Genomic DNA, 226,458 nt, shown 5'->3' with positions numbered 1-226,458 from the left:
CCTCCATCTGCCGGAGCGCCTGTCGACGCTGCCATTCCGTCTCCGAATCGATCAGGTCAGCCAGGCCCTCGACCGCTGCAAGATCCAGCTTTCCCGCCTCAAAGGCCCGCCGGGTGAATTCGCCGGCCTCCGCCAATCGAAGCCCTGGTAGCCCGGTCAATGCCGAGAGCAGGGCCGCCATCACCGCACGCGAACCATGGACATGGAACTCGGCGACATCCTCGCCGGTGAAGCTCGCTGGTCCCGGGAAGAACAGGACCAGAGCCGAATCGATCACCTCGTGGGAGACGGGGTGGCGCAGGTGTCGAAGCACCGCATGCCGCGGGTTGGGGATAACGCCCGAAATTGTTTCGAGGACGAATCGAACTTGCGGCCCGGACACCCGCAGGACAGCCACCCCGGCGCGGCCATTGGCCGACGATAGCGCCACAATCGTTGGGTAATCCTGTCCGGTCGTCATAGGCAGCACATCTTTCCGTTGCGACGCTGATCCGCCTGGGAGATCCGTCGATGAATCGTCTCGGGGCCGCCGCCAGCCCCTATCTCCTGCAGCACAAGGACAACCCCGTCCATTGGTGGGAATGGAGCGAGGAAGCCTTTGCCGAGGCAAAGTCAAGCGGTCGCCCGGTCCTGCTCTCGGTCGGCTATGCCGCCTGCCACTGGTGCCATGTCATGGCCCATGAGAGCTTTGAGGACTTGGCAACCGCGGCGCTGATGAACGCGCGCTTCGTCAACATCAAGGTCGACCGGGAGGAGCGACCCGATATCGATCAGGTCTACATGAACGCGCTGCACAGCCTGGGCGAACAGGGGGGCTGGCCGCTGACCATGTTCCTCACCGCCGACCGTCAGCCATTCTGGGGCGGCACCTATTTTCCGCCAACGGCGCGCTATGGACGGCCCTCCTTCAGCCAGGTGCTGCAGCAGATCGCGGCCGTCCACGCAAAAGAGCCCGAGCGGGTCGCGCGCAATGCCGCCGCGATCAAGGCTGCACTCGAGCAGAGTGAGGCTGCAGCAAGCCCGGAAGCCCGATACAAACCTGACCTCGACCAGATCGCCAGCGAGATCGCCCAATCCTTCGATCCGCAGCATGGCGGGCTGCGCGGCGCACCAAAATTCCCCAATCCTGGCCTGATCGAGCTGCTCTGGCGTCACGGCAGCCGCACTGGGAACGCGACCACACTCCTGCCGGCGACCCGCACCCTGGAACGCATGGCGCGTGGCGGCATTCACGATCACCTCGGCGGCGGCTTCGCCCGATACTCGGTCGACGAGCGCTGGCTCGTGCCGCATTTCGAGAAGATGCTTTATGACAATGCCCAGCTACTCGGGCTCTATGCGCTCGAGGCGAAGCGCAGCGGCAATCCACTGGCGCACAGCGCGGCCCAGGGCATCGTCACCTGGCTTGAGCGGGACATGCTGCTACAGGAGGGCGCTTTCGCCTCCAGCCTCGATGCCGATTCCGAGGGGGTCGAAGGCAAATTCTATGTCTGGACTGCATCGGAGCTGGCCAGCCATCTCACGCCAGCCGACGCAGAACTCTTCGCCCGGCACTATGACGTCACCGCCCATGGCAACTGGGAAGGCGTCACAATCCTCAACCGGCTCGACACGCCCGATCCGGATCCGGCATTCGAGCAGCAATTGGCCAACATCCGGCGGGATCTCCTGGCGTTGCGCGCTCGCCGGGTTCCTCCGGCCCGCGACGACAAAATCCTGGCCGACTGGAATGGGCTGATGATCGCGGCGCTCGTGCGAGCCTCCGGTCTACTCGCGGAGCCCGCCTGGCTGGCCCTTGCTCGGCGAGCCTACCATTTCGTCGCCGAATCAATGAAGCATGGCGACGGCCTCGCTCACTCCTACCGCGCGGGCCGGTTGATCACCCCGGGCTTTGCCCTCGATCACGCGGCGATGATCGAAGCGGCCCTGGCACTCCACGACGCCACATCGGAACGGCATTTCCTTGACCACGCCCTGCGCTGGTCCGCCCATCTCTGGCGGTACTACCGCCACGTCGATACGAGTCTACTTGGTATGACTCAACGCGATAGCGCCGTTCTTCCGGTCGTACCGAGGCCGACTCACGACGACGCAGTCCCGAACGCTAATGGCGTGCATGCAGGGAACCTGCTTCGTCTGGCGGCCAAGAGCGGAGCCCCGACCGATAGGGCCCAGGCCGAACGGTTTCTCGCAGCAGCATTGGCCGCTGCCGAGCGCGCGCCGGTCGCCCATGGCTCCGTACTCAATGCTTATCATCTGGCGCGGCACGGCATCGAGATCATCCTGGCTGGACCCGAACGCGAACGTCTTCGCGCGGCTGCGCTGGCATTGCCCTACACGACGACGATGATCGTCGACTGCCCCGATCCCAGCGCGCTACCATCGGACCACCCAGCCGCTTCCATGGCGCGTCTTGCAGGCAGCGGTGCCGCCTTCATCTGTTTCGCCGGGCGTTGCCTGCCTCCCGTAACGGATCCGAATCAATTGCAGGATGCCGTTTCTGCTGGCCGGTGACCCCGGATCCAAACAAGAAAGGCGGGTCGGCATGACTGCCGATCCGCCTCGCTGAAAGTATTGGATCTCCGACGCTGCAGCTTCGTGCGGCGTCGCGATTCCCGATCCGATCAGGTGTTCATCGAGTCGAAGAACTCGGAGTTCTGCTTGGTCTGCCGCAGCTTGTCGATCAGGAACTCGATCGCATCCTGCGGTCCCATTGGATTCAGGATGCGGCGCAGCACATAGGTCTTCTGCAGCACATCCTTCGGCGTGATCAGCTCTTCCTTGCGGGTGCCCGACTTCAGGATGTCGATCGCCGGGAAGATGCGCTTGTCGGCCACCTTGCGGTCAAGCACGATTTCCGAGTTACCGGTGCCCTTGAACTCTTCGAAGATGACTTCGTCCATGCGGCTGCCGGTATCGATCAACGCAGTCGCGACGATGGTCAGCGAGCCGCCTTCCTCGATATTGCGGGCCGCGCCGAAGAAGCGCTTCGGCCGCTGCAGCGCGTTGGCATCGACACCACCGGTCAGCACCTTGCCGGAAGAGGGGACCACGGTGTTGTAGGCACGGCCGAGGCGCGTAATCGAGTCGAGCAGGATCACGACATCGCGGCCATGCTCCACCAGGCGCTTGGCCTTCTCGATGACCATCTCCGCGACCTGGACGTGGCGCGTGGCCGGCTCGTCGAAGGTCGAGGACACAACCTCACCCTTCACCGAACGCTGCATGTCGGTGACYTCCTCGGGCCGCTCGTCGATCAGCAGCACGATCAGATAGCACTCGGGATGATTGTTGGTGATCGACTGCGCGATGTTCTGCAGCAGAACCGTCTTACCGGTGCGCGGCGGCGCCACGATCAGGGCGCGCTGGCCTTTGCCGATCGGAGCGACGATGTCGATGACGCGGGGCGAGAAGTCCTTCTTGGTCGGATCCTGAACTTCCAGCCGCAGACGCTCGTCCGGATACAGCGGCGTCAGGTTGTCGAAATGGATCTTGTGCCGGATCTTCTCCGGGTCCTCAAAATTGATCGTGTTGACCTTGAGCAGCGCAAAATAGCGCTCGCCATCCTTGGGTCCACGGATTGGCCCTTCAACCGTATCACCCGTGCGCAGGCCGAACTTGCGGATCTGCGACGGCGAAACGTAGATGTCGTCGGGACCCGGCAGATAGTTCGAGTCGGAGGAGCGCAGGAAGCCGAACCCGTCCTGCAGCACCTCGACCACGCCCTCGCCGAGAATCTCGGTTTCCTTGGCGGCCAACTGCTTGAGGATGGCGAACATCAGCTCCTGCTTGCGCATCGTGCTGGCGTTCTCGACCTCCATGCCTTCGGCGAAGGCAAGAAGCTCGGTCGGCGATTTGACCTTGAGTTCGTGAAGCTTGATTTCCCGCATGGGGCACCCGGATCGTAAACGCCCCCACACGAATGGCGGAGGTCAGGGACTCAGTGGAGGGCTCGACAGGGCCTGGAAGGACCAGTGCGCAGGGGATGCGCACCATGAGCGTCTGCACCGGCAGCCAGCTCACGAACCATCGACAACAGGGAGGACGCAAAAAGTCGCGTTGCGCTTGATAGCTGGTTTCCCGTGGACTCTCAAGCCGGAAACGTCGGCGTCGCTCAGAACGGTTTGACGACGACCAGGATCACGATTCCGACCATCAGCAGTGCCGGCACTTCGTTGATGATCCGGTAATAGCGCGCCGACTTGTCGTTGCGATCTTCGGCAAAGGCCCTGACCCGTCCGACCAGGATGCCATGGATGGCGGAGAGGATGACCACGAGCAGAATCTTGCCGTGCAGCCAGCCACCCTTGAAGCCATAGATCGCCCAGGCGAGGTACAGACCCAGCACCCAGGTCACGATCATCGCCGGATTGATGATGCCCTTGAGGAGCCGGCGTTCCATGATCTTGAAGGTTTCGGACTGCACCGAGCCGGTCTGCGCCTCCGCGTGATAAACCATCAGCCTGGGCAAATAGAGCATGCCGGCCATCCAGGAGATGACCGCCATCACGTGAAAAGCCTTGATCCAGTCGATCAGCATCACTGCATCCTCATCATGACCTGACGGCCGCAATCAAGCGTTCGACATGAGCGATCGGCGTATCCGGCAGGATGCCATGCCCGAGATTGAAGACGAAGGGACCGGCGCCGAAGGAGGTACGGATCGCGGCGACCTCCCGTTCCAGCTCGGTACCACCTGCCCGGAGAAGTTGCGGGTCAAGGTGACCCTGGATCGGCGCCAGCGACTGGATCTGCGTCCGCGCAAATTCGCGATCGATGTCCGTCTCGAGCCCGACAGCATCAACCCCGGTCGCTTTGACATAGCTCGGAATCAGGCGGCCGGCCCCCCGGGGAAAGCCGATGACCTTTGCCTTGGGATGACGCGCCCGCACTCCGTCGACGATCCGCTTGGTCGGCGCAATGCACCAACGCATGAAATCATCTTCGCCAAGCGAGCCAGCCCAGCTGTCGAAAATCTGCACCGCATCGACGCCGCCATCGAGCTGAGCGTTGAGATGAGCGATGGACGCCATCACGATCCGGTCGATCAGCCGGGCGAACAGCTCCGGGTCTCGTGTGAAGAGTTCCTTCGCGGGACCCTGATCCGGCGTGCCCCGCCCAGCCACCATGTAGGTCGCGACCGTCCAAGGCGCCCCGCAGAAGCCGATGAAGGCGGTGTTGCCTGGCAGGGCAGCCTTGACCTTGCCAACCGTTTCGTAGACCGGCGCCAGCACGTCCTGGTCGATCTCCTCGTGGATCTCGCCTAGCCTCTTCGCATCGCCCACGGGCTCCAACCGCGGACCTTCGCCCTGGACGAACCAGAGCTTCTGCCCAAGCGCATGCGGCACGACGAGGATGTCGCAGAACAGGATCGCTGCATCGAAACCGAAACGGCGGATTGGCTGAAGGGTCACTTCGGTAGCAAAGGCCGGATTGTAGCAGAGCTCGAGAAAGCCACCTGCCTTGGCCCGGACCTCGCGGTACTCCGGCAGATAGCGTCCGGCCTGGCGCATCAGCCAGATCGGCGGCCTTGCCATCACCTCGCCCGAAAGGCTCCGCAGGAAAACCGGATCTTCGTTCGCCATGCCCACTCCGGTCAGCCGTTCAGGTCTGAATCTTAAAAGAATCTTAGAGAGATATTCTTTTGTTTTGACTCTTGGTCAGGGGCAAATAGCCCGGCCCAACTTTGTCCACAACCGGTCCACAGGGCGAGCCGATGTCGCAGGGTGGAATCGCCCGGGGGGTGGGGCGCCTTAACTGATTAGTAAGAAATCAGAATCGCGGCCGGGGCTGCCGATCGTTAAAATGATTCACGTGAAACATCGCTCCACGTGTCCCCAGGGGCCAGCCTGTTGATGGAAAGAGGGAGTTATACAGTCGCGGTCCCGCGCTCCGCTCGGATGTACGGTTGTCCACAGCAGTCCCCATGACCAGCGTGACCCCTCATCGCGGTCAGCGCTGGGGGTCCCGGTCCAGGACGACAATTTGCATTGCCGATATGGCGCGCTAGAGGTTGCAACTTCGTTAAGCCCCGGGAGCCCACGTGGCGCGCAACTATTTTCATTTGCATCTGGTGTCCGATGCCACCGGCGAGACCCTGATTGCGGTCAGCCGGGCCGCCGCCGCCCAATATGAATCGGTCTCGGCCATCGAGCATGTCTATCCGCTGGTCCGCTCCGAGGCGCAGCTTGCCCGGGTCCTGGCGGAGATCGAATCCTCGCCCGGGGTCGTGCTCTACACGCTCGTCGAAGCGGAATGGGCCGAGCGGCTCGAGAAATTCTGCCAGGAGCTCGGCTGCCCCTGTCTGTCGGTGCTGAACCCGGTGCTGTCCCTGTTCCAGTCCTATCTCGGCCAGGCGGGGTCGCCGCGGCCGGGCGCGCAGCATGTCCTCAACGCCGAATATTTCCGCCGCATCGACGCGATGAACTACACGCTGATGCATGATGACGGGCAGCTTGGAGGCGATCTGGAAAGCGCGGATATCATCCTCGTCGGCATCAGCCGAACCTCGAAGACACCGACCAGCATCTATCTCGCCAATCGCGGTATCAAGACCGCCAACGTACCGCTGGTCCCCCATGTGCCTTTGCCGGTCGAACTTGAACGGCTGAGAAAGCCGTTGATCGTCGGGCTGGTCGCCAGCGCTGAGCGCATCGTCCAGATTCGACAGAACCGGTTGCTCTCGATGAAGGCGGATGATGAGACGCCCTATGTCGACCCTACAGCCGTGGCCGACGAGATCGCGCAGTCGCGCAAGCTTTGCGCCCGCAGGGGTTGGCCGGTGATCGATGTCACCCGGCGCTCGATCGAGGAGACGGCGGCAGCGATCCTCGACCTGCTGCGCGACCATCGCATGAAGTTCATCGCGACATGACGAAGAGGCCCTCTCTCTGGCGTGCAGCGGCGCCGCTGCTGCTTGCTTCCGGCAGTACGACCCGGGCTGGGATGCTGCGCGCAGCCGGGATCCCGGTGGACACCCTGAAGCCCGACATCGACGAGCGAGCCGCCGAGGCGCCGCTCCTCGCACAGGGTGTCGAAGGCGAGGCGATCGCGACCGCGCTTGCCTGCGCGAAGGCGCTGCATGTCTCCGTGATGAAGCCCGGCCGCTTCGTGCTCGGCGCCGACCAGACGTTGACCTGCGAGGGCCAGATCTTTCACAAGCCCGAGAATCTCCCTGGCGCCGCCGCGCAGATCGCGACATTGGCTGGGCGCACGCATGAGCTTCATTCCGCCTTTGTGCTGGCGCGCGACGGCGAGATCCTGGCTGAAGGCGGGCAGACCGCACGACTGACGATGCGGCGGCTCGAGCTCGATTTCATCGCGACCTATGTCGAACTTGCTGGCCCGGCGATCCTGACCAGCGTTGGCGGCTACCAGCTCGAGGGCCTTGGTTCCCAGCTCTTCGCTGCCGTCGAGGGCGACCATTTCACCATTCTCGGCCTCCCGCTCCTTGCCGTACTCGAGGCCCTGCGCGAGCAGGGCGCTCTCGTCGATTGATCCGGACATCTGAATTCCATGACCCGTCGCTGTTTCGTCATCGGTCACCCGATCGCCCATTCACGCTCGCCGCTCATTCACGGCAGCTGGATCGCCGAGCATGGGCTCGATGGATCCTATGAACGCATCGATGTCGCACCGGCTGCACTCTCGTCGTTCATGGCCCGGGTGCGGAGCGGCGAATTCGTGGGCGGCAACGTCACAGTTCCCCACAAGGAGGCGTCGCTGCTGCTGGTCGATGAACTCAGCCCCGTCGCCCGCGCGATGGGTGCGGTGAATACGATCTGGCGTGACGATGGTCGCCTGTTCGGCGACAACACCGATGCTGCCGGCTTCCTCGCCCATCTCGACGCCAGCGTTCCCGGCTGGAGCGAGCGGGTCGCAACGGCTCTCATTCTTGGCTCGGGCGGCGCGGCGCGGGCGATCGGTTTTGGACTGAAGGCGCGCGGCCTCGAGCGGATCATCCTCGTCAACCGCAGCGCGGACCGAGCCATGGAACTTGCCCGGGCACTTGGAGCTCCGGTCGAGGCGCGAGACTGGTCAAGGCGTCATGAGCTGGTCGAATCGGCCGATCTGATCGTCAACACGACGGCGCTTGGGATGAACGGCAAGCCGCCGCTCGATCTCGATCTCACCAGGCTCCGCCCCGGCACGATCGTTGACGACATCGTGTACGTGCCGTTGCGGACGCCCCTGCTCGAAGAGGCGGAACGTCGCGGCGGTGTTCCGGTCGATGGCCTCGGCATGCTGCTGCATCAGGCCGCCCCCGGTTTCGCGCGCTGGTTCGGTGTGACCCCGAAGGTCACGCCGGCGCTGCGGGCCCGGCTCGAAGCCGATATCCTGGGCGCCTGATTCGCTGGGTGCCGCATGACCTTCATCCTGGGACTGACCGGCTCGATCGGCATGGGAAAGTCGACCACCTCGGAGATGTTCCGGGCCCACGGCGTGCCTGTCCATGATGCCGATGCCACCGTCCATGCGCTCTACCGGGGCAGGGCGGTCGCACCGATCGCGGCAGCCTTTCCGGAGACTGTAGTAAATGGGGCCGTGGATCGTGCCCGACTCTCCTCGATGGTTGTGGGCAAGCCCGAAGCCCTGCGCGCGCTGGAGGCGATCATTCATCCTCTGGTGCGGGAGGAGGAGATCGCTTTCATCAAGAACTGCATTGCAGCGGGGAGCGATATCGGGGTCCTCGATGTGCCGCTCCTGCTTGAGGTTGGAGGAGGGTATCGCTGTGACGCCGTCGTCGTGATCACGGCATCAGCCGAAGTGCAGCGCGCCCGCGTTTTGGCGCGTCCGGAGATGACGGCGGAGAAGCTGGACGCGATCCTTGCGCGCCAGATGCCGGATGCCGAGAAGCGCCGGCACGCTCACTTCCTTGTGGACACCTCGCATGGCTTGCTGGTGGCACAGAGGCAGGTCCGCTCTATCCTCCAGGCATTGGCCGGCCGTCCTGGCCGGAGCCGGCAAGAAAAGGCGTCCAGGCATGCGTGAGATCGTTCTCGATACCGAGACGACCGGCGTCGAAGCCAATGGCGGCGATCGCGTCGTTGAAATCGGCTGCGTCGAACTGGTCAATCACTGCCCATCCGGCCGTACCTTCCATCAATACATCAACCCCGAGCGGGCGATGGCGGAAGGCGCCTTCAAGGTCCACGGACTGTCCGATGCCTTCCTGGCGGACAAGCCCGTCTTCGCGGCCATTGCCGAGGAGTTTGCAGCCTTCATCGATGGCGCGCGGCTCGTCATCCACAACGCGTCCTTCGACGTCGGCTTCCTGAACATGGAGATGAAGCGTGTCGGCCGTGGCCCGATCGATCCATCGCTGGTCGTCGATACGCTGGCGATGGCGCGACGCAAGCATCCCGGAGCCTCGAACAGTCTCGATGCGCTCTGCCAGCGCTACGGCATCGACAATACGAGGCGCACCCAGCACGGCGCGCTGCTCGATTCGGAGATTCTCGCCGAGGTCTATATCGAGCTGATCGGCGGCAAACAGGCCGATCTCGGACTTGGCGTGGTCAGCGCTTCCGGTCCCGGCAACGGTCTCGCCGATCTTTCCGAGCGGCCGCAGCGCCAGCGCCCGCTCGCCCCCTGCCTCGACGAGGCGGCAATGGCCGCTCATGAGAGCTTCATCCTGACCCTGAAGACACCGCTCTGGAGCGGCTATCTCGGTCTGGCCAAGGAAAGCTGAGCCGCTTGTGGCGGCTCAGCTTCGGGTCGGTCAGCCGCGGCTACGATCGGCGCGCCGGGACATCATGTTGAGACCCTCGATCAGCGCCGAGAAGGCCATGGCGGCGTAGATGTAGCCCTTCGGGATATGGGCGCCGAAACCCTCGCCGATCAGCGTGGCGCCGATCATCAGCAGGAAGCCSAGSGCCAGCATCACGATCGTCGGGTTCTTTTCGATGAACTTCGCCAGCGGGTCGGCGGCCAGCAGCATCACCAGCACGGCGACGATCACCGCAATCATCATCACCGGGACATGCTCGGTCATGCCGACGGCCGTGATGATGCTGTCGATCGAGAAGACCAGATCGAGCAGCAGGATCTGGAAGATCGCAGCGCCGAAGGTCACGGTTGCCGCACGGCCGCCGTCGAACACATCGGGCCCGTGATTGACGTCGACCTTGTGATGGATTTCGGTCGTCGCCTTCCAGACCAGAAAAAGGCCGCCGGCGATCAGGATGAAATCGCGCCAGGAGAAGGCCTTGCCGAAGAGCGAGACGATCGGCTCCGTCAATTGCACGATGAAGGCGACGGTACCGAGCAGCGCGAGCCGCATGAACAGGGCAAGCCCGATGCCGATCTTGCGGCCGAGCGAACGTTGCTCCTCAGGCAGCTTGTTGGTCAGGATCGAGATGAAGATCAGATTGTCGATGCCGAGGACAACCTCCATGGCGATCAGTGCCCCGAGAGCCGCCCATACGGCGGGGTCGGCAGCAAGCGTCATCAGATGGTCCATCGGGTCTCCACATAACAAAATGCGGACGCCGGATTGGCGCCCGCTTCAATGAATGTGGGAGATGGAGTTTGCCTTGCCGATGCGCAAGGCGTTGCGAAATGCGCGCGATTATTGATTGAAATGCAAGAAAGGGCCCGCGAGGGCCCTTTCGATATCGTCGGCTTGCGGAGGCGGCAGGCTCGCTCAGGCGTTAGGCGCCTGCGGCTGCTGGGCCTGAAGCTCCTGCATGCGCTGTTGATACAGCATCGCGAAATCGATCTGCGGAACATAGAAAGGCGGGAAGCCGCCGGTCTGGACCGCGTCCGCGATGATCTGGCGGGCGAACGGGAACAGCAGCCGCGCGCAGTCGATCACCAGAACGGGGTGAATATGCTCCTGCGGGATGTTCAGCAGCCGGAACACGCCAGCATAGCTGAGATCGAACGCAAACAGCGTCTCGTTGTTCAGGACGGCCTTGCCCTCGAGCTGGAGCACGGTCTCGTAATCGGTCTCCGACAGCGCGGTGGTCGAGACGTTGACCTGCAGGGACATCTGCGGGCCCTGCTCGTTCTGCTGGCCGAGGGCGCGGGGCGCCTTCGGATTCTCGAAGGAGAAGTCCTTGGTGTACTGGATCAGGGCATTCATGCTCGGCTGAGCGTTCGCCTCGCTCGCGCCGTTGCCGTTGGGGATGTCGTTGGCCATCGGTCCCATCATCGTCTGGCAGGCTTTAATCGGGAAATCCCACGCCTTGCCGGCGCCCGGGACTGCGCACCGCTCCCCGGTGCAATGCTTGCGTCGGCTATCATGGAGCTTCCTCAGGCACAAGAAGCCGCCTTCACAAGCTCGGGGGTGGATGTTACGAGCCTTGATCACCATATCGCATGCGGCGGCCGGCCGACCGCCGCCGTTGATGCGAGGCGGTCACTGGGGTTCCGGATCAGCGTTCGATGCAAAATTCCTTCGACATGACGACTTTGGTCTTCCTGGCTCTGGCCGTTTTCGTCGCCTGGAAGCTTCGCTCCGTGCTTGGCCAGAAGACCGGCAGCGAGCAGCCGCCAAAGGATCCCTTCGCGCGGCGTGAGACGCCGCCGATGCGACCTGATCAGGCCGGCGCTCCCGAGGCCAAGCGCGACAATGTCATTCGCCTGCCGGGCGCAGCCAATGATCCCGCTGCGACAGCCGTTCCTGCGGCCGAGCGCTGGAAGGACATTGCGCCTGCGGATTCGCCGATCCTTGCCGGCATCGAGGCCATCGTTCGCCAGGAGCAGGATTTCGACCCGAAGGGTTTCCTGCAGGGTGCGAAATCCGCTTACGAGACCATCGTCACCGCCTTCGCCCGCGGCGACCGCAAGGTCCTGAAGGGCCTCCTCGCCAAGGAAGTCTATGATGGCTTCGAGCAGGCGATTACCGACCGCGAGAAGCGCGGCGAGAAGGCGGAATCCTCCTTCGTCTCGATCGACAAGGCCGAGATCACCGCCGTCGACGTCAAGGGCAAGACCGCTCAGGTGACGATCGCATTCGTTTCGCAGCTGATCAGTGTTGTCCGTGATGCACAGGGCGTCGTGGTCGACGGCAGCGCCGAGGCGGTTTCGGAGGTCAACGATATCTGGACCTTCTCGCGTCAGCTCGGCAGCCGCGACCCGAATTGGCTTTTGGTCGCGACCGAAGCCGGCGCGTGACCCGTGGCCTCGGGCGCATTGCGCTGGTGGCCGCCATGTTGTCCGCTGCAATGACACAAGCGCCCGCCGGTCCGAGCTTGCCGCCCGGCGCCCGCGCAGAGGTCATCTCTCCCGGCGCAATAGCGGGATGGCCGGATGACGATCACCGCATTGCGCTGACGATTTTCGCAGCTGGCTGCGCTGCCAACCCCCCGCTTCGGCAAGGCGCCCCGATCCCCCCTGCGCTCACCGCTGTCTGCGCCGAAGCCGGCAGGCTGACGGCTCGCGGGCCGGTCGATCGGACGGCGGCGCGTCGCTTCTTCGAGGAGCGTTTCAGTTTCTGGCGCATCCGGCCGAGCGGCGCCGAGGGCGGCTTCATGACCGGCTATTTCGAGCCGGAGTTCGAAGGCTCGCTCACCCCCTCCGTCCAGTTCCCAACGCCGCTCTATGCCCGCCCTGCCGATCTGGTGACGCGCCTTGCAGGCGACGCTTGGCCAGGGCTGGAACCTGCCTTGTCCGCCGCCCGCCGCACTCCCCGGGGCCTAGAGCCCTATCCCGATCGGACGGCGATCGAGAGTGGCGCACTCGACGGGCAGGGCCTGGAAATCGCCTGGCTGCGCGATCCGGTCGACCGCTTCGTGTTGCAGGTGCAGGGCTCCGGCCGGGTTCGGTTGCAGGACGGCAGGGTCGTCCGGCTGGTCTATTCCGGCCGCAACGGCCACGCCTATACCTCACTCGGCCGGGTGCTCAGCGAGCGCGAGAACATCCCGCCGGCCGAGATGACTATGGACAAGCTGGTCGCTCGGTTGAAGGCCGATGCCGGTTTTGCCCGGGACCTGATCCGCCTGAACCGCTCCTTCGTCTTCTTCGCCCGCAAGGACGACTTGCCGGCCGAGTCGGGGCCGATCGGTGGTGCGGGTTTGCCCCTGACGCCGCTGCGTAGCATCGCCGTCGACCGCGCCATCTGGCCCTACGGACTGCCGGCCTGGATCGATGCGACAATTCCCACCGGCAGCGGCGACATGGAGCGGCTGTCGCGCTTGATGATTGCGCAGGATACGGGATCCGCCATCGTCGGACCGTCGCGGGTCGACCTGTTCGTCGGTTCCGGCCAGGCGGCGGGTCATCGCGCCGGGCTGGTCCGCCATTCCTTTGACTTCACGGTGCTCTGGCCGCGGGCGGAGGCGCGCTGAGGAATGCGCCGCCGTCGCGAGAAGACCCTGTCGGAGGCCGAGATTGCCCTGTGGCGGCAGGTTGCACGTTCGGTGACGCCACTGCGGGGGCGCGCCGCACCGCCGCCTGAGGAGCCTGCAGCGGCCCCGGCGCCACCTCCAACTGAGGCTGCCGCCCCTGTTCTGGTGGTTGCCGTCAAACCGGCCAGGATCACCCCGCCGCCGCTGGCGCCGCTCGAGCGCCGCCTGCGCACCCAGTTGCGTCGCGGAACCCAATCCGTCGAGGCGGTGATCGACCTGCACGGCCTGCGGCAGGATGCCGCTCATGCGGCGCTATGTGCCTTTCTGCGCCGCGAGCAGGCGCGCGGCACCAGGCTGGCGCTGGTCGTGACGGGCAAGGGCGCCGCGGGCGATGCGATTTTCGGCGAAGAGCGTGGCGTCCTGCGCCGCAGCGTGCCGCACTGGCTGCGGCTACCTGATCTGCGCCCTTTCGTCGTCGGCTTCGAGGAGGCCGAGCAGCGCCATGGCGGCGCCGGCGCGCTCTATATCCGTCTGCGCCGGCACCGTGAGAGCGGCGCGTGACACCCTTTGGCCAGCGCGTTCGGGAGCTGCGCGCAGCTCGCGGCGTGACGCTGGCCGGAATGGCCGCGGCGCTGGGCGTCACGCCGGCCTATCTCTCGGCCCTTGAGCATGGCAAGCGCGGCCAGCCGACCTTTGCGCTGATCCAGGGCGTGATCCATTTGCTCGGCGTGATCTGGGACGAGGCTGACGAACTCGTTCGTCTCGCCGAGCTCTCCCACCCCCGCATCACGGTCGATACTGCGGGACTGGCACCGGAGGCGACGCTGGTCGCCAACCGGCTTGCCCTTGAGATCGCCGAACTCGGCCCCGACGAACTCGCCGCGCTGCGCGCCGTGCTTGACCAGGCCAGTCGCCGGCGCGGCCGTGCTTGACCGCATCGGGTCCTGATGCGAAACGCCCATCATTCGTCCCATCCTCGCCAACCCACGGAACTCCTTCATGAAAAATGCCCGTTATGATGTCCTGGCGCTCGGCAACGCCATCGTCGATGTSATCGCTCGCGCGGAAGAGGATTTTCTGGTCGCGCATGAGCTGACCAAGGGCGCGATGATGCTGATCGACGAGCCCCGTGCCGAGACGCTCTACGCGGCGATGGGCCCGGCCAAGGTCATCTCGGGTGGTTCCGCCGCCAACACCATCGCGGGCCTTGCCTCCTTTGGCGGCAAGGGCGCCTTCATCGGCAAGGTGAAGCAGGACGAGCTCGGCAAGCTCTACCGGCATGACCTGACCTCGCAGGGCGTCAGCTTCGATACGGCTTTCGCGGCCGATGGTCCGGCGACCGCCCGTTCCTTCATCTTCGTCACGCCTGATGGCGAGCGCACGATGAACACCTATCTCGGCGCCTGCCAGGGCCTCACTGTCGCGGATGTCGACAAGGATACGGTCCAGAACGCCGACATCATCTATCTCGAGGGCTATCTCTGGGATCCGCCGGCGGCCAAGGAAGCCTTCCGCAAGGCCTCGGAGTTTGCCCATGCAGCTGGCGGCCGTGTCGCGATCACCCTGTCGGATTCCTTCTGCGTGGATCGTTATCGCGACGAGTTCCTCGGGCTGATCCGCAACCGGCTGGTCGATATCGTCTTCGCCAATGAGCACGAGCTGAAGAGCCTCTACCAGACCGGCGATTTCGACAGCGCGCTCGCTGCGTTGCGCGCGGAGAATATCATTGCGGCGGTGACGCGCTCGGAGAAGGGCGCTCTGGCGGTGACGCCTGACGGCATCGTCGCCGAACCGGTCTTCCCGGTGGAGCGCATCGTCGATTCAACCGGCGCGGGCGACCTCTTCGCCGCGGGCTTCCTCTTCGGCCTGACCTCGGGCCGCGAGGTGCGGGACTCGCTGCGGCTCGGCGCGCTGGCCGCCGCCGAGATCATCAGCCATGTCGGTGCAAGGCCGGATGTGAACCTGAAGGTGCTGGCGGGCGATAACGGCTTGCTGTGACCTGATCGGGTTTCAGGTTCGGCGTGTCATGGTCGGGCGGGTCTCGATCATGGCACGCCTTTTCACGAGCCGCGTCGCAAGACGCGGCGGCCCGGCAGTGCAGCCGCGCACGACGATTCAGTACAGCGTCGCCTTCACGCGCTCCGGCAGCGCCTTGTCATAGGCAGCACCGTCAAAGGTCTCGATCGCCTCGTTCCGCGCAGTGATGTCACGCAGGATCTGTCCGGCGCTTGGCAACTCACGCCTGTCGGCATGTTTGGCCGGGTTCCAAAGGTCGGCCCGGACCACGGCGCGCGAGCACTGGAAGTAGACTTGTTCCACATCGACCACGATCACGCAGGCCGGCAGCTTTCCCGCCATCTCGAAGCGCGCGCAGAGCTCGGGGTCGGTCGAAAGCGTCGCTGTGCCGTTCACCCGCAGGGTTTCGCTGTATCCGGGGACCAGGAAGAGCATTCCGATTCTCGGATCGAACAGAATATTTCTTAATGAATCCAGACGGTTATTGCCTTTTCTGTCTGGAATCAGGAGCGTTTTCGCGTCCCGGACCGTGACAAAGCCCGGCAGATCCCCGCGCGGCGAACAATCCAGGCCCTCCGGACCGTTGGTCGCGAGCACCATGAAGGGCGAGGCGGCGATCAGCGCAGCATAGTTCTCGTCGACATGGTCGATCTCCTTGGCGACCGAGGCGGGCGCGACGGGGTTCGGATACCGGGCGGCGAGCGTCTCGAGCGAAGTGATGCTGTGGTCGGTCATGCCGATCTCCAAGAACCAATAAGTCTAGACTATTGGGAGACAGGCGTGAGCGCCAGCCCCTTCGCACCGCAAAAAAGAAAACGCCCCGCATCGTGAGATGCGGGGCGCCTGTGGTCTGGCGATGAAGCCGGAGCTTACTCGCTGGCGGGCTGCTTCTCGCGGGCCTTCTCGGCGTCGCGGGCAGCCTTGAGCTTCTCGGTCAGATCCTCGCCCGTCTCCTGGTCGACGACCTTCATCGAGAGGCGGATCTTGCCCCGCTCATCCTGGCCGAGGAACTTGACCTTGACCTTGTCGCCTTCCTTGACGACGTCCGAGACCTTCTGGACACGCTGGGCGGCCAGTTCGGAAATGTGAACGAGGCCGTCCTTGGCGCCGAAGAAGTTCACGAAGGCGCCGAACTCCATGATCTTCACCACGGTGCCGTCATAGATCATGCCCGGCTCGGCTTCCGAGACGATCGACTTGATCCACTTGATCGCGGCTTCGATCGACTTGCCGTCGGCCGAGGCGATCTTGATGGTGCCGTCGTCCTCGATGTTCACCTTGGCGCCGGTCTTCTCGACGATCTCGCGGATGACCTTGCCGCCCGAACCGATGACTTCGCGGATCTTGTCGACCGGGATCTTCATCGTCTCGATGCGCGGGGCATATTCGCCGAGCTGGGCGCGCGAGGTGGAGAGCGCCTTGGACATCTCGCCGAGGATGTGGTCACGACCGCCCTTGGCCTGGCCAAGCGCGACCTGCATGATCTCCTCGGTGATGCCGGCGATCTTGATGTCCATCTGCAGCGAGGTGATGCCCGCAGCGGTACCGGCCACTTTGAAGTCCATGTCGCCGAGATGATCCTCATCGCCGAGGATGTCGGAGAGCACCGCGAAGCGCTCACCTTCCAGGATCAGGCCCATGGCGATGCCCGCAACCGGAGCCTTCAGCGGCACGCCGGCATCCATCAGCGCCAGCGAGGTGCCGCAGACGGTGGCCATCGAGGAGGAGCCGTTCGACTCGGTGATCTCCGAGACGACGCGGATCGTGTAGGGGAACTCGCCCTTGGCCGGCAGCATCGGACGGATCGCGCGCCAGGCSAGCTTGCCRTGGCCGATCTCGCGGCGGCCGGGCGAACCCATCCGGCCGGTCTCGCCGACGGAGTAGGGAGGGAAGTTGTAGTGCAGCAGGAAGGTTTCCTTGTAGGTGCCTTCCAGCGAGTCGATGAACTGCTCGTCGTCGCCGGTGCCGAGCGTGGTCACGACCAGCGCCTGGGTTTCGCCGCGGGTGAACAGCGACGAGCCGTGGGTGCGCGGCAGGATGCCAGCTTCCGCCACGATCTTGCGGACCGTCTTGACGTCGCGACCGTCGATGCGGATGCCGTCGTCGAGGATGTTCCAGCGCACGATCTTGGCCTGGGCTTCCTTGAACTGGCCGGCGACCTGTTCCTTGGTGAAGGTCTTCACGCCATCCGGCTCGGCCGAGACCAGCGCCTCGACGACCTTCGCCTTGACGGCGTCGACAGCCTTATAGCGCTCGGCCTTGGCGGTGATCTTGTAGGCGACGCGGAGCTCGGCTTCGCCAACCTTGAGCACGGCGTCGAGGATCGCCGACTGGTCGGCCGGCTGGTAGTCGCGCGGCTCCTTGGCGGCCTTTTCAGCCAGACGGATGATGGCGTCGATCACCGGCTGGAAATGCTTGTGGCCGAACATCACGGCGCCGAGCATGATCTCTTCGGAGAGTTCCTTGGCTTCCGACTCGACCATCAGGACGGCGTCCTGGGTACCGGCGACGACGAGGTCGAGGCCCGATTCCTTGATCTCGTCGACCAGCGGGTTGAGCTTGTAGGCACCGTCGAAATAACCGACGCGGGCGGCGCCGACCGGGCCCATGAAGGGCACGCCGGACAGGGTCAGTGCGGCCGAAGCTGCGACCATCGCAACGATGTCGGGGTCGTTCTCCAGGTCATGCTGGAGCACGGTGCAGACCACCTGGGTGTCGTTCTTGTAGCCGTCGGCGAAAAGCGGGCGGATCGGCCGGTCGATCAGGCGGGAGACCAGGGTCTCCTTCTCGCTCGGGCGGCCTTCGCGCTTGAAGTAGCCGCCCGGGATGCGGCCGGCCGCGAAGGTCTTTTCCTGGTAGTTCACGGTCAGCGGGAAGAAGTCGAAGCCCGGCTTCGGCTCCTTGGCCGAGACGACGGTGGCGAGCACGACGGTCTCACCATAGGTGGCGAGCACGGCGCCGTCGGCCTGGCGGGCGACCTTGCCGGTTTCGAGCACGAGCTTGCGCCCGCCCCAGATCAGCTCTTCGGTTTGGATGTCGAACATGGTTCTCTTTCGGATCGGATGTGGCACACGTCCGGACGTCTCAAGCCCATGGGCAAGACGGCGGAAAGCTCGGGAGACGGTGAGCATTGCGCCCGAGCGCTCGGCGATCCTGCCATGGACGTCGGGGCGTCCGGCGGAGGCCTGCGGCTAAGCCACCCATGCGGCCGCCGCGTTGGAGTCAGGGCGCCGCACCATTGCGGCCAGACCCTGGAGTAGGAGCATCATGTCGCCCGAAAGATGGTTCCCACCTTTCGGCATCATGCTCTGGAAAAACCGCCCGGAACCGATCGGTGCCGGGCGGGAAGCTCTTGCGATCGATCAGCGGCGGATGCCGAGCTTCTCGATCAGCGTCCTGTAGCGCGCTTCGCTCTTGCCCTTGAGATAGTCGAGCAACGAACGGCGCTGCGAAACCAGCTTCAGCAGGCCGCGACGCGAGTGGTTGTCCTTGACATGCGACTTGAAGTGACCGGTCAGGTTGTTGATGCGCTCCGTCAGGATCGCGACCTGGACCTCCGGCGAACCGGTGTCATTCGGCTTGGTGGCATGTTCCTTCACGAGCGCGGTCTTGCGCTCCGGCGTAATCGACATCGTGTGATCCTTCAGTTGAATGTTGATCTGGCGGGCCAGGCCGGGATGTCGTCCAGCAAGGTCCGGAACCCGCAATCCACCTCATCACGGAGGAGATGCGCAGCCAGCCGCAAGGCCGGTTGGCGCGGGATATACACGAATCTGGGTAAAACGCTAGCGCGGCGACGAGGCAGGCCGGGGCAGACCGTGGTCGTAGCGCCTCTGCGCTTCCTCGACCTCGCCGATATGGGTCTCGGCCCAGCGCGTCAATCCGTGCACGGTTGCTGCAAGCGTGCGGCCGAGTTCGGTCAGCGAATACTCGACAGTTACGGGCACGGTGGGGAACGCCTCGCGGCTGATCAACCCATCGCGCTCCAGGCTCCGCAATGTCTGCGACAGCATCTTCTGCGAGATGTTGTCGATGCGTCGGCGCAGCTCGTTGAAGCGCAACGTCCCCTCTCCGAGCAGAATCAGGATCAGCACCGCCCATTTATCGCCGATGCGGTCGAGGACCTGGCGGGTCGGGCATTGGGCGTTGAAGGCGTCCGGGCGTTGCAGCATCGTGGTTTCCCTCAGGTGACCATGTCGCGTGAAAGTGCCTTCTTTACGAGGCTCCACGCTGCCTCCATCTAGTATCGCACAGGATGTTGGTTCCTGTAAGATACTAGCCAAAGGCAGATCTCATGAAAATCGCTCTCATCGGCGCTACCGGCTTCATCGGCTCGCGCCTGCTGGCCGAGCTGTCCGCCCGCGAACACGCGGTTTCGGCGATCACCCGCAACCCCGGAAAGGTCGCAGCGGCGACTGGTGTGACGCCGTTGAAAGGCGACGTCTTCGATCGCGACGGGCTGGCCAGCGTGCTCGCTGGCCATGACGCGGTGATCAGTGCCGTGCATTTCACCGCGAGCGACCCGGCGGTTCTGCTGGCCGCCGTCAAGCAATCCGGCGTGAAGCGCTATCTCGTCGTCGGTGGCGCGGGCAGTCTCGAGGTCGCGCCAGGCAAGCAGCTGTTCGACACGCCGGAGTTCCCGGCGATCTATCTGGCAGAGGCGAAGAAGGGCGGCGCCTTCCTCGAGCTGCTCAAGGGTGAGAGCCAACTGGACTGGACGTTCCTGTCACCCTCGGTGCTGATCCAGCCCGGCCAGCGCACCGGCAAGTTCCGCCTCGGCAGGGATCAGCTTCTGGTCGATGCGCAGGGCAAGAGCGCGATTTCGGCCGAGGACTACGCGATCGCATTGGTCGACGAACTGGAGAAGCCTGCCCACTCGCGCCAGCGCTTCACGGTCGGTTACTGAACCATCGCGAGCAATTCAGGCTTTCTGGTAGTGGCGGCGGCCTGCATCTCGGCCGCCGCCTGGCTCCGGCATGATGCCGGACCCGGCTAGGCCGGAGTTGTTCGATGCCGCCTCGGCGGGCTTCAGGGCGGGCTTCAGGGCGGGCTATGAAAGCCCGTCGCAGTTCAGCTGGAAGTACAAGTCGCCTGTTCGGAGCACCGCCCCTGCGTGACGCTGCACGCTTGCGCGCCACGCAGTTCAGTCTCGTCCCGGCCTGAAGCATCGGCCCGAAAAGTGGATTGCGGCTTTCGGAAAGGCCGACGCAAACCCAGGGGGTTGAATCATGGGATTGGATACGGGATCCGACCGCATGGATTAGAGATTGAAGACCCGGTGCGGCACCAGCTCGCCATTGCTGATCGAGCCAGTGGCGATGAGCACGCCGCCGCTGGTCGCATAGACAGCCTCGGCTTCGATCGGCGCATCGCGACCGCGCAATAGTGCGCTCTGGCCACGCTTCAGCCGCAGGGCCGCATCGCGATGGACCACGATCTCCGGAATGAGCTCAAGCGCTGCTGCGACCGGCCGGAGTGCGCCCTCGGCCTCTTCCTGGCTGCTGCGCAACGTCTCGACGGTCGTCGCCTCGGTCACCGTGAAGGGGCCGACGCGGGTGCGCCTGAGATGGGCGACATGCCCGAGGCAGCCGAGCGCAACGCCGAGATCGCGGGCGATGGCGCGTACATAGGTGCCCTTGCCACATTCGGCCTCGAACGTCGTCGTCGCGCCGTCATGGCTGACGATCGACAGCGCATCGATCTCGACCGGGCGGGGCTGCAGCACCACCTCTTCGCCATCCCGGGCGAGGTCATAGGCGCGCTCGCCGGCGATCTTGATGGCTGAGTATTTGGGGGGCGTTTGCAGGATCGTGCCCGTGAAGCGCGGCAGCAGGGCCGCGATGGCGTATTCCTGCGGGCGTAGCTCCGAGGTCGCAATCACACGGCCTTCGGTATCGTCGGTCTCGGTCTGCGAGCCCCAGGCGACGGTAAACTGATAGGCCTTCCGGCCATCCATGACGAAGGGGACTGTCTTGGTCGCCTCGCCCAGCGCGATCGGCAGCAGGCCTGAAGCGAGGGGGTCGAGCGTGCCGGCATGGCCGGCCTTCTTGGCGCTGAAGGCGCGCTTCACCACGCTGACCGCATGGGTCGAGGTCATGCCGACGGGCTTGTCGAGCACCACCCAACCATGCACGTCGCGCTTCTTCGGGCGGGGCTGCTGCGCGTGCGGAGGCGCCACTGTCTCGCTATTCGTCGTCATGATGGTCGTCTTGGTCGATCTTCAGGGGCTGGCGCAGCGTGTCGCGGCGCACCGAATCGGAATCGAGCAGCGCATCGATGCGTTCGGCCTCCGAGAAGCTCTCATCCTGGCGGAAGCGGATATCGGGCGCGTATTTCAGGTTCACCCGATGGGCGATCTCGCCCCGGATATAGCGCTTGTGGCCATCGAGCGCCTTCAGGACCGGCGCGATGTCATTGCCGCCGAGCGGCATGATGTAGGCCGTCGCGAGCTTGAGATCGGGCGAGAGGCGCACCTCCGGCACGGTGATGACATGCTTCGCCAGCACGTCGTCGTGAATGTCGCCGCGGGCGAGCATCTCGGCCAGTGCGTGACGGATGAGTTCGCCGACGCGCAATTGTCGCTGCGAGGGGCCGCTGGGTTTTGCTGGTCTTGCCATGGTTCTCGATCTCCGGACTCGGACCGGATGAGCGTGGATCGTAGAAACGTCATGGCCGGGCTTGGCCCGGCCATGACGTCAAGGTTCTGCGAAGGAGCGGGCGCTCGTGATCGTCAGGCGGTCGGGACAAGCCCGGCCGCGACGGATCACAGCGTCCGCTTGATCTCCTCGACGCGATAGCACTCGATCACGTCGCCAGCGCGCATGTCCTGATAATTCTCGAAGGACATGCCGCATTCCTGGCCGGCAACCACTTCCTTGGCGTCGTCCTTGAAGCGCTTGAGCTGCGAGAGCTTGCCCTCGTGGACCACGACATTGTCGCGGATCAGGCGGACATTGGCGCCGCGTTCGATCGTGCCGTCGGTGACGCGGCAGCCGGCGATCTTGCCGACCTTCGAGACGTTGAAGATCTCGAGGATCTGGGCATTGCCGAGCATCGTCTCGCGCAGGGTCGGAGCCAGCAGGCCCGACATCGCCGCCTTCACGTCATCCACGAGGTTGTAGATGATGTTGTAGTAGCGGATTTCGACGCCGGCCCGTTCGGCCGCCTCGCGCGCTTCCTTGTGGGCACGCACGTTGAAGCCGATCACAGCCGCGCCGGAAGCCTGGGCGAGCGTGATATCGGATTCGGTGATGCCGCCGACACCCGACTGCAGCACGCGTGCGCGCACCTCGTCGTTGCCGACCTTCTCGAGCGTGCCGACGATGGCCTCGACCGAACCCTGCACGTCGCCCTTGACGACGAGCGGGAATTCCTTGCGGCCAGCGCCTTCCTTGAGGTCGCGCATCATCTCCGCGAGCGAGCGGCCCGCTGCCGATCCACCGCCACGAGCTGCGATCCGGTCGCGCTTCTGACGCTCACGGTAATCGGTGACCTCGCGGGCACGCGCTTCGGATTCGACAACCGCGACGCGGTCGCCGGCCTCAGGCGTGCCGTTGAATCCGAGAACCTCGACCGGCAGCGACGGGGGCGCCTCCTTGATCTGGGCACCGGTGTCGCCGATCAGGGCGCGCACCCGGCCCCATTCCGAGCCCGCCACGACGATGTCGCCGGTGCGCAGCGTGCCGCGCTGGACGAGCACGGTCGCGACCGGGCCGCGGCCGCGATCGAGCTTCGCCTCGATCACGGTGCCTTCGGCAGCGCGATCGGGATTGGCCTTGAGATCGAGCAGTTCAGCCTGCAGGGAGATAGCCTCGAGAAGCTTGTCGAGGTTCTGGCCGGTCTTGGCCGAAACCTCGATTTCCAGCGTTTCGCCGCCCAGCGTCTCGACCTGGATCTCGTATTGCAGCAGCTCGGACCGCACGCGGTCCGGGTTGGCGTCGGGCTTGTCGATCTTGTTGATCGCCACGATCAGCGGGACCTTGGCCGCCTTGGCGTGGTTGATGGCCTCGACCGTCTGCGGCATCACGCCGTCGTCGGCTGCCACCACGAGAACGACGATATCCGTCACCTTGGCACCACGGGCACGCATCGCCGTGAAGGCGGCGTGGCCCGGGGTATCGATGAAGGTCACCTTCGAGCCGGTCGGCGTCGTCACCTGATAGGCGCCGATATGCTGGGTGATGCCACCGGCCTCGCCGGTCACGACATGGGTCTGGCGGATCGCATCGAGCAGCGAGGTCTTGCCGTGGTCGACATGGCCCATGATGGTCACGACCGGGGGACGCTGGATCAGCATCTCATCGGTGTCGGGCGTATCGAACAGGCCTTCTTCGACGTCGGATTCGGCGACGCGCTTGACGGTGTGGCCCATTTCCTCGGCCACGAGCTGAGCAGTGTCGGCGTCGATCACGTCGGTGATCTTGTGCATCGCGCCCTGCTTCATCAGCAGGCGGATGACGTCGACGCCACGCTCGGTCATGCGGTTGGCGAGTTCCTGGATGGTGATCGTCTCGGGGATGATCACCTCGCGCATCACGCGTTCCTTGGCGACGTCCGAGGCACGGTGCCCGGTCATGCGCTGGACGCGACGGCGGAAGGCTGCAACCGACCGTGTCCGCTCGTCATCACCGCCGGTAGCGGTCGAGAGCGTCAGGCGGCCACGCGGCTTCTCACCGGCCTTGGGCGTCTTCGGGGCGGGAGTCGGCGCGCCGCGATTGGCAGCGCCGGGAGCGCCGCCGGGGCGACGGAACGCGGGCCTGGCCTCACCATCATCGGGGCGGCTGCGCGGGGCGCCGGCCGAAGGGGCCTGACGGGCCGGGCGGACGACGGCCGGCTCTGCGGGAGCGCTCGGATCACCGGCACGGGGGGGACGCGGTGCGTCGACCCGGGCAGGACGCGAGTCGAGCCGCGGCGGACGTGCACCGACGTCGCGCATCTGCGGACGTGCGCCACCGAACTCGCGCGGACCGGATGCGGGCCGTGCGGCGGGAGCATAGGTTGAAGGCTGGGACGGCTGCGCCTGCTGCTGCGGCGGAGCGGATGGAGCCGGGGCCGAGACCTGCTCACGCGGCTGCTGGGGGGCTGCCGGACGGGCGGCCTGGGCATCATCGCGCTGACGAGCGGCGACTTCGGCGCGACGCTTCTGCTCGTCTTCTTGACGACGGCGCTCTTCTTCCTCGCGCTGGCGAGCAAGAGCTGCCTCGCGCTCGGCCCGTTCGCGTTCTGCAACAAGCGCACGCTGGCGGGCTTCCTCTTCGGCCTGACGGCGCTCGTCGAGCTCACGGGCTCGCGAGTCGGACAGGGCGCGCTGACGCGCATCCTTCTCGTCGTCCGAGAGGGTGCGCAGCAGCATGCCGCCTGGCTTCGGAGCTGCGGGAGCCGGCTGGGGTACGACCGGACGCGGGGCAGCGGGCTGCACCGCGGGCTGCGGCGCACGAGCCACCGGCGCTTCCTTGACTTCGGGCCCACCGACGCGGCGCTTGACCTCGACGACGACCTGCTTCGAGCGCCCATGCGAGAAGCTTTGCCGAACCGTGCTCTGCTCGATCGGCCGCTTCAGCGTTAGGGTCTTCGGAGGGCTGACCGTCAAAGTCTTGTCGCCCGGGTTTTTGGTATCGCTCATTCCGCTTTCGGTCCTGCCGGTTCGGTCGTGTGTTCGTCTGTCTCGTCGAAATCCGTCGGGCTTTCCGGGCCCAACGCACCGGCATCGCCCATCCGGTAACGGACGAGCCGACGCCAGCGGGAGAGGAAACCCTCGGCCGCCGGTCCCGGAGCAAGGGCCGCATGTATCACATGTGACCGCCCCAACGCCAATTCCAAATCAGCCGCCGCGAATTCCGCGACGACAGGTGTGTTTCGGACCTTCAGCCCATCCTCGGCTCGCGCTGCCGCAACCCGCTTGAGAGCCTGTCCTATCTTGCGTCGGCCATCCTCGGCGCCATCGCTGGCTTCGATCACCGCGGCGAGACGCCCCGATCCGATAGAAGCCTCGACCTTGGCAAAGCCGGACGAAACCAGTCCCGCCTTGTTGGCCATGGCCAGCGCCTGGACTGCATCGCGATGCATCAAGCCATCGATCATAGCCGCAAGATCAGGCGGTATCATGACCTTGGTCTTGAGCGAGCGCTCGAAGGCCTTGCGCTTGATCGCCTCGGCGACCGTGGCCGCGCTGAGGCTCGTCCAGACGCCGCGGCCCGGAAGCTTGCGGCGCAAATCCGGCGTGAGAACCCCGTCGGGGCTGACCACGAACCGGATCAGATCCTCCGGCGCCTTGACCATGCGGGTCACGACGCAGCTGCGCTCAGGGCCGTCCTTGTGCGCGGGCCGCGCCGATTCCGGCCTTTTCATCACGCGCGCCTGACTCAGGCCTCGGCCGCTTCGCTGTCGGCCTCGGGCTCCTCAGCGGGAGCTTCGACCCAGCCCGCCTTGATGCGCGCGGCCATGATGATGGCCTCTGCATCCTGGCGCGACAGGTCGAACCCGTCGAGATAGCCGGAATGGCGTGTGCTCTCGCCATCCTTGCGTTCGGTCCAGCCGACGAGATCGTCAGTCGCGCAGCCCGCCAGATCCTCGACGGACTTCACATCGTTCTCGCCGAGCGCGACCATCATCGATGTGGTGATGCCCTCGACTTCGCGCAATGCGTCCTCGACACCCAGAGCACGACGCTTGTCGTCGAGCTCGGCTTCGACCGTCGCTAGGTATTCCTGAGCGCGCGACTGGATCTCGCCCGCCGTTTCCTCGTCGAAGCCTTCGATCGTGGCCAGTTCGGCGAGGTCGACGTAAGCGACCTCCTCGACCGAACGGAAGCCTTCCGAGGCCAGCAGCTGGCCGACGGTCTCGTCGACATTCAGCGCGTTCATGAAGGTCTCGGTGCGCTGCAGGAATTCCTTCTGGCGGCGCTCCGATTCCTCGGCCTCGGTCAGGATGTCGATATCCCAGCCGGTCAGCTGCGAGGCGAGGCGAACATTCTGACCGCGGCGGCCGATGGCGAGCGAGAGCTGCTCGTCGGGAACCACGACCTCGATCTTGTCGGCCTCTTCGTCGAGCACGACCTTCGCGACTTCAGCCGGCTGCAGTGCATTGACGACAAATGTCGCGACATCCGGCGACCACGGAATGATGTCGATCTTCTCGCCCTGCAGCTCGSCSACGACGGCCTGCACGCGCGAGCCCCTCATGCCGACGCAGGCGCCGACGGGATCGATCGAGGAATCGCGGCTGATCACGGCGATCTTGGCACGCGAGCCTGGGTCGCGGGCGACAGCCTTCACCTCGACGATGCCGTCATAGATCTCCGGCACTTCCTGGCCGAACAGCTTGGCCATGAACTGCGGATGCGTGCGCGACAGGAAGATCTGCGGGCCACGCGGCTCGCGGCGCACGTCGTAGACATAGGCGCGTGCGCGGTCGCCGACCTTGAAGGTCTCGCGCGGGATCATCTCGTCGCGACGGATGATGGCTTCACCGCGGCCGAGATCGACGAAGACATTGCCGTACTCGACGCGCTTCACTGCGCCGTTGACGATCTCGCCGATGCGATCCTTGTACTCGTCATACTGGCGATCGCGCTCGGCCTCGCGCACCTTCTGCACGATGACCTGCTTGGCCGATTGAGCGGCGATGCGGCCGAAATCGAAGGGCGGCAGCGGATCGGAGATGACGTCGCCGACCTGGGCTGCCGGATTGTGGCGCTTGGCTTCGGCGAGCGTGATCTCGGTCGAGGTGTTCTCGACCTGCTCAACGACCTGCAGGTGGCGCGCCAGGCGAAGTTCGCCCGACTTGGTGTTGATCTCGGCATGAACGTCGGTCTCGGCGCCGTAGCGCGAGCGAGCGGCCTTGGCGATGGCGTCCTGCATCGCGTCGACGACGATCTGCCGATCGATCGATTTCTCGCGGGCGACGGCATCCGCGATCTGCAGCAGTTCGAGCCTGTTGGCGCTAACAGCCATGACGCTCACTCCTCTTCGTTGTCGTTCTGCGGAGCCGGCTTGGGCTGTGTGCCCGGGCGCGGTCCCAGTGATTTGCCCCTGCCCTTCTTCGGGCTGGCGATCTCGTCCGCCGGCGGCATCTCGGGCGGCAGGCCAGACTTGCCCCGCCGCAGTGATTCGGTGACCAGGGCGTCGGTCAGAACAAGCCGCGCTTCGCCAATGGCGTTCATCGGAATCGCGACGTCGCGCTCTTCCTCGGTCTTCGCATCGTCGCGCGAGAGCAGGGCCGTATCGCCCTCGACGCCGCGCAGGATGCCGCGGAAGCGCTTGCGGCCGCCGACCAGCTCGTGCGTGTCGATCTTGGCAAGGTGACCGGACCAGCGCGCAAAATCGCTCGGGCGCACCAGCGGCCGGTCGATCCCCGGCGACGACACCTCGAGATGATACGCGGCCTGGATGGGATCGTCGACGTCGAGCGCCGGCGAAACCGCCTGGCTCACCGCCTCGCAACCCTCGACGGTCATCGTGCCGTCCGGGAGTTCGGCCATGATCTGCACGGTGCAACCGTTCTGGCCGGAGACGCGCACGCGCACCAGCCTGTAGCCGAGATCGATGATCGCCGGCTCGATGATGGCAGCGACACGCGCGGCCACACCGCTTTCGGTCACTACGCGCCTGTCCTGATCTGCTGCTGTCGGCTCGTTCATGTTCGGACTGCCTGCCTTCGCTCCGGCAGGGCTTGCGGCCAACAAAAAAGAGCGGGCCGGCCGGCCCGCTCTTGATCATCGGCTTACACCGAAACCAGAGCTGTTGCGTCGCTATTTAGTCCGCAACGGCCGGGCATGCAAGATCAAAGCTGCCCTGGCAGGGAGCAGGGTGTCGAAAGGAACGCCATGTAACGGCAATGGTGCTTCCATTCCGCGCCCGGCTTTATGCAATTGCGCTAACCGGCTGGTCATTCTTCTCGTCTAGCGTCGGCCAATGGTGCGTAAAGAGGTTGCGTAATGAGTTCGGTCAGCGCGCTGTTGCGTGATCTTGAAGCGACGATGTCGCGAGGCTCGGGCGATGAGCGCGTCCAGATCCTGATGCGTCTGACCGATCTCTTCGTCAGCACGGCCGCGACGATGGGCGATGACCAGATCAGCGTCTTCGACGTGGTGATCGGCAGGCTTGCCCGCGCCATTGAAACCCGCGCGCGGGTCGAATTGTCCGAGCGGCTGTCCATCGTGCCGAATGCGCCAGGCGGCGTGGTGCGCCAGCTTGCGCTCGACGAGATCGCGGTTGCGCGGCCGGTTTTGGTGGGCTCACCCGTGCTGTCCGATCAGGATCTGGTTGCGATCTCCGCCGCAAAGGGGCGCGACCATATGCTCGCGATCACCGAGCGTCCGTATCTCGCCGAGCCGGTGACTGATTTCCTGATCCTGCGGGGCGGTCGTGTCGTGACCCACGCGGTTGCGGCCAACCAATCCGCCCGCTTCTCGCGGCATGGCATGGGCGTGCTGGTGATGCGTGCGGTCCAGGATGACGGCTTGCAGGCGACGCTGGGAACCCGGAGCGACATCCCGGCAGAGCTGGTCGAGCAATTGACGTTGGCTGCGAAGAATTCGGCGCGTCGCAGGCTCGCTGCGACGTTCGAGCCGGCAATGGGCGGAGCCGTCGACCGCGCGGTGGAGCGCAGCGCCGATGCGGTCGCCGCACAAGACCAGCTTCAGGACGATCTCGGCAAGTTCAGCGCTGCGCTGGCCGATATCAAGGCCTTCCATGATGAGGGCAGACTCGACGAGGCCAAGGTCGCCGAGCTCGCCGCTTCGGGCGCAATCGAACACGCCATCTGCGGCGTCGCCATCCTGGCGAGGCTCGGCCTGCAGGCGACGGAGCAGATCATCCTCGGCCCGGATCGCGACGCGGTGCTGCTCGTCGGCCGGGGGCTTGGCTGGTCCTGGGAGACTACTCGCGCCCTGATCACCCTGCGCAAGGGCGATGGCAAATCGGCACCTGCGGTCGAGCGGGCCCGCCAGAACTTCCGCAACCTGACGCCGGTGACGGCGCAGCGGGTGCTCGGCTTCCTCAGGATGCGCGACGGCGTGCAGTGAGATAGCTCGGTACGCGCCCGGCAGCGATGGCCTTGGCCTCGTAACGCGTGCGGATCCAGCCCGGATAGGGTTGGCGCCAGTCGTCGGCGCGCTCATCGGCCCAGTCGAAATCCGGTGAGTGCAGCAGCCGCGACAAGGTCCAGCCGACATAGTCGTCGATATCGCTGGCGAAGCGGAAACGCCCACCCTTCCTCAGCGCCCGCGCGAACAGGGCGAGCGTCCGCTCCGAGACGAAACGGCGCTTGCGTTGCCTGCGCTTCGGCCAGGGATCGGGATAGAGCAGGTCGATCGCATCGAGGCCGCCTTCCGGCAGGCGCGGCAGCATCAGCGCGGCATCGCCATCCCAGAGCCGGACGTTGGTGAGGCCTTCCCGCTCGATCACCGCCAGGAACTTCGCCATGCCATTGACGAAGGGCTCGCAGCCGATGAAGCCGATCTCCGGACTCTCTCGCATGCGGGAGAGCAGATGCTCGCCGCCGCCAAAGCCGATCTCCAGCCGCACCGCCTCGACCGGCTTGGGAAACAATGCCTTCAGATCCAGGATCGCGCCTTCGGGCAGGCGCAGCCGTGGCAGGGTGCCCTCGATCAGCACGCTCTGACCTTCGCGTAGAGGCTTGCCCTTGCGCCGGCCGAAGAAGGCTCGTTCGAGATCTCTCTCCAGGTCTCGTTCTTCGCTCATGATCCCAAAACCCCGTCGTCACCGGCGAAAGCAAAAGGCCGGAGCGAGATCGCTCCGGCCTCTCCGGGATCCGGTAGACCGAACCCCGTCATAACATCCGCGCTGGATCAGGCTACGGCCTTCTTCAGCGTGTCGATCAGGTCGGTCTTCTCCCAGGAGAAGCTGCCGTCGCGACCGGCCTTCCGGCCGAAATGGCCATAGGAGGCAGACTTCGCGTAGATCGGCTTGTTGAGGTTGAGATGGGTCCGGATGCCGCGCGGGCTGAGATCCATCACCTCGCCCAGAGCCTTTTCGAGCTTGGCCTCGTCGACCTTGCCAGTGCCATGCAGGTCGACATAGATCGAGAGCGGCTTGGCAACGCCGATGGCGTAGGAGAGCTGGATCGTGCAGCGCTCGGCGAGCTTGGCGGCAACCACGTTCTTGGCGAGGTAGCGCGCAGCATAGGCAGCCGAACGATCGACCTTGGTCGGGTCCTTGCCGGAGAACGCGCCGCCGCCATGCGGGGCAGCGCCGCCATAGGTGTCGACGATGATCTTGCGGCCGGTCAGGCCGGCATCGCCATCAGGACCGCCGATCACGAACTTGCCGGTCGGATTGACGTGCCAGACGGTGTCCTTCGAGATCCAGCCCTCAGGCAGCGTCTCGCGGATATGCGGCTCGACGATCTTGCGGACATCCGCAGAGCTCAGCGAGTCGTCGAGATGCTGGGTCGAGAGCACGATCTGCGTGACGCCGACCGGCTTGCCGTTCTCGTATTTGACGGTGACCTGGCTCTTGGCATCGGGGCCGAGCTTGGCGGCCGGTCCTTCACCCGCATGGCGGGCCTTGGCCAGGACTTCGAGGATCTTGTGGGCGTAGTAGATCGGCGCCGGCATCAGCTCGGGCGTCTCGCGGCAGGCGTAGCCGAACATGATGCCCTGATCGCCCGCGCCTTCTTCCTTGTTGCCGGCGGCGTCGACGCCCTGGGCAATGTCGGCCGATTGCGAGTGCAGCAGCACGTCGATCTTGCACTTCTTCCAGTGGAAGCCGTCCTGCTCGTAGCCGATCGCGCGGATCGCCTTGCGGGCCGCCGACTTGACCTTGCTCTTCAGCGCCTTCTCGTCGAGCGAGGTGCGGACCTCACCGGCGATGACGACGCGGTTCGTCGTGGCCAGGGTCTCGCAAGCGACGCGCACCTGGGCCGGATCCATCCCTGCCTTGACGGCCTCCTTGAAGAACAGATCGACGACCTCGTCGGAAATCCGGTCGCAAACCTTGTCAGGATGACCTTCGGAAACGGACTCGCTGGTGAAGAGATAGTTCTGGCGTGACACGGACGAAGGATCCTTCATGCACGGACAAGCTGGTGGCCGCCAGCACGGACCCTGCCGGTGCGGGGCGCAGCGTTCTTGCAGCGAACGTGTTCGCCGTCAAGCGCTCAAATCCGTTTATCGGGAGAAACGTTCGTCAAGACGAACGCCGAGACGCTTCAATCAGGGCTTTTCAGCGTGTTCCTCGGCAATGGCCTCAACCAGATCGATAACCCGGCGTCGAACCTGCCCATTTTTAATGCGCACGAAGGCCTTGGTGAGTTGCACGCCTTCGCTGGTCGCCAGGAAATCCGAAATATAGGTCGTGGAGGCGGCGTCCGAGAAGCCTCCCGACGGCATGTCGCCGGACGGGGCGCCCTCGAAGAAAAAGGAGACCGGCACATCCAGCATCTTGGCGATTTGCTGCAAGCGGCTGGCGCTGATGCGGTTTGCGCCCTTCTCGTATTTCTGAACCTGCTGGAAGGTCAGCCCAAGTGCTTCACCAAGCTTTTCCTGGCTGACGCCGGCAAGCATGCGGCGCATCCGGACGCGGCTGCCAACATGGCGATCGATCGGATTGGGGATTTTCTTCAGCATGGATCGACGGGCCTCGGATCAGGGGCATTCTGCCGAAGCCGCAATCCGGCAGTGTCCTATGGTCAAACACAATACACTAGTTTCAACTAAATTGCTTCTTAAACGACATCTTCTGCGCTGGGAATAGTTCCAGTTGGAATTATTTTGAAAGTCGCAACCGCGAGATGAGCAAGAATATTACAACAAGGCCTGCAAAAATGACATCCCCGAGCTGCGCGTAAGGCGTAACAGAGGCGTGACTGGGCAGGGCCGAGTCGAGCACCCCCTCGCTCCCCAGCGGCAGGCTGCCGGTGATCCGGCCATAGGCGTCGATCACGGCGGATATGCCGGTATTGGCGACGCGCACCAGGGGCAATCCCTGCTCGACGGCCCGCAACCGGGCCTGGGCGAGATGCTGGTAAGGACCGCTCGTCTGACCGAACCAGCCGTCATTCGTGAGATTGAGCATGAAGCCGGGTCTGGGGCCCTGCGGCATCACCTCGCCGGGAAACACGGCCTCATAGCAGATCAGCGATGCGACCGGCGGCAAGCCGCGCACGGTGAGCGGTGTCCGGCGTGCGCCGGCCGTGAAACCGCCGGGAACGGCGACGAATTCGGACAGTCCGACACTGCGGATCAGCGTCTCGAGGAACGCGGGCAAGTACTCCCCGAACGGCACGAGATGGACCTTGTCATAGCTCGCGACGATCACGCCCTGATCGTCGACAACCTGGACCGAATTGAAGATCGGCGGCCGACTTTCGCCCGGCAGCGTTTCGCCGGCGCGGGCTGCGCCGGTGATCAAGGTTGTGTTCGGCGGCAGCAGGGCCGCGATCCGCGACAGCGCGCCCGGGGTTCGTCCGAGCAGGAAAGGGAAGGCCGATTCCGGCCAGATCAGATGGGTGACGTCCTGGACGCCCAGAGTCGTGGGACTTGTCGCCCGGTCGCTGAGCGCAAGATAGCGGTTGAGGATCGCTTCGCCGTTGCGCGGATTGAACTTGGCGTCCTGCGGCAGATTGGGCTGCATCAGGCGAAGTTTCACGCCGGGGACGGTGGGCGATGGCGCGGCGGGAATGCGCCAAGCACCAAAGCCGAGCAGCCCGCACAGGACCGCGAGCGCCAGAACTGGCGCCTGCCAGCGCTCCGGGCCCGGCTTGCCGGTGCCGAGCATCGCCGGCGCTGCGCCGAGCGCGACCGCCACCAAGGTCAGGCCGTAAAGGCCGGCGACTGAGGCGAACTGCGCAATCCATGGTTGACCGGCCAGCATCATGCCGTAGACGTTCCAGGGAAAGCCCGTCAGCACATGCCCGCGCAGCCACTCGCTCAAGGCGAGCGCGACAGCAAGGATGAGGATGCGGCCGCCGCCATGTGGCCAGACCAGGCGGGCGGCACCGAAGGCCAGGGCGGGAAAGACGGCGAGGAAGGCGGGCAGGGCAATGACGCCGAGCGGCATGGCCCAGGCGAATTTGTCGGCCTCGACAAGAAAGGCAGCACCAAGCCACCACAGTCCTGCGAGAAAGAAGCCAAAACCCCACCACCAGCCGGCAGCCATGGCGGCGCGGAAGCGCGCCCCGCGACTTGTGCCGACTGCGCCGTCGATCAGCCAGACCGCAATGGTCATCGGCACGACGATCAGTGGCCAGAGATCGAGGGGCGGCAGGGCGAGGGCGCCGCTGGCGCCGGCGACGAGCGCGATCAGGCGCTTCGGCCAGCCCCAGGCGAGGATGACCCTGTCGGCCAGGGCGGCAAGGCGCATCAGCCGGGATCCGTCGTCGCAGGAGCCTCGGAGACGGTGGGAACATTCCGATGGATGCGCAGCCGCTTGATGCGGCGCGGGTCGGCGTCGAGAATCTCGAAGGCCAGCCCCTCGGGCCCCTGGATCAGCTCGCCCCGTGCCGGGACGTGCCCGGCGAGCGTGACGATGAGCCCGCCGAGCGTGTCGACGTCCTCGGCGACGTCAGTCTCGGAAAGGTCGATCCCGGTTGCGTCCTTCAGGTCTTCGAGTGTCGCGCGGGCATCGGCGGTGAAACGGTTCTCGCCAGCCACCGCGATCGTCGGCGCGGTGTCGAGATCATGCTCGTCCTCGATATCGCCGACCACGATCTCGACCAGGTCCTCGATCGAGACCAGGCCATCGGTGCCGCCATATTCATCGATGACGAGGGCGATATGTGTGCGGGTGGCCTGCATCCTGACCAGCAGATCGACGGCAGGCATCGACGGCGGCACATAGAGCACGGGCCGCAGGATCTTGGCCGAAGCCAGAGTGACGGAAAGATCGATCGCGCCGAGATTGGGGCCGGCCGTTCCGGGCTGCGCGCCGCGGCGACCGGGTTTGGCCCGGGCTGCGATGAAATCGAGAAAATCGCGGATATGGACCATGCCGCGGGGGTCATCGAGCGTCTCGCCATAGACCGGGAGGCGCGAATGGCCGGCGGTGCGGAACAGGGCCAGCAATTCGCCGAGTGTTGCCTCGGACTGGACCGCGATGATGTCGGCGCGCGGGACCATGACATCGGCGATGCGGCGCTCGCGCAGGCTCAGAACATTGGAGAGCATGGCCCGCTCCTGCGGGCTCAGATCGGCGAGCTGCCCGCTCCCCTGGGCGAGCGCTTCGGTGATGTCCTCGCGAATCGTTGCCCCGTTCCGCAGGCCCAGCCGGTCGAGGAAATGGCTCAGCCATTGTGCCAGGCCGCGACTGGGAGGTTCACTTGGGGAGGGTCTACTGTCGTCGCTCATGGTACGGGGTGATCTGCCTTGGTCTGTGCCGCTGGAGCGGCTTCTGGTTCGGTGCCGGCATAGGGATTGGCGATGCCGAGGCTCGCGAGCGCGGCGATCTCGAGCCCTTCCATCCGCGTCGCTTCGGCTTCGGTCTCGTGATCCTCGCCCAGCACGTGCAGGAGGCCGTGGATGACGAGATGGCTGAGATGGTCGCCCATGCTCTTGCCTTCGCTCTCGGCTTCGCGCGCAACGGTTTCATAGGCCAGCACGATATCGCCGAGGACGGGGCTCGAGCCTATGCGCTCCGGCGTGGCGGCTGGAAAGGAGAGCACATTCGTCGCCTTGTCGAAGCCACGCCAGTCGCGATTGACGATGCGGATGCGCTTGTCGTCGGTGAAGAGAAGGCTCAGCTCTGCTTCGGCCAGCGGCTTGATGGCGGCGACGGTGAGCGCCGCTTCCGTTGCCCGGGCGACGCGCTCGCGCAGATCCGCGAGCTCGCGCCAGCGGCGCGACTGCAGGCGGATGTCGATCGCGAGGCTTTGCGTTCGCGGCGCTGCGCGCCGCGAACGAGGTCGATCGTTCATCGCGGCCTCTCCCGCGACAATGTGCGCCGCAGACCCTCGCTGTGGTCTTCAGGCGCCGCCTCGGCGACGACGGACCGGGCACGCTCCTCGCGCTCATCCCGCTCTCGGCGGGAAGCATCCTCGTAAGCCATCACGATGCGGCGCACGAGATCGTGCCGGACCACGTCGCCTTCCTCGAAGCGGGCATGGCCGACGCCCTCCACATCGGCCAAGAGCCTCACGGCCTCGACCAATCCCGAGCGCTGTCCCGACGGCAGATCGATCTGGCTCGGATCGCCCGTGATGATCATGCGCGAGCCCTCGCCGAGCCGGGTGAGGAACATCTTCATCTGCACGGAGGTCGCATTCTGAGCCTCGTCGAGCAGCACGACCGCATTGGTCAGGGTCCGTCCGCGCATGAAAGCGAGCGGAGCGATCTCGATCATGCCGGTCTGCAGGGCGCGCTCGACATGCCGCGCCTCCATGAAGTCGTTCAGCGCGTCATAGATCGGGCGCAGATAGGGATCGACCTTCTCGCGCATGTCGCCGGGCAGGAAGCCGAGGCGTTCGCCAGCCTCGACGGCCGGACGTGACAGCACCATGCGCTCGACCACGCCCTGCTCGATCAGCGAGACGGCATGCCCGACCGCGAGCCAGGTCTTGCCGGTGCCGGCCGGCCCCTCCGCGAGCACGAGCTCGTGGCGCTTGAGCTGGCGCAGATATGCATCCTGCGCCGCATTCCGGGCCCGCACCGGCCCACGCTTGCGGGTGACGATCGCCTCGAACGAGGCCTTGCCGGTATTTTCCGCCGGGAACAGCGAACGCTGGATGTTGCTTTCCTCGATGGCTCCGTCGACCTCGCCGAGATTGAGCGGAGCGCCCGCCTTGGCGCGGGTATAGAGCGTCTTCAGCACGCGCCCGGCCTGCTCGGCCGTCTCGCGCGGGCCCTTGACGGTGACATGGTTGCCGTTCGGGCTGATCACGACACCGAGCCGGCGCTCAAGATGAGCCAGATTCTGGTCGTATTGACCGAAGACCAGACTGGCCAGCCGGTTATCCTCGAAGGACAACACGACTTCCGTGGCGGGGACCCCGTCGCGTGTCAGGCTCTCGACACGTGGCGATGCGCCCTCGCGGCGCGGCTCTCGATCGGATCTCGGGGTCACCTGGTCAGTCTGTGCCAATAGAGTCGTCTCCCTGGCGCGCGTGCCCGGCCGAACAGGGGCGTGAGGCCGGGTAGTCCTTCGGCATATCCGGACGCGTCGATCTCATCCTGATGACAGGCATTGAGAGCTGGCTCGAAAGCTGGACCTGGTGATCTGGCGGTCACGCGGCGAGCCCCTCTGGCCCGGCCTCGCGGCCGAACAGCGAATTGGAGCCAGCCCGTTCGATCAGCACCTTCACCATGTCGCCAATCTGATTCGCCTTGGTGTCGATCTGCACAGCCTGAAGGTATGGCGATTTCCCTGCAAGCTGTCCGGGGTGACGTCCGGCACGTTCCAACAGGACATCGACGGTGCGGCCGACCATGGCGTGGTTGAAGGCCTGCCGGTGATGCTCGACGCGCTCCTGCAGGCGCTGCAGCCGTTCGCTCATCTCTTCCGGGGCGATCTGGTGCTCCAGCTCGGCCGCGGGCGTGCCCGGACGGGGCGAGTATTTGAAGGTGTAGCTCGAAGCGAAGCCGATATCCTCGACCAGCCGCAGCGTCTCGGAGAAATCCGCCTCGGTCTCGCCGGGGAAGCCGACGATGAAGTCGGAGGACAACGCGATATCGGGCCGCGCCTTGCGCACGCGCTCGATCAACAGGCGATACTCGTCCGCCGTGTGCTTGCGATTCATGGCTGCCAGGATGCGGTCCGAGCCCGCCTGCACCGGCAGGTGCAGGAACGGCATGACCTGCGGCAGGTCGCGATGGGCGGCGATCAAATCGTCGTCCATGTCGCGCGGGTGGCTCGTCGTATAGCGAATGCGGGCAATGCCAGCGATCTCGGCGACGCGGTGCATCAGCCGCGCCAGGCCCCAGATCTGCCCGTCGGGGCCTTCGCCATGATAGGCATTGACGTTCTGGCCGATCAGCGTGACGTCGCGCACGCCGGCATCCGCCAGTCGCTCGATCTCACTGACGAGTGCCGTGACCGGCCGCGAGAATTCGGCGCCCCGCGTATAGGGGACGACGCAGAAGGCGCAGAACTTGTCGCAGCCTTCCTGGATGGTGACGAAAGCCGAGATGCCGCGGCCCCGGATGGCCGCAGGTTTCGGCGCTGGCAGAAAGCCAAACTTGTCGTCGATCGGCAGGTCCGTGTCGACGACGCGCTTGCGCTTCGCCTCCGCCAGCAGCTCCGGCAGCCGGTGATAGGCTTGCGGGCCGACGACGAGGTCCACGGCAGGCTGCCGGCGCTGGATTTCCGCGCCTTCAGCCTGGGCAACGCAGCCGGCGACGACGATTCTCGTCTCCTGGCCGGCCGCGTTCTGGCCGTTCTTCAGGTCGCGCAGCTTGCCGAGCTCGGTATAGACCTTCTGCACCGCGCGGTCGCGGATATGACAGGTGTTGAGCAGGATGAGGTCCGCGCCTTCCGGCGCCGCCGTCTCCTCGTAGCCTTGCGCGGCAAGGATGTCGGCCATGCGCTGCCCGTCATAGACGTTCATCTGGCAGCCGAAGGACTTGATGTGGACTTTCTTCATCGTTTCGGATCGGGTCTCCAAACCGTCTCCTTACTCTGGATCGCGCGCCGTGAAAATGACCTCGCGCTATGCGTCCTTCACAAAGCAACATCCGCGCCAATACGCGCAATGACCTTCACGAGACCGGCCGTCCTGTCACCGCCTCGCGACGAGCGCGGCGGATCGCCTGCTCCGCCCGCCGGGTCGCGACCTTCCGCGAGGTCTCGTGGCCCATGCGGATCGGCTCGCCCCATGCGAGCTCAACGTCGATCGCACCGGAGTTGAGCATCGCTTTAAGATGGGGTGCGAGCTCCGTATCGCCATACCACGCCAGCGACGAACGCTCGACGCGTCCGCCCGCCATCCCGTGAAAGCCGGTATAGGTGATCGAGAGCGGATAGACGGTGATGTCGCCGTTATTGTCATTGCGGCCGAGCGCTTCGTGAACGGCGCCGAGCAGGGAAGACCGCAGCGGCAATGTTCTCGTGCCGTCGCCCGTGGTGCCTTCGGCAAAGAGCACCACGGCCTGCCCGTCGGAAATTCGCTTGCCCATCTCGGCGGTGATGCCGGCGGTTGCGGTCTTGCGCGTTCGGTCGATGAACAGCGTGCGCTGCACTGCGGCCAGGAAGCCGATCACCGGCCAGGTCGCAACCTCGGCCTTGGCAACAAAGGAAAGCGGCTGCGCGGCGCCGATCACCGGAATGTCGAGCCAGGAGACATGGTTAGCGACGATCAGTCCGCCTGCGCCCTTCGGCGGCGGGGTGCCGCGGACATGACGCCGGACACCGAGGCAGGTGCAGGCCAGCCGATGAAACCACAGCGGCACGGTCCAGCCATGGCGTGGCCCAAGGCGCAATGCGACGAGCTGCACCGGGACAAGCGCGGCAGTGCCGAGACCGAGCAGGACGAGCCGCAGGATCGCGCCGGGGCGTAGACCATTCATGCGGGGCGTGGCTCCCGTCGCGCGGATCGCGAAAGTGTGAAGGACAGAAATCCGGTGCGCTTCATGGACGACGTGGCTGCCGCTGTCACGCGAGATCGAGCCGCATGGTGACGGCGGTGGCACGCGTGCCGTCGGCCTTGGGATAGTAGCCCTTGCGCCGCCCGACCTCGCGAAAGCCGAAATGCCGGTAGAGCCGGTCGGCAGCGGCGTTGCCGTCTTCCACCTCGAGATAGACATGGGCGACGCCCATGCCAGCGAGTTGGCTGAGATGGGCCGAGAGCAATGCACGACCAAGTCCGCTGCCGCGTTGGCGGGGCGAGACGACGATGCTCAGGATCTCGGCCTCGTCCACGGCCCGTCGAGACATCACGAAGCCGGCGGGGTTAGGCTCGTTGCCGGCGAACACGCCGTCGGCGACGACGGCGCTGTCCACCAGAAGCCCCGCGCATTCTCCGGGCTCCCAGCCGCGGGCGAAGCCGCCGAGATGATGAAGTGCCGCAACATGGCGTGCATGCCGCACGTCGAGGCGCGCTGTTCGCGCCGGCGCAGCGTGAGGGTGCAGAAGTTTACGCAGCCAATCCATGCCGCTTGATCGCATGTTCCCGGGAGCCGGCAAAACGTCGAAATGGACGCCGTCAGCGCCGCGGCAAGCGGGCGCGATCCTGCGGTGTCGTCTCCGGCTCCTTGAGGTAGAGCGGGCGCGGCGGCGCGGTGGCAGGATCGGCGAGAAGGCCTAGTCGTGCGACCCAGGTCACATCCGGAGCCTTGGCATCGTCGATGACCAGTGCATCGAGCCCGATCGCCCAGGCCTCATTCGCAACGGCGAGCGCCGAGGAGCCGACAAGGCTGACCGGACCGGCACCGATCGCGCGCGCAGCATCCCGATAATTGACCTGCCGAATCGAAACGAGCTGCTTGCCCTGCGAGCTCAGCGCCTGGAACCAGACCTGGCCATGCTTGGCGTCCAGCCCGGCGGCGACGACGCGGCCCGACTCCCTGCCAATGAGGGGCGCGGCGGTTGCCGCCAGCGTCGTCACGCCGACGGCGGGGATTCCCGCAGCCAGCGCGATGGCGCGTGCGGCACTGATTCCGACGCGCAGGCCGGTGTAGCTGCCCGGCCCGATGGTCACGGCGACGCGGTCTAGCGAGGCGAACCCGCCGTCGACGGTGTTCATCACCCGTTCGATCAGCGGCATCAACGCCTCGGCATGTCCGCGATCCATCGCAATCTGTTCGCGTGCGAGGGGCGTGGTTTCGCCCATGTCGAGGACACAGGCGGAACAGGCGCCAAGCGCGGTGTCGATGGCGAGAATGCGCATCAGGTCACGATCCTGAGGAATGCAGAACGGCGTTCGGACAAGATCATGCCCAGGCGAATAATATCAGACGGCCTCGACTTCGCGCACATCCGGAAGGAAGTGGCGCAGCAGATTCTGGATGCCGTGCTTCAGCGTCGCAGTCGAGGACGGGCAGCCCGAGCAGGATCCCTTCATCGCGAGATAGACGACGCCATCCTTGAACCCGCGGAAGGTGATGTCTCCGCCATCGCCGGCGACCGCAGGGCGGATGCGTGTCTCCAGCAGATCCTTGATCGTCTCGACGGTGGCGGCGTCCTCCGGCGCGAAGAATTCGCCTTCGTCGGTGACATCGGCCTTCGAGCCGTCCGAGAGGACCGGCGCGCCCGACATGAAGTGCTCCATGATGGCACCGAGGATCGCGGGCTTGAGATGCGGCCATTCGCCGCCCGACTTGGTGACCGTGATGAAGTCGGAACCGAGGAAGACGCCGGAGACGCCGGTGACGGCGAAGAGACGCAAGGCCAGCGGCGAACGGTCGGCCTGCTCGGCGTCGCGCAGCTCGAGGGTGCCGTCCGGCATGACGGTGCGCCCGGGCAGGAATTTCAATGTCGCCGGGTTCGGCGTGGCTTCAGTCTGGATGAACATGGTGGCCTCCGGTGCCGGCGGGTCAAGGCCGCCGTTCCTGAGCCCGATATAGGCGCGTTGCTGGAATCATTCCAGCGCCAACCCGGCCTTGCGGGTCAGGCCAGCGCGTCGATCTCCTCGTCCTCGAGATGGCCGGGCACGATTGCGACCGGGATCGGGAAGGTGCCGGCCGATTTGCCGGCAAGAGCGCTGACCAGTGGGCCTGGACCGTCGCGCCCGGTGCCGGCGGCGAGCACCAGCAGCGAGATGTCCTCGTCGGCCTCGATCAGTTTGACGAGTTCGTCCGACTTCACGCCGGTGCGGACAACCTTCTCGGGCTCGAGCCCGGCGAGCGCGCGCACGGTTGCCGCCGCATCGTCCAGTAGCCGTTCGGCTTCCGCTTCCGCCTCGGCCTRCATCACCTCACCGACACCGAGCCAGGTCTCGTGCTCGGGCGGAGTGATGACGCCGAGCAGCACGATCGAGGCGCCGATACGCGCGCACCGCCGCGCGGCGAAGCGCACGGCCTTGGCGCATTCTTCGCTATCGTCGACCACCGCGAGGAATTTCGGGCGATGGCCCGTTTCATAGGACCGCCGTCGCGTCACCATCGATTCAAACCTGCCGCCGCTTCGGGAGAGCCCATGGTGGCCTGCGCCGCAACGTCAGCGCAAGCCCACCTGCGTCACCGGCCGCGGACGAAGCCGACCACGTCCTTGACGTCGCGCATGATCGGAGCGGCAATCTCTGCTGCGCGCTCGGCGCCTTGCCCGAGAATACCATCGATATGGGAGGGATCAGCGAGCAGGTGGCGCATCTCGCCAGCGATCGGCGCCAGCTTCGTCACGGCGAGATCGACGAGCGCGGCCTTGAAGGCCGAGAACTGTCCGCCGCCAAACTGTCCGAGCACCTTTGCCCTGCTTTCGCCGCTCAGGCCGGCATAGATGCCGACGAGATTTTCGGCCTCGGGCCGGCCCTCAAGGCCCTTCTCCTCGGATGGCAAGGCCTCGGGATCGGTCTTCGCCTTACGCACCTTCTGCGCGATGGTTTCGGCGTCATCGGTCAGATTGATTCGGGAATAGTCGGATGCGTCCGACTTGGACATCTTCTTGGTGCCGTCGCGCAGGCTCATCACACGCGGCGCCGGGCCCTGGATCATCGGCTCGGGCAGCGGGAAGAAGCCGAGCTCGCCGGTGCCGAGGCCGCGAGCGGCGATCTGCTCGGCGAAGTCATTGTTGAACTTCTGCGCGATATCGCGCGCCAGTTCGAGATGCTGCTTCTGGTCCTCGCCGACCGGCACATGTGTTGCCTTGTAGAGCAGGATGTCGGCCGCCATCAGATTCGGATAGGCGTAGAGTCCGACCGAGGCGTTCTCGCGGTCCTTGCCGGCCTTTTCCTTGAACTGGGTCATGCGATTGAGCCATCCGAGGCGGGCAACGCAGTTGAACACCCAGGCAAGTTCGGCGTGCTGCGCGACCTGGCTCTGGTTGAAGATGATGCTCTTCTTCGGGTCGACGCCGGCGGCGAGATAGGCCGCTGTGACCTCGCGGATGGCACGCGTCAGCTCGGCAGGGTCCTGCCAGACGGTGATAGCGTGCATGTCGACCACGCAATACACGCAGTCATAGCTCTCCTGCATCGCGACCCAGTTCGTGAGCGCGCCGAGATAATTGCCGAGGTGAAGCGTCGAGGTCGGCTGCATGCCGGAAAAGACGCGTTGGGGAAATTCGGCCATCAGGCGCTCCATTGTCGCGAGCGGGTATCAGGAACGCGGCGTTCTGGCGGAAGCGCGGGCAAGGCGCAAGTGCGGGAGGCCGAAAGCGCCGAAGAGGGCGCCAGCAAGGCCATAGGCCGCGAGGCCGCCGAGACAGAGCGCGGCCAGGGACGCAATCCGCAACAGCAGGGGCTCGCCCGGGGCGAGCGAGGTCGTCAGCGCCGGCAGAAGCAGGAGGAGCGCGCCCAGCATGATGGCGCTGGCGCCCAGTATGGCGATGATCGGCCGCAGGCTTGCAAGGCTCGGCCGCCACAGGCCCTGGCGCCGCAGATGGAGCGACAGCAGAACGGCCTGGGCAACAAAGGCGAGGCTTGCTGCGAGGGCGGCGACGGTCGCGGCATCCTTGCCGGGCGCAGCGCCATAGCCGGAGAAAACGGCCACCAGGACGGCGGCTAGTCCAGCAAGCAGCGGGATACGTGGCATGCGCCGGACGAAATAGACCTGACCGAAGACCTTTGCCATCACCGCGAAGGGAAGACCGAGCGCGAAAGCTGCCAGGGCTCCTGCTGTGCGCACCCGATCTTCAGGGCCGAAACGGCCATGCTCGAACAGCACCGATACGATCGGCTCGGCCAGCGCGGCCAACGCGACGGCCGCCGGCACGGCAAGCGCCAATCCGAGCGCCAGCGCACGACCGAGCATGGCATCGTCCCGCGCACTCTCATGGCTCGCCATTTCGGAAAGCACGACGGTGCCCATCGCGACGCCGACGAAGCCGAGCGGCAGCTGGAAGATGCGGTCGGCGTAATAGAGCGCCGCGACCGCTCCGCCTTCTGTCGAGGCGATCTGCATCGCAACCAGCAGGACGAGTTGTGCGCTCGATGCCGCGAGCAGGGTCGCGCCGCCGGTGCGCATGAGGCGGCTCATGTCAGGCGACCAGCGCAGACTGAGGCGCGGCAGCCCGATCCTGTGCAATCGAAGCAGGATCAGGCCGAGATGGGCGAACCCGGTCAGGCTGACGAAGATGGCGAGCAGACTGGCGCTCACCATGGCCTCTGCGCCCCGCGAGAGCTGGACCAGCAGCACGCCGAGCAGGATGGCGTTCATCAATGCCGGCGCGAGAGCCGCCGTCGTGAACCGGCGCTCGGCGTTGAGCAGCGCAGCCAGCAACGCGGCGAGCGTCGTCAGCAGCAGGAAAGGCAGCATCAACCGGGTAAAATGGCTGGCCAGCGCAAGCGTTTCGGGCTCGTTCGCAAAGCCGCCGGCCAGCCCCAGCACCAGCCAGGGCGTGAACATTTCGCCGAATGCGATCAGCACCAGCAGCAGCAGACCGAGATGCGCCGTGGCTTCTCCGGCGAAGCCACGAGCCGCCGCTTCGCCGCGCGAAGCCTTGATGTCGAGATAGAGCGGTACGAAGGGCGCATTCAGTCCGCCTTCGCCGAGCACGCGCCGGACCAGATTGGGCAGGCGCAGGGCTGCCAGGAAGGCATCCGCGACCGGGCCGGCACCGAGCAGGCGCGCGATCAGCACATCTCTGGCGAAGCCGAGCAGGCGCGACAGCACCGTGGCAGCGCCGACCACCGCCGAATCGCGCGCAAGGCGCGACCCGGTAGGACTCGGCTCCGCCGGTGGCTGCATCACAGGATGAACCGGCTCAGATCCGCATTTTTGGCGAGGTCGCCGATCCGCACTTCGACATAGGGCGCGTCGATCGTGACGGTCTCGCCCGAGCGGTCTGTGGCCGTGAATGAAATCTCGTCGAGAATCCGTTCGATCACGGTCTGGAGCCGCCGCGCGCCAATATTCTCGACGGTGGAGTTTACCGCGACGGCGATGCGGGCAATGGCGTCGATCGCGTCCGGGGTGAAGTCGACCGTGACCTCCTCGGTCGCCATCAGTGCGACCGTCTGCTTGATCAGGCTCGCCTCGGTCTCGGTCAGGATGCGCTTGAAATCCTCGACATCGAGCGGCTGCAATTCGACGYGGATCGGCAGGCGTCCCTGCAACTCGGGCAGCAGGTCGGACGGGCGCGACACATGGAAGGCCCCCGACGCGATGAACAGGACGTGGTCGCTCTTCACCGGCCCGTGCTTGGTGGCAACCGTGGTGCCCTCGATCAGCGGCAGCAGGTCACGCTGTACGCCCTCACGCGAGACGTCTGCGCCGCCTCGGCCCTCGCGCGCGCAGATCTTGTCGATCTCGTCGAGGAAGACGATGCCGTTATTCTCGACCTCGCGGATGGCATCCTGGACGATCGCGTCCTGGTCGATCAGCTTGTCGCTCTCCTCGGCGATCAGCGGGCCATAGGCATCCTTGACGAGGATGCGCCGCGGCTTGCCCTTCTGGCCGAAAGCCTTGCCGAACATGTCGCCGAGCGAGATCGCGCCGATCGAGGCACCGGGCATGCCGGGCAATTCGAACATCGGGGTCGAGCTCGCGCCAGAGGCGATCTCGACCTCGATCTCCTTTTCGTCGAGTTCGTTTGCGCGCAGCTTGCGACGGAAGGAATCGCGCGTCGCCGGGCTGGCCGTCGACCCCACCAGCGCGTCGAGCACGCGCTCCTCGGCTGCAAGATGTGCCTTGGCCTGGACATCCTTGCGCCGGGCCTCGCGGACGAGGCTGATGCCGATCTCGAGGAGATCGCGAATGATCGATTCGACGTCGCGACCGACATAGCCGACCTCGGTGAACTTGGTCGCCTCGACCTTGAGGAAGGGCGCATTGGCGAGGCGCGCCAGCCGGCGCGCGATCTCGGTCTTGCCGCAGCCGGTCGGCCCGATCATCAGGATGTTCTTGGGAGCGACCTCTTCGCGCAGCGGCCCTTCGAGCTGCTGACGGCGCCAGCGGTTGCGCAGCGCGATGGCGACGGCACGCTTGGCATCCTTCTGGCCGACGATGAAGCGGTCGAGCTCGGAGACGATCTCACGGGGGGAAAAAGAGGTCATGGATACTTCCGATTGGGCGTCAGCGGACATCAGGCGATGTCGAGGCTCTCGATGACGAGGCTGTGGTTGGTGTAGACGCAGATGTCGCCGGCGATCTTCATCGCCTTGCGCACGATCGTCTCGGCGTCGGGCTCGACATCGACCAGCGCGCGCGCCGCTGCCAGGGCGAAGTTGCCGCCGGAGCCGATGGCCATCACCGAGCCATGTTCGCCCGCTTCCGGCTCCAGCACGTCGCCCGTGCCGGAGATCAGCAGGCTGACCTCCCTGTCGGCGACCAGCAGCATTGCTTCCAGCCGGCGCAGATAGCGGTCGGTGCGCCAATCCTTGGCGAGCTCGACGCAGGCGCGCAGCAATTGCGTCGGGTATTGCTCGAGCTTGGTCTCCAGCCGTTCGAACAGGGTGAAGGCATCGGCTGTTGCGCCCGCGAAGCCGGCGATCACCGCACCCTTGGCGAGGCGGCGCACCTTCTTGGCGTTACCCTTCATGATGGTCGGGCCGAGCGAGACCTGCCCGTCGCCGCCGATCACCACGCGCCCGCCCTTGCGCACCATCAGGATGGTGGTGGCGTGCATCACGGGGGCCTTGTTGTCGTTATCCATCAGAGCGTCTTCCAGTGTTTCCGGCCGTTCGCCAGATGTAGGGCTTTTCAGGCGCTGCACAATCGGCCGGGTGGCGTGAGCGTCAACGCGCTGCTAGAGCATGTCCCGCAAAAGTGGGATGCACTTTTGCGACGAGAACATGCTTCAGCAGCCACTTTGGCGCGAATTCTTGTCGCTCGGCTGATTTCAGTCGAGCGGAAAGCGCGCTAAAGCACCGGCCAGCAAGGTCACAAGGGCTTTTCAAATGCGTTCGGGCGAAGTGAAGCGCCGCACCAATGAAACCGATATCTCGGTCAAGCTCTCGCTCGACGGCACGGGCAAGGCCGAGATCGCGACAGGCGTCGGCTTCTTCGACCATATGCTCGATCTCTTTGCCCGCCATTCGCTGATCGATCTTGCGGTCACGGTGAAAGGCGACACCCATATCGATGATCACCACTCGGTCGAGGATGCGGGCATCGCGCTCGGCGAGGCGGTAAAGCAGGCGCTCGGCGACAAGAAGGGCATCCGCCGCTACGCCGACGTGCATCTGCCGATGGACGAGACGCTGACCCGCGTCGCCGTCGACGTCTCCGGCCGGCCCTTTCTGGTGTTCCGCACGAGCTTCAAGGCCGAGAAGATCGGCACGTTCGATACCGAGTTGGTGCGCGAGTTCTTCCAGGCCTTCGCGATCAATGCGGGCCTGACCCTGCATGTCGAGACACTCTACGGCGACAATGCCCATCATATCGCCGAGAGCTGCTTCAAGGGGTTGGCGCGGGCGTTGCGTCACGCGCTCGAGGTCGATCCGCGCGAAGGCGGCCGCGTGCCGTCCACCAAGGGCGCGCTATAAGGGGCCATGACATGGCGTTCTATACGGTCCTGATTCCGCCGCCCGGTTCCGGCAGCGAGCGCGACGATATCGAGCAGGCGCGGCTCCTGCCCGAGACATTCTCCTGGGCAGCCTTCCTCTTCACGGGCTTCTGGCTGCTGGCGAAGCGGCTCTGGCTGGCGACGCTCGTCTTCGCGCTGGTCTGGGCTGCCGTGTATTACGCGCAGAGCGATCTCGGGCTCGCGAGCGGTGCGGCGCTGCTGGCGCAATTCGTCATCGGGCTCTTCCTCGGGCTCGAAGGCCGGAACCTGATCGCGCGCAAGCTGCTGCGGAAAGGCTGGCGGCTTGCCGATGTGATCGAGGCTCCCGATCTCGCGAGCGCCGAACGACGCTATTTCGAGCGGGCTCTCGAAAGCCGGCCCGCGCCGGCTCCGCGCGAAGCCGCGCCGGTTCCTGCGCGTTTCCAGTCTTCAAGCGCAGTCCCGGTGATCGGACTCTTTCCTGAGGCGCAAGGCCGATGACCCAGTCCGTCGCCATCATCGATTACGGATCCGGCAATCTGCACTCTGCCGCCAAGGCCTTTGAGCGTGCGGCGGCCGAGTCCGGCATTGCCTCCACTATTCGCGTCACCAGTGATCCGGCGGTCGTGCGTGCGGCCGATCGCATCGTCCTGCCGGGCGTCGGCGCCTTCGCCGATTGTCGCCGCGGGCTCGATGCTGTCTCCGGCATGGTCGAGGTTCTGGAGGACGTCGTCCGCGGCAAGCAGCGCCCCTTTCTCGGCATCTGCGTCGGTATGCAGCTCCTCGCAAGCCGTGGGCTCGAATACACGGTGACGGACGGCCTCGGCTGGATTCCGGGCGATGTCGCCCTGATCAGGCCGACCGACGAGAGCCTCAAGATCCCGCATATGGGCTGGAACAATCTGCATGCGCAGGACGAGCATCCGTTGCTCGCCGGCATCGAGACCGGTCCGGGCGGCCTGCATGCCTATTTCGTGCATTCCTACGCGCTGACGCCGGAGCGGGCCGAGGATGTGCTGGCGCTGACCGAGTATGGCGGGCCCGTCACCGCCATGGTGGTGCGCGGCAACATCGCCGGCACGCAGTTCCACCCCGAGAAAAGCCAGAAGCTCGGACTGAAGCTGATTGCCAATTTCTTGGGATGGACACCGTGATTCTGTTCCCCGCCATCGATCTCAAGGACGGTCGCTGCGTTCGCCTGAAGCAAGGCGACATGGCCCAGGCGACCGTCTTCAATGATGATCCGGCTGCGCAAGCCGCGGAATTCGAGGCGCAGGGTTTCGAATGGCTCCATGTCGTCGATCTCGACGGCGCCTTTGCCGGTAAGCCGATGAATGCTGCAGCTGTCGAGGCCATCCTCGGCCGGGTCGCGTTTCCGGTGCAGCTCGGCGGCGGCATTCGCGACATCGCGACCGTCGAGGGCTGGCTCACCAAGGGCGTGCGCCGCGTCATCATCGGCACGGCCGCGGTGCGGGATCCGGCTTTCGTGCGCGAAGCGGCGAAGGCCTTTCCGGGCCAGGTCGCCGTCGGCATCGATGCGCGCGACGGCTTCGTCGCGGTCGAAGGCTGGGCGGAAACCTCTTCGCTTGCCGCGGTTGATCTTGGCCGCCGCTTCGAGGACGCGGGCGTCGCGGCGATCATCTACACCGACATCGCGCGCGACGGCATGCTCCAGGGCATCAACTGGGACGGCACGATCGCGCTCGCCGGGGCGCTGAGCATTCCGGTGATCGCGTCGGGCGGGCTCGCCTCGATGGCCGATATCGAGCGCCTCTGTGCCCCCGACGCCGCTATCCTGGAAGGCGCGATCACGGGCCGCGCGCTCTATGATGGGCGCATCGATCCGGCCGCAGCGCTGGCGCGGATCGCTCAGGCGGACAAGGGGAAGGCGGCATGAGCCTGAAGACCCGCATCATTCCCTGCCTCGACGTCAAGGACGGCCGTGTCGTCAAGGGCGTGAAATTCGTCGATCTCGTCGATGCCGGTGATCCGGTCGAGGCCGCCAAGGCCTATGACGCAGCCGGCGCGGACGAACTCTGCTTCCTCGACATCACGGCGAGCCATGAGGATCGCGGCATCCTGTTCGATGTGGTGACGCGCACCGCAGAGGCCTGCTTCATGCCGCTCACCGTGGGCGGCGGCGTCCGCACGGTCGACGATATCCGCAAGCTGCTCTTGGCCGGGGCCGACAAGGTCGCGATCATGACGGCGGCCGTGCAGCGGCGTGCCTTCGTCAAGGAAGCGGCGGAAAAGTTCGGCGATCAGTGCATCGTCGTCGCGATCGACGCCAAGAAGGTGGCGCCGGAGCGCTGGGAGATCTTCACCCATGGCGGCCGCAATGCGACCGGGCTCGATGCCGTCGCCTATGCCCGCGAGGTGGTCTCGCTCGGCGCCGGCGAGCTGCTGCTGACCTCGATGGACCGCGACGGCACCGGGGCAGGCTTCGATCTTGACCTGACCAGCCGGATTGCCGATGCGGTTTCCGTGCCCGTCATCGCGTCCGGCGGTGTCGGCACGCTCGACCATCTCGTCGACGGCGTGCGGGAGGGCCATGCCAGTGCCGTGCTGGCGGCCTCGATCTTCCACTTCGGGACTTTCACCATCCCCCAGGCCAAAGCCCATATGGCGGCGGCAGGGCTGGCGATGCGGCTGGATTGAGCGATGAGCGGCTTTACACTGTCCGATCTCGAAAAGATCGTCGCCGAGCGGGGAAGGGCCTCCCCCGAAGAGTCCTGGACCGCCAAGCTCCTGGCTGGCGGGCCGGAGCGCGCCGCCAAGAAGCTCGGCGAAGAGGCTGTCGAAACCGTGATTGCAGCTGTGCAAGGCGACAAGCAGGCTTTGATCGCCGAAAGTGCCGATTTGCTCTATCATCTGTTGGTCGTGCTTTCGTCGCGCGATGTTGCATTGCAAGATGTGTTGAGCCAGCTTGAGGCCCGTACCGCCCGGTCCGGTCTGGCTGAGAAGGCGGCGAGGAAACCCTGAGCCATGTTGCCGAAGGCCGGATCCGGCTTTCGAAAAGGCGGCGTGCTCAGAGTCCAGTCGAGGATATCCGAGCCTTGAATCTCGAAGTCTGGAATGCGGATCGCGGCAGCATGGACCAACGTCTGATCCCGGCCGCGGCCGATCCCGATCTGGTTTCACCCTATCGGACCTTCACGCGGGACGAGTGGGCGCATCTGCGCGCCGATACGCCGCTGACGCTCTCGGTCGACGACCTGACCAAGCTGCAATCGATCAATGATCCGATCTCGCTGGACGAGATCGTCGCGATCTACCTGCCGCTGTCGCGGCTGCTGTCGCTCTACGTTGCGGCCACGCAAGGCCTGTTCAAGGCGACGCAGCGTTTTCTGCTGGCAGAAGCCGAGGTCAAGGTTCCCTATATCATCGGCGTCGCCGGCTCGGTCGCAGTCGGCAAGTCGACCACGGCACGCGTATTGAAGGCGCTGCTCTCGCGCTGGCCGAATACGCCCAAGGTCGAACTCGTCACCACGGACGGCTTCCTGCTGCCCAATGCCGAACTCGAGCGGCGCGGGTTGATGCAGCGCAAGGGCTTTCCGGAAAGCTATGACAGTTCCGCGATCCTGCGTTTCCTCTCCGATGTGAAAGCCGGCAGGCCTGCGGTCTTGGCGCCGGTCTATTCGCATCTTGTCTACGATGTCGTTCCTGGTGAGCAGGTCACTGTCGAGCGGCCGGATATTCTGATCCTCGAAGGCCTCAACGTTCTGCAGCCGAGCCGGATGCCGAAGGACGGCAAGGTCATCCCCTTCGTCTCCGACTATTTCGATTTCTCGGTCTATCTCGACGCGCATGAGGACGATCTGCACCGCTGGTACGTCAACCGCTTCATGACGTTGCGCCAGACCGCCTTCCGCGATCCTCGCTCCTTCTTCCGCAAATATGCCGAGATCGGTGAGGAGGAGGCCCTGTCGATCGCCGAGAATCTATGGACCGGGATCAACATGCCGAACCTGCAGGAGAACATCCTGCCGACGCGCCAGCGCGCCAGCCTGATCCTGACCAAGGGCGCGAGTCATCGCATCCAGCAGGTCGCGCTGCGCCGCCTCTGAGAAACCGGCATGGAGGCTTTGTCCGCGCTCGCGGTGATGGCGGGCGCCGCCTTCGTTGCGGCCTCGATCCTTCCGGCGCAGTCGGAAGCCGTCTTTGTCGGCCTGCTCGCGGCAGGGAGTGCCGAACCGCTGACGCTGTTCCTGGTCGCGAGCCTCGCGAACACCGCGGGTTCGGTCCTCAACTGGTGGATCGGTCGATTGATCACGCAAGGCGGGCTGGAGAGATTGCCGGCCAGGCTGCGCCCGGACCCTGCGAAACTCGGCCGCGCCCAGGCCTGGTTCGGTCGTTTTGGCTGGCCGTCCTTGCTTCTTGCCTGGCTGCCGATTGTCGGCGACCCGCTGACGGTCGTCGCCGGCACTTTGAATTACCCACTCGGCCGCTTCACGCTACTCGTCTTCATCGGCAAGGCTGCACGCTACGCTGCGCTCTGGGCCGGCTGGGTCGCAGCGTCATAGCCTTGGGCTCAAGCAAGACGCGTATCGGTTTTATGTGCGAGCGCTGCCTCACCTTTTTGGATTTTGAGATTTGCGTGTGCGGATGTCTCGGGCTACCAGCAAGCCCCTTACTTCAGGAGATCTGATCATGAGCATCCAGCGCATCGGTATCGGCCCCCGCATGTCCAAGGCCGTCGTGCATGGCAACACCGTCTACCTCGCCGGCCAGGTCGCCGATAAGGCTGCCGGCAAGAGCGTTGCCGAGCAGACCGCCGACATCCTCGGCATCATTGACGGCCTCCTGGCCGAAGCCGGCACCGACAAGACCAAGCTGCTGATGGTCAATATCTGGCTCTCCGACATGTCGACCTTCGCCGAGATGAACGGCGTCTGGGACAAGTGGGTCGTCGCCGGCCAGACTCCCGGTCGCGCCACCGTCGAAGCCAAGCTTGCCGCGCCGCAGTTCACGGTCGAGATCGCGGTCATCGCCGCGAAGTGAGACGCCAGTGCTGATCTGGAACGGGAGGATGCCATCAGCGGGTCGGAGGAGATCGCGCCGCTCCTAGTGCGCGTCACCGTGCGCTACGGCCTGCCGGCAGTGGCGCTGCCGGCCATGGTCGCCGATTGGCTGCGCCGACCCGGCGCAGCGCTTCCCGTGGAAGCGCTGCTTGACCGCAAGGCGCAGGATTTCCTCGCAGTAGCAGGTCGACTCGGCGATCCACTTGGCGACGAGGCCACCCGGCATCTGCGAAGCGAGGCGGCGGCAGCGCTTGCCGCCGGCCGCTTCGCCGATGCGGACAAGGCGCTGGCTCAGGCCGAGCTCCAAGTGATCGGCGGCTCGACCGATCTCTCGGCGCTGACGGTCGCCCAGCGGCTCACGGCCGGCGGGAACCGCACCGACCGGGCGGCGATCAGCTTTCTGCGCATGACGTCGGAGGCCTATCGCGAGGCCGCTGCCCGCTATGGCGAAGCGTCTGCGCTCATCGGTCTGGCCGATCTCGATCGCAGTCGGGACCTGGCTCTCGCCCAGGCGAAAGCGCTGGCGCGGATCAGCGAGGATTTCGGTGGGCGAGACGGCTATGACGCGGCCATTGGCTTGCTGCGCCGTTTGCTCGAGGGCTTCGACAGCCTCGAGGATACGGTCGCCTTTGCCGGGGCCCAGGACGCTTTCGCTGCCGTGCTCGAGAGCCTTGCGGAGATGTCCGGCGATGGCAAACTACGCGTCGAGGCGCTCGGCCGTTGCCGGGCGGCATTAGAAGACCTCCGCCGGGATGAAGCGCCGGCCCTCTGGCATGGATTGAAGGTCCGCTTTGGCCGACTTGCCTCGATGCTGGGTGAGGCCAGCGCGGACGATGATCTGCTGGAGGAAGCGGTTGCAGCGTTCGCCGATGTCCTTGCTCGCTGGGATCGAAGTCGTGACGAGGCGCGTTGGCTCGAGGCCGAGCACTTGATTTCTCGCGCGCGCGCCGATCTCGGTTCGCGCCGGAAGGACCTCGCCCTGCTCGAGCGGGCTTTCAACGGCTTCAACAGGGTTGCCAAGACCGTCGACAGGGCGCGGGAGCCTCTGCGCTGGGCCGAGTTGCAGCATCAGATGGGTGGGGTGCTAGCGGCCATGGGCGAGCGCTATAGCGAGCCCGTCGTGCTCGAAGAGGCCCTCGCCTTGTTCTCTGCCGCGCTTGAGGAGCGCCGGCGCGAGACCGTACCCTCCCTTTGGGCGGCAACCACGGCCAGTCACGGACAGGCTTCCCTGCATCTCGCCGAACGCCGCCGTGATCGGGGCCTGGCCGAGCAGGCCCTCGCTCAGATCATGTCCGCGATCGAAGCCTTGCGGGCCAGTGGACACGCCGCGAATGCCAAGCGCCTCGAGGCGCCGTTGATCAAGGCCGGCAGGCTGGTCGAGACACTACGCAAGAGCTGAGAGCGGGGCTTCCGCGGCTCAGGCCGCTTTCCTCCAGTCCGCGAGCCGCTCAAGTGCCGCATCGAGCGTCGCGTCATGCTTGGCAAAGCAGAAGCGCACCACCGTCTTGACGGCGCCCTCCGCATAGAAGGCGCTGACCGGGATCGCGGCGACACCGTTCTCCGTGACAAGTCTCTGACAGAACGCGATGTCGTCGGTCTCGCCGAGCGGCGCGATGTCGACATTGAGGAAGTAGGTGCCGACGCTTGGCAGCACGCTGAAACCGAGACCCTGCAACCCGCTGGCGAAACGATCACGCGAGCGCTGGAAATCGGCGCGCATCCCGTCGAAATAGGAATCATCCTTGCCGAGCCCATAGGCGACTGCAACCTGCAGGTTCGGCGGGGTGGTAAACGTGATGTATTGATGCGCCTTGGCGAGCACGCGCATCAGATTGGGCGCCGCCATCACCATCCCGACCTTCCACCCGGTCAGCGAGAAGATCTTCCCAGCCGACGAGATCTTCACCGTGCGCTCGCGCATGCCCGGCCGCGCCATCAGCGGTACATGCCTGCGGCCGTCGAAGACGACATGCTCCCAGACCTCGTCGCAGATCGCGACGGCGTCATGCCGGATGCAGAAATCGGCGAGCAGATCGAGATCGGCAGCACTGAAGATCGTCGCGGTCGGATTCAGCGGGTTGTTGAACAGCACGACCCGGGTCTTTGGTGAAAAGGCCTTGGCCAGCGCCTCTTCGCTCAGGCCGAAAGCCGGCGGGGTTAGGGTCACGAATTTCGGGATGCCGCCGGCCCGGCGCACCAGCGGCACATAGGCGTCGTACATCGGCTCGAACAGCACGACCTCGTCACCGGGCGTGATCAACGCCATCAGGGCGCCGGCGATCGCCTCGGTTGCCCCCGAGGTGATCATCACCTCGCTGTCCGGATCGAGATCAAGGCCCTGCCAGTGCTTGTAATGCGTGGCGCAGGCCTGACGCAGCTCCGGCAGGCCCATCATCGGCGGGTACTGGTTCCAGCCGTTCATCACCGCCTCGGCGGCCTTTCGCCGCACATCCTCGGGCCCCGGGTCGTCGGGAAAGCCCTGGCCGAGATTCACGGCGCCGGTCTCGCGCGCGAGCCGCGACATCACTTCGAAGACGCTGGTCTGAAGGGCGGAGAAGATCGGGTTCATCGCAATCTTGTCGAGTTTGGGTGCGAGAGAGCTTGGGCCTCTACCATGTCCCGCTGCCCTGTGCACCGGCTCAAGCAAGCCCTCATGCTCCTGACAGAATATGGAATGATGAATGTTGACATTCATCAGCGGTCAATGCTTATCTCCGTTTCGCCGGTTCACGACGGGCGCCCGCGGTTTCTTCGCCCCTTTGGAGCTGCGGGATATTGGCGTGAACCGGTGACCCTCCCTCTCCATCGCCGCCTGCTTGCCCGCGCCCTGAGCGCCGCCTAAGCAAGCGCCATGGCCGCGCCCAAACCCACCCCCGCCCTGATGATTCTCGGCACCGGCTCGAATGTCGGAAAGTCGCTGCTCGTCGCTGGATTATGTCGGCTCTTTGCCGATCGCGGCCTCAGGGTGCGGCCGTTCAAGCCACAGAACATGTCGAACAATGCCGCAGCGACCGCTTCAGGCGAGATCGGTCGCGCCCAGGCTCTTCAGGCCCGCGCTGCCCGCGTGCCGCCGCATGTCGACATGAACCCGGTGCTGCTCAAGCCGGAGAGCGACACAGGCAGCCAGATCGTGCTGCAGGGCCGCGTCGCAGGCCACCTCGCGTCGGGCGATTTTGCGCGGCGCGGCGATTTCCTGCCGAAAGTGCTGGAGAGTTTTGAGCGGCTGAGCGCCGGGGCCGATCTCGTTCTCGTCGAGGGAGCCGGTTCACCGGCCGAGACCAATCTGCGCGCGCGAGATATCGCCAATCTCGGCTTTGCCCGCGCGGCCGGCGTTCCGGCGCTGCTGATCGGCGACATTGATCGCGGCGGCGTGATCGCCAGTCTCGTCGGCACCCATGCCGTGCTCGATGCCGCCGATCGCGAGATGATTAGGGCCTTTGCCATCAACCGCTTTCGTGGCGACGCAGCACTCTTCAAGGACGGCATCTCCACGATTTCGCAGGCGACTGGCTGGCCTTGCCTCGGTATTGTGCCCTGGTTCGCCGAAGCGTCCCGCCTGCCGGCCGAGGACGGGCTCGATCTGACCTCCGGCGTGCGCACGGCCGGCGCCGTGCTCAAGGTCGCGGTACCCGTACTGCCGGGAATCGCCAATTTTGACGATCTCGACCCGCTGAAACTGGAGGCCGCCGTCGAACTGGTCATGGTGACCCGTGGCGCGCCGCTGCCGGGCGACGCCGATCTCGTCATCCTGCCCGGCTCAAAGACGACGCTCCGCGATCTCGCGGCTTTGCGCGCCGAGGGCTGGGATATCGATCTCGCTGCCCACCGCCGACGCGGAGGTCATGTCATCGGCCTCTGCGGTGGCTACCAGATGCTCGGGCGTACCGTGCAGGATACTCATGGTCTGGAGGGACCGGCAGGTGAGGCTCCAGGCCTCGGCATGCTCGAGGTCGAGACGGTGCTGGAGCCTGGCAAGACCGTGCGTGAGGTCGATTTCACCCATGCGCCCAGCGCATCGTCAGGTCGGGCCTACGAGATTCATCTTGGCCGCACCGAGGGGGCCGACACGCAACGCGCGCCCTTCCGGGTTGGTGAGCGGCGGGAGGGAGCAGCCTCGACCGATGGGCGCGTGATCGGCACCTACCTGCATGGCGCCTTTGCCTCAGATGCCGTCCGTGCCGCCATTCTTGCGGGCATCGCGGGCCGAACGCTGTCTTCGACGCTGAATTACGAGGATGAGGTCGAATTGGCGCTCGACCGTCTGGCCGGACATCTGGCCCGGCATCTCGACATCGATGCGATCTGGACCCTCGCTCAGGAGCGGGTGCAATCCGGCTGATCGAGTTGCGCCGCCTCGGCGCGGCCTAGCCTGCGACACTTTCACCGCACCCCGGTCTACCCGCCCGGGGACGGATTGACAAACTGGTCAGTTTTGCCGTCTACCGGTCAGAGAGGCCAGGAAGATTTGGCTAAAGTCTTTATTCGTCATGGAGTTGACGAATGACGAAATTCATCATAATGAACAATTCCCACCCGAAATCGCTGAGCAACTGAACGAGAAACCGAGTTGAGTCATCTTGAGCGGGATACGAGGCAGTGCATCGTCGATACGGCGGAGCGCTTCTTTCGTGACATCGGCTACCAGAAGACCACGGTGGCGGACATCGCCAAGGCACTGCGGATGAGTCCCGCCAATGTCTATCGGTTCTTCGACTCCAAGAAATCCATCAATGAGGCCGTCGCCGAGCGCTACATGGGCGAGATGGAGGCGGCCGTTACGGCGATCGCGCGGGAAAAGCGTTCCGCTGCCGAGCGGCTTCGGGATATCCTGATCACCAACAACCGCATCAACTCGCTGCGTTATCTCGACCACCACAAGGTGCACGAGATGGTCGCCGCTGCGATGGAGGAGAGCTGGGAGGTCGTCCAGGCTCATATCGGGCGCTATGACGGCATCCTGCGCGGTGTCGTGGCGGAAGGCATCGCTTCGGGCGAATTCCGACCGATGGACCCGCAAGTCGCCACCGCCTGCGTGCGCTTTGCAATGACGCCCTTCTGCCATCCGATGCTGATCTCGCAATGCCTGAGCCTGCCGGGGCCGAGCATCGAGGAGATGGTCGATTTCATTCTCGCCGGTCTCGGCTATTCGCGCGCCAAGGTCTCGCACGCGGAGGCTTGATTTCGCGCGCAGCGCGCTCTTTGCCTGCCGCTTCGCGTTGACAAGGCGGCACGGGAGCGGGATACCCCGCCGGCCATGGCCCTATTCACCAAGCAGAATACCAAGAAGCTCGCCGTCATCGTCCATGATCTCGTGGTCACGGCGCTGGCAATCGTTTCCGTTTTCGTGGTGCGGTTCGAGGGCGGGCAGCTCGATGAGCATCTGCGCTATCTGCCGAGCTTCCTGCCGTTTTTCGTCGCCTATGCTGGCGCGGTCTACTGGTTTTTCTCGCTTTATCGCTCGAAATGGCGCTTCGCCTCGCTTCCGGACCTGTCGAACATCGTCAAGGCGGTCACCGTCCTGTCGCTGTCGCTGCTGGTGATTGACTATCTCCTGTTGTCACCGAGCCTCTACGGCGCCTTCTATTTCGGCAAGATCACCATCGCACTCTATTGGCTTGTGCAGAACGCGCTGCTCGGCGGCCCGCGCCTCGCCTATCGCTACCTCAAATATTCCCGTTCCAAACAGCATGCCGAGCGCGACGCGGCGCTCCCCGCGCTGCTGCTCGGCCGCGGCGTCGAGGTCGAGATGGTCATTCGCGCCATGGAAGCCGGGACCATGCGCAAATTGAAGCCTGCTGGCATTCTGTCACCGCGCGCCGATGATCTCGGCCAGTCGATCCGCGGCGTTCCCGTGCTTGGTCTGCTGTCTCAGATCGAGACGGTCGCTGGCGACGCGGCCGAACGCGGTGAGCCGTTCCGCCGTATCGTCGCCACTTCGAGCGCCTTGGCACCGGAAGCCGAGCCGGACAAATGGCTCGCCCGGACGCGCAGGCTCGCCTTGCCGATCTCGCGGCTCGATTCCTTCGGCGAAGGCGGGACCGAGACTGAGCTGGCACCGCTGGAGATCGAGGACCTGCTCGTCCGCCCTTCGGTCAAGATCGATCGCGATCGGTTGGGGTCCTTCCTGAAAGGCAAGCGCGTCATCGTCACCGGCGGAGGTGGCTCGATCGGCTCGGAGATCTGCCTGCGCTGCGCGGCCTTCGGTGCTTCGGAGCTCCTGGTGGTCGAGAGCTCGGAGCCGGCGCTGTTCCAGATCACCGAGGAACTCGCGGCTCATCGGCTGGAGACAAGGATCTCGGGAGCGCTTGCCGATGTGCGCGACCGCGCCCGGATCACGCCGCTCTTCACGGCGTTTGCCCCCGACATCGTGATCCACGCCGCAGCGCTGAAACATGTGCCTTATCTCGAGGCCGACTGGGCAGAGGGCATCAAGACCAATGTCTTCGGCTCGATGCATGTCATCGATGCCGCGATCGCTGCTGATGCCAAGATCTTCGTGATGATCTCGACCGACAAGGCGATCGAGCCCGTCTCGATGCTGGGAGCGACCAAGCGTTTCGCCGAGATGTATGCCCAGTCGCGCGATGCCGAGTTTGTCGCAGCAGCCTCCGGCATGCGCCTCGTTGCCGTGCGCTTCGGCAACGTGCTGGGCTCGGTCGGCTCGGTGGTTCCTAAGTTCAAGGCGCAGATCAAGCGCGGCGGCCCGCTGACCGTGACCAGCCCGGAGATGATCCGCTACTTCATGACGATCCGCGAAGCCTGCGATCTCGTCCTGACCGCCGCGTCGCATGCCCGCGCCGCAGGGCCAGAGACTGAGCGCGCGGCCGTCTATGTGCTCAAGATGGGCCAGCCGGTCAGGATCATGGATCTGGCCGAGCGCATGATTCGGCTCGCTGGCTACGAGCCGGGCGTCGATATCGAAATCGCGATCACCGGCGTCCGCCCTGGCGAGCGTCTGAACGAGATTCTCTTCGCGCACGATGAGCCGATGGCCGAGACCGGGCTCGACGGCGTCATGGCCGCGAAGCCGAGCTTCGCGGCGCGCGCCCGCATGCAGGGCTGGTTCTCGCGCCTGGAAGCCGCCATCAAGGCTGAGGATCGCCTTGCGGCTGAAGCGGTGCTGGAGGAGGCGATTCCGGATTTCAAGCTGCGTCAGCAGCCGCGGCCAGCTGCGCCAGTGCCGGAAGCGTCGCTGCCGGTGGCCGCCAACCGGCCCTGATCAGCCCCTCGGGGCGCGCGACGAGCCCGCCACTGAGCTTGGCGAAGGCCTGTTTCTTCCCGGACAGCCGCGCCGCCTGCCTCAGGAGGGCCGCTGGAATGGCCAGGAGGCCGGGCTTGCGCCCGAGGCCGGAGCGCATCGCCGCGATCATCTCGGCCACGCTGACGGGCTCGGGGTCGGCAACCGTATAGCTACGCCGTGCCGGACAGGCGGATGTCAGCGCGAAGAGGATCGCGTCGACGAGATTCTCGATGGCGAGCAGCGAGCGCGGGGCATCGAGACCGCCGAGGGGCAAGGGTATCGGCAAACGCGCCAGCTTCAGGAGCGACGCCATATTCGCTTTGACGCCGGGCCCATAGACCAAAACCGGCCTTAGCGAGATCCAGTCGAGACCGAGCGCGGCGAGTCCCTGCTCCGCTGCAAGCTTGGAGCGGCCATAGGCATCGTCCGGTGCTGGCGCGTCGCTCTCGCGAAAATGGCCGTCAAAGGCTCCCGTGAGAGCCTTGATTGAGGAGACATAGACAAATCGCGCAGCGCCTGCTTGCAGAGCAGCTTCCGCCAGCGCGAGCGTCGCCTCGGTGTTGATGCGCCGGTAGAGCGATTCATCGAGACCAGGCCCGGCATGGGCGAGGCCGGCGAGATGAACGACATGGCGGATGCCAGCGACAGCCGGGCGCCAATCCACCGGCTCGGAGAGATCGCCGATCACCACGCGCTCGATGCCCTCATCCGCGGGGCTCTCGCGCCGCTGGGCTACCCGGACGCCATATCCCCTCGCACGAAGGCCGGCGACGACATGCGGGCCGATGAAGCCGCTCGCTCCTGTAACGAGAACACGTTCGCTCACGGCCGGATCCGCTTGCTGGCGAAGCGCCGCAGCAGCAGCCCGGTCAGCATCGCTGCAAGGGCAAGACAGATGAGCCGTTGCCAAAGCGCGGGAACGGCGACGCTGAGTCCGGCAAGCGCGATCAGGGCAAGGTTGAGCAGCGCGACCTGCATCACGACCTCTCGAACGCTGAAGCCGTTGACGGTGGCCTGCTGGTAGAAATGGCTGCGATGCGCCTCCCAGACTTTCTCGCCGCGCGCCAGCCGCCTGAACAAAGTGATCGTCGAATCCGCGACATGGTAGAGCGGCAGGATCAGCGCGGCGGTCAGTGCGCCGGTTCCCGCCAGGCGGTAAAGCAGATAGGCGCTGAGCAGACCGAGCGGCAGCGAGCCGACATCGCCGAGAAAGAGCCGCGCCACGGGCTTGTTGAACGGCGCGAAGCCGATGATCCCGCCGAACAAGGCGGCGGCGAGCAGGCCACTGGCGGGATCGAGCACCCCGCTGGCGCCCGCCAGGGCAAGCGCACCGGCGAGCGGTGCGATGCCGGCCACGGTGATCCAGTCGATGCCGTCCATGAAATTGGCGAGATTGACGAACCAGAGCCCGGCGATGAGCGCGAGACCGCGCTCGAGCCCGAGCGGCATGAGGTCCGGGAACAGTCTGAGTTCGGGAGCGGCGCAGAACAGCACGATCCCGACGCAAAGCGCCTGCAGGACGAGCCGTGTCGCGGCCGGAAGCGGGCGGATGTCATCCCAGGCTCCGACGACCGCCAGTGCCGTTGCCGCCGCCATGACCCAGACCAGATCAGCGCGCGCCGCCGTTGGAAGGGGAAGGAGCAGCAGAGCCAGGATCAGCGCGAGAAAGGCCCCGGCAAGAACTGCGATGCCGCCGCCCTGTGGCGTCGGCTGCGTATGGCTGGAGCGGGCATTCGGCCGCGCCAACGCATAGCGGACCAGCAGGGGCCGCAACAGCACGCAGAGCGCCGCCGATGCCGCGGCAGCCGGAATGATGATCAGCAGGAGAGCAAGATGGGAGTTCAAAGCGCCGGGACCATAGCCGGACGGCGCGGGCCTGCAAGCGTCTTCAGCTTGCGTTGAGGCGCACAAAGAGTGAACATGTGGGTATGTTGCTTCCCGATTCCGTGCTCAACCCGCCGCCTGCCCGCCCAGACATCACCCGTGCCGTCTGCCGCGGCGCGGCCAGGCATCTGCGTGAGCGCGGCTATGCCATCGTCAAGGAAATGACCTTCGCCAATGGCCGTCGGGGCGATATCGTCGCCTTGTCTCCGACCGGCGAACTCCTGGTCATCGAGGTCAAGTCGGGCATCGAGGACTATCGCGTCGATGGCAAATGGCCGGATTATCGCGACTATTGCGATGGTTTTCTCTTCGCGGTCGCGCCGGAATTCCCGCGCGAAATCCTGCCCGACGATGTCGGGCTGATCATCGCCGATAGCTATGGCGGCGAACTCCTGCGCGATGCGCCGCGCCATCCGCTCGTGGCTGCACGACGCAAGGGGCTCACGATCGCCTTCGCCAGGCTGTCTGCCCAGCGCCTTGCCTTGATCGAGGACCCGCCGCTCTAGATCAGTGGGCCGGATATCCGGCCCGATAATCTGACCTTCAGCGCTTGCATAGGCTTTCCCGAAAACCGCAATCCACTTTTCGGGCCGATGCTTCAGCGCGGGGCGCGCTTTGCCAGGATGCGCTGCAGGGTGCGCCGGTGCATGCCGAGCCGCCGCGCCGTCTCAGAGACATTGCGGCTGCACAGCTCGTAGACACGTTGGATATGTTCCCAGCGGACCCTATCGGCCGACATCGGGTTTTCCGGCGGCATCGGCCGCGAATCGCGCGCGGCTGCCAGGGCCGAATGGATTTCGTCGGCGTCAGCGGGTTTTGCCAGGAAATCGAAGGCACCGAGCTTCACGGCACTGACGGCGGTCGCGATGTTGCCGTAGCCGGTCAGCACGATGCCGCGCGCGTCGGGGCGGCGCTCCTTCAGGCGGGCGATGACATCGAGCCCGTTGCCATCAGCAAGGCGCAGATCGATGACAGCAAAGGCCGGGGCCTCTTCTTCGACAGCAGCAAGACCAGCCGAGACACTTTCGGCGATGCGTACGGAGTAACCCCGCCCTTCCATGGCCCGCGCGAGTCGGGTCAGGAACGGCTTGTCGTCGTCGACGAGCAGCAGGGTCATGTCCGATTGGGCGGCGTCGTTCAGCGCCTGTTGCATCTCAACTCTCCTGCCACCGGTTCGGGCCGGCGAAATTGTAACGCGATCATGGGTTTCGCGCATCAGGACGGCGAGAAGGGGCCGTCACCCTCAGGTAGTGGCATTTCCCCCCGTTTTGAAGACCCGGAAGGTTTTGCGTCGGCCTCGAACACCGCCCTCGGCCAGACCATGCGGACGGACGCGCCGCTCGCCGGGGATGGCAGATTCGAAAATTCGAGCGCTGCACCGCCGCGTTCCAGCAGCGTTTTTGCAATGAAAAGTCCCAGGCCCAAACCGCCGCCGGCGCGACTTTCTGCCGCTGCGCGCGAGAGATAGGGCTCGCCGGCGCGCATCAGGACGTCGGGAGGAAACCCGGGGCCATCATCGGCGATGGTCAGCATGACATGTATATCGGTCCATTGTGCGATGATCGCCACTTCGGACCGGGCGAAGTCGACGGCATTGTCGACGATATTGCCGAGGCCGTAGATCATGCCCGGGTTGCGTCGGCAGACGGGTTCCGGCTTGTCTCCGATCATATCGATGCGGAACGGCACGCCGAATGGCCGCTGCGGGCCGGCCGTCTCTTCGATCAGCAGGCGCAGCGAGAGTTGGTCGAGCGGGCCGGCATCGTCGTCCTGAAGCGAGGTGAGCTTGCCGAGGATGCCGCGGCAGCGCTCGACCTGCTCGCGCAGCAGCGTGATATCCTCCGCCATCTCGCCTTCCGGAGGGGCCAGCCGCGACAATTCACGTGCCACCAGGGCGATCGTGGCGAGCGGCGTGCCGAGTTCATGGGCTGCTGCTGCGGCGAGGCCGTCGAGCTGCGAAAGGTGCTGTTCGCGTGCCAGGACCAACTCCGTCGCAGCGAGAGCCTCCGAGAGGTCGCGCGCTTCCTTGGCGACGCGCCAGGCATAAATGCCGGTGAAGCCGAGCCCGAGCACGAGCGCGATCCAGTTCCCGGCCTGGTAGAATGGCGGCAGGACCGGCCGGTTGGGCCCGGCCCAGGGCAGGGGCAGATGCGCGAAGTTCAGCACGCTCGCCAGCACGACGGCCAGTAGCCCGAGCAGCATGGTGCGCTGCGGCGGCAAGGCTGTCGCCGAAATCATCACCGGCGCGAGGAACAGAATTGCGAAGGGATTTTGCAGGCCGCCGGTCAGGTAGAGCAGGGCTGCGAGCTGGATGATGTCGAAGGCCAACAGCGCGGTCGCCGCATCCTCGCGCAGCCTGTGGCTGAGCGGAAAGCGAATGCGCAGCGCAATGTTCAGCCAGGCGGAGATTGCGATGGCGAGGAAACACCAGCCGAAGGGCAGGGTGAAGCCGAGGCCAAAATGCACGCCAGCGACTGCGAGGCTCTGGCCGGCGATAGCAAGCCAGCGCAACCGCACGAGGGTGTCGAGGCGCAAATGACGGCTGGATCGTGCCAGCGGCGGGAGATCCGCATCAGGGACCGTCATGACGCCCATGCATCCGATGACGGACCGGGGTTTTGCAGTGCAAAACTGTGGCATTTTGGCATTGAAGGAAAATCTTAGCCTTTTGCCGGATTGAATGAGAGCAGAAACAATCTAGGCTGCGCTGTTTGTTGCGGCGCATCATCAGGTGCATCCGGCACCCGGGAGACGTCGCTGCATGTATGGAGCTGCCATGTCGTTCGCTTATCACGCCTACGAAGCGGTTCATACGATGGTCGCGCCCGTTCGTGGCATGTCGGATGCGCTGCAGCTGGCGTTCAAGAACCCAGCCAATCCGCTGACCTACACGCCGCTCGGCCGCACGGTCGCTGCGTCCTGTGAACTGTTCGAACGGATGACGCGCCGCTATGGCAAGCCCGCCTTCGACCTGAACGAGACCACGATTGGCGGCGTCAAGGTCGCCGTCGAGGAACGCGTCGTCTGGGAGCGGCCCTTCTGCAAGCTGGTCTATTTCGACCGCAAAATCGCCGGGCGTCGCAAGCCGCAGCCGAAGGTGCTGCTGGTTGCGCCGATGTCGGGCCATTACGCCACTCTGCTAAGAGGCACGGTCGAGGCCTTCCTGCCTGGCCATGAGGTCTACATCACCGACTGGACGGATGCCCGCCTGGTGCCGCTCGCCGCCGGTCGCTTCGATCTCGACGATTATATCGACTACGTCGTCGGCATGCTCCAGACGCTCGGCCCCGACACCCATGTCATGGCCGTCTGCCAGCCTGCGGTTCCGGTGATTGCCGCGATCGCGCGGATGGAAGCGGAGAATGATCCCAATGCGCCGCGGTCGATGACCCTGATGGGTGGTCCGATCGATACCCGCCGCTCGCCGACCGCGGTCAACCAGCTAGCCATGGAGCGCGGTACCGAATGGTTCCGCCGCAATTGCATCACCATGGTGCCGTTCCCGCATATGGGCGCTTTCCGGGAGGTTTATCCCGGCTTCATGCAGCTATCGGGCTTCATGGCCATGAATATCGACCGGCATGTCTCGGCTCACTACGAGATGTACAAGCACCTCATCGCCGGGGATGGCGATTCGGCCGAGAAGCACCGCGATTTCTATGACGAGTATCTCGCGGTCATGGACCTGACGGCGGAGTTCTATCTCCAGACGGTCGATACCGTATTCGTTCAGCATGCCCTGCCCAAGGGCACGATGATGCATCGCGACAAGCTGGTTGATCTGAAGGCCATTCGTCGTGTTGCGCTGATGACGGTCGAGGGCGAGAACGACGATATCTCGGGCGTCGGCCAGACCCAGGCCGCCCATGATCTCTGCGCCAATATCCCGGCCGACAAGCGCGTGCATTACCTTCAGAAGGGCGTCGGCCATTACGGCGTCTTCAACGGTTCGCGCTTCCGCGCCGAAATCGCGCCCCGCATTTCCGACTTCATGGTCAGCCTCGACATGGAGGCAGCCAAGGTGCGCCGGGACGACAGCGCGGCCGTCGCGCGCAAGGCCTTGAAGATCGCGAACTGAAGCCCTTCCGCATCGCCCGCGAATCCAGCACAATTGCGGGCGATGCGGCTCTCCCTGTTCAAGCGCCAGCCTGATCCGGATCGGATCGAGGTCGCTCACGGCGGCACGCTGTTCTCCGTTGCGGTGAAGCGGCGCGCTGCCGCTCGGCGGATGACGCTGCGTGTCTCGCAGGCGACCGGCGAGATCACGCTGACGCTGCCGGAACGCGCAGACTTCCTCACCGGCAAGATCTTCGCCGAGAATCATGGTGGCTGGATCGCGGCAAAGCTCGCCAAACGTCCGCTTTCGGTGCCCTTTGAGCCGGGACAGGTCGTGCCCTTTCGCGGCGCACCCCACCGGATCGTGCATTGGTCGAAGGTGCGCGGCATCACCCACGCTACAATCGACAAGGATGGCACCGCCATCATCGCGGTCGCCGGCGAAGCCGCCCATGTCGCGCGTCGGGTCAAGGATTTCCTGCGCCGCGCCGCACTCGAGGATCTGGAGCGTGCGGTCAGGCACCACACGGCAACGCTCGGCATCCCCGCCCGCAAGATCACCATCCGCGACACCACGAGCCGGTGGGGCTCCTGTTCGTCGAGGGGGCACCTGAATTTCTCCTGGCGCCTGATCCTCGCCCCGCCACTGGTGCTGGACTATCTCGCGGCCCATGAAGTCGCGCATCTCAAGGAGATGAACCATTCCCATCGCTTCTGGGCGCTGACCCACAAGCTCTGCCCACGGACGGAAGAAGCGGAAGCCTGGCTGAAGCGCCATGGCGCAGGGCTGCACGGCTACGGCTGAGGCAGTCCTGGCCGCAGGCGTCCGGCTCGACTTGAGGCGCAACCTCCCCTAACCCGGCATCAGCCGAAACAGGGATGGTCTCGTGAAGCTGCGCCCCGACACGCTCGCAATGACCGCGGTCCTTGCCATGCTGACGGCCCTCGGGCCGCTCTCGACCGATTTCTATTTGCCGTCCCTGCCCGAGATCGTTCGTGTCATGGGCACCGACGTTGCAGGGGCGCAGGCGACGCTCTCCGCCTTTCTGTTCGGTTTCGCCGGAGGCCAGATCGTCTGGGGGCCGCTCTCGGATCGGTTGGGGCGCAAACCCGTGCTTCTCACCGGGCTGGCGCTTTTCCTCGTCGCGACCCTGCTCTGCGCACTTGCGCCTTCGATCGAGTGGCTGGTGGCGGGCCGGGTCTTGCAGGCATTGGGCGCGTCCGGGCCGATCGTGCTCGGCCGGGCCATGGTCAGGGATCTCTATGAGGGGCCCCGCGCCGGCCGGGAATTCGCCCGCATGGGCATGATCATGGGGTTGGTCCCGGCCATTGCGCCGGCGGTCGGCGGCATCCTGCAGGCGGCCTTTGGCTGGCGCTCGACCTTTGTTGCGACGCTGGCTCTCGCGCTGCTGCTGGCGGTCGTGATCATCCTGTTCCTGCCGGAAACCATCCGCGTGCGTTCATCGGAGCGGCTGTCGCTGCTGGCGATTTTCCGCAGCTTCGGCGTCTTGCTCAGGAACCGTCCCTATCGTGTCTATGTCGCGATCACGGCCTTGGCCTATGGCGGACTCTTCGCCTTCATCTCCGGCTCGTCCTTCGTGCTGATCAGCATCTATGGCCTGTCGCCGCGCGATTACGGCCTGTCCTTCGGGTTCGGGGTGCTTGGCTTCATCCTGGGCACCATCATCGCCCAGCGTCTCGTCGGCCGGCGTGGGCTCGACGGCGTCATTGCGATCGGCGTGGCCTTCCTGGCTGCGGGCGGGCTGAGCATGCTGCTATGCCTCACCGCCGGCTTTGGCGGCCCCCTCGGCGTCACGATACCCTGGGCGATCTATTCGATCGGGATCGGGCTCAGCATGCCCCAGGCGCAGGCCTCGGCGCTCATGCCGTTTCCGGATCGCGCTGGTGCTGCATCATCCTTCGTCGGGCTCTGCCAGATGCTGTTCTCGGCCTGTGTCGGTCTTGTGGTCGGCAAGCTGCTGACCGACTCCGCGCTGCCGCTGCCGGCGATGATGTCGCTGCTCGGCGTGTCGGCACTGGTCCTGTTTCACGCCTCGCGCAAGCTGCGAGCGGCCAAGGCCTGAAAAGGCTCAGCCGCCGAACAGCCGCTCGAGGAAGTTCTTCTCCTGCGGCGCAGGCGGCACCCAGGCGCGGTCCGAACCTGCGCCCGCTGTCTGGGTCTGTGCTGGCGGCTGCATGCCGGCCAGTGGCGCGCCGCCATCGAAGATCGATTTCGGCCCCGCGCGCCACAACCCACCCGGCAGCGGCGATGGCTGCAGGCCGACATGGGCGGCCTTCATGTACCTGCCCCAGACTTCGAGTGGCAATCCGCTGCCATAGACCCGCTTCATGGCGCTGTTGTCGTCATTGCCGATCCAGACGGCGGTCACCAGCTTGGAGGTGAAACCGACGAACCAGGCATCGCGGAAATCCTGCGTGGTTCCCGACTTGCCGCCGACTTCCCAACCGGCGAGATTGCCCTTGCTGCCCGAGCCGCTGGCCATGGTTTCGTGGAACATGGCGTTGATCATCGGCAGCACCTGCGGCTGCACCACCGTCCCGAAACTCGTCGCCTTGCGGGCATAGATCACCTTGCCCGAGACCGACTTTACCTCGCGGATGACATAGGGCAGCACGGACTGCCCGCCATTCGCGAAGCTGGCATAGGCCGTGGTGAGCTCGATCGGCGTCACTTCCGAGGTACCGAGTGCCAGCGAGCCATTGGCCTGGAGGCCCGAGGAAATGCCGAGCCGCTGCGCGGTGCGCACGACTTCCTTCGGCGTCACCTCCTGGTTCAGCTTCACCGCGACGGTGTTGATCGAATGGGCGAAGGCGGTCTGCAGGGTCACCGGGCCGCGATAGGTGCGGCTGTTGTTCTCCGGCTGCCAGCCCTTGATCGAGACCGGGGAGTCGTCGCGGATCGTGTCCGGCGTCAGGCCATGCTCGATCGCAGTCAGATAGACGAAGGGCTTGAAGGATGAGCCTGGCTGGCGCTTGGCGGCGGTCGCGCGGTTGAATTGGCTCTTGGTGTAGTCGCGTCCGCCGATCAGCGCGCGCAGAGCCCCGTCCGGCGCCATGGAAACGACGGCGCCCTGGCTGGCATTCAGCTTCCCGCCCTGGGCGGCCAGAGACTCGACAAGGGTCGTTTCGGCCGCGGCCTGCAGCTTTGGATCGATTGTCGTCAGCACCGTGACGTCGCCCTCGACCGCACCGATGAAGTCGTCGAGCACGTCCATGACGTAGTCGGCCGCATAGTTCACCGAGCCGGCGCCGACACGTTCGGCCGCTTCTGCCGGGGCGACCAGTGCTGATTTCGCTGCGGCCTGCGAGACAAAGCCCTGCTCGGCCATCGCGGCGATCACGAGCTGCGCCCGTTTCTCGGCCGCATCCGGATTGCGGTTGGGCGCCAGCCGCGACGGTGCCTGTACCAGGCCCGCCAGCATGGCGGCTTCGGGGACGGTGACCGAGCGGGCGGACTTGTTGAAATAGCGCTGCGCGGCCGCCTCGACGCCATAGGCGCCGGAGCCGAAATAGACGCGGTTGAGATAGAGCTCGAGGATCTGGTCCTTGCTGTAGGTCTGCTCCAGCCACAGCGCCAGGATCGCTTCCTGGATCTTGCGCGCGGCGGTGCGGTCCTGGGTCAGGAACAGGTTCTTGGCAAGCTGCTGCGTCAGGGTGGAGCCGCCCTGGACGCCGCCACCCCGGTTGGTGACGTTGCGCACCATGGCGCGGGCGATGCCGATCGGGTCGATGCCGAAATGCTCGTAGAAGCGTCGATCCTCGATCGCGACGAAGGCCTTGGGCAGATAGGGCGGAATCTCGCCAAGCGTCACGGTACGCCCGCCGGTCTCGCCGCGATTGGCGAGCAGCGAGCCGTCGGCGGCGAGGATCGCGACGTTCGGCGGACGCTTTGGCACGGTGAGCTGATTGATCGGCGGCAATTGCGCCGCGTGATAGGCCACCAGCCCGCCGACACCGATGACGCACCAGAGTCCGAGGACCAGCGTCCAGTACATCATCCGGCCGAGGAAGGAGCGGCGCTTGCGTCCACGCCGCCGGCCCCCGCCATTTCCGCCCCCACCCTTGCGGATCTTCGGCATCTCTTCTCTCGGCTCCTGACGTGCGGCGCCGCGATGGCTGCGGCTCGAGCGATCATCGGCGGAGAGGCGCATGTCGAAGGCGTCGGAACTCTCGCTCCGCCCACCCTCGAAGGACGGCTCGCGCCGCTCGCCGCCTCGTCTCGCCCGATCGTTCATTCTGCCCCGTTCAGCCCCGTGAAACCGCGCCCTTTGCACCGAAAACGCGCGAGCTTCACACAGGAGTCAAACATGGCGCTTTTAAGGGCCGGTTAAGGGAAACCAGATTCCAGCACGGGCCCGGAGCAGCGATCACTCGGATTTGTGGCAAATGCGCCAGCCATGGCACTTCGCCGGGGAATGTTGCAGTGCAAACGTTCTTGTGAATTGAAAATCGCGTGAAACCCGACAACTTCGCCGCGCAGTCCAGATGCAATGCCGCAATTCGGCACGAATCCAGCCTGTTCCGACGTACTCGAGCCTCCGCGACCTAGAAGGTTATGTCCGAATGCAAGCCTCCAACCCCCTGAGCCGCTTTGCCCCGCAGGCTCTCGCCGTTTTGCGCATCGTGACCGCGCTGATCTTCATCATCCATGGCACTCAGAAGCTCTTTGGTTTCCCGGCCGCGCCAGCCAGCGGCCTGCCGGCCGCCTTCACTCTGTTCTGGTTCGGCGCCATTCTGGAGGCTGTTGGCGGTTTCCTGATCCTGATCGGCCTGTGGACCCGTCCTGTCGCCTTCGTGCTGGCTGGCGAAATGGCCTATGCTTACTGGATGTTCCACGCACCGCGCAGCATCTACCCGCTGCTTAATGGCGGCGATGCGGCGATCCTCTACTGCTTCATCTTCCTTTACCTGGTCTTCGCCGGTGCTGGCGCCTGGAGCGTCGATTCCCGCTCGAAGCGCTGATTCTTCGACGGAACGGCGCCATTCGCCCAAAGAAAAGCCCGCCTCCCCCCAGGGAAGGCGGGCTGATTTTTTTGGCCCGACAGGCCGGCAGAACTCAGACCGAGGCCGAAATCCAGCGTGAAAGGTCGCTCTTAGGGGCCGCGCCGACCTTCTGCGAGGCCAGCTTGCCGTCCTTGAACAGCATCAGGGTCGGGATCGAGCGAATGCCGAACTGGGCGGGAATGGCCTGGTTCTCATCGACATTCATTTTCACGATCTTGACCTTGCCGGCCATCTCACCGGCGATCTCCTCGAGCGCTGGGCCGATCATCCGGCAGGGGCCGCACCACTCGGCCCAGAAATCGACCACGACCGGCTCGCTCGACTTGAGGACATCCGCCTCGAAGCTCGCATCGGTTACCTTGTTCGTCGCCATGGCTTCTTCGCCTTTCAAAAGCAGTTCGCAGCACTGCTGCATTCGACACCGAAGCTATGAACGCCGGCAGCCCGGGTCAAGTTTCGTCGGCCTTGCATTGAAGCAGGGCTACCCTGCCAAATTCGCCAGAACGGCATCGAGCGCAGCGGCTTGTGGCTCCAGTGTCGCGAGCGTCGCAGTGTAGATCACCAGGGTCCGCACCTGCCGCCCCGGATAGATTTGCCCGATCAGGGCGCGATAGACGGCGAGCTGGGCTTGCGTCGCGGGCGGGATCGCCGATTCATCGGCCGGCGGGCGCGACGCCGTCTTGAAGTCGGCGATCAGTACCTCGTTCTCCGTGACGGCGAGCCGGTCGATCTGGCCCGAGACGGCGCGCACTGCACCATTCGCAAGCGTGATCTCGCCGGCAATCGGAACCTCAGCCAGAGATCCGGATGAAAACAGGGCGGAAAGCGCAGGGGCGCGAAGCAAAGCCAGGGTCTGGCCGATGACCTCCTGGCGTCGTGCGCCAGGCAAACCGGCTCCGCGCAGGGCGGCGAGTGCCTGTGCCGTCGCGTTGCGGGCCGGCGCGTCGACATCCGGCAGGATCTGCAGGAGCAGATGCGCCAGCCGGCCGGCTTGCGCTGCCTCGGCAAGGAATGGGCCGTCGCCCGGCCGCTCGGCCGCATCGGCGGCGCTGATCGCATTCGACGGCTTGAGCGGTGGCAACGGTTCCTGTTCGGCGGGCGCGGAGGCGCGGAGCCAGCCGGGTTCGGCGAGCACCGGCTTGGACTGCGCCTCCTCCACAGGACCGGTGGGCTTTGGTGCCGAGACCATGAAGCGCCGGATCGTGCCGACACCGTCCGGTGCGGCGACCTCCTGCAGGCCCGATGTCGCGAGCGAAAGTCCGCTTTCGATCATCGCATACCAGCTTCCGGGCGGCGCCTCGCCTTTGGCTTGCGCTCCGCAGACGATCAGCCGGTCCTCGGCCCGGGTCATCGCGACATAGAGGAGGCGATGATGCTCCTCGGCAAGCTGGTCGACGACCTGCGCCTTCGCCCTGCGGGTCGCCTCCGCATCGTCTGCCCTGGCCGGGGGCCAGATCGGCACGAGTTTGCCCCTGGGAGGTTCCACCGCGAGAATCTTCGGCAAGCGGTTGGCGCCCGGCTCGGGGGCGAGATCGGCGAGGATCACGATCTTCGCCTCCAATCCCTTCGAGCCGTGCACCGTCATGACGCGCACTTCGCCTGCGCTGCTGGAGAGGTCGCGCTTAACCTCGGTTCCGGCCTGGGTAATGTGGTGCAGGAAGCCGGCAAGCGATGGGCCGTGCCGTCGCTCATAGTCCAGCGCCGCGTTGAGAAAGGCGTCGAGCGCGTCGCCGGCCTCGGCCCCAAGCCGAGCCAGAGCGAGATTGCGCCCGCCTTCCGGCCCGAGCAGCTGCGCAAAGAAGCGAAATGGCCCGATGCGCCGTGCGTCGTCACCGAGTTGGGAGAGGCGTGCTTCGGTGGCGGCAAAGCGCGGCTCGCTTTCGCCGATGCCGTGCAGGGCGACGCGCAGCGAGCCCTTTCGCTCCGGCGCGAAGCGCATCAGATCGTCGTCGTCGAGGCCAAGCAGCGGCGTCTTCAGCGCGATGGCCAGCGACAGGTCGTCATCGGGCAGGAGCAGCGCCCGGCCGAGTGCCACGAGGTCTTCGACAGCGGGATGTGTCGCGAGGCTCAAGCGATCGCGACCGGTCACCGGCACGCCCGCATCCTTCAGGGCTTTGACGATCGCCTCGAACAGCGGCCCGCGCTGGCGCAGCAGGATCATGACGTCGCCGGGCTTGAAGCCGTGTCCGAGATCATCCTGCCCGCTGCGCGTCCAGCGTGCCAGCACGCCGGCGATGCGCGTTGCGAGCTTCACGGTCCCGCTACGCTGCTCGGGCGCGTCGACCGGAGTCGTCCAGGCATCCGGCGGCTCGCTCTGGTCGTCGGCCGATAGCGGCCAGAGATCGACTGCGCCGGGGTCGCCCTGGCGCACCGTGTCATGCACCTCCGGCCGGGCGCTGCCGTCGAAGACCAGCCCGCGGGCGTGCTCCGCCACCGCGAAGACGATGTCCACCGCCCGCATGATGTCGGGCGCCGAGCGGAAGGAGGTGTTGAGGCTCACCGCCTCGAATGCGAGCTGCGCCTGCCGGATATTCAGCCCGAGCCGGGTCCGCTGCTCGCCGAAGGCGCTCGGCGCGGCACCCTGGAAGCCGTAGATCGACTGCTTCTCATCGCCGACGACGAAGATCGTCCGGGGCTTTGGGCTCTCTGCGCGCGTGTCCCGTCCGCCCGTGAACTCGTCGGCGAGCGCGCCCAGGATCGCCCATTGCGCCTCGCTGGTGTCCTGCGCCTCGTCGAGCAGGATGTGATCGATGCCGGCATCGAGCTTGTAGAGCACCCAGGCGGCCTCGACCCGCGAGAGGAGGGAGCGCGTCTTGGCGATCAGGTCGTCATAGTCCAGCAGCGAGCGCTCGCTCTTCAACCGCTGATAAGAGGCGAGCATCCGTGTCACCAGCAGCGCGAGCGCGTGGCTGCGGTCGCGGATGGCAATGGCGTTGAGCTGGTCGACTGCGCCGAGCAGGAGATCGGCAAGAGTGTCGAGCACGGCCATCAGCGCCGACTCGAGTTCGGATTTGCCCTTGCCCCTGATATGCGCGTTGACCGTGCCTTCGGCCGTGATGAAGCCGGAGCGGCAGGTTGCGATCGGGTCGCCCTCGAACTGCTGCGCCGTCAGGCTCCGCAGCGCAGCCGCAAATTTCTGCCGGGTCGCGCTACCGGCATCCAGCGCCGAGACGAGAGCGGCAAGTCCTGGAACGGAGGCAAGATCGCGCCGGAAATCGGCCAGCACCTCGTCATTCGTCAGGTCCGGTGCAATTCCCAGGAAACCCGAAATGCCCGCGCGCATCTCCTGCGCCGAGCGCGCGCGGCCGTCTGCGTCGCTGAACAGGGTGCGCTGGCGCAAGGCCTCCTGCATCATCGCGTCAAAGGTGTCCTGCGCCGCCTGCCTGGCCAGCAGGTCGAGCGCCTGCGCCTCCGCGCCGGCAGGATCGGCGGCAATGGCCGCGAGCAATTCGCGCCTTGCGTCGTGCAGCAGCTCAGCCTGCGCGAGATCATCGGCAACCTCGAAGCGCGGCGGTACGTTCGCCTCGAAGGGCGCAGATTGCAGAACGCGCGTGCAGAAGGCGTGGATGGTCTCGATTCTGAGCCCACCCGGCGTCTCCAGCGCCTCCGCGAACAGCCGGCGAGCGCTTGCCTGCTGCCGCGCCGTCGCGCGCTCGCCGGTCAGGCCTTGGAGCGCCGCGGAAAGGGCCTCATCCGGCATGGTCGCCCAGGCGCCGAGCGCCTTGAACACGCGGTTCGCCATATTGGCGGCCGCCGCCTTGGTGTAGGTGATGCAGAGCATCCGGGCCGGCGCGACGCCATCGAGCAGCAGTCGCAGCACGCGGTTGACCAGCACATGCGTCTTGCCTGAACCGGCATTGGCCGAAACCCAGGCGCTGAGATCGGGCCGGGCGGCAAGCGCCTGGCGTTGGTTGGTCTGCGGGGGAACGATCCAGCCGGGCTTCATGTTTCGCCTCCGGGCTCGTCGCCACCCGGTGCCGCGGACCACTCCTTGACCCGCGCGAGCTGGTCGTAGGGGCTGGTATATTTGATGTAGTCGGGCGCGCGCCGCGAGACATAGGCTTCGCGCCCGCTTCGAAGCGCATGGAGATGCTCGATCAGCCGTTCGAGATGGCGCGCGGCGACATCGGCCAGAGGCTCGCCATCGAACTCGAGCGGCTTGTCCTTGGCCCAGCCCTTCGGATCGTGATGGAGCTTGAGATAGAGCAGCGCGTCGACCGGTGCAGGAGCGATATCCTCGCGAAATCCGGATCGCGCCGCGAGCTCGGCTTCCAGTGTCAATTGCGGCGCAAAACCCTTCTCGACCTGCGCCTTGCTTGGTGGAGCTCCGGTCTTGAAGTCGATGATGCGCAGCGAGGGCTGCCGCGTGATCTCGATTCGGTCGGCCCGCCCGCTCAGTCTGAATTCCGCGCCGTCCGGCAGCTTGAACGTCGCCGCGGTACCGCGTTCGACTGCAACCCGTGCCAGCTCGCCGCGCCGGCGCTCCTCCCAGCCGATGAAATGACTGGCGGTCAGGAGGAAGCGCGGCCACCAAAAGGCGCGGACCTCGGGTGTATCGTCAAACGCCTGGAACAGGCGCTTGCCGATCGCGATCAGGTGATTGAGTGAGTCGGCCGGCAATTGCTCCGGATAGGTCTCCGCGAAAGTCCCGACAATATCATGCATCAGGTTGCCGCGATCGCTGGCGCCGGGGTCGCCAACGAGCTCGGGAAGGGCGTCGAGCTTCAGGATCTTGCGGGCAAAGATCTGGTAGGGGTCGCGGTAGAGCGTCTCGACCTCGGTGACGCTGAGCGCGACGGGCTGGAGCTGGCGCGCGGGCCGCGGAGCAGGGCGGCCGATTGGTTTGGCGTCGGCGGGTTTGCTCAGGAGTGAAGCAAGCCCGGTCAGGCGGGCTCCCCTGGCCGCGGCCCCGTTCCAGACATCCTGAGGGGTCACGGCCTTGAGCCTTTGCCAGAAGCGCGAGGCGATGGTCTCGGCCTCGCCGGCCTTGCGCGCGCGGGTCAGGGTCACCCGCTGCGCCATCGCGCCCTGGATGAAATCATGCGCGGTCTGGCCGATGCGCCGCTCGGGAGCGCTCAAGCCCAGTTCGGCCCGCATCGGCCGGTTCAGGAAGGAATCGGTCTTGGCCTCCGGAGGCCAGACGGACTCGACGAGGCCGCCCAGCACGACATGGTCGGCTTCCAGCAGGCGCGCTTCCAGCAAGCCCCAGATCTTGACGCGAGGATGGCCCGTCCCGCTGCGTCGGACCGATGTCTCGGCCAGCAGGCTGTCGAGGATCGCAATGACATCGCGGGGATGGCCGGCCTCGGGAGCATCGGGGAGGGCGCCGTCGATCTGGTCGAACAGCCCTGCAAGGGCCTCGCCGTCCGGCCCGACGAAGGCGAGCGTGGCGCCACTCTCCGCCCGACTGAGTGCGACCAGGGCATCGCGACTTGCCGTCACCACAGTAGCGAAGGCAGGCAGCGGGGCGGCCAGTGCTGCGAGCAGCGGCGCCATGGCGGCCTCGAGGGCGTCGAGAACCAGGCCCGCGGCGGCGAGATCCGCGCTGTTCAGGCGCCTGCGCGGCGCAGGCGCATGCCGGTCCTGCATCAGTCCCGGAACCGCCGCAAAACTGTTGCGCAGGCCCGCAAATCCCTTTGTGACAGCCTCGCCCCGCCAGGCGCCGATCTCGAGCGCCGCCGCGCCCTGCGCCACGGTCTGTCGCGACAGTCCGAGCCGGCAAAGCGGGTGGGCGAGCAAGGGAACGAGGCTCGCCGGCATCATCTGGGCTCGCGCAGCCTCCAGGAAGAGGCGCAGCAGGGCGCCGGCCGGCCAGCGCGCGAGCGGCAGGCCAGCGGAATCATCGGCTTCGATGCCCCAGCGCCGGAGTTCCACGACGACTCGTTCGGCGAGGCCGCGATCGGGAGTGATCAGTGCGGCGTGCTTGCCGTCCTGCTCCAGTGTTTCACGGAGCGCGATGGCGACTGCCAGCGCCTCCTCGCGCTCGTCGGCGGTCTCCACGATGCTGATCCCATCGAAGGCTGCTTCAGCCTCGCCCGGGGAAACGCGGGTCGCGAGATCGGCCCAGAATTCCGTGACCGATGCCGGAAGCATCGCCTCGCGCAGCAACGCCGCCCGGGCCGCGAGGCCCGGTTCCGGCCTCGCCAGCGGCTGGGCGTCGTCACGGCCGGCCTTCAATGTCTGGAGCAGCCGATACAATGCCGCCTGCGGGTGGGACGGTGCAGGCTCCTTCTCGATCGCCTCCCAGGCAAGCTGAGCCAGGTCGAGGTCGAGATCGGGCAGTACGACCGCGCCATTGGGCATCCGTGCGATCGCTGCGAGAAGCCGGGCGGTGGCCGGGATCGTGCCCGTGGAGCCCGCAGCAATGATAGGCCCGGTCACGCTGCCGGAAAGCAGGCGTTGGCGTTCGGCTTCGAGCATGCGGTTGCGAAAATCGGCAGGATCGCAGGCATCGCGGCTTTCGAGGATCTTCGGCCAGGCCTCGCCCAGGATGGCCAGGAAGCTCGCATTGAGCTGCCAGACCTTGTCGAAACGAGCGGCGTCAAGGGTCGCCAGCCGCTCGACCGGCACGCCTTCGGTCTGCATCTGGTCGAGCAGGGCGGCGAGGTCGCCAGCCAGCCCCCAGGCCTCGGCCAGCGTCGAAGGCACGAGCGAGGGCTCTGACGGGTCGAGCTTCAGGTGGCTGCGGTTCGCCGTGCGTCCCCAGCTATCGACCAGCCGCGCCAGCAGCATCCGCCGCACCAGCGGGTCGATCGGCCCGACGCGCGCGCCATCCCAGCCGCCCGCGCCGATCAGCGCCGTCTCGGCCTCGTCGACATCGCCGAGCGGCACGATGCGCGGCAGCAGCAGCGGCTTGCCGCCAAGCCTCGCGGACAGGCCGGCGACCAGGGCCCGCGCTGCACGGCGCGTCGGGAGATAGAGCGTCGCACGAGCCATCGCTGCCGGATCATCCGGCGCGTAGACCTGACCGAATCGTCCATCCAGCACCGCCTGCGCCAGCACGTCGAGAAACGCTGTGCCGGCGGGGATGGTGAACAGGTTGAGCTCAGCCATGGAAGCTCTGAGCGGCCGCGAACGCGGCTTCTGCCGGTGCGATCGCTTCCGGCGTGCCGACATGCAGCCACTGGCCCTGCAGAACATGTCCGAACAGGCGCTTTCGCGCGATGAGCCGGTCGAAGAGCAGGTTGAGCGAGAACGAGCCCTCGGGGGTGTCGGCAAAGATCTCGGGTTTCATGATGATCACCCCGGCATAGACGACGGGGGCCGTTGGCGCCTGTCCGCGCCGTGTCAGCCGGCCGTCCGCATCCTGGAAGAAGTCGCCGGCGCCGTCGAAGCCGACACTGTCCTCGCGCCGGGCCAGCAGCATCAGCATGTCCATCTCCGCCGGCGTCCAGGCCTCGGCCATGGCCGCAATGTTGGAGATGCCGGTCTCGCTCCAGAGCGAGTCGGAGTTGACGTGGAAGAAGGGTTCGCCGCCGAGCAGCGGGAGGGCCTTCTTCACGCCGCCGCCGGTTTCGAGCAGCTCGTCGCGCTCGTCCGAGATGACGATCCGGGGATGCGTGCGCCCGGCGAGGTGAGCCTCGATCTGTTCGGCGAGATGGTGGACATTGACGACCGCCTCGGTGGCGCCGGCTTCTGCGAGCCGGTCGAGCGCGTGATCGAGCATCGCCTTGCCGCCGATCCGGACCAAGGGCTTCGGCAGGCTGTCGGTGATTGGGCGCATGCGCTGGCCAATGCCTGCCGCCAGAACCATGGCCCGGCGGATCGGCCGCGAACCCGTCTCAGTCACGCGAATCTCCCGATTGTGATGAACCTGCGCGATCCATAGCGCGTCGCGGTCGCGCTTGTCGCGAACGACCTCTCAGGGGCTCTCGGCTGTCTCGAACAGCTTCGGCAGATAGGCCTGATACCAGGCCTTCAGCTCTTCGAGCGCTGGGTGCTCGAGATTGCGGCGCAAGTAGGTTTCGATTCGCGGCAGGTGCTTGAGATAGGCAGGCTTGCCGTCGCGCTTGTCGAGGCGTGCGAAGATCCCGGCAATCTTGGTGTTGCGCTGTGCGCCCAGGATCGCATAGGCGCGAGCGAAGCCGGCGAGATCGAAGCTCTCGTCCGCCGCCCGCCGCGCCGAGCCATAGGCGGCAAGCAGCTTGAGTTCCAGCGCCGCCGGCACGTCGACACGCGCGTCCTGTCCCAGCGAGACCAGATCATAGGCGGGGTGGCCGAGCACGGCGTCCTGGAAATCGATCAGACCGAGCTTGGCGTATCCTTCACGCTTCGGCAGCCAGATCAGGTTGGGGGAGTGGAAGTCGCGAAGCGTCCAGGTCGATGGTGCGGCGAGGATTTCGTCGAACAGCTTGCTCCAGATGCGGCTGAATTCGGCATGAGTCACCGCCGGCAAGGTCACGCCGGCAATATGTGGGGCGTACCATTCGAGCACGAGTTCGGTCTCGATCGAGAGCGCACCCCGATCATAGTCCGGCACGATGTAGTCGCGTCCGTCGGCGACCGGCAGGATCGCCGGCAAGGTGTGGCGATGCATGTCGGCCAACAGGCGTGCGGCGGCCTCATAGCGTTCGGGAATCGGTCCGTTCTCGTCGAGCACGCCTTCGTCACCGAGGTCCTCGATCAGCAGGAGGCCGGTCTCGAGGTCCTGGGCAAAGATGTCGGGGGCCGAATAGGTCAGCGAGCGCAGGCCGCGATCCATGCCGACGAAGGCATCGACCGATTCCGCCAGGTGCGCGATGGCGCTGTAAGGCTTGCCGAGGCGGATCGCGGGGCCGTCCGCGCGCGGCGGCGAAATCATCAGGATGGCGGTTTGTCCATCCGGACGCGTCAGCCGCTCATAGGCGCGGGTCGAGGCGTCGCCGAGCATGAAGTCGCGCTTGGCCTCACCCCATCCGGCAGAGTCGATCAATCGCCGCGCTGCGATCGCGATGGCAAGGCGCGAGCGCCAGAGCACACCGCCCGCGAGACTGGCGATCCGCCCGGTCTCGGGCGCCTTTGGGTCGACGTCGAGCACGATGTCGAGCCGCCGACCGGCAGGCAGCCGCGTACCGGCCCGGTCCGGCCACTCGACCAGCGTGATGATGCGGTCGAGATCCTCGATCAGCCCGATATCATCGAGCTCGTCGGGGGATCGCACCCGGTAGAGATCGGCATGGATCACGCTGCCGCGCAGCGTGTCGTAGCTCTGCACCAGGGTGAAGGTCGGGCTCGGAGCCTCCAGGTCCGGGTTGTCGGCAAGCTCGCGCAGGATAGCGCGCGCCAGCAACGACTTGCCGGCGCCGAGATGGCCGGAGATCGCCACGATATCGCCGGGCTTGAGGATCGCGGCGAGATCGCGGCCGAGCCGCACCGTGGCGGCTTCACCGGCCAGCGTCAGCCGATGCCCGCCTGTCTTCACGGTATCCTCTGTCATTCAGCGGCATCCGAGAGCGGCATGCCTTCCGAGGGAAACACCGCGGTGACCCGCGTGCCCTGCCCTGGCGCAGAATCGAGCTCGACATGGCCACCATGCAGCTCGACGATCGAACGCACGATGGAGAGGCCAAGTCCGACGCCGCGATGCTTGGAGCCGAGAGAATGGCTCTCGAAGCGGTCGAACACCTTGTCCTTGACCTCGGCCGGGATGCCGCGGCCTTCGTCGGCGACGGTGATGCGGACATCGCCGCCGAGGCGTCCGGCCGTGACCCCGATGGTCTGGCCGGGAGCGGAGAAGCCGATCGCGTTCGAGATCAGGTTGAACAGCACCTGCCGCAACCTGCGGCCATCTGCCCTCAAGGGGCCGGTCTGGGGCGCGATATCGACCTTGAGGGTCAGCTTGCTGTCGATCAGGCGGTCGTGCAGGCCGGCCGTCGCCTGGGCAATGGTCTCGGCGACATCGACTTCCTGGAATTCGAGCGCCAAAGCGCCGTTGTCGATCGAGGCGAGGTCGAGAATGTCATTGATGATCGCGAGCAGTGCGCCGGACGAGCGCACGATATGGCCGGTATAGTCGCGTTGTTTCTCGTTGAGCGCACCGATCGTCTCGGCGCCGAGCAATTGCGCGAAGCCGATGATGTTGGTCAGCGGCGAGCGCAGCTCGTAGGAGACGTGGTGGACGAAATCCTCGCGCAGCCGCGAGACCTTCTCCAGGGCTTCGTTCTTTTCGGTCAGGGCACGTTCGACATTCACGCTTGCGGTGACGTCGGCGAAGGTGATCAGCGTCGCTCCGTCCGGCAACGGCGCGGCGGCGCAATCGAGCACGGTGCCGTCACGACGCTCCATCCGGCAGCCATAGTCCTCACGCGCATCGCGCACGCCGGTGATGACGCTCTGCAGCTCCGTCCAGACATCGTCATGCGGATAGAGCGGCCGGCAGAGCCGGACCACCTCGTCGATATGCGGCGTGGCTCCGGCCAGGTCGCCGTGGATCTTCCAGGCCTGGGCGAAGGCGGGGTTGGAGAGCTTGAGCCGGCCGTCCGAACCGAACACCGCGACGCCCTCGCGCAGCGAGTCCAGCGTTTCCCGTTGCGTGCGTGACAGCGCATTGAATCGGGATTCGAGCGTGAAGCGTTCGGTCACGTCATCGAAGAGATAGGTGACGCCGCCTTGCGGGTTGGGGCTCGAGACGACATGGATCGTCCGCCCGTCCGGCAGATACCACCAGTCCTCGCTGGCACGCGGGCTTGTATAGGTGGCCTGCACCGCAGCCTTCCAGCTGCGGTAGTCGCCGAGTTCAGGCAGGCGGCGCTCGGCTCTCAGCCGGTCGAGGATTTCGCTATCGCTGGGCTTGCCTTCGAGGAAGGCGGAGTCGAGCGACCAGAGCGTCTCGAACCCGGAATTGCTGTAGACCAGCCGTTGTGAGGCATCGAACACGGCAACGGCCGTCTTCAGCCGGTCGAGCGTGCGCACATGCGCATCCATCTGGCGCTGCAGGTCGGCGCGAACGGCCTCAAGCTCGCTCATGTCGGTCGCGATGCCGGCAAAGCCGGCCGGCGTCGGCATTTCCAGGATGTCGAGCGTATGCCGCTGGCCGGCTACCACGGCCGGAGCGCGTGTTGCGAACGGGCGCCCTTCGCTGCGCGCCTTGGCTGCGTTCTCCCGTTCATTGCGGTCGAGCAGCTCGAGGCCGCCCTTCACCGCCTCGCTGCCGCCGGCAGCTTCGACCGCGCGGGCATAGGCGGCATTGGCCCAGCTCAGGCGACCGTCGGCATTGCGGGTCCAGACCGGTTGCGGCAGGCCAGCCAGCAAGGTGGAGAGCGCTGCATGATCGGCGGTGACATGCTCAAGTTCGCTTTGCAGCGCCATGACCCGGGCCCGCTCGCCGCTGACCTGGCGGAAACGGATCACCGCACGCCCTGCGACGGGGCGGCCTTCGACATCGATGAACGGGCCGGAGCGACTCCTGAGCGTGAAGCCGAAGGCTTCGCCGCGCTCCTTCAATGCGTCGGTGGCGAGTTCCAGGCGCTTGGCGTCGGCGGGAGGGGCCCAGCTGCCATAGGCAAGGGCCAGCGCAGCGCCGGGCGCGCCGAGAAAGCCGCTGTCGCCCTCGAAGATCGGCTCGGCGTTCTTTCCGTTCCAGCTCACCACGACCTGGGCATCGGAGGCGAGCAGCGCACCCAGGCGTTCCTGGTGGCTGCGGGCCGCTTCCAGTTCGCTCGCGAGCTCTCCTTCACGGCGCTGCCAGCGTCCCCGCTCGCGCACATAGATGATCGAGGTTGTTGCCGCGAAGACCACAAGCCCGGCCAGGACGATCGAAAGGCTGCCGGCACCAAGCGCACCTGCCGGGAGCGGAGCCATGATCTCGGTTTGTGCGAGCGCCGGAAGCGGAATGCTGCCGACGGCGAGGCCTGGGAGCAGTGCGCTGTGGCGCCCCGCATCTCCGTTCCGTCTCTTTCGCCCCGCTCGTCTCATTCTGCTTCCGTCACTTAGTCTGAACCCGACCCTGGCGTTGAACGGCCAAGGTGGAAAGCCGATCGAGGCGCCGCAGCCCGAACCGGACGCACGCACACCACCACACCAACCCGTTTGAGCTTGCTCGACCTCGCGCGAACGCAGCGGGCCCGAATCAGCTCCACTCTAATCACCGGTGGAGTCCGGCAGGAAGTGCTTAATGGCAGGTAAATGCGTGGAAAATCGCGACCGAGTGCCGCCCCAGGCCAAGAAATCAACAAATTGAGCCTGGCTGTAGGGCACTGTCTATTAGTGGTGTCTTCTTGCAATAATGAGAGGTCAGTCAGATGCAAAAAAGCCCGGCGCGAACGCCGGGCTTCTTCAACTTTACGCCTGTTGGCGTGTCAGTAGCGGTAGAGCTCGGGCTTGAACGGGCCGGTCGGGGCCAGGCCCAGATACTTCGCCTGCGCATCGTTGAGCACAGTCAGCTTGGCCCCGACCTTGGCGAGGTGGAGCGCCGCGACCTTCTCGTCGAGATGCTTCGGCAGCGTGTAGACCTTGTTCTCGTACTTGGCGTGGTGGTTCCAGAGCTCGATCTGGGCCAGCGTCTGGTTCGAGAACGAGCAGGACATCACGAAGGACGGGTGGCCGGTGGCGTTGCCGAGATTCACCAGGCGACCTTCCGAGAGCAGGATGATGCGCTTGCCGTTGGGGAACTCGACCTCGTCGACCTGCGGCTTGACGTTGTCCCACTTGAAGTTCTTCAGGCCGGCGACCTGAATCTCCGAGTCGAAATGGCCGATATTGCAGACAATGGCGCGGTGCTTCATGGCGCGCATGTGCTCGACGGTGATGACGTCGAGATTGCCGGTGGCGGTCACGAAGATGTCGGCGCGGGGCGCAGCATCTTCCATGGTCACGACCTCGTAGCCTTCCATCGCCGCCTGCAGCGCGCAGATAGGGTCGATCTCGGTGACGAGCACGCGGCAGCCGGCCTGGCGCAGCGAAGCGGCCGAGCCCTTGCCGACGTCGCCATAGCCGGCGACGACCGCGACCTTGCCCGACATCATCACGTCGGTGCCGCGGCGGATGGCGTCGACCAGCGATTCACGGCAGCCATAGAGGTTGTCGAACTTCGACTTGGTGACGGAGTCGTTGACGTTGATCGCCGGGAAGGGCATGCGGCCGGCCTTGGCCAGCTCGTAGAGGCGGTGCACGCCGGTGGTGGTCTCTTCCGAGACGCCCTTGATCGCGGCGCGGGTCTTGGTGAACCAGCCTGGATTGGCCTTGAGCTCCCGCTTGATCAGCTTGAAGAAGATCGTCTCTTCCTCGTTGCCCGGCTTGTCCAGGAATTCGGCCTTGCCGGCCTCGGCCTCGGCACCGAGGATGATCAGCATGGTCAGGTCGCCGCCATCGTCGAGGATCATGTTCGGCGTGCCGCCGTCACCCCATGTCGCGGTGCGCAGGACGTATTCCCAATACTCCTCCAGCGTCTCGCCCTTGATGGCGAAGACCGGGGTGCCGGTCGCGGCGATCGCGGCGGCGGCATGGTCCTGGGTCGAGAAGATGTTGCAGGACGACCAGCGCACGTCGGCGCCGAGTTCCTTCAGCGTCTCGATCAGCACGGCGGTCTGAATGGTCATGTGCAGGCAGCCGGCGATGCGGGCGCCCTTGAGCGGGGCCTTGCCCTTATGCTCGGCGCGGATCGCCATCAGGCCCGGCATCTCGTCCTGGGCCATGTTGATTTCCTTGCGGCCGTAATCCGCGAGGCTGATGTCCTTGACGACGTAATCGTGCTTCGACACGGGGCTGCTCCAATGGCTTGATCTTGAATGACGCGCGGCTCTCTAGCAGCGACGGCGTCAGAAGGCAATCAAAGATATAAAGATGTCTTTATATGCGCCGGGAATGAGCGCGGCGCGACATGCGCGAACCTCGCCCGTCAGATGCCCGCATCGGGCATTGTCGCGTGCTTGCCATCAGAAGTCAGCAGTCCGGGAAGGGAGGGGACGGTTTGCCACCAGCGCATCTCAGGCCGAGCGCAGCAAAATCCGACCTCAGGCGACCTGGAAGGGAGCGCGGTCGGCGCCTCAGTCTATTCGCCTTCGCCGAACTTGTCGGCGACCAGCGCTTCGAGCGCCTTCAGCGCCTCCTGGGCGTCACGGCCCTTGGCGACGACGGTGATGGTCGAGCCGATGCCGGCGCCGAGCGTCAGGATACCCATGATCGAGGTCGCGCCGACGGTCTCGCCGCAGCGGGTCACGGTAATGTCGGCGTCGAAATTCGAGGCGCACTGCACGAATTTCGCCGTGGCGCGGGCGTGCAGCCCCTTCTTGTTGACGATCGGCAGTTCGCAATAAAGCGCGCCGTTCGGGATCGCCGTTTCCGGGCAATCACAATCGTCTTCGCTGCTGCTCACCTGGCCGCTCATCCTATTTTCCCGCCAGAACCCGGCTGGCTACGGTGATGTATTTTCGGCCGGCATCCTGCGCGCTGGTTACGGCCTCGTCGAGGGTCTTCTCCTCGCGCACGCTGGCGAGCTTGATCAACATCGGCAGGTTGATCCCGGCCACGACGTCGATCCGCCCGGGTTCCATCACCGAGATGGCCAGATTCGAGGGCGTGCCACCGAACATGTCGGTGAGAACGATCACGCCCTTGCCGTTCTCGACGGCTTCGACCGCCGCGATGATGTCGCGTCGACGGGCCTCCATGTCGTCATCGGGGGCGATGGCGATGGTGGCGAGGTTTTGCTGGGGGCCGACGACATGTTCGAGCGCTGAGCGGAACTCGGTCGCCAGATGCCCATGCGTCACAAGGACGAGTCCGATCATTCACTATCGCACCGGAGAGCGCTTGCAGGCGCCCGGACAAGGTCGCGGTTTATGCGGCAGGCGCGCGGGTTAGGCAAGACAGCTGGATTGAATCTTGTCGAAAACAAGGCTCACGCATCTCCCATGAACAGGCGCAGGGCGGTGAGGACAAGCCGCTCGTCACCGGCCCGACCCTTCACGGTCAGCCGCGGCAGGTCGATACCTGCCAGGCGTTCCACCAGCGCTTCCGGCTCAGGCATGCGTTCCGGCTCCTCGCCACTGCAATCGACAATCAGCCGGATCACGACGCCGGGCAAGTAGGGCTCGGGCGTGAGGCCGAGACCGCGTCGCTCGATCAGTCCCTCCAGCGGGGAGACGGGGTAGCCGACCAACCTGCCGCCAGTCGCATTCAGTTCGGTCCGGTCGTCGGCGACCAGGCGCGCAAACAGGCCGTCCTGCCTGGCGAGCGCGATGAGGGCCAGCGCCAGAACCGATTTTCCGGCGCCGGATGGGCCGCGGATGATGATTCCGGCCTCTCCAATCGCAATCGTGCTGGCATGCACGCGTTCGCCGGTTGCGGCCGTGTTGGCATTGTCCATGGCGGCAACTCAGGCGATGTGCTGAACGGCAGGCAGCCGTACGACGAAGCGGGCACCGAGCCGTGGCGGGTCTTCAGCTCCGGTCGAGCGGTCGAGCCGGTTCTCGGCCCGAATGCTGCCGCGATGGGCTTCGACGATCTGGCGTGAGATCGAAAGGCCGAGCCCGGAATTCTGCCCGAAGCCCTCGTCCGGTCGGTCGGTATAGAAGCGCTCGAAGATGCGCTCGATGGCGTGGGGCGGGATGCCCGGCCCGTCATCCTCGACGCTGATCAGCACATCGGGCCCGACGCGCGACAGTATGACGCGCACGGGCTTGTCGGGCTGCGAGAAGGAACGGGCGTTGTCGATGAGATTGACCATGACCTGGCCGAGCCGGGAATCATGGCCCATCACCAGGAAGTCCTGACGTCCGCCAGGGCGCTGCCCGCGCCGCTCGACCGAAAGCTCGATGCCGGGCTGGCCATCCCGACGCGTCTGGTTCTGCAAGCTGACCACGGCTTCCAAGACCTGGGCCATGTCGACGGGGGCGGCATCGTTGCGTGCCAGCTCCGCGTCGAGCCGCGACGCATCCGAAATATCCGAGATCAGGCGGTCGAGGCGCCGGACATCATGCTGGATCACGGCGAGCAGCCGGCCGCGGGAATCGTCGTTTTTCACGCGCGGCAGCGTTTCCACGGCACTGCGCAGTGAGGTGAGCGGGTTCTTGAGCTCATGGGCGACATCGGCGGCGAAGCTCTCGATCGCCTCGATGCGGTTGTAGAGCGCCTTTGTCATGTCGCGCAGCGAGCCTGACAGGTGTCCGATCTCGTCGTGGCGATTGGTGAAATCGGGAATTTCCTCGCGCGACTTCACGCCCTTGCGCACGCGCTGCGCAGCGTCGGCGAGCTTGCGGATCGGCTCGGCGATCGTGCCGGCCAGCAGCACCGACAGCACGATCATCACGCCCGCAGCAACGGCAAAGACCTGGATGATGGCGTAGCGTTCGCCAGCGATGATGCCGTCGATGTCGCCGCCTTGGGTCGAGAGCAGAAGCGCTCCGCGTACGGTCCGGAAGCGCTGGACCGGCACGGCGACGGAGACGATGGTCTGCCCGCGCGTATTGACGCGCACGACACTGGCTGGAACGCCGCTCAAGGCGCGTGCCACCTCCGGATAGGACTTGCCATTGGCATTGGCGAAATCGTCATAGGCCGGCACGTCGGCACGCCCGAGCCGGCTGCGCAGCATGTTCCATGTGCGCTCGAGCAAGGGCGCCTCGTCCTGCTCGCCGAGGCGCGGCAAGTCGAGCCGGAGCACGTCGCCGCGCGAATAGAGATTGCGCGAATCGAGCGTCAGCATCCCGTCCTTGTCATAGACGCGGGCACGGGTCTTGGTCGGCGTCACCAGGCGCCTGAGCAGCGGCGCCACTTTCTCGGGATTGATCGAGAAATCGAGCGGATCGTCGGCAATGCCGGCGCTCTCACCTGCTTGCAGCTGCAGCAACTTATCGGCGTCGATGGTGATCGTGTCGGTCTCGACCGTCGCGGAGGCCGCGATCGAGGCGGCAATGATCTCGCCCTGCGTCAGCAGGCTTTGCACCCGGGACTCGATCAATCCTTCGCGGAACTGATTGAGGTAGAGAAAGCCGAGCAGCAGTGCCACGAGCCCGGCGAGATTGAGGACGACGATGCGACGCGTCAGGCTGGAGGCCGCGCGCGACGAGATGGCGCGCCAGGCATGCCGTCCCGCAAGCGCTACGCGCCGCCGCAGCGCCGGACGGCTGCGGCGGCCTTCGGCGCGGGGTCTGTCCTGTTCAATCGTCGCCATGCGTGATGCGTTCCAATTCCACGAAGGCCGTTAAGTGTCCCTCGGAGCAGGTCAAGGCATCGATCGCGATTCTCACATCTCCTTGAAGCGGTAACCGACACCGTACAGCGTCTCGATCATGTCGAACTCGGCATCGACCTGATTGAACTTCTTGCGCAGCCGCTTGATATGGCTGTCGATGGTGCGGTCGTCGACATAGACCTCGTCGTCATAGGCGGCGTCCATCAGGGCGTTGCGGCTTTTCACCACGCCGGGACGCTGTGCCAGCGACTGCAGGATCAGGAATTCGGTGACGGTCAGCGTGACCGGCTCGCCCTTCCAGGTGCAGGTATGACGCTCCGGGTCCATGCGCAACTGGCCGCGCTCCAGGGCCTTGGCGTCTTCCGGTCGCGCTGGCGCGCTGACATCCTTGGCGCCTGAGCGGCGCAGGATCGCCTTGACGCGCTCGACCAGCAGTCGCTGCGAGAACGGCTTCCGGATGAAGTCATCCGCGCCCATCTTCAGGCCAAAGAGCTCGTCGATCTCCTCGTCCTTCGACGTCAGGAAGATCACCGGCAGGTCGGATTTCTGCCTGAGCCGCCGAAGCAGCTCCATCCCGTCCATGCGTGGCATCTTGATATCGAAGATCGCCAGATCCGGCGGGTTCTGCTTCAGCCCATCAAGCGCCGATGCCCCGTCCGTATAGGTCATGATCCGGTATCCTTCGGCCTCGAGGGCGATGGAGACCGAGGTCAGGATGTTGCGGTCGTCATCGACCAGCGCAATGGTTGGCATGGGCTTTACGTCTCTGGGCCGCGTTGCAATGACGGGTCCACTCTCGCGAGAGAGCGGCCAAACCGTGGCTGCAATCTAGCGGTGCCGTGACGGTTTCGCTACAGCCTAACGCGTTGTTATGCCGAAAGGGTCCGGAGCGGCTGTCGGCGGCTTCGGCTGGTGCGGCTCACCAAGGCCGATTTTTGAGGGTGAGGAGCGTGCGATGTCTGAGGTTCAGGGACAGGCGATCACGCCGCGCGGCGTCGAACTCGGGGGCACGGCGCCGGATTCCTTCGATGCGGTCGCGATGGCGCGCGAGCTGCTGCGCATTGCTCGCACGGCGCCGCTGGCGACCCTTGACCCGGCAAGCGGATTTCCGTTGTCGACTCTCGTGAATGTCGCGACCGATGTCGATGGAACGCCGCTTCTTCTGCTCTCGAAGCTCGCATTGCATACGCGCAATCTCGATGCCGATCCGCGCTGCTCGATCCTGTGCTTTGCGTTGGGGAAGGGCGACCCCATGGCCAACTCGAAGCGCGTCAGCGTGGCCGGGCGTGCCCTGCGCACCGACGATCCGCGGGCGCGGCGCCGGTTCCTGGCGCGTCACCCCAAGTCGAAGCTCTACATTGATTTCCCCGATTTTTCGCTCTTCCGGCTCGAGGTCTCCGGGCTCCATCCCAATGGCGGGTTTGCCCGCGCAGCCGAGATCGCGACAGGTGACGTCCTGCTCGACCTGACGGGGTGCGATGCGCTGATCGAGGCCGAGGACGGCGCCGTCGCACATATGAACGAGGACCATGCGGACGCGCTCGCGCTGTATGCGACGCGGCTGCTGGGTGAGGCGGAGGGGCGCTGGCGGGCGACGGGACTCGACCCCGAAGGGCTTGATCTTGTCTGCGGCGATGCTGCGGCGCGCCTTGTCTTTCCCGAGCGTGTCACCAGCCCGGGGGCGTTGCGTGCCGCGCTGGTGGCGCTGGCCCAGAAGGCCCGAGCTGCGGCCTGATGACGCTGTGCTGGAGGGCTCGGATTATTCAATCGATTTAGGGAAGCTTGTGCCTGCTCAAGTTTCGTCGGTGACTTGAGCCGGCGCCGCCATGCGCTTAAAGAGCGCCGCACTTGATCTCGCCCACGGTGGCGGAAGCACAGTCCGCCATGTCGAAACAAGGCGTCGAAGGGCGCCGTTTGGGAGAATGCCTGTGGAGACCATCGGTCACTTCAACACCGCCTGCGGCGCCGACACATTCGGCTTCCGCAAGCTCAAGGCGGTGCGCTGGAACTTCGAAGCGGCGCGCCTTTACGAGGAGTCGCTGCGGCGCGGCGAGTCCGAGATCGCCCATGGCGGTGCGCTCTGCGCCGATACCGGCAGCCATACCGGCCGGTCTCCGAAGGACAAGTTCGTCGTCAAGGATGCGCTGACGGAAGGAACCGTCTGGTGGGAGAACAACGGCGCGATCACGCCGGCGCAGTTCGAGACCTTGCTCGCTGATTTCATCAGCCACGCCGAAGGCAAGGAACTCTTTGCCCAGGATCTCTATGGCGGCGCCGACCCGGTGCATCGTGTCAAGGCTCGCGTCTTCACGGAGTTCGCCTGGCACTCGCTCTTCATCCGCAACCTGCTCATCCGCCCGGCTCCGGAAGAGATTCCGACCTATGTGCCGGAGATGACGATTGTCGATCTCCCCAGCTTCAAGGCCGATCCCAAGCGCCATGGCTGCCGCAGCGAGACCGTCGTTGCCATCGATTTCACCCGCAAGATCGTGCTGATCGGCGGCTCCGCCTATGCCGGCGAGATGAAGAAATCGGTCTTCACATATCTGAACTACATCCTGCCCACCAAGGGTGTCGTGCCGATGCATTGCTCGGCGAATGTCGGCCGCAATGAAGACCCGGCGATCTTCTTCGGGCTCTCCGGCACCGGCAAGACCACGCTGTCGGCAGACCCTGACCGCACGCTCATCGGCGATGACGAGCATGGCTGGTCGAAGGACGGCATCTTCAATTTCGAGGGTGGCTGCTACGCCAAGACGATCAAGCTCTCGGCCGAGGCCGAGCCGCAGATCTATGCTGCTTCGCAGCGTTTCGGCACCGTGCTCGAAAATGTCGTGCTCGACCCGATCAGCCGCGTTGTGGATTTCGACGACCAGAGCAAGACCGAGAACACCCGCTCGGCCTATCCGCTCGATTTCATCCCGAATGCGTCGCGCACCGGCCGGGCCGGCACGCCCAAGAACATCGTGATGCTGACGGCCGACGCGTTCGGCGTGATGCCGCCGATCGCCAAGCTGACCCCGGCCGAGGCGATGTACCATTTCCTCTCCGGCTACACCGCCAAGGTCGCCGGCACGGAGCGCGGCCTTGTCGGCGTCGAGCCGGAGTTCTCGACCTGCTTCGGCTCGCCCTTCCTGCCGCGTCACCCGTCGGAATACGCCAATCTGCTGCGCGACTTCATCGCCAAGCACCATGTCGATTGCTGGCTGGTGAACACCGGCTGGACCGGCGGCAAGTACGGTACCGGCCGGCGCATGCCGATCCGCGTCACCCGCCGCCTGCTGTCGGCGGCGCTGGACGGCTCGCTCAACCGCGCCGATTTCCGCCGCGATCCTTATTTCGGCTTCGCGGTGCCGACCTCGGTGCCCGGCGTCGAGCCGCACATCCTCTATCCCGTCAAGACCTGGCAGGATAAGGCCGAGTTCGCCGAAACCGCCAAGACGCTCGTCGGCATGTTCCGCGAGAACTTCAAGCGTTTCGAGAGCCATGTCGATGATGCCGTGAAGGCGGCAGCGCCGACCAGTTCGCTCGCGGCGTGACGCCCGAATCGGATTGATGTGTTACGAGAGGCGGCGATGAGCCGCCTCTTTTTGATTCTGCTGAAGCTTCTCACCACCCTCGTCATCGTCGGGGCGGGTCTTTGGGGCGTCGGCCTCCTGCTGTTCCGCCTCAACGGCGCGCTGGCCATCATGGGCGCCATCGGCTTCGGCTTCGCCGCGCTGGCCGGGCTGATCGGGATCTGGACCGGCGCCCTGCGATTGCCGCTGGGCTTCGCGGTCGTGTTCCTCGGCCTGCTCGGCTGGTGGAACAGCATGCTGCCATCCCATGATCGCGACTGGATCCCCGAGCTTGCGCGCCTGCCGGAGATCGCGCGCGAGGGCGACCGCATCACCGTCAGCAATTTGCGTCATTTCCGCTGGCGCACCGAAACCGACTACGATCAGCACTGGGAAACGCGCAGCTTCGACCTGTCGAAGATCGAGGGCGCCGATCTCTTCCTGTCCTACTGGTCCGGCGAAGCGATTGCGCATCTGCTCGTCAGCTTCACCTTCTCAGATTCCCCGCCGCTGACCTTCTCGATCGAGGTTCGGCGCGAGAAGGGCGAGGAATGGTCGTCGCTGGCCGGCTTCTTCCGGACCTATGAGATGGCCTATGTCGCCGCCGACGAGCGCGACATCGTTGGCCTGCGCACCCATGCGCGTGGCGAGGATGTCAGGCTGTTCCGGCTCGCCGCGACCCCGACCCAGGCCCGCGACGTGCTGCTCGCCTATGCCGCCGACATCAACCGGCTGGCGAAGAAGCCGCGCTGGTACAACACGCTGACGACCAATTGCACGACGGTGGTCTACCATCTCGTCGGTTCGGTTGCCCCCGGCTGGACCTTCTCGCTGCCGCTCGATCCGCGCGTGCTGCTCTCCGGCTACCTGCCGGGCTACCTCGCCCGCATCGGTGCGATCCGCTCCGACATGCCGCTCGACGAGTTGATTCGACGCGGGCGCATCAGTGAGCGGGCACGCACACTGTCCCTCGACGATCCCGCGTTTTCGCAGAGGATTCGCGAAGGCGTGCCGACGGGCCGGCCCTAGCGCCTCGCAAGCCATGGGGTGGACGCGCCCGGAGCGCCCCCGACCTCGTCCGTCCGTGAACGGGGGATGGCGGGCGCCCGGCACGGGGCCGAGCTGCCGCACAAGGCTGCCGCTACCTGAAGAAGATCACCGTCTGCAGCAGGAAGAGCGGGATCAGGATCGCGCCTGACCACATCATGTAGCCGAAGAAGCTCGGCATATTGACCTTCCGATCCTTGGCGATGGCGTAGACCATGAAGTTCGGCGCGTTGCCAATATAACTGTTGGCGCCCATGAAGACCGCGCCGGCCGAGATCGCGGTCAGCGTCAGTGCACCGGTTGTCATCAGGGCTTTCGCGTCGCCGCCGGCGAGTTCGAAGAAGACCAGATAGGTCGGGGCATTGTCGAGGAAGGACGAGAGGATGCCGGTCAGCCAGAAATAGGCGACGTTGTTCGGCGTTCCGTCCGCATGCGTCACCAGCGCGACGAGCGGTGCGAACGCCCCGTCCTTGCCGGCCTGCAGCATCGCCAGCACCGGGATGATGCAGACGAAGATGCCGGCAAAGAGCTTGGCGACCTCCTTGATCGGCCCCCAGCTGAATTCATTGCCGGCCCGCACCGGCTTCGGCGTCAGTACCAGCGAGAGACCCGCGAGGCTGAGCAGGATCGCGTCGCGCACCACATTCTGCAGCTCGACATGAACGCCATGGATGTCGAAGACAGTGCCGGGCTTCCAGTTCGCCGACATCAGGATGGCGAGGATGACGCCGCCGAGCAGAGCGATATTGACCTTGCCGAAGAGCTTGATGGCACGGTCCGGCGTCGGATCCTTGAGGGCTGGAGCCCCCTTTTCCTTGCTGAAGAAATAGCTGTCGAGCGCGAAGAACAGCGCGAGCAGCACAGCGACCGCAAAGCTGGTTTCCGGCAGGAGGTGCTGGGTCGTCCAGAAGAAGCTGACGCCGCGCAGGAAGCCGAGAAAGAGTGGCGGATCTCCGAGCGGGGTCAGCGAGCCGCCGATATTCGAGACCAGGAAGATGAAGAACACGACGACATGGACGTTGTGGCGGCGGTCGTCGTTGGCGCGCAGCAGCGGCCGGATCATGATGATCGAGGCGCCCGTCGTGCCGACCACGCTCGCCATCGTGGTCCCGATCGCCAGCAGAGCCGTATTGGTCGCTGGCGTACCGCGCAGATTCCCGGTGATCAGGATGCCGCCGGCAATGGTGAAGAGCGCGAAGAGCAGGATGATGAAGGGGATATATTCGAGCAGCGCGGTGTGAAGCAGTGATCCGAGCGCCGGATCGAAGCCACGGAAGAGGACCAGAGGCACCAGCACGAGCGCTGCCCAGAAGGCTGCGAACTTGCCGTAATTGAGCTCCCAGACATGCGGAAACAGGATCGGTCCGAGGGCGATCGAGAGCAGCATGCCGGCAAAGGGAAGAGCCCAGGCCGCACCGAGCGTCGCCCCGCCGATATCGCCCGCCGCGAATGTGAGGCTGGGAACCAGGCACAGCGCCAAGGCTGCACCCGCAAGCGAAATCACTGACTTCAAGGACCCGCTCCCCAATCCCGATATCGAGCGGTTTCCGTCATCGCCCGGTTGGGTTGTCGCGTAAAGCCTGATCGGAGGGCTAGCAACCTCACGGCGAAATGGCATAGCTGCGCAATCCTGCCGATAGGGCGTGATTCAGATGGGGCCTCGACGATGCAACCGGCTTTCTCCGCACTGTTCGGCCTGGGCCTTCTGGCGGCGTCTTCAGCTTCAGCCTTCGCCCAGGTCGCGGTCGAGGAGATCAAGGCCCAGCTCTTCCTCGAGCGCACCGGCAGGCTCTCGGAGAATCTGGTCGGTACGAAGAAGGCGCTCCACAATGCAGTGATCGGCGAGGGCGAAGCCGGCGAGCCGGCCGATGCGCTGCTGGTGACGCTTTCCTTCACCGGCGCGAAGAACACCAAATCCTCGGACAAGATCGCGCGCGACCTCGCCTCGCTCACCGTCAGGCAGAAGGCGAAGACCGGCGAGAGGATCCTGCTCAGGCGCGTCTATGGCGGGTTCCTCTTTGGCGAAGAGGGGCGCATCCACAAGGCCTTCCTGCTCGACAGCGCCACCTGCGCTCCGCTCGAGATCGAGGTGAAGGTCGGTCGGAGCCGCAAGGAAGCGAAGCTGGATTTCTCCTGCAGCGAGTAGGGTGCGGGGAAGATTTGTTATGTCACGGTTCATTCTCGTGGAATAATCTCCTCAATGCGGCGTCCCGCCCGCAGCCTGATTCGGGACCGACCATGTGCCGTTTCCTCGCCTATTCCGGCGTTCCGGTCTTTCTTGAGGATTTCGTCGCCTCGCCCTGCCATTCGCTGATTCACCAGTCGCTCCATGCCGAGGAGAGCAAGACCGGCACGAATGGCGACGGGTTTGGCGTCGGTTGGTATGGCGAGAAGCCGGAGCCCGGGCAGTATCGCGAGGTCCGTCCGGCCTGGTCCGACGAGAACCTGCTCTCGATCGCCCGTCAGGTGCGCTCGCATCTCTTCTTCGCCCATGTGCGCGCTGCGACCGGTACGGCGACGACGCGGGCCAATTGCCATCCCTTCGTCCATGGCCGGCATCTCTTCATGCATAACGGCCAGATCGGCGGCTACGCCCTGATCCGCCGCAAGCTCGAGAGCCTGATTCCCGATTCGCTCTATGCCGCCCGTGTCGGCACGACGGATTCGGAGGCGATCTTCCTGCTGGCGCTCGCCCGCATGGCGGACGGCTATTCGCCCGGCGAAGCGCTGGCCTGGACCTTGGGCGAGGCGCTGGCCCTGATGCAGGCGGCCGGCATTCGCGAGCCCTTGCGCTGCGCCGCCGCGCTCGCCGATGGCGAGACGATCCACGCCGTGCGCTGGTCTTCCGATACGCGGCCGCCGACGCTCTATATCTGCAACCGCAGCGACAGCATCGTCGTCGCGTCCGAGCCGGTCGATGCCGCGCGCGACTGCTGGCAGGCGCTCGGATGCAATTCGATGGTGTCTGTAAAATCAGGCGCGATCACGGTCAGCCCCTTCGAGGTCGGGCTTCGGCAGGCAGCCTGAGTCCGCCATCGCTTGCGTCCGCGCGCCGGCTGCGTCACATCGCGCCATGCGCGATTTCGATACCCCGCTTCCGATCGATGCCGTCCTGGGCGATCTCGCCGCGGCGCTCCGTGCCGGCCCGAATGTGGTGCTGGTCGCTCCTCCCGGCGCCGGCAAGACCACGCGTGTCCCGCTCGCCCTGCTCGACGAGCCCTGGGCGACCGGCGGTAAGCTGATCATCCTCGAACCGCGCCGGCTCGCGGCTCGCGGTGCTGCCGGCCGCATGGCGCAGACGCTGGGGGAGCGCGTTGGCGACACGGTTGGCCTGCGTGTCCGGCTCGGATCGAAGATCGGGCCGAAGACGCGGATCGAGGTCGTCACCGAGGGGGTCTTCGCCCGGATGATCCTCGACGATCCGGCGCTCGACGGCATCGCCGCCGTGCTCTTTGACGAATTCCACGAACGCTCCCTCGATGCCGATTTCGGTCTCGCCCTGGCGCTCGACGCGCAAGGCGGATTGCGCGAGGACCTGCGCATCCTGGTGATGTCGGCCACCCTGGACGGCGCGCGGGTCGCAAAGCTGCTCGGCGCCGCGCCGGTCATCGAATCGCAGGGCCGGGCCTATCCTGTCGAGACGCGCTATCGCGGCCGGGATCCGCTGAAGCGGATCGAGGACCAGGTCACCGAGGCCGTGCAGCAGGCCCTGAACGAGCAATCGGGTTCGCTCCTCGTCTTCCTGCCGGGACAGGGCGAGATCAGGCGGGTCGAGGAGCGGCTGCGCGAACGGGTGCGCGATCCCGCGGTCGAGATCGCGCCGCTCTATGGCGCGCTCGATCAGGCCGAGCAGGATCGCGCCGTGCTGCCGACGCCGGCCGGACGTCGCAAGATCGTGCTGGCGACCTCGATCGCCGAGACCTCGCTCACCATCGAGGGGGTGCGCGTGGTGGTCGATTCGGGCCTCGCGCGCGTCCCCGTCTACGAGCCCGATATCGGCGTGACCCGGCTCGAGACCCGCCGGGTCAGCCGCGCTGCGGCCGACCAGCGCCGCGGCCGCGCCGGCCGCACCGAACCGGGCGTGTGCTACCGCCTCTGGGAGGAGGCTGGCACTGGCGCCCTGGAAGCCTTCGCCCGGCCTGAAATCCTCTCTGCGGATCTCGCGCCGCTGCTGCTTGATTGCGCCGCCTGGGGCGTCGCCGATCCGACATCGCTCGCCTTTCTCGACCAGCCGCCGGCGCCTGCCCTGAAGGAGGCGCGGGCGCTGCTGCTCAATCTTGGCGCACTCGCCGATGACGGCCGCATCACCGCCGATGGCCGGGCCTTGCAGGCATTGCCGCTGCCGCCACGCCTCGCGCGCATGGTCGTCGTTGCCGCGCGCTTCGGTCAGGCCAGGGCGGCGGCGGAACTGGCGGCGCTGCTGGTCGAGCGGGGGCTCGGCGGAGATGCGACGGATCTCGCCGAGCGGGCCGAGCGCTTCGGGCGGGAGCGCGGTGGTCGTGCCGCCGATATGCGCCGCCTCGCGGAGGGCTGGGCCCGGTTGGCGGAGAAGGCGAGCCCGCCCGGGTGCGACGCGACGGGCTCCATCGGCTTCCTGCTCGCGCTCGCCTATCCCGATCGAATCGCCAGGCTACGCGCAGCGGGCTCGGGCCAGTATCTCCTGGCCAATGGCCGCGGTGCGGCGCTTGAGCCGACGCAGCGCCTCGCCCGCGAGCCCTGGATCGTCGTGGCCGACATGACGGGCACAGCGCAACAGGCCCGAATCCTTGGGGGTGCCGCAATCGGTGAAGACGAAGTCCTTCGTCAGGCCGCCGAAGGCCTGGCGTCCTTCGGCCTGGAGGAGCGGACGGAAACGATCTTCGACCGCAATGCCCGCGCTCTGCGTGCGCGTGCGGTCAGGCGCTATGGCGCCATCAGCCTGTCGGAGCGCCCGCTTGCAGTGGAGGCAACGTCGGAGAACGCTGCGACCCTGGCGATTGGTGTGGCGACGTTGGGCATTGGGTTGCTGCCATGGACGAAGGCACAGCAGCAATTGCGGGAGCGGACCGCCTTCCTGCGTCAGGCCGCAATCGGCACAGAAGGCGAGAATCCCTGGCCCGACCTGTCCGATGCCGGGCTCGCAGCCGAGCCGGAACTCTGGCTTGCGCCCCATATCGAGGGGCGAACCTCGCTCGCCGCGATTGCGCCGGCCGACCTCGATGCGGCGCTGGCCAGCCTGCTGCCCTGGGATCTGAAACGCCGGCTCGATGCCGAGGCGCCGACGCATTTCGTTGCACCGACCGGTTCCCATCTCGCCGTGGATTATGCGGCCGAGGCGGGACCGACGATCTCGGTGCGCGTGCAGGAGCTTTACGGGCTTGCCCAGCACCCCTCGCTCGCGGCCGGCCGCGTGCCGCTCGTCCTGGAGCTGCTGTCGCCGGCGCATCGACCGATCCAGGTGACCCGCGACCTGCCGGGTTTCTGGCGCGGCTCCTGGGCCGCGGTGAAGGCCGACATGAAGGGCCGCTATCCCCGCCATCTCTGGCCGGACGATCCAGCCGCAGCGCTGCCGACGACGCGAGCGAAGCCGCGCGGCACCTGAGGCCGCCTCAATTCCCCATCCGGTCGCGCCACTGCCTCTCGCCCGAGAGGCAGGACACGCGCGGCTCCTTCGCCTGCGCCTTCTGGATGGTGGCCTCGGCAGCCGGGACCTCGGCAATCTCGCGCACAAGCTTGGTCCGGGTCGCATCGACGAACTGGTGACGTTCGCGGATCGGGATCACGAAGGCGCCGACGCCGGTGACGACACAGTCTTCGTAATAGACGTCGAGATTGTCGATATCGAAATAGCTCGCCTGCTTCAGCATCACCGGCAGGCCGTTGATGCTGATGCCCTTGTCGCGGGCATCGTCGCGCGCCGCGGTAACGGGGCGCCCGTCATTGTTGGCGCCGTCGCCCGAGATGTCGATCACGCGGCGCATCGCTGTGACATTGGCCTGATCGAGCAACTGCATGCCGAGATCGATCGCGCCCGAAATCGACGTCCGCCGGCCGCGCCGTGTCTGAGCCTCGCCCAGCTCCTCGGCAAAGGCGATGGCCGATTGTGGCGTGTCGATGACCGTCCAGGGCTTGACGATATGCTGGAAATTGCCGCCGGCCCATTCGAAATAGGTCACGGCGATCTTGCCGAGCGCGCCCTTGGCGATGGCGTCGTGCAGCTGTTTCGAGCGAAAGGCCTCGATATAGCCGCCGCGCTGCAGCGCGAGCTCGTCGAGATCCATCGAATAGGAAATGTCGACCGCCAGCACGAGGGCGAGATCGACCTCGTCGGGCGGGGCGGCCGCCGGCTGGGCATTCGGCGCCGTGCCCGTCCAGAAGCCGGCCGCCGCAAGACTCAAGAGACCGAACAGCCCATGCCGCATCGCCACCTCCGCCATCAGGGCGCGGCGGAAGTGTGCACCTCGTTTCGGCTCTCGCCAAGAATGATTTATCGGCAGGCTCAGCCCGCGCGGCGGGCATCCACGATGGCGATCGCGGCCGCGACCGCCTCCTCGACCGTGAGCGCCGAGGTGTCGAGGATATCCGCGTCCTCAGCTGCCTTCAGCGGGGCATCGCTGCGGCCGGAATCGCGGGCATCGCGACGCCTGATATCGGCCAGGATGCCCTCGAAGGAGGCAAGCTCGCCGCGTCCGGCCAATTCCTTGTGGCGCCGGGCCGCCCGCACCTCCGGCGTCGCGGTGACGAAGAGCTTGGCCGGAGCCTCGGGGCAGATCACCGTGCCGATATCGCGCCCGTCGAGAACGGCCCCGCCCGGCTGCCCGGCGAAGCGGCGCTGACGGTCGATCAGCCCCTTGCGGACCGCCGGCATCGCCGCAACGACCGATGCGGCCTCGCCGATCTCGCGGCCACGCAGGCTGTCCTCGGCGAAGGCCTTTTCATCGAATGTCGAGACGATCGCTGCAGCGGCCTCGTCATCGTGGATATCCTTGCCCACGTCCCGCATCGCGCGGGCCACCATGCGATAGAGCAGGCCGGTATCGAGATAGGGCAGGCCGTAATGGGCCGCGAGCCGCCGCGCCAGCGTACCCTTGCCCGAGGCGGCAGGACCATCCACGGCGATGACCAGGCGCTTGCGCATCGCGGCAGGGCTCATGCGATCTCAGCGCCCAGCCCGTTCATCAGGCTGATGAAGGTCGGGAAACTGGTCGCGATCATCGCACCGTCATCGACCTGCATCGGTTTCTGCGTCGCCAGCCCCATGACGAGGAAGCTCATGGCGATGCGGTGATCGAGATGGGTTGCGGCCGTGCCGCCCCCCGTGACCTTGCCGTTTCCGCCCTCGACGACGAGGTCGTCGCCTTCGATCCGGCAGGTCACGCCCGCGGCCTTCAGCCCGGCCTCGACAGCGGCGAGCCGGTCCGATTCCTTGACGCGCAGCTCCTGAAGCCCCCGCATCCGGGTCGTGCCGCTGGCAAAGGACGCGGCGACCGCGAGGACCGGATACTCGTCGATCATCGATGGCGCGCGCTCCGGCGGCACCTCGACGCCCGTGAGGGCGCCGGAGCGGACGCGCAGCGTCGCTACCGTCTCGCCGCCCTCATTGGCTTCGCTCTCGACCGTGATGTCGGCCCCCATCTCGCGCAGCGTGGTCAGCAGCCCGCTGCGGAGCGGATTGGTCATGACGCTCTCGATCAGGATGTCGGAGCCCGGCACGATCAGCGCTGCGACCAGCGGGAAGGCGGCGGAGGACGGGTCGGCGGGCACCACGATCGGCGCCGCCTGCAATTCGGGCTGGCCCGTCAGCACGATACGGCGGCCATGGGCCCCCTCGGGGGTCACCCGCACCTCGGCACCGAAATGCGCCAGCATCTTTTCGGTATGGTCGCGCGTCGCTTCGGTCTCGATCACCGTGGTCTCGCCCGGGGCGGCGAGGCCGGCGAGCAGCACGGCCGACTTGATCTGCGCCGAGGCGACGGGTGTGCGATAGGTGATCGGCAGCGCCTCCTTCGGCCCGCGGATCGTCAACGGCACGCGCCCGCCCTCTTCCTGCGACAGGATGGTGGCGCCCATCAGTTCGAGCGGATCGAGGATACGCCGCATCGGCCGCTTCCTGAGCGAGGCGTCGCCGTCGAAGGTGGTGGTGATCGGGTGCGCGCCGCAAACGCCCATCATCAGGCGAGAGCCGGTGCCGGCATTGCCGAAATCGAGCAGGCCGGCCGGCTCCCTCAGCCCGCCGACGCCGACGCCCTGGACGCGCCAGGCGCCGGGGCCGTCATGATGCACGATGGCGCCCAGCGCCCGGGCCGCGTCGGCTGTGCGCAGCACGTCCTCGCCTTCGAGCAGGCCGGTGACCTTGGTCTCGCCGATGGCGAGCAAGCCGAAGATCATCGCGCGATGCGAGATCGACTTGTCGCCGGGAACCCGGACACGGCCGGAGAGCGGGCCGGAGGCCCGGGCGGTGACGGGAGTTGGGTGCTGCGCGTGGGCCACGTCGATCGTCTCTGGCTGCTTGATCTTGGACGCTGGCTGCCTAGCATGGCCACCCGTCGCGCGCCACGCGCGAGACGCGAATCAAATCAGCATTTGACAGGGCCGGCCGGCACGACTAACGGACGCGCCTGCTTTTCAAAACATGAATGAATGAAGGTCCGACGCAGTGGCGAAACCGGAACTTGGTACCAAGCGCGTTTGCCCGACCACGGGACGCAAATTCTACGACCTGAACAAGGACCCGATCGTCTCGCCCTATACGGGGCAGGCTTTCCCGCGTTCGATGTTCGAGCCGCAGGCCAAAGCGGCGGCGGTTGTCGCCAAGGAAGCGGATGACGAGGACGAGACCGAGGCCGCTGACGGCGCGGTCGAGCTTGTCTCTCTCGATGAGGCCGATGCCGAAACGAGCGAGAAGGACGCGGTTGTCACCAGCGAGGACGACATCGAGGTCGAGGACGACATCGCTGCCGAGGAAGACGACACGTTCCTGGAAGAGGACGAGGAAGGCGACGATGACGTCTCCGATCTGATCGATGGCGACATCGAGGGTGACGAGGACGTCTGAGGACAAAAAATATTTCTGCGATATAGGTGCTTGTGTCTTCTGCCGAGCCCGCCTATAGAGCCCTCCGTCGCGACAGTGACGACGCGGACATCGCCGGGCTTCGAAGTTGAAGCCACTCCTGCGGTGTCCGGGAATTTGCCGGTTGACCCCCAAATCAATCGGCCAGCGTGGGGCCATAGCTCAGTTGGGAGAGCGCTTGAATGGCATTCAAGAGGTCGGCGGTTCGATTCCGCCTGGCTCCACCAAATTTTCCGATCCGGATCACGAACTCACCGAGAGTGGACGTGTCGCATCTGCGGTCTTGATCGCCGGCCGCCGCGCTCGGCCCCCAGGCTTTCTCAGAGTCCGCCGAACAGATCGTTCCTGAGAATCAGCTTCGCGGTCGCCCGACCATGCCGGCAATCTCAGCCCGAAGGCCCGACTCTCCGAAGAACCATCGATTCGCTGGTATGCGTCGGTGAGATCATTGATTCCCCCAATTTGTCATTGCCCCCTCAGTAGGGCAAAGGGCTTGCCTGCAATGGGGAGAGGCAGGCCATGCGATCGCAGATCAATGCGCGCCTGAAGCTGCGGCAGATCGAGATCGTCATTGCCGTAGCCGAGCAGGGCAGTTTCCTGGCCGCGGCCCACGCGCTCAGCATCACGCAGCCCGCAGTGTCGAAGGCGGTGCAGGATGTCGAGCTGATCGTCGGCCATCCCATCTTCGACCGGATGGCCCGCGGCGTGATGATCAACCCCTTCGGCCGTGCCGTTGTCGAGCGTGGCCGGGCCATGCTGTCGCTGGTCGAACGACTCACGGACGATATCGGGCTGATCGAGCAGGGGCAGGCCGGCACGCTGGTCATCGGCGCCCTGCCGACTGCGGCGACGAGCGTGCTGCCGCCGACGCTCGGCCGGCTGCGCGCCTCCAATCCCGAGTTGAACATCAGGCTGGTGCAGGGGCGCACGGCGGAGCTGATGCCGCAGCTGGAGAGTGGCAAGCTCGATCTGATCGTCGGGCGGCTCTACGAGCTCGAAACCGCCCATGATGTTCACCGCGAGACGATCTATCACGAGCCGATCTCGGTCCTGGCACGGGCCGGTCATCCCTTGCTCGACCGCCCCGGCAGCGCGGGAGCGGAGCTCGGGAGGTTCGGCTTGGTGCTGCCCTCGCTGGAACAGCGCCTCGGCCAGGAGATCGATGCGGTGATCGCTTATTCCGGATTGGAGATGCTGGCCGCGCCGCTGCGTTCGACCTCGATTTCCTTCATCCGCGAGCTCGTTCTGTCGAACGACTATGTCACTATCCTTCCGCGGTTGATGCTCGCCGGCGATCTCGGCCGCGGTGCCGTCAGGATATTGCCCGTTCCCATGGTCTCAGGCAGCCGGCCGGCCGGAATCATCACATTGCGCCATCGTCGACGGTCGCCGAGCGTCGGGGCCCTGCTGGCGGCGCTGCGCGACCATCTGCGTGAATTGCGGGCGACCGGGCTGCTCGACGAGGACGGCGCCTCGCCGGATACGCTCACCGGCATGTGATATTCCCGGCACTTATAGCTCTTGTGAACCAGCACACGAAGACGCGACGGGCATCCTGCGGATAGCGTTCCGGCGTCTCATCCGCAGGTTCGCAGCTCATGCTTCAACAGACGACAAGACAATGCGTATCCGAGCATTGCCTGGACATTCTCTTCCGCGAGGCGCGAACCTATTACGGCTGGCTGCCGAAGGCGGTGAGCGACGCGCAACTGCGCGAGCTCTACGAACTCGCGCGGATGCCGCCGACGAGCAGCAATATCAGCCCCCAGCGCATCGTCTTCGTCGTCTCGCAGGAGGCCAAGGAGCGGCTGCGGCCCGGGTTGAAACCCGGCAATGTAGACAAGACCATGGCGGCGCCGGTAACCGCGATCCTCGGCATCGACAGCCGCTTCTTCGATCATCTGGAGCGCTTGGCGCCGCATGCGGTCGACAAGCGCGCGGGCTATCTCTCGGATCCCGACCTTGCTGCCCGGGCTGCCTTTCGCAACGCGACCCTGCAGGGCGCCTACCTGCTGATGGCGGCGCGTGCGCTGGGGCTCGATTGCGGCCCGATGTCCGGGGTCCTGCATGATGTCGTGGACGCCGAATTCTTCCCAGGCGGTGAGGTCAGGTCCAATTTCCTGATCAATATCGGTCATGGCGATCCGGCGAGCGTCAGGCCGCGCGCCGCGCGGTTCGACTTCGACGATATCTGCCAGATTCTCTGATCGCGGAGGGCATCATGCTGCAAACCGTTTCTTCGCGCACCAACCCGCCGCGACTCTGCTTCATCGGCTTCGGCGAGGCCGGACTGGCCTTCGCCGGCGGCCTGCTCGAAGCCGGCATCGTCGAGATCGCCGCCTTCGACACCGCGGGTACGCAGGAGCGCGTCCGCAAGCCGGCAGAGCACCTGGGCGTCCGCCTCGCCGACAGCCTCGAGGCCGCCCTGGCCGGCGCCGATTTCGTATTCTCGGCCGTCACCGCAGCCGACAGTCTCGACGCCGCCCGCCAGGTTGCGCCGCATTTTGTATCCGGCCAGGTCTTCGTCGACGTCAATTCGGTCTCGCCCGGCCGCAAGCGCGAGGCGGCCGCGGCCTTTGCTTCGCCTGGTGCCTATCTCGATCTCGCGATCATGGCGCCGGTTCACCCCAAGCGCCACGCCACACCTTGCCTGGTCGCCGGCGAGGCGGCCGAGCGCTTCATCGCGATCTTCGCGGGCTTCGGCATGGAGCTCGGGCCGGCGGGTCCGCAGATCGGGTCGGCAACGATCATCAAGATGATCCGCAGCGTCATGGTCAAGGGGCTGGAGGCGTTGACCTATGAGTGTTTCATGGCGGCGCGTGTCGCCGGAATCGACCCGGTGATCCTCGACTCCCTCGGGCGCAGCTATCCTGGCCTCGATTGGCCAAAAGTCGTTCCCTACAATGTCAGCCGTATGCTGCAGCATGGCGTCCGGCGTGCCGCCGAAATGCGCGAGGTCGCGCTGACGCTTCGCGAGCTTGGCATCGACCCGGCCGTCACAGAGGGCGTCGTCCTCCAGCAGGAACGACTCGGGCGCCTGCCGTTGCAGGCCGAGCCCGAAGACGGTTTCGCGATGCTCGATGCCGTACGCGCCGCACTCTCCGGGCAGAAGCCGGAGCCCTCATAGTCGCGAAAGTTATAGCTGAAGCCCGAAACACCGCGAAGACCGCTCCGGGCGAAGCCGATACCCAATAAGCAAGCAAGAAAATGCGCCGGCGCAGCAAGCCGGCGCGACCGGCCTCGCCGGAAGGGGAGACAGACGATGGACCAGGACATGCGCGACCCGATCGCGCCAGCAACTGCAAGCGCATCGCCCGATGTCTTGCCGCGGAACCGGAACCTCTACATCAACGGCAGCTGGCGCGAGGCGGCCGAGACCGGCGGTCTCGAACTGACCAGCCCGGCGACGGGCGCGTCGCTCGGCTTCGTCGCGCAGGCTGGAAGCAGTGATGTCGATGCCGCGGTCCGGGCCGCTGGCGCCGCCTATCGCGGCTGGCGGAACGTCGCCCCGGCCGAGCGCGCCAAGATCCTCAGGCGAATCGCCCAGATCGTCCGCGACAACGCGCGGGAACTCGCGCTCATCGACGCAATCGACGGCGGCAATCCGGTCCACGAGATGCTCGGGGACGTTGCCAACGCCGCCTCTCAGCTTGATTTCTTCGCCGGCCTCGTCACCGAGATGAAGGGCCAATCGGTGCCGCTCGGCCGGGAATCGGTCAATTTCTCGGTGCGCGAGCCGCGCGGCGTCATCGGCCGCATCATCCCGTTCAACCACCCGTTCATGTTCTGTGCCGCCAAGTCGGCTGCGCCGCTCGCGGCTGGCAACACCGTCATCGTCAAGCCGCCGGACCAGGCGCCGCTGAGCTCGCTGCGCTTTGCCGAGCTGATCGACGGAGTGCTGCCTCCAGGCGTCTTCAACGTACTCCCAGGCGGTCGCGAGGCCGGAGCGGCGCTTGCCGCCCATCCCGGCGTCGCGATGATCTCGCTCATCGGCAGCGTCCAGGCCGGGCGCGCCGTCATGAAGGCCGGCGCCGATACCATCAAGCCGGTCCTGCTCGAGCTCGGCGGCAAGAATGCGCTGATTGCGCTTGCCGATGCCGATCCCAACGAGGTCGCGGCCGCCGTGGTCGCCGGCATGAACTTCATCTGGTGCGGCCAGTCCTGCGGCTCGACCAGCCGGGCCTTCATCCACGAGGCGATCCATGACGCGGTCGTGGCGCGTATTGCCGAGCGCGTGAAGCAATTCCGCCCGGGCGACCCGACCGATCCGGCGACCACGATGGGCGCCATCATCAGCCGCGCCCAGCTGGACAAGGTGATGGGCTTCATCGCGGACACCAAGGCGGAGGGCGCGAACCTGCTCTGTGGTGGCGGCCGCCCGCTCGATCCGGCGCTCGCCAACGGCAATTTCGTCGAGCCCACCGTGTTTACCGAGGTGACGCCTGCGATGCGGCTGGCGCGCGAGGAGGTCTTCGGACCGGTTCTTGCGGTCTTCCGCTGGTCGGACGAGGCAAGCATGCTCGAGACCGTCAACAGCGTCGAATACGGGCTGACCTGCTCGATCTGGACCAATGACGTCCGCAACGCGCACCGTCTCGCCGGCGAGGTCGAGGCCGGCTTTGTCTGGATCAACGAGGTCTCGCGGCATTTCCTCGGCACACCCTTCGGGGGCTACAAGCAATCAGGTCTGGGTCGCGAGGAATGCCTCGAAGAACTGCTCAGCTACACCCAAGAAAAGCACATCCACGTCAACCTGAAGCGGCCGGCAAGAAGCTGACAGGAGCGATCGGAAAGACCGCGTGACTGCTCGCGGGTCATAAAAATACATAAACGGAGGGAGAAACATGCGTAGTCTCACTGGCGCTGCCGCCCGTCTCGTCGGAGCCGGCATCGCGCTCTCGGCTTCTGCCGGCCTCGCCTCGGCGCAGGCGCCGGCCTACCCGTCCGACCGCATCAACATGACGGTCGCCTTTGCCGCCGGTGGCTTCGTCGATACCTTCGCACGCATTGTCGGCCAGAAGCTCAACGAGAAATGGGGCAAGGCGGTCACCGTCGAGAACAAGGCCGGCGCCGGCGGCAATACGGCCGCTGCAATCGTCGCGCATGCAAAGCCCGACGGGCTGACGCTGCTCGTCACCTCGACGGCGATCGCCATCAACGAGACGCTCTACAAGAAGCGCGACTACGCGCTCGATCAGCTCATCCCGGTCGCCATTGCGGTTTCGTCGCCGGAGACGATCGCGACGCATCCATCGAAGCCCGGCAATCTGAAGGACTATCTCGCCTGGGCCAAGAAGGAGGAGATCACCTTCGCCAGCGCCGGTGTCGGCTCGGGCTCGCATCTGGCGACCGAGTACTTCCTGAAACGCCTCGCCATGCAGCCGGCCTCGCATATTCCCTTCCGCGGCGGCGCGCTCTCGGTGCAGGCGGCACTCGGCAACCAGGTCGACATGGTTGCATCGTCCTTCGGCATCATCCCGCAGGTCGCGGAGGGTAAGCTCAAGGGACTGGCCGTTGCGAGCGAGACGCGTGTCGCGGCGATGCCCGATGTTCCGACCTACACCGAGTCCGGATTCCCCTTCGTCGCCGAATCCTGGGTCGCCGTGCTCGCCCCGGCCAAGACGCCGCCGGCCATTGTCGAGCAGCTCAACGCCGCGATCAACGAGATCGTCAGCGAGCCGCAGACGCGGGAGAAGCTCCTGGGCATGGGCTACCAACTCCATGTCCGCTCGGCTCCCCAGGTCGCGACCTATCTGAAGGCTGAGGTCGCCAAATGGGGCGAGATGGTGCGCACCGTCGGCGTGACCGTCGAATGACGCCGAGCCGGCCGCAACGCGCCGCCTCCCAAGCCAGGGCGAAACTGTCATGAGCCAGTCCGAGCCTCTCCCCCGGTGGAAACGCGCCGTGCGTTCTCCGCAGAATCTGGTCTCCGGCCTGATCCTCATCGCAGCGGCGACCGTCGTCGTGTTGATGCTCGGCAATCTCGCGCAGGGCACGCTGCGCGTCATCGGCCCGGCCATGGTGCCGCGCTGGACGGCGATCGCGATCGGCATCGGCGGTGCTGTCCTCGTCGTGCTGGGTTTCATCGAGGATGGCGACGCGCTCGAACGCTGGCATCTGCGCGGGCCGGCCTTCGTACTGGCCGGAATCGTGCTCTTCGCCGCGACGATCCGTGAGCCCGGCTTCATCGTCGCGGCGCCGCTTGCCATGCTCGTCGCCGGCTTCGGCTCGCGTGAGGTCAGGCCGCGCGAGCTCATTGTCTTTGCGCTGGCGATGACGGTCGCCTGTGCCCTTCTGTTCCGCTTCGCGCTTAACCAGCCGATCCCGATGCTGGTGCTCCCGTCGTTCTCGATCAACTTCTGAGGCGCGCATGGAACTCCTGCAGAATCTCGGCCACGGCCTCGGCATCGCGCTGTCGCCGACCAATATCCTGCTCTGCTTTGCCGGCTGCATGCTGGGGACGCTGATCGGCGTCCTGCCTGGGATCGGGCCGATCGCGACCATCGCTATCCTGCTCCCGCTGACCTTCGGGCTCGATCCTACCGCCGCGCTGATCATGCTGGCCGGCATCTATTACGGCGCCCAGTATGGCGGCTCCACCGCCTCGATCCTGCTCAATATCCCCGGCGAGTCGAGCGCTGTCGTCACCGCAATCGACGGCCATGAGATGGCGCGCCAAGGCCGAGCGGGCATTGCGCTTGGGATCTCGGCGATAGGCTCCTTCGTCGCCGGCACGATTGCGACACTGGTGATTGCCGCCCTCGCCGCGCCGTTGGCCAGCATCGCGCTGATCTTCGGGCCAGCGGAGTATTTTGCGCTCATGCTGATGGGGCTCGCATTCGCAGTCCTGCTGGCGCGCGGATCCGTGCTCAAGGCCGTGGTGATGATCCTGGTGGGCGTGCTGCTCTCGACTGTCGGGCCAGACCTGACAACCGGCCAGCTGCGCCTCACCTTCGGAGCGACCTGGCTCGCCGACGGTATCGAGATCGCCCTGCTCGGCATGGGGCTGTTCGGCATCGCCGAGGTTTTTCGCAGCCTCGAGCATGGCGAGTCACGGCAGGTACGCCAGACCCATATCGGCCGGCTGCTGCCTGGCCCCGAGGAATTGCGCGCTTCGGCCAAGCCGATCCTGCGCGGAACCCTGCTCGGCTCGATCCTCGGCATCCTGCCGGGCAACGGTGCCGTGCTCGCGCCCTACGCCTCCTACACGCTCGAGAAGAAGCTGGCCCGCGATCCGCGCCGGTTCGGCCGCGGCGCGATCGAGGGCGTCGCCGGGCCGGAATCGGCCAATAATGCCGGAGCTCAGACCTCCTTCATTCCGCTGCTGACGCTCGGTATCCCGCCCAATGCGGTGATGGCCCTGATGGTCGGCGCAATGACGATCCACGGCATCGTGCCTGGCCCGCAGATCATGACCAAGATGCCCGACCTGTTCTGGGGGCTGATCGCCTCGATGTGGGTCGGCAACCTGATGCTGCTGGTCATCAATCTGCCGGCGGTCGGGCTCTGGGTGAAACTGCTGAAAGTGCCGTATCGCCTGATGTTCGTCGGCATCGTCATTTTCTGCTGCATCGGCGTCTACTCGATCAACAACGAGCCGGCCGACATCCTGATCATGGGAGCGCTGGCCGTGTTCGGCTACGGCCTCACCAAGTTCGGCTTCGAGCCGGCGCCGCTGACCCTCGGCTTCGTGCTCGGACGCATGATGGAGGAAAACCTCCGTCAGGCACTGATGATCTCGCGCGGCAACCCCATGACCTTCGTCGAGCGGCCGATCGCCGCCATCCTCATCCTGATCGCGTTCGCCATGCTCACCGTCGCCATCCTACCGGCGATCCGTAAGGGCCGCGACGAGGTCTTCAGCGAATAAGCGCGACAGCCAGATGGACATGACCATGCAGACCGAGGGGGGCGCCGTGGCGCCGGCGACCGAAAGATGGGGCAGCGACGTCGTTGCCGAGACGATCAGGGCGCTGGGCTACAGATATGTCGCACTGGTTCCAGGCGCGAGCTTCCGGGGCCTGCATGACAGCCTGGTGAACCACCTCGGCAACCATGACCCGGCGATGATCGTCTGCCTGCACGAGGAACACGCGGTGGCGATCGCCGACGGATTCTCGCGGGTGGCGCAGGAGCCGATGGCCGTCATCCTGCATTCCAATGTCGGGCTGATGCATGCGACGATGACGATCTTCAACGCCTGGTGCGATCGCCGGCCGATGCTGATCCTCGGCGCGACGGGCCCGGTCGACGCGCATCGCCGCCGGCCCTGGATCGACTGGATCCACACTGCGCGCGACCAGGGCGCGCTGGTCCGGCATTACACCAAATGGGACGACCAGCCGGCCTCGGCCGAGGCCGCGGTCGAATCCGTGCTGCGCGCCGACCAGATCGCGCGGACCGCTCCGACCGGCCCGGTCTATGTCTGCCTCGACGCCGAGATGCAGGAAAGCCGGCTCGACCGCGCGGTAAGGGTTCCCGATATCCGCCGCTTTGCGCCGCCGCGGCCGGCCGCGGCTCCCGCCGAGGACATCGCTCGGACCCTGGACATCCTGCGCAATGCGCGTGCGCCCCTGCTCCTGATCGGCCGGGTCTCGCGCCATGCCGGCGATTGGCAACGCCGTATCGCATTGGCCGAGCGGCTGGGGGCGACGGTTTTGACGACCACGCATAATGCGTCAGGCTTTCCGACCGAGCACCGGCTTCATGCGCTGGCCCCGGTCGGCGAGCGCCCGAACGACGCCGAGCAGCACTTGCTGCGCGAGGCCGATGCCATCGTCAGCCTCGACTGGCACGATCTGGCCGGCTTCCTCAGCGCCCGTTGCGGTGCCTCGCAGACGCAGGAGCCGCTGACGGCCGCGATCGTCCACTGCTCGCTCGACGGCCATGTCGCCAATGGCTGGAGCATGGACCATCAGGCATTGCCGGCCTGCGATGTCAGGATCGCGGCCGATCCGGATCGCTTCGTCAGCCAGTTGCTGGAGGCTGTCGGCACGGATTGGCAACCGGCGCCGTCACTGGTGTCCGAAGGCAGCCACTGGACGCAGACAGCCTCGGAGGGCCCGGACCGTACCGCGCCCTTCAACGCCGAACAGATGGCCTTCACGATCTCTGCCTTCGCGCGCGATCGGGAGGTGACGTTCGCCCGTCTCTCCTTCGGCTGGCCGCGCAGCGCCTGCCGGTTCCGCACGCCACTGGATTTTCTCGGCAAGGATGGCGGCGGCGCCGTCGGCACAGGGCCTGGCCACACGATCGGCGCCGCGATTGCGCTGAAGGGCAGCGGCCGGATGACGATTGGAGTCATCGGCGACGGCGATTACCTGATGGGCGTGAACGCACTCTGGACAGCCGCGCATCAGCGCGTGCCGATGCTGCTCGTCGTCGCCAATAACCGGTCCTATTTCAACGACGAGGTCCATCAGGAGCGCATGGCACGCCAGCGCGGCCGGCCGGTCGAGAACAAGTGGATCGGCCAGCGGCTGGATGACCCGGCGCCCGACATCATCGGGCTGGCGCGCGCGCAGGGTTTCGAAGGGGCTGTTTCGGTCCGTAGCGTCGACGAGCTGCTCGCCGAGCTGGAGCGGGGCGCTGCCGTTGTCGCGGCCGGCGGTCGCTACATCATCGATGCGCTGATCATCCCCGGCTATTCCGACCGATGAACGGGCCCCTGGGAGTGGACACGCGGCTCACCGTCGGCTGCGGCGCCTATGACCGGACCTGGCCGCTGATCGCGGGCATGTTCCGGCCGAAGGGCTATACGCTCAATTGGTCGGTGCTCCCGCCGGAGGAGGTCTTCCTGCGCGGCATGCTTGGAGGCGAGTTCGACATAACCGAGATGTCGCTCTCGACCTACCTCCTGCTGCGCTCGCGCGGCACCTGTCGCTATCTGGGGCTGCCGCTGTTCGTTTCGCGCAAATTTCGCCACAGCGCGCTCTATGTCCGCAGCGATTCCGGGATCGAGCGGCCGGAGGATTTCGCCGGCCGGCGCGTCGGCGTCCCGGAATATCAGCTCACGGCCAATGTCTGGGTGCGCGGCCTCCTCGCCGACGAATATGGCGTGCGGCCGGAAGCAGTCCATTGGATCATCGGCGGCATCGATGCGCCCGGTCGCGAGGAGAAGGTGCCGGTCACCCTGCCCGCCCGGTTCGAGACGACGCGGCTGCCCGCCGGCGAGACGCTCTGGCAGTGGCTGCTCGAGGGCAAGCTCGATGCCATCATCGCGCCGCGCGCGCCGAAGGCCTTCGCCGACGGGCATCCGGCGATCCGGCGGTTGTTTCCGGATGTTCCGGCGGCTGAGAGGGCCTATTTCCGAAAGACCGGCCTGTTCCCGCCGATGCATCTGATCGGCATCCGTTCCGACATCGCCGATCGCCATCCCGACCTGGCTGCGTCGCTGACCGTGGCCTTCGAGCAGGCCAAGGCCTTCGCCGCCAACGAGCTGCATCAGTTTGCCTATGACACGGCGATGCTGCCCTGGCAGGAGGCGGCGCTGCGCCAGACCGAAGAGGTCATGGGCAAGGATTACTGGCCCTATGGGATCGAGCCCAACCGCACGGCGATCGAGGCCATGGCCCGCTATTCCCGGGAACAGGGGCTTACCGACAGATGTCTCTCGATCCCGGAGATCTTTCCGAATCACTGCTGAGGGGACCCTCAGTGGCGCCAAGCACCAACGCCGCTCCGTCTGGCCGACAGGCGCAGTGAGCGAAGGCCAGTGCCGGGCAGATTGCCGCGCGCAGCTCAAGGACGGGATTCAGCGGCTGCTGAGTCCGACGCCAACGCGCGGATATTCGCCCGCGAAGGCTTGCTTCGCCTTGGCCATGACCACCCGCACCGCCTAGTATCGGGCAAATCGGCTCATGAAATGCTGGCGGCGGGTGCATGAATCGCTATCCGATGTTCAACCCGCAGCTGCTGCTCAGCTTCGTCGCGGTCTGCGAGAGCCAAAGCTTCACCCGCGCCGCCGACCGCGTGTCCCTGTCGCAGTCCACCGTCAGCCAGCAGGTCAGGCGCCTGGAGGAGATGCTGGGCAAGCCGCTCTTCGAGCGCTCCTCGCATCAGGTCGAGCTGACCGAGGAGGGTGGGCGGCTGCTGAGCTATGCACGGCGCATCATCGCCCTGAACGAGGAGGCGCATGACGCCTTGACCGGCTTCTGGCGCGACGGCGTGCTGCGGCTGGGCATGCCGGAGGATTTTACGGTCCCCACCGTCGACCTGCTGGCGGCATTCAGCCGTGAGCAGCCGCATCTGAGGCTGGACGTCACCAGCGGCCTCAGCGCCGATCTGCGCAGCGCCTATGAGCGCGAAGAGCTGGACCTGATCCTGGTCAAGCAGCGCCGCCGTCAGCCGCCGCGCGCGGCCAGGCTCGAACCGCTGCTATGGCTGGACAGCCAGGCGCACCCGGCCATCGAACGCTCGCCGGTGCCGCTGGCGGTGTTCCCGCTCAACGGTCTCTATCGCGAGGAGCTCTGCCAGGCGCTGGACAGCCTCGGCATTCGCTGGCGTGTAAGCTACAGCAGCGCCAGCCTGGCTGCCCTCGCTGCCGCCTCCGCCGCCGGGCTGGGCGTGACGCTGCTGCCGGCCGGCTGCCGGCTGCCCGACCACCGAACGCTGGGCGCGGCAGAAGGACTGCCGGAGGTGAACGATTTCGAGCTGGCGTTGTATTACCGCGACAACGCGCCTGCTGCGGCCATCGTACTGGCGGAAAGACTGGCCGAATTCTGCCGGCTGGAGCGATGAGTGGCCGGATTGCGCTGATGCGTGATCCCGACCGGCTTCATTGCCAAATCGAATAGTCAGCATTGGCAAATATCGCTGCCAACCCGGGCGGCCCATTCGTAATCTAGGGGCTGAAAAGACCAACCCCTGGGTTAAGGAAACGAACGTGGAAAGTGTCCATCAACACAGCCGCAGGAGCTTTCTCAGTCAGACTGGAAAACTCACCACCGCCTGCGCGGTCATCGGCTTGGCCAGCGGTGCTGCAAAGGCAGCACCGGCCAGCGCCGGCCGCCCGTCCGAGGCCGGCGCGAGCACGCTGACCGATCGGCATTACTACCTGAGCGACGTGCGGCTTGAAGAAGGCTTCGCGTATGATGGCGACACGGTCATCGGCACCCGCACCGCGCTCCACACGCTTGAGATCAAGGACGGCAAGATCGCCGCGCTGCACCCGGCAAACACCGCTCCGCCCGCCTGCGTGCCGCGCTATCAGGCGCATGGCCAGCTCATGCTGCCGGCGATGCGCGACATGCACATTCACCTGGACAAGACCTTCTACGGTGGCCCGTGGCAGGCGCCGCGACCGCGCCAGGGCAAGACCATCATGGACATGATCGCGCTGGAACAGACTCTGCTCCCCAAGCTGTTGCCGACCTCGCAACAGCGCGCCGAGCAGCTGATTGCCCTGCTGCAGTCCAAGGGCACGACCGTGGCGCGCAGCCATTGCAACATCGACCCGGTCAGCGGGCTGAAGAGCCTGGAGCACCTGCAGCGCGCGCTGGAGAATCACCGCAGCGATTTCAGCTGCGAGATCGTCGCCTTCCCGCAGCACGGCCTGCTGCATTCCCAGGTCGACGGCCTGATGCGCGAAGCCATGCAGATGGGCGTGCACTATGTCGGCGGCCTGGACCCGACCAATGTCGACGGTTCGATGCAGAAATCGCTCGACGCGATGTTCCAGATCGCTCTCGATACCGGCAAAGGCGTCGATATCCACCTGCATGAGACCAATCCGGCCGGTGTGGCCGCGATCAACCACATGATCGATACGGTGGAGAAGAATCCGGCACTGCGCGGCAAGGTGACCATCAGCCACGCCTTCGCGCTCACCACGCTCCCTCCGGACGCTCTGGCCGAAACCGCCTCCCGTCTGGCGGCGCAGCAGATGACCATCGCCTCGACGGTACCGATCGGCGGCCTGATGATGCCGCTGCCTCGGTTGAGCGAAGCAGGCGTCTTCGTGATGACCGGGACCGACAGCGTGATCGATCACTGGTCGCCGTTCGGTTGCGCCGACATGCTGGAAAAAGCCAACCTGTATGCTCAGCTCTACCGGGGCAGCGATGAGTTCCGGTTGTCGCGTGCCATGGCGATTGCCACCGGCGGGGTGCTGCCCTTGGATAATGGCGGCAATCGCGTCTGGCCAAGGGCCGGCGATGACGCAGCCTTCACGCTGGTCGGCGCCAGTTGCTCCGCCGAGGCGGTCGCCCGCCTGCCCGCACGCAGCGCCACGTTCCATCGCGGGCGCATGGTCTATGGCAGCGTCGGCAACGCCTGATAGCGGTGCGTCCTCGCCCTCCTGACCGCCTGCCCCGGGGCCGTCGGGAGGGGAGGCCGCTTGCTTGGTCGTGGCGTAGCGCGCCGGGCGGTCGGGCACGTCATCCCGTCGCGAAGAATGCCAGCCGGTTGAAGAGCGTGTAGTGCGCTTCGAAGACCATGATCGCGACGAAGACCATCAACGCCGCAGGCGGCAGCAGGATCGCGTAGGCGAGCGCAAGGCGCTCCCAGGCCATGTGCATGAAGACTGCGACGATCAACCCTGCTTTCAGCGCCATGAAGAGCAGGATCAGCGACCAGCGCAGATAGCCCACGAGGCCGAAGTAATCGACCATGTAGGAGCAGGCACTGAGGATGAAGAGCCAGGCCCAGACGACGAGATAGAGCCGGATGGGGTGCTGCTGCGTATCGCCGTGCGGAGTGTTTGATTGAGCCATGGCGACCTCACCAGAGATAGAACAGCGCGAAGATGAAGACCCAGACGAGATCGACGAAGTGCCAGTACAGGCCGGTGATCTCGACGATCTCGTAGCGGCCCTTCCGGCTCGTGAAGAACCCGCGGCGCTCCTGGTCGAAATCGCCGCGCCAGACCTTGCGCGCGATGATCAGCAGGAAGATCACGCCGATCGTGACATGGGTGCCGTGGAAGCCGGTGATCATGAAGAAACTCGATCCGAACTGCTCGGCGCCCCAGGGATTGCCCCAGGGACGGACCCCTTCCGCGATCAGCTTCGACCATTCGAAGGCCTGCATGCCGACGAAGGTTGCGCCGAGCAGTGCGGTCAGCAGCATCAGGATCGCCGTCTTCCGGCGGTCGCGCCGGTAGCCGAAATTGACGGCCATCGCCATGGTGCCGCTGCTGCTGATCAGCACGAAGGTCATGATGGCGATCAGGATCAGCGGCAGGCGGTGGCCGCCGATCTCAAGCGCGAAGACCTCGCTCGGATTGGGCCAGGGCACGACTGTCGACATCCTGACCGTCATGTAGGAGATCAGGAAGGTGCCGAAGATGAAGGTGTCGCTGAGCAGGAAGATCCACATCATGGCCTTCCCCCAGGAGGCCGTCCTGAACGCTCGCTGATCCGCGGACCAGTCCGCCTCGACACCGCTCCAGCCGGTGAGACCTATGCTTTCGGGCTTCAGGGCGGTTGGCGATAGCTCGTTCATCGGTCGCGCCTCCTAGCTCAGCAATCCGCGACAAATCTCGATCAGGTCGTCGGTCCAGCGCATCAGCAGGCTGAAGAGAATGAGCCAGACCAGCAGCAGGAAATGCCAGTAGATCGCGCAGAGCTCGACGCTGAGGCGCAAGGCGCCCGATGCCTGGGGGGTACTCTCGGTCGGCGCGAAAGACCGGGCCGTCGTCCGCCCCAGCGCCACGAGACCTCCAAGCATGTGCAGGCCGTGGATTGCGGTGACCAGATAGAAGAAGGCGCTCGCCGGGTTCGCCGCGCTGAAATAGCCGGCAGCCGCGAGTTCGCGCCAGGCCAGCACCTGTCCGGCGAGGAAGGCCAGCGAGCAGACCCCTGCAGCCAGCAGTCCGGAGCGGATGCTCGACGGTTCGTCGCACCGCGCGGCGATCACCGCCGAATGCAGGGCGACACTCGCAAGCATGAGCAGCCCGGTGTTGAACCAGAGCACGATCGGCATCGGCAGAGAGCGCCAGTCCGTCATGCTCATGCGCATTGAATAGGCGCTGATCAGGAGCGCGAAGAGCGAGCCGGCGAGGGCGAGGAAGGCGCCGAGGCCGAGCTTCGCGATCAGGAGGGATCGCGTCCCCGCATCTCCGGCCTCGTCGATGACCCCGACTTCGAGCCAGGGCTTGGCTGTCAGCCGCTGATGCGACAGCCACCATCCGGCGAGCGTTGCCATCAGGACCATGAACAGGAGGATGACGACCACGATGCTGCCCTCCTCACGCCGTTTGCGGATCGGGAGGCTGGTTCTGCGGCAGGAAATCCTCTGCGGCGCCGGGCACGCTGTAGTCATAGGCCCAGCGATAGACCACGGGCAGCGTCTTGCCCCAGTTGCCATGGGCCGGCGGTGTCTCGGGCGTCTGCCATTCCAGCGTGGTCGCGCGCCAGGGGTTGCCGCCAGCTGGCCGGCCTCGCTTCAGGCTCCAGGCGAGATTGAAGACGAAGACGAGCTGGGCGGCGCCGACGATCAGGGCGACGATGGTGATGAAGCCGTTCAGCGTCGCCGTCGATGCCGGAACGAAGGCCATGTCGCCGATCTCGTGATAGCGGCGCGGCACGCCCATCAGGCCGATATAGTGCATCGGGAAGAAGATCAGGTAGGCGCCGAGGAAGGTGACCCAGAAATGCAGTTTTCCGAGGGTGGTATCGAGCATCCGCCCGGTGACCTTGGGATACCAGTGATAGATCGCGCCGAAGATGACGAGGATCGGAGCGACACCCATCACCATGTGGAAATGCGCGACGACGAACATCGTGTCCGAGAGCGGCACGTCGACGACGACATTGCCGAGGAACAGCCCGGTCAAACCGCCATTGACGAAAGTGACGATGAAGCCGAGCGCGAACAGCATGGGTAAGGTGAAATGGATGTCGCCGCGCCAGAGCGTCAGCACCCAGTTATAGACCTTGATGGCGGTCGGGATGGCGATGATCAGCGTCGTGGTCGCGAAGAAGAACCCGAAACTGGGATGCATGCCGCTGACATACATGTGGTGCGCCCAGACGACGAAGCTGAGCGCGCCGATCCCCACCAGCGCCCAGACCATCATGCGATAGCCGAAGATGTTCTTGCGCGCATGGGTGCTGATCAGGTCGGAGACGATCCCGAAGGCCGGCAATGCGACGATGTAGACTTCAGGGTGCCCGAAGAACCAGAACAGATGCTGGAACAGGATCGGGCTGCCGCCGCGATAGGGGAGCTGTTCTCCCAGAGCCACGATGGACGGCATGAAGAAGCTCGTTCCGATCAGCCGGTCGAGCAGCATCATCACCGCCCCGACGAAGAGAGCCGGGAAGGCCAGAAGCGCCATCACGGTCGCGGTGAAGATGCCCCAGATGGTGAGTGGCATGCGCATCAGCGTCATGCCCTTCGCCCGGCCTTGCAGCACGGTCACGACATAGTTCAGCCCACCCATGGTGAAGCCGATGATGAAGAGGATCAGCGAGACCAGCATCACGATGATGCCCCAGGGCTGCCCGGGCGTGTTGGGGAGGATCGCCTGCGGCGGATAGAGGGTCCAGCCGGCTCCGGTCGCTCCGCCCGGCACGAAGAAACCGGCGACGAGCACCAGCACGGCAAGCAGATAGATCCAGTAGCTCAGCATGTTGACATAGGGAAAGACCATGTCGCGCGCGCCGAGCATCAGCGGGATCAGGTAGTTGCCGAAGCCGCCGAGGAACAGCGCGGTCAGCAGGTAGATCACCATGATCATGCCGTGCATGGTGATGAGCTGGTAGTAGCGCTCCGGGTCGATGAAGGAGACGAGGCCAGGGAAGCCGAGCTGCAGCCGCATCAGCCAGGACAGGACGAGGGCGACGAGGCCGATCGCCAGCGCCGTCAACGAGTACTGGATCGCGATGATCTTGGCGTCCTGGGAGAAGACATATTTCGTGACCCAGCTTCTCGGATGATAGAGTTCGACATCCTCGACCTCGGCGGTCGAGAGAGGTCCGGCAGCGTCACTCGGCACATCGACCATCAAACCGCCTCCCGCTCTCCATCAGATGGCACGCCTCGTCGGAGGCTCAGCCGTCTTCCATCCCCTAGTTTCTCGCCTGCGCCCGCGCCGCTGCGGTGAGCTGTGCGAAGGTCTTCTGTTGCTGCAGCCATGCGCGGTATTCGCTTTCCGGCTCGACGACGACGCCACCGCGCATGAAGGTATGGCCGGTGCTGCAGAGTTCGGCGCACAGCGCCTCGAACGTGCCGGTACGGGTCGGCGTGAACCAGTAATATGTGACGTTGCCCGGGATCATGTCCATCTTGGCGCGGAACTCGGGCACGTAGAAATCATGGACGACGTCGAGTGAGCGCAGCAGCACCTTCACCGGCTTGTCGAGCAGGAGGTGAAGCTGGTCTCCCTGGATGATGATGTCGTCCTGGCCGCGCGCATCCTTTGGATCGAGGCCAAGCGGGTTCTCGGGGCTGACAAGGGTTACGTCGGTCGCTCCGAGCCGGCCATCGGCGCCGGGCAGGCGATAGCTCCATTGCCATTGCTGGCCCACGATCTCGACCGTTGCGGCATCGGCCGGCACCGTCACGAACTGCTTCCAGACGACGAGGCCAGGCGCCAGCATGGCGGCGACACCGATGCCGGTCCCGATCGCGAGCCACCATTCCAGCCGCTTGTTCTCCGGCTCATAAGCTGCCCGATGTCCTTCGCGATGGCGGAAGCGGAACAGGCAATAGGCCATGAACAGCACCACGGCAGCGAAGACGGTGCCGGTGATCCAGAAGGTGATGATGATGGTGTTGTCGATATAGTGCCAGTTGGAGGCGATCGGGGTCCACCACCATGGGCTTAGCAGGTGGAACGCCACCGAGCCGACCACGACCAGCGCAAGTACGACGGCAACACCCATGGTCAGTCACCCTTGCCTATGGCGGCGATGAACGGGGTCCGGTCGGCGCCGCGACGCGATAGGAGCGTGACGACGTCGTGAAAGCGGGCTTCTCGTCGGCCCGAGAACGATACCGCCTGCTCATGGTGGTGCCGGGGAGCGGCGAGAACGGGGCAGGGAGAAAGACTGGAGGGATGGCGCAGAGGGATCGCGTGGCGCGGGCTCGGACGAGCGCGTCAACCGGTTTCAAGCGTCGCTTCCTGCTCGCCATCGCCGAACCTCCCGGTTCGTCAGACGATTGCGCGTCACATGTGACGCAAAGCTCCCGCCCAGGCTGCAAAGCGCTCCGCTTCTCAGCCTATGGTCGCTGAATATTGTCCGGCCGCGTTCGCTGGTTGTCAATCGAGGCCGGCGTTGAGCCAGCCGCGCTATCGCCGCACCTGCGCGTCGAAGGCGGCTACTTCTTCTTTCCGTCGGCGTCGAATTGCTTGAGGAAGGCGACGATATCGTCGATCTCCTGATCGGATTTCAGGCCGGGGAACACCATCTTCGTACCGGGGATCTTGGCCTGAGGCGCCTTGATGTAATCGCGGAACGTCGGCTCGTCCCAGGTGATGCCGGAGTTCTTGTTGGCAGCCGAGTAGCTGTAGCCCTCGACGGACCCTGCCGGGCGCCCAATCAGGCCGTTGAGCTTCGGGCCGACCGCATTCCTCGCGGTCTCGCCGATCTGGTGGCAGGCACGACATCGCAGGAAGATCTTCTCGCCGGAGGTGGCGTCTGCTGCGGCAATGACTGGATGGGAAAGGAGGGGGAGAAGCAGGACGGTCGTCAAGGCCAAGCGTATCATCGAAGGGCCTCCTTCGGGTTCGGTTCGCCCCACCACACGCAGCAGGCCGGCCGGCGCATCCGTAGCCACAAATCCTACACTATCATTGGTGCAGCTCCAATCTGCCTGCGCTGGAAACGGTCGGTCACAGTCATCGACATGGTCGTGCCCGCCGATGCAGGCTCGTCCACCGGCCTCATGCGGTATGGTGGCGTGAACGCCCGCCGGGCTTGGTGCCGGGCAACCGACCGACATGAGGTCCGCTTGGAGAAGGCTGCTCAGGACATGCGCGAGCCGTGGCCGTGAGGTCCTCGCCCTTGCTCCGGCTGGGGCTGGATGGTGCGGGCCTCCGGCAAGCAGCGCTGCTGGCTCTTGCCGCCTGGCTCGCATTTGCTCTCGCATCGTCGCTTCAGATCACCAACGCCTATTGGGCCGCAATGCCGGTCTGGGTTGTGGCGCAAGCCTCGCGCGGGCTCTTGTTCGCCCGTGGCTCTCTCAGGATTCTCGGAACGTTGATTGGTGCAGCCGTCGGCTTCGGCCTGCTGCATCTGATTCCCAACCACTATTTTCTGTTGCTCGCGCTTGGTCTTTGGGTCGGCTTCAACACTGCGCTGACGCATGTGCTGCGCGGCGTCACCGCCTATGGCGCCTTGATGAGCGGCATGACCGCGGCCATCGTCATCCTGCCAACGGTGTTCTCTCCGGAACGATCCTGGGACATCGCCATTGCACGGGTTGAGTGCACGTTGATCGGCGTGGCGGTGGTGACGCTGGTCACGGCGCTATTCACGCCGTCAGCATCGCGTTCTGCTCTCATGTCCCGGGCGCGGCTGATGGCCCGGCAAGCGGTGCGGTTCGCAGCCTTGGCGCTCCAGGGCGTTCCGCAGGATCGGGTTGCCGTAGCCGAACGGCAGCTTCTCGCCGAGATGAGCAGCGTCACCCAGGCGGCGGATCAGATGACGGCAGGCTCGCTGCGGGGCTCGCGGCGTCGCAAGCGCGTCGATGCACTGGTCGCGGCCGCCTTGTTGGTGATGTCGGCAGGGCGCGCGGCTGCGTCGCGCGAGGCGTCGGAGGAGACCAACGCCAGGGCTCTGGCAGAACTTGACCGGTTGGCGCAACGTTTCGAACGGGAGACAGAGGCGCAAGGGGAGGTGCCCCGTGCCGAAGGGCTGGATCCCCGCCTGTCGGACAGTCTGCGGCGGCTGGTCGCAGCAGAAGCCGCGCTCAGTGCGGACCGCCCGGCCGGAGATGAGCTCTCCGGCCTGGTGCCTGTCTTCCTGCACAATCCCCATGGCGACTGGTCGCTGGGCACCACCGCCGGCGCGGTGTCGGGGTTGGCCACCTGGCTGGCTGCCTCTGCGGCCTATGCTGCAAACTGGCCGGTGGCGGAGCTCGCAGCGCTGGGAGTCTGCATCTTCTCGATGGTCCTGGGCTCGCTGGCGCAGCCGCAGGCCATTGCGCCGCATATGCTGAAGGGGGTGCTGGCTGGGGTGGTGGCTGCCCTGATCTATCGCTTCGGCGTGCAGCCGCATGTCCAGACCGTGCCCGAGCTGTTGGTTTCTGTGGCCCCGTTCCTCCTGCTTGGAGGGTTGGCGCGCGCGAGCCGCAGGACGGCAATCGCGGCGATCGACGCCAATATGTGTTTTCTCCTGGCCAGCCAGGCGGTGTTGCCGGCCGTCACCAGACCCGCCGCAATCCTGAGCGAGGCCGGCGCGCTTGTCGCCGCTGCGGTGCTGGTGACAAGCAGCTTCATTCTGCTGCCGCGCAGGCATGACCGGCACGCGGCAAGGACCCGCGAGGATATCCGGCGAGACCTCGAGCGGCTCCTCGCCAATCCGCAGGCCAGGCGCGGGGCAAGCTGGGATCAGGGCATGACCCGGCAGATCATGCGCCTCACTCTGCACCTCGCCCGAGCCGGAGAGGGCGATGGCGGCGCTACGCATGGCCTGCTTGGCGTGCTCAATCTCGGCATCGCGGCGACGGCGCTGCAGCGGTTGATGTCTGAGGGAGGGCTCGGGGACGAGGATCGGCGGCTGATTGCGCAGGGGCTCGCGGCTCTGGGGCGGTTCAGGACGGAATCGCCCAGGCCGGAATTGTTCGACGAGGCCGCGCGAACAATCGCGAATGCCGACGCCGCACGCGCCGTGAAGGAGGCCGCAGCGGCATTTCGGCAGGCGGAGGCCTTTCTCGCCGGGGCGTAATGGCGTGCGCAGGAGGCCGGCGCAAGCTCGGCGCTCATCCCGGTCAGGCCGCTTCAACGGCACAGAGCCGGGATGTCGTCGTTAGATTTTCCCAGAAAGGGCGCCTCAGGCTGAGTGCTTCTTCACCCAGGCGACATAGGCATCCATCCAGCCTTGCAGGAAAGCCCGGCTGGAATCACCGATCTCGCCGCTCTCGGTGAACAACCCATCCTTGGCCTGGATGAAGACTTCCGGCTGTCCGAGCGTCGGCATGTCGAGATAGGCGAGGACATTGCGCAGATGCTGCTGCGCAATCGCTGTTCCGATAGCGCCGACCGACACGCCGAGAACACCGGCCGGCTTGCCGACCCAGGCACTCTGCCCATAGGGCCGCGAGGCTTGATCGATCGCGTTCTTCAGCACGCCGGGGATGGAGCGGTTATACTCGGCAGTGACGAAGATGACGCCCTGGGAGCCGGTGATTTCAGCCTTCAGTCGCTTCACGACCGGGGCCTGGTTCGCGTCGTCATCCTGATTGTAGAGCGGCAGATCGCCGATCGCGACCTGATGAAACCTGAATTCGGGCGGGGCGAGTTTGGCGATGGCCGTGGCAAGCTTGCGATTGAAGGAATCGCGACGAAGGCTGCCGATCACGACGGCAATTCTGAATTCGCTCATGGTGTGTCCCATCACATCGTGCTGGTTGCGGCGTCGAGCCTAGTGCCCGACACCCGATTTGTCGCGCGCGATCATCCCGGCCGCGCGCCACGTGAGCGAGGTGGATACGAGACCGGTCCGAGGTTCAGATCGAGCTTCCCGCCTTCTCCGCCGTCACCCCGACTTTCGCCGCCGACCCTGCATCCTTGGCCGGGCGAGGGTCGCGCCAGTCGATGAGCCGGTAGAACATCGGGATGAAGAAGGTGGCGATGAAGGTCGCCGCCAACATGCCGCCGATCACGCCCGTGCCGATCGAGTGCCGGCTCGCGGAGCCCGCTCCGCTGCTGATCGCGAGCGGAACGACGCCGAGAATGAAGGCGAGCGAGGTCATCACGATCGGCCGGAAGCGCAGCCGCGCTGCTTCGAGCGCGGCCTCGGCGGCACTCATGCCCTCCTGCCGCACCAGAACGGCGAATTCGACGATCAGGATGGCATTCTTGGCGGCCAGACCGATCAGCGTGACAAGGCCGATCTGGAAGTAGACGTCGTTGGTCAGGCCGCGGAGCCAGACCGCGAGCAGCGCCCCGAACAGCGCGAATGGAACCGCGAGAATGACCGCCAGCGGCAGGGTCCATTTCTCGTACTGCGCGGCGAGGATCAGGAACACCATGATGATGCCGAAGATCATGGCCTGCGAGCCGGTCCCGCTGGTGGCGAGCTCTTGATAGGCCGAGCCCGTCCAGGCGATCTGGAAGCCCTGCGGCAACTCGCGCGCCACCTCCTGCATCGCAGCGATCGCCGCGCCCGATGTGTATCCGGGCGCCGGATTGCCCATCACCTTGGCCGCGGCAAAGGCGTTGAAGCGCTCGAACTGGTCGGGGCCGGCGACGCGCACGGCTTTCACCAGCGTATCGAGCGGCACCATCTTGTTGTTGCTCGAGCGCACGAAAACCTGCTTGAGATCCTTCGGTGCCTGACGGAAAGCGGCCTCCGACTGCAGGTTGACGCGGTAGTTGCGCCCATAGAGCGTGAAGTCATTGACGTAGAGGCTGCCGAACGTGCTTTGCATCGTCTCGAAGACGGAGCTGATCGGCACGCCGAGCGCCTTGGCCATGTCGCGGTCCAGGTCGAGCCGGTACTGCGGAACGCCGGTGTCGAAGGTCGTGCGCACGCCGGCCAGCTCGGGACGTTTCGAGGCGGCTTCGACCAGTTGTGCGGTGGCGGCGGAGAGCGACTGGACGCCGCCTCCGGTGCGATCCTGCACATAGAGTTCGAACCCGCCCGTGGTGCTCAACCCGCTGATCGGCGGCGGATTGAAGAACAGGACCATGGCGTCCTTGATCCCGATATTCATGCCGGTGAACGTCTTGACCAGGTTGCGCGCATCGAGGTCCGGGGTTCGGCGCTCGCTCCAGTCCTTCAGCGTCACGAAGGTCGTGGCGGCGCTGGTCCGCTCGCTTCCGGAGAGAAGGTCGAACCCCGAAATGGCGAAGACGTTTTCGACAGCCGGGTGCTTGCCGATATTGGTCGCAGCCTCATCCATCACCGCCACGGTGCGGTTCAGCGAGGCGGCCGGAGGCAGGATGGCCACCCCGAGCAGCACGCCCTGGTCTTCGTCTGGAACCAGCGAGCCCGGAATGGTCCGGAACAGGATGCCGGTGCCGGCGATGAGCACGGCGAAGAGCACAAGGCCGATGGCGAAGCGTTTGACCAGGAAGCCGACGCCGGAGACGTAGCCGTTCGTCAGCTTGTCGAAGAAGCGGTTGAACAGCCGGAACGGCAATGCCGGCTCCTGATGGCCCGGTTTCAGGATCAGCGCGCACAAAGCCGGAGTCAGGGTCAGCGCGACGATGCCCGAGATCGTGACCGACAGTGCGATCGTGACCGCGAACTGCTTGTACATCGCGCCGGCCAACCCGCCCATGAACGACACGGGGATGAAGACCGCGCACAGCACCAGGACGATCGCGATGACCGGCCCGGTGACTTCGCTCATCGCCTTGATCGAAGCCTCTCGCGGCGACAGGTGCTCGGTCGCCATGATGCGCTCGACATTCTCCAGAACCACGATCGCGTCGTCGACGACGATGCCGATGGCGAGGACGAGGCCGAACAGGGTGAGCAGGTTGATCGAGAAGCCGAACATGTACATGCCGGCAAAGGTGCCGATGATCGAGATCGGCACCGCGATGACCGGGATGAGCGTGGCCCGGAAGTTCTGCAGGAAGAGGAAGACGACGAGGATGACCAGGACGATGGCCTCGACGAAGGTCTTGACCACCTCCTCGATCGAGACCTGGATGAACTTCGTCGTGTCGTAGGGAATGCTGTAGGCCATGCCCTCCGGGAAGGACTGCTTCAGCTCGTCCATGCGGCTCTTGAGCGCCTCCATGGTCGAGAGCGCGTTCGCTCCCGTCTGAAGATAGACCGCAAGGGGCACCGCAGGCTTGCCGTTGAGCTTGCTGTCGACGGTATAGCTGGCCGAGCCGAGCTCGACCCGCGCCACATCCCTGAGCCTGAGCGTCGCCGCGTTGATGTCGGAGCGCAGGATGATGTTGCCGAACGCCTCGGCATCCGGGAGACGCCCCTGGGTCGTGGCGGAATAGGTGAAGGGGGTCGATGGGTCGTTCGGCTCATCGCCGAAGCGGCCGGCTGCAAACTGGGCATTCTGTTCGCGAATGGCTGCCGCGACATCGGTGGTCGTCAGGCCGTAGCGGGCGAGCTTGTCGGGGCTCAGCCAGATCCGCATCGAGTAGTCGCGTTGGCCGAGCAATGCCGCGTCACCGACGCCAGGAATGCGCTTCAGATCGTCAATGACGTTCAGCAGGGCATAGTTGCCGACATAGGTCGTGTCGAAGCGGTCGTTCTCCGAATACATCGCCACGAGGCCGAGGATGGAGGTCGAGCGCTGGCTGACCGTCACGCCGAGCCGGGTGACCTCTTGCGGCAAGGTCGGCGTCGCGCGCTGGACGCGATTATTGACGTTGATCGTGGCCTGATCGGGATCGGTGCCCTGAGCGAATGTCACCGTCAGCGACATCTGGCCGCTGCTGGAGTTCGAGGACTGCATGTAGAGCATGCCCTCGACGCCGTTGATCTGCTGCTCGAGCGGCGCTGCCACCGTCTGCGCGATCGTCTCGGCGCTGGCGCCGGGATAGGTGGCGCTGACGACGATCTGCGGCGGCGTCAGCTCGGGATATTGCGCGATCGGAAGCGCCCGGATCGCGACGAGGCCGGCAAGCACGATGACGATCGAGATAACGGCGGCGAAGACGGGCCTGTCGATGAAGAAGCGATTCATGGCTTGGCAGCTCCGGGCGCCGCGGCGGCAATACTGACCGGCGCGCCGGGACGAACCTTGATGATCCCCTCCGTGATCAGCTTGTCGCCGGGCTTGAGGCCCGAGGTGACGATCCAGCCGTCGGCGACCTGACGTCCGAGTACGACGGGGCGGGCTTCGGCCTTCCCCTGGCTGTCGACCGTGTAGACGAACTGTCCGCGCGGTCCCTGCGAGACGGCCGCCTGCGGAACGACGATGGCGTCGTTGAGCACGACCCCCATCACGATCGCGCGCAGGAACTGGCCGGGCAGCAGGCGATGCTCGGGATTGGGGACAACGGCACGCAGCCGCAGCGTCCCGGTTTCCGGATCAAGGCCGGAGGAGGCGAAATCGATGACGCCGGGCTGCGCATAGACGCGGCCATCGCCGTAGGTGAGCTTGACCGAGAGGACCTCCCCGGCACGCTCCCAGATGCCCTGTGCCTCGAGCAGGGCCCTGACCTCGGCCACTTCGCTCTCGCTGGAGTTGAAGATGACGTAGACAGGGTCGAGCTGGGTGATCTTGGTGAGCAGGCTGCTGTCACCCGTGGTGCCGATCAGGCTGCCCTCGGGCAACTCCTCGCGGCTCGTGACCCCACTGATCGGCGCCCTCACATTGGTGTAGCCGAGATTGAGTTCCGCGACGTTCAGGTCGGCGTGAGCGACGGCGACCGAAGCCGTTGCGAGTTCCTTGGCGGAGAGGGCGTCATCGCGCGCCTTTTCCGTGCCGGAGCCGGTCAGGGCCAGCCGCGTATAGCGCTCGGCATCACGCGTCGCCTGGGCGAGCTGTGCCTCCGCCTGCTGGAGCTGTGCCTTGGCCTTGGCGACGTCCGCTTCGTAGCGCCTCGGGTCGATTTCGAAGAGGATGTCGCCAGCCTTGACCTCGGCGCCCTCGACGAAGTTCCGCTTCAGCAGAATCCCACCAACCTGGGCCCGGACCTGAACCTCCCGCGAGGCCTCGACGCGTGCGGCATACTCGAATGTCAGCGGCACCTTGCCGGCCTTGACCTCGACCACGGTCACTTGAGGCGGGGGCGCGGCCCCCTGCGCCTGGGCCAGGGTTGCTGCGCCAAGCAGCGGCCAGATGAAGGCAAGGCTGAAGAGCGCGAAACGGCGCCGCGGCGTGTAGGTGGTCATCCGTCGCATCCTTCCAGTGGTGCAGGTCGCGGCGCGGTCGCCGTCGGGGCATCGCGCAGTCTTCCATGAGCAAGGCCCGTATCCAACCACGAGCATTGCCCACCGGAAGCGCGGGCAGCCTTCATCGTCTTTGCGGGGGCATGAGGCAGGGGTGTCCTCCCTCTAGTCAGGCTTGGACAGGAATACGGCGACGAGATTCTCAAGGAAATGCTCCTGAAACTGTCCGCGATCCATCGGGCTCGCGGACAGGGATTGAACGAGGTCGGGCGCGGTCGAGGGCCAGAAGAATGCGCCGGCGAGAATCGAGAAGGCGATGAAGGGGTCGCTCGCATGCGTGACACCTTCGCGAACCGCCTGATCGAGAAGCGGTAAGAAGGCATCGAGCGCGGGACGAAGCAGGAGTTCCTTCAATGCGGCCAGTCGCGCCCCGCTCTCCCTCGCCTGCTGCGCGATGAAGAGGCCGAGTTCCGGGTGGCTGAAATGGAAAAGCACCGTCAGGCGGATGGCATCGGTCACTCGGTCCCTGAGCGGGCGTGTCTCGGCCGTCAGGCGTCGGATCTCGGCGTGCAGCTGCGTCGTATACGAGGCGACATGGTCGATGCTCGCGAGCCAGAGCCCCTCCTTGCCGCCAAAATGCACACGCACCAGCCCGGGGTCGACCTTGGCGGCCGCGGCCAGGCTGCGCAGATCGACGCTGTCATAGCCATGACGCGCAAAGGCGCTCGTCGCAGCGAGAAGCAAAGCCTCGCGGCCCGACATCTGGTCCTTGAGCCGCCGACCGCGAGGGCGCGGAGCCGGGCTGGGGGAAGTGGATCGCTCGGATCGGGGCATTGCTCGGGTGATAGTTATAAAATCTACAAGTGAGGATATTTCAACGTGACGCGGGACGCAAGGGCGCTCGCGATCGCCTGGTGATGGTCTTCCTCACGAGATCGTTACGCAAGGGAGATGCTGGACTGGCCAAGGGTCATGCCGGCCATGGCGTAATGTCGGCGGCCGCGCGCGACGACCCTCTCAGGCGAGTGCAAGTCGTGTTGGCCCGTAGCTTCCGCCGAAGGGCGGGAGTATCTGAAAAGAGACCCCAAGCCATCTTCAGCGATCCAGTCAGATGATCCTCTGGTATTTTACCGATGTTATGATTTATTTGTACTGTGAAAATCGTTCTCGGGGTCTTTGGGTCGTATATTTTGGAAGGGTCCCGACTTGCGGCGGATCTGTGATTGCCGATGGGGCCGGTCGCGGAATTCAGGGTTTCGGAATATCAAGTATTATTGAGAAATATCACGTCAGACTCTCTGAGAGAGGAGCAACGCAAGAATTAGAATGGCCAAAATACTAGGTGATTGGAACAAACATCAGGTAACGCTGTTCTGAATATCCAGCGGGGGGCTGGGCATGACCAAGGATAATGGCGGCGGGGAACGCATGATCTGGTCTGATCTGGCCGGGCAGATGGTCGCGATTTCTTCGCCGGAATGGTGCCACGAGCGGGATGTCGATTATCTGCTGTGGCTACCCTCGCTGGAACGGGGCCGGGTGCTGCGTGGATATCCCCCGGAGATCGCCGAGCGTCTCTGCGCCGATATCGAACGCTTGCGGGAAATCCGGAAACGCCGCTGAGCGCCGGGGCATCGCAAAGCGGCGGATTGCACTCGCGCGACCCGCCGCGCCTGACCGTTCAGGGCTTGACGATCCACTCATGGGCCGGATCGTTGGCGAACTTCCAAACCCGCTTCGGACCCGCCATCACGTTGAGATAATAGAGCTCGTAGCCGTGCGGTGCTGCGACCGGATGATAGCCCCTTGGCACCAGCACGACATCGCCGTCCTCGGCGCAGAGCGTCTCATCGAGCGAACGGTCGTCGGTATAGACGCGCTGCAGCGCAAAGCCCTGGGGCGGCGAGAGCCGGTGGTAATAGGTCTCCTCCAGCAGCGATTCCTGCGGCAGCCTGTCCTGGTCGTGCTTGTGCGGCGGATAGCTCGACCAGTTGCCTGACGGGGTGATCACCTCGACGACGAGCAGCCCTTCGGCGGGCTCGGTCTCCGGCAGGATATTGCGGACATGGCGGGTGTTCGTACCGCTGCCGCGCGTCATGCAGCCGACATCCCCTGGCGCGATCACCCGGGGTTTTGAACCCGGTTTTCCCGGCGCCGAGCAGATCGCCAGCTCGCAGGGGCCCTGCGCCGTCGCGGCAAAGCACAATCCGGCCGGTACATAGAGCGACCAGGGGTCGGGTTCGAACGGGGAGGACCGACCGCCAATGATGCCGAAATCGGTGCCCCCGGCCATGGCTGCGGCCTTTCCGGACAGCAGGACGACGCAGACCTCCCGGTCTCCGGTCTCCCGGTCAAGCACTTGGCCGTCGGCGAGCCGGTAGACTTCGAAGCCGACATGGCCCCAGCCGGCCGATTCCGGGGTGACATGATGGATGCGGCCGTCCTGATCTGGGGCGGATGGTTTGACGAGCAGCTTCGACATGGCGCATCCGGGCCTCAGACGAGCCCGGCCTCCTTCAGGCTGTGCTTGAGATGGGCGACGCCCTTCTTCGCATAGGTCAGCGGATGGGCCTTTTCCGGATCCTGCTCGGCTTCGACCACGACCCAGCCGGAATAGCCCGGCAATGCGCGGAACACGGCGGGGTAATCGACCATCCCGTCGCCCGGCACGGTATAGATGCCGAGATCGCTGCCCTTGCCGAGCACGGCATCAAGGAAGCTCCAGCCTTCCGCCGCGGCCTGCGCCATGACATGCGCGCGCACGTCCTTGGCGTGGACATGGCTGATCCGCTCGCGATAGCGCGCGGCGAGCGCGGCTGGGTCCGAGCCACCCCAGGTGGCATGGCCGGTGTCGAGCAGGAGATGCACGGCAGGGCCCGTCGCCGCCATGAAGGCGTCGATATCGGCTTCGCTCTGCACGATCGTGCCCATGTGGTGATGATAGACCAGCCGGACGCCTTCGCTCAGCGTGCGCTCGGCAACCTGCGTGATCCGGCGGCCGAACTCGGCCCAGTCCTGCGCGCTCATCACGGGGCGCTGCGAGAGCGGCTTCGAGCGGTCGCCATGGATCGCATTCGAGGTCTCGGCGAAGACCAGCACGGTCGAGCCCATGGCCTTGAGCAGATCGAGATGCGGCCGCAGATGGCGCATCTCCTCGTCGGCGTCGCGCTGAAGCAGTTCAGCTGAATACCAGCCCGAGATGCAGTCCATGCCGAAGGGGGCGAGAGCCGCCTTCAGGGCTGCCGGCTGCCGTGGGAACTTGTGACCAAGCTCCATGCCGGTGAAGCCGGCTTCACGCGCCTCGGCGAGGCAGGTTTCGAGCGATGTCGCGCCGCCGATCTCCTGGAGATCGTCATTCGACCAGCCAATCGGGTTGGCACCAATTCGGATGGGCATGGATAAGTGTCCTTCGGGATCAGGGGCGTGACTTCAGCGCGGTCTCATAACGCTCACGCGCCTGCCGGACTTCGGCGCGCGCGGAGGTTGCCGGCACCGCGACATCCCACCAGTGGCCGCCGGCATCGGTCGAGGCGAGCGGGTCGGTATCGATCACCACGACGGTGGTGCACGCATGCGCGCGGGCTGCACGCAGCGCTTCGTCCAGTTCGGCGAGGCTGCCGACCTTCGCGGCGACGGCACCGAGTGAAGCGGCATGCGCGGCAAAATCGATTGCGGGCAGCGTCTCGTGGCGGGTGTCGCGCAGCAGGTTGTTGAAGGAGGCGCCGCCCGTCGCATTCTGTAGCCGGTTGATGCAACCGTAGCCGCGATTATCGAGCAGGACGATCGTCAGCTTCAGGCCGAGCATCACCGAGGTTGCGATCTCGGAGTTCATCATCAGATAGGAGCCGTCGCCGACCATGACGACGACCTCGCGGCTCGGATCGGCCATCTTGACGCCGAGCCCGCCGGCGATTTCGTAGCCCATGCAGGAATAGCCGTATTCCATGTGGTAGCCGCCGGGCGCGCCGGCCTGCCAGAGCTTGTGCAACTCGCCGGGCAGTCCGCCGGCGGCGCAGAGCACGACATCGGACGGCTCGCTCCAGCGCTGCACGGCGCCGATCACCTGCGCATCGCTCGGCAGGGGCTGGTTGCCGGGATCGGTGTAGCGCGCGGCGAGGCCAAGCCAGGTCTTGCCCTCGGATTCCGCCCGCTCCGTCCATGCCGCCGGAGCGCGATGTCCCGCCAGTGCGGTAGCCAGCTCGGAGAGGCCGGCCAGGGCATCGCAGACCAGCGGAAGCGCGCGGTGCTTGCCGGCATCGAAGGCCTGCGTGTTCAGCCCGACGATCCGGCAGGCCGGGTTGGCGAAGAGTGCCCAGGAGCCGGTGGTGAAATCCTGCAGCCTCGTGCCGACGGCCAGGACCAGATCGGCCTCGCGCGCCAGCGCATTGGCGGCGGCCGTGCCGGTGACGCCGATGGCGCCGAGATTGAGCCTGTGGGTTGCCCCGAGGCTGCTCTTGCCGGCCTGCGTCTCAGCGGCGGGAATGCCGTGCGCCTCGCAGAATTCGGCGAGCGCGGCTTCGGCCTCGCTATAGAGTACGCCGCCGCCGGCAATGACGAGTGGTTTCTTCGCCGCCTTGAGCAGTCTGACGGCCTCGACCAGCTCCTGCTCGTCCGGGCGTGGGCGGCGTGGCGTCCAGAGCCGCTCGGCAAAGAAACTCTCGGGATAGTCATAGGCTTCGGCCTGCACGTCCTGGCAGAGCGCCAGCGTCACCGGCCCGCATTCGGCCGGATCGGTCAGGACGGCCATGGCCCGCTCGAAGGCCGGCATCAGCTGCTCCGGCCGTGTCAGCCGGTCGAAATAGCGCGAGACCGGGCGAAAGCAGTCATTGGCGGAGACCGTGCCGTCGCCGAAATCCTCGATCTGCTGCAGCACCGGGTCCGGCAGGCGCCCGGCAAAGACATCGCCCGGCAACAGCAGCAGCGGCAGGCGGTTGACATGCGCGACGGCGGCGGCCGTGACCATGTTGGTGGCACCGGGTCCGATCGAGCTCGTCACCGCCATCATCTGGCGCCGGCGCGAAGCTTTGGCGAAGGCGATAGCAGCATGCGCCATGGCCTGCTCGTTATGGGCGCGATAGGTCGGCAGCGTGTCGCGAGCGGCATGCAGCGCCTCTCCGAGCCCGGCGACATTACCGTGCCCGAAGATGGCCCAGACGCCCGCGAAGATCGGCACGGTCTTGCCGTCGATCACCGTCTTCTGTGCCTGCATGGCGCGTGTCAGCGCCTGCGCCATGGTGAGGCGGATCGTACCCATTGGGAGTTCCTCAGCGTTCCTGCCAGGCTGCGACCAGCCTGGCGAAGCGTTCTGCCATCATCGTCGTTGCGGCCTCATCGTCGAGTCCGCCGGCAAGCCAGCCGCGCGCCGCTTCACCGAAAATCGTGCGGCCGACGGCGAATCCCTTGACCGATGCCGAGCCCTGCGCTGCCCGGAAGGCCTGCGCGACCGTCTCTTCCGGCGCGTCGAGCCCGAGCAGCAACACGCCGCGGCAATAGGGGTCATGGCCCGCGATGACCGCATCGATCTCGCGCCATGCAGCCGGGGAGGGCTGGCCCTCGAGCTTCCACCAGTCGGGCTTGATGCCGATGGCGTAGAGTCGCGTCATCACCCGAGCAACCGTGTCGTCAGCAACCGGTCCGTGCTTCGAGGCAATGATCTCGACCAGCAATTCCCGCCCGACCTGTCGACAGGCGAGGGCGACGCGCTTCAGTACCTGCTCCTGCGCACTCCTGAGAGCCTCGGGGTCATCCGGATGGTAGAAGCACAGGCATTTGGCGACATGGCTGACCGGCCACTCGGCCAGGGTGGCGCCGAGAGACCCTGTCGCGTCGGTCTCCAGCGCGAGTGGGCGCGAGCCGGGGAGTTCGAGGGGGCGGGCGATCCAGAAGCCGTGATCCTCCGCCCGGAACAGGGCTTCGCGGCCATGGATGCCGTCGACCAGCATGCCAAAGCCAGGGCGTCCTTCGGCGACCCGGGCGGCCGCCTTCACCGCAAGCGTCTTGAAATGGGTGATCCGCTCCTGCGGCACGCCTGCCGCGTCGGCCATCTCCTCGAGCTGCGCCCGATGATCGATGGCGAGCGCCATCACGCCCGCGGGCTGCGGCAGGCGCGTCGTCGCCCAATGCACATGGTTGATCTCGGCGTCCCGGCGCAGCGCCCGGTGCGGCGAACCATGAGCAAGGAAATATTGCAGCTCGGGGAAGGTCGGGCTTTCCGGCGAGCACAGCAGCCTGGAGACGGCGAAGGCGCCGCAGGCATTGGCAAAGGCGCAGCAGGTCGCAAGCGGCTCGTCGCGCAGCCAGCCGCGCAGGAAGCCGGACATGAAGGCGTCGCCGGCGCCGAGCACGTTGTAGACCTCGACCGGAAAGCCGGGGCCCTTGATTCCGTCTTCGAGCGAGGCGGGGATCGCGCCGGGAAATACCACGCAGCCCATCGGCCCGCGCTTGCAAACGATCGTCGCGGCGCTCAGGGACCGGATCGTGCGGATGGCCTGAAGCGTATCCTCCGAGCCGCCGGCGGCGTGGAGCTCTTCCTCCGTGCCGACGATCAGGTCGCAATCGGGCAGGATCGCCTGGAGATGCTCGGTCACCGTCTCGGAGCGGATATAGCGCTCCTCACCGGCCTGGTGCCCGGCAAGTCCCCAGAGATTGGGCCGATAGTCGACATCGAACACGACCTTGCGGCCATGCTTGCGGGCGAGCGCGATCGCCTTCTTCTGAGCCGCGGCGGCGTTGGGAATGGCGAAATGCGTGCCGGTGACGACGATCGCCCTGGCGGAGGAAATGAAGGCCTCGTCGATCTCGCTTTCCTGCAATGCGGCGTCGGCACAGTCGGTGCGGTAGAAGATCAGCGGGAAGGTCTTCTCGTCGCGGACGCCGAGGATGACGAGTGCGGTCAGCCGCTTGGGGTCGGTGATCACGCCGCTCGTCTCGACGCCCTCCCGCTCCAGCTGTTCGCGGATGAAGCGGCCCATCTGCTCGTCGCCGACACGGGTGATCACGGCCGATTTGAGGCCCAGGCGGGCGGTGCCGATTGCGATATTGGTCGGGCAGCCACCGACCGCCTTGAGGAAGCTGCCCATGTCTTCAAGCCGGCCGCCGATTTGCTGGCCGTAGAGATCGACCGAGGAGCGGCCAATCGTGATGACGTCGAGCTGAGGGGCGACGGGCATGGAGCTTCGGCCTTCCGCACTAACCTGCGAGATCGGGATCGGCGCTGACGCCGGCGTGTTCGGCAGTAGCGACCGCGAGCGCCATCGCCAGGGTGAAGCTGGCCGCCATCGAGCGGAATGCGCCGAAATCCGCCTCCGCGACATCGAGCCAGAGATCACAGTTTTCGGCGAGCGGGCTGAGCGGGCTGTCGGTCAGGGCCAACACCGGGATGCCGCGCTGATGGGCGGCGGCAGCGATCTCGACCGTGGCAGTGGTGTAGGGCGCGCAACTGATCGCCAGAATGGCGTCGGCTGGGCCGGCCAAGGCGGCCTGCTCCTGGCCGAGGCCGCCGACATGGTCGACCAGCACCGCCCTGATGCCGAGCTTGCCGAAGGCATAGGCGAGGTAGGACACCACCGGGAACATGCGTCGCACGCCGACGAGGACGATGGTTTGCGCCCTGGCCAGCAAGGCAGCCGCCTCTTCCAGCTGGTCGGGCCTGACAGCCGCCCTGAGCTGGGCAAGCGACGCTTCGCTCGCCTGAATGAAGCCGTCGAGCAGGGCTGCGCCGCCCCCCGAGCCTGTTCCTGCCGTTCGCAGGGCTGCCAGGCGCGCGCGGTGATCGGCGGCATGCCGGCGCAGTCGCGAGCGAAACACCTCCTGGAGTTCGCTAAAGCCGGAATAGTCGAGCGCCTGTGCGAAACGCACCAGCGTCGAGGCCTGCACGCCGGCCTTTTCCGCGATCTGCGCGGTGGAGCCGAAGGCCATGTCGTCGAGATGGGCAAGCGCATGATCCGCGACTTGCTTCAGTCGCTTCGGCAGGGATGGCCGCCGTTCCCGCAGCAAAGCGACGAAACGGTCGAATTCCGGCCTGTCCGTGGGCTGAGGCTGTGATCCTGATGACATGCCGGTTCCGTTAAAGCGCCTTGACTTCAAGCGCTGATCGGCGGAATGTTTATTCCAAAATCAGACAAAGACAATCCATTCATATCAAAATTTCGCTGGGGAGCGTGGCGTCAGGTGTCAGGGAAGAACGAATTCGGTCGGGATCTGACCGGCAAGGCCGCCATCGTGACCGGAGGCAGCCAGGGGCTTGGCGAAGCCGTCGCCCGCGAGTTCCAGGCGCGCGGGATTGCTTCCCTGCTGCTGACCGGCCGCAATCGCGAGCGCGGCGAGGCCGTTGCCCGCGATCTTCGCAATGCTGGCTGCGATGTTCGTTTCCACGCCGCCGATCTTTCCGATCTCGATCAGGTCAAGTCAATCGTTCCGGCCGCCGAGGCGGCGTTCGGTCGTCTCGACATCCTGGTGAACGCCGCCGGCGACACGGAGCGCGGCTCCATCCTGGAGACGACGCCCGAGCTCTATGAGCGCATCATGGCGGTCAATCTGCGTGCGCCGTTCTTTCTGATCCAGGGCGCCGCCGAGCTGATGTGCCGGCTCGGGATCGCGGGCGCCATCGTCAACATCCAGTCGATGTCAGCGCATGGCGGCCAGCCATTCCTGAGCGCCTACAGCGTCTCCAAGGGGGCGCTGGCGACGCTGACCCGCAACGCCGCCTTCGGGCTCCTGCCGCACCGTATCCGGGTCAATGGACTGAATATCGGCTGGATGGCGACGCCGGGCGAAGACGCGATCATGCGGTTGCGCCATGACGCGCAGGATGGCTGGCTCGATCAGGCTGCCGCGAGCCAGCCCTTCGGCCGCCTGCTCGACCCGCAAGAGGTCGCCCGCGCCGTCGCCTATCTGGCCTCGGCCGAATCTGGTCTGATGACTGGCTCGAACATCGATTTCGACCAGACGATTCTTGGAGCGCGGCAGTAACCCTGCCGCAGCCACAGCCTTGACGACAGGACATATGACGATGCGCATGGGATTGCTGGGTGCGGGCCGGATCGGACGCATTCATGGGTTGAACCTTGCGGCGCGCAAGGACGCGACGCTGGTTTCGGTTGCGGACGCCTTTGCGGATGCGGCGGCCTCGCTGGCAGCCGAGACCGGCGCGACAGTTGCCAGTCTCGACGCGATTCTCGCCGACACGACGCTCGATGCGGTCCTGATCTGCACGCCGACCGACACCCATGCCGATCTGATCGAGGCCGCCGTCGCCTCCGGCAAGGCGGTGTTCTGCGAAAAGCCGGTCGATCTCGACGCCGAGCGCATCAGGGCATGCCTCAAGACCGTCGCCAAGACCGGCAGGCCGCTGATGATCGGCTTCAACCGGCGCTTCGACCCGAGTTTCGCTGCGCTCCAGAACCGCCTGCGGGCCGGAGAGGCGGGCGCGATCGAGATCGTCAGCGTGATCTCGCGCGACCCCTCGCCGCCGCCGGTCGACTATGTCAAGCGCTCGGGCGGCCTGTTCCGCGACATGATGATCCATGATTTCGACATGGCCCGCTTCCTCCTCGCCGAAGAGCCCGTCGAGGTCTTCGCGCTCGGTTCGGCGCTGGTCGATCCGGCGATCGGGCAGGCCGGCGATGTCGATACGGCTGCGGTTCTGATGCGCACGGCGTCAGGCAAGATCGCGCAGATCTCGAATTCGCGCCGCGCCAGCTATGGCTACGACCAACGCATCGAAGTCCATGGCTCGAAGGGCATGCTGCGGGCCGGCAATATCCACGAGACCACGGTCGAGATCGCAACCGGCGCCGGCTTCCGGGCTGACCCGGTGCAGAATTTCTTCCTCGAGCGTTATGCCGCCGCCTATCGCGCCGAACTCGATGCCTTCGTCGCCGCCCTGAAGGGCAAGACGGCGCCCCTGCCCTCCGGAGAAGATGGCCTGAAGGCACAGATCCTGGCCGATGCGGCGACCGAATCCGCTCGCAGCGGCAAGCCGGTCGCTGTCGATCTCGGGGCGATCTGAACATGACGCCCGCTGAACTCGATCTGCGCCAATATGCCGTGCTGGGCCTCGTCCAGCAGGCCGGCTTCATGGCGCTCGACTATTTCAACAAGAGCGAAAGCCTTGGCGTCACCATGAAGGGCGCCCAGGACTGGCTCACCGTCGCCGATGGTGCTGTCGAGGATTTCCTGCGGCAGCGCCTTGCCGTGATGTTCCCGCAGGATGCGATCATCGGCGAAGAGGGTGGCGGCGAAGCCTCGGACGCGGTCTGGATCATCGACCCGATCGACGGCACCTCGAATTTCGCCCGCGGCGACCGCAACTGGTGCATCTCGATCGGTTTTCTGCTGAACGGCGTTCCCGAAATCGGCATTCTCTCTGCGCCGGCGCTGGGCGAGATCTATGTCGGACGCAAGGGGCAAGGCGCGACCCTGAATGGCGAGGCGATCAAGGTGTCGGGGCAGACCGATATCAAGCGCGCCTATGTCGAACTGGGCTGGTCGACGCGCATCCCGGCCGAACGCTATGTCGCGATGATCGGGCGTGGCTACGCCGCAGGCGCCTCGGTGAAGCGCGGTGGCTCCGGCGCGCTCGGCCTGGCCCATGTCGCGAATGGCCGGACGGAGGCCTATGCCGAACTCCACATCAACGCATGGGATGTTGCGGCCGGTGTCGTGATCGCAGCCGAAGCCGGCGCCTATGTCAGCGATTTCTTCAGCGGGGACGGTATTGCCAAAGGCAACCCGATCCTGTGCTGCACGCCGGGGCTTCGCCGCGAACTCGAACAGGTCACGCAGATCGGGAGCCGGCAGGCGAGCGATTGATCTTTGCCGGCAACACGTCACTATCAAGCCAATAACAAGACCAAGAACGACACGTAACGGGAGGATGACATGCAGGGATTTCAATGGCTCCGGACCGGGGTCCTGGCAGCGCTGGCCAGCGGGGCTGCTTTTGCGGCGGCCCCCGCACAGGCCCAGGGTGCACTCGTCATGTATTGCGGCGTCCAGGAGGAATGGTGCCGCGCCATGTCGACCGCGTTCGAGCGCGATACGGGGATCAAGGTCGCGATGACCCGCAAATCGGCGGGCGAGATCTATGCCCAGCTCAAGGCGGAATCGGCCAATCCGCGCGGCGATATCTGGTGGGGTGGCACGGGTGACCCCCATCTCCAGGCTGCCGAGGAAGGGCTGACCCTCGAATATGAATCGCCGGTCAACAAGGACCTTCACGACTGGGCGCTGTCGCAGTGGAAGGCGGCTCAGAAGCGCTCCGTCGGCATTTACGCCGGCGCTCTCGGCTTCGGCTTCAACACCCAGCAGATCAAGCAGAAGGGCCTGAACGAGCCGAAATGCTGGGCTGACCTGCTTGATCCGAAGCTCAAGGACGACGTCCAGGTCGCCGATCCGAACTCCTCGGGAACGGCCTATAACCTGCTTGCGACCGTGGTCCAGCTGATGGGCGAGGAGAAGGGCTTCGACTATCTCAAGAAGCTGCACAAGAACGTCAGCCAGTACACCAAGTCGGGCGCCGCCCCCGCCAAGGCCGCGAGCCTCGGCGAAACCGCCGTCGGCATCGTCTTCATCCACGACGCGGTCGTCTTCGCGGTCCAGGGAGATCCGATCAAGGCGGTCGCGCCTTGCGAGGGCACCGGCTACGAAATCGGCTCGATGTCGATCATCAAGGGCGCGCGCAATCTCGACAACGCCAAGAAGTTCTATGACTGGGCGCTGACCCCGGCGGCTCAGGCGCTGGCGGCTCCCGCCAAGTCCTATCAGGTCCCCTCCAACAAGAACTCGACGGTGCCTCCGCAGGCGCCGAAGATGTCCGAGATGAAGATGATCGACTACGACTTCGTCAAATACGGCTCGTCCGCGGAGCGGACGCGGCTGCTGACGAAGTGGGACAAGGAGGTCAAGGCGCTGCCGAAGTAATTTTCCGTCCAGCGCTCTGAAGAGATCCCCTGCGATGCGTCCTGCGACACGGCTCGTCCTGCTGCTCGGCTGGCTCGGCTATGCGGTCATTCCCTGGTACCTGCCTGACGGCGTCAGTCTCAGCCAGTTCGGCTGGCTCGCGGGGTATCCGTTCGGCAAGGTCGGCACGGCGCTCGCGCTGGCCCTGTCCGGAACGGCCCCCTGGCTGCTGCCGGTTGGCGTGGCGCTGCTGGCCGTGACGCTGCTGCTCGGCCGCAGCGAGAGTGCTGCGGTCGGCAGGACGCTGATCTGGGCGGGGCTGACCGGCATGGTCCTGTTCTTCGCGCAGGGCTTTGCCATCACGCTGCAGGGCCAGGGTATCCCCTGGCTCGCAGCGTTGCTCGGCGGCAACGGCGCGGCTCAGGGCGGCATGGGCTTCGGCGCCTTCCTGACGGTGCTTTCGCTCCTGCTGCTGCTCTGTCATGGGCTCGCCTATCGCGGCTTCTGCCGGGGCGACATCTTCACCACCAGCTCGATCGGCATCATCGTCCTGCTGATCGGGCTCTTCATCTTCTTCCCGGTGGCGACGATCCTGCAAAGCGCGCTTGTCGATCAGGCCGGCGCCTTCGCGCCGGGCATCTTCGTCGCGCGCCTGTTCGATTCCTCGATCTGGGGACTTGGCTGCGTCACCGCGAACACCAATTGCGGCGTCGCCTGGAACACGCTGATCCTTGCCGTGCTGACCGGCGTCATCACGACGCTGCTCGGGCTTGCCTGCGCGCTGCTCGTGCTGCGGACGCGCATGCCCGGCAAACGTGTGATGCGCGCGCTCACCGTGTTGCCGATCATCACGCCGCCCTTCGTCATCGGTCTCGCGCTGATTTTGCTCTTCGGCCGCTCCGGCGTGGTCTCCGGGCTGCTCTATGACTGGTTTTCGATTCCGCGCTCGCGCTGGATCTACGGGCTGCCCGGCGTGCTGCTGGCGCAGGTCCTGGCCTTCGCGCCGATCGCATTCCTCGTCCTGATCGGGGTCGTGCAGGGCATCAGCCCCAGCCTGGAGGAGGCCTCGCAGACGCTGGGCGCCAAGCGCTGGGCGACCTTCCGAACGGTGACCTGGCCGCTGCTCAAGCCCGGCCTCGCCAATGCCTTCCTGCTCGGCTTCGTCGAGAGCATGGCCGATTTCGGCAATCCGCTGGTGCTCGGCGGCAATTTCGAGGTGCTGTCGACCAAGATCTTCTTCGCCGTGGTCGGCGCCGCTCATAATCAGGGGCAGGCGGCGGTGCTCGCGATGGTGCTCCTCGTCTTCACGCTCGGCGCCTTCTGGGTCCAGCAGCGCTGGCTCGGCGGCAAATCCTATACGACCGTCACCGGCAAGGGTGATTCCGGCCTGCCGGCAAAACTGCCGAAGCCGGTCACCTTCGTCTCCGCACTGGTGATCGTGCCCTGGGTGGCGCTGACCTTCGTGATCTACGTGATCATCCTGATGGGTGGTTTCGTGAAGACCATGGGCCGCGACCACACGCCGACGCTGGAGCATTACCGCACCGGTTTCGCCATCGATTTCAGCCGTGGAATATTCTTCGAGGGTGCGGCGTGGGATTCGCTGTTCACGACGCTGAAGGTCGCGGCGATCTCGGCCCCGCTGACGGCGGTGCTCGGCCTGCTCACCGCCTATCTGTTGATGCGGCAGCAGTTCCGCGGCCGCCACGTGCTCGAATTCACCACCATGCTGAGCTTCGCCATCCCCGGCACGGTGCTCGGCGTCGCCTATATCCTCGCCTTCAACGTGCCGCCGGTCGAGATCACTGGGACCGGGCTGATCCTGATCATCGCCTTCGTCTTCCGGAACATGCCCGTCGGCGTCCGTTCCGGCATCGCCGGCTTGTCGCAGATCGACAAGAGCCTGGACGAGGCTTCGATCACCTTGCGGGCACGCAGCTTCACCACGCTCTGGCGCGTGGTGCTGCCCTTGCTGCGCCCTGCGCTCGTCTCCGCGTTGGTCTATAGCTTCGTGCGCAGCATCACCTCGGTCAGCGCGGTGATCTTCCTGGTCTCCGCCGAGTACAACCTGGCGACGGCCTATATCGTCGGGCGCGTCGAGGCCGGCGAGTTCGGGCTCGCCATTGCCTATTCCTCGGTGCTGATCGTGGTCATGGCCGTTGGTATCGCCCTGATCCAGCTCGGCGTCGGCGAGCGCAAGCTCGGACGGCGCAGCGCGATCCCGCTCGCCACATCCGCCGCACAGCCCGTCAAGTAAGGAGCAGCACCTCTCATGGCCAAGGCGGGACCTGCCTCAGTCGAATTCCGCAATGTCAGCATGCGCTATGGCGCGGTGACTGCCGTCGACAATATCAGCTTCACGATCGAGCCGGGAAAGCTGGTGACCCTGCTCGGCCCCTCCGGCTGCGGCAAGACCACGACCTTGCGCATGATCGCCGGACTTGAGATCGCGAGCGAAGGCCAGGTCCTGATCGGCGGCAAGGATGTCACGCGGCTCTCGGCTGCCGACCGTGACGTCAGCATGGTCTTCCAGTCCTATGCGCTGTTTCCGCATATGAGCGTGCTGGAGAATGCCGCCTACGGGCCGCTGGTGAAGGGGCTCCCGAAGGCCGAGGCGCAGGACATGGCGCTGACCAAGCTCGCCCTCGTCGGCCTCAAGGGTTTTGAGAAGCGCTACCCGTCCGAGCTCTCGGGCGGACAGCAGCAACGCGTCGCCGTGGCGCGCGCGCTGGTGCTCGAGCCGCAGGTGCTGCTCTTCGACGAACCATTGTCGAATCTCGACGCCAAGCTGCGCCGCAAGGTGCGGGAGGAGATCCGCGAGCTGCAGCAGAGCCTCAATCTGACGGTTGCCTATGTCACCCATGACCAGGAGGAGGCGCTCGCCGTCTCCGACCGCATCATCGTGATGTCGAATGCCCGGATCGCGCAGGAGGGCTCGCCCCGCGAACTCTATGAGGAGCCGGCCAACCCCTTCGTCGCCGACTTCATCGGCGATGCCAACATGGTCGCAGTCACGATCGCGGAGGTGTCCGAAGGCATCGCCGATGTGATGATCGGCTCCGCAAAGGTGACATTGCCGGCGCGTGGCCTCGTGGCCGGGCCGGCCCGGGCGGCGATCCGGCCCGAAAGCCTGTTGATGGGACCTGCCTCCGGGCCGGGTCTGCGCGGCACCGTCCGCAAATGCGCCTATCTCGGCAACCACCTTGATCTGATGATCGAGACCGAGGTCGGCGAGCTCTTCGTCGTCCAGCCGGGTGGGCGCGATCTGCTGCCCTATGGCAGCGAGGTCGGGCTCTCCTTTGCAAATTCGGGCGTCACGCTCATTCCCCAGAGCTGAGCGGAAAGCGCGCCGCTCCTGTCGATTCAGCGGAGCAGAGGCCCCGCGCGGCTTGCCCGCCGGCTTCCTGCTCGCTTCGGCCTCACCCGTGGTCCGTGGGGGCGCCGGTGCTATCCCCTCGGGGCGCGAGCAAGACGAACCAAAGGCGCGCGGATTGCGCGCTATCGCAGCCTCACAGATGCCTGAGCCATTCCGCCGCCGCTTCCGCCGGCGGCCGCTCGATATTGAAGGCGCCGACGAAACCGCCCTTCTTGTCCATGAGATAGACGAGCGCGGTGTGATCCATTGTGTAATCGCCTTCCTTGAGCGGCACCTTCTTGGAGTAGGCACGATAGGCCTTGATCGTGGCGTCGATCGCGGCGCGGTCGCCGGTCAGGCCGACGATGCGCGGGTCGAAGCTGCCAAGATAGCTCTTCAGCACCTCCGGCGTGTCACGCTCAGGGTCGACGCTGATGAACAGCGCGCGCAGCTTTTCGCCCTTGGGGCCGGCGGCGCGCAGGGTCTCGGAAATCTCGAAGAGCTTGGTCGGGCAGATATCGGGGCAATGGGTGAAGCCGAAGAAGACGAGGAAGGGTGCGCCGCGCAGATCGACGTCGGTCAGCGGCTTGCCTTCAGCCGTCGTCAGCGTGAAGGGGCCGCCGACACTCGAGGTCGCGCTCTGGCCCTGACGCACCGGGCTGAAAGTCAGGATCGCGGCAGCCGCCAGGGCGACTGCGCCGGCCAGGAAGACCACGAGAGGCAGGATGAGGCGACGGTTCACAGGGATCCTCGAAAAAACTCGGACGGCGCAGGGGCGCCTCAGAAACAGGCAACGATGGCGGCGATGAGGCCGTCGGTGAAGAGCCGGTCGCCCTCGCGCCACCAGAGCAGCAGTCCGGTCAGCAGCAGCGCAAAAGCGCCGCCGCCGAGCAGCCATAGCCCGGTCCGCGAGGCCTCGGCCTCATGCTCGGCGGCTGTCTGGTCCGATTGCGTCATGACCGGGAGCATAGCCGTGCCAGGCTGAGGCCGGAAGCGGCAACCGTGACGCAGGGGGAGTGCAAGGAGACGAGAGCGGGCGATCGGGATCGAACGGGCGGTATTGGGCTTGGGGAGCAGTTCTATGACGTCGAATCTCTCTTCCTCGCTCCCAGGCGGATAGGCCGACAGGATTGCCGGGCCGCGATAGAACGCTCGTTTCCCGTCGCATCTGTTGATGGACGGTCCTGGATCATCTACCCGAAGCCGAGTGTAGCGCGATGTCATCCGAAATGCCGCGCAATGCCCGTCAGGGCTGGTCTGGGGCTAGCAGCATTCGATGCCAATTGAGCGTTTCGACACTGTCATCCTGGGCGCGGGTGCCGCTGGAATGATGTGCGCGATCCATGCCGCATCACGCGGCGGGCGTGTTCTCATCGTCGATCAGGCCAAAGCACCCGGCGAAAAAATCCGCATTTCAGGCGGGGGTCGCTGCAACTTCACCAATATCGGCACGAGCGCGCGGAATTTTCTGTCGAACAACCCACATTTCGCAAAATCTGCGCTTGGCCGATACACGCAGCATGATTTCGTTGCGTTGGTCGAAAAACACGGCATTGCCTATCACGAAAAGACGCTCGGGCAGCTCTTCTGCGATGATTCCGCCAAGGATATCATCGCAATGCTGATGGATGAGATGGCGCGCGCGGTATGCGAATTGCGCCTCAGAACCACACTGGAAAGCCTTGAGCGGGCAGATGACGGCTTTGCGATCACGCTTGCCGGCGATGGGGCTGCAAAAATTCGGTGCCGGCATTTTGTCGTCGCATCCGGAGGAAAATCCATCCCGAAAATGGGGGCATCCAGCCTTGGCTATCAGATTGCCGGCCGGTTTGGTTTGGCGGTGACGGAAACGCGCCCGGCCCTGGTGCCGCTGACTTTCGGTGAAGATGTCCTTGCCGGGTTTCGCGAGATTGCCGGCGTCGCCGCGGATGCGCGGGTCTCGTGCGGCAAGACCACATTCGATGAGGCGATGCTGTTCACGCATCGCGGGCTGTCCGGCCCCGCGATTCTGCAGATCTCGTCGTACTGGCGCGAGAAGGAGCCGATCAGGATCGCGTTCCTGCCCACGCAGGACGTGTTCGCCGACTTGCGCGCTTCCAAACAGGAAAACGGCCGCAGAAGCATCGCAAATACGCTTGGTGATATTCTGCCGAAGCGATTGGCCGCCTATCTCGCAGATGCCCATGGTTGGACGGGACCCATCGGCGACGCAAGCGACAAGAAGCTGGCCGCGATCGCTTCGACCATTCAGGGCTGGGACGTCATGCCCATCGGATCGGAAGGATACCGGACCGCGGAGGTGACGCTCGGTGGTGTCGATACGTCCGGACTGAAGTCACGGACGATGGAGGCAAGGGCAGTCGAGGGCCTGTACTTCATCGGTGAAGTGGTTGACGTCACGGGCTGGCTTGGCGGCTACAACTTCCAATGGGCGTGGTCATCAGGCTGGGCCGCAGGGACCGCTATCGCCGAACGCACCGGCTGAGATGCCTGCGCGGCGCGATTTAAGATGCTCGCCAGCGTTCCCAGCCAGGCCATGCCGGAGGGTTCGAACGACCGGCTCTGCTCGAAAAACAGCGCGCTAACAAATTGTCGTAAAAAGGGTTTGGAGCGGGCGATCGGGATCGAACCGACGACATTCAGCTTGGGAAGCTGACGYTCTACCACTGAACTACGCCCGCATGCGCTCGCAGCGACCGCAGATCAACGGCGAGGACACGAATCTCATAGCGGCTTCCTGCGCGGGTGTCATCCGGCAATCGTGCGGGATGGGAGCCTGCGATCCACTCAGTCGCGAAAATGCTTCGAGAGCTTGAGCGCCTGACCCTGATAGTTCGATTTCAGGTCGGCGCCATAGAGGGCGTCCGGGCGTGCTGCCATGTGCTCGTAGACCAGCCGACCGACGATCTGGCCGTCCTCGATGATGAAGGGCACGTCGCGCGAGCGGACCTCGAGAACGGCGCGCGCGCCCTTGCCCCCGGCGCCGCCATGGCCGAAGCCGGGGTCGAAGAAGCCAGCATAGTGGACGCGGAACTCGCCGACGAGCGCATCGAACGGCGTCATCTCGACGGCATAGTCCGGGGGCACATGCACCGCCTCCTTCGAAGCCAGGATATAGAACTGGTCCGGATCGAGGATCAGGGAGCGCGAGGCGTCCGCCTGGATCGGCTCCCAGAAATCGGCGACGCGATAGGCGCCGACGCGGTCGACATCGACGAGCGCGGTATGGCGCTTGCCGCGATAGCCGACGAGGCCGTCGAAGCCGGCGAGATCGACGCTGACGGCAACGCCGCTCTGGAAGGAGGGAGTGGCCGCGCTGACCAGGGTCTCGCGCTCGTGCAATTCGCCCAACGTCCGGTCGTCGAGCCGGGCATCGCCGGCGCGGAAGCGGATCTGCGAGAGCCGCGAGCCGGAGCGCACCAGGACGGGGAAGGTGCGCGGCGAGATCTCGATGAAGAGCGGGCCCTCATAGCCTTCCTCGACCAGATCGAACTCGCGCGCCCGGTCGGTGATGACGCGGGTGAAGACATCGAGCCGTCCTGTCGAGCTCTTCGGGTTCGCCGCGGCGCGCAGGCCCTGGGGCAGCGCCAGCCCTTCCATCAGCTCGGCGACATAGACGCAGCCGGTCTCGAGCACAGCACCCCTGGTCAGGTCGATCTCATGCAGGGCGAGCTGGTCGAGCCGCCGTGCGACGGTCGATCCCGGGCCGGGCAGAAAACTGGCGCGGACGCGATAGGCCTTGTCGCCCAGCCTGAGGTCGAGGCTGGCCGGCTGGATCTGGCCCTCTGCGGGCGGCCGCGCGAGCTTGATCACACCTTCTTCGATGAAGGCACGGATGCGGCTGTCGGGCTGGATGCCGGGCAGGAAGGGCAGCATGAGCGTCGGACCTGTTCAGCCTGAGCTAGCGAAGCCTGGCATGAGGGCCAGGCGGGCCAGTCCTATCGCCCGTTTTCGGGGCGGTTGTCCATGCGGGAATCATTCTGCCCGCCGCCGCGCCGGGCCGGACGCAGGACTGGCCAGCGCGGCTTCGGGATTGACGCTGCCGCCGGCCGGTTCATAACAGGGACGTCGTTCCCGGCCCAATTCCGCCCGCCGGCGAACCGCAACGGCACGGAGCCGCTGAGCATGTATCAGGCGCAAACCCGAGGCGTGCGCGTGACCGCCGTTCCCGAGTTCATGGAACGGGAATCCGCCCATGAGCAGGGTCGCTATTTCTGGGCCTATACGATCGAGATCGTGAACCAGTCGCGACAGACCGTGCAGTTGATGACCCGCCACTGGTTCATCACCGATGGCCGTGGTGAGGTCCATGAAGTGCGCGGCGATGGCGTCGTCGGCAAGCAGCCGGTGCTGCGGCCGGGCGAGAGCTTCAGCTACACCTCGGGCTGCCCGCTGATGACGCCCGACGGCTCGATGCGTGGCTATTACGCCATGCTGGGCGAGGATGGTGTGGTCTTCGATGTCGAGGTGCCGCTGTTTCCGCTCGATTCCCCCTATGTGAAGAAGGTTCTGCATTGACCATTCCGACCACGGCCGCGCGGCGCTACACGCCGCTCGAAATGCTGTCGCGCCTCGTCGCCTTCGACACGGTGAGCGCCAAGTCCAATCTCGATCTCATCGCCTTCGTTGCGGACTATCTCGAGAGTTGGGGTGTGTCCTCGATCCGGATTCCCAATGCCGAGGGCGACAAGGCTGCGCTTTTCGCCACAATTGGCCCGGCCGATCGTGGCGGCATCGTCCTGTCCGGCCACACCGATGTCGTGCCCGTCGCGGGGCAGGCCTGGTCGAGCGACCCCTTCACCCTGCGCATTGCCGATGGCAGGGCCTATGGTCGAGGCGCCGTCGACATGAAGGGTTTTGTGGCGCTGGGACTGGCCCTCGTGCCGGAATTCCTGGCCGCCAGGCTGACGACGCCGATCCATCTCTTCCTGTCCTATGACGAGGAACTTACCTGCCTCGGCGTGGTGGACGGCATTGCCCGCATGGGGCGCGACCTGCCGCTGCCGCGCGCTGTCATCGTCGGCGAGCCGACCTCGCTCGAAATTGCCGACGCCCATAAGGGCATCCGCACCTTCAACACGATCGTCACCGGCTTCGCCGCCCATTCCTCTAAGCCGCATCTCGGCGCCAGCGCCGTCCATGCCGGGGCGTTGCTCGCCGCCGAGCTTGACCGGATGGCGCAGGAGCTGATGGAACGGGCCGACCCGGCAGATCGCTTCGATCCGCCCTACGACACGGTCCATGTCGGCAAGCTCCATGGCGGAATCGCCCGCAACATCCTGGCCGATCGCTGCGAGCTTGGCTGGGAGGTGCGTACGTTGCCGGGTTCGGACCCCGACGAGGTGCCGCATCGCTTCGCCGCCTATGCCGAGACGGTGCTCGCGCGCATGCACCGGACCGCGCCGTCCTCGACGATCACGACCGTGATGACATCGGATGTGCCGGGTCTTGCGCCCGATGCCGGCTCGACCGCCGAGACCCTCGCCATGCGGCTTGCCGGCCGCAACAGCACGATTGCCGTGCCCTATGCGACCGAGGCCGGACATTTTCAGCGCGCCGGCCTGCCGACGGTCGTCTGCGGCCCCGGCTCGATCGATCAGGCGCATCAGCCTGACGAGTTCATCACGCTCGAGCAGCTCGCCGCCGGCGAGACATTCATGCGCGATCTGATGGAGAGCTGCCGGAGCTGAGAGGCTCTGAGCCCCCGCATCGGTGACGGCAGGCAGCCGGGGCGAGCGTCGCCTCGGTGCGTTGGGGGTGAGGTCTGCCCAGCCAGCCGCGCAGCCCGATGTTCTGCCGTTCGGCGCGCCCCGGGCGCACCATCCGGGCGAGGTGCGTCGTCTTGCCCGTGCTGAACTTGCTCGCATAACGCCGTACACGTCGCAGCGCAGTCGCCCGTGCAGGGACGCCTGCGCTGTCTTGCCTCGCTTGCGCGCGGCACGCTTCACTGGAAAATGCATACGCTTAGGAATAATGTATGCAGACATTGATTGGATGTAGCGAGCGATAATCCATTGCTCGCCGAACTCTGGTGAAGCGATGGAAAACGCGTCAATCTCGGCGCTCGCCTGCGGGAAACCTGCCTCGGCAGCGGCATGGGTGAGGAGCTGAGATGTTCGGTCTGACCGCACTCGAGCTGGCCCGCATCCAGTTCGGCTTCACCATCTCGTTCCACATCGTCTTCCCGGCGATCACGATCGGGCTCGCGAGCTATCTCGCCGTGCTGGAAGGCCTGTGGCTGTGGAAGCGCGACACCGTCTATCGCGACCTCTACCATTTCTGGTCGACGATCTTTGCCGTGAACTTTGCCATGGGCGTCGTCTCCGGGCTGGTCATGGCCTACCAGTTCGGCACGAACTGGAGCTATTTCTCCTCCTTTGCCGGCAGCGTCACCGGGCCGCTCCTCACCTATGAGGTGCTGACCGCGTTCTTCCTCGAGGCCGGCTTCCTCGGCGTCATGCTGTTCGGCTGGAACAAGGTCGGACCTGGCCTGCATTTCTTCGCGACGATCATGGTCGCGCTGGGCACGCTCGTCTCTGCGACCTGGATTCTTGCCTCCAACAGCTGGATGCAGACGCCGCAGGGCTTCGAGATCATCGACGGTCGGGTCATCCCGGTCGACTGGCTGAAGGTCATCTTCAACCCGTCCTTCCCCTATCGTCTCGTGCATATGACCATCGCCGCCTTTCTCGCGACGGCGCTGTTCGTCGCCGCCTCCGGCGCCTGGCATCTGCTGCGCGGCCGCAACACGCCGGCGATCAGGACGATGCTGTCGATGGCGATGTGGATGCTGCTGGTCGTCGCGCCGCTGCAGGTTGCCGTTGGCGATGCGCATGGCCTGAACACGCTCAAATATCAGCCGGCCAAGATCGCCGCGATGGAAGGACACTGGGAGAACAAACCCGGCGAGGGCGTGCCGCTGGTGCTGTTCGGTTGGCCCGACATGGCGGCCGAGACAACGCGCTACAAGCTCGAAATCCCCCGCCTGGGAAGCCTGATCCTGACCCATGACTGGAATGGCCAGATTCAGGGCCTGAAGGAGTTCGCTCCCGAGGACCGGCCCAATTCGACCATCGTGTTCTGGAGCTTCCGCATCATGGTCGGCCTCGGCTTCCTCATGCTGGCGCTCGGCCTCTGGAGCGTCTGGCTGCGCTGGCGCGGAGGATTGTACGAGTCGAAGCTGTTCCTGCGCTTTGCCTTGCTGATGGGGCCGTCGGGGCTGGTCGCCATCCTCGCAGGCTGGTTCACGACGGAGATCGGTCGTCAGCCCTGGATCGTCTATGGCGTGATGCGAACGAAGGACGCAGTCTCCAACCACTCGGCACTGGCGCTGTCGGCGACGCTGATCGTCTTCATCGTCATGTACATCGCGGTCTTCGGAACCGGTGTCAGCTACATGCTGAAGCTGGTGGGACATGGTCCAGAGAGCCACGGCCCGGAGCCGGAAGCCCATGGCGATGAGCTCTTGAATCAACGCCCGGCCCGGCCGCTCTCGGCCGCGCCGGATCACCTCGATGCCCCCAGCGGCGCCGGCAAGGGAGCGTGAGCGAGATGGGTATCGATCTTCCGATCATCTGGGCGGTGATCATCGGCTTCGGCCTGATGATGTATGTGATCATGGACGGTTTCGACCTCGGCATCGGGATCCTGTTTCCCTTCGTGAAGGGGCGGGAGGATCGCGACACCATGGTCAACACGGTGGCGCCGGTCTGGGATGGCAATGAAACCTGGCTGGTGCTGGGTGGCGCAGCGCTGATGGCCGCTTTCCCGCTCGCCTATGCCGTGATCCTCAGCGCGCTTTATCTTCCGCTCGTCCTGATGCTGGCCGGGCTGATCTGGCGCGGCGTCGCCTTCGAGTTCCGCTTCAAGGCCGATGAGGCGCACAAGCCGTTCTGGGACAAGGCCTTTGCCTGGGGCTCCTACATCGCCACCTATTTCCAGGGCGTGTCGCTCGGCGCCTTCATCAATGGCTTTGTGGTGCGCGACGGCGCCTTTGCCGGCGGCGCGCTCGACTGGCTGACACCGTTCAGCCTGTTCACCGGCCTTGGTCTTCTCGTGGCCTATGCGTTGCTGGGCAGCACCTGGCTGATCATGAAGACGGAGGAACAGCTGCAGCAGCGCATGATCGCGCTCGCCCGCCCGATCGTCATCGCCCTGCTCGTCGCCATCGTGCTTGTCAGCCTGTGGACGCCATGGCTGCATCAGCGCGTGGCGGAACGCTGGTTCACGCTGCCGAACCTGTTCTTCTTCGCGCCCGTCCCCATCCTTGTCTTCGCGACGGCCGCGCTGATCCTGTCGGTGCTGAAGCGGTCGCCGCATGCAGCGCCCTTCCTGCTGTCGCTGGTGCTGCTCTTCCTCGGCTATAGCGGCCTTGCGATCAGCCTCTGGCCCAACATCATCCCGCCCGACATCTCGATCCGCGCGGCAGCGGCTCCGCCGCAGAGCCTGGGCTTCACCCTGGTCGGGGCGCTCTTTATCATCCCGATCATCCTCGCCTACACCGCGTGGTCCTATTACGTGTTTCGCGGCAAGGTGAAGGCGGGGGAGGGCTACCACTGATGGAGCCGGTCACTGCCCCTCGCAAGTCCTGGCTCAGCCGCTTCGGCTGGCTCGTCCTGATCTGGGGCGCAAGCGTGCTCTCGCTCGGCGTCGTTGCCCTCGGCTTCCGTCTTCTGATGAAGGCCGCCGGGCTGTCGCTCTGAGAGAACAGCGCCGGAGCGAGAATCGCGGCAGCGTCAGGGCGAGGTGTTCAGCCCCGCCTCGACCTCGGTCGGGTCGAAATCATAGCGCCGCGAGCAGAATTCGCAGGTGACGGCGAGCGTGCCGTCATCGGCGACCATGGCCCGGCGGTCCTCGGCGGAAAAGCCGCGCAGCATGCCGAGCACGCGCTCACGCGAGCAGCGGCAGGATTCATGCACGATCACCGGCTCGAAGACGCGTGCGCCACGCTCGTGGAACAGGCGATAGAGCAGCCGCTCGCTTTCCAGCATCGGGTCGAGCAGTTCGTGGTCCTCGACCGTCTCGACCAGCGAGCGGGCCTCGGCCCAGGCATCGTCGGCGATCCCGTCGGGGTGGTCGCTGGCCAGGATCTCGTGCCCCTGCGGGGCATCGCCCGGATGGATGTCGGCGGCGCGTAGCCGGTCGGGCGAGGTCGGCATGAACTGCACGATCAGCCCGCCAGCTCGCCATTGCCGTCCCGCGCCTGTGACGACGCTGCCGACGCCGAGCCGCACCCGGCTCGGAATCTGTTCGGACTGCTTGAAGTACTGGTGCGCCGCGTCTTCGAGGCTCTGATGTTCGAGCGCGACCACGCCCTGATAGCGCGTCGACTGCGAGCCCTGATCGACCGTCAGGCCGAGATGGCCCTTGCCGAGCAGATCGCCCGTGCTCAACGTGCCCTCAGCGACCGCCTGCTGTAGCCGCGCCTCGTCGTAATGCGCGACGGCGCGATAATTGTCGGGCGCGTTGAAATCGACCACCAGCATGGAGATCGGCCCGTCGCTCTTGGTCTGGAGCTGGAAACGGCCTTCGAATTTAAGTGCGGTGCCGAGCAGAACGGTAAGCGCGGCTGCTTCGCCAAGGACGCGCGAGACCGGCTCCGGATAGTTGTGACGCTCGAGGACTGTGTCGATCGAGGCGCCGAGCCGTACGACCCGGCCGCGAATGTCGAGGTCCGGGACCGTGAACGGCACGACCCGATCGTCTAGCGCCGCCGTCTCCGAGGGGGTGTCAGCGACGGCCATCAGGCTGCGACGCCGCCAAAGCACCAGGCCAGGATGCCCTTTTGCGCATGCAGCCGGTTCTCGGCTTCGTCGAAGACGGCCGATTGCGGGCCGTCCATGACCGCATCGGTGACTTCCTCGCCGCGGCTCGCCGGCAGGCAGTGCATGAAGATCGCATCCTTTTCGGCGCGACCGAGCAGGCGCTCGTCGACCTGGTAGGGGCGCAGCAGATTGTGGCGCGTGCCTTCCTCGTCCCCCATCGAGACCCAGCAATCGGTGATGACGCAATCTGCGCCCTCGACCGCGGCTTCGGGCCGGCTGGTCAGCCGGATCTTGGCGCCCTGCTTGCGAGCCCAGTCGATCAGGGCCGGCGGGGGCGACAGCTCTTCCGGCGTCGCGATCGCAAGCTCGAAATCGAGCCGCCCGGCCGCGTGCACCCAGGAGGTCAGGACATTGTTCGTGTCGCCTGTCCAGGCGATGCGCTTGCCGGTGATCGGCCCCCTGCGCTCCTCGAAGGTCATGACGTCGGCCATGACCTGGCAGGGATGCTGGCGCTTGGTCAGCCCGTTGATGACCGGCACGGTGGCATATTTCGCCATCTCGACCACGGAATCATGGTCGAGCATGCGGATCATGATGGCGTCGACATAGCGCGACAGCACGCGGGCGGTATCGGCAATGGTCTCGCGCTCGCCGAGCTCGATCTCCTGCCCCGTCACCATCATCGGCGAGCCGCCAAGTTCGCGGATGCCGACGTCGAAGGAGACGCGGGTCCGCAGGGAAGGCTGTTCGAAGATCATGGCGATGACCTTGCCTTCGAGCAGGCGGTCGGAGGCTGCCGCCGGCGTGCGGCGGCGGGCCTTCATCTCCTCGCCCGCGCGCAGGATGGCGCGGAGCTGGTCGCTGGAGAAATCGGAAAGATCGAGGAAATGGCGCATCGTCGGCGCTTCCTTCAAAAAAAACGTGCCGTGGGCGGAGGGTTCGTTATTCGGCCGCCGGTCGCTTCAGGGTGGCCTCGACCGCTTGCGCAGCCCTTTCGAGCCGCACGATCGCCTCCGCGGCATCGGCCTCGGTGATGACCAGCGGCGGCAGCAGGCGCACGACATTGTCGCCGGCTGCGACGACCAGCAGCCCGGCCGCACGCGCCTCGACCACGAAATCGGTGTTCGGCGTGTTGAGCTTCAGGCCGATCATCAGCCCCTCGCCGCGGATCTCCGAGATCACGTCGGGATGGTGATCCCTGAGCTGGGCCAGCGACTGTCGCAGGCGCAGACTCATCTGCTGGACGTGATCGAGGAAGCCCGGCGCCAGCACGACATCGAGCACGGCATTGCCGACCGCCATGGCGAGCGGATTGCCGCCGAACGTCGTGCCATGCGTGCCGAGCGTCATGCCCGAAGCCGCTTCCTCGGTGGCGAGGCAGGCGCCCATCGGGAACCCGCCGCCAATGCCCTTGGCGATCGCCATGATGTCGGGCTCGACGCCCGAGAGCTCATAGGAGAAGAACTTGCCGGTGCGCCCCACGCCGGTCTGGATCTCGTCGAAGATCAGCATCAGGCCATGCGTGTCGCAGAGCTCGCGGAGCAGCTTGAGGAAGCGCACGGGCGCGGAGCGCAGGCCACCCTCGCCCTGGATCGGCTCGATCATCAGCGCAGCCGTCTCGGGCCCGATCGCGGCCTTCAGCGCGGCCTCGTCGTCGAAGGGCACCTGGTCGAAGCCGTCGACCTTCGGGCCGAAGCCGTCGATATATTTCTGCTGGCCGCCGGCAGCGATGGTCGCAAGCGTACGACCGTGGAAGGCGCCCTCGAAGGTGATGATGCGATAGCGCTCGGGATGGCCTTTCGCAGCATGGTACTTGCGCGCCATCTTGATGGCGCACTCATTGGCCTCGGCGCCGGAATTGGTGAAGAACGCCCGTTCCGCGAAGGTCGCCTCGCAGAGCCGCCGGGCCAGCCGTTCTCCTTCCGGCATGCTGTAGAGGTTTGAGGTGTGCCAGATGCGCGAGGCCTGCTCGGTCAGCGCCTGGACCAGATGCGGATGCGCATGGCCGAGCGCATTGACGGCGATGCCTGCGCCGAAATCGAGATAGCGCTGGCCGTCCGAGGCGACCACCCAGGCGCCTTCGCCGCGCTCAAGCGCGATCGGCGCGCGAGCATAGGTCGGCAACAGCACGGACTGGGAGGGATTAAAGGGAGCAGGGGTCATGACAGGCGATCCTCACGGAAGGGCGAATGAGAACGGGTGGGCGCTGGATGGAAGAACGGAGTCGCGGGGCAAGAATTGGCAGCCCTCTGCGACCCGCCGGCGACATTATCGTCGCAGCCAGTTCCCGACGTCTCGTCGCGCCGTCATCCGCATCACCAAGAAGACCTTGATCCGTCAAAAACATAAGCGCCGCCCGTGGAAGGGCGGCTAGGTCGGCGAGACTATGCAAAACCGGTCCCCGCTGTCAATTCCGCGCCGTAAGGTCAGTTGCTCCGCAGGTGGGGCTTGACCCGCGATCCGCGAATGGCTGGGGAAAAACCAATTTCCGATTCGGGGACTCTTGTGGCCGAGTCCCGGCATCTTGTATGGTCCGGTTTGTCAGATACGACATCTCGTGCGGCGTCTCCTGTACCGTCAATTCCGGGTGTAACGGCCTCCGTTTAACAGCGGGAGCTGCCGGTTTCGGATTCCGCCCACGATCGGCCCATAGGCCGGTTCCGTGAAGGAGCTGGCCCGATGAGACAGGTGAAGCCATGAACGACGTCGGAGCATGGACGGACGAACGCGTCGAGCTTCTCAAGAAGCTCTGGAGCGACGGACTGAGCGCCAGCCAGATTGCGGGCGAACTCGGCAACGTCACGCGTAATGCCGTGATCGGCAAGGTGCACCGGCTTGGTCTTTCCGGGCGAGCCAAGAGCCCGGCCGCTTCGTCGACGCCGCGCCCCCGCAAGGCGCCGACCCGCGCGCCGAGCCATCCTGTCGGCGGCAATGCCGGCATGACCCGTGGCGCCAATGCGCTCGCGCCGCAATATGAGCCCGAGGTCGAGGTCGAGGCACAACAGGCGCCGGCTTTGCCTGAGGACGTCGTGGTGCCGTTCTCCGATCGGGTCACCATCATGGACCTGCGCGAATATATGTGCCGCTGGCCGATGGGCGACCCGACCACGGCGGAATTCCGCTTCTGCGGCGGCCGTTCGCAGACCGGCATGCCCTATTGCAGCTACCACGCCCGGATTGCCTATCAGCCCGCGGCCGATCGCCGTCGCGACCGCAAGGTCGTGCGCGCCTGAGCCAAGGCTCCTTGGATCTGAAATCGAAGCCGGCCCCGCAAGGCCGGCTTTTTCATTGGGGCCCGCGGGAGCGGAGCGGGTGATCCCGACTTTACGGTCGCTTAACCCAGTTTGCGTCGCTCGAGGCGCTTGCTCCAGCGCGATAGCGCGTAGCAGATCAGCCAATAGATCGCCCCGGCAAAGGCATAGGCCTCCATGTTCATCCCGACCCAGTTGGGGTCGGCAAGCGAGGCCTGGGCGATGCCGAGCAGGTCGAGGATCGAGACGACGAGCACGAGCGTCGTGTTCTTGATCAGCGCGATGAATTCGTTGGTCATCGCCGGCAGCGAAATCCGCAAGGCCTGCGGCAGAACGATCAGCCCGGTTGCCTTCCAATAGGTCAGTCCCAGCGCGGTTGCGGCCTCGCGCTGGCCGGAGGGAAGCGCCTGCAATCCGCCGCGGACGGCTTCGGCCATATAGGCGGCGATGACGAGGCCGAGCCCGATCACGGCGCGCGCCAGGCGGTCGATGCCCGTGCCGCTCGGCAGGATCAGCGGCAGCAGCAGCGAGGCGAGGAAGATGACCGCGATGATCGGCACGCCGCGCCAGAACTCGATGAACAGCACGCTGATCAGCCGCACCACCTTGAGCTGCGACTGGCGTCCAAGCGCGAGCAGGATGCCGAGCGGGATCGCGATCAGGCTGGAATAGACCGAGATGAAGAGCGTCAGCATCAGCCCGCCCCACTCGCGCGTCTCGACCGGGCGCAGACCGAACCCGCCGGCAAGCAGCCAGACGCCGAGCGGTGGCAGGATGATCAGCGCCAGGATCGCGAGCCGGATCCGCATGGATTTCGGCGAGAGATAGAGGCCGAGCCCAGAGAGTGCGAAGATTGCTCCGGTGAGATCGGCCCGCCAGCGCTCGTCGACGGGATAGAGCCCATACATGAACTGGCCGAAGCGGGCCCGAATGAAGACCCAGCAGGCACCGCTGCCGGTGCAATCATTGCGCGTGGTGCCGGACCAGGTCGCGTCGATCAGCGCCCAGCGGATCAGCGGGACCGCGACCCAGGCGATGCCGAGTGCGAGGACCACTGTGAGGGCGGCGGTTGCCGGCGTGCCGAACAGCCTCTGGCGCCAGAGCGGAAAGGTCGCTGCGCTCATCGGGTCACCAGCGCGATCCTGGCATTGTACCAGTTCATGAAGGCGGAGACGGCAAGCCCGATCACCAGATAGACCGCTAGCGTCATGGCGATGATCTCGATCGCCTGCCCGGTATTGTTCAGCGCCGAGCCCATGAACAGGCTGACGACGTCGGGATAGGCGATGGCCGCACCGAAGGACGAGTTCTTCAGCACGTTGAGATATTGGTTGGTCATCGGCGGCACGATCACGCGCAGCGCCTGCGGGATGACGACGAGCCGCAGGATCTGGCCGGGACGCAGCCCGAGCGCTGCAGACGCCTCGCTCTGGCCATGCGGCACGGCCTGGATGCCGCCGCGCACGATCTCGGCGATGAAGCCCGCCGTATAGGTGACGAGGGCCGCCAGCAGCGCGACGAATTCGGGGATCACGACGAAGCCGCCGCGGTAATTGAAGCCGCGCAGCACCGGCACGTCCCAGCGCACGGCGAGTCCGGCCCAGGTGACGGCCAGAGCGGGCACGATCAGGACGAACAGGATGCCCAGCATGAGCACGGGCGCATCGCGGCCGGTCTCCTCCTTGCGCCGGCGTGCCCAGCGCATCACCAGCCACTGTATGAGCCAGGACAGGAGCATGATCGCCAATGCCCAGCGGAAGGGCGCCGGCGAGTCGGGCAGCGGCATCGTCAGGCCGCGATTATTGAGGAAGGCGACGCCGAATAGGCTCAGCGAGGCGCGTGGCGCCGGCAGGGCCGCGATCACGCCGAAATACCAGAACAGGACGAAGAACAGCAGCGGGATATTGCGGACGAACTCGATATAGGCACCGGCAATCGTCGAGAGCAGCCAGTGCGAGGACAACCGCGCGATGCCGATGATGAAGCCGAGCACGGTGGCGAGCGCGATCGCGATCACCGTGACGAGCATCGTGTTGGCGATGCCGACCCAGAACAGCGCGAGGATGTTGTCCTGCTGGGTGTAGCCGGTCAGGACGAAGGGAACCTCGATCCCCGAAGTGCGCCAGAGAAAGTCGAAGCCCGACGCGATGCCGGCCTTGACCATGTTCTCCGAGGCGTTGCGCACGAACCAGACGATCGCGCCGACGAGCCCAAGCACGAGCGCGACCTGATAGAACAGGTCGCGCACCCGCTTGTCGTTGATGAAGGACAGAACGCTGGCCACGGTTGCCGCCTCTTAGACAAGTGGCGAAGGAGGGGCCCCATTCCTTGCGGAGCGTAGCGCAGGCCCGGAAACCATCGAAAGGCGCTGCGCGCTGCGATGGCTTCCGGAGCTGTACGGCTTCGCCGCCTGCCCGGAATGACGCCCGGTTTCTCGAAGCACCGTCAGGCGCCTGATGCCGTGGTTCTCACTGGAAAGGCGGCGTGAACAGCAAGCCGCCCTTGGTCCAGAGCTGGTTCTGGCCACGCTCGAGCTTCAGCGGCGAGCCCATGCCGACCGAGCGCTCATAGCTCTCGCCATAATTGCCGACCTGCTTGATGGCCTTGTACATCCAGTCGTCCGGCAGGCCCATCATCGCGCCGAAACCGCCTTCGACGCCAAGCAGGCGGCGGACTTCCGAGTTCTTCGAATTGGCCTTCATCTCATCGACATTGGCCGAGGTGACACCGAGCGCCTCGGCGGCGATGGTGCCATTCAGCACCCAGCGCACGATCAGCTGCCAGCGCTCGTCGCCGTAGCGCGTTACCGGCCCCTGGGGATCGTTCGAGATCGGCTGGGTCAGGATGATGTGCTCGTCGGGGACCTTGAGCTTGGCGCGTTGGCCGGCGAGCGCGCCGACGCCGGCGGTATAGGCGTCGCAGCGGCCGGCATCATAGGCGGCGATGGCGTCGTCGTTCTTCTGGAAATTGGTGATCGTGACCTTGAGGTTGCGCTCGCGGAACCAGTCAGCCGCGTTCTTCTCTTCGGTCGAGCCGGCTGCGACGCAGACCGAGGCGCCGTCGAGATCGGCCGCCGTCTTGGCATTGGTCGACTTGCGGACGATGAAGGTCTGGCCTTCGTAGAAATTGATGCCCTGGAAGTTCAGGCCCAAGGTCGCGTTGCGCGAGAAGGTGATGGTCGAGTTGCGCGAGAGCAGGTCGACCTGGCCCGATTGCAGGATCGGCCAGCGCTGCTGAACCGAGGTCGGCGTGAACTTCACCTTGGTGGCATCGCCCAGCACGGCCGCAGCCAGTGCCTTGCAGTAATCGACATCGAGCCCCGTCCACTCGCCCTTGTCATTGGCGAAGGAGAAGCCGGGCAGGCCGAGATGCACGCCGCATTCGAGATGCCCGCGAGCCTTTATGGCATCCAGCGTCGGGCTCGGCGCCAGCTGTTGCGCATGGGCGGAGGTCGCCGCGACTGCGAGGGCGGCTGCGGCCCCCAGGATCATCATCTTCGTCATTGTCATTCCCCCGAAGCCTGGGCGGCTTTCTGCATGGTGGCGCGACTATGCAACAGCTGAGCGGCGAAGGGGAGTGGGTGGAATTCGAATCCCGGATGCGATGTCGAGTGGAAGACGGCTGGCGGCACCGTCATCGGTGCATCACTGCGCGGTCATGATGGCCTGCACGAATCCGTCTTCGACATAGGTGACGCTGCCGTCCGGCAGTCCGAGGATGCGGTCAATGGCGATGCCCTGGAAACGCAGCTGCTGATCGAGCGCATCGATCGCCGCCGGAGCGTCCGGGGTTCCCGATGCCGAGATCGCCCGGGCCATGGCGTCGTGACTGGTGGCGCTGAGATGCAGCACGATCTCGGCTGCGATTCCGGCATCGGGCACCTTGAACACGCCTTCGGCCTTCCCCGCCGCGATGATGCGGGTGAGCACCGGGACCGCGAGCGGGATCACGGTTGCGTTGATGCGGTGATAGAGCACGATGTTCTCGGGCTTGAAGAGGACATCGAATGTCGCTCTGAGCCGGGGTGCATCCTCGAGCTTGATTTGCCGGGCGCGCGCCAGAAAGCCGTTCAATCGCGCAAGCGGTGGGAGATCGGGCGCCTCCGTCAAATCCGTGAGGCGTTCGACCGAGGTCAGGGCGAGCCGAGACGCCAAAGCGGCAAGCAGGTCCTCCTTGGCGGTGAAGTGGTGATAGAAACCGCCCTTCGAGATGCCGGCACGTGCAATCACATCGTTGATCGTCGTGCGCTCGTAGCCGCGTTCGAAGAACAGCGCCTGGGCGCAGTCGAGCAGCTCGTTCCTGCGATCATCGGGGTGTTTCACCACGCGGGGCATGCCGGTTCGGTCTCTCCAACTTGACGACCGACCGTCGGTCTGTAAAATGACCGACGGTCGGTCTGTAACTTTAGCGCCTGGATCGATGCGGGGGCAATGAATAATCGCGTCGCGCCATGCTGCTGCTGCCGCCGCCTCCTCCTGGGAGGGATGCCTTGAAGCTCGTTCGTCGTCTGCTCGTCCTAGCCGCGCTCGCCGTCGCGACTGCGGCCTACTGGTCCGCCACCCGGCCGGCGCAGGTCTCCAGCGTGCTGGCGAAGCGTGGCGACGCGGCGGCCATCGTCTATGCGACGGGCGTCGTCGAGCCTCGGACCTGGGCCAAGGTGACCCCGCTCATCCGCGAACGCATCGTCGAACTCTGCAACTGCGAAGGCACCCGGGTCGAGGAGGGGCAGATTCTGGCCAGGCTGGACAGGGCCCAGGCCGAGGCGACGCTGGCCGAAATGAAGGCGCGCCATGCCCTTGCCTCGACGGAGCTTGAGCGGCTTTCGACGCTTGTCGAGCGCAAGGTCGTCACCCAGCAGGCGCTTGATCGCGCCCGCAGCGAAATCGGCCAGGCCGCGGCGCTTGTCGCAGGCCAGACTGCCCGGCTGGAGAACTATCTGCTCCGCGCGCCGATGCGTGGCACCGTCCTGCGCCGCGACGGCGAGGTTGGCGAGATCGCCGAGCCCGGCACGGTGCTGTTCTGGATTGGCGAGGCGAAGCCGCTGCGCGTCGTCGCCGAGGTGAACGAGGAGGACATTCCCCAGGTCAAGGTCGGCCAGAATGTCTTGCTGACGGCCGATGCCTTCCCGGGCCGGAAGCTTGAAGCCACGGTCGACAGTATCACGCCCAAGGGCGATCCGATCGCGAAGAATTATCGTGTCTATCTGTCTTTGCCGGATGAGACGCCCGTGATGATCGGCATGACAGTCGAGATCAATGTCATCGTGCGGGTGTCGCAGAATGCCCTGCTGCTGCCGAACAACGCCGTGCACGACAATGCGGTATTCGTCGTCGAGGGCGATGTCGTGCGCCGCCGCGAACTGACGATCGGTATCCGCGGCACGAGCGAGGTGGAGGTTCTCTCGGGGGTGCCGGACACGGCGCGCGTCGTTGCGCCCTATCCCGACCGTCTCAGTGACGGCGCGCACGTCAGGGCTCAGGGAGGGTGAGGCCATGCGGCTGATCCTCGATCTTGCCTTGACGCATATCCTCGGGCGCGGTCGGCAGACGCTCGTCGCCGTGCTCGGCGTGGCGCTCGGGGTCGGCTTCTCCATCGCCATGGCGGCCCTGATGCAGGGGGGCGAGGACGATTTCGTCGCGAGGCTCGTCGACACCATGCCGCATGTCGCCATCACCGACGAACGGCGCGCCGCACGCCGGCAACCCGCGCAGGACCAGTTCGCATCGGTTCAGATCGCCGGGCTGAGACCCAAGGACGATCGTCGCGGTATCCTCAACCCGACCGAAGCGACGGCACTGCTGAGAGCCTGGGTTCCCGGCCGGATGGCATCGGGCCTGAAGACGCAAGGGGTGGTGCGCTATGCCGGGCGCGATGTCGGCATCGGCATCATCGGCATCGAGCCGCAGGCCGAAATGCGCGTCTCGTCGATCGCCAGGGATTTCCGCCAGGGGAGCTTCACCTCGCTGATCGCCGGGGGCAACAACATCGTCGTCGGCGACCGCCTGGCCCAGCGTCTTGGTGCCGAACTCGGAACAACCGTGACGGTGGTCTCCTCCACCGGCCAGACCCGTGCCTTCAAGATCGTCGGCCTGTTCCATACCGGAACGACCGCCCGTGACGAGGGAGAGGGCTATGTTCTGCTCAAGAACGCTCAGATCCTGAGCGAGCGGCCGAACGCGATCAACGAGATCCGCCTGAAGCTCGACGATCCCGCTTCCGCTCCCCAGGTGGCACGGCGCGCGGAGGCGCTGATCGGCTACAAGGCGGTCGCCTGGCAGGAGGCGAACGAGTCGCTGCTCGAGGCTTTGGTGATCCGCAATGTCATCATGTACACCGTCGTCGGCGCCATCCTGCTGGTCGCCGGCTTCGGCATCTTCAACATCATCTCGACCATCACCCATGAGAAGGCGCGCGACATCGCCATCCTGAAGTCGCTTGGCTTCACGGAAACCGACATGCGCCGTCTGTTCCTCCTGGAGGGGCTTGTGCTCGGGGCTGGAGGTTCGCTGATCGGCTGGGCGGTCGGCCTTGCCCTGTGCTTCGCGCTCTCGCTCGTCCGCTTCGAACTCTCGGGGGCCTCAGTGGTGCAGGAGATCACGCGGCTGCCGCTGGCCTGGAGCCCCTGGCATTACCTGATTGCGGCCGGGTTCGCCCTGGTTTCGGCCGGGATAGCCGGCTATCTGCCGGCGCGGCAGGCGGCGCGGCTCAACCCGGTCGATATTATCCGGGGGGCGACATGACGGCGCTGATCGAAGCAGCCGGCCTGACGCGCGTGCTCCCGGCCGCCGTGCCCGTGACCCTGGTGCAGGACGTGACGCTGACGATCGGCGAGGGCGAATTCGTCGCCATCACCGGCCCGTCCGGCTCGGGCAAATCCTCGTTGCTCTATCTGCTTGGCCTGCTCGACCGGCCGACAACCGGCCTGCTCCGCATCGGCGGCCGCGACACCGATGGGCTCGGCGAACGGGAGAAGGCGCGGATCAGGCTGGAGACTCTCGGTTTCGTCTTCCAGTTCCATTTCCTGCTGCCGGAATTCACCGTGCGCGAGAATGTCGAGATCCCGATGCGCCGGCTCGGGCGCCTGACGTCTGGAGCGATGCGCGAGCGCTCGACGCAACTGCTCGAGGCGCTCGGCCTCGTCGACCATCTCCACAAGCGGCCGGACCAGCTTTCGGGCGGGCAGCGCCAGCGTGTCGCGGTCGCCCGTGCTCTCGCCAACGACCCGCCTCTCGTGCTCGCCGATGAGCCGACCGGCAGCCTCGACAGCAAGAACTCCGAGCAGGTCTTCGCGATTCTCGACGCGCTGGTGCGTGAGCGCGGCAAGACCGTGATCGCGGTGACGCATGACCTGGAGATGGCGGCGCGGATCGGACGGCGCATCCATCTCGTCGATGGCCGGGTGACCGAGGACGAAACCCCGACGGAGGGCTGAGCCGCCGCCCGCGCGAGCGCCTCAGGTGCCGAACACCGTGTTCAGCTGGCTGCCGACCATGATGAAGGTGGTGCGCTTGGGCATCTCCTTCAGCCGCACGGCGCCGATATAGGTCATCGCCGAGCGCACGCCGCCCATCAGTTCCTGCATCGTGCCCTCGACCGGGCCGCGATAGGGCACCTCGACGGTCTTGCCTTCCGAGGCGCGGTATTTGGCGACGCCGCCGGAATAGCGCTTCATCGCCGTGTCCGAGGACATGCCGTAGAAGGTCATCGCGACCGGAACCTTCTTGCCGTCGTGCTCCTCGTACCGGATCTTGCCCTCGCATTCGTCATGGCCGGCGAGCATGCCGCCGAGCATGACGAAATCGGCACCGCCGCCATAGGCCTTGGCGAGATCGCCCGGCACAGTGCAGCCGCCATCTCCGCAGACCAGACCCTTCAGGCCATGGGCCGCATCGGAGCATTCGATGATGGCGGAGAGCTGCGGATAGCCGACGCCGGTCATCTTGCGGGTGGTGCAGACCGAGCCGGGGCCGATGCCGACCTTGACGATGTCGGCGCCGGCAAGAAGCAGCGCTTCCGTCATGTCGCCGGTCACGACATTGCCGGCCATGATCGCCGCATGCGGGAAGGCTTCGCGGGTCGCCTTGACGGTGTCGACGAATTTTTCGGTGTAGCCATTGGCGACATCGAGGCAGATCTTGCTGATCGGCGCCTTGGAATGGACGTGCTTCAGCTTCTCGTGATCGGTCTCGGTGGTGCCGAGCGAATAGAAGGCGTTGGCCGACTCCTTCTCCTTGAAGAAGGCGATCAGATCGTCGGCATCGTAATGCTTGTGCAGGGCCACCATCGCGCCGTGCTTCAGCAAGGCGCGCGCCATGCCCATGGTGCCGACCACATCCATGTTGGCGGCGATCAACGGGAAGCCGGTCCAGTCCTTGCCTGTATGGGCGAAGCGGAACGTGCGGTTGACGTCGACATGGGCGCGGCTGCCCAGTGTCGACCGCTTGGGCCGGATCAGGACGTCTCGGAAGTCGAGCTTGGGATCGTTCTCGATACGCATGATGGAAGCCTCGGCTGCTTTGGCGCGGAATTCGGGCGCACGCTGAGGAGGCGTGCCGGGACTCATAGCCGGTCCGGGGCCTTGGACGCAAATGGCGTGCAGCGGCCGTTCGCGGCAACACTTTAGCAGTTGCTAAAATAATTCTGGACGGACTCGCTGCCTCAAGATACTTAAGCGTATGCTTCACCAACCGGCGCAACTCGACTTGATGTTCCAGGCCCTGGCGGACCCGACCCGCCGGCTGATGGTGGAACGCCTGTGCGATGGGCCGGCGTCCGTGAGCGAGCTTGCCGCCCCGCTGGCGATGACATTGTCGGCCGTTGTGCAGCATCTCGCCGTGCTCGAGGAAAGCGGCCTCGTCCGCTCGCAGAAGCAGGGCCGCGTCCGGACCTGCCATATCGAGACCCAGGCCCTGCGCGCCGCCGAACGCTGGATCAACGAGCGCCGGATGCTGTGGGAGCGGCGCTTCGATCGCCTGGGCGCCTATCTCGCAGAAAATCCGGACGAGCCGGATGACGGAAGCCCGGCATCGAGCAGAGGAGCACGGGATGACAGATCATAGTGTCACGCACGCCACCTTCACCATCGAGCGCGTCTATGACGCCTCCGCTGCCCGCGTTTTCGCGGCCTGGGCCAATCCGGCGATCAAGCGGCGCTGGTTCGCCTGCCATGACGACTGGGCGGCCGGCGCACATACGCTCGACTTCTCGGTCGGCGGCCAGGAGCATTCGACGACCCGGGATTCCGACGGCGTCGACCATGTCTATGACGCGGTCTACCAGGATATCGTGCCCGGCACCCGTATCGTCTACGCCTATGCGATGCGCTTGGCCGAGCGGCGTATATCGGTGTCGCTGGCGACCGTTCTGTTCAGGTCTGAAGGCGCGCAAACGCGGCTTGTCTTTACCGAGCAGGCTGCCTTCCTCGACGGTTACGACCGCCCGGAGGAACGGGAACACGGCACCCGCATCGGCCTCGACAATCTCGCCCACGAATTGCAGCGCCAGTCCGCCGCTGCCTGATGTCTCACGGAGGCTCGACCATGTCCCTGACGCTGCATTTCCACCCGCTGTCCTCGTTCTGCCAGAAGGTGGTGATCGCGCTCTATGAGAACGGCACACCCTTCACGCCAAAGCTTGTCGACCTGGGTGATCCGGAACAGCGCATGGCTCTGCTGCAGCTCTGGCCGATGGGTCGATTCCCGCTGCTGCAGGATGAAGCGCGGGGCCGCATCGTGCCTGAGTCCAGCATCATCATCGACTATCTCGACCAGACCTATCCGGGGGCGCTCAGGCTGATCCCTGACGATGCCGGACACGCGCTCGAAACCCGGCTGCAGGACCGCTTCTTCGACATTTATCTCAATGAGACCATGCAGAAGATCGTCGGTGACCGCATCAGGCCGGCCGACGGCAAGGATCCGACCGGCGTGGAACAGGCAAGGAAACGGCTCCAGACGGCCTATGACGTGCTCGAGCATACGCTGGCCGGACGGCGCTGGGCCGCAGGGGATGCTTTCACCATGGCTGACTGCGCTGCCGCGCCGGCGCTCTATTATTCCGAGCTCGTGCTCCCGTTCCGCGACACGCACAAGGCCGTCGCAGCCTATTTCGACCGGCTGCTGGAGCGCCCGTCCTATATGCGCGTGCTGCGAGAGGCCGCGCCCTACCTGCATATGTTTCCACGCGGCTAGCGGCTATCGCGAACATCCCTTGCATCATGACTGCACATTGTGCCGCTCGCGATGACGCATGCCTTCAGCTTGCGTCGGCGAGCGCCTCGGCCGCCTTGCGCGCGACCACGGCGTCATAGGCGGCCCGCAGGCGCGTGCCGACGCTGAGCCAGCCGGGATTTGAGCGTCGCGGATTGGGCTGGCCGAGATGGCTTTCGCGCAGTTCGTCCATGAACTCTTCCCAGAGGGCGGGTCTGCCCTCGGCGAGCAGTTCGGCGCGGATCGAGAGTTCCTCGCTGACCGGCAGGAATTTCAGCCCCCAGCACGACATTTGGGCCAGCGCCGGCAGGAGCCCGATGCCCTTCTCCGTCAGGCTGTAGGTCACCTTCTGCTTGTGGCTCGGGTCGTCGCTCCTGGTGATGATGCCCTGGTCGAGCAGCGTTTTCAGCCGGTCGGCCAGGATGTTGGACGAGATGCCCTCCTTGGAATGCAGCAGCAATTCCCGGAAGTGCCGACGGTTGCCGAACATCATGTCGCGAATGATGAGCAAGCTCCATTTGTCACCGACCACCTCGAGGGTGAGGTTGATCGGACAGCCCGAGCGAGGATCGTCGGTCATGCGCAGTCTCCCGAAAGCCGGCTTTCAAATACCGCTTGCATTATGAGATCAGTCTCCCTAGCTTGCAACCAGTTGCAAAAAGCAACTGGTTCTGATTTGGAGAAAAAGATGTCTGACCGCACCGTCACTCACGCCAGCTTCGTCATTGCACGCGATTATGCCGCTTCCCCCTCCCGGGTCTTCGCAGCCTTTGCCGATCCGGCGCAGAAGCGCCGCTGGTTTGCCGAGGGCGAAGGCTGGAGCATCGAGCGCTTCGATGTCGATTTCCGGATCGGGGGCTCCGAGCGCAGCAGCTTCCGCTATCAGGGCGGCCCGCCGATCAGCAACGACACGACCTTTCAGGATATCGTGCCCGATCGCCGTATCGTCTCCGCCTACACCATGACGATCGCAGGCGAGCCGATTTCCGCGTCGCTGGCGACGGTCGAGCTCATTCCGGTCGGATCGGGCACCCGCCTCGTCTATACCGAACAGGCTGCCTTCCTCGACGGCAAGGATGAGGTACCCACGCGCGAGGCCGGCTCCCGCGAGTTGCTTGAGAGTTTGGCTCAGGAGCTCGAGCGTACCGCGGCGGCGGTCTGATCCTCGTGCCCGCCATAGGGGTCGAAAGCCTGGAGAGGAGGCGCAATTCCTCCTCCCAGTGCCTTGCCGGGAGTCAGGCCACCAGGCTCTTCGCCAGCATGCAGTGCACGCCCTTGGAGCCGTTGACCGTCTGGGTCACACGCAGGTCAGCCGCGAGGCTGCACAGCATATAGGCCTCCTCCCGCGTCAGTTTGGTGCGTGCGCAGATCAGGACGATCATCTCGCGCAGCGCCTTCTGAGCACAGATGTCGAGATCCGGGTCGATGCCCAGGGTGATGTGATGCGTCGGCGTCTCGGCGCGCGGCGTAGTGAAGCTCAAGTCCTCGCGCAGGATGAACTCGAAGGTGCCTTCCAGGGCGGTCTCGATCGCGGTGACGCAAACCTCGCCGTCGCCCTGGGCGCCATGGCCATCGCCGCAGGAGAATAGCCCACCTTCGACGAAGATGGGGAGATAGAGCGTCGACCCCGGTCCCAGTTCCTTGTTGTCGAGATTGCCGCCGAAGGCGCGCGGCACCAGCGAGCTCTGCCGGCCCCAATGCGCGGGCGGAGCCACGCCCATCACGCCGAAGAACGGCGCGAGCGGCAGCTCCATGCCCCAGGGCAGATGCGCCAGATTCCTTTCGGCATCGAGCCCGATATGGACAAGCTTATAGGTGTCGAACTCTTCCGGCAGGGTGCCGGCGAGAGGCCTGATGAACGTGTAGCCCCAATCGGTGCGGAGTTTGACCTCGCGGATGCGCACTTCGAGGACATGGCCGGGCCTTGCTCCCCTCACCGCGACCGGGCCGGTGAGGATATGGCCCGGCATCGGGCGCTCGACCTTCGCGTGAATCTCGTGAGTTTCGGGCAGAACATGGAAACCCGATTTCGGCTGCTCTCCCGTGCCGCCGTTGATCGTGCGGATGGTGACGCTGTCGCCGCTCGCGATCGTCAGAACGGGCGGCAAGGCAGCGTCGAAGAAACCCCAGTGGCAGGTCTTCGGTCCGGCATCGAGCTGGTGATGGATCACGAGGGCATCCTGTAGCGAGCGCGAAGATCAGGCGGGAGGGGCAAGCGGCCGGGCGTTCTTGCGCATCGTGTAGAGCGTTGCCCCGATCACGAAGGTGGCGCCGATCCAAGTGGTGAGCGCCGGAATCTCGGAGAAGAAGACGAAGCCGGTGAAGCTCGCCAGCAGCAGGCGCGTGAAATCCAGCGGAGCGAGCGCGGCTGCCTCCCCGACCTGATAGGCGCGCGTGATCAGCCATTGCCCTGCCGTGCCGAACAGGCTGAGCAGGATCAGCGAGAGCCATTGCTCGGCGGTCGGCTGGACCCAGAAGATCCAGGTCGGCACGGCGAGCACGATGATCAGCACGATGCCCTGGTAGATCAGGATCGTGTCGGTCCGTTCCGTCGCCGCCAGCTTGCGCACGCTGATGGTGATGCCCGCCCCGAGAAACGCGCCCGCGACAGACATCAGCGCGTAGATGTTCAGCCCCTGCGCCGATGGATTGAGCATGATAATGACGCCGATGAAACCGATGATGGTCGCGACCCAGCGGCGGCCATCGACCTTCTCCTTCAGCAGCAGCACCGCGGCGATGGTGACGAACAGAACCTGGCTGAATCCGATCGCGGTCGCCTGAGCCAGCGGAATGTAGATGATGGCGCTGAAGCCGCAGAGCATCGAAGCGAGCGTGATCAACCCACGGAAGACCTGCAGCCCCAGGCGCGAGGTCCGCATCATGGCTGGCAGCTGGTTGGCCGCGAAGGCGATGACGATGACGCTCATGATCACCTGTCGGATCAGCAGTGTCTGGACCAGCGGAATGGCTGAGCCGATATGCTTGATCAGCCCGACCATCACCGCATAGACCAGCATCGACGACAGCATGTAGACCGAACCGCGCAGGTTCGGTGTCGAGCCGCGCCACCAATGCCTCAGCCGGTGCCGGCGGCCGGCGAACCAGCCGGAAGGGCCGGGTTCGATCACGCCGGGAATGGCGGCCAGCACGATAGGCGGAGCCTCGTCGCCTCTTGATTCTGGAGGTTCGGAATCCTCCGGCGATGCGTGCCGTAACGGCGTCGACAGCTCGCCGACACCATCGTCAGAACCCGAGCCGCGCCGCTGCTCGGAAAGCCGGTCTTCGCTCATCGCCCGAACCATTGGCCGAGCGCGATCGCGCCCCCGGCTCTTCACATCGCAAATGCCCTGAAACCATTGATGATCTTCGACGTCCTGACCAGATGGTCAGTGGGCATGGCGGGGTTGTGATGGAAGGTGGCCGTCATGCGCCGACCCGTTCGGGTCGCGGAGCCGACATTCCATCGGCGGACTGTATGCGTCGGCCGAAGCGGTGTAGGAGCCGTGCCACCATCGACGCATTTCCGGCCGTCGGCGGGTTGAAGGGCACGACAGACGCATGCGGGAATTGCTGTCCGATTTTGTGAGCGGTCTGCGTTCGCTCTCTCCCCGGCGCTTCCCCTATCGCCGTTTTGGCCTCGCCCTTGCGCTCGGCGGCTTCGGCGGCTGGCTCTTCGTGCAGGCGAAGTTGCCACTGCCCTGGATGCTGGGTTCCATGGTGTTCTGCACGGTCGCCGCGCTGCTCAAGGCGCCGGTCTCCGCGCCCGGCGTCATTCGCCCCCCGATGAGCGCTGTGATTGGCGTGATGCTCGGTGCGGGCTTTCGCCCCGATCTCGTGGCGCAATTGCCGAACTGGCTGCCGACGCTGATTGGCCTCGTTCTGTTCATGACCGCCTGCGGCCTGTGCTGCGTCACCTATTTCCGCCGCGTCGCCGGCTTCGACCGGGTGACCGCCTTTTTCGCCGGCATGCCGGGCGGGTTGATGGAGATGGTTCTCCTCGGCGAGGAGAAGGGCGGCGATGCCCGCATCATCGCGCTGATCCACTCGGCGCGCGTTCTGCTTGTGGTGATGACCCTGCCGTTCATCGTTCAGTCGATCGAGGGTGTCTCGCTGTCGGCAACGCGCAATGCCGGCCCCTCGCTGGCGCAGACACCGCTTTTCGCCGAGCTCTGGCTTATCGGCTGTGGCGTCTTCGGGGTCATTCTCGGACATCTGCTGCGGCTGCCGGCCAAGCACCTGCTCGGCCCGATGGTGGTCAGTGCGCTGGTCCATTTCCTCGGCTGGAGCGATTCCGCCCCGCCCTTCCAGGTCGTCAACGCAGCCCAGCTCGTGCTCGGCGTCACGGTCGGCTGCCGCTTTGTCGGCACCTCGCCGAGCGTCATCCTGCGCGTCCTGCTGCTTTCGGTCGGCTCGACGGCGGTGCTGCTCGCCCTGACGATTGCCTTCGCCTGGGGCGTCTCGAAGGTTTCGATCTATGGTCACGTGCCGCTGATCCTGGCCTATTCACCGGGCGGGTTGGCTGAAATGAGCCTGATTGCGCTGGCGCTCCACACAGAAGTCGCCTTCGTCGCGGCCCATCACATCATTCGCGTCTTCCTGGTCATGGTCGGCGCCGGGCCGGTCTTCGGCCTGATCCTCGGCGACAAGCGCAAGACCGAGACCGCGCCGGCCGAGTAGCGCCCAAGGCATCGGCCGGGAAAGTGGACTGCGATTCCCGGGAAAGCCGACGCTAACGCAGACGATGAGGTCGTCGGGTCTGATACGATATCCGGCCCCGTGATCTAGCGGCGCGCGGCCTCGAGCCCGGCGGCCAGTGCGCTCGCCAGGGCGGCCCTCTGGATGGCCATGAACGCCGCTCCATCGATGCGCTGCGGGTTTCCCCCGCGCGCGCTTCGCACCCGTTCGGTCAGGGCCTGGGCAAAAGCCACCGGCTCGTCCGCGAGCGAGAAATTCGCCGGCAGGGCTGTAAAGCCGCGACAGGAGAGTGTCGTCGCCACGGCTGGCATGCCAAGCTGCATCGCCTCGATCGTCTTCAGCTGCACGCCGGTTCCGGCTCGGCTCGACAAGGCCAGCACATGGCAGGATTGGAGGAAGGTATTCGCGTCAGCGACGCGCCCGATCAGTCGCACCTGGGCCGGGACCGGTGGCATCTCCGCCGGAAGGCGTCCGGCGACGGCAACCGAGATATCGGTCGGAAGGAGCGGAGCGACCTCGCGCAAGAACCAGTCGAGACCGATGAAGTTCGGCTGCCAGGTCCAGGTTCCGATCATGCCGATGTCGAAGGCCGGTGCGACCGGCTCCGCCATGGCGGCCGGCTGCGGGCCACTGCCCGAGACGAGTGGCAGGACCGCCGCCTTCCCTGCGGCAGAGCCGAGTGCGCGTCGGTCCTCCTCGGCCAGCGTCCAGATATAGCTCACCTCGTTCCAGAGGCGCGTCTCGACGGCTTCCAGCAACCTGGCCTCGCGGGCATAGAGCCAACTCATCAGCCCGGTGCCGGCATGCGCTGCATTCTGCCGGGCGGAGACATGCTCGATATTATGTTCCACCAGCACGCAGGGCCCGAGCGTGGTCAGCTCCGGAAAGGCGCCAGGCAGCATCACCGAGTTGAGAATCAGCGCGTCGAACGGGCCGCGCGCCCTTACTGCCTCGACCAGTTTGCCGGCGCCGGCGAGCCGCAGCTTGGCGCAGGCGACAGGCAGGCCGTGGCTGAGCGCATATCCGAGCCATTGCAGCTTGCGGCTGGCGGGCGCGACCGCATTCTCGATATCGACGGCGCCGATCACCATGGCCTGAGAGGGGTCGGCCGGCACTTCGCCCGGACGCAGGAAACCGAAGGCGGTGACCTCGTGCCCTGCGGAGCGCAGCGCATCGAGGATTGCGGCATTGGCGATCTCGAAGCCGGTATTGGGCCTTGCAACCGGGATCAGCGAGGTGATGAAGGCAAGACGCAACGGGGCCGATCCTGACGATAGGGATGGCCGTGAGAGAGGCGTCAGATGTTCGGTCGGGTCAAGTTCGGCGACGAACTATCCTGAACATCAGGTGTGGGAGTGTGCGCGCCGGCGCAGGATCGCCGACACCGAACCTTAAGCGGAGATGTGGCATGCTGGGGCACCATGGCTGACCCCCTCCATCATTCCGCCGGCAATTTGGAAGGCGCCTCGCGACGCCCCGCCATTCCCGGCTTCGATGCACCCGAGACCTTCGAGATCGTCGCAGCTTCGCCAGAGGCGGCGCTGCAAGGCGTCGAAAGCGTGATTTGCGTGCCGACCTTCAAGCGGCCGGAGCTGCTGGAGCGCACTTTGCGCTCTCTGGCCGCGCAGCAGGGCGGGCATGATTTTGCGATCATCGTCGTCGAGAACGAAGGCGTCGAACGCGCCGGTGCGGAGCGGGCGAGTGCCCTTCACGCTGCAGGGCTGTTCAAGGGATATGTCATCGTCGAGCCGCGACAGGGCAACTGCAAGGCCTATAATGCCGCCTGGCGCTGCGGGCTGACCCGCCTTCCCGCGCTGAAGCAGGTCCTCGGCATCGATGACGACGAGGAGGCGCTGCCGCTGTGGCTCGACGCTTTTCTGCGTGCTGCGGCAACTGCGCCGGCCCAGCTCTTCGGCGGCTCGGTGACCCCGGTCTTCGAGGATCAATCGCGAGCCTGGCTGAGCGCACACCCGGTCTTTCGATCGCATTATGCTGTCTCGGGCGAAGTGCCGATCCTGTTCTCGAGCGCCAACTACCTGATCCGGCGCGAGGTGCTGGAGGCACTTGGCTTCCCCTTTCTCGACGAGAGCTTCGATTTCACCGGCGGCGGCGACAGTGACTTCTTCCGACGCAGCAAGGAAGCCGGCTTCCGTTTCTGGTGGGTCCAGGACGCCGCGATGCGCGAGACCATGCCGAGGCGCCGCACGGAATTCAGCTGGATCGCGGCCCGCAGCCTGCGCAACGGCGCGATCTCGGCCACGATCGAGCGTCGACTCGATCCATCGGCGCGGGGGCGGCTCAGGGTTCTGGCGAAGAGTCTAGCGCTGCTCGCAGCCTCACCCTTTCGCGGGCTCGCGCTCGGCTTGCGCACCGGCTCGGCGACGATCGGGCTCTATCACGCGCAGGTGGCGCTCGGTCGCCTGATGTCGGAGCTCGGCGTCAGCAACGAGCAGTACCGCAAGCCGGACAAGAACTAGGACGTGCGGCATGGCGAGCGGTGATGCAGCTCCGATCGGAGCGGAGCGCTTTTGCTGGGGCATTATCGGAACCGGCGTGATCGCGCGGCAGTTTGCGGCCGATCTCGCGTTGCTGCCGGACGCGCGGATCGGCGCGGTCCAGTCCCGTGCGTTGGAGAAGGCGCAAGCCTTTGCGGCCGAGTTCGGCGCTACCGTCGCCTATGGCGATGCCGAGACCCTTCTCGCCGATCCGGCCATCGATGCGCTCTACATCGCGACGCCGAACGCCTTGCATGTCGCACAGGGCCTCCGGGGTATTGCTGCCGGCAAGCCGGTCTTGATCGAAAAGCCGATCGCCCTCACCGCGGCCGATGTTCACAGCGTGATCGAGGCGAGCCGGGCGCATCGCGTCTTCGCGATGGAGGCGATGTGGACGCGCTTCCTGCCGGCCGTGGTGGCGGCGCGCGAGCAGGTGGCGGCGGGGCGGATCGGCAAGGTTCGGCGCATTCGGGCGGATCTCTCCTATGTCCGCGAGGACATCCCCGGCAGCCGCTTCTTCGACCCCGCGCTGGGCGGAGGCTCGGCATTCGACCTTGGAGTCTATCCGGTCTCGCTTGCCTTGCATTGGCTTGGCAGTCCCGAGCGCGTCACAGGTCGGTGGTTGGAGGCGCGCAGTGGCGTCGACCGGCGTTGCGAGATCGTCCTGCACTATCGGGAGGCGTTGGCGGAGCTCTCCTGCGGCTTTGATCGCAATGGAGGAAACCAGTTCGTGATCGAGGGGGCCGCAGGCGCGATCCGTCTGGATACGCCCTTCCTCAAGGCGCAGCGGCTGACCCATTATACCACCGCGGCACTTGGGAGCTCGTGGCGAGGGCCACGGCTCCGGAATGGACCGGCCGGAAAGCTGCTCGACCGCCTGCCGATGCCGGGACGCACCCGAGAGATCTACAGCTTTGCCGGCAATGGACTGCAGTTCCAGGCCCGTGCCGTGATGGATGCCGTTCGGAGCGGCGAGACTGGCTGCGCAATCATGCCGCTCACCGAAAGCGCGGCCGTACTGAATATCATCGAGACGGTCCTGGCGCAGCCGCCAGTCAAAACCTTCTGATCAGAAACGGCTCTGCATCCGATAGGGCTGCGGCAGGTCGCGGGCATTGTTCAACGCGAGCGCAAGCTCGGTGATGTGGAGTGCGAGCGCGCCCGAGAAGACGGGCTTCTGCTTCGCCGCAATCGCGTTTGCCTGGTCGGCGATGCCGCGCGCGAAATCGATTTGCGAGGGGAAAGCCGGCAGCGCGGACCGGCCCGTGGCGGCGGGGTAGGCGAGTTTGCGGCCGGGCTCCGGCTTCCAGGTCAGGAAGCGGCCGAGCCGCGCCTCGACGCGGTTCGCCAGCAGACGGGGGAGGCTGCGCGTTGCATCCGTGCGCTCGAGATGGATTGCGGATCGGTTGTCCCAGAGGTCGCGGACCGTGATCGTTCCCTTGTCTCCGAGAATCTGCAGCGAGCGGTCCTTGGGTGCGGCCAGGCCACAACTCAACCGGGCGACGGGACCGGAGCGAAAGGTGAGGCAGCCGACCGAGAAATCTGGGGCCATGGTGATGGTCTCGGTGCCGGGCCCCTTGTCCGGGAATGTCACCGCGGAGAACGCGGTCAGGGCTTCGACCGCGCCGAAGAGCGACACGAGCCAGGACAGTGCGTAGCCCGCATGCTCCAGCGTGCAGCCGATCTCGAACTCATGCAGGCCAGGCCATGGTGCGCCGGAACGCGACCGCCAGGTCGCCCAATTGCCCCGGAAGACCGGGCCGTCCTCCATGGCGGCATAGATCAGCCGCGGCGTTCCGATGGCCCCCTGCGAGAGCGCATCTCTCACCAGCCGATGAGCATCGCTGAGGCCGTTCGCCGGTGCGGTGGCCAACGTCAATCCAGCGGCATCCGCAAGGGCGACGAGTTCGCTGGCCTGCTCGAGCTGCATGGCCAGCGGCTTTTCACAATAGACATGCTTGCCTGCGGCGAGCGCCTGCCTGGTGATCTCGTAATGGCTTTCGGGCGTCGTCAGGTTGACGATGATGTCGACCTGCGGCTCGGCGAGCACGGCCTCCAGGCTTTCATAAGGCCTCGCGCCGTGAAAGGCGCAGAACGCACGGAGGCGGTCCGGCGAGCGATCATAGACGCCGGCAAGCTGAAGCCCGGGATGGTTGGCCAGCGTGGTCATGTAGTAATCGGCCACGAATCCTGTGCCGATAAGCGCGATCTTCATCACGGTGTCCTGTCTGGCGATCGATGGCGACGGCGGCGCTCAGGCTTCGTTTCTGACGAAGCCGCGGATCTTGGCTGCGTTCCGGCCCAGCGCCGTACTTGCCTGCTGGAGTTCGCCCGCGCCGACCTCACCCTCGCGAACGACCAGCACGATGTCGTCGACCGCATCTGCAAAACGCTCCGTGAAAGCGTCGGAACCCAGCGAGGCACCATCGATGAAGACCGGCCCGAAGCGGCGGGCCGCGCCGAAGAAGTCGTGGCTGATCTGTTCGGCTGTGACGAGTTCCGGATGCCCTTTGCGCGGCACGAAGAACAGGCCGGTGCCCTCGTCCTGCAGCGCCGCACGGATCAGGCTGGCGCTGCCGGAGACGATCTCGTGCACACCTGCCTGCGCGTCCGGCGCGAAGACCGATGTCAGGCTGTTTCCGCCGAGGCCGGCATCGACCAGCATGGCCGGCAACCCCGCTTGCGCGGCATCGAGCGCGAGGTTGAGCGCCAGCGTCGAGGCGCCGGCATTGCGGCGCAATCCGACGACGAGAATCCGCCGACTGGGACTGCCCTGGCTGGCGAGTTCGGTTCGGATGCCGCGGATCGCCCGGGCGAAGGAGGCATTCGGCTTGTCGATGACGTCGACGAGATGAGCCTTGGCCTGAAAGACCGAGCGCACTTCGCCATCCCGCCGCCAGCGTCGATGCCTCACGGCAGGCAGTTTTGCCAGCAAGGCCAAGGGGGGAGCTGCGGGGGCTCGCACGACCTCCGGAGTACGGGCTGGTTGACCGCCTTGAATCGCCATGAAACGCCGCCATCCGGTCCTGGCGGGGGCCGCGACCGCATCAGGGGAAGGCGGCTCCGTGGCCGCAGCGACCACAGGGACGGGATCGGCAGGAGCGGGCGGGGGCGATGCCTGAGCGGCAACAGGCTCGTGGCGATTGCGGAATGGCCAGCGGCGCAGCCCGGCAGGCGGTGCAGGCAGGGAGCCGCCAAACAGCGCCAATCCGAGTGCGGCGATCGCGCCCAGACCGCCCCCGGCGATGCCTCCGAGCATGACGACGGTGCGCCTGCTGACGCCGTTCTTCTCGAGCGCCGGCATGGCCATGCTGATGACGCGCGCATTGGTCGTGTCGATACCGGACAGTTCCCCGGTCTCACGTGCCCGCCGCAGGAAGGCGTCATAGACGGCGCGCGAGGATTCGATCTCGCGTTCGAGCTCGCGCAACTGCACCGAAGCGCGGCCGGCGCTGTATTGCTGCCTGGTCAGCTCCTCGACGCGCCGCGCGATCTGCCTCTCGGCATCGACGGCGCGGTCGTATTCGATCTTGGCGGCGCGCGCGATCCGGGCAAGTTCCTCGTTGATCTGCCGGCGCGCATCGCGCACCTGAGCCTGCGCCGCGGCGAGCGCGGGGTGACGCGAGCCGAGCGAGGCCAGCAGATCGGCTTCCTTGCTGAGCGCCGCGCCCAACTGGGACCGGAGTGCAGTCATGGTGTTCGAGGCGACCGCCTCGGGTATGGCGCCGGCCTCGATGCTCGAGGCGCGCGTCGCAAGCGTCTGGTCGTATTTCGCCTTGGCTTCGCTGACCCTGGTGCGCAAGGCGACGAGCTGGGCATTGTTCAGCGCAAGCTGTTCTTCGCCGATCGACTTGCCGCCTGCACCGACGAGGCTGTTGGCTTCCTTGTATTTCTCTGCCTTCTCCTCGGCGATGCGCAGGCGGTTGCGCAATTCCTCCAGGCGCCCGGTCAGCGCGCCGGTGGCGCGTTGCGCAGCCTCGGCACGGACGGAAGCCTGGTCGTCGAGATAGGCGGTGGCAAGCGCATTGGCGATCCGCGCTGCCTTATCGGGATCGCGCGAGGTCACCGAGATGTCGATGACGAAGGTCCGCTCGCCACGCCGGACCGTGACGTTCTTGTCGAGGGCCGCGAGCGCATAGAGCAATCCATCGCGGGAAGAGGTGCTGTTGCTGCCAGAGAGGAGTCGACCCAGCCCGCTCTTGGCGGCCTCGCCCCCGAATTCCGGATCCTTGTCGAGGCCCTCGCTCTTGACGACGCGCGCCTTGATGCTGTCCGAGGCGATGATGCGCGCCTGGCTTTCGAGATAGGCCGTAAGCGAGGTCGGGTCGCTGCCGACCGCATTGGGCGAGACTTCGTTCTGCAGCACGCGCAGATCGCGCGGATCGATGAAAAGCTGGGCGGTCGAGACGTATTTCGGCGGAATGAACAGGCTTGCCAGGGCGGCAAGGAGGGCGCCCGCCAGCGCTGCCGCGATGATCAGTCCCTTTCGGCTCCACAGCGTCTGAAAGAGCCAGGCCGGGTTGGTCAGGCGCGCCAATGCTGACGGCACAGCTCCGCCGGCCGCCGGCTCCGTGCGGCTGCCGGCCTGTTCGGTTCTGCTGAGCTCGCCATCGGCGGTCTCGGTCGTGAACATGACGCTACGCTTCACTCAAACCTGCCCGGCCCGGGATGATGATGGTCGTCACCCCGGCGGACATCGAACTCACCAACACCGCTCAGCTCGTCCCCAGCCGATAACGGTCAAGTACCTTCATCATCGGCTTCGGCCTGTAGTCCTCATCGAGGGGGAGTGGCCGGGCCTTGGCAGAATCCTTACGCGCGAAGGTCTCTCCGATCCATGAATAGCGGTCGCTGAGGCCCCAGGTGACGATCGCCTTGGGCTGGCGCGCGGGGACCACCGCATTCAGGAAGGTCGAAACGAGGTTTGCCGCGGTGCTGTCGCGCTCCCGCGCTACAGCCGGCAGCTTCCAATCGATCACGTCGAGTTCGGTAATCTCGACATCGACGCCGAGCGTGCCGAGATCCTGCATGAAATGCTGCAAGCCGGGCGTATCGATGGCGCGTTCGCCGTACAGATGGGCCTGCATACCGAGCCCATGGACCGGGATGCCCTTGTCGCGCAGGTCCCGGATGATCGAGAGAGCCGCGGCGCGGCGCCTCACGATGCGCGGATCGGTATCCTCGAAATCATAGTCGTTGATCACCAGCCGCGCCTCTGGATCGATCTGGGCCGCGGTCCGGAAAGCGATCTCGATATGTTCGGGGCCGAGCAGGCGCTGCCAGATCGTGTCGCGATAGGGCTCCTCGAGGGTCGGATCGTGAGCGATCACCTCATTGACCACATCCCAGGTCGGTATGACGCCCTTGTAGCGGTCCACGACGGTCTCGATATGGCTGATTAGCTCGCGCTCGGCTTCCGCCTTCGTGCTCATCTCCTTGGCCCAGGGCGGCAAGGCCATGCCCCAGAGCAAGGCGTGGCCGCGCAGGGCCTGCTTGTTGCCGCGTGCGAAGGCGACCAGCTCGTCGGCTCCGGAGAAGTCGAACCGGGAGCGGTCATGCCGGAGCGCTTCCCATTTGAGGTCGTTCATCGGGACGATGACGTTGCAATAGGTCTTCAAAGCCTCGCGATAGCGCGGGTCGGCGCGGAAGGGCTCGATCTGCGCGGCCGAGCCGAATGGAATGGCGGGTCGGCCGACCTGCGCGAGACCGGCGCTCGGCCACGCCAGGGCGAGGCTGGCAGTTCCGGCCAGGGCGTCGCGCCTGGTGATGCGGCTCATGTTCCGTTCCGATTCAGGCAGCTGCGCGGGGCAGCGCTTCCCGGGCTTCGTTTAGGGTCGCTCAATGCCTTTGCGTTAAGCGAGGTTCGGGCTCAATTTTGGCGTGAGCAGGGCCCGAGCCAGCTCTCGCCGCCGCCGCAATGGACTCCATGTCGCCAGATCGTGCCACCATATCCGCCTACCTTACGATCCTGAGCGGCTCAGCCGGTCGTCTCATTATCTCTCTTGTATATTTCCTCATCGTTGCGAATACGTTGACCCTTGGTGAGTTTGGCCTGTTCGCGACGGCCTCCTCGACAGGACTCATTCTCTCGCGGTTGCTGGCTTTCGGCTTCGTCTCGCCGGTCTATCGCGTCGCCACGGTCAAGCCGCGTCTCCTCGGCGCCTATCTCGCCGGCTTCGGCGGGCTTGCCGTCCTGTCGCTGCCGCTGATCGCTGCAGTTGCCGCCCTGGCCTATGTCGCCTTGTTTAGGGAGCGGCTGGATCTTCTTCCCTTCGCCCTGATCATCGTCGCCGAGGTGCTCGGCTGGCGCCTCGTCGAGGTCGTCGCCATCATCAATAACGGCCTGAGGCGTTTCAGGCAGTCCGCCCTGCTCGTCATCATCGGCTCCTCGCTGCGCACGCTTGCTGCGGTTGCCTTCTATGGTCTGGGCCATGCGAGCCTGGAAACCTGGGTCTGGGCCTATCTCGGCACTACGATCCTGTCCGCGGTGATCGCGCTGACGCTGTTTCTGCCGCCGCTGCGCCTGCGTTTCGTTAGGGCGCTCTATCCCCGCCGCATGGCCGATGCCGTATTCGCGGGCGCGGCCGACATCGTGTTCTACGTCCAATCCGAACTCGACAAGCTGCTGATGCTGGCGCTCGCGGGAGAACGCACCGCGGGGCTCTATGCCATCGCCATGCGCGTCATCGATCTTACCGCGATGCCGGTGCGCAGCTTCAACCAGATGCTGGTCCAGAAGATCATGAAGGATCGCGGCCTCGGCGGCGGCTGGCGACGCAAGATGCTGGTCGAACTCGCGATCGCGTTGGTCTCGATCGGCGGACTGGTCGCCATCGTCATTCTGCTGATGCCGTTTCCCGGCGCGCTCGGCCGCAACGTCTCCGAGGCCGCCTATCTCTTCCTGCCGATGTTCGCGGTGCCTGCCTTCCGCAACCTCGTCGAGTATCACGCCGAGTTGCTCTATGCGCGGGAGCGCACCGGCTCGCGTATCGCGCTGCTCTGCGCCATCACCGCGCTCAAGGCGGCACTGATCGCCTGGGTGATGATTCGCTTCGGCCAGGAAGAGGCCTGGGCCCCCTGGTTCAACGCCGTCTTCGGCGCAGTCTATCTGCTCTCCGTCACGGTCACCTATCGGTTGCTTGGCCGGGCCCGCTGAACCGGGACTATTGTGCTTCGAACAGCGCCTTCAGGCGCTCGACGGGCTGCCCGATGAAGGATTGCACGCCGACCGCGACCTGTCCCGGTTCCAGGATGTCCTCGAAGCTGCGCAACGTCGCCAGCTCGCCGACATCTTCGGGAAACCAGTAAACCTTGCAGAGCTCGTGCTCGTCCGGCCAGTGGCCGGCGGCTTCGAGCCCGAGCACGCGTTCGACGAAATAGCCGTAGATCATGTATTCCGAGAATTGCCGGTGCGTGGCGATCGCTTCGACCCAGCTGCGCCCGGCTATCTCCTCGATGCGCGTCATCATCGCCAGCACGGCGTCCCGTCGCCAGCTGACGAGATTGTTGATGTAGTCGGGACTGGGAAATGCTGGTTCCGGCAGTCCGAGCAGGCGGGCCGCCATCATGCACCAGTCGGTATGCTGGGCCATGGCGCCGGTGATGCCGTCGGGCTTGCGGTAGAGGCGGACCGTCCCGTCCCGGCCGAGGCGCGTGACGTCGAAGGGCCGCAGGAACATCATGTCGGAATCGGCGAAGATCACCACGTCCTCGTGGCTCTTCATCGGAAAGGCGAACTTGCGCAGCTGTTGTGCGTGCCAGCCGCGCAGCGGCGGCAGACCGCGCCGCAGGGCACCGAGGCCCGTCCAGACCCGGCGACGTCCGAGGCTCAGGAGATCGGGCCGGGGTTTCAGCCAGGAGGGCAGAAGCTCCGCCTCCGCGATCACCCGCCGGTGCGGACCTTCCAGCTGCTTGAACAGCGCGACGTCCCGATCCTCGACCAGAAGGTAATGGGCCGTGTGGCCGGTGACGAAACGGTCGATGCTGGCGCAGAGCAGCCGGCAGCGTTCGAAGTCCCCGGCATAGCTCGGCGTCGCAATGGCGTAGCTGAGGCTCATTGCGTCGGACCGCGGGGCTGGAACCTGATGCGCAGCATCCGCAGCAGGAACGCGGGGTTGCCGAGCACATAGCGCCGCCACAGCCGGCGGGGCTCCAGCAGGAGGCGGTAGAGCCATTCCAGCCGCAGACGCCGCAGGACGTCTGGCGCGCGCTCGACCTCGCCTGCCAGAAAATCGAACAGCGCACCGATACCGGCAGCGATCGTCGCGTGCTGGAGCGTGATCTTCTCTGCAATCCAGCGTTCCTGAAGCGGATTTCCGAAGGCCACGAGCAGGAGATCGGGCGGGCTTTCGGCCAGCTGCGCCAGAAGCCCGGCCTCTTCGCTCTGAGCAAAATAGCCGTGGCTCAGCACGGTGAAGCCGTGCCGTGGGTAATCCTGAGTCAGGCGCGCCGCAGCGCGCTCGGCCACACCTGGCTGTCCGCCCAGCAACGTCACGCGGAGCGAACGGTTCTGCGCGGCGAGCAGGGCCGGAATGAAGTCGGTGCCATTGAGATTTGCGGGGAAGGACGCGCCATAGAGAAGCCGGGAGCCGATATCGACGCCGATTCCGTCCGCAAGCACCAGGAAGTCCTTGAGCTGCGCCTGCAGCCTTGCGTCCACGGCGGCCAGGTTGACGAGGTTCGCATTGCAGAAGGCGAGCTTCACGTGGCGGTGACGGGCAAGTGCCGTGTCGAGCACCGCGAGCGCCTGCGCGCGATCGAGCACAGCCACACCAATGCCGCCGATATCGCGGCGGGCATGGTCGGGATGGTCGGCTGGCTGCGTGTGCGATGACATGTCGAAGAATGAAATGGCAGTCACGATCTCGTTCATTTCGAGGCGTTTTCGGTTCCTGTCTTGGCCGCTCACGGCGGTGGATCACGCCAAGCCCGATGGACGGTGAACAGCCCTTGACCCTGACTACCATCAGACCGGCTGCCGAGGAGTTGCGGAACGGGATTGGCGCTGTCTCATAACGGGACGCCGTCATGTCGGTCGTTGCAGCCGGATTCCCTGACCCCTTCGTGTCGCGGCCGAACTCCGCTCTCGGCGTCTCATTCCGGCGCGTGACCGGGCGGCATGGCGCTTGCCGCTCGCAGCCGTGAGAGCAGTTGGAAGGGAGCGTCCTGTTCCGTTCCGGAGCGCTCGCCGCCGGCCGTCAGGCCGTTGTGGCTCCGGAGAGCCTGCCGCGATGATGAGCGTCAACGATCTGAACTATGCGGCGGCGGCTGCCGACGAACGCGCCAATGCCTGGCGGCACTGGATCGGTCTCGTCACGGCGCTGACAGACGCGGTCGTGGTGCTGACGATCGTGTCCCTCGCCTCCGTGGTCTACCACCTCCTGGCCTACGGCCATTTCGGCGATGTCAGGATCACGCGCGAGCTGGCGATGATGATCGCGGCGATCTTCGTCTTCACCAATGTGATGCGCGGTCGCTACCAGCTCAGCCATTATCTCTCTGCGAAGGGGCAGATGGCCTCGGCCTTTACGGTCTGGAACATTACGATGGTGGCCTTCATCGCCGTCGCGTTCCTCGCCAAGATCGTCGATCATTATTCACGCGCCGTCGTGCTCGTGACCTATCTGGCCGGCATTCCGCTGATCACTCTGGCGCGTGCCGGCATTGCCCGCATCATTTCAGTGGCCAGCAAGACCGGCCGCATCACCACGGAGCGGGTGTTCCTGATCGGCCGTGAACCCGACGTGATGTCCTTCGTCTCGCGCCATCAACCCTGGAACATGGGCTTCGCCATCGTCGACGTCGCTTTCCTGCACAGCAACGACGCGCGCCGCATCAATGATCCGATGGCCGCGCTCAAGGCCGATCTGGTCACCGCTGCAGGGCGCTGCCGGCAGATGCGGCCGGACGCGGTCTTCATCGCCTTGCCCTGGTCGGATCAGGAGACGATCGATGCCTGCATCGATGCCTTCATGAACCTGCCGGTCGCGATCCACCTCGCGCCCGAGCGGATCATGGATCGGTTCGACAGTCCCCATATCGTGCGCATCGGCTCGTTCGCCAGCCTGCGGCTGACGCGCCCGGCGCTGTCCACCGCTGCGATCGTCGCGAAGCGCGGCTTTGACATCGTCGCCGCTTCGACCATCCTGCTTCTGGCGTTGCCGGTTCTGCTGATCATTGCGGGGTTGATCAAGCTCGACACGCGCGGACCGGTGTTCTTCCTGCAGCGACGCTACGGCTTCAACCAGCAGCCCTTCCGGATCTTCAAGTTCCGCACGATGACGGCGACCGATGACGGCGACGTCATTCGTCAGGCGACGCGTAACGACCCGCGCATCACGCGCATCGGCCGCTTGCTGCGCCGCTTCAATCTCGATGAGCTGCCGCAACTCATGAATGTCATCGCCGGTCAGATGTCGCTGGTTGGGCCGCGCCCGCATGCGCTCGCCCATGATCACGCGTTCCAACGCAAGATCGCCCTCTATGCCCGGCGTCACAATGTGAAGCCGGGCATCACCGGCTGGGCTCAGGTCAACGGCCTGCGCGGTGAGACCGACACGGACGAGAAAATGGCCAAGCGGGTCGCATTCGATCACTGGTACATCGACAATTGGTCGTTCTGGCTTGATCTCGGCATTCTCCTGCGCACTGTGTTCAGCGCGCGGGCCTATCTCAACGCCCAATAGTCGACGCGCTGATCTGCCCCGATTTGCGCAGACCGGCATGGCACCGAGCGCGCTGGCCTAGCGGAAATCAGGCCGCTACCGTGCAGTCCGACTTCTCAGCCGGGGGCTTGCCATGAACCAAATCGATTTAGACGGTCGCGTCGCCATTGTGACCGGTGGAGCGCAGGGGATTGGCCGTGCGGTTGCCGAGCGCTTCGCGGCGAGTGGCGCCAAGGTCGAGATCTGGGACCTCGATGGCGCGCTCGCAGCAAAGGCGGCGGGCGAGATCGGCAAGGGGGCGACCGGGATCGCCATCGATGTCACCGATGCCGCCGCCGTGAAGCGGGCGGCCGACGCGCTCGAGGCTCGCCTCGGCAGCGTCGATATCCTCGTGACCAGCGCCGGCATCGCGGGCCCCAACCTGAAGACCTGGGAATACCCGCTCGACGAATGGGCGAAGATCATGCGCCTGAATGTCGATGGCACGCTGCATTGCTGCCAGGCGGTGATACCCGGAATGCTGAAGCGCAATTACGGCCGGCTGGTGCTGGTCGCGTCGATCGCCGGCAAGGAAGGCAACCCCAACGCCTCGGCCTATTCCGCCTCGAAGGCGGCGGTGATCGCCTTGACCAAATCGCTCGGCAAGGAACTCGCCGACAAGGATATCGCGGTCAACTGCATCACGCCCGCAGCGGCGCGGACCCGCATCTTCGACCAGATGAGCGAAGAGCATATCGGCTACATGCTGGCCAAGATCCCGCGCGGCCGTTTCCTGCAGCCTGACGAGGTCGCCTCGATGGTCGGTTTCCTGGCTTCCGCCGAGAACAGCTTCACCACAGGCGCGGTGTTCGATCTGTCGGGTGGGCGCGCGACTTACTGATCCCGATCCGCGCCGCGCGGTTCTGCGGGGCGCGGTTTGCCTTTTCGGTCAGAGGCGCTGGCCGACATCGATCCGGTTGCCGTCCGGATCGGCGAAGACGAAGGACCGCAGCCCGTATTCCTGGTCCCGCAGCCCCTTGATGATACGCAGCCCTTCGCGCTGGCAAATCGCGTGCAGGGCCTCGGCATCGCCGACCATCAGATGGGCGACGTTGAATGGCGCGGCGAGATGCGTCTTCTGCAGGGTGAGATGCAGTTCGGCTTCATCGCGCTTCAGGATCATGAAGCCGACGGGGACACCGTTCTCGAAGGTTTTTCGGAAGCCGAGCACCCGTGTGTAGAAGTCGTGGGCCTTGTCCATGTCGCGTACTGGCAACATGGCGGCAATCCGTCCGAAGCGGATTCCGTGGTCGATTGGGTCGGTCATGGCAACGTCTCGCGATGGGGAGCCGCTTCACCCGGTACCGGCGGTGCGGCGCGGACGAGTGCTTTCCAGGGGGTGAAGAGAGACGGTGCTCCGGCTGGATGATTAGCAGGCGGATGGGCTGTCGCGCCAGTCATGGAAATTCGACCTGGGGACGCCTCTGGCTGCTTCCCCCGCAGGGCCGATGCGCTATGGTTTCGCCATGACCGCCTCACTTCCCTCCGCCGCCGTCCTTGGTGCCCGTGCCTTTGCCGCACTCGATGGACTGAACCGCTTCACCGACGAGCCGGGCAAGATCACCCGTCTCTACCTCTCCCCTTCGCATCGGCAGGCTGCCGAGTGGACGAAGGGCGCGATGGAAGTGGCGGGGCTCGACGCCTTCATCGATGCCGCCGGATCGGTCCAGGGCCGTCGCGAGGGCGCAAAGCCTGGTCTTCCCGCCGTGCTGATCGGCTCGCATATCGATACGGTGAAGGATGGCGGCCGGTTTGACGGCAATCTCGGCGTCGTCGCCGGTATCCTTGCAGCGCAGGCGCTTCGCGATGCCGGCATCGTCCTGCCCTTCGCACTGGAGGTGGTCGGTTTCGGGGACGAGGAGACGGTGCGTTTTCCGACCTCCCTTTCGACCTCGTCGGCTTTGATCGGGCACTATGATACGGCTTGGCTCGACTCCCGGGATGCGGATGGCGTGGTGCTGCGTGATGCGCTCGTCGCCTTCGGCGGGGACCCATCGGGAATTGCTGCGCTGAAGCGCAAGCCCGGCTCCGTAAAGGCTTATCTCGAAGTCCATATCGAGCAGGGTCCGGTGCTGGAGAGCGAGAACGAAGCCGTCGGCATCGTCACGGCCATCAACGCCCAGAAGCGGGCCCGGGTCCGCGTCACCGGCGAGGCCGGCCATGCCGGGACGGTTCCGATGAAGCTGCGCAAGGATGCACTTGCGGCTGCCGCGGAGATGGCGCTGGCGCTCGAGGATATTGCGGCTGCGCATGAGCAGGCGGTCGGCACGGTAGGGGTGTTCAGGCCTGATCCGGGCGCCACCAATGTCGTGCCCGGCGCGGTCGACTTCACCGTCGATTTCCGCTCGCCGCGCAACGAGACGCTGGCGAGCATGGACAAGGCCATTGCCGAGCGCTTCGCCGCGATCGCGGCTCGGCGCGGTGTCGGGTTGGAGATCACGCCCTATTCGCAGGAAGATGCGACGCCGATGGCGGAGCGGCTGCAGGAGGCCTTTGCGACGGGCATCGCCCGTACGGGCTCGAACCTCAGTGCTCGCCGTCTCCCGTCCGGCGCCGGCCATGACGCCATGGCGATGGCACGGCTCTGTCCCTCAGCCATGCTCTTCGTCCGCTGCGAGAGGGGCATCAGCCATTCCCCGCTGGAGAACATGACCGAACTCGACGCCGGCATCGCGATCCGGGTGCTGCTCGAGACCGTCCTGGAGCTGGCGCGGCAGGAGGGGTAACCCCTCGTCCTGCTCGGCTGTACGCGCCGAGCAGCTATTTTCGTGCAAAAACCGCGTGACGGCTGGCCTTACTCGAGCGTCCCGACCACCGCCTCGACCGCCTCGACGATCGCGCCCGAGCGCACCAGCGCCGTCGCCTGATTCATCTCGGCAGCGTACCAGCGGTCGCCGTCGAGCGCGGGCGGGATCGTCTCGCGCAACGCGTCGAGCGCCGCCTGCGTGCCCCGGCCGAGCGGATGGCCCTTGGCGGTCTCCGCGATCAGGGTCAGCGCCTGGCAGGCCATCAGGATTTCCATGGCAATGATCATCTCGACATTTTCGACCACGGTGCGGGCCTTTCGGCCGCACCAGGTCGAATTCGAGACATGGTCCTCGGCATTCGACTTGCCGGGGATCGAATCGACGGATCCCGGCGACGACAGCGTCCGGTTCTCCATCACCAGCGCCGACATCGAGCACTGCACCGTGGCGAAGCCGGTATTCAGGCCGCGCTTGCCGGCGAGCAGGTTGCGCGGCAGGCCGTAGCTGAGCGTCGGGTCGATCAGCCGGGCGAGGCGACGCTCGCAGATCGAGCCGAGATCGGTCATGGCCATGGCGAGTAGGTCCATCGCCTGCGCGACGTATTGGCCGTGGAAATGACCGCCGGAGATCACGGTGTAGCTGCCGCTTTCCTCGAAGATCAGCGGGTTGTCCGTGGCCGAGTTGGTCTCGGTGCCGATGACGCGCAGCACGTAGTCGAGCGCCTCGCGTGCCGGGCCATGCACCTGCGGGCCGCAGCGCAGCGAATAGACATCCTGCACGCGTGGTGACGGCGGCTTGCCGGGCGTGCGGCCGATCTCGTCGGGGTAGATCGTCTCGCGGGCCGAAGCCGAGCAGCGCTTCGAGCCCTGCGTCAGTTTCAGGATATTGCGGGCCACCAGCCCCTGGCCCGGATGGGGACGCGCGGCGTGGACGCGCGGATCGAAGGCTGCAAGCTCGCCCCGCATCGCCTCCAGCGAAAGCGCGAGCCCGATATCGGCCGCCTTGACCAGACGTTTGGCATCCTCGCTCGCCAGCACGCCGAGCGCGAGCGAAACCGTCGAGCCGTTGATCAGGGCAGAGGCATCCTTGGCGCCGAGCGGGAAATCCGGCGTGAGGCCAGCCTTCGCCAGCGCAGCGCGCGCCGGCATGCGCTTGCCCTTGTAGATCGCTTCGGCTTCGGCGAAGCCGCAGACAGCCGCCGACATATGGGCGAGCGGGGCGAGATCGCCGGAGGCGCCGACCGAGCCCTTCTGCGGGATCACCGGGTGCACGCCGGCATTGAGGCAGGCGAGCAGGCGCTCGACGAGCTCGACCTGGGGGCCGGAATAATTCGAGGCGAAGGCATTGGCGCGCAGCAGCATGGTGGCGCGCGTCACGTCTTCAGGGAAAGGCTCTCCGATGCCGGTCGCGTGCGCGTAGACGCTCTTGCGCTGATATTCGGTCATCTCCGACATCAGCACGCGCTGGTCCTTGAACAGGCCGACACCCGTGTTGAAGGAATACATGAACGGCGCATCGTCGGTCATGAAATGCGCATCGATATGGGCGCGTGTCGCCGCAATGCGCTCGCGTGCCGCCTTGGCGAGGCCGGCCTTCTCGTAGCGACCGGAAGGGCCCGGCCTTGCGACCTTGAGAACCTGCTTGCCCTTGAGCGTGCGCCCGTCGATCGAAACCGCCATGCTCGTCCCTTCCGCGTGGTCCGTTCTGTTTCCTCTGGTCTAGAGCATGGCATCCGAAAGGGGAAACCGGCTTTCCGGCGGTTTTTGCGCCCTAACTCCTTGATCCAAGACGGATTCAGGTTTCAAACCAAGCAGCTTTGCCGTTTCGTGAATAATCGGCCGGTCCTTGTGGCGTGGCTGCAGCAATGAAAAAGGCCGTGCACTGATGGGCGAGGTCAAGATTTGGAATTGGTGGCTCAGCCCCCGGCAGCGCATTGTGCACCGAACGCCTCATCTTGAGCGCTCCTGACAACGGATTCGCCTGCCAATGCCTCGCATGATCGACTATTTCCTCACGCTGTCCTCGCCCTGGGCCTATCTCGGCCATGCGGCTTTCCTTGAGACCGCCAAGCGCCATGGCGCGACGGTGACCTACCGGCCGATGCCGGTGCGGGCGGTTTTCGACGAGACGGGCGGACTGCCGCTGCCGAAGCGCCACCCCTCGCGCCAGCGCTATCGTCTCGTTGAGCTGCAGCGCTGGCGCGAACGGCGTGGCCTGCCGCTGGTGTTGCAGCCGAAGCATGTGCCGTTCGATCCTTCCCTGGCGGATCGCTTCGTCACCGCCGTGGTGGCGGCTGGCCATGATCCCGATGCGTTCCTGCGCCGCGCCTTCCACACCATCTGGTCGGACGAGCGGGACATGGGCGATCGCTCGGTGATCGCCGGGCTGGCCACCGCGGAGGGGCTTCCGGCCGAGGCCCTGCTGACGGCCGCCGAGAGCGCGGCGAGTTCTGAGCGCTATGAAGCCAATCGCGTTGACGCGATCGCCGCCGGTGTCTTCGGGGCGCCCTCCTATGTGCTCGATGGCGAGGTCTTCTGGGGCCAGGACCGTATCGAACTCCTCGACTCCGCTCTGGCGAGCGGGCGGGCTGCCTATCTCCCGCAAGCCTGATCAGGCTCTCGCAGGCCTGATCTGACGCGACGCCTCGGGTGCCCTGCGACCGAGGCGCTGGCATGCCGTGCCCCAGGCGATATGGTTCAGGAACGCCTCCTAGGCGTGCTCAAGAATTCAATCGATTAAGGGAGAGCCGAGCGCGATGACACAGGATCATTCGACACCGAACTGGCCGCAATTGGCTGATCTCAGGGGCAAGAGAGTACTGATCACCGGTGCCAGCACCGGCATTGGCGCGGCGGCTGCGCGGGCCTTCGGTGCCAATGGCGCTCGCGTCGGCGTTCACTACAATGCCAGCCGTGACAAGGCGGAAGCGGTGGCCCGCGAGATCGAGGCGGCCGGTGGCAAGGCTGTGCTGATTGGCGGCGACGTCACGGAGAGCGGCGAGATTCCGCGCATCATGGCCGAGGCGCTTTCGGGCCTCGGCGGACTCGATGTGCTGATCAACAATGCCGGCGGGTTGGTGAAGCGCGTGCCGGTCACCGATTATGACGATGGCATCATCGACGACATCATCGATCTCAACATCCGCCAGGTCGCGCATTTCATGCGCGAGGCGGCCAGGACCCTGATCGCGCAGGCACGGGCGGCAGCATCGTTAATGTCAGCTCGGTCGCGGCGCGCATTGGTGGCGGCCCAGGCTCCGTGCTCTACGCCGCCTCAAAGGGGTTCATCTCGACGGCGACCCGCGGCTGGGCTCCCGAACTGGTCAAACACAGGATCCGGGTCAACGCCGTTTCGCCCGGGGTGATCATGACACCGTTCCACGAGCGCTACTCGACCCCCGAGCAACTCGCCGCGATGCAGGCCGGCATCCCGATGGACCGGCTCGGCAAGGCGGATGAATGCGTCGGCGCGTTCCTCTATCTCGCCTCCGAGACACTCGGCAGCTTCGTCACCGGCCAGATTCTCGAGGTCAATGGCGGCCAGTACATGCCGTAACCGTCGTTCCGTAACGGCCCCCGCGACACCGCGCACCATTTCGCGTTAGGCTCCTCTCTCGTAGGAGAGGCCCGTCGCAGGAGGCCACCCATGGACTACGAACACTTCTTCCGCACGGAGCTCGACGCGCTTCGCAAGGAGGGACGCTACCGGGTCTTCGCCGATCTGGAGCGCATCGTCGGGCGCTTTCCGCGTGCGCGCTACCATGGCGCGGACGGGCCCCGCGAGATCACGGTCTGGTGTTCCAACGACTATCTCGGCATGGGCCAGCATCCCGACGTGCTGGCCGCGATGCAGGAGGCCCTTGCCGGTTGCGGCGCTGGTGCCGGCGGCACCCGCAATATCAGCGGCACCAACCACTACCATGTGCTGCTTGAGCGGGAACTGGCCGACCTGCACGGCAAGGAGGCAGCGCTTCTCTTCAACTCCGGTTACATGTCGAACTGGGCCTCGCTCTCGACACTGGCCTCCCGGCTCCCGGGCTGCGTCGTCCTGACCGATGCGCTGAACCATGCCTCGATGATCGAGGGCATCCGGCATTCGCGCGCGGAGAAGCTGATCTTCGCCCATAATGATCCCGACGATCTGCGCCGCAAGCTGCAGAGCATCGATCCGGCCCGGCCCAAGCTGATCGCCTTCGAGTCGGTTTATTCGATGGACGGCGATATAGCCCCGGTCGCCGCCTTCTGCGACATTGCCGACGAGTTCGGTGCCATGACCTATATCGACGAGGTCCACGCTGTTGGCCTCTACGGGCCGCGTGGCGGCGGCATCAGCGAGCGCGACGGCCTCAGCGATCGCCTGACCCTGATCGAGGGCACGCTGGCCAAATCCTTCGGCGTGATGGGCGGCTATATCGCTGGCTCGGCCGCGCTCTGCGACTATGTCCGCAGCTTTGCCTCGGGCTTCATCTTCTCGAGCTCCCTGCCGCCGAACCTTGCGGCGGGGGCGCTCGCCGCGATCCGTCATCTCAAGACGAGCTCAGTCGAGCGCGAGCGCCAGAACGACAGGGTCATGGCGTTGAGGAGCCGGCTCGACGCGGTCGGCATCGCGCATCTCGCCAATCCCAGTCATATCGTCCCGGTGATGGTCGGCGACGCGGGGCTGTGCAAGGCGATCAGCGACGAGCTGCTGGCGCGCTTCGACATCTATGTCCAGCCCATCAACTATCCGACGGTGCCGCGCGGCACCGAGCGGCTGCGCATCACGCCGTCGCCGCTGCACAGCGATGCGGATATCGATCAGCTCGTGGTGGCGCTGACCGAGATCTGGAGCAGGGTGGGACTGAAGCGCGCGGCATAGCCGCGCCGACCTCTCCCGAACGGGAGCTCCGGAACCCATTCCGGAATGCTCTGGGTCCCGGCTCTGCACTTGGCTGAGGGCGGCCCTCAGACCGCCGCCAACGCACGCTCGAAATCGGCGATCAGGTCGTCGGGATGTTCGAGCCCGACCGAGAAGCGCACCAGCCCGTCGGTGACGCCCATGCTGGCGCGAATCTCCGGCGTGAAGCGCTGATGGGTCGTCGTGGCGGGGTGCACGATCAGGCTCTTGGCGTCGCCGAGATTGTTGGAGATGCGGATCAGCTTGAGCGCATTGAGCAGGCGGTAGACGGCCTCCTTGCCGCCACTGACCTCGAAGGCGATCAGGGTCGAGGGACCGCTCATCTGGCGCGCAATGATCTCGGCTTGCGGATGATTGGGGTCGCCCGGAAAGATCACTTTCGGCAGCTTGGGCTGCTTGGCCAGCCAGGCGGCAAGGATCGCGGCGCTCTGCGCCTGCCGGTTGACGCGCAGCGGCAGCGTCTCCAGGGCCTTCAGCATCACCCAGGCGTTGAAGGGCGACATCGCCGGCCCGGTCTGGCGCAGAAAGATCTGGATCTCGCTCTGGATCAAGTCCTCCGAGGCGAGGACCAGTCCGCCGAGGCAGCGGCCTTGCCCGTCGATATGTTTCGTTGCCGAATAGACGACGCAGTCGGCACCGAGTTCGAGCGGACGTTGGAAGAGCGGGGTCGCGAAGACATTGTCGACCACGAGCTTGGCGCCGACCTCCTTCGCCAGCGCGGCGACGGCCGCGATGTCGATGACCTCGAGTGTCGGGTTCGCGGGGCTTTCCAGGAAGAAGACCTTGGTGTTGGGCCGCACGGCCTTCCGCCAGGCCTCGAGATCCGGGCCGTTCACCAGCGTCGATTCCACGCCGTAGCGCGGCAGATGATCCTCGACGACATAGCGACAGGAGCCGAACAGGGCCTGCGCCGCGACGACGTGGTCGCCAGCACGCACCAGGCTCATCACTGCTGCCGTCACGGCGGCCATGCCGGTCGCCGTAGCGCGGCAGGCTTCGGCCCCCTCGAAGGCGGCCATGCGCTGTTCCAGCATGGTCACGGTCGGGTTCGAGAAGCGGGCATATTGGAAGCCCGGATCCTTGTTCAGGAAGCGCGCCTCGCATTGCTCGGCGCTGTCATAGACATGGCCCTGCGTCAGGAAGAGCGCTTCCGACGTCTCGCCGAACTGCGAGCGCAGGGTGCCGGCATGAACCAGCCGCGTTTCGGGATGCAGCGCCTTTGCGCCAGCGTCTGGACCTGACATGAACTGAACTCCGGCCGTTCGTTATAACGGACAAAGGGAATAACAGCTCAGCCATCGTTCGTAAAGACGGACAAAAATTCTCCGGAAGGAACGCCCGAGATCTGCGCCTTAGATCATCGGGCCGGATATAGTAACCGGTCCGATGATCTAACTATCTGTGATTGCATCGGCTTCCCCGAAAACCGCAATCCACTTTTCGGGCCGATGTCTTAGCGTGACGGTTTCGGCGGGCGCCCGAGCGGGGTGAGGAAGCCGGTGAGGTCGGTCGTGACGTGGTGGACATGGCCGGCTTCAATCGCGGCCTGCTCCCAGGCTTCGCGGAACGGGTCCGGCGTCTGCGGCAGGATCAGCACGGTCTTCATGCCGAGCGCGTTGGGGACAAGCAGGTTCCTCTCGATGTCCTCGAACATGGCCGCGCGGCTGGGATCGACCGCATGTTTCGTCAGGAAATGCTCATAGGTCGCGCGCTCGGGTTTGGGCAGGAAGCCAGCCTCGACGATGTCGAAGATGTCCTCGAAATGGTGGAGGATACCGAGCTTGCCCGCGACATTCTCGGCATGTCCGCGCGAGCCGTTGGTGAGGATGAGCTTGCGCCCCGGCAGGGCGGCGATGGCGTCGCCAAGCGCGGGGTTGGGATCGAGCAGGGAGAGGTCGATCTGGTGCGCGAAATCGAGGAAATCGTCGGGATCGACGCCGTGTTCCTCCATCAATCCCTTCAGGGTCGTGCCGTAGCGCTGGTAATAGTATTTCTGCAGCGCCCGCGACGACAGCCCGTCGAGCCCGAACAGCTCGCCGAGGAACAGCGTGATGCGCTCATCGACCTGCGGCCAGACTTTTGCCTCGTGCGAATAGAGCGTGTTGTCGAGATCGAAAACCCAGTGCTCGACATGCGCAAAGGCTTCCGCATTCGGCAGGAGCGGCGTAACGGCGGATATGATCGGTTTCTGATTCATGGGCTATGTCATGTGGCGACGTCAGCGTCGCATGCAAGTCTTCCGCAAAGGTTTACCGACGTGCGACGACACTGGCCGATCGGCGGTCAGGCTGCTGACCCGCGATCAGAGCAATGATCAGGCCGTTCTCTCAAGCGCCGCATGTGGCGTGAACGGGTCGCGCATGAGACACATGCGGCCCGTCTCCCTACCTTTCGTCCCGAAACGACCTGGCGCTTCGCGCCGGGACACGCGCGATATCCTCTCGCCGTCGCGACATGGTGCGGACGAGTGCAAGACCGACCATGGCCAGCGAGAGGCCGAGGCCGAGCGCGATGGTGATCGAGTAATCCATGATCGCTCCTCCCGAGACGCCCCCCGGGAGGATGATGAACCTGTCGCTGCCGGCACGCATCACCGGCAAAGGTGGATCACCTTCTGATGATGGTGCCCGAGCCGGTATCGGTGAAAAGCTCGATCAGCGCCGCGTGCGGGATCTTTCCGTCAAGGATGACGACCGCCTCGACGCCCTTTTCGAGCGCGTAGATGCAGGTCTCGATCTTCGGGATCATGCCGCCGGAGATGGTGCCGTCCGCGATCAGGCGGCGGCATTGCTCCACCGTGAGCTCCGGAATCAGGTTCTTGTCCTTGTCGAGCACGCCGGGCACATCGGTCAGCAGCAGCAGGCGCTTGGCGTTGAGTGCACCGGCTATCGCGCCCGCAAAGGTATCGGCATTGACGTTGTAGGTCTGGCCGTCGGCGGCGGCACAGACTGGTGCCAGCACGGGGATCAGCTCCGCCTTCAGCACGGCCTCCAGCACGCTGATGTTCACCGCTTCAGGCTCGCCTACAAAGCCAAGATCGAGCACCTGCTCGATCTTGGAATCGGGATCGACGACGGTGCGGGTCACCTTGCGGGCGGTCACCATATTGCCGTCCTTGCCGCAGAGCCCGATCGCCTTGCCACCCTCGCGCGAGATGTAGCCGACGATCTCCTTGTTGACCGAGCCGGCCAGAACCATCTCGACGACATCGACGGTTGCGCGGTCGGTGACCCGCAGGCCCTGCTTGAACTCTGACTTGATGCCGAGCTTGTCGAGCATGCGGGCGATCTGCGGGCCGCCGCCATGGCAGACGACCGGCTTCAGGCCGGACTGCTCGAGCAGGACGATATCCTCGGCAAAATCCTCGGCGGTCGCGGCATCGCCCATGGCGTTGCCGCCATATTTGATCACGATGATTTCCTGATCGTAGCGCTGCATATGCGGCAGCGCCTGAACCAGCAGTTCTGCCGATTGCGACGGCGTCAGGTGGACGGCGGGATTGATCATCGGCAGGCTCCGCGGGACGCGAGGATCGCGCGCCGGGCCTTCTAGCCGAAGAATGGCCGGGGCGGAAGCCGGCGGGCGCGGTTCAGCTACGCCGCGCGAACAGGGCGGAGAAGGCCAGAGCGAGCCAGCCGGCCAGCATCAGGAAGCCGCCAGCAGGTGCGGCGCCCGCAAAGAGCCGCTCGTCATAGAAGCCACGCCGGGTGAGATCGGCGGCAAAGAGCGCGACGCCGAGGATGATGACGGAGAGCGCGACACGCGCCAGCAGATCGGAGAGCAACCCGGCCTTGCGTGCGGCCGTTGCGCCCAGGATCACGGGAGCGTGGGTCAGCAGCATCTGGCCGGCGGTCTGGAGGCCGCTCGTGCCTGGCCCATGCGCTGCCGCAGCCAGGAGCGTCACGCCCGCAAGGCCCATCAGCGCGGCCAGCGTGAGATGAATCTTTGCGGCGCTCATGGCAGGATCACTTTCTCTGGACCGGACCGAAATGCTGGCGTGCGGGGCCTCGCGAGGAGGACTGGCCGGATTGCCTCGCCTCCCTCGCCATCACGGCAGCCGCGAGGCTTATGCCCGCTCTGCCAATACGCGCGCGATCGCTGCGCGCAGCTCCGGAATGCCGAGGCCCTTTTCGCTCGAGGTGAGCAGCACCTCGGGGAAGGCGGCCGGCCGGCGCTTGATCTCGTCGAAGGTCGCTTCCTGCATGAACTGCTGGTCGGCCTTCTTGATCGCGTCGCCCTTGGTCAGCACGACCTGATAGGAGACGGCGGCCTTGTCGAGCGTCTCCAGCACCGCGCCGTCGACATCCTTGATGCCATGGCGGGCGTCGATCAGCACATAGACCCGCATCAGGTTGGAGCGGCCGCGCAGGTATTCGTGGATCAGATTGGTCCAGGCCGCGACCTTGTCGCGCCCGACGGCGGCGTAGCCGTAGCCGGGCATGTCGACGATGGTCAGGCGCTCATCATGCCCGACCTGGCGGAAGAAATTGAGCTGCTGGGTACGGCCCGGCGTATGCGAGGTCCGCGCCAGCGCATTGCGCCGCGTCAGGGCATTGATCAGGCTCGACTTGCCGACATTGGAGCGCCCGGCAAAGGCGATCTCCTGGCCGACCATGGGGGGCAGGTCGTCGATCTTGGTCGAGGCCCAGACGAAATCCCAGGGACCTTCGAAGAGCTTGCGAGCGCTCTCGATCTCGTCCGGAGTGAAGGGGGTTGTCGTGCTTGTTGTCATGGGTCCTGCCTACACGGCGGCGCGCAAGGCGTCGATGTTGGCGCCGGCGATTGCACCGAGATTGCGGGAGATTGTCTCTGCATCCCAATCCCACCAACGAATGGCGAGGAGTTCCGCGATCGTCTCGGCCGGGAAGCGCATCTTTACGATCTGGCCGGGATTGCCGACAACCACCGCATAGGGTGGCACATCGCGCGAGACCTGGGCCCGCGTCCCGATGATGGCGCCGTCGCCAATCGTCACGCCGGGCATGATCACCGCCTCGCGACCGATCCAGACATCATTGCCGATCACCGTGTCGCCACGCAGGCCAAGCCTGTCCGGCGTCATCTCGGGAGCGCCCTCGAATCCGAACATCTGGAATGGATAGGTCGAGAAGCCGCCCATCGGGTGGTTCGCGCCATTCATGATGAACTGTGCCGCCTGGGCGATGGCGACGAATTTTCCGATGATCAGCCGGTCGCCGATGAAGTCGAAGTGATAGCGCACGCAGCGGCCGACGAAATGCTCCGGCCCGCGCGAGTCGTCATAATAGCTGTAGTCGCCGACCTCGATCAGCGGGTGGTCGACGACGGCCTTCAGGAAGGCCGTGCCCTTCCAGCCCGGGATCGGGTGAAGGGTCCGCGGATCGGGAAGCGGCATGGAAGGCTCCCTTTCGAAAGCAGCGGGAACAAGGTCCGAAAAAAGCAAAAGCCCCCCTCCCGAGGGAGAGGGGCGCCGCGTCGCAGCCCGGAGGCTTACTTCGCCTTGTTGCTGTTCGCCGGCTTTCCGGGCGCCGGCGTGGCCGTTGCTGCCGCCGCAGCCGGCTTCTTGCCGAACATGCTCTTCAGATTGTCGAACAGTTCGATCTTCACACCGTGCTTGCGCATGATGAAGCCCTGCTGGACGATCGAGAGCAGGTTGTTCCAGCTCCAGTAGATCACCAGACCGGCGGGGAACGAGCCGAGCAGGAAGGTGAAGAACACCGGCATCCAGGTGAACATCATCTTCTGCACCGGATCGGGCGGCTCCGGGTTCATCTTCATCTGGATGAACATGGTGATGCCCATGAAGATCGGCCAAGCGCCAATCATCAGCATCGCGGGGACCGCGAAGGGCAGCAGCCCGAACAGGTTGAAGACCGAGGTCGGATCGGGCGCGGCAAGATCCTTGATCCAGCCGAAGAACGGCGCGTGCCGCATCTCGATGGTGATGAACAGGATCTTGTAGAGCGCAAAGAAGACCGGGATCTGCACCAGTACCGGCCAGCAGCCGGCGAGCGGGTTGATCTTCTGGGTCTTGTACAGCTCCATCAGAGCCTGCTGCTGCTTCATCTTGTCGTCGGCGTAGCGCTCGCGAATGGCGAGCATCTCCGGCTGCACCGCCTTCATCTTCGCCATCGAGGCGTAGGACTTGTTGGCGAGCGGGAAGAACAGGGCCTTGAGCAGCACGGTGACGATCAGGATCGAGACGCCGAAATTGCCGACGTGCTTGTAGACCCAGTCCATCACGAAGAAGAGCGGCTTGGTGATGAAATAGAACCAGCCCCAGTCGATCATCAGCTCGAAGCGCTTGATGCCGAGATTCTTCTCGTAGCCGTCGATGGCCGCGACTTCCTTGGCGCCGGCGAAGAGCCGGGCATTGGCGGTCGCGCTGGCGCCCGGCGCGACCGTGACGGCCTCGCCCAGGAAATCGGCCTGGTAGGTGTGCGAATTGCCGGTCTGGACCGAGGAATAGCGCCCGTCATACTTGCGCTGCTGATCGGGGATGACCGCGGCCGCCCAGTACTTGTCGGTGATGCCGAGGAAGCCGCCGACGGCGTCCTTCCAGACCTTGCCGGTGGTGCCGGGCGAGAGCGTCGGCTCCTTGTCGATCTTGTCGTAGGTGTATTCCTGCAGGCCCTGCTCGCCGAGATTGCCGACGAGGCCTTCGTGCAGCACGTAGTAGCCAAGCGTATGCGGCTTGCCGTGGCGAACCACCTGGCCGAACGGATACAGCGTGACCGGCGCACCGCCCTTGTTCTCGACCTCGTCGCGGATCGAGAACATGGCGTTGTCATCGACCGAGATCATCCGCTTGAACAACAGGCCCTGGCCATTGTCCCAGGTCAGCGTCAGCGGCGTACCGGGGCGCAGCACTTGGGCGTCCGCGGTCCAGACGGTCGTCGCATTCGGCAGCACCACATTGGCGCCGGGTGCGGCGACCCAGCCGAAATCGGAATAATAGGCGTTGGGTCCGCCGAGCGGCGAGAGCAGCACGATGTTCGGGCTGCTGCGGTCTACGGTCTCGTGATAGGCCCTGAGCGAGACGTCATCGATGCGCGCGCCGGTGAGCGAGATCGAGCCGGCGATCTTGGGCGTGTCGATCTTGACGCGCGGACCGCGTGCGAGCGCCTGCTCGCGGGTCTCGACAGCAGCGACGGCCTGGGCCGTGCCGGGAGCGGCGGTCGCTGCCGGCTGGCCTGGAACGGTCGCCGGAGCCGGAGTAGCCGACGAGCCCGGCTGGGCCGTCTGGGTCTGCGCCTGCTGGCTCTGCTGCGCGGCCTGCTTCTGCTTTTCCATCTGCGGCACGCCGTAGAAGAACTGCCAGCCGAGCAGCACGACCACCGACAGGGTGATCGCCAGAAGCAGGTTGCGATTGTCTTCTTTCATCATGACCGGAAACGGATCTCGCTGAATGCCCCGAAGGGCTTTTGGCCTAAGGCTGGGGACGGGTGCCACCACTGGTGGGGCGCTTGTCGGTCGGCCTGCGGCCGGGTTTTGCGGGTCTGGCGCGATCGAGCGCGACGGAAAGATCGGCGATCAGCGCGGAAAACGGAGCTGTCAGCACCTCGCGCCGCGCGACGATCACGAGATCGCAGGGCCGGTCGGCCTGGGCGGCAAGGGCTTGTTTCGCGGCGGCGCGCAGACGGCGCCGGATGCGGTTGCGCTCAACGGCATCGCCGACCTTGCGGGAAGCGGTCAGGCCGAGGCGCAGGCCGTGACGGCCTTCTTCACCCGCGGCATCGCGCACCTGCGCCGTGAAGGCAGGCGAACGAAAACGGCGGCCATGCTCGGCCGCCGCCAGAAACTGTTTGCGTTCGGTCAGACGGGCGTGGCGCATGGCGATGGGCCTGTCTTCCGGAAACGGCGCGCAGGTCACGCGCCGGTCGCTCAGGCCGACAGGCGCTTGCGGCCATGCGCCCGGCGGGCGGCGATGACCTTGCGGCCACCCTTTGTCGCCATACGGGCGCGGTAACCGTGGCGGCGCTTGCGAACCAGCTTGCTGGGTTGATAGGTTCTCTTCACGGTCCGTCTCCGGGGCCTTGTTCCGGCATGGCGACCGGGTTCCCGCTGGGGAAAATCGGCCGGCCAAGCCTGTCATGCAAAAGGGGCGGCGCCGCCCGAAAGGCTGCGCAGGTCGCGGGCTTATGGCGGAAGGGCGGGGGCGAGTCAATGCCGAAGGCGCATCCTGCGACGATGCCGCGCGGATCGACAGGCCCGGCTCCTCGGCCCGCCCGTGCCTTGAAGACGTTGATCATCAGGAGCCGCGACGCAGTCGGCGTGCAGAGGGCCTTCGATCGTGAAAAGAGGCAGGGCGTCGCCAGGGGCCGCCCGTGCGGCAAGGCTGACGACGCCGAGGTTCATCGGGCCGGCTCTGTCATAGAGCGGCTCGCGCCGGCGTTGGGGAGGCGGCCGAGCGGCTGGTTTCGGTCGGATGCGATCCTGGATGCCCATGCGCAACATCTCTTCGCGCGGCAAAATCATCTCTTCGCGCGGCAAAATCTCTTCGCGCGGTAGGAGGGGAAGCGCCCGGGCGAACTGCGCGACAAGGCGTAGCTCGCGCTTGCGCTCTCGATCGACATGCACGATATAGCGCCCGGGAGGTTGGCGAGGGACGTCTCACTCGCCAACCGGGTCAGGTCCGGAAGGAAGCAGCCCTAACGAGACCGAACGGGTCTTCGTCCAGCCTCCCACTTTGCGGCTGCCTTGCGCGCTGCTCCCGCTTGCCAGGTCTTCGATCCAAGCCTTGGATCGGGGCCGCTCCTGCCTCGTCCCGGCCGGAGTATTGCAAGTCCGGCGTTGACCGTCGCCTCCCGATTGGCGAAAGCATGCGGATGACCGACGAGACCGCCGCTGCCGATTCCGTTGAAGAGCTGGGTTTTCCCGGCCTCGCGCCAGCGCCCGTCGCGACCGCGGCGCCTTACCGGGTGCTTGCGCGCAAATACCGTCCGGCCCATTTCGGCGACCTGATCGGCCAGGACGCCATGGTGCGTACTCTGACCAACGCCTTCGCCGCCGGCCGCATCCCGCAGGCATGGATGCTGACTGGCGTCCGCGGTGTCGGCAAGACGACCACGGCCCGCATCCTGGCGCGTGCCCTGAATTTCCAGAGCGCGGATGGAGCGGGTGGGCCGACCACCGATCTCTCGCGTTTCGGCGTGCATTGCCGCGAAATCATCGAGGGCAGGCATATCGACGTGATGGAGATCGATGCCGCCTCGAACAATGGCGTCGACAATATCCGCCAGATCAACGACAGCGTGCGCTATGCGCCGGTCTCCGCACGCTACAAGGTCTACATCATCGACGAAGTGCACATGATGACCGGGGCGGCGTTCAATGCCTTCCTCAAGACCCTGGAAGAGCCGCCGCCGCACGCAAAGTTCATCTTCGCCACCACCGAGATCCGCAAGGTGCCGGTGACGGTGCTGTCGCGCTGCCAGCGTTTCGATCTGCGCCGGGTCGATGGCAGCCTGCTCGTCGGCCATCTCTCGAACATCTGCAAGGCCGAAGGGGTCGACGCCGAAGAGGAGGCGCTCGGTGCCGTCGCCCGCGCCGCCGAAGGCTCGGTTCGCGATTCTCTCTCGATCCTCGACCAGGCCATCGCCCATGCGGCTGGCCGAATCACGCTCGAGGATGTGCGCTCCATGCTCGGCCTCGCCGACCGGGCCCGCGTCATCGATCTGTTCGAGTCGGTGATGAAGGGCGATATCGCGGCGGCACTGGGCGAACTCAGGGCGCAATATGATGCCGGTGCCGATCCGGTCGTGGTGCTGACCGATCTCGCCGAGTTCACCCATCTGGTGACGCGTCTGAAGCTCGTGCCTGAAGCCGCCCGGGATAACGGCCTGAGCCAGGCCGAGCGCGTGCGCGGCGGTGATTTCGCGGCCCGACTGTCGGTGCGCGTGCTGGCTCGCGCCTGGCAGATGCTGTTGCGCGGCATGGCCGAGGTGAAACAGGCCGACAGGCCGGTGATGGCGGCCGAGATGGTGCTGGTCCGTCTCACCCATGCGGCCGACCTGCCGACGCCCGACGAGGCCATGCGGATGCTGCGCGACGGCAATGGCTCTCCCGCCGGATCGGGCAATGGCGGGGGGGGCGCAGCGCCCCGCCCTCCCTCCGGTGGCGGGAACACGGCGCTCGCGGCACGGCCTGTGCTCGCCAGCGCGAACCCCGCGCCCGCTGCCGCCCCTCGTGCGGTTGCGGCCCCGGCCGTGCTCGTCGCTTCGATCGAAGATATCGTCGCGCTCGCCTCGCAGAATCGCGACATCACCTTGAAGATTGCGCTCGAGCGCGATGTGCGGCCCGTTCGCTTCGAACAGGGGCGGATCGAGTTCGCCCTGGTCGAAGGTGGTTCACGCACGCTCGCCAATGATCTGTCGCGCCGCCTCAAGGAATGGACGGGACAGACCTGGATGGTCGTCATCGTCAATACGGAGGGAGGCGCGACGCTGCGCGAGCAGGCCGTTGCCGCCAAGGACCAGCGCGAGAGCGACGCTGCCGCTCATCCAGCGGTGAAGGCTGTCCTGGAGCGCTTTCCCGGCGCCCGCATTGTCAACGTGCGCGATCCGCGCGCGGCTGAAGCTGCCGAGGCGCAATCCTCGGGCTCGGCCGACGATGATTACATGTCTGATGCCGAGCCGCTGTTCGACGACAGCGAGCCGGATTTCGACGGCGTCGATTTCTGACACTTTCGCATACGGAGAGACACCATGCGCGACATGATGGGCCTGATGAAGCAGGCGCAGCAGATGCAGCAGAAGATGGCCGATGTTCAGGCCGAGCTCGACACCATCGAGGTAGAGGGCGCCTCCGGCGGCGGCATGGTCACCGTGACGATGACAGCCAAGGGCGCGCTCAAGTCGGTCCGGATCGACCCGAGCCTGATGATGGCCGACGAGCGCGAGATACTCGAGGATCTGATCGTCGCGGCCAGCACCGACGCCCGCGCCCGCGCCGAGCGGGTGATGCAGGAGCGCATGGCTGAGATCACCAAGGGCCTGCCGATCCCGCCCGGCATGAAACTGTTCTGAGCTGCAGGCCCGCATGTCACGCGCCATTGCCGGCCCCGAGATCGAGCGGCTGATTCAGCTTCTCGCCAAGCTGCCGGGCCTCGGGCCGCGTTCGGCCCGGCGCGCTGCCCTGCATCTCGTCAAGAAGCGCGAGCAGCTTCTGGGCCCGCTCGCCGAGGCCATGGCTACCGCGCGCGAACGCATCGTCGTCTGCACGACCTGCGGCAATATCGATACCAGCAATCCCTGCTCGGTCTGTCGCGACGCCCGCCGCGACGATGGGGTGATCGTCGTCGTCGCGGACGTCTCCGACCTATGGGCGCTCGAGCGCTCGGGCGCTGTTTCAGGGCGCTATCATGTTCTGGGCGGCGTGCTCTCGGCGCTCGACGGCATCCGGCCCGAGCACCTGACGCTCGATGCGCTGGTGGCCCGTGCCTCCGACCCGGCCGTGAAGGAGGTCATCCTGGCGCTCAACGCCACGGTCGACGGGCAGACCACGGCGCATTTCATCACCGATCTGCTTGCCCATTTGCCGGTCAAGGTGACGAAGCTCGCCCATGGCGTGCCGGTCGGCGGCGAGCTCGACTATCTCGACGACGGCACGCTCGCTGCCGCCATTCGCCAGCGCACGGGCTTCTGATCCGGGCTTCGTCCCGTCAGAACTTGTAGCTCAGGCTCGTGCGGACGCTATGCAGCGTCGAATCCTGATCGGTCGTCACGCCAAGGAAGGCGCCGCGCGCCAGGCGGTTGAACCGGCCGAAATCGGTGTAGCGGTATTCGACGCCGGCGATCAGGTGGTCGGTCAGCGCAAAGGAAAGACCGCCGCCCACGCTCCAGCCCGAGCGCGATGTCTGGGCGCTGTCACGTGCTCCCGAAGCCGGATCGAAGAGCTGCTGGTCGAACTCGGTGAAAGTCGCGCCACCCGTGGCATAGATCATGAAGCGGTCCATCGCAAAGCCCAGGCGACCGCGCACCGAAGCCTGCCAGTCGCGTTTCACCTCACCGATGCCGAGGGCATGACGGAAGCGCCCATCGCTATTCAGGGCCTCGATATCGCCTTCGATGCCGAGGACATAGGAGCCGAACTGGTAATTGAAGCCGGCATGTCCGCCGCCGAGCACCGAATCGGTATCGGAGGTGAAAGCCGCGCCGATGCCGTTGGCGGCGATGAAGCGGGTGCGCTCCGAGCCCCAGGAATAACCGATCTGGCCGCCGGCGTAGAACCCGGTCCAGGAAAAGAATTCCGGCAGTGCAGGAGCCGGCGGCAGCGTGCCCTTGCGATAGGGCATGTCCGCCGCGGAGGCCGCGCCGCCAGCCAGAAGTGCGAGGCTCGCAAGGCCGGCTTTCAGGAACATCTTCATCGCAGGTCTCTGTATGTCGTTCGCCGATCGGGTGGCCAGATGCGGTGCCTCCCGTCATCCGGGACGAGGAGGTCGCAAGCCTTTGCTGACGCATGTGAAGCGCGCGTTTTCTGGCTCTGATTAGGAACTGTTAAGGTTAACAAACGGATAAGCGGCCTGGGGTGGCCCGCCGCGCAGGGAACAAACTCGTCGTCCGCCCGGTTTGCCCTAGGCTGGTGCCAGGCCGCGTGTCGACCCACCGCGGCGGCGGAGACTTTTCATGGCCTTCTTGAAACGCATCACGGGCGCAGCGGGCGCGGGGGTGGCGCTGGGCTACGTGGCCGAGGCGATCTCGCGCTGGCGTGCGCGGCCTTCGCGAGAGGAGGTTGCACGCGGCCGCGACGCGGCTTCGCCGCTCGAGATGACCTGGCTTGGCTGGAAGGATGTCCTGCTGCGCTTTGCCGGCAATGTTGCCGATAACCGTCTCAGTTCTCTGGCTGGTGCGGTCGCCTTCTTCACCTTGCTTTCGCTTGTCCCGGCGCTCTCGCTCCTTGTCGCGCTGTACCGCTATTTCACCGACCCGCTGACCATCGCCGGCCAGCTCGACAGCCTCACCACGGTCTTTCCAACTGCCGCACGCGAGTTGATCCGCGAGCAAGCGATGCGGCTTGCGACACAATCCAGCACCGGCCTGTCCCTTGCTGTCCTTGTCAGCCTGCTCGTGGCGGCCTGGAGTGCGAACGCCGCGGTGAAGGCGGTCTTCGATGCGCTCAACATCATCTATCGCGAACGGGAGAAGCGCAGCTTCTTCAAGCTGAACCTGATCTCGCTGCTGACCACGCTGAGCGGGGTCGTGCTGCTGATGGCGGCGCTGATCGCGATCGCCATCCTGCCGGTCATCTCCGCGTTCTTCCCGTTCCACTACGAACTCGAGCAACTGGTCCGGCTGGTGCGCTGGCCGACCTTCGTCGTGATGGCGACGCTGGCGATCGCCTGCCTCTACTGGATCGGACCGAGCAGGCGGCGGCCGCGCTTCGCCTGGGTCATGCCAGGCGCGATCGCCGCCTCGCTGCTCTGGGCGGCCGCGTCATGGGCCTTCTCCTGGTATGTCGGCACGCTCGGCAATTACACGGCGACCTATGGCTCGCTCTCGACGGTGGTGGTCTTCATGACCTGGCTCTGGCTGTCGGCGATGATCGTGCTCGCCGGTGCCGAACTCAATGCCGAACTCGAGCATCAGACCGAGCGCGACACCACGATCGGGCGACCCAAGCCTCTCGGCCGCAGGGGCGCGACCATGGCGGACAGGGTCGGTGCTGCCATGGCGGACGAGTAGGCGATGCTGGATCCCGACGACACGCGCCAGAGCGACCTGCGCAGCGGTTCGAGCCCCTGGCGCACAGATGCCGGACATCCGCGAGGCGAGACGCTCGAAGCGGATATTCGCTGCGACGTGGCGATCATCGGCGGCGGCATCACGGGGGCGATGCTGGTGGAACATCTGACCGCGCGTGGGCGGCAGGTCGTGCTCGTCGATCGTGAAAGACCAGGCTTCGGCAGCACGGTGGCCAGCACTGCGATGCTGCAATGGGAGATCGACCAGCCCTTGCGGCGGCTTTCGGCGCTCTACGACTTCGAACGGGCGGCGGATATCTATCGGCGCAGCCTTCGGGCCGTGGCGGGGCTTCGTGAGCTGGTCCTGGGCCAACAACTGCGCTGCGCCTTCCATCCCCGTGACACGGTCTATCTCGCAGCTGGCGAGACCGGGGCGCGTGAATTGCTGGACGAGCATCTCCTGCGGGAGCGCGCTGGCCTGCCCGGCTCCCTGCTCGGCCATGACCTGCTGCTGCGCGAGTTCGGGTTCGACCGGGCGGCAGCCATCGTCTCGCCCGGATCGGCGGAAGCAGACCCCCTCAGCCTGTGCCATGCCCTGCTCGGCGTGGCGGCAGCGCGGGGCGCGCGTCTTATCCGCGACGAGGCGGTGGCATTCGATGGCCAGGGTCGCTCCGCCATGGTCCAGCTCGGCGCTGGCCACACGATCGAAGCCGGTCATGTCGTCCTGGCAACCGGCTATGTCATGCCAGATTGCGTCCGGAGCGATCTGCATCGCATCGCCTCGAGTTGGGCATTGGCGACGCAGCCGCAGCCCGCACAGGCGCTCTGGCCTCGGCGTGCGCTCGTCTGGGAGGCTTCGACGGACTATGTCTACTGCCGGACCACGGCCGATGGAGGCATCGTCATCGGAGGCGAGGACGAGGGGAGCGATGACGCCGATCTGCGCGAGCGTCTCGGGCCGGAGAAGACAGAGGCGCTGCTCGGCAAGCTCGCGGCCCTTGTGCCGGCTGCGCGGCTCTCGCTTGCTCACACCTGGTCCGGGGCCTTCGGCCAGACCGGGGACGGGTTGCCGCTGATCGGGCGGGTCCCTGGCCAGCCACGCCTGCTGGCGGCCTATGGCTATGGCGGCAACGGCATCACCTTCAGCTTCCTCGCGTCTCGTCTCCTCGGCGCCCTGCTAGAGGGCAGGGAGGAGGCCTGGTTCTCTGATTTTGCGATCGACCGGCCGAGCCCGGTCTGACGGCCCCGCGATATTGCGCGGCTGCAATCTTGGTCTTGCCATGCCAAGGGGCGACAATGGCTCGGTTTCTTGCCATTTGAAGACTGCGGCGGACGTCGGGCCGCATCATTTTCGGAGGCGGCGATGCTCACGGTTAAGGACAAGGTTTCGTCACCGGTACGGCTTGAGGCCTATGACGCGCCCCTTCACATTGGCGCGGTCTCCTTGCGGGTGCGCGATCTGCCGCGCCTGACGGCCTTCTATCGCGACGCGATCGGGCTGACGCTGATCTCGGAAGAGCCCGGCCTCTCCGTGCTCGGTGTCGACGGCGTGCCGCTGGTGCGGCTCGAAGGGGGGGCGAGCGCACCGGTATCGGCCGCCGGCCTCTTCCATCTCGCGATCCTGCTGCCATCGCGCCGTGACCTCGCCAACTGGCTGGCGCATGCGGCCAGGACCCGAGTGCCGCTGGAAGGCGCCTCGAACCATCTCGTCAGCGAGGCGCTCTACCTCTCCGATCCGGAAGGCAACGGCATCGAAATCTATCGTGATCGCAGCCGGCCGGAATGGCCGCGACTTGATGGCGGCGCCATCAAGATGTCGACCGATCGGCTCGATCTCGACCTGCTCCTGCGTGAGTCGGACGGAGCCGCCTATCCCGGCATGCCGACTGGCACGGGCATGGGGCATGTTCATTTGCGCGTCGGCGACACCGCGCAGGCCGAGGGCTTCTACCGCGATGGGCTCGGTTTTGACGTGATGGTGCATTATCCCGGCGCCAGCTTCCTCGCGACCGGTGGCTACCATCACCATATCGCCGTCAATGTCTGGGGCAGCCGGGGGGCAGGCCTGCGGGCTGACAGCGATGCGGGGCTCGCGAGCTTCGAGCTCGTCGCCGCCGACGACCCGGCCTTCGCGGCGATGCGGACGCGGATGATCGCTGCCGGCGGTCGTGATCAGGGAGGCACCGTCACCGTTGCCGACCCCTGGAATAACCGTCTGATCCTGCGTCGCTAACGGATCGGCCCGAAAAGTGGGGCGCGGTTTTCGGGAAAGCCGATGCAAACACGAAAGCCTCGGCCCGAAAGGTGGGGTGCGGTTTTCGGGACGCCGATCCAGGCTTCGATCCTAGCGCGTGAGCAGATGGCTGCGGCGTGTACCGCCGCCATCGGGCTTGAAGCCCATGGCTTCCCAGAAAGCGGCCGCGCCGGAATCCGCAGCGTTGAGCGAGAGCCTCGGCGCCAGCGACAGCCCTTGTTGCACGAGTGCGCTCGCCAGCAGGCGGCCGACGCCTCGGCGCCGGCCGGTCGGCCGGACATAGACATGGCGAATGCGCAGGAGGTCGGGCGCTGGGTCATAAGGGTCCGGCGTCACCGCGCCGATCGCGGCGAGCACCCCATCGCGAAACACCGCAAACAGGGCATTCCGCTCGTCGGCGTCACGATAACGGCCGGATTGCCACTCGTCCCGCAAACCGTCGACGAAGCGGTAGCCTTCGGCCGCCGCTTCGTCCTGCAGGGCAGAAAAATCGTCCGGCAGCGTTTCGCTGAGCCGGACGACCTGAAGCGCGCTGGAGATCACAGGCCTTCGAAGAGAGCGCTCGAAATATAGCGCTCGGCGAAGGAGGGGATGATCACGACGATGGTCTTGCCTTCGTTGCCGGGACGCGCGCCGATTTCCAGCGCGGCAGCGACTGCCGCGCCCGAGGAGATGCCGGCCGGAATGCCTTCGAGGCGGGCCAGCGCGCGAGCCGTGTCGAAGGAGGTCTGGTTGCCGACAGTCACCACCTCATCGATCACCGAGCGATCGAGCACGCCGGGAACGAAACCGGCGCCGATGCCCTGGATCTTGTGCGGACCGGGTTGGCCGCCGGAGAGAACCGGGGAGTCTTCAGGCTCGACCGCGATGACCTTCAGCCCGGGCCGGCGGGGCTTCAGCACCTGGCCGACACCGGTGATCGTGCCGCCGGTGCCGACACCGGAGACGAAGATGTCGATTTCGCCGTTGGTGTCGTTCCAGATCTCTTCGGCGGTCGTCCTGCGGTGAATCTCGGGGTTGGCCGGATTCTCGAACTGCTGCGGAATGATCGCACCCGGGATCTCGGCCTTGAGCTCTTCGGCCTTGGCCACGGCACCGCGCATGCCGCCCGGGCCGGGCGTCAGCACGAGTTCGGCGCCGAGCAGGGCCAGCATCTTGCGACGCTCCAGCGACATCGTCTCCGGCATGACCAAGATCAGGCGGTAGCCGCGCGCGGCAGCGACGAAGGCGAGCGCGATGCCGGTATTGCCCGAGGTCGGCTCGATCAGCGTGCCGCCCGGCTTCAGAACGCCTGAGGCTTCGAGCGCATCGACCATGTTTACGCCGATACGATCCTTGACGCTGGAGATCGGGTTGAAGAATTCGAGCTTGGCAAGGATCGTCGCCTTGACGCCGCGTTCTGCCGGGAGACGGTTCAGCCGCACCAGCGGAGTGTCACCGATCGTATCGGTGATCGACTCATAGACCCGGCCTCGACCGGGCGCCTTGTCCTGTGCGGGATTGAGCTTCTGTGCTGCTTCGGCCATAGCGGCCTCCCTTGCGTCATATGGTCAGGATGGAAGGGCTAACGTATTTCACATCTTATGTCGAATAATTAGTTTAATAACATAATTATATTGTGAAATCGGCTCTCTGGGCGATCTCTCCGAAGACCGACTTCTGCTCGGACTGGCGACAGAGATCTTCGACGGTGACGCTGTCGAGCTCGGCCAGGAAGGCATCGGTCGCCCGCCTCAGCGCCGGGCCGACCACCTCGTCGATAAGGCGGGACTGCGGCAGGGGCGTGGTTTCATCGCTCGTTTCCTGCATGGCCGCACGCGCGATATCGCCGGCGGTGATGCGGCGGCGTTCGCGAGCGAGCTCATAGCCGCCGCGCGGACCGCGCACGCCCTTCAGGATGCCGGCGCGCACGAGCGCCTGCAGCATGGTTTCGAGATGGCGCGGCGGCAGGTCGTGGCGTGCAGCCAGGAATTTGGCGGCGACGGGCGACGGGCGAGCATGCAGCGCGATATCGACGACTGCGGCGACGGCGAGGAGGCTGCGGTGCGAGAGCGGCATCATTGGCCGCCACCTTGCGCCGTCGCCTTGCTCCCAGCGATGCCGGTCGAGCCGAAGCCGCCGTCCCCGCGCGCGGTCTCGTCGAGTGTGGCAGCCTCGACCAAGGCCGCCTGTGAGACCGGGGCGACCACGAGCTGGGCGATGCGGTCGCCGTGCCGGATCACGAAGTCTTCTGCGCCGAGATTGATCAGGATCACCTTGATCTCCCCACGATAGTCGCTGTCGACGGTGCCGGGCGAATTCAGTACCGTGACGCCATGCTTGAAGGCGAGGCCCGAGCGCGGCCGGACCTGCGCCTCGAAACCCTGCGGCAATTGCAGCACGATCCCCGTCGGGATGAGACCGCGTCCGCCCGGCGCCAGAACGCAGGGCTCATCGGCGGCCAGGGCGGCACGGAGGTCCATGCCGGCGGCGCCGCTGCTCTCATAGGCCGGCAGCGGCAGGTCGGCGCCATGGGGCAGGCGCTTGATGGGAAGCGTGACCATGGCGCTCAGCGGTCCGTCTTGCTGGCCTGCGGCATGCGCGCCAGATGCGCAATCAACCGGCTCGCGACCTCGCCCTTGGGCAGGGTCGGCCAGGTTTCGACATTGTCGGAGGTGACGAGATGCACGGTGTTGGCGTCGCCGCCCATCACTCCGGTGCCGCCGACATCGTTTGCGACGATCAGGTCGCAGCCCTTCTTTGCCAGCTTGGCGCGGGCATAGTCGATCACGTGGTCGGTCTCGGCGGCGAAGCCGACGACGAGGGCGGGGCGATCGATCTCGCGTGCGGCGATCGTCGCCAGGATGTCCGGGTTCTCGACGAGGGCGAGGGCAGGCGCGCTCGCGCCGGCCTGCTTCTTGAGCTTGCCGGGCGCCTCTTCCGCAACGCGCCAGTCGGCGACCGCGGCGGCGAAGATCGCGATATCCGCCGGCAGCGCGCCTTCGACTGCGGCCAACATATCGCGGGCGGATTCGACATGGATCGTGGTCACCCCCTCCGGATCGGCGATCGCGACCGGGCCGGACACCAATGTCACGCTGGCGCCCGCGGCCGCGGCGGCGGCTGCGATCGCGTGACCCTGCTTTCCGGAGGAGCGGTTGGCGATGTAGCGCACGGGGTCGATCGGTTCATGCGTCGGCCCGGAGGTGATCAGCACGCGCTTGCCGGCGAGCAGCTTGGGGGCACCGGACGCGCCGCCCGGACTGCGACCGAGGAAGCCGATCGTTCCACCCGGGGAGAGCCGGGTTTCGCCGGCCAGCGCCTGTTCGATCGCCGCCAGCAGCTCATGAGGCTCGGCCATGCGGCCGGGTCCGTTCTCGCCTCGCTCGGCCATGGCACCGGAGTTCGGCCCGACGACGAGCACCCCGTCCTTCTCGAGCTGCGCCATGTTGCGCCGTGTCGCCGGATGCTCCCACATGCGCGGGTTCATCGCGGGCGCGATCAGGATGCGCTTGTCGGTGGCGAGCAGGGCCGTCGAGGCAAGGTCATTGGCAAGGCCCGTCGCCATCTTGGCGATCAGGTCGGCGGTCGCGGGAGCGACGACGACCAGATCGGTCGAGCGCGACAGCGCGATATGGCCGATATCGGCTTCGTCGGTCAGCGAGAACAAATCGGTGAAGCAGCGTTCGCCCGCCAGCGACGATACGGCGAGCGGCGTCACGAACTCTTCGCCGGCTTTGGTCAGGATGCAGCGCGAGGTGATGCCGTGGTCCTTCAGGCGCCGGATCAGCTCCAGCACCTTGTAGGCGGCGATACCCCCGCCGATGATCAGCAGGACGGAGCGAGATGCGGACAAGGGCGGGCTCCCGAGGCAAGAAGCCCTTCACCTAGCATCGCGGAGGCGCGGCTGTCATGGGGCGGACGTGCAGGGGCCTCTAGCGGAAGGGCGGCTCGTCGAAGGAACGCAGCTTGCGTGAATGGATCGTGCTGCCGGCTTCCTTGAGCTTCTCCAGCGCTGCAAGTCCAATTTTCAGGTGCTCGCCGACAGCGCGCTCATAGAAGGCGTTGGCGGCGCCCGGCAGCTTGATCTCGCCATGCAGCGGCTTGTCGGAGACGCAGAGCAAGGTGCCGTAGGGCACGCGTAGCCGGTAGCCCTGTGCTGCGATGGTCCCGGATTCCATGTCGACCGCGATGGCGCGCGACAGGTTGATACGGCGGCGCTCCTTGGTCCAGCGCAGCTCCCAGTTGCGATCGTCCTGCGTCACGACGGTACCGGTGCGCAGCCTCTGCTTCAGCCGGTCGCCCTTCTCGCCAGTGACCTCGGCCGCAGCCTGCTGCAAGGCGACCTGGACCTCGGCGAGCGCCGGAATCGGAATGTCCGGCGGCACATGGTCATCCAGGATGCCGTCCTGGCGGAGATAGGCGTGGGCCAGCACGTAGTCGCCGATGATCTGCGTCTGCCGGAGGCCCCCGCAATGGCCGACCATCAACCAGCAATTCGGCCTGAGCACCGCGAGATGGTCGGTGATGTTCTTCGCATTGGACGGGCCGACGCCGATATTGACCAGCGTGACGCCTTCGCCTCCAGCGCGGATGAGGTGATAAGCCGGCATCTGGAAGCGATGCCAGGGCGCGGACATCACGCGCTCGGCGGCGCTGACATCGATGCCTTCGCGGTCGATCCGGATCCCGCCCGGCGCGACGAGCGCCTCGGCGGTGCCGGCCTCGATCTCGGCCAATGCCAGCCGCACGAACTGGTCGACATAGCGATGGTAGTTGGTCAGCAGCACCCAGGGCTGCACCATCCGCCAGTCGGTGCCGGTATAGTGGACCAGCCGCCGCAGCGAATAATCGACGCGCACCGCATCGAAGAGCGAGAGCGGGCGTGGCTCGCCCTCGATGATCTCGAAGGTGCCGTCGGCGATCTCGTCGCCGACCAGCGAGAGCAGCGGCGTCGGGAAATGCCGCGCAAGCTCCGCGGGCGAGATCCGGCCGCCGCCCAGTTCGTCGCCGCCCTCGATTGCATAGGGGTAGGGAATTTCCTGGGTGCTGATGCCCGTCTCGATGGTGGCGCCGTATTCCGTCACCAGGGGGTCGAGCTGGTCGAGCAGATAGGTCCGGAACTCGGCCGGCTGGGTCACCGTGGTCGAGTAGATGCCGGGCGCCGCAAATTTGGCGAAGCCGCGGCGTGTCGCTGCGGGCAGCTTCGACGGCTCATAGGTGACGCGCAGCATCGGGTAGCGATAGCGGGCGCGCTCCTCCGGCGTCGGCGGCTGTCTCGTATCGAAGAAGCGTTGGAGATCGGCGCGGAGCGCGTCCTTCGCTTCGGCATAAAGCGCCTCCAACCGGTTGATGGCGTCATGCGGCGTGGCGGCGATCTCGAAGCTCATGGCTGACTCTAGCCGGCTGCGGGCGCTCCTGACAACAACCGGCATCGCACCGGCCGATGGTCGGCAGGCCGGGCGTTCAGCGGTCTCGCAACGGGCGCTTGACGTTACGGCTTTGGTGCATTAGTAAACCGGTCAGTTAATTAACCGATCGGTTTAGTTGATGTCGCCGGACCACCTCAGCGCCACGCTCTCTGCCCTCGCCGATCCCACCCGGCGGGCCATCCTGGCGCGCCTCGCGCTGGGGGAAACCTCGGTCAAGGAGTTGGCGGAACCTTTCGCGATGAGCCTCCCGGCCGTCTCGAAACATCTGAAGGTGCTCGAGAAGGCCGGCCTGATCTCCCGTGGCCGCGAGGCGCAGTGGCGGCCCTGCCGGCTCGATCCCGGCCCGCTGCGCGATGTGGCTGCCTGGCTCGAGCACTACCGGGTCTTCTGGGACCAGAGCCTGGACAGGCTGGAGAGCATGATTCTGGAGCTGAGGACTGAGGACCAGAATGCGGCGCTGTCGTTGAGCCCGCCTTCGAAGGGGACGGACGGACAATGATCGCGGCCCGTCATCGCCCCGGAATCCAGGCGGTTTTGCCTGCTCGCCAGGCGGTCTTGTCTGCTCGCAATGAGATCTTAGATCCCAATCAAACAACTTTGGAGAGCATCATGTCTCTATCGATTACCGAGCCCGCCTTCGCAGAGCCAAGAGCCAAGCTCTGGACGGGACGGGTGCTGAGCGGTGTCGTCGTCGCGTTCCTGCTGTTCGACGGCGGTATCAAGCTGGCGCCCCTGCAGGTGGTCAACGATACCCTGCAGCAGCTGGGATATTCGGGAAGCAATGAGCTGGCCCGGGGGCTCGGCGCCATGACGCTGATCATTGCGCTGCTCTATGCCTATCCCCGCACATCCATTCTTGGCGCCGTGCTGCTTACGGGGCTGCTTGGCGGCGCCATGGCGACGCATCTGCGCGTCGGCAGCCCGCTCTTCAGCCACCTCTTCTTTGGGCTCTATCTCGGCCTCATGGCCTGGGGCGGACTCTACCTGCGCGATCCGAGGCTGCGCGCACTCATCCCGCTGCGAAGCGCCTAGCAGCTTTCGCCACTCCCTCTCGATCCGTCACAGGAGCGTTCCGTGCTCAGCACCCTTCTTTGGGCCATTGTCGCCATTCTCGCCCTCGCCATCGTCGTCGTGCTCGTCCTGGCCGCGATGAAGCCCGACAGCTTTCGCGTCCAGCGTTCGCTCGCCATCAACGCACCGCCGGAGCACGTCTTTCCGCTGATCAACGGGTTCCGGAGCTGGGGTGACTGGTCGCCCTGGGAGAAGAAGGACCCGGCGATGAAGCGCAGCTTCAGCGGCGCGGAAAGCGGCCTCGGTGCGGTCTATGCCTGGGACGGCGACAAGAATGTCGGGCAGGGCCGCATGGAGATCGTCGAGGCCTCGGCTCCCCGCAAGGTTGGATTGAGGCTCGATTTCATCAAGCCCTTCGAGGCTCATAACGACGTCACATTCGCGCTCGAGCCTCGCGGCGGCGCCACCGAGGTGATCTGGACCATGACCGGCCCAGCGCCGTTCCTCACCCGGATCATGCATGTCTTCTTCAACGTCGATCGCATGGTCGGGCGCGATTTCGAGACCGGACTCGCCAATCTGAAAGTGGCGGCCGAGCGCTAGACCCATCTCAGTTCCCGAAGAACCAGCAAGGAGGAGGCTATACCCATGCAGACTGTCGAACCGCAGGACGAACATCGCTGGCTTCAGCAGCTCGTCGGCAACTGGGCTTATGAATCGAACTGCTCGCCCGACAAGCCGGAGGAGATCTTCAAGGGCTCGGAGACCGTTCGCTCCATCGGCGATCTCTGGATCGTCGGGGAGAGCAAGAGCGAGCTGCCCGACGGAAATCCCGCGACCATGCAGATCACGCTCGGCTTTGACCCCCAAAAGGGCCGTTTCGTCGGAACCTGGCTGGGCTCGATGATGGCGATGATCTGGACCTATGAAGGTTCTCTCGACGACAGCGGCAAGATCCTGACGCTCGAATCCGAAGGGCCCAGCTTCTCCGGCGATGGCACGACGTCGAAATATCGGGACATCATCGAGATCGGCAGCCCGACCGAGCGGTTGTTCTATTCGAAGGTTCTCGGTGCCGATGGCAACTGGAGCGAGTTCATGAGAGCTCGCTACCAGAGAATCTGATCCACCAAGCCATCCAAGGCCGGCGCGACCGGCCATTTCTCAAGGGAACAGCCCAATGAAGCTCTCGACTTATCTGATGTTCAACGGCAATTGCGAAGAAGCGTTCACGACCTACCAGAAGGTGCTTGGCGGCAAGATCACCGCGATGATGAGCCATGAAGGCACGCCGGCGGAGAACGACGTCTCGCCGGAATGGCGCAAGAAGATCATCCATGCCTGCCTGGAGCTCGACGGCCAGATGCTGATGGCGTCCGATGCGCCGCCGGACCGCAGCAGCGGCCCGATGCGCAGCGTCTATGTCAACGTCATGGTTAAGGAGGTCGCCGAGGCCGAGCGCATCTTCAAGGGGCTCTCGGAGGGCGGCCAGATCCAGATGCCGATCGGGGAGACCTTCTGGTCCAAGAGCTTCGGCATGCTGACCGACCGCTTCGGCACGCATTGGATGGTCAATGCCGAGTTCAAGAACGGATGAGCGCTGGCTTCTCCGAAAAGGCCCTCGCCGACACGGCCGCCGCGATGCGCGGCCATGTCACGCGCGGTGCCGTCGCCGGGATCGTCACGCTGATCGCCCGGGCGGACGACGTGCATGTCGAGACCTTCGGCCTGGCCGATTTCGACAGTGCTGCGCCGATGCGTCGCGATGCGATCGTCCGCATCGCCTCGATGACCAAGCCGATGCTGGCGGTGGTGGCTCTGTCGCTCGTCGAGGATGGAGCGATCGGGCTCGATGACGCCGTCGAGCCTTGGTTGCCGGAGCTGGCGGACCGCCGGGTCCTGCGCAGCATCGCTGGCCCGCTCGACGACACCGTGCCGGCCCGCCGATCAATCACGTTGCGCGATCTGCTGACGCTCAGGCTCGGCATCGGCGCGATCATGGCGCCGCCGGGCCGTTACCCGATCCAGCAGGCAATGGCCGATGCCGGCGTCGCGCCCGGTCCAATGAGCCCCGAGATGTCGCCCGACGCCTGGATGAAACGGCTCGGCTCCCTGCCGTTGATCCACCAACCCGGGGACGTCTGGATGTATCATACCGGCTTCGACGTGCTCTCGGTGCTCTTGGCCAGGGTTTCCGGCAAGCCGCTTGATGATCTCATGCAGGAACGTCTGTTTCGACCGCTGGGCATGGTCGATACCGGCTTCAGCGTGCCGGCGGGCCAGGCCGGACGACTGGCCAGCGCCTATCGTCTCGATTCGGACGCGGGCCGGCTCGTCCTGTTCGATCGCGGCGCCGGAAGCGCGTTTGCCCGCGCGCCCGCCTTTCCCTGCGAGCTTGTCTCGACGGCCGACGATGTCCTGAGATTTGCGCGCGTGCTCCTGGCGCGCGGGCAATACGGCGGGCAGGGCATCCTCTCGCCAGGGATGGTCGAGCAGATGACGCAAGATCAGATCACGCCGGAGCAGAAGGCGGTTTCACCGTTCTTCCCGGGCTTCTGGGAGAGCACGGGCTGGGGCTTCGGTCTTGGGATCGCGACGCAGCCCGATCCGATCTCGGCGGTTCCCGGGCGCTATGGCTGGGAAGGCGGGTTCGGCACCAGTCTCAATATCGACCCGCATCGGAACCTCGTCACGGTCTTCCTGAGCCAGAGACTGATGCAGGGTCCGGAAGACGCCGCCCTCGGCCAGGAATTCCAGGTCCTGGCCTATCGGGCGGTCGCCGGCTGAGGGGCGTCAGCTGAAGATGCTGTAGGCCAGCAGGCCCGCGATCAGCCACAATGCCCAGTTGCCCCAGCGGTTGCGCCGGGCTTCGGCCCGGCCAATCTCCTGGATGCTGCGTTCGTCCAGGACAAAGCCCTGGCGCGAGGCGTCCTCGAGTTGGCCCAGCACACGCTCGGCCCGAGCGGCCGTTTCAGGAAGGCTGGCGAGCGTCGAGAGCATGGACTGGGCGCCTCGGCTGACTTCCTCGATCTTGCCGAGAGGGCCGAGATTGCGGGTGATCCACTCGCGCACCACCGGCTCGGCCGTCTTCCACATATCGAGCTGCGGATCGAGCGAGCGCGCTACACCTTCGACCACGACCATGGTCTTCTGCAGCATGACGAGTTCGGTCCGGGTCGCCATATCGAACAGCCCGGTGATCTCGAAGAGAAGGGTCAGAACCTTCGCCATCGAGATCTCGTCGGCACGCCGGTCATGGATCGGCTCGCCGACGGCCCGGATCGCCTGGGCGAAGTCAGCGACATCGTGATGGGCCGGAACATAGCCGGCCTCGAAATGGACCCGGGCCACGCGGGCGTAGTCGCGCGTGATGAAGCCGAGCAGGATTTCGGCGAGGAACCGCCGTTCCTTGAGGCCGAGCCGGCCCATGATGCCGCCATCGACTGCAACCAGCCGGCCCTGCGCATCGACGAACAGGTTCCCCGGATGCATATCGGCATGGAAGAAGCCGTCGCGGATCGCGTGCTTCAGGAAGGACTGGATGACGGTGCGGCCGAGCGCCACGAGGTCATGGTCGGCAGTACGCAGCGCTTCGACATCGGAGAGGCGAATGCCGTCGATCCATTCGTCGACGAGCACCTCGCGCGCCGTCAGCTGCCAGTCCGGCTTCGGGACGCGGAAATCGGCATCGTCCCTGGTGTTCTCGGCGAATTCCGAGAGCGCTGCAGCCTCGAGGCGAAGGTCCATTTCCATGGTGACGGAGCGCGCCAGCGTCTCGACCACGCCGGAGAAGCGCAGGCGGCGCGCCTCGTGCGAGCGGCTCTCGGCGAGTTCGGCGCCGAAGCGCATCGCCGCCAGGTCGCGGTTGAAACGGTCACGGATGCCGGGCCGAAGCACCTTGACCGCGACCTCCGAGCCATCCTTCAGCCGTGCGCGATGGACCTGGGCGATCGAGGCGGCCGCGACGGGCTCGCCGAATTCGGAGAACAGCGCCTCGACCGGCTCGCCATGCGCGGCTTCGATCGCGGCGCGGGCCTGCTCCATCGGGAACGGCGCCATCCTGTCCTGAAGCGCCGACAGGTCTTCGGCGATCTTCATCCCGACCACATCTGGCCGCGTCGCCAGAAACTGGCCGAACTTGACATAGGACGGACCAAGCCGGGTCATCGCAGCGGCAAGGCGCGTGGCCGAGGAGCCGGCGCCCCGGCGTTCGATCAGCCGGCCGACCCTGATCAGCGCACGTGCCGCGGGCGGCAGAACCGACGGATCCACCAGCGCGAGCGCGCCTTCGCGAGCCAGAACGAAACCAACCCGCGCCATGCGGGTGAAATGGGCGATTGAGGAGATCATGCTGGAAGGCGGGCCGTCACAGCTTCCAGCCGGAATGCAGTGCCACGACCCCACCGGTCATGGGCGTGAAGCGCGCCCGCCGGAAGCCGGCTGCTGCGATCATGTCGGCGAAAACCTGTGGTTTCGGGAATTTGCGGATCGATTCGACCAGATAGCGATAGGGCTCCGCATCTCCCGTCACGAGCCTGCCCATCGGTGGGATCAGGTTGAAGGAATAGGTCTCGTAGATCTTGTCGAGCACCGGCACGTCGACATGGCTGAATTCGAGGCAAAGGAAGCGCCCGCCGCGCTTCAGGACGCGATGCGCCTCCGTCAGCGCCTTGTCGATGCGTGGCACGTTGCGAATGCCGAAGGCGATCGTATAGGCGTCGAAACTGTTGTCCGGCAGGCTGAGCTCCTCGGCATTGCCCTGGACGAAGCGGATGCGGCCATCGCCTGGAAAGCGCTTCTGCGCGCGTTCGCGCCCGACGCTCAGCATCTCGCCATTGATGTCGAGCACCGTCACATCGGTTGCCGGGCCGCCGGCTTCCAGGACCTGGAAGGCGACATCGCCTGTGCCGCCGGCCACGTCGAGATGGTGGAAAGCCCGGTCGCGCGGCGGCTTCAGCGTCGAGATAAGGGCATCCTTCCAGAGCCGGTGCAGGCCCGCCGACATCAGGTCGTTCATCAGGTCGTAGCGGCCGGCGACCTTGTGGAAGACGTCGTCGACCTTGGCCTGTTTCTCGGCGAGCGGCACGGTCTCGAAGCCGAAATGGGTGGTATCGGAGGCTGCTGTCACGGCTTGGCCCGGAGCTTGTGTTCTGGTGAGGCGGTAACTAGAGCCGGATGAATAGCGAAACGAGCGAGCCTTGTCGCGGCCCGTCTCGACGCATGCTGAAGAGCGAAGTGCAATGCCCGAGCTTCCCGAGGTCGAAACCGTCCGCCGTGGGCTGGAGCCCGCCATGCTCGGCCAGGTGCTGGCCCGGGTCGAGCAGCGCCGGCCTGATCTGCGCTTTCCATTGCCTGAGCATTTCGTCGAGCGCCTGACCGGGCGGCGGGTCGAGGGCCTGTCGCGCCGCGCCAAGTACCTGATCGCCGATCTCGATGATGGCGAGGCGCTGATCATGCATCTCGGCATGAGCGGCCGCTTCGTGGTCGAGGCGCCGGGCACGCCACCCACCGAACCTGGCGCCTATTACAACGAGATCGGCCGGCACCTGCAGCACGATCATGTCGTCTTCCATCTCGGATCGGGAGCGCGCGTCACCTATAACGATGTCCGTCGCTTCGGCTTCATGGATCTCCTGCCGCGGGCCGAGCTGGAGAGCTCGAAGCATTTCGCGGGAATGGGAATCGAACCTCTCGGCAACGAGCTCTCCGGCGAAGTCCTGGCAAAGCTCTTTGCCGGCAAGCTCGCGCCGCTGAAGGCGGCGCTGCTCGACCAGCGGCTCGTGGCAGGCCTTGGGAATATCTATGTCTGCGAGGCGCTGTTCCGGGCGGGGCTTCATCCGGAAGCGGCGGCCGGTACGATCACGACGCCAACCGGTCGGCCCCGCGAGGCAGCCCATGCGCTCGCACAGATTATTCGCGAGGTTCTCGAGGAGGCGGTGGCCGCTGGCGGCTCGACCTTGCGCGATTTCGCCCATGCCGACGGCTCGCTCGGTTATTTCCAGCACCGCTTCAAGGTCTATGACCGCGAGGGCGACCAATGTGTCACGCCCGGCTGCGGCGGCCTGGTGAAGCGGCTCGTCCAGTCCGGCCGCTCGACTTTCTATTGCGAGCGCTGCCAACCGAAGCGCTGAGCCAACGTCATATCGCGCGGAGCGGTGTCGGCGGCACGGCTTCCGCAGGGTTCGAAAGCCGCCTTTGCGCGGCCGCGCATGGACCGCGCCCGCGGGCCCCGTTAATGCTGCACGCGAAGCATCATCCGGGAGGCCGCCATGGCTTATGAGACCATTCTCGTCGAGGTGAAGGGCAAGGTGGGCGTCATCACGCTGAACCGCCCGCAGGCGCTGAATGCGCTCAACGGCCAGCTGATTGGCGAGGTCAACACGGCGATCGATGGTTTCGAGAAGGATGCCGGCATCGGCTGCATCGTCATCACCGGCTCGGAGAAGGCCTTTGCCGCCGGCGCGGACATCAAGGAAATGCAGTCCCGCACCTTCCCCGAGACCTATCTCGACGACAAGTTCGAGCCGTGGGACCGCATTGGCCAGCGCCGCAAGCCGATCATCGCGGCGGTCGCGGGCTTTGCGCTCGGCGGCGGCTGCGAACTCGCCATGATGTGCGATTTCATCATCGCCGCGGACAATGCCCGCTTCGGCCAGCCGGAGATCAATCTCGGGGTCATTCCCGGCGCCGGCGGCACGCAGCGCCTGACCAAGGCGATCGGCAAGGCCAAGGCCATGGATCTCTGCCTCACCGGCCGCATGATGGACGTGAACGAGGCGGAGCGCTCCGGCCTCGTCGCCCGTATCGTTCCGCTGGCCGACCTGATGACGGAAGCGCTGAAGGCGGCCGAGGCGATCGCGGCGAAGTCGCTGCCCTCGGTGATGATGGTCAAGGAATCCGTCAACCGGGCCTTCGAGGTCACCCTGAACGAGGGGCTGCGCTTCGAGCGGCGCGTGTTCTCCTCGCTCTTCGCCACGCAGGATCAGAAGGAAGGGATGGCCGCCTTCTCCGAGAAGCGGCCGCCGGATTTCAAGAACCGCTGAACCCAGTCATGAGCGGGGCGAATGCCGGGGCCGACGATCTTTGATTTGCGGCTCAGCCCCGCTTGCTGACACGATGGGGGTTCTCTTCGAAGCTTAGGGATACCAGATGAACGCTGCCGCTCCTTCCGCCACGGGCGGGCTCGTCCTGCCGACCTATGAGGATGTCGTGACGGCGGCGGGTCGCCTCCAAGGCATCGCACACCGGACGCCGGCACTGACCTCGCGCACGGCCAATGCCCGCACCGAGGCCTCGCTGGTCTTCAAGGCCGAGAACCTGCAGCGCATGGGCGCCTTCAAGTTCCGTGGCGCCTTCAACGCGATCTCGGCGCTGAGCGCCGAACAGAAGCGTGCTGGTGTCGTCACCTTCTCCTCGGGCAATCACGCTCAGGCGATCGCCCTGTCGGGCAAATTGCTCGGCGTGCCGACCGTCATCCTGATGCCGCAGGATGCGCCTGCCGCGAAGGTTGCGGCGACCCGTGGCTATGGCGCCGAGGTCGTGCTCTTCGACCGTTACAGCCAGGACCGCGATGCGCTCGGCCGCGAGCTGGCCGAGACCCGCGGCCTCTCCCTGATTCCGCCCTATGACCATCCCGATGTCATTGCCGGCCAGGGCACCGCCGCCAAGGAGCTGATCGAGGAGGCTGGCCCGCTCGATATCCTGCTGGTCCCCCTCGGCGGCGGCGGTTTGATTTCCGGCGCGGCTCTCGCGGCCAAGGCGCTCAACCCCGGCATCCGCGTCTTCGGCGTCGAACCGGAGGCCGGCAATGACGGCCAGCAATCCCTGCGCAGCGGCAAGATCGTCAAGATCGACGTGCCCAAGACCATTGCCGACGGCGCCCAGACCGCCTTCCTCGGTCAATACACCTTCCCGATCATCCAGAACCTCGTCGAGGATATCGTCACGGTGCCGGATGCGGCGCTGATCGAGACGATGCGCTTCTTCGCCGAGCGCATGAAGCTCGTGGTCGAGCCCACCGGTTGCCTTGCGGCTGCAGCGGCCTTCACCGGGGCGGTTCCGGTCACGGGCAAGCGTGTCGGCGTCATCATCAGCGGCGGCAATGTCGATCTTGCTGCCTTCGCACGCTTCGTAGGGCCTTCGGCATGAGCAGGATCGAGACCATCGCCTCGCCCGAGGTGCCGGCCCCGGCGGGGCATTATGCGCATGCCGTGGCCTATAAGGACCTCGTCTTCGTCTCCGGCCAGCTCGCTCCCCGCCCTGACGGCAGCCATAGCTCGGCCGAGCCCTTCGCCGTCCAGGCGCATCAGGCGCTGGCCAACATGCTCGCGATCCTCACGGCGGCTGGCTGTGCGCCGTCCGATGTCGTCAAGGTTACGGCCTATCTGGTCGGGGTGGGCAACTGGCCCGAGTTCAACCGGATCTACGCTGAGGCCTTCGGCGATCACCGCCCTGCGCGCTCGGTCGTGCCGGTGCCCGAGCTGCATCATGGCTACCTGATCGAGATCGAGGCTGTGGCGGTCCGAAGGGGCTGATCTGGCGCTCCTGGCGTGATACGGCCATTCCGGCGTTGACGCGGCCCGCACAAGATACTATAGGCCAGCGTCTCGCGACGGCTAGCGCAAGCAACCGCCGCCGCACATGCATTTCAATCAAGGTAGCGGCCCGAACCCGCCAGGCAAATCCGCCGGGTGTTCGGTCGCAATGAAGACGAGGACGATCGATGGCCAATACGACGTCGGCCAAGAAGGCCACGCGCAAGATCGCGCGGCGCACCGAGGTGAACAAGGCGCGCCGCAGCCGTATGCGCACCTTCCTGCGCAAGGTCGAGGAGGCAATTGCCTCGGGCGACAAGGGTGCCGCTGCGGAGGCGCTCAAGGCCGCTCAGCCGGAGATCATGCGCGCCGCTCAGAAGGGCGTCGTTCACAAGAACACCGCTTCGCGCAGGGTCTCGCGCCTGGCGCATCGGATCAGCGCTCTCGCTTCCTGAGCGGCGTTCTGCAGAGCAGTTTCGGACTAAGAAAAGCCCGGCCGTCAGGTCGGGCTTTTTGTTTGCTGTGTTAACCGACCGTTAGGCAAGCCTGACTGCCGCAGACGAGAAAAATCTCATCTGCGGGGCCGATTCAGTAATCTTTCCGCTGCGTTATGGGGTTGACTTCGGTTGTGGTTTCAGGGCGCCAAAAGGTGCTTTTTTCGCCTTTTGGCCGCGCAAATAAATCCCATATTTTTCATGACGTTAGCGGGCAAAGGAATCTGTTGTCGGGAATCGCCGGAGCTTCTACCTGCGTCTCCGTCGCTTCCCGAAAAAAAGATTCGCGCTCCGCGCGCAGCCTCCGCCGTAAAAAAAACGTTAAGTTCCCCAACCTATTGGGCCTGCCTTGCCCATAGGTCATGAGGGCTCTGAAAGGGCTTGAGTCTCCGAAGCCGGCTGACTGGGATATTGCCCCCGTTCGAGGCGCCCCTGTAAGGTCCCTTCATCGCCGGGCGGACAGCAATGACCTCCGGTGGTTTCCAAAGATTAACGGCGTTTTTGGCTCACGCCCCAGAGGGGAGAGGATGCGGCTCTTTGTCTGTTTGAGTTGAGATGAAGTAGCGGCTCCGTCCTTCGGCGAGCCTTCTAAGCGTAATCAGAAATGGATCGAGAGCCTGTCACCCGCCGGCGCATGCCGTCGAGTGGGCGTCATTCTCTTTGTCCAAACAACAGCTCCGGCAGGCGGTCCACCAAGAGCCGCCGCCGATAGCGCATCTCTTGATATTGAAATGGGGCACGAAATGTTCGAGCGGCAAGCCATGGACGAGATTACCGATGCGAAGGCTGTGCCGGCGTCTGTGATCGCGACCACGACTGCGAGCATCCAGGGGGAGGGAGCAGCGCTTTCCCTGACTGAAGCCTGGGACCGCGTGCGCCGCCGCCTGCGTGCCGAACTCGGCGAGGATGTTTTCTCCAGCTGGTTTGCGCGTGTCGAGATCGGCGGCCTCGTCGATGGCGTGGCCTATCTCACCGTGCCGACCCGTTTCCTGAAGAGCTGGCTGGAGGCGCATTATGCCGAGCGCCTGCGGGCGCATTGCCTGGCCGAGTTGCCTGCTGCCAATGGCATCCTGCTTTCGGTGCGCCAGGCTGCCCGGGATGCCATTCCGGCCGCGGTCCGCGAGGCTGCCATGGCTGCCCCGCGTGCGGCGGCACCCGAGCCCGTCATGGCCCTTCGCTCGGCGGAGGCCGGATCCCTGCCCTGTGAGCAGGAGCTTGTTGACGCCTGCGGCACCATGCTCGACCGGCGCCTCAACTTCCAGAGCTTCATCGTCGGCAAGTCGAACCAGCTGGCCTTTGCAGCGGCCGAGCGAATTGCCGCGGCCCCGGCCGGATCGACCCCCTATAATCCGCTCTACCTTCATGCTGGGGTCGGGCTCGGCAAGACGCATCTCCTGCAGGCGATTGCTCAGGATGCGCGCAATCATGGCAAACGCGTGGCCTATTTCACGGCCGATCGCTTCATGTACGGTTTCGTCGCGGCCCTGAAGTCGCAGACGGCGCTCGCCTTCAAGGAAAAGCTGCGCGGCATCGACCTGCTGATCGTCGACGACGTACAGTTCATCCAGGGGCGCTCGATCCAGCAGGAGTTCGGCCACACGATCAACGCCTTGATCGATGCCGGCAAGCAGATCGTGGTCGCGGCCGATCGGCTTGCCAATGATCTCGAAGCGCTCGACGAGCGCATCCGTTCGCGGCTGGCCGGCGGGCTTGTCGTCGAGGTCGGCGAGCTTGACGAGGCGCTGCGCGTGAAGATTCTCGGAAGCCGGCTCGAGTCGCTGCAGGCGGCGCATTCGAGCTTCCACGTCAATTCCGACGTGATCGCCTATGTTGCCCGCGTCATCACCGCCAATGGCCGCGATCTCGACGGCGCCGCCAATCGGCTGCTGGCCCATGCCACCTTGTCCGGCAATGCGGTGACGCTGGAAACGGCCGAGGCGGCGATCCGTGACCTGGTCCGGACCCGCGAGCCGCGCCGCGTCAAGATCGAGGACATCCAGAAGCTGGTCGCCACCCGCTACAATGTCAGCCGGGCCGACATCCTCTCCGAGCGCCGCACCGCGGCAGTCGTGAAGCCGCGCCAGATCGCCATGTATCTGTCCAAGGCGCTGACTCCGCGCTCGCTGCCGGAGATCGGCCGCCGCTTCGGTGGCCGCGATCACACCACCGTGCTGCACGCCGTGCGCAAGATCGAAAAGGCGATCGCCGAAGATCGCCTGCTGCATGACGAGGTCGATCTCCTGAAGCGGATGCTGCAGGAGTGAGCTGCCTGCCGCGCTATGCCCTGAAGGCGAGCGCGGCTTTGGCTGTGGCCGGTTGTGAGAGCGCCCTTGCGCCACCGGCGCGCGTCCTGCAATGTCGCGGGCCATTCCGTCGCCCGCGCAGCCGCTGCTCGGGCGCTAGCACGCCAGAAGACAGACGATGAAGGTCACGGTCGAACGTTCTACGCTGTTGAAGTCGCTGGGTCATGTCCACCGCGTGGTGGAACGCCGCAACACGATCCCGATCCTGTCGAACCTTTTGCTGAGCGCGGACGGTGCCGGCCTCAAACTGAAGGCGACCGATCTCGATATCGAGGTCGTCGAGACGGTGCCTGCCGATGTCCCGGAGCCGGGCGCGACGACCGTGCCGGCACATACGCTCTACGATATCGTGCGCAAGCTGCCCGACGGCGCCCAGGTCTCGCTCGAGACGACGGGTGAAGCGGGGCTGACGCTCCGCTCCGGCCGCTCGCGTTTCATGCTGCAAACCCTGCCCGAGGGCGATTTCCCCGACATCACCGCGGGCGAGATGGCGCATCGCTTCACGCTCGCCGCGGGTGAGCTCAAGCGCCTGATCGACAAGACCCAGTTCGCGATCTCCACCGAGGAGACGCGCTACTATTTGAACGGCATCTATCTCCACACCATCGAAGTCGAAGGCCGCAGCCTGCTGCGCGCCGTTGCGACGGACGGGCACAGGCTTGCCCGCGTGGATACCGCGGCTCCGAGCGGGGCTGCCGGCATGCCGGGCGTGATCGTGCCGCGCAAGGCCGTGGCGGAGATCCAGAAGCTGCTGGAGGATGGCGACACCGAGGTCTCGGTCGAGCTCTCCGCCACCAAGATCCGTATCGCGACGCAGGCGGTGGTGCTGACCTCGAAGCTGATCGACGGCACCTTCCCGGATTACCAGCGGGTGATCCCAAGCGGAAACGACAAGCGCCTGACCGTCGACAAGGGCGATTTCGCTGCCTCGGTCGATCGTGTCTCGACGATCTCCTCCGAGCGCGGTCGCGCGGTGAAGCTGTCCATCGCCGATGGCCGCCTGACCCTGTCGGTCACCAATCCCGATTCCGGATCGGCGACCGAGGAGGTCGAGGTCGATTATGATGCGAGCCCGCTCGATATCGGCTTCAACGCCCGCTACCTGATGGATATCGCCGCCCAGCTCGATGGCGACACGGCCCTCCTCAAGCTTGCCGATCCCGGTTCGCCGACCGTGATCCAGGATCGCGAAGGTGCGTCTGCGCTCTATGTGCTGATGCCGATGCGGGTTTAGGCCGCGCTCGCATCTTGACCACGGTCGCGCGCCTGATCCTTCAGGATTTCCGCTCCTATGAGGCCCTCGATCTCGCGATCGGGGGCCAAATCGTTGCGCTTGTCGGTGAGAATGGCGCCGGCAAGACCAATCTGCTCGAAGCCGTGTCTCTGTTCGCGCCGGGCCGGGGGCTGCGCCGCGCCGATCTCTCCGACATGGCGCGCCAGGCGGGCCCGGGCTCCTTCGCCGTATCGATTGCGCTCGCGGAGGATGGGCCGCGCCTCGGCATCGGGCTTGGCAGCGAAAGCGACGGGCGGCGTGCAAGGCTTGCCCGCATCGACGGGGTCCAGGTCGGCTCGGCGCTGGCTTTCAGCGACTATCTCCGCGTGGTCTGGCTGACCCCGGATCTCGACGGCTTGTTCCGTGGCTCGGCCGGCGACCGCCGCCGCTTCCTCGACCGGCTCGTGCTTGCGGTCGATCCAGGCCATGCGACACGCTCGAACGCGCTAGAACGGGCTTTGCGCTCGCGCAACCGGATCCTCGAGGACACTCCGCAAGAGTCGTCCTGGCTTGAAGCGATCGAGCGGGAGATCGCCGAACTCGGCGTGGCCGTGGCTGCCGCGAGGGCCGAGACGGTTGGCCGACTGGCGATGATCATCGCGGCCAATGGCGACGACGCATCTCCCTTCCCCCGTGCCGCGCTCGGCCTTGAAGGCGAGATCGACCGGCTTGTGGCGGGGCTGCCGGCACTCGATGCCGAGGATCGCTATCGCGACATCCTGAGGCAGGGGCGCCAGCGCGACCGCGCGGCCGGGCGCACCCTTGTCGGCCCGCAGGCGTCGGACCTCCTCGTTCGCCATGCCGCCAAGGAT

211 protein-coding genes, 2 tRNA genes, 1 other RNA gene and 1 pseudogene (2 of these 215 only partly in view) are annotated in these 226,458 nt (G+C 65.6%); 103 read left to right on the top strand and 112 right to left on the bottom strand.

Annotation, left to right across the window (positions count from 1 at the left end):
• Positions 1-460: the 5' end (the start) of a tRNA uridine-5-carboxymethylaminomethyl(34) synthesis GTPase MnmE gene (gene mnmE / locus AC1DW9_RS07190; protein ID WP_441492042.1), read on the bottom strand. The gene continues 857 nt to the left of window position 1, outside the view; only the first 460 of its 1,317 coding nucleotides appear in the window; the start codon lies at positions 458-460; its stop codon lies off the left edge, out of view.
• 50 nt (positions 461-510) lie between these two features.
• Here mnmE and AC1DW9_RS07185 point away from each other — a divergent pair, with 50 nt between their 5' ends.
• Positions 511-2,514, top strand: coding sequence for a thioredoxin domain-containing protein (locus AC1DW9_RS07185; protein ID WP_441505109.1), 2,004 nt, complete (start codon positions 511-513; stop codon positions 2,512-2,514).
• Between the two features lie 110 nt (positions 2,515-2,624).
• Here the strand turns inward: AC1DW9_RS07185 and rho are convergent, their stop codons facing one another.
• From rho to hemE, 3 genes are all read right to left on the bottom strand, one after another.
• On the bottom strand, positions 2,625-3,890 hold the full coding sequence (gene rho, locus AC1DW9_RS07180) for a transcription termination factor Rho (RefSeq protein ID WP_069878589.1): 1,266 nt from the start codon (positions 3,888-3,890) through the stop codon (positions 2,625-2,627).
• A gap of 224 nt (positions 3,891-4,114) precedes the next feature.
• Positions 4,115-4,540 carry a protoporphyrinogen oxidase HemJ gene (hemJ, locus tag AC1DW9_RS07175; RefSeq protein WP_441492040.1) on the bottom strand — a complete coding sequence of 142 codons (426 nt, stop codon included), beginning with the start codon at positions 4,538-4,540 and terminating at the stop codon, positions 4,115-4,117.
• 13 nt (positions 4,541-4,553) lie between these two features.
• Positions 4,554-5,585, bottom strand: coding sequence for a uroporphyrinogen decarboxylase (gene hemE / locus AC1DW9_RS07170; RefSeq protein WP_441505108.1), 1,032 nt, complete (start codon positions 5,583-5,585; stop codon positions 4,554-4,556).
• A gap of 458 nt (positions 5,586-6,043) precedes the next feature.
• Here hemE and AC1DW9_RS07165 point away from each other — a divergent pair, with 458 nt between their 5' ends.
• Genes AC1DW9_RS07165 through dnaQ form a run of 5 tightly spaced genes read left to right on the top strand, consistent with a single transcriptional unit; the run spans position 6,044 to position 9,691 of the window.
• Complete coding sequence (locus tag AC1DW9_RS07165; protein WP_441492038.1) at positions 6,044-6,874, top strand: pyruvate, water dikinase regulatory protein; 831 nt, start codon at positions 6,044-6,046, stop codon at positions 6,872-6,874.
• The gene (locus AC1DW9_RS07160) at positions 6,871-7,497 is read left to right on the top strand and encodes a Maf family protein (RefSeq protein WP_441505107.1); all 627 of its coding nucleotides are present in this window, start codon (positions 6,871-6,873) and stop codon (positions 7,495-7,497) included. Before AC1DW9_RS07165 ends, AC1DW9_RS07160 begins: the two co-directional genes overlap by 4 nt.
• A gap of 18 nt (positions 7,498-7,515) precedes the next feature.
• Positions 7,516-8,349, top strand: coding sequence for a shikimate dehydrogenase (locus tag AC1DW9_RS07155; protein WP_476767847.1), 834 nt, complete (start codon positions 7,516-7,518; stop codon positions 8,347-8,349).
• A 15-nt stretch (positions 8,350-8,364) separates the two neighbouring features.
• Positions 8,365-8,991, top strand: coding sequence for a dephospho-CoA kinase (coaE, locus tag AC1DW9_RS07150; RefSeq protein ID WP_476767846.1), 627 nt, complete (start codon positions 8,365-8,367; stop codon positions 8,989-8,991).
• Complete coding sequence (dnaQ, locus tag AC1DW9_RS07145; RefSeq protein WP_476775123.1) at positions 8,984-9,691, top strand: DNA polymerase III subunit epsilon; 708 nt, start codon at positions 8,984-8,986, stop codon at positions 9,689-9,691. Before coaE ends, dnaQ begins: the two co-directional genes overlap by 8 nt.
• A 30-nt stretch (positions 9,692-9,721) precedes the next feature.
• Here dnaQ and AC1DW9_RS07140 read toward each other — a convergent pair whose 3' ends face one another.
• Positions 9,722-10,462: a TerC family protein gene (locus AC1DW9_RS07140; RefSeq protein ID WP_476767844.1), complete on the bottom strand. Its 741-nt coding sequence runs from the start codon at positions 10,460-10,462 to the stop codon at positions 9,722-9,724.
• 183 nt (positions 10,463-10,645) lie between these two features.
• Complete coding sequence (gene secB, locus AC1DW9_RS07135; protein ID WP_069878580.1) at positions 10,646-11,143, bottom strand: protein-export chaperone SecB; 498 nt, start codon at positions 11,141-11,143, stop codon at positions 10,646-10,648.
• A 245-nt stretch (positions 11,144-11,388) separates the two neighbouring features.
• Here secB and AC1DW9_RS07130 point away from each other — a divergent pair, with 245 nt between their 5' ends.
• The 5 genes from AC1DW9_RS07130 to AC1DW9_RS07110 all read left to right on the top strand — a co-directional run bounded on the left by AC1DW9_RS07130 (position 11,389) and on the right by AC1DW9_RS07110 (position 15,290).
• A complete protein-coding gene (locus AC1DW9_RS07130; protein ID WP_441505102.1) occupies positions 11,389-12,120 on the top strand; it encodes a Tim44/TimA family putative adaptor protein in 732 nt (243 codons plus the stop codon).
• Positions 12,117-13,292 carry a murein transglycosylase A gene (gene mltA, locus AC1DW9_RS07125; protein ID WP_476767843.1) on the top strand — a complete coding sequence of 392 codons (1,176 nt, stop codon included), beginning with the start codon at positions 12,117-12,119 and terminating at the stop codon, positions 13,290-13,292. The genes AC1DW9_RS07130 and mltA overlap by 4 nt, the downstream gene beginning before the upstream one ends.
• 3 nt (positions 13,293-13,295) lie before the next feature.
• Positions 13,296-13,853 carry a Smr/MutS family protein gene (locus tag AC1DW9_RS07120; protein WP_441492031.1) on the top strand — a complete coding sequence of 186 codons (558 nt, stop codon included), beginning with the start codon at positions 13,296-13,298 and terminating at the stop codon, positions 13,851-13,853.
• The gene (locus tag AC1DW9_RS07115; RefSeq protein WP_113515708.1) at positions 13,850-14,224 is read left to right on the top strand and encodes a helix-turn-helix domain-containing protein; all 375 of its coding nucleotides are present in this window, start codon (positions 13,850-13,852) and stop codon (positions 14,222-14,224) included. Before AC1DW9_RS07120 ends, AC1DW9_RS07115 begins: the two co-directional genes overlap by 4 nt.
• 67 nt (positions 14,225-14,291) lie before the next feature.
• Positions 14,292-15,290, top strand: coding sequence for an adenosine kinase (locus tag AC1DW9_RS07110; protein WP_441492030.1), 999 nt, complete (start codon positions 14,292-14,294; stop codon positions 15,288-15,290).
• Between the two features lie 117 nt (positions 15,291-15,407).
• Here the strand turns inward: AC1DW9_RS07110 and AC1DW9_RS07105 are convergent, their stop codons facing one another.
• The 4 genes from AC1DW9_RS07105 to AC1DW9_RS07090 form a co-directional block, all read right to left on the bottom strand.
• Entirely contained in the window at positions 15,408-16,043 is a 636-nt protein-coding gene (locus AC1DW9_RS07105; protein WP_476775122.1) for a pyridoxamine 5'-phosphate oxidase family protein, read from the bottom strand.
• 134 nt (positions 16,044-16,177) lie between these two features.
• Positions 16,178-18,352 (bottom strand): polyribonucleotide nucleotidyltransferase, encoded by a 2,175-nt coding sequence (pnp, locus tag AC1DW9_RS07100; RefSeq protein ID WP_441492029.1) that lies wholly within the window; start codon positions 18,350-18,352, stop codon positions 16,178-16,180.
• Between the two features lie 318 nt (positions 18,353-18,670).
• Positions 18,671-18,940 carry a 30S ribosomal protein S15 gene (gene rpsO, locus AC1DW9_RS07095; RefSeq protein ID WP_043239192.1) on the bottom strand — a complete coding sequence of 90 codons (270 nt, stop codon included), beginning with the start codon at positions 18,938-18,940 and terminating at the stop codon, positions 18,671-18,673.
• Positions 18,941-19,093: 153 nt separating this feature from the next.
• Positions 19,094-19,480, bottom strand: coding sequence for a winged helix-turn-helix transcriptional regulator (locus AC1DW9_RS07090; RefSeq protein ID WP_441492028.1), 387 nt, complete (start codon positions 19,478-19,480; stop codon positions 19,094-19,096).
• A 122-nt stretch (positions 19,481-19,602) separates the two neighbouring features.
• Here AC1DW9_RS07090 and AC1DW9_RS07085 point away from each other — a divergent pair, with 122 nt between their 5' ends.
• Entirely contained in the window at positions 19,603-20,214 is a 612-nt protein-coding gene (locus AC1DW9_RS07085; protein WP_476775121.1) for an NAD(P)-dependent oxidoreductase, read from the top strand.
• 354 nt (positions 20,215-20,568) lie between these two features.
• On the opposite strand, the gene truB is transcribed toward AC1DW9_RS07085, so the two are convergent.
• The 6 genes from truB to rimP all read right to left on the bottom strand — a co-directional run bounded on the left by truB (position 20,569) and on the right by rimP (position 27,945).
• Entirely contained in the window at positions 20,569-21,507 is a 939-nt protein-coding gene (gene truB / locus AC1DW9_RS07080; protein WP_476767842.1) for a tRNA pseudouridine(55) synthase TruB, read from the bottom strand.
• Positions 21,494-21,925, bottom strand: a complete 432-nt coding sequence (gene rbfA / locus AC1DW9_RS07075; protein ID WP_441492025.1) for a 30S ribosome-binding factor RbfA — start codon at positions 21,923-21,925, stop codon at positions 21,494-21,496. The genes truB and rbfA overlap by 14 nt, the downstream gene beginning before the upstream one ends.
• A 146-nt stretch (positions 21,926-22,071) precedes the next feature.
• Positions 22,072-24,930, bottom strand: a complete 2,859-nt coding sequence (infB, locus tag AC1DW9_RS07070; RefSeq protein WP_441505094.1) for a translation initiation factor IF-2 — start codon at positions 24,928-24,930, stop codon at positions 22,072-22,074.
• The gene (locus tag AC1DW9_RS07065) at positions 24,927-25,655 is read right to left on the bottom strand and encodes an RNA-binding protein (RefSeq protein WP_441492023.1); all 729 of its coding nucleotides are present in this window, start codon (positions 25,653-25,655) and stop codon (positions 24,927-24,929) included. Before AC1DW9_RS07065 ends, infB begins: the two co-directional genes overlap by 4 nt.
• Positions 25,656-25,669: 14 nt before the next feature.
• Positions 25,670-27,259, bottom strand: coding sequence for a transcription termination factor NusA (gene nusA, locus AC1DW9_RS07060; RefSeq protein ID WP_476855059.1), 1,590 nt, complete (start codon positions 27,257-27,259; stop codon positions 25,670-25,672).
• A 5-nt stretch (positions 27,260-27,264) separates the two neighbouring features.
• A complete protein-coding gene (rimP, locus tag AC1DW9_RS07055) occupies positions 27,265-27,945 on the bottom strand; it encodes a ribosome maturation factor RimP (RefSeq protein ID WP_441492022.1) in 681 nt (226 codons plus the stop codon).
• A 297-nt stretch (positions 27,946-28,242) separates the two neighbouring features.
• On the opposite strand from rimP, the gene AC1DW9_RS07050 reads away from it, so the two are divergent.
• Positions 28,243-29,331, top strand: a complete 1,089-nt coding sequence (locus AC1DW9_RS07050; RefSeq protein WP_441492021.1) for a DUF2336 domain-containing protein — start codon at positions 28,243-28,245, stop codon at positions 29,329-29,331.
• On the opposite strand, the gene trmB is transcribed toward AC1DW9_RS07050, so the two are convergent.
• The 17 genes from trmB to hslV all read right to left on the bottom strand — a co-directional run bounded on the left by trmB (position 29,306) and on the right by hslV (position 45,943).
• Complete coding sequence (trmB, locus tag AC1DW9_RS07045; RefSeq protein WP_476767838.1) at positions 29,306-30,010, bottom strand: tRNA (guanine(46)-N(7))-methyltransferase TrmB; 705 nt, start codon at positions 30,008-30,010, stop codon at positions 29,306-29,308. The two genes, AC1DW9_RS07050 and trmB, sit on opposite strands and share 26 nt — an antisense overlap.
• Before the next feature lie 107 nt (positions 30,011-30,117).
• Positions 30,118-31,323 (bottom strand): methionine adenosyltransferase, encoded by a 1,206-nt coding sequence (metK, locus tag AC1DW9_RS07040; protein ID WP_441492019.1) that lies wholly within the window; start codon positions 31,321-31,323, stop codon positions 30,118-30,120.
• Positions 31,324-31,482: 159 nt separating this feature from the next.
• Positions 31,483-31,896: a helix-turn-helix domain-containing protein gene (locus tag AC1DW9_RS07035; RefSeq protein ID WP_069878567.1), complete on the bottom strand. Its 414-nt coding sequence runs from the start codon at positions 31,894-31,896 to the stop codon at positions 31,483-31,485.
• 139 nt (positions 31,897-32,035) lie between these two features.
• Entirely contained in the window at positions 32,036-33,631 is a 1,596-nt protein-coding gene (lnt, locus tag AC1DW9_RS07030) for an apolipoprotein N-acyltransferase (protein ID WP_476770852.1), read from the bottom strand.
• Positions 33,631-34,614 carry a hemolysin family protein gene (locus tag AC1DW9_RS07025; protein ID WP_441492017.1) on the bottom strand — a complete coding sequence of 328 codons (984 nt, stop codon included), beginning with the start codon at positions 34,612-34,614 and terminating at the stop codon, positions 33,631-33,633. Before AC1DW9_RS07025 ends, lnt begins: the two co-directional genes overlap by 1 nt.
• The gene (gene ybeY / locus AC1DW9_RS07020; RefSeq protein ID WP_441492016.1) at positions 34,611-35,180 is read right to left on the bottom strand and encodes an rRNA maturation RNase YbeY; all 570 of its coding nucleotides are present in this window, start codon (positions 35,178-35,180) and stop codon (positions 34,611-34,613) included. The genes AC1DW9_RS07025 and ybeY overlap by 4 nt, the downstream gene beginning before the upstream one ends.
• Positions 35,177-36,265, bottom strand: coding sequence for a PhoH family protein (locus AC1DW9_RS07015; RefSeq protein ID WP_476775131.1), 1,089 nt, complete (start codon positions 36,263-36,265; stop codon positions 35,177-35,179). The genes ybeY and AC1DW9_RS07015 overlap by 4 nt, the downstream gene beginning before the upstream one ends.
• Positions 36,266-36,485: 220 nt before the next feature.
• Positions 36,486-37,841: a tRNA (N6-isopentenyl adenosine(37)-C2)-methylthiotransferase MiaB gene (miaB, locus tag AC1DW9_RS07010; protein WP_476775118.1), complete on the bottom strand. Its 1,356-nt coding sequence runs from the start codon at positions 37,839-37,841 to the stop codon at positions 36,486-36,488.
• A 115-nt stretch (positions 37,842-37,956) separates the two neighbouring features.
• Positions 37,957-38,763 (bottom strand): lysophospholipid acyltransferase family protein, encoded by an 807-nt coding sequence (locus tag AC1DW9_RS07005; RefSeq protein ID WP_476775117.1) that lies wholly within the window; start codon positions 38,761-38,763, stop codon positions 37,957-37,959.
• 85 nt (positions 38,764-38,848) lie between these two features.
• Positions 38,849-39,346, bottom strand: coding sequence for a GNAT family N-acetyltransferase (locus tag AC1DW9_RS07000; RefSeq protein ID WP_476775116.1), 498 nt, complete (start codon positions 39,344-39,346; stop codon positions 38,849-38,851).
• A gap of 52 nt (positions 39,347-39,398) precedes the next feature.
• The gene (gene tsaB / locus AC1DW9_RS06995) at positions 39,399-40,082 is read right to left on the bottom strand and encodes a tRNA (adenosine(37)-N6)-threonylcarbamoyltransferase complex dimerization subunit type 1 TsaB (protein WP_476855058.1); all 684 of its coding nucleotides are present in this window, start codon (positions 40,080-40,082) and stop codon (positions 39,399-39,401) included.
• Positions 40,083-40,145: 63 nt separating this feature from the next.
• Entirely contained in the window at positions 40,146-40,706 is a 561-nt protein-coding gene (locus AC1DW9_RS06990; protein ID WP_441492011.1) for a NifU family protein, read from the bottom strand.
• A 95-nt stretch (positions 40,707-40,801) separates the two neighbouring features.
• Positions 40,802-41,296 carry a universal stress protein gene (locus tag AC1DW9_RS06985; protein WP_476855057.1) on the bottom strand — a complete coding sequence of 165 codons (495 nt, stop codon included), beginning with the start codon at positions 41,294-41,296 and terminating at the stop codon, positions 40,802-40,804.
• Positions 41,297-41,370: 74 nt separating this feature from the next.
• The gene (gene trpS, locus AC1DW9_RS06980) at positions 41,371-42,420 is read right to left on the bottom strand and encodes a tryptophan--tRNA ligase (protein WP_441492010.1); all 1,050 of its coding nucleotides are present in this window, start codon (positions 42,418-42,420) and stop codon (positions 41,371-41,373) included.
• 27 nt (positions 42,421-42,447) lie between these two features.
• Positions 42,448-44,037: a murein biosynthesis integral membrane protein MurJ gene (murJ, locus tag AC1DW9_RS06975; RefSeq protein ID WP_441505122.1), complete on the bottom strand. Its 1,590-nt coding sequence runs from the start codon at positions 44,035-44,037 to the stop codon at positions 42,448-42,450.
• The gene (hslU, locus tag AC1DW9_RS06970; protein WP_476855056.1) at positions 44,037-45,344 is read right to left on the bottom strand and encodes an ATP-dependent protease ATPase subunit HslU; all 1,308 of its coding nucleotides are present in this window, start codon (positions 45,342-45,344) and stop codon (positions 44,037-44,039) included. Before hslU ends, murJ begins: the two co-directional genes overlap by 1 nt.
• Positions 45,345-45,373: 29 nt before the next feature.
• Complete coding sequence (gene hslV / locus AC1DW9_RS06965) at positions 45,374-45,943, bottom strand: ATP-dependent protease subunit HslV (RefSeq protein ID WP_441505083.1); 570 nt, start codon at positions 45,941-45,943, stop codon at positions 45,374-45,376.
• Between the two features lie 244 nt (positions 45,944-46,187).
• On the opposite strand from hslV, the gene hisB reads away from it, so the two are divergent.
• The 10 genes from hisB to AC1DW9_RS06915 all read left to right on the top strand — a co-directional run bounded on the left by hisB (position 46,188) and on the right by AC1DW9_RS06915 (position 53,194).
• Entirely contained in the window at positions 46,188-46,775 is a 588-nt protein-coding gene (hisB, locus tag AC1DW9_RS06960; protein ID WP_113515683.1) for an imidazoleglycerol-phosphate dehydratase HisB, read from the top strand.
• Positions 46,776-46,786: 11 nt separating this feature from the next.
• Entirely contained in the window at positions 46,787-47,275 is a 489-nt protein-coding gene (locus AC1DW9_RS06955) for a DUF2628 domain-containing protein (RefSeq protein ID WP_441492008.1), read from the top strand.
• Entirely contained in the window at positions 47,272-47,928 is a 657-nt protein-coding gene (hisH, locus tag AC1DW9_RS06950) for an imidazole glycerol phosphate synthase subunit HisH (RefSeq protein WP_441492007.1), read from the top strand. The genes AC1DW9_RS06955 and hisH overlap by 4 nt, the downstream gene beginning before the upstream one ends.
• Complete coding sequence (gene hisA, locus AC1DW9_RS06945; protein ID WP_441505082.1) at positions 47,916-48,671, top strand: 1-(5-phosphoribosyl)-5-[(5-phosphoribosylamino)methylideneamino]imidazole-4-carboxamide isomerase; 756 nt, start codon at positions 47,916-47,918, stop codon at positions 48,669-48,671. The genes hisH and hisA overlap by 13 nt, the downstream gene beginning before the upstream one ends.
• Positions 48,668-49,432, top strand: coding sequence for an imidazole glycerol phosphate synthase subunit HisF (gene hisF, locus AC1DW9_RS06940; protein ID WP_113515679.1), 765 nt, complete (start codon positions 48,668-48,670; stop codon positions 49,430-49,432). The genes hisA and hisF overlap by 4 nt, the downstream gene beginning before the upstream one ends.
• Positions 49,433-49,435: 3 nt before the next feature.
• Positions 49,436-49,756 (top strand): phosphoribosyl-ATP diphosphatase, encoded by a 321-nt coding sequence (locus tag AC1DW9_RS06935; protein WP_441492005.1) that lies wholly within the window; start codon positions 49,436-49,438, stop codon positions 49,754-49,756.
• Between the two features lie 110 nt (positions 49,757-49,866).
• On the top strand, positions 49,867-50,841 hold the full coding sequence (gene coaA / locus AC1DW9_RS06930) for a type I pantothenate kinase (protein ID WP_441492004.1): 975 nt from the start codon (positions 49,867-49,869) through the stop codon (positions 50,839-50,841).
• A gap of 9 nt (positions 50,842-50,850) precedes the next feature.
• Positions 50,851-51,297, top strand: a complete 447-nt coding sequence (locus AC1DW9_RS06925) for a YqaA family protein (RefSeq protein ID WP_441505081.1) — start codon at positions 50,851-50,853, stop codon at positions 51,295-51,297.
• Between the two features lie 127 nt (positions 51,298-51,424).
• Positions 51,425-51,775, top strand: a complete 351-nt coding sequence (locus tag AC1DW9_RS06920; RefSeq protein WP_069878549.1) for a RidA family protein — start codon at positions 51,425-51,427, stop codon at positions 51,773-51,775.
• Between the two features lie 66 nt (positions 51,776-51,841).
• Entirely contained in the window at positions 51,842-53,194 is a 1,353-nt protein-coding gene (locus AC1DW9_RS06915) for a hypothetical protein (RefSeq protein WP_441505080.1), read from the top strand.
• A gap of 18 nt (positions 53,195-53,212) precedes the next feature.
• Here AC1DW9_RS06915 and AC1DW9_RS06910 read toward each other — a convergent pair whose 3' ends face one another.
• Positions 53,213-54,364: an aminotransferase gene (locus AC1DW9_RS06910; RefSeq protein WP_441492001.1), complete on the bottom strand. Its 1,152-nt coding sequence runs from the start codon at positions 54,362-54,364 to the stop codon at positions 53,213-53,215.
• Positions 54,365-54,646: 282 nt separating this feature from the next.
• On the opposite strand from AC1DW9_RS06910, the gene AC1DW9_RS06905 reads away from it, so the two are divergent.
• The 3 genes from AC1DW9_RS06905 to AC1DW9_RS06895 all read left to right on the top strand — a co-directional run bounded on the left by AC1DW9_RS06905 (position 54,647) and on the right by AC1DW9_RS06895 (position 59,014).
• Positions 54,647-56,134, top strand: coding sequence for a cobyric acid synthase (locus tag AC1DW9_RS06905; RefSeq protein WP_441505079.1), 1,488 nt, complete (start codon positions 54,647-54,649; stop codon positions 56,132-56,134).
• Positions 56,135-56,362: 228 nt separating this feature from the next.
• The gene (locus AC1DW9_RS06900; RefSeq protein ID WP_441505078.1) at positions 56,363-56,974 is read left to right on the top strand and encodes a TetR/AcrR family transcriptional regulator; all 612 of its coding nucleotides are present in this window, start codon (positions 56,363-56,365) and stop codon (positions 56,972-56,974) included.
• A 75-nt stretch (positions 56,975-57,049) separates the two neighbouring features.
• Complete coding sequence (locus tag AC1DW9_RS06895; protein WP_441505077.1) at positions 57,050-59,014, top strand: SDR family NAD(P)-dependent oxidoreductase; 1,965 nt, start codon at positions 57,050-57,052, stop codon at positions 59,012-59,014.
• Here the strand turns inward: AC1DW9_RS06895 and AC1DW9_RS06890 are convergent.
• Entirely contained in the window at positions 58,938-59,861 is a 924-nt protein-coding gene (locus tag AC1DW9_RS06890) for an NAD-dependent epimerase/dehydratase family protein (protein WP_441505076.1), read from the bottom strand. The genes AC1DW9_RS06895 and AC1DW9_RS06890 overlap by 77 nt on opposite strands.
• Complete coding sequence (locus tag AC1DW9_RS06885) at positions 59,858-60,880, bottom strand: MraY family glycosyltransferase (protein WP_476775114.1); 1,023 nt, start codon at positions 60,878-60,880, stop codon at positions 59,858-59,860. Before AC1DW9_RS06885 ends, AC1DW9_RS06890 begins: the two co-directional genes overlap by 4 nt.
• An 83-nt stretch (positions 60,881-60,963) precedes the next feature.
• On the opposite strand from AC1DW9_RS06885, the gene AC1DW9_RS06880 reads away from it, so the two are divergent.
• Entirely contained in the window at positions 60,964-61,425 is a 462-nt protein-coding gene (locus AC1DW9_RS06880) for an MmcB family DNA repair protein (RefSeq protein ID WP_476775130.1), read from the top strand.
• A gap of 92 nt (positions 61,426-61,517) precedes the next feature.
• On the opposite strand, the gene AC1DW9_RS06875 is transcribed toward AC1DW9_RS06880, so the two are convergent.
• Both AC1DW9_RS06875 and AC1DW9_RS06870 read right to left on the bottom strand, forming a co-directional pair.
• Positions 61,518-62,072 carry an ActR/PrrA/RegA family redox response regulator transcription factor gene (locus AC1DW9_RS06875; protein ID WP_043234810.1) on the bottom strand — a complete coding sequence of 185 codons (555 nt, stop codon included), beginning with the start codon at positions 62,070-62,072 and terminating at the stop codon, positions 61,518-61,520.
• 62 nt (positions 62,073-62,134) lie between these two features.
• On the bottom strand, positions 62,135-63,505 hold the full coding sequence (locus tag AC1DW9_RS06870) for an ActS/PrrB/RegB family redox-sensitive histidine kinase (protein WP_441505074.1): 1,371 nt from the start codon (positions 63,503-63,505) through the stop codon (positions 62,135-62,137).
• A 190-nt stretch (positions 63,506-63,695) separates the two neighbouring features.
• Here AC1DW9_RS06870 and AC1DW9_RS06865 point away from each other — a divergent pair, with 190 nt between their 5' ends.
• The 3 genes from AC1DW9_RS06865 (at position 63,696) to AC1DW9_RS06855 (ending at position 67,059) form a co-directional block, all read left to right on the top strand.
• The gene (locus AC1DW9_RS06865) at positions 63,696-64,997 is read left to right on the top strand and encodes a polyhydroxyalkanoate depolymerase (protein WP_441505073.1); all 1,302 of its coding nucleotides are present in this window, start codon (positions 63,696-63,698) and stop codon (positions 64,995-64,997) included.
• A gap of 42 nt (positions 64,998-65,039) precedes the next feature.
• Complete coding sequence (locus AC1DW9_RS06860; protein WP_441505072.1) at positions 65,040-65,780, top strand: M48 family metallopeptidase; 741 nt, start codon at positions 65,040-65,042, stop codon at positions 65,778-65,780.
• Positions 65,781-65,862: 82 nt separating this feature from the next.
• Positions 65,863-67,059, top strand: a complete 1,197-nt coding sequence (locus AC1DW9_RS06855; RefSeq protein ID WP_441505071.1) for a multidrug effflux MFS transporter — start codon at positions 65,863-65,865, stop codon at positions 67,057-67,059.
• A 6-nt stretch (positions 67,060-67,065) separates the two neighbouring features.
• Here the strand turns inward: AC1DW9_RS06855 and AC1DW9_RS06850 are convergent, their stop codons facing one another.
• On the bottom strand, positions 67,066-69,231 hold the full coding sequence (locus AC1DW9_RS06850; RefSeq protein WP_476775113.1) for a transglycosylase domain-containing protein: 2,166 nt from the start codon (positions 69,229-69,231) through the stop codon (positions 67,066-67,068).
• Between the two features lie 328 nt (positions 69,232-69,559).
• Here AC1DW9_RS06850 and AC1DW9_RS06845 point away from each other — a divergent pair, with 328 nt between their 5' ends.
• A complete protein-coding gene (locus AC1DW9_RS06845) occupies positions 69,560-69,958 on the top strand; it encodes a DoxX family protein (RefSeq protein ID WP_441505069.1) in 399 nt (132 codons plus the stop codon).
• Between the two features lie 94 nt (positions 69,959-70,052).
• Here AC1DW9_RS06845 and trxA read toward each other — a convergent pair whose 3' ends face one another.
• The 12 genes from trxA to AC1DW9_RS06785 form a co-directional block, all read right to left on the bottom strand.
• Entirely contained in the window at positions 70,053-70,373 is a 321-nt protein-coding gene (gene trxA / locus AC1DW9_RS06840; protein ID WP_043235061.1) for a thioredoxin, read from the bottom strand.
• 108 nt (positions 70,374-70,481) lie between these two features.
• On the bottom strand, positions 70,482-73,946 hold the full coding sequence (gene addA, locus AC1DW9_RS06835) for a double-strand break repair helicase AddA (RefSeq protein ID WP_476775112.1): 3,465 nt from the start codon (positions 73,944-73,946) through the stop codon (positions 70,482-70,484).
• On the bottom strand, positions 73,943-77,053 hold the full coding sequence (addB, locus tag AC1DW9_RS06830; protein ID WP_476775111.1) for a double-strand break repair protein AddB: 3,111 nt from the start codon (positions 77,051-77,053) through the stop codon (positions 73,943-73,945). Before addB ends, addA begins: the two co-directional genes overlap by 4 nt.
• The gene (locus AC1DW9_RS06825) at positions 77,046-77,753 is read right to left on the bottom strand and encodes a nucleotidyltransferase family protein (protein WP_441492059.1); all 708 of its coding nucleotides are present in this window, start codon (positions 77,751-77,753) and stop codon (positions 77,046-77,048) included. The genes addB and AC1DW9_RS06825 overlap by 8 nt, the downstream gene beginning before the upstream one ends.
• A gap of 108 nt (positions 77,754-77,861) precedes the next feature.
• Positions 77,862-79,415, bottom strand: coding sequence for a tRNA (adenosine(37)-N6)-threonylcarbamoyltransferase complex ATPase subunit type 1 TsaE (gene tsaE / locus AC1DW9_RS06820; protein ID WP_476775110.1), 1,554 nt, complete (start codon positions 79,413-79,415; stop codon positions 77,862-77,864).
• Positions 79,412-81,778, bottom strand: coding sequence for a sensor histidine kinase (locus tag AC1DW9_RS06815; RefSeq protein ID WP_441491986.1), 2,367 nt, complete (start codon positions 81,776-81,778; stop codon positions 79,412-79,414). The genes tsaE and AC1DW9_RS06815 overlap by 4 nt, the downstream gene beginning before the upstream one ends.
• A 497-nt stretch (positions 81,779-82,275) precedes the next feature.
• The gene (gene ahcY / locus AC1DW9_RS06810; RefSeq protein WP_476775109.1) at positions 82,276-83,676 is read right to left on the bottom strand and encodes an adenosylhomocysteinase; all 1,401 of its coding nucleotides are present in this window, start codon (positions 83,674-83,676) and stop codon (positions 82,276-82,278) included.
• 290 nt (positions 83,677-83,966) lie between these two features.
• Positions 83,967-84,302, bottom strand: a complete 336-nt coding sequence (locus tag AC1DW9_RS06805) for an HPr family phosphocarrier protein (protein ID WP_069878534.1) — start codon at positions 84,300-84,302, stop codon at positions 83,967-83,969.
• A gap of 1 nt (position 84,303) precedes the next feature.
• The gene (locus AC1DW9_RS06800) at positions 84,304-84,705 is read right to left on the bottom strand and encodes a PTS sugar transporter subunit IIA (protein ID WP_043234821.1); all 402 of its coding nucleotides are present in this window, start codon (positions 84,703-84,705) and stop codon (positions 84,304-84,306) included.
• A 110-nt stretch (positions 84,706-84,815) separates the two neighbouring features.
• Complete coding sequence (locus tag AC1DW9_RS06795) at positions 84,816-85,283, bottom strand: hypothetical protein (protein WP_441491985.1); 468 nt, start codon at positions 85,281-85,283, stop codon at positions 84,816-84,818.
• Positions 85,284-85,292: 9 nt separating this feature from the next.
• The gene (locus AC1DW9_RS06790; protein WP_441491984.1) at positions 85,293-87,089 is read right to left on the bottom strand and encodes a stimulus-sensing domain-containing protein; all 1,797 of its coding nucleotides are present in this window, start codon (positions 87,087-87,089) and stop codon (positions 85,293-85,295) included.
• Between the two features lie 72 nt (positions 87,090-87,161).
• Positions 87,162-87,863: a response regulator transcription factor gene (locus tag AC1DW9_RS06785; RefSeq protein ID WP_069878531.1), complete on the bottom strand. Its 702-nt coding sequence runs from the start codon at positions 87,861-87,863 to the stop codon at positions 87,162-87,164.
• A gap of 202 nt (positions 87,864-88,065) precedes the next feature.
• Between AC1DW9_RS06785 and AC1DW9_RS06780 the strand changes: the two genes are divergently transcribed.
• From AC1DW9_RS06780 to AC1DW9_RS06770, 3 genes are all read left to right on the top strand, one after another.
• Positions 88,066-88,845: a HugZ family pyridoxamine 5'-phosphate oxidase gene (locus AC1DW9_RS06780; protein ID WP_141740036.1), complete on the top strand. Its 780-nt coding sequence runs from the start codon at positions 88,066-88,068 to the stop codon at positions 88,843-88,845.
• Between the two features lie 193 nt (positions 88,846-89,038).
• The gene (locus AC1DW9_RS06775) at positions 89,039-90,649 is read left to right on the top strand and encodes a phosphoenolpyruvate carboxykinase (RefSeq protein WP_441492058.1); all 1,611 of its coding nucleotides are present in this window, start codon (positions 89,039-89,041) and stop codon (positions 90,647-90,649) included.
• 36 nt (positions 90,650-90,685) lie between these two features.
• A complete protein-coding gene (locus AC1DW9_RS06770) occupies positions 90,686-91,696 on the top strand; it encodes an Lnb N-terminal periplasmic domain-containing protein (RefSeq protein WP_476767756.1) in 1,011 nt (336 codons plus the stop codon).
• A gap of 112 nt (positions 91,697-91,808) precedes the next feature.
• On the opposite strand, the gene AC1DW9_RS06765 is transcribed toward AC1DW9_RS06770, so the two are convergent.
• Positions 91,809-93,227, bottom strand: coding sequence for a sodium:proton antiporter (locus tag AC1DW9_RS06765; protein ID WP_476775108.1), 1,419 nt, complete (start codon positions 93,225-93,227; stop codon positions 91,809-91,811).
• Between the two features lie 153 nt (positions 93,228-93,380).
• On the opposite strand from AC1DW9_RS06765, the gene AC1DW9_RS06760 reads away from it, so the two are divergent.
• From AC1DW9_RS06760 to hrpB, 3 genes are all read left to right on the top strand, one after another.
• Positions 93,381-93,860: a hypothetical protein gene (locus AC1DW9_RS06760; protein WP_441491981.1), complete on the top strand. Its 480-nt coding sequence runs from the start codon at positions 93,381-93,383 to the stop codon at positions 93,858-93,860.
• Positions 93,861-93,952: 92 nt separating this feature from the next.
• Complete coding sequence (locus tag AC1DW9_RS06755) at positions 93,953-94,741, top strand: class II glutamine amidotransferase (RefSeq protein WP_441491980.1); 789 nt, start codon at positions 93,953-93,955, stop codon at positions 94,739-94,741.
• Positions 94,742-94,787: 46 nt separating this feature from the next.
• Entirely contained in the window at positions 94,788-97,295 is a 2,508-nt protein-coding gene (hrpB, locus tag AC1DW9_RS06750) for an ATP-dependent helicase HrpB (RefSeq protein WP_476775107.1), read from the top strand.
• 7 nt (positions 97,296-97,302) lie between these two features.
• Here hrpB and AC1DW9_RS06745 read toward each other — a convergent pair whose 3' ends face one another.
• The 3 genes from AC1DW9_RS06745 to aroA form a co-directional block, all read right to left on the bottom strand.
• The gene (locus AC1DW9_RS06745) at positions 97,303-98,115 is read right to left on the bottom strand and encodes a DUF1194 domain-containing protein (protein WP_476853301.1); all 813 of its coding nucleotides are present in this window, start codon (positions 98,113-98,115) and stop codon (positions 97,303-97,305) included.
• Positions 98,116-98,192: 77 nt separating this feature from the next.
• Entirely contained in the window at positions 98,193-98,819 is a 627-nt protein-coding gene (gene cmk, locus AC1DW9_RS06740; protein WP_441505121.1) for a (d)CMP kinase, read from the bottom strand.
• Positions 98,820-98,842: 23 nt separating this feature from the next.
• Positions 98,843-100,183 carry a 3-phosphoshikimate 1-carboxyvinyltransferase gene (gene aroA / locus AC1DW9_RS06735; RefSeq protein WP_441491977.1) on the bottom strand — a complete coding sequence of 447 codons (1,341 nt, stop codon included), beginning with the start codon at positions 100,181-100,183 and terminating at the stop codon, positions 98,843-98,845.
• Positions 100,184-100,349: 166 nt separating this feature from the next.
• On the opposite strand from aroA, the gene AC1DW9_RS06730 reads away from it, so the two are divergent.
• The 13 genes from AC1DW9_RS06730 to AC1DW9_RS06670 all read left to right on the top strand — a co-directional run bounded on the left by AC1DW9_RS06730 (position 100,350) and on the right by AC1DW9_RS06670 (position 114,042).
• Entirely contained in the window at positions 100,350-100,748 is a 399-nt protein-coding gene (locus AC1DW9_RS06730) for a TIGR02300 family protein (protein ID WP_113515648.1), read from the top strand.
• A gap of 169 nt (positions 100,749-100,917) precedes the next feature.
• Positions 100,918-100,993: transfer RNA gene (locus AC1DW9_RS06725), tRNA-Ala, on the top strand.
• A 292-nt stretch (positions 100,994-101,285) separates the two neighbouring features.
• Complete coding sequence (locus AC1DW9_RS06720) at positions 101,286-102,266, top strand: LysR substrate-binding domain-containing protein (RefSeq protein ID WP_476775105.1); 981 nt, start codon at positions 101,286-101,288, stop codon at positions 102,264-102,266.
• A gap of 98 nt (positions 102,267-102,364) precedes the next feature.
• Positions 102,365-102,973: a malonic semialdehyde reductase gene (locus AC1DW9_RS06715; RefSeq protein WP_441505057.1), complete on the top strand. Its 609-nt coding sequence runs from the start codon at positions 102,365-102,367 to the stop codon at positions 102,971-102,973.
• Positions 102,974-102,987: 14 nt separating this feature from the next.
• The gene (locus AC1DW9_RS06710) at positions 102,988-103,893 is read left to right on the top strand and encodes an NAD(P)-dependent oxidoreductase (RefSeq protein WP_476775104.1); all 906 of its coding nucleotides are present in this window, start codon (positions 102,988-102,990) and stop codon (positions 103,891-103,893) included.
• Positions 103,894-104,028: 135 nt separating this feature from the next.
• Positions 104,029-105,543 carry an aldehyde dehydrogenase family protein gene (locus AC1DW9_RS06705; RefSeq protein ID WP_441505055.1) on the top strand — a complete coding sequence of 505 codons (1,515 nt, stop codon included), beginning with the start codon at positions 104,029-104,031 and terminating at the stop codon, positions 105,541-105,543.
• Positions 105,544-105,610: 67 nt separating this feature from the next.
• Positions 105,611-106,582 (top strand): Bug family tripartite tricarboxylate transporter substrate binding protein, encoded by a 972-nt coding sequence (locus tag AC1DW9_RS06700; RefSeq protein ID WP_441505054.1) that lies wholly within the window; start codon positions 105,611-105,613, stop codon positions 106,580-106,582.
• A gap of 88 nt (positions 106,583-106,670) precedes the next feature.
• Entirely contained in the window at positions 106,671-107,129 is a 459-nt protein-coding gene (locus AC1DW9_RS06695; protein WP_476775103.1) for a tripartite tricarboxylate transporter TctB family protein, read from the top strand.
• Positions 107,130-107,136: 7 nt separating this feature from the next.
• Complete coding sequence (locus AC1DW9_RS06690; RefSeq protein WP_441491970.1) at positions 107,137-108,636, top strand: tripartite tricarboxylate transporter permease; 1,500 nt, start codon at positions 107,137-107,139, stop codon at positions 108,634-108,636.
• Between the two features lie 25 nt (positions 108,637-108,661).
• Positions 108,662-110,425 (top strand): thiamine pyrophosphate-binding protein, encoded by a 1,764-nt coding sequence (locus tag AC1DW9_RS06685; protein WP_476775102.1) that lies wholly within the window; start codon positions 108,662-108,664, stop codon positions 110,423-110,425.
• Positions 110,422-111,411, top strand: coding sequence for an ABC transporter substrate-binding protein (locus tag AC1DW9_RS06680; protein ID WP_441505051.1), 990 nt, complete (start codon positions 110,422-110,424; stop codon positions 111,409-111,411). Before AC1DW9_RS06685 ends, AC1DW9_RS06680 begins: the two co-directional genes overlap by 4 nt.
• A gap of 236 nt (positions 111,412-111,647) precedes the next feature.
• A complete protein-coding gene (locus AC1DW9_RS06675; protein WP_441505050.1) occupies positions 111,648-112,505 on the top strand; it encodes a LysR family transcriptional regulator in 858 nt (285 codons plus the stop codon).
• A gap of 145 nt (positions 112,506-112,650) precedes the next feature.
• Positions 112,651-114,042: an amidohydrolase family protein gene (locus AC1DW9_RS06670; protein WP_476855055.1), complete on the top strand. Its 1,392-nt coding sequence runs from the start codon at positions 112,651-112,653 to the stop codon at positions 114,040-114,042.
• 100 nt (positions 114,043-114,142) lie between these two features.
• On the opposite strand, the gene AC1DW9_RS06665 is transcribed toward AC1DW9_RS06670, so the two are convergent.
• The 6 genes from AC1DW9_RS06665 to AC1DW9_RS06640 form a co-directional block, all read right to left on the bottom strand.
• Positions 114,143-114,478, bottom strand: coding sequence for a cytochrome C oxidase subunit IV family protein (locus tag AC1DW9_RS06665; RefSeq protein ID WP_113515643.1), 336 nt, complete (start codon positions 114,476-114,478; stop codon positions 114,143-114,145).
• 7 nt (positions 114,479-114,485) lie between these two features.
• Positions 114,486-115,208, bottom strand: a complete 723-nt coding sequence (locus AC1DW9_RS06660; RefSeq protein ID WP_476775100.1) for a heme-copper oxidase subunit III family protein — start codon at positions 115,206-115,208, stop codon at positions 114,486-114,488.
• 12 nt (positions 115,209-115,220) lie between these two features.
• On the bottom strand, positions 115,221-115,940 hold the full coding sequence (locus AC1DW9_RS06655) for a cytochrome c oxidase subunit 3 (RefSeq protein ID WP_441505048.1): 720 nt from the start codon (positions 115,938-115,940) through the stop codon (positions 115,221-115,223).
• A 13-nt stretch (positions 115,941-115,953) separates the two neighbouring features.
• Positions 115,954-117,714 carry a cytochrome c oxidase subunit I gene (locus tag AC1DW9_RS06650; RefSeq protein ID WP_476775099.1) on the bottom strand — a complete coding sequence of 587 codons (1,761 nt, stop codon included), beginning with the start codon at positions 117,712-117,714 and terminating at the stop codon, positions 115,954-115,956.
• A gap of 64 nt (positions 117,715-117,778) precedes the next feature.
• Positions 117,779-118,594, bottom strand: coding sequence for a cytochrome c oxidase subunit II (locus AC1DW9_RS06645; RefSeq protein WP_441491961.1), 816 nt, complete (start codon positions 118,592-118,594; stop codon positions 117,779-117,781).
• 436 nt (positions 118,595-119,030) lie between these two features.
• Positions 119,031-119,420 (bottom strand): c-type cytochrome, encoded by a 390-nt coding sequence (locus tag AC1DW9_RS06640; protein ID WP_441505046.1) that lies wholly within the window; start codon positions 119,418-119,420, stop codon positions 119,031-119,033.
• Between the two features lie 281 nt (positions 119,421-119,701).
• Between AC1DW9_RS06640 and AC1DW9_RS06635 the strand changes: the two genes are divergently transcribed.
• A complete protein-coding gene (locus AC1DW9_RS06635) occupies positions 119,702-121,600 on the top strand; it encodes an FUSC family protein (RefSeq protein ID WP_476767768.1) in 1,899 nt (632 codons plus the stop codon).
• Between the two features lie 105 nt (positions 121,601-121,705).
• On the opposite strand, the gene AC1DW9_RS06630 is transcribed toward AC1DW9_RS06635, so the two are convergent.
• From AC1DW9_RS06630 to AC1DW9_RS06615, 4 genes are all read right to left on the bottom strand, one after another.
• Positions 121,706-122,257, bottom strand: coding sequence for an NADPH-dependent FMN reductase (locus AC1DW9_RS06630; protein WP_441505044.1), 552 nt, complete (start codon positions 122,255-122,257; stop codon positions 121,706-121,708).
• Positions 122,258-122,381: 124 nt separating this feature from the next.
• Positions 122,382-125,537: an efflux RND transporter permease subunit gene (locus tag AC1DW9_RS06625; protein WP_441505043.1), complete on the bottom strand. Its 3,156-nt coding sequence runs from the start codon at positions 125,535-125,537 to the stop codon at positions 122,382-122,384.
• Entirely contained in the window at positions 125,534-126,691 is a 1,158-nt protein-coding gene (locus AC1DW9_RS06620; protein WP_441491955.1) for an efflux RND transporter periplasmic adaptor subunit, read from the bottom strand. Before AC1DW9_RS06620 ends, AC1DW9_RS06625 begins: the two co-directional genes overlap by 4 nt.
• Before the next feature lie 162 nt (positions 126,692-126,853).
• Positions 126,854-127,450, bottom strand: coding sequence for a TetR/AcrR family transcriptional regulator (locus AC1DW9_RS06615; RefSeq protein ID WP_441505042.1), 597 nt, complete (start codon positions 127,448-127,450; stop codon positions 126,854-126,856).
• A gap of 636 nt (positions 127,451-128,086) precedes the next feature.
• Between AC1DW9_RS06615 and AC1DW9_RS06610 the strand changes: the two genes are divergently transcribed.
• The gene (locus AC1DW9_RS06610; RefSeq protein WP_441491953.1) at positions 128,087-128,311 is read left to right on the top strand and encodes a hypothetical protein; all 225 of its coding nucleotides are present in this window, start codon (positions 128,087-128,089) and stop codon (positions 128,309-128,311) included.
• Positions 128,312-128,369: 58 nt separating this feature from the next.
• Here the strand turns inward: AC1DW9_RS06610 and iolB are convergent, their stop codons facing one another.
• From iolB to AC1DW9_RS06585, 5 genes are read right to left on the bottom strand one after another with little or no spacing between them, the layout of a single operon-like run.
• Positions 128,370-129,170 carry a 5-deoxy-glucuronate isomerase gene (gene iolB, locus AC1DW9_RS06605; RefSeq protein WP_441505041.1) on the bottom strand — a complete coding sequence of 267 codons (801 nt, stop codon included), beginning with the start codon at positions 129,168-129,170 and terminating at the stop codon, positions 128,370-128,372.
• A 14-nt stretch (positions 129,171-129,184) separates the two neighbouring features.
• Entirely contained in the window at positions 129,185-130,084 is a 900-nt protein-coding gene (iolE, locus tag AC1DW9_RS06600; protein ID WP_441505040.1) for a myo-inosose-2 dehydratase, read from the bottom strand.
• A gap of 19 nt (positions 130,085-130,103) precedes the next feature.
• Positions 130,104-131,942 (bottom strand): 3D-(3,5/4)-trihydroxycyclohexane-1,2-dione acylhydrolase (decyclizing), encoded by a 1,839-nt coding sequence (gene iolD / locus AC1DW9_RS06595; protein WP_441505039.1) that lies wholly within the window; start codon positions 131,940-131,942, stop codon positions 130,104-130,106.
• A gap of 10 nt (positions 131,943-131,952) precedes the next feature.
• Positions 131,953-133,857, bottom strand: a complete 1,905-nt coding sequence (locus AC1DW9_RS06590) for a bifunctional 5-dehydro-2-deoxygluconokinase/5-dehydro-2-deoxyphosphogluconate aldolase (protein WP_476775097.1) — start codon at positions 133,855-133,857, stop codon at positions 131,953-131,955.
• A gap of 19 nt (positions 133,858-133,876) precedes the next feature.
• Positions 133,877-134,743, bottom strand: coding sequence for a MurR/RpiR family transcriptional regulator (locus tag AC1DW9_RS06585; protein ID WP_476775096.1), 867 nt, complete (start codon positions 134,741-134,743; stop codon positions 133,877-133,879).
• Between the two features lie 114 nt (positions 134,744-134,857).
• Here AC1DW9_RS06585 and AC1DW9_RS06580 point away from each other — a divergent pair, with 114 nt between their 5' ends.
• The 6 genes from AC1DW9_RS06580 (at position 134,858) to AC1DW9_RS06555 (ending at position 141,926) form a co-directional block, all read left to right on the top strand.
• On the top strand, positions 134,858-135,658 hold the full coding sequence (locus AC1DW9_RS06580; RefSeq protein ID WP_476775095.1) for an SDR family oxidoreductase: 801 nt from the start codon (positions 134,858-134,860) through the stop codon (positions 135,656-135,658).
• A gap of 40 nt (positions 135,659-135,698) precedes the next feature.
• The gene (iolG, locus tag AC1DW9_RS06575; RefSeq protein WP_476775094.1) at positions 135,699-136,697 is read left to right on the top strand and encodes an inositol 2-dehydrogenase; all 999 of its coding nucleotides are present in this window, start codon (positions 135,699-135,701) and stop codon (positions 136,695-136,697) included.
• 2 nt (positions 136,698-136,699) lie between these two features.
• Positions 136,700-137,500 (top strand): inositol monophosphatase family protein, encoded by an 801-nt coding sequence (locus AC1DW9_RS06570; RefSeq protein WP_476775093.1) that lies wholly within the window; start codon positions 136,700-136,702, stop codon positions 137,498-137,500.
• Between the two features lie 69 nt (positions 137,501-137,569).
• Positions 137,570-138,610 carry an ABC transporter substrate-binding protein gene (locus AC1DW9_RS06565; RefSeq protein ID WP_441491944.1) on the top strand — a complete coding sequence of 347 codons (1,041 nt, stop codon included), beginning with the start codon at positions 137,570-137,572 and terminating at the stop codon, positions 138,608-138,610.
• A 34-nt stretch (positions 138,611-138,644) separates the two neighbouring features.
• Positions 138,645-140,846 carry an ABC transporter permease gene (locus tag AC1DW9_RS06560; protein ID WP_476775092.1) on the top strand — a complete coding sequence of 734 codons (2,202 nt, stop codon included), beginning with the start codon at positions 138,645-138,647 and terminating at the stop codon, positions 140,844-140,846.
• 15 nt (positions 140,847-140,861) lie between these two features.
• Positions 140,862-141,926 carry an ABC transporter ATP-binding protein gene (locus AC1DW9_RS06555; RefSeq protein WP_476853296.1) on the top strand — a complete coding sequence of 355 codons (1,065 nt, stop codon included), beginning with the start codon at positions 140,862-140,864 and terminating at the stop codon, positions 141,924-141,926.
• A 172-nt stretch (positions 141,927-142,098) separates the two neighbouring features.
• On the opposite strand, the gene AC1DW9_RS06550 is transcribed toward AC1DW9_RS06555, so the two are convergent.
• Together AC1DW9_RS06550 and AC1DW9_RS06545 are read right to left on the bottom strand one after the other, a co-directional pair.
• Positions 142,099-142,692: an SCO family protein gene (locus AC1DW9_RS06550; RefSeq protein ID WP_441505120.1), complete on the bottom strand. Its 594-nt coding sequence runs from the start codon at positions 142,690-142,692 to the stop codon at positions 142,099-142,101.
• Positions 142,693-142,724: 32 nt separating this feature from the next.
• Positions 142,725-142,901: a hypothetical protein gene (locus AC1DW9_RS06545; protein WP_441491941.1), complete on the bottom strand. Its 177-nt coding sequence runs from the start codon at positions 142,899-142,901 to the stop codon at positions 142,725-142,727.
• A 325-nt stretch (positions 142,902-143,226) separates the two neighbouring features.
• On the opposite strand from AC1DW9_RS06545, the gene AC1DW9_RS06540 reads away from it, so the two are divergent.
• Positions 143,227-144,429 carry a BaiN/RdsA family NAD(P)/FAD-dependent oxidoreductase gene (locus AC1DW9_RS06540; protein ID WP_476775129.1) on the top strand — a complete coding sequence of 401 codons (1,203 nt, stop codon included), beginning with the start codon at positions 143,227-143,229 and terminating at the stop codon, positions 144,427-144,429.
• A gap of 121 nt (positions 144,430-144,550) precedes the next feature.
• Here AC1DW9_RS06540 and AC1DW9_RS06535 read toward each other — a convergent pair.
• Together AC1DW9_RS06535 and AC1DW9_RS06530 are read right to left on the bottom strand one after the other, a co-directional pair.
• A tRNA-Gly gene (locus tag AC1DW9_RS06535) sits at positions 144,551-144,625 on the bottom strand.
• A gap of 106 nt (positions 144,626-144,731) precedes the next feature.
• Positions 144,732-145,820: a 2'-deoxycytidine 5'-triphosphate deaminase gene (locus tag AC1DW9_RS06530; RefSeq protein ID WP_441478534.1), complete on the bottom strand. Its 1,089-nt coding sequence runs from the start codon at positions 145,818-145,820 to the stop codon at positions 144,732-144,734.
• Positions 145,821-146,069: 249 nt separating this feature from the next.
• On the opposite strand from AC1DW9_RS06530, the gene apaG reads away from it, so the two are divergent.
• From apaG to AC1DW9_RS06505, 5 genes are all read left to right on the top strand, one after another.
• Positions 146,070-146,462, top strand: coding sequence for a Co2+/Mg2+ efflux protein ApaG (gene apaG, locus AC1DW9_RS06525; protein WP_069878462.1), 393 nt, complete (start codon positions 146,070-146,072; stop codon positions 146,460-146,462).
• Positions 146,459-147,634, top strand: a complete 1,176-nt coding sequence (gene argE, locus AC1DW9_RS06520; protein ID WP_476775090.1) for an acetylornithine deacetylase — start codon at positions 146,459-146,461, stop codon at positions 147,632-147,634. The genes apaG and argE overlap by 4 nt, the downstream gene beginning before the upstream one ends.
• A 422-nt stretch (positions 147,635-148,056) precedes the next feature.
• Positions 148,057-149,490, top strand: coding sequence for a cytochrome ubiquinol oxidase subunit I (locus AC1DW9_RS06515; protein ID WP_441505028.1), 1,434 nt, complete (start codon positions 148,057-148,059; stop codon positions 149,488-149,490).
• A gap of 5 nt (positions 149,491-149,495) precedes the next feature.
• Positions 149,496-150,503, top strand: coding sequence for a cytochrome d ubiquinol oxidase subunit II (gene cydB, locus AC1DW9_RS06510; RefSeq protein WP_476775089.1), 1,008 nt, complete (start codon positions 149,496-149,498; stop codon positions 150,501-150,503).
• The gene (locus AC1DW9_RS06505; RefSeq protein ID WP_113516794.1) at positions 150,503-150,646 is read left to right on the top strand and encodes a DUF2474 domain-containing protein; all 144 of its coding nucleotides are present in this window, start codon (positions 150,503-150,505) and stop codon (positions 150,644-150,646) included. The genes cydB and AC1DW9_RS06505 overlap by 1 nt, the downstream gene beginning before the upstream one ends.
• Before the next feature lie 33 nt (positions 150,647-150,679).
• Here AC1DW9_RS06505 and AC1DW9_RS06500 read toward each other — a convergent pair whose 3' ends face one another.
• The 3 genes from AC1DW9_RS06500 to AC1DW9_RS06490 are packed head-to-tail and all read right to left on the bottom strand — an operon-like array spanning position 150,680 to position 153,871.
• A complete protein-coding gene (locus tag AC1DW9_RS06500) occupies positions 150,680-151,687 on the bottom strand; it encodes an Hsp33 family molecular chaperone (RefSeq protein WP_441491936.1) in 1,008 nt (335 codons plus the stop codon).
• Positions 151,687-152,604 carry an ornithine carbamoyltransferase gene (gene argF, locus AC1DW9_RS06495; protein WP_113516795.1) on the bottom strand — a complete coding sequence of 306 codons (918 nt, stop codon included), beginning with the start codon at positions 152,602-152,604 and terminating at the stop codon, positions 151,687-151,689. The genes AC1DW9_RS06500 and argF overlap by 1 nt, the downstream gene beginning before the upstream one ends.
• 46 nt (positions 152,605-152,650) lie before the next feature.
• The gene (locus tag AC1DW9_RS06490; RefSeq protein WP_476853293.1) at positions 152,651-153,871 is read right to left on the bottom strand and encodes an acetylornithine transaminase; all 1,221 of its coding nucleotides are present in this window, start codon (positions 153,869-153,871) and stop codon (positions 152,651-152,653) included.
• Positions 153,872-154,404: 533 nt separating this feature from the next.
• On the opposite strand from AC1DW9_RS06490, the gene AC1DW9_RS06485 reads away from it, so the two are divergent.
• Complete coding sequence (locus AC1DW9_RS06485) at positions 154,405-154,941, top strand: GcrA family cell cycle regulator (RefSeq protein WP_113516797.1); 537 nt, start codon at positions 154,405-154,407, stop codon at positions 154,939-154,941.
• A gap of 101 nt (positions 154,942-155,042) precedes the next feature.
• Here the strand turns inward: AC1DW9_RS06485 and AC1DW9_RS06480 are convergent, their stop codons facing one another.
• From AC1DW9_RS06480 to AC1DW9_RS06465, 4 genes are all read right to left on the bottom strand, one after another.
• Entirely contained in the window at positions 155,043-156,083 is a 1,041-nt protein-coding gene (locus AC1DW9_RS06480) for an amino acid ABC transporter permease (protein WP_441491934.1), read from the bottom strand.
• Positions 156,080-157,243: an amino acid ABC transporter permease gene (locus AC1DW9_RS06475; RefSeq protein ID WP_441491933.1), complete on the bottom strand. Its 1,164-nt coding sequence runs from the start codon at positions 157,241-157,243 to the stop codon at positions 156,080-156,082. Before AC1DW9_RS06475 ends, AC1DW9_RS06480 begins: the two co-directional genes overlap by 4 nt.
• A gap of 184 nt (positions 157,244-157,427) precedes the next feature.
• Positions 157,428-158,462: an amino acid ABC transporter substrate-binding protein gene (locus tag AC1DW9_RS06470; RefSeq protein ID WP_113516799.1), complete on the bottom strand. Its 1,035-nt coding sequence runs from the start codon at positions 158,460-158,462 to the stop codon at positions 157,428-157,430.
• Positions 158,463-158,603: 141 nt separating this feature from the next.
• The gene (locus tag AC1DW9_RS06465; RefSeq protein WP_441491932.1) at positions 158,604-159,293 is read right to left on the bottom strand and encodes a TetR/AcrR family transcriptional regulator; all 690 of its coding nucleotides are present in this window, start codon (positions 159,291-159,293) and stop codon (positions 158,604-158,606) included.
• Between the two features lie 155 nt (positions 159,294-159,448).
• Between AC1DW9_RS06465 and AC1DW9_RS06460 the strand changes: the two genes are divergently transcribed.
• From AC1DW9_RS06460 to AC1DW9_RS06450, 3 genes are read left to right on the top strand one after another with little or no spacing between them, the layout of a single operon-like run.
• The gene (locus AC1DW9_RS06460) at positions 159,449-160,447 is read left to right on the top strand and encodes an efflux RND transporter periplasmic adaptor subunit (protein WP_441505024.1); all 999 of its coding nucleotides are present in this window, start codon (positions 159,449-159,451) and stop codon (positions 160,445-160,447) included.
• A 4-nt stretch (positions 160,448-160,451) separates the two neighbouring features.
• Positions 160,452-161,699 carry an ABC transporter permease gene (locus AC1DW9_RS06455; RefSeq protein ID WP_441491930.1) on the top strand — a complete coding sequence of 416 codons (1,248 nt, stop codon included), beginning with the start codon at positions 160,452-160,454 and terminating at the stop codon, positions 161,697-161,699.
• A complete protein-coding gene (locus tag AC1DW9_RS06450) occupies positions 161,696-162,391 on the top strand; it encodes an ABC transporter ATP-binding protein (RefSeq protein WP_441505023.1) in 696 nt (231 codons plus the stop codon). The genes AC1DW9_RS06455 and AC1DW9_RS06450 overlap by 4 nt, the downstream gene beginning before the upstream one ends.
• Before the next feature lie 21 nt (positions 162,392-162,412).
• Here the strand turns inward: AC1DW9_RS06450 and AC1DW9_RS06445 are convergent, their stop codons facing one another.
• The gene (locus tag AC1DW9_RS06445) at positions 162,413-163,456 is read right to left on the bottom strand and encodes a GMP reductase (RefSeq protein ID WP_441478548.1); all 1,044 of its coding nucleotides are present in this window, start codon (positions 163,454-163,456) and stop codon (positions 162,413-162,415) included.
• Between the two features lie 178 nt (positions 163,457-163,634).
• Between AC1DW9_RS06445 and AC1DW9_RS06440 the strand changes: the two genes are divergently transcribed.
• The 3 genes from AC1DW9_RS06440 to AC1DW9_RS06430 are packed head-to-tail and all read left to right on the top strand — an operon-like array spanning position 163,635 to position 165,149.
• A complete protein-coding gene (locus tag AC1DW9_RS06440) occupies positions 163,635-164,018 on the top strand; it encodes an ArsR/SmtB family transcription factor (protein ID WP_441491928.1) in 384 nt (127 codons plus the stop codon).
• Positions 164,005-164,478: an SRPBCC family protein gene (locus AC1DW9_RS06435; RefSeq protein WP_441491927.1), complete on the top strand. Its 474-nt coding sequence runs from the start codon at positions 164,005-164,007 to the stop codon at positions 164,476-164,478. The genes AC1DW9_RS06440 and AC1DW9_RS06435 overlap by 14 nt, the downstream gene beginning before the upstream one ends.
• A 20-nt stretch (positions 164,479-164,498) precedes the next feature.
• The gene (locus tag AC1DW9_RS06430; RefSeq protein ID WP_441491926.1) at positions 164,499-165,149 is read left to right on the top strand and encodes a glutathione S-transferase family protein; all 651 of its coding nucleotides are present in this window, start codon (positions 164,499-164,501) and stop codon (positions 165,147-165,149) included.
• A gap of 64 nt (positions 165,150-165,213) precedes the next feature.
• Here the strand turns inward: AC1DW9_RS06430 and AC1DW9_RS06425 are convergent, their stop codons facing one another.
• On the bottom strand, positions 165,214-165,747 hold the full coding sequence (locus tag AC1DW9_RS06425; RefSeq protein WP_476775087.1) for a winged helix-turn-helix transcriptional regulator: 534 nt from the start codon (positions 165,745-165,747) through the stop codon (positions 165,214-165,216).
• 108 nt (positions 165,748-165,855) lie between these two features.
• Here AC1DW9_RS06425 and AC1DW9_RS06420 point away from each other — a divergent pair, with 108 nt between their 5' ends.
• Entirely contained in the window at positions 165,856-166,329 is a 474-nt protein-coding gene (locus AC1DW9_RS06420) for an SRPBCC family protein (RefSeq protein ID WP_441505021.1), read from the top strand.
• Between the two features lie 73 nt (positions 166,330-166,402).
• On the opposite strand, the gene AC1DW9_RS06415 is transcribed toward AC1DW9_RS06420, so the two are convergent.
• Both AC1DW9_RS06415 and AC1DW9_RS06410 read right to left on the bottom strand, forming a co-directional pair.
• A complete protein-coding gene (locus AC1DW9_RS06415) occupies positions 166,403-167,338 on the bottom strand; it encodes an acetamidase/formamidase family protein (protein WP_441505020.1) in 936 nt (311 codons plus the stop codon).
• A 27-nt stretch (positions 167,339-167,365) separates the two neighbouring features.
• Positions 167,366-168,460, bottom strand: coding sequence for a DMT family transporter (locus tag AC1DW9_RS06410; RefSeq protein ID WP_441505019.1), 1,095 nt, complete (start codon positions 168,458-168,460; stop codon positions 167,366-167,368).
• A gap of 268 nt (positions 168,461-168,728) precedes the next feature.
• Here AC1DW9_RS06410 and AC1DW9_RS06405 point away from each other — a divergent pair, with 268 nt between their 5' ends.
• Complete coding sequence (locus AC1DW9_RS06405) at positions 168,729-169,847, top strand: AbrB family transcriptional regulator (protein ID WP_441491921.1); 1,119 nt, start codon at positions 168,729-168,731, stop codon at positions 169,845-169,847.
• Between the two features lie 104 nt (positions 169,848-169,951).
• On the opposite strand, the gene AC1DW9_RS06400 is transcribed toward AC1DW9_RS06405, so the two are convergent.
• Positions 169,952-171,121 carry a glycosyltransferase gene (locus AC1DW9_RS06400; RefSeq protein ID WP_441505018.1) on the bottom strand — a complete coding sequence of 390 codons (1,170 nt, stop codon included), beginning with the start codon at positions 171,119-171,121 and terminating at the stop codon, positions 169,952-169,954.
• A 165-nt stretch (positions 171,122-171,286) separates the two neighbouring features.
• Here AC1DW9_RS06400 and AC1DW9_RS06395 point away from each other — a divergent pair, with 165 nt between their 5' ends.
• Entirely contained in the window at positions 171,287-172,342 is a 1,056-nt protein-coding gene (locus AC1DW9_RS06395) for a glycosyltransferase family 2 protein (protein ID WP_441505017.1), read from the top strand.
• 10 nt (positions 172,343-172,352) lie between these two features.
• The gene (locus AC1DW9_RS06390) at positions 172,353-173,429 is read left to right on the top strand and encodes a Gfo/Idh/MocA family protein (protein ID WP_476775086.1); all 1,077 of its coding nucleotides are present in this window, start codon (positions 172,353-172,355) and stop codon (positions 173,427-173,429) included.
• On the opposite strand, the gene AC1DW9_RS06385 is transcribed toward AC1DW9_RS06390, so the two are convergent.
• The 3 genes from AC1DW9_RS06385 to AC1DW9_RS06375 all read right to left on the bottom strand — a co-directional run bounded on the left by AC1DW9_RS06385 (position 173,430) and on the right by AC1DW9_RS06375 (position 178,137).
• Positions 173,430-174,575: a Gfo/Idh/MocA family protein gene (locus tag AC1DW9_RS06385; protein ID WP_441505015.1), complete on the bottom strand. Its 1,146-nt coding sequence runs from the start codon at positions 174,573-174,575 to the stop codon at positions 173,430-173,432. It abuts the gene before it with no gap.
• Between the two features lie 39 nt (positions 174,576-174,614).
• Positions 174,615-177,008: a Wzz/FepE/Etk N-terminal domain-containing protein gene (locus AC1DW9_RS06380; RefSeq protein WP_476775085.1), complete on the bottom strand. Its 2,394-nt coding sequence runs from the start codon at positions 177,006-177,008 to the stop codon at positions 174,615-174,617.
• Between the two features lie 67 nt (positions 177,009-177,075).
• A complete protein-coding gene (locus tag AC1DW9_RS06375) occupies positions 177,076-178,137 on the bottom strand; it encodes an endo-1,4-beta-xylanase (protein ID WP_441505013.1) in 1,062 nt (353 codons plus the stop codon).
• A gap of 254 nt (positions 178,138-178,391) precedes the next feature.
• On the opposite strand from AC1DW9_RS06375, the gene AC1DW9_RS06370 reads away from it, so the two are divergent.
• Positions 178,392-179,516, top strand: coding sequence for a lipopolysaccharide biosynthesis protein (locus AC1DW9_RS06370; RefSeq protein ID WP_441505012.1), 1,125 nt, complete (start codon positions 178,392-178,394; stop codon positions 179,514-179,516).
• 7 nt (positions 179,517-179,523) lie between these two features.
• Here the strand turns inward: AC1DW9_RS06370 and AC1DW9_RS06365 are convergent, their stop codons facing one another.
• Together AC1DW9_RS06365 and AC1DW9_RS06360 are read right to left on the bottom strand one after the other, a co-directional pair.
• Positions 179,524-180,417 (bottom strand): DUF6492 family protein, encoded by an 894-nt coding sequence (locus AC1DW9_RS06365; protein ID WP_441505011.1) that lies wholly within the window; start codon positions 180,415-180,417, stop codon positions 179,524-179,526.
• Complete coding sequence (locus AC1DW9_RS06360; RefSeq protein ID WP_476767485.1) at positions 180,414-181,220, bottom strand: WecB/TagA/CpsF family glycosyltransferase; 807 nt, start codon at positions 181,218-181,220, stop codon at positions 180,414-180,416. Before AC1DW9_RS06360 ends, AC1DW9_RS06365 begins: the two co-directional genes overlap by 4 nt.
• Before the next feature lie 370 nt (positions 181,221-181,590).
• Between AC1DW9_RS06360 and AC1DW9_RS06355 the strand changes: the two genes are divergently transcribed.
• Both AC1DW9_RS06355 and AC1DW9_RS06350 read left to right on the top strand, forming a co-directional pair.
• Positions 181,591-183,045 (top strand): undecaprenyl-phosphate glucose phosphotransferase, encoded by a 1,455-nt coding sequence (locus tag AC1DW9_RS06355; protein ID WP_441505009.1) that lies wholly within the window; start codon positions 181,591-181,593, stop codon positions 183,043-183,045.
• 112 nt (positions 183,046-183,157) lie between these two features.
• Positions 183,158-183,904 (top strand): SDR family NAD(P)-dependent oxidoreductase, encoded by a 747-nt coding sequence (locus tag AC1DW9_RS06350; protein WP_069878438.1) that lies wholly within the window; start codon positions 183,158-183,160, stop codon positions 183,902-183,904.
• Between the two features lie 48 nt (positions 183,905-183,952).
• Here the strand turns inward: AC1DW9_RS06350 and AC1DW9_RS06345 are convergent, their stop codons facing one another.
• A complete protein-coding gene (locus tag AC1DW9_RS06345; RefSeq protein WP_441505008.1) occupies positions 183,953-184,330 on the bottom strand; it encodes a glyoxalase superfamily protein in 378 nt (125 codons plus the stop codon).
• Positions 184,331-184,529: 199 nt separating this feature from the next.
• Between AC1DW9_RS06345 and AC1DW9_RS06340 the strand changes: the two genes are divergently transcribed.
• A complete protein-coding gene (locus tag AC1DW9_RS06340; RefSeq protein WP_441505007.1) occupies positions 184,530-185,789 on the top strand; it encodes an allantoate amidohydrolase in 1,260 nt (419 codons plus the stop codon).
• A 68-nt stretch (positions 185,790-185,857) separates the two neighbouring features.
• Here the strand turns inward: AC1DW9_RS06340 and AC1DW9_RS06335 are convergent, their stop codons facing one another.
• Entirely contained in the window at positions 185,858-187,489 is a 1,632-nt protein-coding gene (locus AC1DW9_RS06335; protein WP_441505006.1) for an HAL/PAL/TAL family ammonia-lyase, read from the bottom strand.
• A 307-nt stretch (positions 187,490-187,796) separates the two neighbouring features.
• Between AC1DW9_RS06335 and AC1DW9_RS06330 the strand changes: the two genes are divergently transcribed.
• The 3 genes and pseudogenes from AC1DW9_RS06330 (at position 187,797) to hemA (ending at position 190,667) form a co-directional block, all read left to right on the top strand.
• Entirely contained in the window at positions 187,797-188,420 is a 624-nt protein-coding gene (locus tag AC1DW9_RS06330; protein ID WP_441505005.1) for a 2-hydroxychromene-2-carboxylate isomerase, read from the top strand.
• 145 nt (positions 188,421-188,565) lie between these two features.
• Positions 188,566-189,365, top strand: a pseudogene (locus AC1DW9_RS06325) (SDR family NAD(P)-dependent oxidoreductase).
• A 90-nt stretch (positions 189,366-189,455) separates the two neighbouring features.
• A complete protein-coding gene (gene hemA / locus AC1DW9_RS06320) occupies positions 189,456-190,667 on the top strand; it encodes a 5-aminolevulinate synthase (protein WP_441505004.1) in 1,212 nt (403 codons plus the stop codon).
• Positions 190,668-190,753: 86 nt separating this feature from the next.
• Here the strand turns inward: hemA and AC1DW9_RS06315 are convergent, their stop codons facing one another.
• The 10 genes from AC1DW9_RS06315 to rpmH all read right to left on the bottom strand — a co-directional run bounded on the left by AC1DW9_RS06315 (position 190,754) and on the right by rpmH (position 198,704).
• Positions 190,754-191,950 (bottom strand): O-succinylhomoserine sulfhydrylase, encoded by a 1,197-nt coding sequence (locus tag AC1DW9_RS06315; RefSeq protein ID WP_441505003.1) that lies wholly within the window; start codon positions 191,948-191,950, stop codon positions 190,754-190,756.
• 209 nt (positions 191,951-192,159) lie between these two features.
• Positions 192,160-192,903, bottom strand: a complete 744-nt coding sequence (locus AC1DW9_RS06310) for a pyrimidine 5'-nucleotidase (protein WP_441505002.1) — start codon at positions 192,901-192,903, stop codon at positions 192,160-192,162.
• A 187-nt stretch (positions 192,904-193,090) separates the two neighbouring features.
• Entirely contained in the window at positions 193,091-193,237 is a 147-nt protein-coding gene (locus tag AC1DW9_RS06305) for a hypothetical protein (protein ID WP_441505001.1), read from the bottom strand.
• 76 nt (positions 193,238-193,313) lie between these two features.
• Complete coding sequence (gene argB, locus AC1DW9_RS06300; protein WP_043234901.1) at positions 193,314-194,213, bottom strand: acetylglutamate kinase; 900 nt, start codon at positions 194,211-194,213, stop codon at positions 193,314-193,316.
• Positions 194,214-194,295: 82 nt separating this feature from the next.
• On the bottom strand, positions 194,296-194,664 hold the full coding sequence (locus tag AC1DW9_RS06295) for a DUF423 domain-containing protein (protein WP_441490527.1): 369 nt from the start codon (positions 194,662-194,664) through the stop codon (positions 194,296-194,298).
• A 108-nt stretch (positions 194,665-194,772) separates the two neighbouring features.
• A complete protein-coding gene (yihA, locus tag AC1DW9_RS06290) occupies positions 194,773-195,438 on the bottom strand; it encodes a ribosome biogenesis GTP-binding protein YihA/YsxC (protein WP_441505000.1) in 666 nt (221 codons plus the stop codon).
• Between the two features lie 9 nt (positions 195,439-195,447).
• On the bottom strand, positions 195,448-196,080 hold the full coding sequence (locus AC1DW9_RS06285; RefSeq protein ID WP_441504999.1) for a CatB-related O-acetyltransferase: 633 nt from the start codon (positions 196,078-196,080) through the stop codon (positions 195,448-195,450).
• A 95-nt stretch (positions 196,081-196,175) separates the two neighbouring features.
• Positions 196,176-198,068 (bottom strand): membrane protein insertase YidC, encoded by a 1,893-nt coding sequence (gene yidC / locus AC1DW9_RS06280; RefSeq protein WP_441505118.1) that lies wholly within the window; start codon positions 198,066-198,068, stop codon positions 196,176-196,178.
• A gap of 46 nt (positions 198,069-198,114) precedes the next feature.
• The gene (rnpA, locus tag AC1DW9_RS06275) at positions 198,115-198,558 is read right to left on the bottom strand and encodes a ribonuclease P protein component (protein ID WP_441490530.1); all 444 of its coding nucleotides are present in this window, start codon (positions 198,556-198,558) and stop codon (positions 198,115-198,117) included.
• 11 nt (positions 198,559-198,569) lie between these two features.
• Positions 198,570-198,704 carry a 50S ribosomal protein L34 gene (gene rpmH, locus AC1DW9_RS06270; protein WP_038364779.1) on the bottom strand — a complete coding sequence of 45 codons (135 nt, stop codon included), beginning with the start codon at positions 198,702-198,704 and terminating at the stop codon, positions 198,570-198,572.
• A gap of 573 nt (positions 198,705-199,277) precedes the next feature.
• Here rpmH and ffs point away from each other — a divergent pair.
• The 4 genes from ffs (at position 199,278) to recR (ending at position 202,331) form a co-directional block, all read left to right on the top strand.
• Positions 199,278-199,374: signal recognition particle sRNA small type (gene ffs, locus AC1DW9_RS06265), an RNA gene on the top strand.
• Positions 199,375-199,513: 139 nt separating this feature from the next.
• Complete coding sequence (locus AC1DW9_RS06260; RefSeq protein ID WP_476775083.1) at positions 199,514-201,367, top strand: DNA polymerase III subunit gamma/tau; 1,854 nt, start codon at positions 199,514-199,516, stop codon at positions 201,365-201,367.
• Between the two features lie 24 nt (positions 201,368-201,391).
• Positions 201,392-201,712 carry a YbaB/EbfC family nucleoid-associated protein gene (locus AC1DW9_RS06255; RefSeq protein WP_113516833.1) on the top strand — a complete coding sequence of 107 codons (321 nt, stop codon included), beginning with the start codon at positions 201,392-201,394 and terminating at the stop codon, positions 201,710-201,712.
• Positions 201,713-201,725: 13 nt separating this feature from the next.
• The gene (recR, locus tag AC1DW9_RS06250) at positions 201,726-202,331 is read left to right on the top strand and encodes a recombination mediator RecR (RefSeq protein WP_441490534.1); all 606 of its coding nucleotides are present in this window, start codon (positions 201,726-201,728) and stop codon (positions 202,329-202,331) included.
• Between the two features lie 16 nt (positions 202,332-202,347).
• Here the strand turns inward: recR and AC1DW9_RS06245 are convergent, their stop codons facing one another.
• Entirely contained in the window at positions 202,348-203,052 is a 705-nt protein-coding gene (locus AC1DW9_RS06245; RefSeq protein ID WP_441490535.1) for an outer membrane protein, read from the bottom strand.
• Positions 203,053-203,311: 259 nt separating this feature from the next.
• Here AC1DW9_RS06245 and AC1DW9_RS06240 point away from each other — a divergent pair, with 259 nt between their 5' ends.
• The 3 genes from AC1DW9_RS06240 (at position 203,312) to AC1DW9_RS06230 (ending at position 206,599) form a co-directional block, all read left to right on the top strand.
• Entirely contained in the window at positions 203,312-204,367 is a 1,056-nt protein-coding gene (locus tag AC1DW9_RS06240; protein WP_441504997.1) for a YihY/virulence factor BrkB family protein, read from the top strand.
• A gap of 3 nt (positions 204,368-204,370) precedes the next feature.
• Positions 204,371-205,606 (top strand): NAD(P)/FAD-dependent oxidoreductase, encoded by a 1,236-nt coding sequence (locus AC1DW9_RS06235; RefSeq protein WP_441504996.1) that lies wholly within the window; start codon positions 204,371-204,373, stop codon positions 205,604-205,606.
• Positions 205,607-205,729: 123 nt separating this feature from the next.
• Positions 205,730-206,599, top strand: coding sequence for a VOC family protein (locus AC1DW9_RS06230; RefSeq protein ID WP_441504995.1), 870 nt, complete (start codon positions 205,730-205,732; stop codon positions 206,597-206,599).
• Between the two features lie 111 nt (positions 206,600-206,710).
• Here the strand turns inward: AC1DW9_RS06230 and AC1DW9_RS06225 are convergent, their stop codons facing one another.
• From AC1DW9_RS06225 to AC1DW9_RS06200, 6 genes are all read right to left on the bottom strand, one after another.
• Positions 206,711-207,163 carry a GNAT family N-acetyltransferase gene (locus AC1DW9_RS06225; RefSeq protein WP_476767498.1) on the bottom strand — a complete coding sequence of 151 codons (453 nt, stop codon included), beginning with the start codon at positions 207,161-207,163 and terminating at the stop codon, positions 206,711-206,713.
• A complete protein-coding gene (gene cysK, locus AC1DW9_RS06220; RefSeq protein WP_441504993.1) occupies positions 207,160-208,146 on the bottom strand; it encodes a cysteine synthase A in 987 nt (328 codons plus the stop codon). The genes AC1DW9_RS06225 and cysK overlap by 4 nt, the downstream gene beginning before the upstream one ends.
• 85 nt (positions 208,147-208,231) lie before the next feature.
• Complete coding sequence (locus tag AC1DW9_RS06215) at positions 208,232-208,681, bottom strand: RrF2 family transcriptional regulator (RefSeq protein ID WP_113516840.1); 450 nt, start codon at positions 208,679-208,681, stop codon at positions 208,232-208,234.
• A complete protein-coding gene (gene dut / locus AC1DW9_RS06210) occupies positions 208,678-209,163 on the bottom strand; it encodes a dUTP diphosphatase (protein ID WP_441504992.1) in 486 nt (161 codons plus the stop codon). Before dut ends, AC1DW9_RS06215 begins: the two co-directional genes overlap by 4 nt.
• Before the next feature lie 5 nt (positions 209,164-209,168).
• Positions 209,169-210,455 carry a phosphopantothenoylcysteine decarboxylase domain-containing protein gene (locus tag AC1DW9_RS06205; protein WP_441504991.1) on the bottom strand — a complete coding sequence of 429 codons (1,287 nt, stop codon included), beginning with the start codon at positions 210,453-210,455 and terminating at the stop codon, positions 209,169-209,171.
• A gap of 79 nt (positions 210,456-210,534) precedes the next feature.
• A complete protein-coding gene (locus tag AC1DW9_RS06200; protein ID WP_441504990.1) occupies positions 210,535-211,989 on the bottom strand; it encodes an AMP nucleosidase in 1,455 nt (484 codons plus the stop codon).
• Positions 211,990-212,149: 160 nt separating this feature from the next.
• On the opposite strand from AC1DW9_RS06200, the gene AC1DW9_RS06195 reads away from it, so the two are divergent.
• From AC1DW9_RS06195 to AC1DW9_RS06170, 6 genes are all read left to right on the top strand, one after another.
• Positions 212,150-212,530 carry an ArsR/SmtB family transcription factor gene (locus AC1DW9_RS06195; RefSeq protein ID WP_441490545.1) on the top strand — a complete coding sequence of 127 codons (381 nt, stop codon included), beginning with the start codon at positions 212,150-212,152 and terminating at the stop codon, positions 212,528-212,530.
• Between the two features lie 110 nt (positions 212,531-212,640).
• Positions 212,641-213,063, top strand: a complete 423-nt coding sequence (locus tag AC1DW9_RS06190; RefSeq protein WP_113517055.1) for a DoxX family protein — start codon at positions 212,641-212,643, stop codon at positions 213,061-213,063.
• 42 nt (positions 213,064-213,105) lie between these two features.
• Positions 213,106-213,645: an SRPBCC family protein gene (locus tag AC1DW9_RS06185; RefSeq protein ID WP_441490546.1), complete on the top strand. Its 540-nt coding sequence runs from the start codon at positions 213,106-213,108 to the stop codon at positions 213,643-213,645.
• Between the two features lie 45 nt (positions 213,646-213,690).
• Positions 213,691-214,167, top strand: a complete 477-nt coding sequence (locus AC1DW9_RS06180) for a DUF1579 domain-containing protein (protein WP_476767502.1) — start codon at positions 213,691-213,693, stop codon at positions 214,165-214,167.
• Between the two features lie 55 nt (positions 214,168-214,222).
• Positions 214,223-214,639: a VOC family protein gene (locus AC1DW9_RS06175; protein ID WP_441504986.1), complete on the top strand. Its 417-nt coding sequence runs from the start codon at positions 214,223-214,225 to the stop codon at positions 214,637-214,639.
• A complete protein-coding gene (locus tag AC1DW9_RS06170; protein WP_441504985.1) occupies positions 214,636-215,829 on the top strand; it encodes a serine hydrolase domain-containing protein in 1,194 nt (397 codons plus the stop codon). Before AC1DW9_RS06175 ends, AC1DW9_RS06170 begins: the two co-directional genes overlap by 4 nt.
• 6 nt (positions 215,830-215,835) lie before the next feature.
• Here AC1DW9_RS06170 and ubiB read toward each other — a convergent pair whose 3' ends face one another.
• A complete protein-coding gene (gene ubiB, locus AC1DW9_RS06165; protein WP_476775081.1) occupies positions 215,836-217,392 on the bottom strand; it encodes a 2-polyprenylphenol 6-hydroxylase in 1,557 nt (518 codons plus the stop codon).
• 16 nt (positions 217,393-217,408) lie between these two features.
• The gene (ubiE, locus tag AC1DW9_RS06160) at positions 217,409-218,170 is read right to left on the bottom strand and encodes a bifunctional demethylmenaquinone methyltransferase/2-methoxy-6-polyprenyl-1,4-benzoquinol methylase UbiE (RefSeq protein WP_441504984.1); all 762 of its coding nucleotides are present in this window, start codon (positions 218,168-218,170) and stop codon (positions 217,409-217,411) included.
• Between the two features lie 112 nt (positions 218,171-218,282).
• Between ubiE and mutM the strand changes: the two genes are divergently transcribed.
• The 8 genes from mutM to recF all read left to right on the top strand — a co-directional run.
• Positions 218,283-219,173 carry a bifunctional DNA-formamidopyrimidine glycosylase/DNA-(apurinic or apyrimidinic site) lyase gene (gene mutM / locus AC1DW9_RS06155; protein WP_441504983.1) on the top strand — a complete coding sequence of 297 codons (891 nt, stop codon included), beginning with the start codon at positions 218,283-218,285 and terminating at the stop codon, positions 219,171-219,173.
• A 138-nt stretch (positions 219,174-219,311) separates the two neighbouring features.
• Positions 219,312-220,085: an enoyl-CoA hydratase gene (locus tag AC1DW9_RS06150; RefSeq protein ID WP_069878406.1), complete on the top strand. Its 774-nt coding sequence runs from the start codon at positions 219,312-219,314 to the stop codon at positions 220,083-220,085.
• Between the two features lie 106 nt (positions 220,086-220,191).
• Positions 220,192-221,190, top strand: coding sequence for a threo-3-hydroxy-L-aspartate ammonia-lyase (locus AC1DW9_RS06145; RefSeq protein ID WP_441504982.1), 999 nt, complete (start codon positions 220,192-220,194; stop codon positions 221,188-221,190).
• Positions 221,187-221,576, top strand: coding sequence for a RidA family protein (locus AC1DW9_RS06140; RefSeq protein ID WP_441504981.1), 390 nt, complete (start codon positions 221,187-221,189; stop codon positions 221,574-221,576). Before AC1DW9_RS06145 ends, AC1DW9_RS06140 begins: the two co-directional genes overlap by 4 nt.
• A 188-nt stretch (positions 221,577-221,764) precedes the next feature.
• Complete coding sequence (rpsT, locus tag AC1DW9_RS06135) at positions 221,765-222,031, top strand: 30S ribosomal protein S20 (RefSeq protein ID WP_069878404.1); 267 nt, start codon at positions 221,765-221,767, stop codon at positions 222,029-222,031.
• 800 nt (positions 222,032-222,831) lie between these two features.
• A complete protein-coding gene (gene dnaA, locus AC1DW9_RS06130; RefSeq protein WP_441504980.1) occupies positions 222,832-224,334 on the top strand; it encodes a chromosomal replication initiator protein DnaA in 1,503 nt (500 codons plus the stop codon).
• Between the two features lie 157 nt (positions 224,335-224,491).
• A complete protein-coding gene (dnaN, locus tag AC1DW9_RS06125) occupies positions 224,492-225,607 on the top strand; it encodes a DNA polymerase III subunit beta (RefSeq protein WP_069878403.1) in 1,116 nt (371 codons plus the stop codon).
• Positions 225,608-225,621: 14 nt separating this feature from the next.
• Positions 225,622-226,458 carry the 5' portion of a DNA replication/repair protein RecF gene (recF, locus tag AC1DW9_RS06120; protein ID WP_441504979.1) on the top strand. Its footprint extends 288 nt past the window's final position, so 837 of the gene's 1,125 nt are visible here — the first part of the coding sequence; the start codon lies at positions 225,622-225,624; the stop codon falls past the right edge of the window.

It is taken from the genome of Allobosea sp. P4_E12 (assembly GCF_056401655.1).
The sequence above is the reverse complement of the archived record's forward strand: the minus strand, read 5'-3'. Positions and strand labels throughout refer to the sequence as shown.

Excerpts from the sequence above, each read along its gene's own strand:
- AC1DW9_RS07185 (WP_441505109.1), top strand. The coding sequence starts at position 511 with ATGAATCGTCTCGGGGCCGCCGCCAGCCCCTATCTCCTGCAGCACAAG.
- hemJ (WP_441492040.1), bottom strand. The coding sequence starts at position 4,540 with ATGCTGATCGACTGGATCAAGGCTTTTCACGTGATGGCGGTCATCTCC.
- hemE (WP_441505108.1), bottom strand. The coding sequence starts at position 5,585 with ATGGCGAACGAAGATCCGGTTTTCCTGCGGAGCCTTTCGGGCGAGGTG.
- AC1DW9_RS07160 (WP_441505107.1), top strand. The coding sequence starts at position 6,871 with ATGACGAAGAGGCCCTCTCTCTGGCGTGCAGCGGCGCCGCTGCTGCTT.
- AC1DW9_RS07155 (WP_476767847.1), top strand. The coding sequence starts at position 7,516 with ATGACCCGTCGCTGTTTCGTCATCGGTCACCCGATCGCCCATTCACGC.
- coaE (WP_476767846.1), top strand. The coding sequence starts at position 8,365 with ATGACCTTCATCCTGGGACTGACCGGCTCGATCGGCATGGGAAAGTCG.
- dnaQ (WP_476775123.1), top strand. The coding sequence starts at position 8,984 with ATGCGTGAGATCGTTCTCGATACCGAGACGACCGGCGTCGAAGCCAAT.
- secB (WP_069878580.1), bottom strand. The coding sequence starts at position 11,143 with ATGGCCAACGACATCCCCAACGGCAACGGCGCGAGCGAGGCGAACGCT.
- AC1DW9_RS07130 (WP_441505102.1), top strand. The coding sequence starts at position 11,389 with ATGCAAAATTCCTTCGACATGACGACTTTGGTCTTCCTGGCTCTGGCC.
- AC1DW9_RS07120 (WP_441492031.1), top strand. The coding sequence starts at position 13,296 with ATGCGCCGCCGTCGCGAGAAGACCCTGTCGGAGGCCGAGATTGCCCTG.
- AC1DW9_RS07105 (WP_476775122.1), bottom strand. The coding sequence starts at position 16,043 with ATGACCGACCACAGCATCACTTCGCTCGAGACGCTCGCCGCCCGGTAT.
- rpsO (WP_043239192.1), bottom strand. The coding sequence starts at position 18,940 with ATGTCGATTACGCCGGAGCGCAAGACCGCGCTCGTGAAGGAACATGCC.
- AC1DW9_RS07090 (WP_441492028.1), bottom strand. The coding sequence starts at position 19,480 with ATGCTGCAACGCCCGGACGCCTTCAACGCCCAATGCCCGACCCGCCAG.
- AC1DW9_RS07085 (WP_476775121.1), top strand. The coding sequence starts at position 19,603 with ATGAAAATCGCTCTCATCGGCGCTACCGGCTTCATCGGCTCGCGCCTG.
- truB (WP_476767842.1), bottom strand. The coding sequence starts at position 21,507 with ATGACGACGAATAGCGAGACAGTGGCGCCTCCGCACGCGCAGCAGCCC.
- rbfA (WP_441492025.1), bottom strand. The coding sequence starts at position 21,925 with ATGGCAAGACCAGCAAAACCCAGCGGCCCCTCGCAGCGACAATTGCGC.
- infB (WP_441505094.1), bottom strand. The coding sequence starts at position 24,930 with ATGAGCGATACCAAAAACCCGGGCGACAAGACTTTGACGGTCAGCCCT.
- AC1DW9_RS07065 (WP_441492023.1), bottom strand. The coding sequence starts at position 25,655 with ATGAAAAGGCCGGAATCGGCGCGGCCCGCGCACAAGGACGGCCCTGAG.
- rimP (WP_441492022.1), bottom strand. The coding sequence starts at position 27,945 with ATGAACGAGCCGACAGCAGCAGATCAGGACAGGCGCGTAGTGACCGAA.
- AC1DW9_RS07050 (WP_441492021.1), top strand. The coding sequence starts at position 28,243 with ATGAGTTCGGTCAGCGCGCTGTTGCGTGATCTTGAAGCGACGATGTCG.
- trmB (WP_476767838.1), bottom strand. The coding sequence starts at position 30,010 with ATGAGCGAAGAACGAGACCTGGAGAGAGATCTCGAACGAGCCTTCTTC.
- AC1DW9_RS07035 (WP_069878567.1), bottom strand. The coding sequence starts at position 31,896 with ATGCTGAAGAAAATCCCCAATCCGATCGATCGCCATGTTGGCAGCCGC.
- lnt (WP_476770852.1), bottom strand. The coding sequence starts at position 33,631 with ATGCGCCTTGCCGCCCTGGCCGACAGGGTCATCCTCGCCTGGGGCTGG.
- AC1DW9_RS07025 (WP_441492017.1), bottom strand. The coding sequence starts at position 34,614 with ATGAGCGACGACAGTAGACCCTCCCCAAGTGAACCTCCCAGTCGCGGC.
- ybeY (WP_441492016.1), bottom strand. The coding sequence starts at position 35,180 with ATGAACGATCGACCTCGTTCGCGGCGCGCAGCGCCGCGAACGCAAAGC.
- miaB (WP_476775118.1), bottom strand. The coding sequence starts at position 37,841 with ATGAAGAAAGTCCACATCAAGTCCTTCGGCTGCCAGATGAACGTCTAT.
- AC1DW9_RS07005 (WP_476775117.1), bottom strand. The coding sequence starts at position 38,763 with ATGAATGGTCTACGCCCCGGCGCGATCCTGCGGCTCGTCCTGCTCGGT.
- AC1DW9_RS07000 (WP_476775116.1), bottom strand. The coding sequence starts at position 39,346 with ATGGATTGGCTGCGTAAACTTCTGCACCCTCACGCTGCGCCGGCGCGA.
- tsaB (WP_476855058.1), bottom strand. The coding sequence starts at position 40,082 with ATGCGCATTCTCGCCATCGACACCGCGCTTGGCGCCTGTTCCGCCTGT.
- AC1DW9_RS06990 (WP_441492011.1), bottom strand. The coding sequence starts at position 40,706 with ATGTTCATCCAGACTGAAGCCACGCCGAACCCGGCGACATTGAAATTC.
- trpS (WP_441492010.1), bottom strand. The coding sequence starts at position 42,420 with ATGGCCGAATTTCCCCAACGCGTCTTTTCCGGCATGCAGCCGACCTCG.
- murJ (WP_441505122.1), bottom strand. The coding sequence starts at position 44,037 with ATGCAGCCACCGGCGGAGCCGAGTCCTACCGGGTCGCGCCTTGCGCGC.
- hslV (WP_441505083.1), bottom strand. The coding sequence starts at position 45,943 with ATGGATAACGACAACAAGGCCCCCGTGATGCACGCCACCACCATCCTG.
- hisB (WP_113515683.1), top strand. The coding sequence starts at position 46,188 with ATGCGTTCGGGCGAAGTGAAGCGCCGCACCAATGAAACCGATATCTCG.
- AC1DW9_RS06955 (WP_441492008.1), top strand. The coding sequence starts at position 46,787 with ATGGCGTTCTATACGGTCCTGATTCCGCCGCCCGGTTCCGGCAGCGAG.
- hisH (WP_441492007.1), top strand. The coding sequence starts at position 47,272 with ATGACCCAGTCCGTCGCCATCATCGATTACGGATCCGGCAATCTGCAC.
- hisA (WP_441505082.1), top strand. The coding sequence starts at position 47,916 with ATGGACACCGTGATTCTGTTCCCCGCCATCGATCTCAAGGACGGTCGC.
- hisF (WP_113515679.1), top strand. The coding sequence starts at position 48,668 with ATGAGCCTGAAGACCCGCATCATTCCCTGCCTCGACGTCAAGGACGGC.
- AC1DW9_RS06935 (WP_441492005.1), top strand. The coding sequence starts at position 49,436 with ATGAGCGGCTTTACACTGTCCGATCTCGAAAAGATCGTCGCCGAGCGG.
- coaA (WP_441492004.1), top strand. The coding sequence starts at position 49,867 with ATGGACCAACGTCTGATCCCGGCCGCGGCCGATCCCGATCTGGTTTCA.
- AC1DW9_RS06925 (WP_441505081.1), top strand. The coding sequence starts at position 50,851 with ATGGAGGCTTTGTCCGCGCTCGCGGTGATGGCGGGCGCCGCCTTCGTT.
- AC1DW9_RS06920 (WP_069878549.1), top strand. The coding sequence starts at position 51,425 with ATGAGCATCCAGCGCATCGGTATCGGCCCCCGCATGTCCAAGGCCGTC.
- AC1DW9_RS06910 (WP_441492001.1), bottom strand. The coding sequence starts at position 54,364 with ATGAACCCGATCTTCTCCGCCCTTCAGACCAGCGTCTTCGAAGTGATG.
- AC1DW9_RS06905 (WP_441505079.1), top strand. The coding sequence starts at position 54,647 with ATGGCCGCGCCCAAACCCACCCCCGCCCTGATGATTCTCGGCACCGGC.
- AC1DW9_RS06895 (WP_441505077.1), top strand. The coding sequence starts at position 57,050 with ATGGCCCTATTCACCAAGCAGAATACCAAGAAGCTCGCCGTCATCGTC.
- AC1DW9_RS06880 (WP_476775130.1), top strand. The coding sequence starts at position 60,964 with ATGTTGCTTCCCGATTCCGTGCTCAACCCGCCGCCTGCCCGCCCAGAC.
- AC1DW9_RS06875 (WP_043234810.1), bottom strand. The coding sequence starts at position 62,072 with ATGCAACAGGCGCTGAACGACGCCGCCCAATCGGACATGACCCTGCTG.
- AC1DW9_RS06870 (WP_441505074.1), bottom strand. The coding sequence starts at position 63,505 with ATGACGGTCCCTGATGCGGATCTCCCGCCGCTGGCACGATCCAGCCGT.
- AC1DW9_RS06865 (WP_441505073.1), top strand. The coding sequence starts at position 63,696 with ATGTCGTTCGCTTATCACGCCTACGAAGCGGTTCATACGATGGTCGCG.
- AC1DW9_RS06860 (WP_441505072.1), top strand. The coding sequence starts at position 65,040 with ATGCGGCTCTCCCTGTTCAAGCGCCAGCCTGATCCGGATCGGATCGAG.
- AC1DW9_RS06850 (WP_476775113.1), bottom strand. The coding sequence starts at position 69,231 with ATGAACGATCGGGCGAGACGAGGCGGCGAGCGGCGCGAGCCGTCCTTC.
- AC1DW9_RS06845 (WP_441505069.1), top strand. The coding sequence starts at position 69,560 with ATGCAAGCCTCCAACCCCCTGAGCCGCTTTGCCCCGCAGGCTCTCGCC.
- trxA (WP_043235061.1), bottom strand. The coding sequence starts at position 70,373 with ATGGCGACGAACAAGGTAACCGATGCGAGCTTCGAGGCGGATGTCCTC.
- addA (WP_476775112.1), bottom strand. The coding sequence starts at position 73,946 with ATGAAGCCCGGCTGGATCGTTCCCCCGCAGACCAACCAACGCCAGGCG.
- addB (WP_476775111.1), bottom strand. The coding sequence starts at position 77,053 with ATGGCTGAGCTCAACCTGTTCACCATCCCCGCCGGCACAGCGTTTCTC.
- AC1DW9_RS06825 (WP_441492059.1), bottom strand. The coding sequence starts at position 77,753 with ATGGTTCTGGCGGCAGGCATTGGCCAGCGCATGCGCCCAATCACCGAC.
- tsaE (WP_476775110.1), bottom strand. The coding sequence starts at position 79,415 with ATGACAGAGGATACCGTGAAGACAGGCGGGCATCGGCTGACGCTGGCC.
- AC1DW9_RS06815 (WP_441491986.1), bottom strand. The coding sequence starts at position 81,778 with ATGGCTCCGCTCCCGGCAGGTGCGCTTGGTGCCGGCAGCCTTTCGATC.
- AC1DW9_RS06805 (WP_069878534.1), bottom strand. The coding sequence starts at position 84,302 with ATGAGCGGCCAGGTGAGCAGCAGCGAAGACGATTGTGATTGCCCGGAA.
- AC1DW9_RS06800 (WP_043234821.1), bottom strand. The coding sequence starts at position 84,705 with ATGATCGGACTCGTCCTTGTGACGCATGGGCATCTGGCGACCGAGTTC.
- AC1DW9_RS06795 (WP_441491985.1), bottom strand. The coding sequence starts at position 85,283 with ATGGACAATGCCAACACGGCCGCAACCGGCGAACGCGTGCATGCCAGC.
- AC1DW9_RS06790 (WP_441491984.1), bottom strand. The coding sequence starts at position 87,089 with ATGGCGACGATTGAACAGGACAGACCCCGCGCCGAAGGCCGCCGCAGC.
- AC1DW9_RS06785 (WP_069878531.1), bottom strand. The coding sequence starts at position 87,863 with ATGCCAACCATTGCGCTGGTCGATGACGACCGCAACATCCTGACCTCG.
- AC1DW9_RS06780 (WP_141740036.1), top strand. The coding sequence starts at position 88,066 with ATGTCTGAGGTTCAGGGACAGGCGATCACGCCGCGCGGCGTCGAACTC.
- AC1DW9_RS06770 (WP_476767756.1), top strand. The coding sequence starts at position 90,686 with ATGAGCCGCCTCTTTTTGATTCTGCTGAAGCTTCTCACCACCCTCGTC.
- AC1DW9_RS06760 (WP_441491981.1), top strand. The coding sequence starts at position 93,381 with ATGCAACCGGCTTTCTCCGCACTGTTCGGCCTGGGCCTTCTGGCGGCG.
- AC1DW9_RS06755 (WP_441491980.1), top strand. The coding sequence starts at position 93,953 with ATGTGCCGTTTCCTCGCCTATTCCGGCGTTCCGGTCTTTCTTGAGGAT.
- hrpB (WP_476775107.1), top strand. The coding sequence starts at position 94,788 with ATGCGCGATTTCGATACCCCGCTTCCGATCGATGCCGTCCTGGGCGAT.
- AC1DW9_RS06745 (WP_476853301.1), bottom strand. The coding sequence starts at position 98,115 with ATGCGGCATGGGCTGTTCGGTCTCTTGAGTCTTGCGGCGGCCGGCTTC.
- AC1DW9_RS06720 (WP_476775105.1), top strand. The coding sequence starts at position 101,286 with ATGCGATCGCAGATCAATGCGCGCCTGAAGCTGCGGCAGATCGAGATC.
- AC1DW9_RS06715 (WP_441505057.1), top strand. The coding sequence starts at position 102,365 with ATGCTTCAACAGACGACAAGACAATGCGTATCCGAGCATTGCCTGGAC.
- AC1DW9_RS06710 (WP_476775104.1), top strand. The coding sequence starts at position 102,988 with ATGCTGCAAACCGTTTCTTCGCGCACCAACCCGCCGCGACTCTGCTTC.
- AC1DW9_RS06705 (WP_441505055.1), top strand. The coding sequence starts at position 104,029 with ATGGACCAGGACATGCGCGACCCGATCGCGCCAGCAACTGCAAGCGCA.
- AC1DW9_RS06700 (WP_441505054.1), top strand. The coding sequence starts at position 105,611 with ATGCGTAGTCTCACTGGCGCTGCCGCCCGTCTCGTCGGAGCCGGCATC.
- AC1DW9_RS06690 (WP_441491970.1), top strand. The coding sequence starts at position 107,137 with ATGGAACTCCTGCAGAATCTCGGCCACGGCCTCGGCATCGCGCTGTCG.
- AC1DW9_RS06685 (WP_476775102.1), top strand. The coding sequence starts at position 108,662 with ATGCAGACCGAGGGGGGCGCCGTGGCGCCGGCGACCGAAAGATGGGGC.
- AC1DW9_RS06680 (WP_441505051.1), top strand. The coding sequence starts at position 110,422 with ATGAACGGGCCCCTGGGAGTGGACACGCGGCTCACCGTCGGCTGCGGC.
- AC1DW9_RS06675 (WP_441505050.1), top strand. The coding sequence starts at position 111,648 with ATGAATCGCTATCCGATGTTCAACCCGCAGCTGCTGCTCAGCTTCGTC.
- AC1DW9_RS06665 (WP_113515643.1), bottom strand. The coding sequence starts at position 114,478 with ATGGCTCAATCAAACACTCCGCACGGCGATACGCAGCAGCACCCCATC.
- AC1DW9_RS06660 (WP_476775100.1), bottom strand. The coding sequence starts at position 115,208 with ATGAACGAGCTATCGCCAACCGCCCTGAAGCCCGAAAGCATAGGTCTC.
- AC1DW9_RS06650 (WP_476775099.1), bottom strand. The coding sequence starts at position 117,714 with ATGGTCGATGTGCCGAGTGACGCTGCCGGACCTCTCTCGACCGCCGAG.
- AC1DW9_RS06645 (WP_441491961.1), bottom strand. The coding sequence starts at position 118,594 with ATGGGTGTTGCCGTCGTACTTGCGCTGGTCGTGGTCGGCTCGGTGGCG.
- AC1DW9_RS06640 (WP_441505046.1), bottom strand. The coding sequence starts at position 119,420 with ATGATACGCTTGGCCTTGACGACCGTCCTGCTTCTCCCCCTCCTTTCC.
- AC1DW9_RS06630 (WP_441505044.1), bottom strand. The coding sequence starts at position 122,257 with ATGAGCGAATTCAGAATTGCCGTCGTGATCGGCAGCCTTCGTCGCGAT.
- AC1DW9_RS06625 (WP_441505043.1), bottom strand. The coding sequence starts at position 125,537 with ATGAATCGCTTCTTCATCGACAGGCCCGTCTTCGCCGCCGTTATCTCG.
- AC1DW9_RS06620 (WP_441491955.1), bottom strand. The coding sequence starts at position 126,691 with ATGACCACCTACACGCCGCGGCGCCGTTTCGCGCTCTTCAGCCTTGCC.
- AC1DW9_RS06615 (WP_441505042.1), bottom strand. The coding sequence starts at position 127,450 with ATGTCGGGCCGCGAGGCTTTGCTTCTCGCTGCGACGAGCGCCTTTGCG.
- AC1DW9_RS06610 (WP_441491953.1), top strand. The coding sequence starts at position 128,087 with ATGACCAAGGATAATGGCGGCGGGGAACGCATGATCTGGTCTGATCTG.
- iolB (WP_441505041.1), bottom strand. The coding sequence starts at position 129,170 with ATGTCGAAGCTGCTCGTCAAACCATCCGCCCCAGATCAGGACGGCCGC.
- iolE (WP_441505040.1), bottom strand. The coding sequence starts at position 130,084 with ATGCCCATCCGAATTGGTGCCAACCCGATTGGCTGGTCGAATGACGAT.
- iolD (WP_441505039.1), bottom strand. The coding sequence starts at position 131,942 with ATGGGTACGATCCGCCTCACCATGGCGCAGGCGCTGACACGCGCCATG.
- AC1DW9_RS06590 (WP_476775097.1), bottom strand. The coding sequence starts at position 133,857 with ATGCCCGTCGCCCCTCAGCTCGACGTCATCACGATTGGCCGCTCCTCG.
- AC1DW9_RS06585 (WP_476775096.1), bottom strand. The coding sequence starts at position 134,743 with ATGTCATCAGGATCACAGCCTCAGCCCACGGACAGGCCGGAATTCGAC.
- iolG (WP_476775094.1), top strand. The coding sequence starts at position 135,699 with ATGCGCATGGGATTGCTGGGTGCGGGCCGGATCGGACGCATTCATGGG.
- AC1DW9_RS06570 (WP_476775093.1), top strand. The coding sequence starts at position 136,700 with ATGACGCCCGCTGAACTCGATCTGCGCCAATATGCCGTGCTGGGCCTC.
- AC1DW9_RS06565 (WP_441491944.1), top strand. The coding sequence starts at position 137,570 with ATGCAGGGATTTCAATGGCTCCGGACCGGGGTCCTGGCAGCGCTGGCC.
- AC1DW9_RS06560 (WP_476775092.1), top strand. The coding sequence starts at position 138,645 with ATGCGTCCTGCGACACGGCTCGTCCTGCTGCTCGGCTGGCTCGGCTAT.
- AC1DW9_RS06555 (WP_476853296.1), top strand. The coding sequence starts at position 140,862 with ATGGCCAAGGCGGGACCTGCCTCAGTCGAATTCCGCAATGTCAGCATG.
- AC1DW9_RS06545 (WP_441491941.1), bottom strand. The coding sequence starts at position 142,901 with ATGACGCAATCGGACCAGACAGCCGCCGAGCATGAGGCCGAGGCCTCG.
- AC1DW9_RS06530 (WP_441478534.1), bottom strand. The coding sequence starts at position 145,820 with ATGCTGCCCTTCCTGCCCGGCATCCAGCCCGACAGCCGCATCCGTGCC.
- apaG (WP_069878462.1), top strand. The coding sequence starts at position 146,070 with ATGTATCAGGCGCAAACCCGAGGCGTGCGCGTGACCGCCGTTCCCGAG.
- AC1DW9_RS06515 (WP_441505028.1), top strand. The coding sequence starts at position 148,057 with ATGTTCGGTCTGACCGCACTCGAGCTGGCCCGCATCCAGTTCGGCTTC.
- cydB (WP_476775089.1), top strand. The coding sequence starts at position 149,496 with ATGGGTATCGATCTTCCGATCATCTGGGCGGTGATCATCGGCTTCGGC.
- AC1DW9_RS06505 (WP_113516794.1), top strand. The coding sequence starts at position 150,503 with ATGGAGCCGGTCACTGCCCCTCGCAAGTCCTGGCTCAGCCGCTTCGGC.
- AC1DW9_RS06500 (WP_441491936.1), bottom strand. The coding sequence starts at position 151,687 with ATGGCCGTCGCTGACACCCCCTCGGAGACGGCGGCGCTAGACGATCGG.
- argF (WP_113516795.1), bottom strand. The coding sequence starts at position 152,604 with ATGCGCCATTTCCTCGATCTTTCCGATTTCTCCAGCGACCAGCTCCGC.
- AC1DW9_RS06490 (WP_476853293.1), bottom strand. The coding sequence starts at position 153,871 with ATGACCCCTGCTCCCTTTAATCCCTCCCAGTCCGTGCTGTTGCCGACC.
- AC1DW9_RS06485 (WP_113516797.1), top strand. The coding sequence starts at position 154,405 with ATGAACGACGTCGGAGCATGGACGGACGAACGCGTCGAGCTTCTCAAG.
- AC1DW9_RS06480 (WP_441491934.1), bottom strand. The coding sequence starts at position 156,083 with ATGAGCGCAGCGACCTTTCCGCTCTGGCGCCAGAGGCTGTTCGGCACG.
- AC1DW9_RS06470 (WP_113516799.1), bottom strand. The coding sequence starts at position 158,462 with ATGACGAAGATGATGATCCTGGGGGCCGCAGCCGCCCTCGCAGTCGCG.
- AC1DW9_RS06465 (WP_441491932.1), bottom strand. The coding sequence starts at position 159,293 with ATGCCCCGCGTGGTGAAACACCCCGATGATCGCAGGAACGAGCTGCTC.
- AC1DW9_RS06455 (WP_441491930.1), top strand. The coding sequence starts at position 160,452 with ATGCGGCTGATCCTCGATCTTGCCTTGACGCATATCCTCGGGCGCGGT.
- AC1DW9_RS06450 (WP_441505023.1), top strand. The coding sequence starts at position 161,696 with ATGACGGCGCTGATCGAAGCAGCCGGCCTGACGCGCGTGCTCCCGGCC.
- AC1DW9_RS06445 (WP_441478548.1), bottom strand. The coding sequence starts at position 163,456 with ATGCGTATCGAGAACGATCCCAAGCTCGACTTCCGAGACGTCCTGATC.
- AC1DW9_RS06440 (WP_441491928.1), top strand. The coding sequence starts at position 163,635 with ATGCTTCACCAACCGGCGCAACTCGACTTGATGTTCCAGGCCCTGGCG.
- AC1DW9_RS06435 (WP_441491927.1), top strand. The coding sequence starts at position 164,005 with ATGACAGATCATAGTGTCACGCACGCCACCTTCACCATCGAGCGCGTC.
- AC1DW9_RS06430 (WP_441491926.1), top strand. The coding sequence starts at position 164,499 with ATGTCCCTGACGCTGCATTTCCACCCGCTGTCCTCGTTCTGCCAGAAG.
- AC1DW9_RS06425 (WP_476775087.1), bottom strand. The coding sequence starts at position 165,747 with ATGACCGACGATCCTCGCTCGGGCTGTCCGATCAACCTCACCCTCGAG.
- AC1DW9_RS06420 (WP_441505021.1), top strand. The coding sequence starts at position 165,856 with ATGTCTGACCGCACCGTCACTCACGCCAGCTTCGTCATTGCACGCGAT.
- AC1DW9_RS06410 (WP_441505019.1), bottom strand. The coding sequence starts at position 168,460 with ATGAGCGAAGACCGGCTTTCCGAGCAGCGGCGCGGCTCGGGTTCTGAC.
- AC1DW9_RS06405 (WP_441491921.1), top strand. The coding sequence starts at position 168,729 with ATGCGGGAATTGCTGTCCGATTTTGTGAGCGGTCTGCGTTCGCTCTCT.
- AC1DW9_RS06395 (WP_441505017.1), top strand. The coding sequence starts at position 171,287 with ATGGCTGACCCCCTCCATCATTCCGCCGGCAATTTGGAAGGCGCCTCG.
- AC1DW9_RS06390 (WP_476775086.1), top strand. The coding sequence starts at position 172,353 with ATGGCGAGCGGTGATGCAGCTCCGATCGGAGCGGAGCGCTTTTGCTGG.
- AC1DW9_RS06385 (WP_441505015.1), bottom strand. The coding sequence starts at position 174,575 with ATGAAGATCGCGCTTATCGGCACAGGATTCGTGGCCGATTACTACATG.
- AC1DW9_RS06375 (WP_441505013.1), bottom strand. The coding sequence starts at position 178,137 with ATGAGCCGCATCACCAGGCGCGACGCCCTGGCCGGAACTGCCAGCCTC.
- AC1DW9_RS06365 (WP_441505011.1), bottom strand. The coding sequence starts at position 180,417 with ATGAGCCTCAGCTACGCCATTGCGACGCCGAGCTATGCCGGGGACTTC.
- AC1DW9_RS06355 (WP_441505009.1), top strand. The coding sequence starts at position 181,591 with ATGATGAGCGTCAACGATCTGAACTATGCGGCGGCGGCTGCCGACGAA.
- AC1DW9_RS06350 (WP_069878438.1), top strand. The coding sequence starts at position 183,158 with ATGAACCAAATCGATTTAGACGGTCGCGTCGCCATTGTGACCGGTGGA.
- AC1DW9_RS06345 (WP_441505008.1), bottom strand. The coding sequence starts at position 184,330 with ATGACCGACCCAATCGACCACGGAATCCGCTTCGGACGGATTGCCGCC.
- AC1DW9_RS06340 (WP_441505007.1), top strand. The coding sequence starts at position 184,530 with ATGACCGCCTCACTTCCCTCCGCCGCCGTCCTTGGTGCCCGTGCCTTT.
- AC1DW9_RS06335 (WP_441505006.1), bottom strand. The coding sequence starts at position 187,489 with ATGGCGGTTTCGATCGACGGGCGCACGCTCAAGGGCAAGCAGGTTCTC.
- AC1DW9_RS06330 (WP_441505005.1), top strand. The coding sequence starts at position 187,797 with ATGCCTCGCATGATCGACTATTTCCTCACGCTGTCCTCGCCCTGGGCC.
- hemA (WP_441505004.1), top strand. The coding sequence starts at position 189,456 with ATGGACTACGAACACTTCTTCCGCACGGAGCTCGACGCGCTTCGCAAG.
- AC1DW9_RS06315 (WP_441505003.1), bottom strand. The coding sequence starts at position 191,950 with ATGTCAGGTCCAGACGCTGGCGCAAAGGCGCTGCATCCCGAAACGCGG.
- AC1DW9_RS06310 (WP_441505002.1), bottom strand. The coding sequence starts at position 192,903 with ATGAATCAGAAACCGATCATATCCGCCGTTACGCCGCTCCTGCCGAAT.
- AC1DW9_RS06305 (WP_441505001.1), bottom strand. The coding sequence starts at position 193,237 with ATGGATTACTCGATCACCATCGCGCTCGGCCTCGGCCTCTCGCTGGCC.
- argB (WP_043234901.1), bottom strand. The coding sequence starts at position 194,213 with ATGATCAATCCCGCCGTCCACCTGACGCCGTCGCAATCGGCAGAACTG.
- AC1DW9_RS06295 (WP_441490527.1), bottom strand. The coding sequence starts at position 194,664 with ATGAGCGCCGCAAAGATTCATCTCACGCTGGCCGCGCTGATGGGCCTT.
- yihA (WP_441505000.1), bottom strand. The coding sequence starts at position 195,438 with ATGACAACAAGCACGACAACCCCCTTCACTCCGGACGAGATCGAGAGC.
- AC1DW9_RS06285 (WP_441504999.1), bottom strand. The coding sequence starts at position 196,080 with ATGCCGCTTCCCGATCCGCGGACCCTTCACCCGATCCCGGGCTGGAAG.
- yidC (WP_441505118.1), bottom strand. The coding sequence starts at position 198,068 with ATGAAAGAAGACAATCGCAACCTGCTTCTGGCGATCACCCTGTCGGTG.
- AC1DW9_RS06260 (WP_476775083.1), top strand. The coding sequence starts at position 199,514 with ATGACCGACGAGACCGCCGCTGCCGATTCCGTTGAAGAGCTGGGTTTT.
- AC1DW9_RS06255 (WP_113516833.1), top strand. The coding sequence starts at position 201,392 with ATGCGCGACATGATGGGCCTGATGAAGCAGGCGCAGCAGATGCAGCAG.
- recR (WP_441490534.1), top strand. The coding sequence starts at position 201,726 with ATGTCACGCGCCATTGCCGGCCCCGAGATCGAGCGGCTGATTCAGCTT.
- AC1DW9_RS06245 (WP_441490535.1), bottom strand. The coding sequence starts at position 203,052 with ATGAAGATGTTCCTGAAAGCCGGCCTTGCGAGCCTCGCACTTCTGGCT.
- AC1DW9_RS06240 (WP_441504997.1), top strand. The coding sequence starts at position 203,312 with ATGGCCTTCTTGAAACGCATCACGGGCGCAGCGGGCGCGGGGGTGGCG.
- AC1DW9_RS06235 (WP_441504996.1), top strand. The coding sequence starts at position 204,371 with ATGCTGGATCCCGACGACACGCGCCAGAGCGACCTGCGCAGCGGTTCG.
- AC1DW9_RS06230 (WP_441504995.1), top strand. The coding sequence starts at position 205,730 with ATGCTCACGGTTAAGGACAAGGTTTCGTCACCGGTACGGCTTGAGGCC.
- cysK (WP_441504993.1), bottom strand. The coding sequence starts at position 208,146 with ATGGCCGAAGCAGCACAGAAGCTCAATCCCGCACAGGACAAGGCGCCC.
- AC1DW9_RS06215 (WP_113516840.1), bottom strand. The coding sequence starts at position 208,681 with ATGATGCCGCTCTCGCACCGCAGCCTCCTCGCCGTCGCCGCAGTCGTC.
- dut (WP_441504992.1), bottom strand. The coding sequence starts at position 209,163 with ATGGTCACGCTTCCCATCAAGCGCCTGCCCCATGGCGCCGACCTGCCG.
- AC1DW9_RS06200 (WP_441504990.1), bottom strand. The coding sequence starts at position 211,989 with ATGAGCTTCGAGATCGCCGCCACGCCGCATGACGCCATCAACCGGTTG.
- AC1DW9_RS06195 (WP_441490545.1), top strand. The coding sequence starts at position 212,150 with ATGTCGCCGGACCACCTCAGCGCCACGCTCTCTGCCCTCGCCGATCCC.
- AC1DW9_RS06190 (WP_113517055.1), top strand. The coding sequence starts at position 212,641 with ATGTCTCTATCGATTACCGAGCCCGCCTTCGCAGAGCCAAGAGCCAAG.
- AC1DW9_RS06180 (WP_476767502.1), top strand. The coding sequence starts at position 213,691 with ATGCAGACTGTCGAACCGCAGGACGAACATCGCTGGCTTCAGCAGCTC.
- AC1DW9_RS06175 (WP_441504986.1), top strand. The coding sequence starts at position 214,223 with ATGAAGCTCTCGACTTATCTGATGTTCAACGGCAATTGCGAAGAAGCG.
- AC1DW9_RS06170 (WP_441504985.1), top strand. The coding sequence starts at position 214,636 with ATGAGCGCTGGCTTCTCCGAAAAGGCCCTCGCCGACACGGCCGCCGCG.
- ubiB (WP_476775081.1), bottom strand. The coding sequence starts at position 217,392 with ATGATCTCCTCAATCGCCCATTTCACCCGCATGGCGCGGGTTGGTTTC.
- mutM (WP_441504983.1), top strand. The coding sequence starts at position 218,283 with ATGCCCGAGCTTCCCGAGGTCGAAACCGTCCGCCGTGGGCTGGAGCCC.
- AC1DW9_RS06150 (WP_069878406.1), top strand. The coding sequence starts at position 219,312 with ATGGCTTATGAGACCATTCTCGTCGAGGTGAAGGGCAAGGTGGGCGTC.
- AC1DW9_RS06145 (WP_441504982.1), top strand. The coding sequence starts at position 220,192 with ATGAACGCTGCCGCTCCTTCCGCCACGGGCGGGCTCGTCCTGCCGACC.
- AC1DW9_RS06140 (WP_441504981.1), top strand. The coding sequence starts at position 221,187 with ATGAGCAGGATCGAGACCATCGCCTCGCCCGAGGTGCCGGCCCCGGCG.
- rpsT (WP_069878404.1), top strand. The coding sequence starts at position 221,765 with ATGGCCAATACGACGTCGGCCAAGAAGGCCACGCGCAAGATCGCGCGG.
- dnaA (WP_441504980.1), top strand. The coding sequence starts at position 222,832 with ATGGACGAGATTACCGATGCGAAGGCTGTGCCGGCGTCTGTGATCGCG.
- dnaN (WP_069878403.1), top strand. The coding sequence starts at position 224,492 with ATGAAGGTCACGGTCGAACGTTCTACGCTGTTGAAGTCGCTGGGTCAT.